The following is a 164477-nucleotide window of genomic DNA, read 5'->3' on the forward strand; positions in this document are numbered from 1 at the left end:
GACACCCGGACGGACGGTTGGTCGCCGCCCGTCGAAAGCGTCGTAGCGGACGGCGAATGCTACCGCGTCGCCAATGAGATCGAAGCTCCCGCGACCGGCATCAAGGGGTTTCGCGACCCCGGCTTCTTCCATGATCCGGCGACGGGTCGCGATCACCTGTTGTTCGTCGGATCGGCGGGATGGACCGATGCCCTGATCGACGGCGTGATCGGTATCGCCAGCCGGGACAGCGCCGATACCCCGTGGCATCCAGGCACACCGCTGGTCGACGCGATCGGCGTGAACAGCGAACTGGAACGCCCGCACATCATCCTGCGGAACGGGCTGTATTACCTGTTCTGGTCGACCCAGGCCAGGCGCTTCGCCCCCGGCCTGCCTGCGCCCACGGGGCTGTACGCGCTGGTCGCCAACGGCATGGACGGGCCGTGGCGACCGGTGAACGGCAGCGGCCTGGTCGCCGGCAATCCAGCCGCCGAACCCATGCAAGCCTATTGCTGGTGGGTCACCGGGGAGGGGCAGGTGGCCGCGTTCGTCGACTATGCCGGCCTGAACGGAGCGGACGCCAGCGCCGATGTGTCGCTCCGCCGCGCCCGCTTCGGCGGGACCGCCGCCCCGTTCTTCCAGCTCGACTTCGCCGGCGACCGGGTGACGATCCGCGCTGCTACAGGTTGAGCAGCGCCGGATCGCCACCCTTGGCCATGATGTTGATCGACGTCGATCGTTCGGCGGCATAGCGCAGCAGCGCGTCGGGACCGCCCGCCTTGGGGCCGGTACCCGACAGCCCTTCGCCGCCGAACGGCTGCACGCCGACGACCGCGCCGATGATCGACCGGTTGACATACACGTTCCCCGCCGGGACCAGCGCCGCAACTTCCTCGGCAAAGCGGTCGATCCGGCTGTGGATGCCAAGCGTCAGGCCATAGCCGCGCGCCGCCAGCTTGCCCGCGACGTCCGCCAGATCGGCGGGGTCGTAGCGATAGATGTGCAGCACCGGGCCGAACACCTCACGTTCGAGGAAGTCGGGGCTGGGCACTTCGGCGATGACCGGCGCGAAGTACGTGCCGCGCGAATCGTGGCCGCGGGTGTCGGCGCGGAACAGGATCTTCGCTTCCCGCTCCAGCCGCTCGACATGCGCGTTCAGCGCATCGCGTGCGTCACGGTCGATGACCGGGCCGACATCGGTCGCCGGATCGGCCGGGTCGCCGATGACCAGACACCCCGCCGCCCCGACCAGCGTCTCGATCGTCGCATCGGCCGTGTCCTTCGGCAGGTACAGCAGCCGCAGCGCCGAACAACGCTGCCCCGCCGATCCGAAAGCGGACAGCAGCACGTCGTCGACCACCTGTTCGCGCAGCGCGCTAGTATCGACGAACAGGCCGTTCAGCCCGCCGGTCTCGGCGATGAACGGCAGGATCGGGCCGTTGCGGTTGGCAAGGCTGCGGTTGATTGCCCAGGCGGTGTCGGTGCCGCCGGTGAAGGCGACGCCGGCAATCGCCGGATGGGCGACCAGCGCCGCGCCGACCTCAGCGCCATCGCCGGGCAACAGCGCCAGCAGGTCAGGATCAAGCCCGGCGGCATGGAACAGGCGGACCGCCTCGGCGGCGACCAGCGGGGTCTGTTCGGCGGGCTTGGCTAGGACCGCGTTGCCGGCGGCCAGTGCGGCAGCGACCTGTCCGGTGAAGATCGCCAGCGGGAAGTTCCACGGGCTGATGCAGACGAAGACGCCGCGCCCGTGGAGTTCGATCTGGTTCACCTCCCCCACCGGCCCTGGCAGTACGGTCGGCCCGGCGAAGCGGGTTTCGGCGAGGAGCGCGTAATAGCGACAGAAGTCGACCGCCTCGCGCACCTCCGCCACGGCATCGTTCAGCGTCTTGCCGGCCTCCGCAGACAGTATCGCGATGAAGCGGTCCATCCGGGCATCGAGCGCGTCGGCCATGGCGCGCAGGATTTTCCCTCGCGAAACACCGCCGGCTGCGTTCCAGCGCGGCTGGGCGACGCGAGCCAGTGCGGCGGCGCGGTCGATATCGGCAGGGGTCGCGGTGGTGACCGACCCGATGGTACGGCCATGGTCGACCGGACTGGCCACCGGCACCGCGCCCGCGCCGGGCAACGTCTGGCCACCGACGATCGGGCCGGCGTGGAGGGTGGTGAAGGCGCCGCGCGCCGCATCTGCCGTCGCGCGGACGGACGCGATCGAATAGTCGCGGCCCAGCGGGTTGGCGCGACCGGGATAGATATCGGCGGGTGACGGCAGGCGCGGATGCTGGCGCGGGGTCGCGGCGACCGCCGCCACCGGGTCCGCCACCAGCGTCGTGGCCGGTACTTCCTCGTCGAGCAGCGCGTTGACGAAGCTGCTGTTCGCGCCGTTTTCGAGCAGGCGCCGTACCAGATAGGGCAACAGCTCCTCATGCCCGCCGACCGGAGCATAGGCACGCAGGATCAGCGCGTTACCGCCGATTGTTGCCGCCGCCTGTCGGTACAGCCCCTCCCCCATGCCGTGCAGCCGCTGGTGTTCGATCGCCACCCCGGCGCGGTCGGCCATGTGCCGCACCGCAATCAGGCTGTGGGCATTATGCGTCGCGAATTGCGGGTAGAGCGCCGGGGCGGCGGCAATCAGCTTGTGCGCGCAGACGAGGTAGCTGAGATCGGTCGCCGCCTTCGACGTGAACACCGGATAGCCCGGATGCCCGGCGATCTGCGCCCGCTTCACCTCGCTGTCCCAATAGGCACCCTTGACCAGTCGGACCATGATCCGCCGCCCGGTATCGCGCGACAGCCGCTCCAGGCGATCGATCACGCCGCGCGCTCGCTTGCCATAGGCCTGCACCACGACGCCCAATCCGGTCCAGTCGCCCAGCTCGCCCTCGCGCGCCAGCCGATCGACCAGCTTCAACGACAAGGCCAGCCGATCGGCCTCTTCCGCATCGATCGCGAGGTTCAGGTTATGCCGCGCACCGATCAGCGCCAAGCGCTTCATGCGCGGATACAAGTCGGCGAACACATCGTCTTCGCGCACCGCTTCGTAGCGTGGGCACAGCGCCGACAGCTTCACCGATACGCCGTGCCCCTCCTCGGGAGTACTCCCCGGCGCGCGGGCGTTGCCGACCGCCTCGATCGCGGCGGCATAGATGCGTTCGTAGCGCTCGGCGTCTTCGGGCGTGCGCGCGCCCTCCCCCAGCATGTCGAACGAGCAGAGATAGCCCTCCTTCGCCGCCCGCTTCAGCGCAGCCTCGATGGTCGATCCCAGCACGAACTGGTCTCCCATGATGCCGACCGCAGCGGCCAACGCGCGGCGGATGACCGGTTCGCCCAGCCGCCCGGCCAGCCGCCGGATCGTCTCGCCGATGCCCGCCGGCCCTTCCTCGCCGACCAGCTTGCCGGTCAGGGTCAGGCCGATGGTCGAGGCATTGACGAACAGGCTGGACGACTGGCCCAGATGCGCCGCCCAGTCGGCGGTGCCGACCTTTTCGGCGATCAGCCGGTCGCGGGTCGCCGCATCGGGGGTGCGCAGCAGCGCTTCGGCAAGGCACATCAGCGCCAGCCCCTCCTGCGTACCCAGCGAGAATTGTTGAAGGAACCCTTCGACCACGCCAGGCTTCGCGGCGGCAGCGCGCGTACGCTCTACCAGCTTCGCGGCGTTGGCGACGATCTCGGCCCGGTCGGCCTGGGTCAGCGGCACCTGCGCCAACAGTTGCGGCAACAGCACCGATTCGTCGATGAACTTGTCGGCGTCCAGGGCGTCCCAATCGATCGCGGGCATTCGTCTCTCCATGTCGGTTCGTCGGTATATCGCGGAGAGCGACGAAGGTGCTTCGTATGTTGGGCGCATCTACCGAAGAAGGTAGCGACGATTGACCCGAAGACCGAAGGACGCCATTCCGACAATGGCTGGAGTAACCTCTGGGCAGGCCATGTTCGGGCCAAGGTGCGCGAGGGGAAGACGATGGACCAGACCGATCGCAAGTTGCTGCGCGTGCTGCAGGGCGATGGCCGCATCACCAACCAGGCACTGGCCACACAATGCGGCATTTCACCCGCCGCCTGTTTCGAACGCGTCCGGCGGCTGCGCGACAGCGGCGTGATCCGGGGCTATGCCGCGCTGCTCGATCCCGGAAAGCTCGACCGGTCGCTGCTGGTGTTCATCGAAGTGCTGCTGGATCGCACCACCGACGATGTCTTCACCGCCTTTGCCAACCATGTCCGCGACCTGCCGGAGGTGCTGGAATGCCATATGGTTGCGGGCGGTTTCGACTATCTGCTGAAGGTCCGCATGGCCGATATGGACGCCTATCGCGCCTTTCTCGGCCGCACGCTGACCACGGTGCCCGGCGTGCGCGAGACGCGTACCTATGCGGTGCTGGAGGAGGTGAAGGCGACGACCGCGCTGCCGCTATAGCCCTGGTCCGTCGCGTTCGATCACCAGATACACCATGGTCTGGGTCAACAGCATATAGGCGATTTCACCAAAGGTGACCGGCCCGGCCATGGTGCCGGTATGCTGCCCCTCCAGCCCGGCATAGAGATAGTTCAGGATGCAGTTGCAGCTGAACGCGACTTCGCCGCGCGGGGTGCCGAGATGGTCGGCAAACTCCTGCGGATAATCGCCGATCGGCCGGGCGAAGCGATATTCGATCCCTTCATGCACGGGGGCGAAGAAACTGACCTTTCCCGAAACATCGTCGATCGCGGCGGTCGCGACGTTGATCATCGCGCCATTGTAATCGGCGACCAGCGGCAGGCGGGTGTCGATACCGTTGGCGGCGATGTGATCGACCAGCCGGGCCGGGATGCCATCGACCAGCACGCGTTCGACGGTGAAGCCGGTATCCTCGGCAAAGGTCAGTACCGGCCCGTCCATGTCGGGCACGAACAGGTTTACGATGTCGACCCGTGCAAAGGCTTCGTCGGGCAGCGCGACGTGCAGCACGACCGCGGCGTCGTCGGCACTGCGCCCGGTGCGGCCGTCGAACACCTTGGGCCGGTAGGTCGCGGCAGCATCGCCCGCGACGCCGGTGACCCAACCGACCACCGGGCGACGGAACATGTCGGGCCATTCCAGCCCGTGCAGGGCGAAATCACTGTGGACACCGCTCTGCCCCGGCATCAGCAGGATGGTATAACCATTGTCCGGGCCGAGTGTCGCCATGCCGGGTAATGCCGCGCGATCGAGCATCCCGACCCAGGCGACCGACGCGATGTCGGGCATCCGCTGGACGAATATCCGGTCGCGGGCATAGGCGCCGCCGGCTTCGGCGGTCATGAAATAGGGGCTGGTACCGCCGATCCAGTCGCCGCGCGGCAGGGCGGCGAGCATCGCTTCCTCGGCGGCGAGGATCAGCGTGTCGCCGGCAGCCAGCATCGCGGATACCTCCGCCACGCTGTATAGCGATTGGCCCTCATGGTGCGGATTGGGGCCCATCATCGTGCTGCTCCCTTGAAGATGGTTTCGAAATCGTCACGGGCGAAGCGGAAATTGTCGCGAAAGAAGCTGCGCAACTCTTCGATCAATGCCGGACGATCGGCATCGGACCGGTCATAGGCATGGGTAAGGCGGATCATCAGAATCCGCAGCGCAAGGCATTTGTACGTCGGACGGACCGCCCCCGACAACAGGCCATGCCAGCGCACATCGTCGGAGGGCGGAATTTCGATAGTGACTGCCATGCCGTTCGGTCCTTTCCCGCCCGAGCTATGCAGCGCGCACCTTAAAATCGCGTTGCTATCCGCAGGCCTTCTCGGCCGGTGGCATGGCAGGATCGCTTCGTCGCCATGGGGCGTTACGGCGATTGCGTGGAGGTGTGGACATGATAGCCTCCTGCCCGACATGCGCTGAACGGGAGACGACATGATGGTTGCCGCCGCTGCCACCCCCTATTCGGTCCTTGCCCTGTCCGACGGTATGCCGCCCCCTGCGCTGCGCGAGGTCGTCGACCGGCTGTGCGCGACACTGTTGCCACTCGGCGCTGCGACCGATGGCGAACGCAACCTGCTGGGCGCGAAGATCGACCGGTTCGTGGGAGAAACCGACCGGCAGGTGATCCTGCTGGCGCATGGCGCCGGATGCCGTGCGGCGGCGTGGTGGGCGCGGCTGTCGCCATCGCATTATGTGCAGCGGGTGGTGGGCGCGATCCTGGTCGATCCGGTGGTCGACGATGCCGGGTCCCGCTTCGCCTCGCCCGCGACGCTCCTGCCGTTCCGGTCGATGACGCTCGACAGCACCGGCCGGATCGAAGCGCTGGCCCGCGAATGGGGCAGCGAGGTGATGCCCGGCGACGGCGCGGTACGCGGCGGCGCGCTCCTGCGGCTGATCGACCGGATGAGCGGCGCGGTGGTCGCGCATGACGTACGGACGGCGGAGAAACTGGCGACGTTGCGGTAGGGGATTTTTCGCACGCTGCCCCACTCCCCACTCCGTTTGCTTCGAGCGAAGGTTCGAGCCTGTCGAGAACCGAAGTCGAGAAGGGGGTGCCGCAAACGACCGGTTCTCGACGAGGGCCTTGAAGCTGCTCGAACCGAACGGCGGTGCAGGACTAGGGCCGCCCTACCCCCGTCGACGCGGCATCAGCGCGTTGCGCATCGCGAAACTGGAATTGATCCGCGTCACGCCGGGCAGGCGCGACAGGATGTCGGTATGCAGCGCTTCGTACGCTGCGGCCGATTCCACCGCGACGCGTAGCCAGTAATCGGACTGACCGGTCATCAGCCAGCATTCCTGGATCTCGGCGTGGCGGCGCACCGCGGCTTCGAAGCGGGAGAGATACTCCTCGGTCTGCCGCTCGAGCGTCACCTGCACGATCACGGTCGCGCCATGGTCGGCCGGATCGGCGCGGGTGACGACGGTGTAGCCGCGGATGACCCCGGCATCCTCCAGCAACCGCACCCGGCGCAGGCACGCGGACGGCGACAGACCGACCTCCGCCGCCAGCGCATTGTTCGGGCGGCGGGCGTCGAGCCGCAACAGGTTGAGCAGTTTGCGATCGATGGCGTCAAGATTCATCTTCGTTGCGTTCATGCCGCATTTCGTTGCGTAATCGCATTAATATGGCAGGACGTTCGACACAATCGCAAAACCTGCGACAGATTCGGCGCTACGCTGGTAGCTGGAGAGACGGAACCGATGGCATTGCTGACGATCGACCTGAACGCACTGGTCGCCAATTACCGGACAATCGCGGCGACAGTCGCCCCGGCGCGGGCGGCCGGCGTGGTGAAGGCCGATGGCTATGGCCTGGGCGCGGCCGTGGTCGCCGATGCGCTGTACCGGGTGGGCTGCCGCGAATTCTTCGTCGCATTGACCGGGGAAGCAAACGCCTTGCGTCCTGCGCTGCCCGCCGATGCGCGGCTGTTCGTGCTGAACGGGATCGCGCCGGGCGAGGAAGCGGCGCTGGTCGCCGCCGATGCGGTGCCCGTACTCAACTGTCCGGCGGACATCGCACGATGGAGCGCGGCGGCCCGGATCAGCGGCCGACGCCTGCCCGCCGCGGTGCAGATCGACAGCGGCATGTCGCGACTGGGCCTGAGCGCGGACGAGGTGGCGGGAATCGCCGCTGATCCGGGCCAGCTGGCGGACATCGACGTCGTGCTGGTGATGAGCCATCTGGCGTGCGGCGACATGGCGGATTCGGGTGCGAACGCGGCGCAGCGGGCGCGGTTCGAGCAACTTGCCGCGATGCTGCCGCCCGCGCCGCGATCGCTGGCCAATTCGGGGGGCGCGTTTCTGGGCGGCGGGTATCACGGCGATCTCGTGCGGCCGGGCATCGCGCTGTACGGCGGTGCGCCGCAGGAGGACCAGCCCAACCCGATGCAGCCGGTCGTCACGCTCGATGCGCGGATCGTGCAATGGCGCGACGTGCCGGCGGGGACCGGCGTCGGCTATGGGCTGACCTCGGTCGCAGCGCATGACCGGCGCATCGCGACGCTGTCCTATGGCTATGCCGATGGCTGGCCGCGAATGCTCAGCAATCGGGGCGCGGCCTATGTCGCCGGCGTGCGCGCGCCGATCGCCGGACGGGTATCGATGGACAGCATCTGCATCGACGTGACCGACGTACCGCTCGACCTGCTGATCGGGGCGGGCCATGCCGAACTGATCGGCCCGCACCAGACCATCGACCAGGTCGCGGCGGATGCCGGGACCATCGCCTATGAAATCCTGACCAGCCTGCGCCATCGCCATGCCCGGCGGATCGTGGCCTTGCACGAACAAGAGGACGCAACATGCGGATCGTGATCCTGGGCGCGGGGGTGATCGGCGTCACCTCCGCATGGTATCTGGCACAGGCCGGGCATGAGGTGGTCGTGATCGACCGGCAGGCGGGGCCTGCGCTGGAGACCAGCTTCGCCAATGCGGGCGAGATTTCACCGGGCTATGCCTCTCCCTGGGCGGCGCCGGGCATCCCGGCAAAGGCGATGAAGTGGCTGTTCATGCAGCACGCGCCGCTGATCCTGCGGCCACAGTTCGACATGGCGATGCTGCGCTGGCTGGTCGCGATGCTCGGCAACTGCAACGCGCGCGATTATGCGGTGAACAAGGGGCGGATGGTGCGCCTTGCCGAATATAGCCGCGACCAGCTGATCGAGCTGCGTCGCAGCACCGGCATCACCTATGACGAACGCATGCAGGGCACGTTGCAACTGTTCCGCGAGGAAAAGCAGCTGGCCGGCATCGACAAGGACATCGCGGTGCTGAAGGCCGATGGCGTCGCGTACGAAGTGCTGGACCGTGCCGGCTGCATCGCCGCCGAACCGGGGCTGGCGGGCAGCAACATGCCGCTGGCCGGCGGGCTGCGCCTGCCCGGCGATGAAACGGGCGACTGTTTTAAATTCACCAACCGGCTGGCCGAGATGGCGGCAGCGGCAGGGGTCGAATTCAACATGGGCACGACGATCCGCCGCCTGGTGCGACAGGGCGACCGGATCGCGGGCGTGGAAACCGACACCGGCATGGTGACCGGTGACTCCTATCTGGTGGCCATGGGCAGTTTTTCGCCCAGGCTGGTCGGGCCGCTGGGCCTCAAGCTGCCGGTCTATCCGGTCAAGGGCTATTCGATCACCGTGCCGATCGTCGATGAAGCCCGCGCGCCGGTGTCGACCCTGCTCGACGAAAGCTACAAGGTCGCGATCACCCGATTGGGCGATCGCATCCGCGTCGGTGGCATGGCGGAAATCTCGGGCTTCAACAACGCCCTGCCCGAGGCACGGCGCGCGACGCTGGAATATTCGCTGGGCAGCCTGTTCCCCGGTGCGGGCGACACGTCGCGGGCCAGCTATTGGAGCGGCCTGCGTCCGATGACGCCCGACAGCACACCGGTCGTCGGCGCGACGAAATTCGGCAACCTGTTCCTGAACACCGGTCATGGCACACTGGGCTGGACGATGGCGTGCGGATCGGCGGCGGTGATTGCCGACCTGATGTCCGGACGGCGTGCGGCGATCGAAACGGCGGATCTGTCGATCGCGCGCTATTGAACTGCTGACCCCAGCAACGCCGTCAGCGCTGGCACCGTCAGCGGTTCGGCGCACAGGAACCCCTGGTACAGCTGGCACCCCTCGGTTGCCAGTGCGTCGCGTTGTTCGACCGTCTCCACGCCCTCCGCGATGATCGTCAGGTCGAGCGAGCGGGCCATGTCGATCACGCCACGCACCACCACCCGGTCGCGGTGCGATCCGACGATGTCCTGCGTCAGCCGCCGGTCGAGCTTCAGGTAATCCAGCGGCAGTGCCTTTAGATAGGCCAGGCTGGAATAGCCGGTCCCGAAATCGTCGATCGCCACGCGGCAACCGGCGGCGCGCAGCGTGGCCAGCAGGCCCGCCGCTTCGCCCAGTTCGACGATCAGCCCGCTTTCGGTAATCTCGACGGTCAGCCGGTCACGCGGAAAACCGCTGTCGGCGGCGGCGGCGAGCAGCGTTTCGGCAAAGTCGGGCTGCGCCACATCCTCCGCCGTCACGTTGATCGACAGACGCAGCCGCGACAGCGGCGCGCCCCAGCCCGCCGCGATGCGCATCGCCAGATGCTGGACATGCGCTGATAGCGTACCTGCCAGCCGGGCGTGCCCGGCGGCCGTGAACAACAACTCGGCACCCAGTTCGCCGCGATCGGGATGATCCCAGCGCGCCAGTGCCTCGACCCCGACGATCCGCCCGGCCAGCAGGTCGACCTGCGGCTGGAACCGTATGGTGATCTCATCCCGATCGATCGCGCGGCGGACTTCGCCGGCCAGACGTTCGGCGCTGTCCGCTGCCATCGGCCCCTGCGCCTCGTCCGATCGTGCGCCGGGCAGTTCGGTCTGTATGCGGCGGATGAAGTCGCCGCCCCCTTCGCCCGCCCTAGCCACGCCGCACGCCTGTCGCAATCCGAGCGACACCATCGCGCTACCCGCGACGAACGGCCGCGCCAGCGCCTGCTTCAGCGCCTCTTCCAGTCCCCCGTCATTGCCGTGCGGCAGCAGCACCGCGAACTCGGTCCCGCCCAGCCGCGCCAGCGCCGCGCGCGCGACGCCGGCGTCACGCACCGCCTGTTCGATCCTCCGTTCGACCGCGCGGAGCAGGGCGTCGCCGACCACCCGCCCCTGCTGTCGATTGATCGGGTCGATCCCGCCGACCGCCAGCACGCGGATGCCGGGCCGCTCGCCCCCCTCGATCCGGCGGTCGAGCCAGCGTTCCGCCCCGGCATGGTCGCGCACCGACCCGAGCGCCTCACGCACCACCGCGCCGATATCGCCGACCCGTGCCAGCGGCTCGATCAACGCATGGAGCCGTCCGCTATGCGGATCGCGCGCGACATGCTGCACCACCCGCCCCAGCCCCGGCAGGTCATGGGCAAAGGCGGTGGCCGGCAAATGTTCGGTCAACCGCCGGATCGCCGCGAGCGCAATCCGGCGACCGTCGGGACCCAGCGCCCGGAGCAGGCCGCGCGGATCGCTGGTTTCAGCAAAGCCCGTCGCTTCGGCCAGCGCCGGCGTCAGCTGCAGCGAACCGCGATCGGCATCGTGCCGCCACCCCAGCGGCGCCCCGGCACCGGCGGTCGGATCATGCCAGCCGCCGCCCATCCGCACGACATGGCGCTCGGCCGATCGCACCGCCTGCAACAACACCTCGCCCGCGATCGGGCTGACCAGGAAATGGGTCGCGCCGGCATCGTGCAGCGCGGAGAGCCGGTCCACATCACCGCGCGACACCAGCACCAGCAACGCATCACCATGGCCGGCGATGCGCGACAGTTCGGCGGTGGCAGCGATTCCTTCGTCGATCGCGCCGCGCGCATCGACGATCGCGATCGCGGTACCGCTGGCCGCGACGCGTTGCCGCAGGCCATCGGCACGGCGGGCGGCGACGACCCGCCACCCGGCGCGCGACAAGATCGCGGCAAGTTCGTCACGCTGTCGAAACGACAGCACGAACAGCGCGCGCTGCTGCGCCGCATCGTGGCCGGTCCATGCGGTCAATTCCCACCCATGGGCGCGGACTGTATGGCGACATTGGGGCGGCGGCAATGGACACCTTGTATGGTTCGCACCGGCACCTTAGCTTGGCCGACAATGTCCTGCGCCCCTTCCCTGATCGACGCGCATGGCCGCACCATCCGCTATCTCCGCATCTCCGTGACCGACCGGTGCGACCTGCGCTGTCGCTATTGCATGGCGGAGGCGATGACCTTCCTGCCACGCGCCAAGGTGCTGAGCCTGGAGGAGATCGCGCTGATCGCCGAACGCTTCGTGGCGCGGGGCATCGACAAGATCCGGTTGTCGGGTGGCGAACCGCTGGTCCGGCGCGGCGTTACCGAACTGTGCCAGCGACTGGGCCGGATGGTCGGGAACGGCCTGTCCGAACTGACGATGACGACCAACGCCACCCGGCTGCGCGAACATGCGCCCGCACTGGCCGATGCCGGTATCCGGCGGATCAATGTCAGTCTCGACAGCCTCGATCCGCAAATATTCCGCTATGTCACGCGCCAAGGCGATGTGGCGCAGGTGCTGGACGGCATCGCCGCGGCGCGCGACGCGGGGCTGGCGATCAAGATCAACATGGTGGTGCTGAAGGGCCTGAACGAGGATCATGTCGGCGACATGCTCGACTGGTGCGGGCGCGAGGGGTATGACCTGTCGCTGATCGAAACCATGCCGCTGGGCGCAATCGACGAGGACCGCACCGACCGGTTCGTACCGCTGACCCGCGTGTTCGATACCCTGTCCGGCCGGTTCACCCTCACCCGCGACAACCACCAGACCGGCGGGCCGGCGCGCTATTGGCGAGTGGGGGAGCATGGCAACCGGCTCGGCCTCATTTCCCCGCTCACCGCCAATTTCTGCGCCGGGTGCAACCGGGTACGGCTGACGACCGAGGGCAAGCTGTACCTGTGCCTTGGCCATGACGATCATGTCGATCTGAAGGACGCGCTGCGCGAGGGCGGGATCGCGGCCGTCGATGCCGCGCTGGACGCCGCCCTGCCGCGCAAGCCCGCGGCGCATGACTTCCGCATCGAAACCGGGGCGGCGCCTGCCGTCGCCCGCCATATGAGCGTAACCGGCGGATGACGACGCGATTGGCCCTGCTGGCCTCCCCCACCGCCCCCGCGCGCGCAGCGGAGGAGACGCTGCGCGCCCGCTACGACTGGGTAGGCGTCGAGGATGCCGACCTGATCGTCGCGCTGGGGGGCGACGGGTTCCTGTTGCAGGTGCTGCACATGCTGCTGGAACGGCGCAACACGGTGCCCGTATTTGGCATGAACCTCGGCACGGTCGGGTTCCTGATGAACGAATGGCGCATGGACGAACTGGACCGGCGGCTAGGCCGGGCCAAGCCGTTCCGCGTGTCGCCCCTCACCATGACCGCCACGACGATGGACGGCGAACAGCGCGTGTTGCCCGCGATCAACGAAGTGTCGCTGCTGCGCGAGACCCGCCAGACCGCCAAGCTGGAGGTATCGGTCAACGATCGCGTCGTGATGCCCGAGCTGGTGTGCGACGGCATCCTGGCCGCGACGCCGGCCGGATCGACCGCCTACAACCTGTCGGCCAACGGCCCGATCCTGCCGATGGGATCGGGGATGCTGGCGCTGACCCCGATCAGCCCGTTCCGCCCGCGTCGCTGGCGCGGCGCCATCCTGCCGGACAAGGCGCGCATTACGCTTCGCGTGCTGGAGCCGGACAAGCGCCCGGTATCGGCCGTCGCCGACCAACGCGAAGTGCGCGACGTCGCTCGGGTCGATGTCGCGGTCGACCGGGTGCGCGACCTGACGCTGCTGTTCGACCCGGAACATGCGCTCGACGACCGGATCACGATGGAGCAGTTCGCGGGCTGATACCGAAAAAGTGAAATTAGGTGTTGCAAGGCCCGAATCCGCTGTTAAAGACGCGGCCTCGCAGTTGTTCCCTGATAGCTCAGCGGTAGAGCTCTCGACTGTTAATCGAGCGGCCGTAGGTTCGAATCCTACTCAGGGAGCCAGCGACACCCCGGCACGACCGGGCGGACAAGGCGGGGCTTATGCTCCGCCTTTGGTCGTTTTGGACTATGGCGCTGGTGCATCCTGGTAATCCAGTGTTCAGCAACGGCTAATCTCGCGTACGGCACGTTCCATCGGCCCACGTCCACGGACCCGAACCCCCGGCGGATCGTTCTTGTCGCAATGGAACATCGCCATGGGTCGGTAGCCATGGCGGCATTGGAGAAACTGATGTTGCTGCACCCTACCCCGCGTGCCCGCCTGCGGGCGATCGGCACCACCCTTGTCGGCGCGCTGGCGCTGGCCGCCTGCGCCACGCCGACGCCGTATCAGCCGGCTTCCGGCTCGGGCTTCTATCGCAACGGTTATAGCGACCAGCAGATCGAACCGAACCGGTATCAGGTCAGCTTTTCGGGTAACAGCCTGACGTCGCGCGAAACGGTCGAACGCTATCTGCTGTATCGCGCCGCCCAACTGACGCTGGAGCGCGGGTACGACTATTTCATCATGGCCGATCGCGACACCAACCTGCGCAGCCGCACCTATTCGACGCCGGGCGTCGGCGGCGGCTTCGGTGCGTGGGGCGGCGGATTCGGCTGGGGGGGCTGGGGTCCGGCATGGCGCTATCGCAGCCCGGCCTTCGGCTGGCGTACCTGGGACCCGTTCTGGGGCGATCCGTTCTTCGACCGCTCGGTCGATATCCGCACCGTCGACAAGTACGAGGCGATGGCGGAGATCGTGCTGGGCCGTGGTCCAAAGCCCAACAACAACGTCCGCGCCTTCGACGCCCGCGCCGTGCTGCAGAGCCTGGGGCCAAGCGTGATGGAGCCGGAACCGCGCCGATAAGGCACGCCGAGGTCTGAATGCGGAAAGGCCGCAGTTCCCGATGGGGAGCGGCGGCCTTTTCATTGTGCCGGTTCTACGCAGGGAGTGTCGCGGTTCGCCGTATCACGTCGCCCCGGCGCAGGCTGGGGCCCCCTCCACGGGCACGGGCTATCGTCGACAGTCCGTCCCTGCGGCTTGAGATCCCAGCCTGCGCTGGGATGACGGTAGTTGCGGCGCGACGCCTCTTCCGCTGATGCACGTATTCCCGCGCAGGCGGGGATCCAGAGCCACAACCGCCATCGCTCGTAACCCTAGATCCCCGCCTGCGCGGGGATACGTCTCTCGAAGTCGAGGCAGCCTTACGCCACCAGCGCCCCGTGGCAGTGCTTGTACTTGCGCCCCGACCCGCACGGGCACGGTGCATTGCGGCTGACACGGCCTTCCCAGCTTGCCGGATCGTCACCCAGTTCCTCGTCCGGCTGCGGGGCGGCCATCTGCAACATCGGCACGCGGGTCGTGATCAGGCCCGGCGCACCCTCCCCGCCCCAGCTATCGTCCTCGCCGGTCAGCGGGTCGATATGCATGGTCAGGAAATCGGGCAGTTCCGGCAATTCCGGCGGCGCCTGGAAATTGAAGTTCGCGTGCGCCATCGTCCGGGTCACATCCTCGCGGATGCTGCCCAGCATACGTTCGAACAGCGCGAACGCCTCCTGCTTATATTCGTTGATCGGCGTCTTCTGGGCGTACGCACGCAGGTGGATGACGGCGCGCAGCGCGTCGAGCATCGCCAGATGCTCCTTCCAGTGATGGTCGAGCGTCTGGAGCAGGATCGACTTCTCGATCTGGGTCCAGCTGTCGGCATCCAGTTCGGCCGACTTGGCATCGACCAGCGCGTCGGCCTCGGTGCGGATGCGCTCTTCCAGCGTTTCCGCGTCCAGACCGTCCTCGTTCGCGACCCATTCGGCGACCGGCGCATCGACGCCCAGCAGTTCCTGCGTCTGCTCCCGCAGACCTTCGACATTCCACTGTTCAGGATAGCTGTCGGGCGGGACCGCGCTGCCGACGACGGTGTTGACGACCGCGTGGCGCATGTCGATCACGACATCGCCGACCGCCTCGGCATCCATGATGTCGGCGCGCTGTTCATAGATGACCTTGCGCTGGTCGTTCATCACATCGTCATATTCGACGACCTGCTTGCGCACGTCATAGTTGCGCGCTTCGACCTTCTTCTGCGCGGTTTCGATCGCGCGGGACAGCCACTTGCTGCCGATCGCCTCGCCGTCCTCGATATTGTTGCGCATCATCTTGGCGAACAGCGTGTCCGGCCCGAAGATGCGCAGCAGGTCGTCGTCGAGGCAGAGGTAGAAGCGCGACAGGCCCGGATCACCCTGACGCCCCGACCGGCCGCGCAGCTGGTTGTCGATGCGGCGGCTTTCGTGCCGTTCGGTGCCCAGCACGAACAGGCCGCCGGCATCCAGCACCTTCTGCTTTTCCTCGACGATCTCCGCCCGGATGCGCGCGGCGGCGGCGTCATATTCGCTCGTCCCCTCCACCAGGTCGGGATGTTCGTCGAGCATCCGGAATTCGAGATTGCCGCCCAGCTGAATGTCGGTGCCGCGCCCTGCCATGTTGGTGGCGATGGTCACCGCGCCCAGCCGCCCGGCCTGCGCCACGATATGCGCTTCGGATTCATGGTAGCGGGCGTTCAGGACCTTGTGATCGACGCCTTCCTGCGCGAGGAATTCGGACAGCAGTTCCGACTTTTCGATCGAGACGGTGCCGACCAGCACCGGCTGCCCCTGCGCCGCATGTTCGCGGATCTTCTTGGCGATGGCGCGGAACTTGTCATCCAGCGTCTTGTAGAATTCGTCCTCTTCATCGACGCGGCGCACCGGCACGTTGGTCGGGATCGACACCACGTTCATCTTGTAGATGTCGAAGAATTCGGGCGCTTCGGTCGCGGCGGTGCCGGTCATGCCCGACAGCTTCGGGTACATGCGGAAATAATTCTGGAAGGTGATCGAGGCGAGCGTCTGGTTCTCCGGCTCGATATTCACGCCTTCCTTCGCCTCGGTCGCCTGGTGCAGGCCGTCCGACCAGCGGCGGCCGTCCATCATGCGGCCGGTGAATTCGTCGATGATGACGACCTTGCCGTCCTTCACGATGTAGTCCGTGTCGCGCTTGAACATGACGTTCGCGCGCAGCGCCTGGTTCACATGGTGCACGACCTGCGTGTTTTCGAAATCGTAGAGGTTCGCGCCGACCAGCAGCCCGGCATCCTCCAGCATCCGTTCGACCTTCTCCGTGCCGTCCTCGGTCAGCACGATCGACTTCTGCTTCTCGTCCTTCTCGTAATCGTCGGCGCTCAGGCGCTTCACGATCTCGTCGACCGAGCGGTACAGGTCCGACTTGTCGTCGGTCGGACCCGAGATGATGAGTGGAGTGCGCGCTTCGTCGATCAGGATCGAGTCGACCTCGTCGACGATGGCGAAGTTGAACGGCCGCTGCGTCATCGACGCGCGATCGAACTTCATGTTGTCGCGCAGATAATCGAAGCCGAATTCGTTGTTGGTGCCGTAGGTGATGTCGGCGCCATAGGCCTCGCGGCGCTGATGATCGGCAAGGTTGGGCACGATGACGCCGGTCGTCAGGCCGAGGAAGCCATAGACCTGCCCCATCTGCGCCGCGTCGCGCCGCGCCAGATAGTCGTTGACGGTGACGACATGGACGCCGTCTCCCGGCAGCGCGTTCAGATAGCAGGCGAGCGTTGCGACGAGCGTCTTGCCCTCACCCGTGCGCATCTCGGCGATCTCGCCCCGGTGCAGCACGATGCCGCCGACCATCTGCACGTCGAAATGGCGCATTCCGAGCACGCGGCGCGCGGCTTCGCGGACAGTGGCAAAGGCTTCGGGGAGCAGCGAATCGAGCTTGGCGCCATTGGCCAGCTGTTCGCGGAACTTGGGCGTCTGCGCGGCCAGTTCCTCGTCGGACATGGCGGTCAGCGCGGGTTCGAATCCGTTGATCTTGTCGACGATCGACCCGAGCGACTTGACGTAACGGTCGTTGGACGACCCGAACAACGATTTGGCGAGGCCACCGAACATGGGCGAATTTCCTTGAAACTACGGGAAGCGCGCCGCGATGCGTTCGCCGGCTGCGCTGGAATAAGAGGTCGGAAGAGCGCGGGTGCGCGCTATTCGTGGGTGCGCAGCGTGCGCGCGCGGACCGCGATCAGGGGCGCGGGCGTCAGGAACAGCGGCCGCGGATCGCGCGCATAGGGCTGCGCCGGCCGCGCGGTCGCGACCGATCCGGCCTCGACCGTCGCGACGGCGATCTGTGCGGCGACGACCTGCGCCTGCGCCACCTGCCGCGCATTCGCGACTCCCACGCCGGGGAGCAGGCCGGTCAGGCCCGTCAGCAGCGCGGAGAGGAACAGCAGCAAACGCAAGCGATACGTCCAGACGGTATGGTTTCACGACAGGATGCCCGGTCGCATTGGCGCGAGACATAGGGAATGGGTGGCCCGACGTCCACCCGGTCCGCGCTATTGGGCGGGTTGGAAGGCGGTAGAGGTCGTCTTGACGATATGGACCGGCTTTCCGTCTGGCGGCGGCAGGTATCGACCGCCCACGGGGCAATCCGTCGTTCCTTGCGAGGAGCTGACAAGGCGGCATTGCGTGACAATACCCGCGGCGTCGATCGCCAGCCGTTCCTCACTGGTCCAGTTCGGTGGCATGTCCGATGTCGGCACATTCGGGAGCGGCGAGGCTCCCTCGATCGTCTGCGAAAGAGCGAAGGTAAGCACCCCCGGCCCATATCCCCTCACGATGTCGCCCGCCGGATATGCATCGCCATAGCGTGCGCAGACGTCGAACTGGACGCCCTTCTCACCCGCAAACCGGGTTTCGCAATTCGAAACCTGTCCGTTGGCACCGACCGTGATCCGGCTAACGCTGGCATAGGGTATCAGTAGTTGTGGCGCATCGGCGGGATTTTGCCAGCGAACCCGTCGCGGCGACGTGCCGGCAACCGCCTTCCCGTTCGCATCGCGTGCCGGCTCGAACCGTGCCCGCGGCATCATCGCAGCACATGTCGCGCTGTCCAATATAGCGCTACCGCTGGATTTGACCGTGGTGCAGGCGGTCGCACGTCCCGTATCGTCGACCGCGAACGCAACTTCGACCGTACCGAACAAACCCTTTTGCAGCGCCGCCACCGGATAATCGTCGTTCGTCACCCAACTGGCCGGGTCGATCGGCACCGGTGCGGTCTGCCCCCACGCCCCGCCCCCACAACAAAGCGTTGCAACCGCCGCGCCCATGCGTAGGAACCGTCCCATACCCATCCCCTGCCCCGTATCCGGTGCAGGCTAGACCGGACACAGCGCCCATGTCGACTGCCGTATCCCCGCTCGCCACGCCGTTTCCCGCACTCCCGCCGATCGGCGGCGTGACGCTGCGGGTCGCGCGGGCGCGGTACAAGAATTGGGATCGCTGCGACCTGACCTTCGTGACCCTTTCCGATGGGACGGCGGTCGCCGGCGTGCTGACCAACAGCAAATGCCCGTCGCCCGAAGTCGAATGGTGCCGCCGCGCGCTGGTGCTGGGTCGCGCACGGGCATTGGTGGTCAATGCCGGCAACTCCAACGCCTTTACCGGCGACCGGGGGCGCGCCGCCGTCGAGGCGATCGCCGCGCGCACCGCGCAGGCGATGGCGTGCCAGCCGTCCGACGTCTTCGTCGCCTCGACCGGCGTGATCGGCGTGCCGCTGCCGATCGACAAGGCCGAGGCGGGGCTGGACGCCGCGTTCGTCGCCGAACCCTGTGGCTGGGAAGCGGTGGCCGAGACGATCGGCACGACCGACACCTTCACCAAGGGCGCGTTCACGACCGCGAAGGTCGGCGACCGGACCGTCAAGCTGTCGGGCGTCATCAAGGGGTCGGGCATGATCGCGCCCGACATGGCGACGATGCTGGGCTTCATCTTCACCGATGCGGCGGTCGATCCGGCGTTCCTGCAGAGCGCGCTGGAGGCGGCTAACCGGCGGACCTTCTCCTGCATCACGGTCGATGGCGATACCTCGACCAGCGACACGGTGCTGGCCTTTGCCACCGGAGCGGCGGGGAATGACCCGATCGCCTCGTTCGATGACGACGGCGCGGATGCGTTCGCGGCGGCGCTCCACGACCTGTGCCGTCAGCTCGCGCATCTGGTGGTGCGCGACGGCGAGGGCGCGACGAAGTTCATCGCGGTCACCGTCGAAGGCGCGGAGAGCGACGGCAGCGCGCACCGCATCGCGATGAGCATTGCCAATTCTCCGCTGGTGAAGACCGCGATCGCCGGCGAGGACGCGAATTGGGGCCGGGTGGTGATGGCGGTCGGCAAGGCGGGCGAGCCGGCCGAGCGCGACAGGCTGTCGATCCGCTTCGGCACGACGCAAGTGGCAGAAGGTGGGCTGGCAGTAACCGGCTATGACGAAGCGCCGGTTGCAGCGCATCTGAAGGGCCAGGAGGTCGAGATCGGCGTCGACCTGCATCTTGGCGAGGGTCGCGCGACGGTGTGGACCTGCGACCTGACGCATGGGTATATCTCGATCAACGCGGATTATCGGAGCTGATCGCGACGGATCGATAAAGCACGCCGTTTATAACGCTCCGTTCGCACCGTAACACAGCTTATCGCTATTGGCGGTGACAAGGACAGGAGAGGGCCAGCCGTCTTTGCGGGAGCCTGACCACTCTGCCGTGAACAGGCGTCACTCCGGCAAAAGCTGCGATCTCCCGGCGTAGCGCGCTATAGGAACCAACGAAGACCCCAGCCTCCGCCGGGGTGACGTTTCCATGTGACGGATCAAACTCTGGCGCTGGCCGAGACGCCGTTTCGCACATACCTGACACGCTTTACCGTACCCCCGCGCAGGCGGGGGTCCAGAGCCAGGCAAACCACGGCTTGCGCATTTGGCCCTGGATCCCCGCCTCCGCGGGGATACGGCCAAGTTGAATTCTGCAAAAAGGCAGCCTGCCGAGCATACGGCCTTGCGTCGCCGGTCCGGACAATCTTCGCGGATTGACCCGATACTCATGCCGACCCGGTCGCCGGCACAGACAAGCGCCCCGTACCGGCGGAGCGCTCCAACGTCAGCCCAGTTCGCCCTCAAGCCACGCCTTCAGCTGGCTCTTGGGCCGCGCACCCAGCAGGTCGGCGACCGGCTGGCCGTTCTTGAACAGCTTCAGGAGCGGGATCGACTGCACGCCCATCGAACCGGCGGTGTCGGGGTTGGCCATGATGTCGACCTTGGCGATCGTCACCTTGTCGCCCAGTTCGTCGGCGATTTCCTCCAGCGCGGGGGCGATCATCTTGCACGGGCCACACCAGTCCGCCCAGAAATCGACCAGCACCGGCTTGTCGGATTGCAGGACGTCGGCGGAAAAGCTGGCGTCGGTAACGGTCTTGGTCGGCATGATAATCTCCTTGGATCGGCAGTATCTATGATCTGCGGCGCAGCACCTCAAGCTTCGCGGGACAAGCTTTGTTCCCCGCCCCCCAAGCCCGGCTTGTGCGCGTCGAGCAGCGCATCGGGCAGCACGAACATCCGGGGTCCGGCGGTATAGAGCAACGCCGCCTCCACACGATGATCGGGAAAGATCACGCGAAGCGCCGCGGCATAGGCGGCCATCTGGCGCAGGTGATACACCGGGATGTCGGCCACATCGTCGGGCACCCGGCGCCCGGTCTTGAAATCGACGACGCGGACGGTGCGATCGCCGATGCACAGCCGGTCGACCGTGCCCGCCACGACCTGTGTCCCGACCACCGCCGCAATCGGTGCCTCGGCCAAGGCGTCGGGACCGAACAGGTCGGCAAAGTCCGGGTCGTCGAGGACCGCCATCACATCGCGCGTCACCCGGCGGCGCAGGCCGGCATCCTCTACCCCCGCCGCGCCGGCCAGCCAGCGTTCGGCGGCATCGGCCCGGTCGGCGCGCGGCAATTCGGGGAGGCGTTCGAACAGCTGGTGGAGCAGCCGCCCCCGCTCCGCCGCGGCGCGCATCATCGCGGTCGGCGGCGGGTCGGATACCTCGTCCTCGCCCACGGCGGACGGAGCGAGCGGACGCGGCGGACGCGCCTCGGCCGGGGCCGGTGCGCGCAGCCAGACCGGTACAGGCGCTGCGACGACCGGCGCGGTACCGGCCCGCGCCTTCGCCGCGATCGGCGGTTGCGGGGTCAAGCCGGTGAAGACCCGTTCGTCCTCCCCTTCCGCCACGCCCAGCGCATCGAACGCCGCCGCGGCGGCGCTGTACCAGCTGAACGGCGGCGGCACGCCCTTGTATTTGGCGGACGGGGCGCCGGCGATGACCAGCCGCTCCTCGGCACGGGTCGCAGCGACATAGAATAGCCGCCAATGTTCCTCCAGCTCGCGCTGGTCGATCGCGGAAAACGCATCGTCGACCGGCGTCCCCCGCTCACCGCCGCGCGGGCGGAACAGCGGAAAGGCCGCGCCGTCATGCCCCTCGGGCGCCCATTGCACGATATCGCGGCGGCTGTTGGTCGGATCGATTGCGGCATCGGCCAGCAGCACCAGCGGCGCCTGCAACCCCTTCGATCCGTGCGCGGTCATAACCCGCACCGCTCCGCCAGCACCGCCCGCGTCGCGCTTGATCTCCACCTCGCCCCGGTCGAACCATTCGACGAAGCGTTGCAGCGAGGATGTGGCGACGCTTTCGAACGACAGCGCGGCGTTGAGCAACTCGTCGATCGGGTCGCGCGCCTCTTCGCCCAGCCGCGCAATCAGCTTGCGTCGCCCGTCCAGTTCGCCGGACAACAGTTCCTCGAGGAAGCGATAGGGCGTCGCGAAATCGGCGCGGCGCAGGATGCGCGACAGCGGCTCGACCGCATCGCTACCCGTCTGACGCAGATGCCGCCAGAGGCTGCCGCCCTTGCGCAACGCGCCGGCCAGCAGCTGGTCCTGCGTCCAACCGATCAGCGGCGAAACGAGCAGGCTGGCGAGGCTGAGGTCGTCGTCGGGCTGCAACGCGAAACGGACCGCGGCAAGCAGGTCCTTCACCGCCAGCGGAGCATCGAGCCGCAGCCGGTCGACGCCTGCCACCGGCACCCCCTCGGCATAGAGCCTTGCGACGATCAGCGAGGCGAGATCGCCCCGTCGCTTGACCAGCACCATGATGTCGCCGGGCTGGAGCATCCGGCCCTTCGATTCGAGCGGCAGCGTGCCGATCCAGCCAGCAATTTCGCGCGCGATCTTCGCGGCGATCACCCGCGTGACGTCATCGATCCAGCCTTCCTCGGCATCATCGGGCGCCTCCGCCACGGTGGGCGCCCACAAGGTCACGGTGCCGGGGCCGGGCAATTCGCTGTCATGGGTATCGGGCGCGTCGATGCCCATGGCCGGTTCGGGCAAGGCGGCGATGGCGGCATCGACGAATTCCAGCACCGGTCGCGTCGTGCGGAAGCTGTGGGTCAGCGACAGCGTGTCGAGTTCGCGCGCATCGCCATGATATTCGCTAGGCAGCGCAGCGCGGCGGCTGAAATCGAGATGCGCCGCGCGGAAATAGATCGGGTCGGTCCCCTGAAACCCGAAGATCGCCTGTTTGTAATCGCCGACGACGAACAACGTCCGCATTCCTGCCGCGCGCACCGCGTCGCCGCTGAAGAACTCCTCCACCAGCGAGCGGACGATCGCCCATTGCTGCGGATTGGTGTCCTGCGCCTCGTCGATCAGGACATGTTCGGTACTCTGGTCCAGCTTAAAGCGCACCCAGTCGCCGATACCCGGCTGTGCCAGCAGGTTCAGCGTCTCGCGGATCAGGTCGTCGAAATCGACCGCCCCCGCCCGCCGCTTGGCGCGGACATAGGCATCGGCATAGGCGCGCCCAGCCTCCAGCGCGTCGGCCAGCGCATCGGCATAGCCCATGCGCCCGGCCAGTTCGATCAGCTCGCCCGCACGGGTCCCGACCGCATCGGCCAGTTCGTCATAATCGGGTTCGGCGGCGATCAGCTTGGCCGACGCCTTGCGCAGCGTATCCTCGGCGGTGAAGAACAGCTTGCGGACATCGCGGACAGTCGCGGCGCGCTCGGCCGGCGCACGCGCCAGCCACGCCAGGATCGCGGCATGGGTCTTCTTCCCCGTCGCGGTTCCCCACGACAGGTTCGCCGCGGCCAGCCGTTCCAGCGCGTCGCAGTCGAACTCGTCGTCGCTGCACGCCGCTGCCAGCATCTCGTCGATCGGCCCGGACGGCAGGTCGAGCGCGCGGCGCAGGAACGGCTGAAGTCCGCTCGGCAGCTCAGCCATCGCCTGCGGGCGCTTGGCGCATTCGCGCAGGAAATGCTCGGCCGCGCCCTCGCCCATGCGCAGCGACATGGCGGCGATGGCATCGCCGATCCGGGTCGAACCGGTCCGCTGTTCCTCGACCAGCAGTTCCGCCAGCGCCTCGCGCGCCATGCCTGCCTCTTCCCGCGCCTCCAGCGGGCGAAAGCCGGGGACCAGCCCCGCCTCGACCGGGAAACCGGCGAGCAGGCTTTGGCAAAAGCCATGGATCGTCTGGATGCGGACGCCGCCGCCCGGCGCATCGAGGACGCGGGCGAACAGGGTACGCGCGCGCGCGAGCAGTGCGGGATCGTTCACATCCTCGCCCAACGCGAACAGGTCGGCCTTCAGGTCGGCAGTCGGCAGCCGGACCCAGCGCGCCAGCCGGCTGGCGACGCGTTCGGCCATTTCCGCCGCGCCCGCCTTGGTAAAGGTCAGGCACAGGATCGCCGCCGGATCGACGCCGCGCAGCAACAGGCGAAACACGCGGGCCGACAGGACATGGGTCTTGCCGGTCCCGGCCGAAGCGGACAGCCAGACATGGCGGTGCGGATCGCTCGCCGCCGCCTGGTCGTTCTTCAGCGGTTGGAGTTTGCTAACCTCACTCACGGCCATACCATTCGTCGCGGCGCATCAGCTGGTCGTACTCGGCATAGGGGGCATATTCGGGCACCAGCTTTGCGACGAACGCCTCGTCGCCGGTCAAGAAGCGGGCGACCGCCTCCTCGAAATGGCGCTTGGCAAGTACCACGAACTCGGCAGTGGCGATCCGTCCGCCGGTGCCGTTGGCGTTGACCGGGGTGGTCATCTTGCCGAAACTGTCCTTGTCCTTAATCAGCGACCAATATTCGAACGCGCCGGCGATCCCGCGCACCCCGGAAAAGCAGCCGCGTTCGGCCATCAGCCCCAGCAGGCCCAGTTGCAGGCTGTAGCCGGCGGCCACCGCCTTGCCGCTGGGCGCCTTGCCGGTCTTGTAGTCAATGATCGCCAGCGTGACGTCGGCGGCGCGGTCGATCCGGTCGGCCTTGCCCGACAGCTCGACCCCGGCGATCTCCAGCACACCGTCGCATTCGACCGCCGCCACGTCGCGCCCCTCGGCCAGCTTTTCGTGGGTCAGCGCCGCCACCCAGTCGATCGCTTCGCGCAGGCGCGGCACCCACAGCGCGCGCAGCAGCGGATGGGTGCGCGGATCGTCGGACAGCGCCTGTAACCGCCGCCGCAGCTTGGCCGGGTCCAGCCCGTCCTCGCGCGCCCAGCGTTCCAGCACGCCATGCACCGCCGTGCCGCGCCACGCGGCGGTCGCATCGGCATCGACGGCATCCATCGGCGACAGGCGCAGCATCCTACGCGCATAGAAGGCGTAGGGGTCGGCCTTCATCCGGTCGACCTCCGTCACCGAGATACGACGCGGGCGCAGCGCCACCGGCGGGCGCGGGGCCGGACGCGACGCGGCGGCATAGGCGGCGGGCCGGTCGATCGCCCGCGCCCAGTCGCGCAAATGCCCGGCGCGTTCCAGATTGTCGTCCAGCGCCTGCAACCGCAGCCAGAGGCGCGACGCGATGGTCGGCGCGGTGGCATCGCGCGCGGCACGGGTCAGCACGACATCGGGTGCGCCCATCGCCCCGGCGAAATCATGCGCTGCCAAGCCGATCCGCCGCTCCAGCCCCGGCAGGCCCAGATCGGCACGGATACGTGGCGCCAGCCACGGATCGGGCGAGGGCAAGGCGGGCCACACCCCTTCGTTCAGCCCGCCCAGGATCATCAGGTCCGCAGTCTGCAACCGCGCTTCCAGCAGACCGAGGATCGCGAGGCGCGGATGCGCGCCCTGTGGCGGGCGCACCGCCACTTCGTCCAGCAGCGTCCTGAGCAACGCCGGCAGCACACGCGGATCGACCAGCGGCGGCCCGATCGCCGCCTGTTCCTCCAGCGCGGCGATGAGTTCGGCGGCGGCGCGCCCTTCGGGCCGGCTCCATGCCGCATCGCCCGCCAGCATCGTCGCCGTCTCGCGCAGCACCGTCAGCAGCCGGACCAGCGGCTGCGGCCCGGCGGCGAAGATGTCGGCAAGCGGGGTCAGCAGCGGACAGGCGATTTCCCAGAAGCTCGCCGCCTTCGCGCGGATCGCGGCGTCGCGCGGTTCGCCTTCGCCCAAATGCCGGTCGATCCCGGCCAGCCCCGGCGCAGGGCGTGGCCCCCGCAGCGCGCGGTCGAGCCGGCGCACGCCGTCGAGCCACAGCACCCGCTGTTCCGCCTCGCCGCTCTGCACCAGCGGATATTTCAGCAGCGACAGCAGCGCGACCGGCGCAAACGCCTGCGCCGCCGCCTCGACCAGCGCCAGCAGCAATGTGCCGGGCGCCAGCAGCGACAGCGGCTGCCCAGCGGAATCGTCGACGCTGACGCCCCAGCGCGCCATGTGCGCCGCCACCCGCCGCGCGAGCATCCGGTCGGGCGTCACTAGCGCGGCGGTGCGGCCAGGCGTCTCCAGCGCCTTGCGAAGGGCAACTGCAATGGCCTGCGCCTCTTCCGCAGGGGTCGCCAGCTCGACCATCCGCACGCCTGACAGGCGGCGGTCGGCGGCAGGCACGTCGATCCAGTGATGCGTCCGCTCGGCCGGGCTGAGCGCGGTGGCGATGGCGCGGCTGCGCGTCGGCGTCGCGTCATGCTCGCTCGCCGCCTGCCACCGCACGAACTCGTGACGATTGACGCCCATCCGGTCGAGCAGCAGCTTCAGGTGATATTGCGGGTGGGTTTCGATCGATCGCTTGCGCCGGCCGGTGACCGGATCGGGCGCATGGGGGCCGAGCGACGCCCATTCCTCGTCCTCCATCGCCAGATCAAGACCGGGCAAAACCACCATCCCGCGCGGCAGGCCGGCGATGCAGCGCTGGATGCGGGCGATCGCCGGTGCGTTGGTCGCGATACCCGCCGCGCAGACGAACCCCTTGGGCGGATCGACCGCCCAACGCGCGCACAGCCGCCCGAGCAATCGCGTCCGCCGCTCGGCAAGGTCGATCCGCCCCAGCGCCGCCAGTTCACCCGGCCAACGATCCAGCACGATGCGGAACAGCTCCAGCGACCGCTCCCAATGCGCCGACAGCGTTTCGTCGAGGTCGAGGGTGCGCAGGCGTGCCGGATCGACCTCTTCGACCAGCAGCTGGTCCAGCGTCGCGGCTAGGTCGCCGGCCAGCCGCACCGCCTCCGCCGCATCGACCGGACGCCCGGCGCGCTGGCGCTCCTCGGTCACCAGCCGGGCGAGGATCATCCGCCGGGCGAGCGGGTCGATCGCGGGCGGGATCGGTTGCTGATCGGCCGGGTCGGCAAAGCTGCCTATCCCTTCGTCCAGTTCGGGATCGCCGATCGCAACGAGGCGCGGCAACAACAGCCCGCCGCCGCTAGCGCGCACGAATGCCTCCTGCACCGTCCGTTTGGCGCGGTTGGTCGGCACCAGCACCATGCCCTGCGCCAACGCCAGCCGGTCGCCGCTGAACCGGCGGATCAGCCCGACCGCCAGCGCATCGGCGAACGCCCGGTGGATCGGGATAGTATAGAGGCTGAGGCGCTTTGCCTCAGCCATCGGCAAGGACTGCCTCGGTCATGCCGACCGAGGCCGGAGTGCCGACGTCGAACCACAATCCCTGATGCGCGACGCCGTAAGCCCGCCCTGCCTCGATCGCGCGGTTCCAGAACAGGTTGGTCGAAAACGCCCCTTCCGGCCAGTCGGCAATGACGCGCGGTGACAGGATCTGCACCCCGGTAAAGACATAGGGGGCAAGGCGACCGGGCTTGCGGCGACCGGTGATGCGACCCATCGCATCGATATGGAAATCGCCCTGCCCGCGATGGCCATGCGCCAGCGCCTGCGGCACCAGCAGCAACAGCGCGTCAATCTTCGCATCGTCCCACAGGCTGCTGAGCAGCTTGATCGAGTCAACCGGCCCATCGACCCACAGATTGTCCGAATTGACGCAGACGAACGGCTTGTTCCCGATCAGCTCGCGCGCCTGCACCAGCCCGCCACCGGTTTCCAGCAGCTTCGCGCGTTCGTCGGATACGGCGATGTCGATGCCCTTCACCCGGTGCTTCAGATGCGCTTCCATCGCATCGGCCAGGTAATGGACGTTCACCACTGCCCGCTTGACCCCTGCCCCGCGCAGCCGGTCGAAAACGTGATCGATCAACGGCTTGCCCGCGACCTCGACCAACGGCTTCGGCCGCATCGCGGTCAGCGGGCGCATCCGCTTGCCCAGCCCCGCCGCCATCACCATCGCGGTTTCGGGCACCGTCGCCTGGGGGTGCGGGCGGATCGAACGGAGCGTGGTCATGCGAGTTCCTGCGGATCGCCGCGCTGCGCGGGCGGGATGTTGAGATCGAACCAGCGCGCGACCCCGGCCAGCGCCGGATGGGTCAGGTCACGCTCCAGATAGCGCCATACGCGCGGGCACAGCGCACCATAGCGCGGCTTGCCGTCGCGTCGCCACAGCCGGGTGAAGATGCCGATGATCTTCGCGTTCCGCTGCGCCCCGAACAGGTGATAGGCCGCGTCGAACCCGTCGCCGACGCCGGTCGACTCCCGGTAACGGGCGAGCATCGACGCCTCGACCACCGCCGGCACGTCGCGCCGCGCGTCCTGCAACAACGACACGAGGTCATAGGCGGGGTGCCCGGCCAGCGCGTCCTGGAAATCGAGCAAGCCGAGCCGTGCATCGTCGAGCAGCATCAGGTTCTCGGCATGATAGTCGCGCAACACGGTGACGACCGGCATGTCGGGCAGCGCATCGAAGGCCGCATTCCACGCCGCGACATAGCCCTCGGTATCGACGGTCAGCCCCAGCGCGTCGCAATACCATTCGATCAGCAGGTTCGCCTCGCGCAGGATGAACGCGCGGTCGTATGGCGGGACCGGGGCCGGTTCGTGACGTTGCAGCCGCAGCAGCTGGTCGACGGCGGCGGCGTACAGCCGGCCCTCGCTCTCGGGCGCGGCGTCGACCGTCTCGCGCATCCGCATGTCGCCGAAATCCTCCAGCAGCATGAAGCCGGCGGCGGCATCGTCGGCGAGGATCGCGGGCGCGGCAAAGCCCCGTTCGCCAAGCCATGCCGCCATATGCGCGAACTTGCGCGTATCCTCGGGCGGTGGCGCGTCCATCAGCACGGCGCTCCGTCCCGCCTCGATCACGCGGTAGTAACGGCGGAACGACGCATCGACCGCCAGCGGCAGGATCTGCGCATCGCCCCAACCGGCGTCGACAAGGAAAGGGACAGCCGCATCGCGCGGGTTCAGGTCAGCGGCCATCGCCCTTCCCAAGCGCCCGGCACGCGCGCTGTCAAGCGCCGCCCGCCCGCATCGTCGAACGCCAGCGTCAGCCACAGCGCATCCTGCCAATGCTCGTCACCCAGCCGTTCTGGCCATTCGACCAGCAGCAGCGCATCGTCCGCCTCTTCCAGCCCCAGTTCGAGCGCCTCATCGGGGTCCTCGATACGGTACAGATCGACGTGCAGCACGCTCAGGCGCACCTCGGGCGGATCATAGGGTTGGACGATGGCAAAACTGGGCGACGGCGCCTCCCCCGCCAGCCCCAGCGCCGCCAGCACGCCTCGCGCGATACTCGTCTTGCCCGCGCCCAGCGGCCCCGACAGCGCGATGACATCGCCCGGCCGCACCACCGCCGCCAGTTTCGCGCCCAGCGCGTGCGCCGCCGCTTCGTCCGGCAGGAACATCACGGCTCGCGCGGCAGGTCGATGGTGACGAGCGTGCCGACGCCCTTTTCCGACACCAGCTCGATCGTCCCGCCATGGGCCTCGACCGCCTGCCGGGCGAGCGGCAGGTCGAGGCTCAAGGCCCGCTCACCGACGCGTGTCGCCCCGGCCTGCGCAAAGCGATCGAACGCCCGCGCGACCGCGTCCTTCGACATGCCGGGGCCATCGTCCGACACCACGATCCGCGCCCGCTGCGTATCGCCATCGACGTGCAGCAGCACCCGCCCGCCCTGTCGCAATCCGCCGATCGCATGGTCCAGCAAATGGCCGACCGCCTGTCGCAACCGCCGCGCATCGCCCAGCATCACGCCCGCCGACGGCGCGATCTCCACCGCCAGTTCGACTCCGCGCGCCGTCGCCGCCGCGCGCGCCGCATCGGCCGCTTCGCCGGCGATCATCTTCAACGGCACCGTCGCCCGCGCGACCGGGGTGGTTTCGTTGGCAGTCAGGTCGAGCGTGTCGTCGATCAGTCCGCCCAGCCGCTCGACCGATTCCAGAATCGCGTCGGTATAGCGCGCGCCGTCCTGCGTCAGCTTCCCCGCATAGCCCGCCTGCAGCATCTCGGCGAAGCCCTTGATCGAGGTCAGCGGCGTGCGCAGTTCGTAGCTCATCGACGCGACGAACGCGGTCTTCACCCGGTCCGCCGCCTCCAGCGCCTCGTTGCGGTCGCGCAGCGCCTGTTCCATTCGGCGGCTGTCGGAAATGTCGAGCATGGTCAGCAACGCATTGCCATCGGGCAGCGGCACCGCGCCGAATTCATAATGCCGCCCATCGGCCATCGCGAAGCGGCCCGACCGCTGCATCCGCTGCTGTGTCGCGAAGCGGACCAGTTCGGGGATCAGCGCAGCCTTGCCCGGACTGGCCAGACTCTCGGCAACGCGTTCGGCCAGCGCATCGACGCGCGGATGCGAATCGAGGAACGCGTCGTCCAGTCCCCACACCTGCCGGAATTTCGCGTTCCAGATCTGGAGCCGGCCATCGGCGGCAAACACGCCAAGCGCCTCAAACAGATTGTCGAACGTTGCTGTCCGCACCCTCAGCAGCGTGTCGCGGGCGCTGGCCAGCTGCACCTGTTCGGTGCGATCCTCGAAGATCAGCAGCAGCCCGCCTTCGGGCAGCGGCTGCGCCACGACGCGCAGATGCGTGCCGCCGGGCAGATGCCATTGTTCCTCGATCGCGCCTTCGGCCGCGCGGAACCAGTCGCGCCGCTCCGCCTTCCACCCCGGAAAGTCGCGCACTTCGGGCAGCCGTTTTGCCTCGCGCATCCGGTCCAGCACCCGGTCGAACTCGGGCCGGTCGGCCAGCCATTCGGGCTTCATCGCAAAGGTGCGGCCGAACGGCTGGTTGTAGAAGACCAGCGTGCGGTCGGGCGCGAACTGCGCCACGCCCGCCGACAGCCGGTCGAGCATCGCGCGCTGCGCCTCGCGGCTGCGCTTCAGCCGGCCGCGCGCCTCCTCGATCTCATGCACGTCGATCGCGAAGCCGCCGGTGCCGCCATCGCGCAGCGGCATGTCGTGGACGCGCAGCATCCGTCGCTCACCATTGATCGTCGCGGGCATCGCCGCCGCCTGCGGCTGTCCGGTGTCGCGCGCGATCGCGGCGCTGGCCAGCGGCCCGCCCATGCCGACGCCCTCGACCAGTTCGACCTGCCGCGCGATCACCTCCGCCGCATCGCCGGCATCGACCGCACGGACATAGGCGGTGTTGACCATCGCCAAACGCAGACTGTCGTCGCGATACCACATCGGCATCGGCGCCGCCTCGATCAGGCTGGACAGCGCGTCGAACGCGGCGCGATATTCCTCCGCCTCCGCGCCCAGCGTCGCGATCTCGTTATGGAATTCGGTCGCATCGAAGAACCAGACCAGCACGCCGCCCGGCGTGTTGAGGGCCGCCGGCGCGCGCTCTCCAATGGCGAAAAGCGACCGCGCCGATCCGGTCGCCCGCACGACGGTGCGGAACGGCTTGCCCCCGCGGAGCGCGGCGGTGATCGCTTCGACCAGCCGATCGGCGCTGCCCGGCTCCAGCCCACTCTCGGCATTGCCAAGGTCGGCAAGCGACACCGGCATATCCCCGCGCCCCAGTCGATCAGCCAGCGGCTGGTCGAGCAGCAGCCGGCCATCGGCGCGCACCACCATCGCCAGCGCGGGCGACGCCGACAGCGTGGCATTGAGCGACTCGAACAGCGCACCCTCCGCCGCTGCCCGCCGCCTGGCGGACAGTCCGGTATGCAGCATCCACGCGCTTGCGCCGATCAGCAACGCCAGCACGACACCGGTCAGGACAGCCGTCATCAGGGTGAGGGTAATCAAGCGAGCGCCTCGCGGGCAGACGATGGAACGGCGGAAATGGGCACGTCTCCTGCCTAGTCGTTAGCGCCCGCATAAAAAAGGGGCAGTGCCATCCGGCACCGCCCCTTTATCGCATACCGGCGGCGGATCGCCGCCGCCGATCGCGACGGTCGTTACATCTTTACCCGCGCACCGGCGAAGAAATAGCGGCCGATCGTCTGCTGGATATAGGTTACATCGGCGATGTCCGGCTTCTGGCCGAACAGGTTGTTGACGCCGCCATAGAACTGGAACCGATCGGTCGCATCGACGCTGAGGTACAGGTCGTGCTGCCACATCGCCTTGATGTACTTGTACTCCGGCGCGACGACGTCCGGGTTGCTCTCGTTCGTCAGGTTCGCATAGCGCAGCGTCTTGTCGAGGAAGTTGACGCCGTAATTGACCGTGACGTTCTCCAGCGACCAGGTCAGATCGGCGTTGGCGCTGTACTTGGGCGCGCGATAGGCCGATTCCTGTCGACGGTTGGTGACCGGTGCGCCCGGCGTGCCGATGAACTCCAGCTTGTCGAGATAGTTGCCGACGACGCGCAGGTTGAAGCGACCGACATCGCCCGCATCGAACGCGTAGTTGATGTTCACGTCGAGGCCGGCAGTGCTGAAGCGCGCAACGTTCTGCGGCGCGACGACGAAGCTGGTGATGTTGCCGACGCCTGCGGTGTTGCTGGCGACGTTGGTCCGGGTGATCGAGCGGCAGAAGACGTTGTCCAGCGTCGCCTGATCGACGCACAGCCGGGCGACCTCGTTCGCCGCGACGGTGTTGATCGCGCCTTTCAGGTTGATGTCATACCAGTCGGCACGCAGCGACAGGCCCGGAATGAAGCGCGGCTGCACCACCGCCCCGGCGGTCCAGGTCGTTGCCTCTTCCTCGCGCAGGTCGCGATTGCCGCCCGAGAAGCCCGAGATATTGGTGGTCCGCGCGTCGACATAGTTCGCCGGATCGGCAACGCCCAGACCGCTCAGCAACGTACGGCAATTGGCCGCGCGGGTGGCGGTGCCGTTCTGCAATTCGCCCTTGTCGCACGGGTCGGTGATGAAGGCGAAGGTCTGCGACTGACCGGCGAACAGCTCGCCGATATTCGGCGCGCGCACCGCCTTCGAATAGGTGCCGTTGAAGGTAATGTCCTTCACCGGTGCATAGGTGCCATTGACCTTCCACGTCGTCGTGCGGCCGATCGTCGAATAATCGGACACGCGGATCGCGGCACCGGCGCTCAGGCGATAGGCGAAGGGCAGGTCCTTCAGGATCGGCGCATCGAGTTCGGCGAAGCCTTCCTTCACGTCGAAGCTGCCCTGTTCACGACCCAGCGAGTTGGTGAAGGTCAGGCCCTGCGCCGCGATGGGATCGGGCACGAACCGGCTCTCTTCCTTGCGATACTCGCCGCCCAGCACGAAATTGATCGCGCCACCGGGCAGTTCGAAGAACTGGCCAAAGTCACCCGCGACCGATCCCGACACGACATGCTGGCGCAGGCGCGACCGGTCGGTAGTGGTGGCGCGGACGAAATCCAGTGCCGCCTGGCTGGGGGCGCCATCACCGAACAGGTTCAGCGGTACGCATTCGCCGGGACGGAACGTCGTCGGGTTGATGACGGTGCGGCTGGCGTTGGGCTGATCAGGGACCCAGTTGGGGTCGAGGTTCACGCGGCAGGTGATCTGCCCGTTGGCCGGATTGCGCACCGCGTCGAGCGCCGCGAAGAAGCGGTCGTTATAGGTATTGTTGACGTAACGGTTGGCGATGTCCGACTGCCCGAAGACATAGGACAGTTCGTAGCTGGCATGATCGTTGATCTTGCCCCGCGCGCCGACGACCGCGCGGTAGGTTTCGCGGGTAATCGTCTCACCGCGCTGCCCGATGTCGAAATTGTCGCGGGTCACCAGCACGCCGCCATTGCCGAGGTTCGGCAGGCCGGCGGGCAGGTACGGATTGTCGTCCGGCACGAACAGATAATAGTCGAACGACGGCTGGCCGATGGTGAACGACTTGTTGCGGGCGTACTTGCCTTCGGCGAACAGCGTCAGCGCGGGCGACACGTCGTAATGCGTGATCAGGTTCACGACATGGCGGTCGATACGCGGCAGCAGGTCGTTCTGGTAATCGGCGACGCTGGTGCCGCTGCCGCCCTGCGAGAAGCCGGGACGCAGCACGGTGCCGAGCTGGAACGGGACCAGCTGGCCGGAGGCGTTAACGAAATAATCGGGCTGGCCGTCGAAATCGACGTCGATGCCACCCTGCCGCGCGGTGTCGTTGTAGCGAACGTCGGTCGTCGGGATGTTGTCGGGGATGCCGTTGCTGGCGCCGCCGGTATAGCCCGGCTTGAATTCCGGATCGTTCGGGTTGCGCTGGAAGGACACGAAGCCGGTCCCGCGCAGCCGCGCACGGTCCCGCGATTCCAGGCGGCTTTCCGACCCATATTCATAGGCGAGCGCCACGTTGCCGCGCCCTTCGGAGAAGTTCTTGCCGGCAGTTACCGCCAGCAGCCGCTTGCCCGCATCGCCATATTCGGAAATGCCGGCCTGGGCGCGGGCGGTGATCCCTTCGAAATTGCGCTTCAGGATGAAGTTGACCACGCCGGTCACCGCATCGGCACCGTACACCGCCGATGCGCCGCCGGTCAGCACGTCGACGCGCTCGACCAGGTCGCTGGGGATGGTGCTAACGTCGACCGCCTGCGATCCGGGAAGCGACGCAACCTGGCGACGCCCGTCGATCAACACCAGCGTGCGATCCTCGCCCAGATTGCGCAGGTTCAGCAGGTTCAGGCCCGACAGCCCGATGCCGACGCCGCTGCCCGCCGTATCGGCCGACGTCGTCGATCCCTGCAGCGCGGGAATCTGGGCGATGATATCGGTCAGGTTGGTGCTGCCCGCCTGCTGGATCGCGGCGGCGCTGACCGAGACGACCGGGCTGGGCGATTCGAAATCGGGGCGGCGGATGCGGGTGCCGGTGACGACGATCTCTTCGCCGTTGCTCGCCTGTTCGGGCGTCTGGGCGGCGGGGTCCGCGGGGATCGGCACATTGTCCGTATTACCGGGTGCGGCGGTCTGCGCGACGGCGGTTGCCGACGCCATCAGCGCGGCGATGACAACGGCACTGCGCGCGACACCGGCACGCAAACGCGACGTTGACTGGTTCATGGAACGGACCCCTTATTTTTACAATTTACGCGTATTCTTACGATACGTGCTTAGACCCGATTGCAACGTGTCGAATGGTTTCCTGGGTCCGCCCGGCTGCTTTTCCGCACCGGACGTTGCAAATCGGCAACAAAAAGGGGGCGGGCACCCGGTGGATGCCCGCCCCCTTTTCCTGTGTCGATCCTCGATGCGATCAGTAGCGATAATGGTCCGGCTTGAACGGCCCTTCGACCGGCACGCCGATATACGACGCCTGCTTCTCGGTCAGCTTGCTGAGCTTCACGCCCAGCTTTTCGAGGTGCAGCGCCGCGACCTTTTCGTCGAGGTGCTTGGGCAGGACATAGACTTCGTTCTTGTAGTTCTCGCCCTTGGTCCACAGTTCGATCTGCGCCAGCACCTGGTTGGTGAAGGACGACGACATCACGAACGACGGGTGGCCGGTGGCGCAGCCGAGGTTCACGAGGCGGCCCTTCGCCAGCACGATGATCTGCTTGCCATCGGGGAACTTCACCAGGTCGGTGCCCGGCTTCACTTCGTCCCATTCATAGTTCGACAGCGCCGAAATCTGGATTTCGCTGTCGAAGTGACCGATGTTGCAGACGATGCTCATCGGCTTCATCTTCGCCATATGCTCGGCGGTGATGACGTCGGCATTGCCGGTCGCGGTGCAGAAGATGTCGGCGCGTTCGACGGCTTCGTCCATCGTGACGACCTCGAAGCCTTCCATCGCCGCCTGCAGCGCGCAGATCGGGTCGATTTCGGTGACCATGACGCGTGCGCCGCCGTTGCGGAGCGACTGGGCGCTGCCCTTGCCCACGTCACCAAAGCCCGCGACGCAGGCGACCTTGCCGGCCAGCATCACGTCGGTCGCGCGACGGATCGCGTCGACCAGCGATTCCTTGCAGCCATACAGGTTGTCGAACTTCGACTTGGTGACCGAGTCGTTGACGTTGATCGCCGGGAAGGGCAGCTCGCCCTTCTTCGCGATCTCGTACAGGCGGTGGACGCCGGTGGTGGTTTCTTCCGAAACACCCTTCAGGTTCTTGACGGTCTCGGTCAGATAGCCCGGACGCTTGGCGATGAACGCCTTCAGCGCACGCTGGAACTCGACTTCCTCTTCATTCTCCGGCTCGCCGAGCGTCGCGCCGGCTTCGAGCTTCGCGCCCCACAGCGCGAACATGGTGGCGTCGCCGCCGTCGTCGAGGATGATGTTGGCGGTTTCATCGCCCCAGTTGAAGATGTCGCCGACATAATCCCAGTAATCGGCCAGGCTTTCGCCCTTGATCGCGAACACCGGCACGCCGGCAGCGGCGATCGCGGCGGCAGCGTGATCCTGCGTCGAGAAGATGTTGCACGTCGCCCAGCGGACATCGGCGCCGAGCGCGGTCAGCGTCTCGATCAGCACCGCGGTCTGAATCGTCATGTGCAGCGAGCCGGTGACGCGTGCGCCCTTCAGCGGCTGCGACGCGCCGAATTCGCTGCGCAGCGCCATCAGGCCCGGCATTTCGGTTTCGGCGATCTCGATTTCCTTGCGACCGAAATCGGCGAGGCCGATGTCCTTAATGACGTAATCGGTCTGCTTGTCGGCAATGGCGGTGGCCATGAAATGCTCCTGCATGGGGCCATGGGTCGCACCCATGGCGGATGGCCCGCCTCTACCCAGCCGCCTGTCGAAACGCAAATCCTATATAAAGATTCCTTTATATCGTGATCGCGGAGGGCGGCGGTGCGGGCGCATCGACGGCGCGATCATAGACCACGGGCAGCGACACCCAATCGTGCAGCGTGCGCGGCTGATCGACCTCGGCGATGCCGGTTTCAGGCCACTCGTCGTTCGCCGGCATCCAAGCCGTCCCGAACAACCGGTCCCACAGCGTGGTGAACGCGCCGAAATTATGGTCGAAATGCTTCGTTTCGATCGAATGGTGGATGCGATGGAACCGGTTGTCGACCACGAAGCGCGACAACGGGCCAAGATGCCATCGGCTGTCGGCATGGATGAACGATGCCTGCAGGTGCAGCAGGATCAGTATCGCGGGCACCGCGGGTGCGGCCTCGCTCGCGATCAGGCTGGTCGGCAGCGCGATCAGCAGGATCTGGACGAACGGCTCGATCGGATGGTGAAACGCGTTGACCGCCGACATCTCGCGGATCGAATGATGCACCGCATGATAACGCCACAGCCAGCGATGCTGCGCGCGGTGGCACCAGTAGAAAAAGAAGTCATAGATCATCGCGCCGGCGATCGGTGCCACGATCCAGGTGACGGGCGTCTGCCACCCCGCCCCGGTCGGCAGCGTGACGAGCGGCGGGATGCCGAAGGCGGACCACAGCGCCCGGAAACCGGCATAGGCGACCCCGCTGATCGCCAGCCAGATCGCCCAGAACAGCAGGCCGGGCAGCCGCCCGCGCAGGGAATAGCGCTCGCGCGGCGCCAGCAATTCGATGGCGGTCATCGTTGCGAACCCAAACGTCCACACGACGAGCGTGGGCTTCACGCATTCCCACAGGCTGGACAGGATCGACATGACCGCGACCCTATACGGACGTCCCTAACAAAGCTTTGCGACGGTCAGGCCGTCCCCGCGCCCAGCGCCAGCAGCCGGGGATCGATCCCCGCCGCCGCGAATCCGCCGCGCCATCGCCCGGTCGTCGGCACGTCGAACAACAGTGCCCCATCCCCCGCGACATTCATCCAGCCGTGGCGCGACAGCTCGGTTTCGAGCTGCCCCGCCTCCCACCCGGCATAGCCCAGCGCGATCAGATAGCGTGCCGGCCCGGTCCCCGCCGCGATGGCGCGCAGCACGTCGATCGACCCCGACAACGCCCATTTGCCCGCGACGTCGATCGTATCCTGTCCGCCCCAACTGTCGTCGTGCAGCACGAACCCGCGCCGCGTTTCCACCGGACCGCCCAGATGGATCGGCGCATCGGGTGCCTCGCCCGGTTCGATGTCGAGCTGCTTGAGCAGCGCGTGCAGCCCCAGCCCGTCGATCGTATCGCCGATGCCGACCCCCATCGCCCCGTCTTCGTCATGGGTACACATCGCGATCACCGCATGGTCGAACCGTCGGTCGCCGATCCCCGGCATGGCAAGCAATATCTGTCCGGCAAGGAATCGCGTCTGTTCCATCATGGAAACGACGCTAACCCCGCCCGCGGCCGAGCGCCATGGTTGAAAAGGTCCGTGCGCGCTCCCAACCTGCAAGGCGGCGCGCGTGACGCGTCAGGTCCGAAGCGGAGAAGTTCATGACGATCAAGGTCGGCGATCGCCTGCCCACTGCCAAGCTCGCCAAGGTTACGCCCGACGGGCCGGACCAGGTTTCGACCGAGGAATTCTTCGCCGGACGGCGCGTCGCACTGTTCGCGGTGCCCGGCGCGTTCACCCCCACCTGTTCGGCGCGCCACCTGCCCGGCTATGTCGAGCAGGCACAGGCATTCCATGACAAGGGCGTGGACGAGATCGCATGCACGTCGGTCAACGACGCCTTCGTCCTGTCGGCCTGGGCGCAGTCCGGCGATGCGGGCGACAAGGTGACGATGCTGGCCGATGGCAATGCCGATTTCGCCAAGGCGGTGGGGCTGACCATGGACGGTTCCGCCTATGGCATGGGCACCCGTTCGCAACGCTATGCGATGCTGGTCAACGACGGCGTGGTCGAGGCGCTGCATGTCGAGGCGCCGGGCGAATTCAAGGTCAGCTCGGCCGAAAATCTGCTCGCGTCGCTCTGACCATCGGCCATCCGGTCGCCGCCCTGGACGTCGCCAGGCCCCTTGTCGGGGCGGCGTCCCGGTCGCAGCGATCGGACTTCGGGACCGGCATCGCCGCCGCACCGCCCGCCGGTTTCGCGCCGGCCGTAACGGAACCGGCGGCGGCCGTTCGAGTTAGTCGGTAGTTACGCAGCCATATCGATCAGGAAAGGGAACGTCATGACCAACACGACGATCACCAACGATACCGCAAAGGACATTGCGAACGACGTCGCCGAAACGTCGGGCACGCTCGCCGAAAAGGCATCGGCGACCTACGCCTCTGCCAAGGAAAGCGTGAGCGACGCCGCCGCGAAGTCCCGCGACGCGGTGGCAGATGCCGCCGCCAAGTCGCGTGATGCGGTCAGCAGCGCCGCCAAGTCGACGGCCGAAACCGTAAAGGCACATCCCGGCGCGACCGCCGCGATCGTGGCCGGCGCTGCCGCCGCCATCGCCGGTGCCGCATTCGGCGCATCGAAGCTGATCGAAAAGAAGCGCGAGGCCGATGCCACGCCGAAGGTCCCGCCCTCGGCCACCTGAGTCCGCGTGCCCCGGCGCATGGTCCATGCGCCGGGGGCTTGCGTTGCACGCCAAGCCGCCTTAGCCACGGTCGATGACGCAGGCTTCCCAGATCGTCGCCGAACTCGATCGGCTCTACACCGCCTCGGTCGCGCGCCTTCGCGCCGCCCTGGACCTCTATCTCACCGATGGCACGCCCCCACCCTCCTCCGCGCGGGTCGACGGGTCGTTCGCCTATCCCGAAATCCGCCTGACCTATCGCGGCAGCAGCGAGCGGCCGACGCCGTCGCGCGCCTATGGCCGGCTGACGACACCGGGCGAATATCGCATCAGCGTGACCAAGCCGGCGATGTTCGCCGCCTATCTGACCGAACAGCTCGACCTGCTGATCGAGAATCACGACGTCACGGTCGAGGCGGTGGCCGGGCGGCAGGAAATCCCGTTTCCCTATGTCCTCGACGCGGGCCATGCGCTCAGCCTCGATGCCGTATCGGCGACCGAACTCGCCCGCCATTTCCCCGCGACCGAACTGGCGCATATCGGGGACGAGATCGCCGACGGCCTGTGGGTCAGTCATGACGCGCATCGCCCGCTGGCGCTGTTCGACGGCTTGCGCACCGATTTCTCGCTCGCCCGGCTGCGGCATTATACCGGCACCCCGCCCGAACATATCCAGCAATATGTGCTGTTCACCAACTATCATCGCTATGTCGACGAATTCGTCCGCTGGGCTGGCGAACAGCTGAAGCCCGCCGCCGACGGCACGCCCAGCCGCTATACCGCGCTGTCGGGCGCCGGCGGCGTGCTGGCGACCGCCGGCGACGATGCCGAACGCATGGTCAGCGACAGCGCGTGGCGGCGGCACCAGATGCCGGCCTATCACCTCGTCGCGCCCGATGGCACCGGCATCACGCTGGTCAATATCGGCGTCGGCCCGTCGAACGCGAAGACGATCTGCGATCACCTCGCCGTCATGCGGCCCGAAGCGTGGCTGATGATCGGGCATTGCGGCGGCCTGCGTCCCAGCCAGCGGATCGGCGACTATGTGCTGGCCCACGCCTATCTGCGCGACGATCACGTCCTCGACGACGTGCTGCCGCCTGAAATCCCGGTGCCGGCCATCGCCGAAGTGCAGGTCGCCATGGCCCGCGCGGCGGAGATCGTGTCGGGCCAGTCGGGCGACGAACTGAAGAAGCGACTGCGCACCGGGACCATCGTCACCACCGACGACCGCAACTGGGAATTGCGTTTCAGCCGCTCGGCACTGCGTTTTTCGCTATCGCGCGCGGTCGGCATCGACATGGAGTCGGCGACCATTGCCGCCCAGGGATACCGTTTTCGCGTCCCCTACGGCACGCTGCTCTGCGTCTCGGACAAGCCGCTGCACGGCGAACTGAAGCTGCCCGGCCAGGCCAACCGCTTCTACGAACGCGCGATCAACGAACATATGCGCATCGGCATCGAAGCGTGCGAGCAGCTGCGATTGGAAGGCGCCCGCCTGCACAGCCGCAAACTGCGCGCGTTCAACGAACCGCCGTTCCGGTAAGCGCCACCTAGCCGAACCGGGGAAAGGCGAACGCCCCGTAGAAGCGTGCGGGCACGTCGCCCAGCCGGTCGGTCCGCGCGCGCACGCCTTCCTTGCCCCAGCTGAACAGGCGCAGGTCCATGCGCCAGTCGCGGACGGCGCTGTCATCCCAATATACGCCGGCGCGCGGCATCGCCCGTGGCACGATCCGTTCGACGATATCGCCCAGCGGCACCACGCGCCCTTCGCCGTCGCGCACACGCGGGCGGTAATGCGGATCGACCACCACCCAGTGCCGGTTTTCGAACGTGCTGGTCGTGCCGCCGACGATCAGGCTGGAATCGATCTGCAGCACGATCCAGTGCCGCCCCCAATAATGCATCGCCTGCACGAACTCGCGCAGGCCCGCCTTGCCCAGCCCCAGCCCCATGCTGTCATGCACCGGCCGGGTGCCGACCGCTGCGAACCAGCGTTTCAGCACCCACGGATAGGTGATCGACCGCGCGACATCGTCCGCCTGCGCGCTGCTGCCCGGCACGAACCACTGGCGGGTCGCGATCGACAGGCTGGCCATCATCAGCCAGTCGAGCGACGAGATATGGCCACCCTTCGGATTGCGCGCGCGCTGCACGTTGATCCCGCCCAGCGCGGCGGCGGTGCCGGGGTCGGGATCGATTTCCAGGTCGCCGATCCGGTAATCGCCATGCGTCCAGATCGACGTAGCATAGGCGACATACAGGTCCGGCCGATCCTCCAGCAGGCAGTAGAGGAACGATGCCGGCCCGCAATAGCTGGTATTCGCCTGCATCGGCTGGCGCACGCCGCCCATCCGGTCGACCAGTTGCGCGACCAGCGCCCCCCGCGTGACCGGCCAGCCGGCAGGGCTCAGTTGCAGTTTGCGTGCAGCGTCGGGTGCGGCACCCTTGGGCGGAACACCCGCCAGCCGAAACGCCTCGATCTGCCGCCGCGCCGCCTGTAGCCGCGCCGGATTGGCGATGGTCATCGCGTCTCCTGCCGCTCAATGGCCTGCCGGGTCCGCTGCTGCGCGTCCCGCATACCGTTGGAAATATCGATCAGCGCGTAGCCGATCAGGCCCCCGCCGATCGCCGCGATCACCGCCCAGACCAGCCCGCCCCGGCGCACCCCGGCGGCGGCAAAGCCGACGGGCGGCGGGCCGAAGCGGTTCTCCGCCCGCTTCCCCGGCAGCAGCAGCACGATCGCAACGATCACGCCACAGCCGATCGCCACCCAAGGCAGCACTGCATCCGCCCCGGACACCGTCAGCACGAAGACAATGGCGAGCATGGCTGCACCCGCCGCGACGCCCCACCAACCGGCAATGTCCAGGTCATGCAGCCGCCGCGCCCATTCGGCGAACAGTTTGGCGATCGTCAACCAGAGGATGGCGCCGCCGGCGACATAGGCGACCATATCGCCGTCGACCACCACGGTCCCGATCGCGAACAGCAAAGCGGCCGCAACGACCGTCACGACGAGGGCGCGGATCGGTGCGATCCGGCCCGATGCCGCAAAGGCGCCGCCGATCCCCTGCTCCGTTCGTTCCGCTTCCGTCATCGATCGCTCCGGCTGCGCAGCGGATACGCGCATCTCGGCCGGTAGTTCCCGCAACGACGGGTCGCTACACCTTGTACCGGTCGGTCGGGATATGCGCCTCGCTTGCCGCCGCGCTCTTGTGGAACAGCGCCTTGTCCTCCGGCCGGAATGCCCAGCGCCACAGGATCGCGAAATAGGTAGCCAGGATGATCGGAATGCCGAACAGCATTTCCGCCCATTCGAACCGCTTAGGCAGTTGCATGATCGCCGACCCGACGATCGTCGCGGTCAGCACCGCCCACAGGAACGCCGGCCGGAAATCGCGCACGCTGTGGCCGAGCAGCTTCGACAACAGCCCCGACTTGATGACCGACCCCAGCCCGACCGAGATCGACAGCGCCATCGCCGGCCCGACCGCCGCGTAATTCTGCGGCAGGCCCAGCGCGCGCATCGCGAACACCAGCGCAAAGCTCAACACGACCTGGAACGACAGCAACCCGATCGAGATCATCAGGTTGCGATGCCGCGCGATATAGACCAGCGCCGCTTCCGACACCGCCCCCTTCGCCGCCAGCACTTCGGCGATCAGCAGGAACGACAGCGCCCCTGCCCCGCTGACGAACTCGCGTCCGACCACGCCCATCACCCCCGATGCCGGAATGCTCCCGGCAAGCGCCAGCGCCGCCTGTGCCGTGACGATCCAGAAACCGACCTGCCGCACCTGTCGCGCGACGGCGCCCTTGTCGTTCGCAGCCAGGCTCTGGGTGATGACCGGGCCCAGCACGGGGTCGAAACTGGTCTTCAGCTTCTGCGGCAGCGATGCCACCTGCTGCGCCATGTAATAGATGCCTACGATCGCCGGCCCGAACAACAGCCCCAGGATGAAGCGGTCGACGTTGCGCGTGCCCCATTCGATCGCATCGGCCCCGGCCAGCGGCATGTTGCGCTTCACCAGCGCCAGCATCGGGCGGAGGTGCGGCGACCAGCCATAGGGCAGGCCATAGCTGCGGATGAACGGCACGATCGACGCGACCAGTGCCGCCGCCATCGCCAGCACATAGGACATGATCAGGCCGTCGCGCGTCGAATAATAGCTTAAGCCCCACGCCGCGATCGAGATCGTCCACGGCTCCACCACCGCACGCGCCGTCACCGCCGCCTTGACGTTCAACCGGTACGCGAGCGCGGCGAGGCTGACATCCGACCACGCGATCGCGAACACGATCAGCGGCAGCAGCCGTTCGAACCCGATCACTTGGCTGTTCGGGTACATCACCTGCGGGAATACGAACAGCACGGCGCTGGCCGCGACCGACAGGATGAACGCGACGGCCAGCGCGTCCCACACGACATGCGCGTGCGGCCGGTCGGTTTCGGACAAGGCCTGCGCCAGCCCGCGCTTCAGCCCCAGCGTCGCGATCAGCGCCGCCAGCTCGACCACCAGCACCGCCAGCGCGAACCGCCCGACGATTTCCGGACCATAGATGCGCCCGGCGATGAACAGGAACGGCAACCGCGCGACGAGGCGCAGGACAAAGCCGAACACGTTCGTCCGCCCGCCCTTGGCCAGGGCGGCGATGTCGTCGTTCGGCGGGGTCGGCGCGTCGGTCATGCGACGCGCGAAGGATCGATCATCGCGGCCTCATACGCGAGGGCGCGCCCGCTCCATAGCCCCCGTTTACGCTTTGGCCGCAGGGTGCGGCTTGCGGGCAACGGTCGGCACGAAACGGAACGATCACGCGACTGGGCGCTTGGTTCGGCAACAGTCCCGGAGTTGAACCATGAAGGCATTTCCCCTGATCTTCGGCACACTTGTGCTGACGGCCTGCGGTGGGCAGCCCGCCGCGACCAGCCATCAGACCGATGGCGCGCCGAACCGGCATAGCGACCAGATGCACCTTGCGCCGAACGATTCCGAGGCGACCCGCGCCTACAAGGAATCTATGACCGCGATGATGGCTAATGCACCGGCTTTCACCGGCGACGCCGATGCCGACTTCATGCAGCAGATGCGGGTCCACCACGTAGCAGCAGTGGCAATGGCGCAAGCCGAACTGGCGCATGGCAAGGACGCGGAGGCGCGCAAGCTGGCGCAGACGGTGATCGACGCCCAACAGCAGGAGATCGCGCAAATCGACCGCTGGCTACGGGGTAAGGGACGTTAAAGCACTCCCTCCGAACAAATTTCAAGGCTTCAAATACCAAACGCTCTTACCGCTTTCCTTTCGCAGGCCCAACTTGCCTCGCTCGCGAAGCTTTTGAGCAGCCCAGCGCATGTCGTATTGCCAAGAAAAGAAGCCAGGGCCTTCCCTGAGCTGGGGTTCGCGAGAATGCCAAATTTCTCGAGCGACTTCCTCGATAGCGCCTGAGCCGCCTAACGCACTGAGAGCTTCCAGAACCCAGACTTGGAGCGTTTCACGATAGCCCATGCGCCTCTCCCTCATCGCGAAGTCGATCCCACTCAAACACTTAGTGCGCCGCGCCCCAGCTTGGTCCCGTCCCGATCTCCACGCCCAGCGGCACCGACAGCTGCGCCACCGGTTCCGCCGCCGTTTCCATGACCCGCCGGATCACTGGCGTCGCCGCCTCGACCAACCCCTCGGGCAGTTCGAACACCAGTTCGTCGTGGACCTGTAGCAGCATCCGCACCTCGCTCAGGCCCGCCTCGGCCAGCGCCGGTCCCATCCGGGCCATCGCCCGCTTGATGATGTCGGCGCTGGTCCCCTGGATCGGGGCGTTGATCGCGGCGCGTTCGGCGCCCTGCCGCTCATGCTGCACCTTCGACTGGATGCGCGGGAAATGCGTCTTCCGCCCGAACAGCGTCGTGGTGAAGCCGGTCGTCCGCACGCTCTGCGTCGTCTCTGCGATATAGCGATTGATGCCGGGGAAGCGGTCGAAATAGCGATCGATCATCGCCTGCGCCTCGTCCGCGCTGACGTCCAGCCGCCCAGCCAGACCCCAGCGGCTGATGCCATAGAGGATCGCGAAGTTGATCGTCTTGGCCCGTCCGCGCGTGTCGCGGTTCACCTCGCCGAACAGCTCCTGCGCGGTAATGCTGTGAATGTCGTCGCCCCGCGCGAACGCCTCGCGCAGCTGCGGCACGTCGGCGATATGCGCCGCCAGCCGCAGTTCGATCTGCGAATAATCGGCCGCGAGGATCACGTTGCCCGGCTCGGCCACGAACGCATCGCGGATCTGCCGCCCGACTTCGGTGCGGATCGGGATGTTCTGGAGGTTCGGATCGGTCGAAGACAGCCGCCCCGTCTGCGCCCCGGTCAGGCTGTAGCTGGTATGCACCCGCCCGGTCGCGGGATTGATCTGCGCCTGTAACGCATCGGTATAGGTGCTTTTCAGCTTCGACAGCTGGCGCCAGTCCAATACCTTCGCCGCGATCGCGGCGCCGGGCGAATCCTTGTCGGCGGCAATCCGCTCCAGTTCGTTGACGTCGGTCGAATAGACGCCCGACTTGCCCTTGCGCCCGCCCTTGATCCCCATCGTCACGAACAGCACGTCGCCCAATTGCTTGGGCGAACCGATGGTGAACCTGGTGCCCGCCAGTTCGTGGATTTCGGTTTCCAGCGCGGCGATGCGGGCGGAGAAATCCTCCGACAACTTGGCCAGCACGCCCGCATCCACCTTGATCCCGGCCTGCTCCATGTCGGCGATCACGCGTACCAGCGGACGGTCGACCATCTCGTACACCCTGGTCGCCTGTTCATAGGGCAGGCGCGGCTTGAACCGCCGCCACAGCCGCAGCGTCACATCGGCATCCTCGGCGGCATAGCGGGTGGCGGTCTTCAGGTCGATCTCGCCAAAGCCGACCTGCTTCTTCCCCGTCCCCACCACGTCCTTGTACGCGATGCAGCTATGCTGGAGGTGCGTCGCCGCCAGTTCGTCCATGCCATGCCCGTGCAGCCCGGCGTCGAGCGCGAAGCTCATCACGATCGTGTCGTCATAGGGCGCAACCGCCAGCCCGGCCCGCGCCAGCACGATCATGTCGTATTTCAGATTGTGGCCGATCTTCAGGACGCTTTCGTCCTCGAACAGCGGCTTCAGCGTCGCCAGCACCGCCTCGCGCGGCAACTGTTCCGGCTTTTCGGCGAACATGTCGGTGCCGCCATGACCGATCGGCACATAGCACGCCCGGTTCGGCGCCACGCCCAAGCTGACGCCCACCAGTTCGGCGCGCGTCGCGTCCAGCCCGGTCGTCTCGGTATCGATCGCAACCCAACCCTGCGCCCGCGCTTCCGTCACCCAACGGTCGAGCGATTCTTGCGTCACCACCGTCTCATAAGCGTCGTGATCGCACGCCGGTTCATCGTCCTGCGCGACCGGCGCGGCGGGGGTCTCGACCCGCACATCGGCGACGCTACCCAGCTTGTTCAGCAGCGTGCGGAACCCGTGATGCTCCAGGAACGCCCGCAGCGGCGCCTCCGGAATCCCCTGCAATGCCAGCGCGTCGAGCGGTTCGGGCAGGCCGCCATCGCATTTCAGCGTCACCAGCACCTTCGACAACCGCGCATTGTCGGCATGGTCGATCAGATTGTCGCGCAGCTTGCCCTTCTTCATGGTCGAAGCGGCGGCCAGCACCGCCTCCAGATTGCCATGCTCGTTGATGAGCTTGGCCGCCGTCTTCGGCCCGACACCCGGCACGCCGGGGACGTTATCGACGCTGTCGCCCATCAACGCGAGAACATCGCCCAGCTTGTCCGGCGTCACGCCGAACTTCTCGACGACATGCTCCGGCCCCAGCGTCCGGTTGTTCATCGTGTCGAGCATGTCGACCGACGGATCGGTCATCAGCTGCATCAGGTCCTTGTCGGCGCTGACGATCGTCACCGCCCAACCCTGCGCCAGCGCCGCCTGGGTATAGCAGGCGATGATGTCGTCGGCCTCCAGCCCCTCCTCTTCGATGCACGGCAGGCTGAACGCCCGCGTCGCGTCGCGGATCATCGGGAACTGCGGCACCAGGTCTTCGGGCGGCGGCGGCCGATGCGCCTTATACTGGTCATACAGGTCGTTGCGGAACGTCTTCGACGACTTGTCGAGGATGACCGCCATATGCGTCGGCCCGTCCGCCTTGTGCAGCGCATCCGCCAGCTTCCACAGCATCGACGTATAGCCATAGACCGCGCCCACCGGCTCGCCATGGACGTTGGTCAGCGGCGGCAGCCGGTGATAGGCGCGAAAGATATAGCCGGAGCCGTCGACGAGATAGAGATGAGGCATGGGCGGGGGATAGCAGCGCCAAGCCACGCGCGCGAGGGGGGACCGGCTTGACTTCGCACGGTGGCGCGGGCCAGATTTGTCGCACGGGCTGGCGCGGACGCCCGTTCAGGCGGCCCACCGCCCAAGTTCCGCTCCGTCGGCCGCTCGTCACGGCCCCTAGGAGCGCACCCCATGGAAACCACCCCGCCCCGTCCCCCCGCCCTGTCGCTTCTTGCGCTGTTCGGCAAATTCCTTGGCTTCGGCTGCCTCGCCTTTGGCGGGCCGGTCGCGCAGATCGCGATGCTGCGGCAGTCGCTGGTCGAGGAGGAACGCTGGATCGACAAGGCGCGGTTCAACCGGCTGCTGGCGGTGCTGCAAATCCTGCCGGGGCCGGAGGCGCACGAACTCTGCGTCCATTTCGGCGTGCTGGCGCGCGGGCGGATCGGCGGACTGCTCGCCGGGCTGGGGTTCATGCTGCCCGGCTTCTCCCTGATGCTGCTGGTCGGCTGGCTGTATGTCACGGTGGTACAGGGCAGCGTCGCCATGGGCGGCCTGCTGCTGGGCATCCAGATCGCGATCCTTGCCGTGATCCTGCGCGCGGTCGTGCGGATCGGGCAGCATGTCGTCGAGGACCGGCTGCTGGCCGTTGTCGCGTTGGTGGCAGCAGGAGCGACGTTGGTGAATGTCCCGTTCTGGATACCGTTGCTGGTCGGCGGCGGCGTCTATGCGGCAAAGGATCGACCGGTCGCAGCCATCGCGATCGGCCTGACCGGCATCGCCACCGCCGTCGCCGCACTGACGATGTCCCCATCCGCCCCGGTCGCCTCCGCAGCAGCGCCGCTGACCGTCTTCGCGCTGTTCGTTGCGGGATTAAAGGGCGGGCTGCTGACCTTCGGCGGGGCCTATACCGCGATTCCCTATGTCCGCGCCGACACGGTCGGGCGCGGCTGGATCGGCGATGCCGCGTTCCTCGACGGGGTCGCCTTCGCCAACGTCATCCCAGCGCCGCTGGTCATCTTCGCCACCTTCGTCGGCTATGTCGCCGCCGGCGTCGTCGGCGCGCTCGCCATCACGCTCGGCATGTTCCTGCCCGCCTTCGCCTTTTCGCTCCTCTTCTTCGAACGGCTGGAGCGGATCGTCGACGCGCCGTCGCTCCGCCACGCGCTGACCGGCGTGGCGGCGGCAGTCGTCGGCATCATCGGCGCGACCTTCGTACAGTTGGGCGCGGCGACCGGCGGGCGGGTTGAGGCGCCGCCGATTGCCATCGTCCTGTTCGTCGTGGCGTCGTTGATGGCATGGCGGTTGCGGGGCGGCTGGGTGACGCCGGTAATCGTCGGTGTCGGCGCAGCGATCGGGTGGGCCGGGTTCTGACGATCGTGCGCATCAATATGGAGCGAAGGGTCATGCGATGGCTCGTTTGTGTTGCGCTGGCGCTCTTGACCGGCTGCGGCCCCAGCGGCCCCGTGCCGCCCGATGCCTATGCCCGACTGCTCGACCGGACGCACGCCCGCTTCCCCATCTTCAAATCGCCCTACACGCTGCGCGTGCATGACGGGCGACGATTGCCGGATCGCGACTGCCTGCGGTTCGATCCGCCCCGGCGCTGGTCCGGTGTCATCGTTCACGACGAGATGACTGGCAGTCGTTTCTTTCCCGGACGATCACGTGGGACGCGGTGGAACCCACGGCTGCCGGCCTACCTCGTCGCCGACCTGCCGATGGTGACCGGGTGCCAAAGCCCGTTGTGCCGACCATTCGACCCCGATGGTTCATCACCGCACTCGCTCGCCTTTGCGGTCGAGTTCGTGGGTTCGCGCACCACGATCGGCGGTCGATATGGGCACATGGGCATGTTCGGCCACGAAATCCTGGTCGACCGTATGATCCGTCAACGCTCCGTTCCCAATCCGTAGCGCACGCGAAACGGCCCCGGAATCGCTTCCGGGGCCGCTCTCGTTTTAGTGGCCCGACGTGGCAAAGCCACGTCGTCGGTCCTCACCTGCGCGAGGCCGGCCGGGCGAGCCTTGTTCGGCTCGGCGCAGCTTACGCTGCAGCCTTCGCCCGGCTCGCCTTCTTCCGCTCGTGCGGATCGAGGTGGCGCTTGCGCAGACGGATGTTCTTCGGCGTCACCTCGACCATCTCGTCATCGTCGATATAGGCGATCGCCTGTTCCAGCGTCATCTTCTTCGGCGGGGTCAGGCGGATCGCGTCGTCCTTGCCGCCCGATGCGCGGAAGTTGGTCAGCTGCTTCGCCTTCATCGGATTGACCTCGAGGTCGTCCGTCTTGGCGTTCTCGCCGATGATCATGCCTTCATACAGCGCTTCGCCGTGGCCGACGAACAGGATGCCGCGCTCCTCGAGCGGACCGAGCGCATAGCCCTGCGCTTCGCCGGCGCCGTTCGAGATCAGCACGCCGTTCTTGCGGCCTTCGATCTGGCCCTTGTGCGGACCGTACTTCTCGAACAGCCGATTCATGATCCCGGTGCCGCGCGTGTCCGACAGGAACTCGCCGTGATAGCCGATCAGGCCGCGCGACGGTGCCGAGAAAGTGATGCGCGTCTTGCCGCCACCCGACGGGCGCATATCGGTCATTTCCGCCTTGCGCTGGTTCATCTTGTCGACGACCGTGCCCGAGAACTCTTCGTCCACGTCGATCACGACGGTTTCGTACGGCTCGGTCTTGCCGCCATTCTCGTCCTCGCCGAACAGCACGCGCGGACGCGAAATGCCCAGTTCGAAGCCTTCGCGGCGCATCGTTTCGATCAGCACGCCCAGCTGCAATTCGCCGCGGCCGGCGACTTCGTAGCTGTCGCGATCCGACGCTTCGGTCACCTTCACGGCGACGTTCGATTCGGCTTCGCGGAACAGGCGGTCGCGGATCATGCGCGACGTCACCTTGCTGCCTTCGCGACCCGCCATCGGCGAATCGTTCACCGCGAAGCGCATCGACAGCGTCGGCGGATCGATCGGCTGTGCGTGCAGCGGCTCGGTAACCTGCGGGTCGCAGATGGTGTTGGCGACGGTCGCGACGGTCAGGCCGGCCAGCGAGATGATGTCGCCCGCCTTCGCTTCCTCGACCGGCACGCGCTCGAGGCCACGGAACGACATGATCTTCGACGCGCGGCCGGTTTCTATCACGTTGCCGTCATTATCCAGCGCGTGGATCGGCTGGTTCAGCTTCACCGTGCCCGAATTGACGCGGCCGGTCAGGATGCGGCCGAGGACGTTGTCGCGGTCGAGCAGCGTCACCAGGAAGGTGAACGGCGCATCGACGTCGAGGCTGGGCGGCGGAACGTGCGAAACGATCGTTTCGAACATCGGCTGCAGCGTGCCTTCGCGCGCGTCCATGTCGGTCGAGGCATAGCCGTTGCGGCCCGACGCATAGAGCACCGGGAAATCGAGCTGTTCGTCATTGGCGTCGAGCGACACGAACAGGTCGAACACTTCGTCCAGCACTTCCTGGATACGCGCGTCGCTGCGGTCGACCTTGTTGACCACGACGATCGGCTTCAGGCCGAGCGCCAGCGCCTTGCCGGTCACGAACTTCGTCTGCGGCATCGCGCCTTCCGACGAATCGACCAGGAGCACGACGCCGTCGACCATCGACAGGATGCGCTCGACTTCACCGCCGAAATCGGCGTGGCCCGGCGTGTCGACGATGTTGATCCGCACCGGTTCGCCACCTGCCGGCGGCACCCATTCGACCGAGGTCGGCTTGGCGAGAATCGTGATCCCGCGTTCCTTTTCGAGGTCGTTCGAGTCCATCGCGCGTTCCTCGACGCGCTGGTTGTCGCGGAACGTGCCGGACTGACGGAACAACTGATCGACGAGCGTGGTTTTGCCGTGATCGACGTGGGCGATGATCGCCACGTTGCGGAGGCTCATGGTGTTTCCTGGATACTGCGGGAGTGCAATTGGCCGCGCGCTTAGCGTATTTCATGCGAAACCGGAAGTCCCCCCTTTGCTGCATTGCGGCAGGCGCGCGGGCCCACGAAAGAAGAAACTTTGTTCACGCGGAGGCGCGGAGGAATTGCGTCAGGCACCCCCTTGCCCGCGAAGCGGGCTCGCCCTTCGGGTACAGCCAGCGCAGACGTCTCCCGGTCGCAAGCGCCCTCAGCGAAGGTAATCTCTCCGCGCCTCCGCGTGAACCAAATTCCTCCTTCTAACTGTATTATTCCAACAGCACACTTGAACCTCCCCCCGTTCCCCGCCATCAATGGGACAAGACCGTTGGAGGATGTATGGCAACGCAGACGACCGAAGAGCCAGCACTGGTGCTGACCCCGCCCGATCCGGTGCCGACCGTCGCCCCGGCCAAGGCCGCCGGGCTGGTCCCGGTCGACGATACCAAGCGCACCGAACTGCAGCGCCGCGTCGACGACTTCATCGAACAACTGGTCGCGCAGGACGCGAACTCGCCCGAATTCGGCAAGCGGGTCGACGCGATCAGCAACCTGGGCGCACGCGAAATCCGCGAGGCGGCCGGCCAGTCCAACCGCTTCCTCGATCGCCCGGTCAAGGCGATGGACCAGGAATCGGGCGTCGGCGCCGACCTGGCGCAGCTGCGCCGCACGATCGAGGATCTCGATCCGGGCAAGCAGGGCAATCTGCTCGAACCCAAGAAGCTGTTCGGCATGATCCCGTTCGGCAACAAGGTCCGCGACTATTTCGACGGCTATAAATCTGCGCAGAGCCACATCGCCTCGATCCTGAAGCGCCTGCAATCGGGCAAGGACGAGCTGTTGATGGACAATGCCGCCATCGACACCGAACGCGCCAATTTGTGGACGGCGATGGGTCGCCTCGAACAGATGATCTATCTGTCGCAGGAGATGGACGGCAAGCTGGAGGACAAGGCCAACGAGCTGGACCATAGCGATCCGGCCAAGGCCAAGGCGATCCGCGAAACCGCGCTCTTCTACGTCCGCCAGCGGTCGCAGGACCTGCTGACGCAGATGGCGGTGACGGTGCAGGGCTATCTGGCGCTCGATCTGGTCAAGAAGAACAATGTCGAGCTGGTAAAGGGCGTCGACCGCGCCAGCACCACGACGGTCGGCGCGCTGCGCACGGCGGTGACGGTCGCGCAGGCGCTGACCAACCAGAAGCTTGTGCTGGAACAGATCACCGCGCTCTACACCACCACCGCCAACATCATCGATTCCACCGGCAAGCTGCTGCGCAGCCAGACCGCGACGATCCACGAACAGGCCGCCGCCTCGACCATCCCGGTCGAGGTGCTCCAGCGCGCGTTCCAGAATGTTTATGACACGATGGACGCGATCGACACCTTCAAGCTGAAGGCGCTGGATTCGATGAAGACCACCATCGGCACCCTGTCCAACGAGGTGGAGAAGTCGAAGGGCTATATCGCCCGTGCCGAGGGCGCGTCGCAAAACGCGGCGGGCGGCGAGACGTTCAAGCTGGAGGCGATGTAACGCGATGTCGCGCAGCGACGAGGTTCTCGAACGCGCCAGCCTGACGCTCGAACGCGCCCGCGAACGCCACGGCGTCGTCGCGCCGCGCGCCCGGCGCCGGCGCGAGGCGGAGGTGCTGCGTCGCCTCGGCCGCATCGCCGCCGCCGATGGCGCGATCCTGCTGGCTGCGCTGGTGTTCGGCTGGTTCGTGCCGCTGGGCTTGGGCGGCGCGATGCTGGTCATGGCGCTGCTGATCGCCGCCACTGCGCTGTTCGCGCTGATGCCGGTCACCCGCGAGGTCGCGGTCGAAGCGCTGGTACAGGCCCCGATCAAGTCGCTCCCGGCACAGACCGAACGCTGGCTCGCCACGCAGCGCCCCGCCCTCCCCGCGCCCGCCATCACGCTGGCCGATGCGATCGGGATCAAGCTCGACACCCTGTCGGCGCAGCTCGCGACCCTGCCCGACGACGAACCCGCCGCCGCCGAGGTTCGCAAGCTGATCGGCGAACAACTCCCCGAACTGGTCCGCGGCTATCAGCGCGTTCCCGAACCCCTCCGCCGCGTCGAACGCAATGGCCGCACGCCCGACCAGCAACTGGTCGACGGGTTGCGGATCATCGACACCGAAATCGCCGCGATGACCCAGCAACTCGCGCAGGGCGACCTCGACAGCCTCGCGACGCGCGAACGGTTCCTGCAGATCAAGTATCAGGGCGAGGAATAGGACGTTTGGCCGGCCTGGACCACACATAGCCGGTCATGGCGCCACTGACCATTCCCAGCCCTCCCATCAGGAAACAGCCAAGGGCGTCCAGCCCCAGCAAGAGGAGGCCGGCGCTTGGAATGACAAATCCGGCAATGCCGCCCGCCGCGCAATACGCAAAGGTCGACTCTCGACCACTCCGACGCAAGAACAGCGCCAGCGGCAGGCCGATCAGGATGCTTGCGAGAAGTACGATCGGCGTCGTCACAAGCAGCGGCAGGATCGCCAGATAGAGCGACGCTCCTATACTGCCCGGACCGTTGATCCCCCCATCCGGCAATGACCGCAGCGTGAGAAGGATCGCGAAGAACAGCGGCATCGCCGCCGCAGTAAAGCTGCCGGCCAATACCGCCTTGCAGAACCGTATGAACATGAAGCCTTGCATCATGTTATGGGACGGGGCGCAATGCCTGCCCGGATCCATGATGGCAAAGAGCTAGGGCCTTGCCGTCATTCCCGCGAAGGTGGGAATCCATGGACGCTGACGACGGCGCTGAATCTGAACCGGCTCCGTCAATGGCCTTCCGCCTTCCCGCGGATACCCCACCCGGCACAGGAACCCCTTTCCTACCGCATACGGAAGTGCCTACCCTCCGCGCGGCTCTTTCTCACCGTCGATGCACCGCGCCCCGCCAGATGCGAATGCTACGCAACAACACGCGCCGTGCAAACACGCCATTAGTGTGAACTTTGTGAACTTTGGTCGAAATCCGCACTATTCGCGGTCGCGCTCCACATCCCAATAATGCCGCTGGACCATGACCGACGCCACCGGCCGCCCCCGTCCGTCCAGCGAGGGCCGGAAGCGGAAGGCGCGCTCCACCTGCCGGCAGGTCGCGGCATCGATCGCGCGATTGCCGCTCGAACGCATGATCTGGCACTCGCTCGCCCGCCCATTGGTCTCGACGATATAGCGCACCTCGACCGACCCTTCGAAGCCATTCTCCTCCAACTCCGGCGGCAACCGCGCGCCTTGCAAGGACCCACCGATCTGCTCGGGCGGCGTATCGCCCCCGCCACTGCCGTCGCCATCCCCCTCACCGCCACTGCCCAAGCCATCGCCGATCCCGCCGGCACCCGTCCCCGGCCCGACCGTGTCGGTGGCACCCGACGACACATCGTTCCCCGGTCCGGCAACCGGCGCGGTGACGACCGGCGGCGGCACCGGCAGCGGCACGACCGGCGGCGTCGCGACGATTTCGGTCGCCTTGGACCGGATATTGGGCGGCGCGGCGCGTCCCTCGGGCCGCCCCTGCCGCACGACCTGCGGCACCGGCGGCGGCGGTGGCGGGTCGGGCGGCGGCGGCACTAGGTCGAACGTCGCCAGCGCACGCTGCGCCGTCCGCGCCACATCCACCCCCAGCCCGACGATCAGCGCCCAGCCGAGCAGCACATGCAGCCCGACGGTCACCACCATCGCGCCGATACGGCTTCGGTCGGGAAGGGTCGTCGTCATCGCCATGGTGCTGCCACAACGCCGATGAATGGCGGGTGATCCGTGCCTTGCCCATCAACCGCGTATCCCCGCGACGGCGGGGATCCAGGGTACAGGAACGCGACGGTCGTGCTTGTGGCGCTGGATCCCCGCCTTCGCGGGATACGTCAAGCTACCGCTTCCCGAGCGCCACGATCGCCCGCTCGCGCAGCCGCTCGACCGCCGCGCCGTGGATACCGGGCGCCGCCGCCATCACCCCGAAGAACTGCGGGCGCGGCTGGTTGAACCGCAGCTTCCGCCCGATCGCATCGGTCACCGTCGCCCCCGCCTCGCGCGCGATCAGGATGCTGGCCGCCACGTCCCATTCATTGCCCCAGCGCAGCGTGGCGAGGAAATCCGCCTCCCCGCTCGCCACCATCGCCATGCGCAACGCGATCGAATTGGGCTTGGCGACCATCAGCAGGTCGCGGTCCGCCTTGGGCAGGGCATCGACCGGGGTCCGGCTGCCGGCAAAGTCGACGCGCGGGCTGACCGTCAGCCGCGTGCCGTTCATCCGCGCGCCCTGCCCCGCCGCCGCCGTCCAGCGTTGCCGCCGGACCGGCGCGTCCAGTACGCCCAGCACCGGCTGCCCATCCTCGATCAGGGCGACCGACACCGCCCAGCCATCGCGCCCGCGGATATAGTCGCGAGTGCCGTCGATCGGGTCGACGATCCACAACCGCCGCCGCGACAGCCGGACCGCATCGTCCGCCGTCTCCTCCGACAACCATCCGGCGTCGGGCAGCAACGCGGAAAGCCGATCGCGCAGCATCCGGTCGACGCTCAGGTCGATCTCGCACACCGGATTGCCCGGTGCCTTTTCCCATGTCTGGAAATCCCCGCGCCAGCTGGCCAACGCCAGCGCGGCCGCTTCCCCGGCGATCGCCGTCACCTTATCAAGCAGCGCCGCCTCAGCCACCCGCCACCGTCATGCCATCGACCCGGATCGTCGGCACATTGACGCCCTGCCGATGTTCCAGATCGCCCGCCGCGCGCATCGACAACAGCATCGGGCGCAGGTTGCCGGCGATGGTGATGCCCGACACCGGCCGCGTGATTTCGCCCCGCTCGATCAGGAAGCCCGACGCCCCCCGGCTATAGTCGCCGGTGACGCCGTTCACGCCCTGCCCGATCAATTCGGTCAGCAGCACGCCGCGTTCGATATCCTCGATCAGCGCGGCGACACTGCCCGCGCCACCCGCCAGATGGACGTTGCCGGTCGTCACCCCCGGCGGCCCGCTCAACCCACGCGAGGCATGGCCGGTCGGCTCCAGCCCCAGCTGCCGCGCCGATGCGCTGTCCAGCAGCCAGGTCTGCAACACGCCGCGCTCGACCAGCGCCATCGGCGACACCGCCAGCCCCTCGCCATCGAACGGCCGCGCGCGAAGGCCGTGCGGGCGGTGCGGGTCGTCGATGATCGACAGCCCCTCGGGCAGGATGGCATGGCCCAGATGTTCGCGCAGGAAGCTCGTCCCGCGCGCGATCGACGGCCCGGAGATCGCGCCCAGCACATGGCCGATCAGGCTGCCGCCGATGCGCGGGTCGAACACCACCGGCATCGCGCCGCCATCGATCTTCACCGGGTTCAGCCGCGCGACCGCCCGCTCGCCCGCGCGGCGCCCGACCGTCTCCGGCGCTTCCAGCATCGTGCGGTGCCGCGCCGAATGATGGGCGTGGTCGCGCTGCATCGCCGCGCCCTCGCCCGCCAGTACGCTCGCCGAAATGCCGTGGCTGGTGACCGCATAGCCCTGCGCAAAGCCATGGCTGGTCGCCAGCGCGACGATGGCGCGGCTGTAGCCGGCCGATCCGCCTTCCGAATTGCTCACCCCCGCGACCGACCGCGCGGCATCCTCGACCGCCAATGCCGCCTCGCGCAGCACCTGCGGCGACACCTCGCCACCATCGTCGAGGTCGAGCAGCGGTGGCGCCCCATGCAACAGGCGTTCGGCCGGGGCGAGGCCCGCCCAGCGATCCTCCGGCGCCGCGCGCGCCATCGCGACCACCCGCTCGGCCAGCGCGGCAAGGCCGGCTTCGGACAGGTCGGAGGTGGAGACGCTGGCCGACCGCGACCCGACGAACACGCGCAGGCCCAGCTCGGCGCCTTCGGACCGGCCGACATCCTCCAGCTGCCCCAGCCGGACCGACACCGACAATGCGGTATCGGCGACCAGGATCGCATCGGCGGCATCGGCGCCGTGGCCAAGGGCGCGGGCAATGGCGGATTGGGCGCGGTCGGTGGCGGTGCGGGGATCGATCATGGGGGCCACATGGGAAGCCTTGGGCGACACGGCAACGCTCATGCCGCCTGCCCCACGGTCAACAGGCCGAGGAACAGCAGCAGCCCGGCATCGCGGTTCGACCGGAACCGGCGCAGCGTGTTGGCGCCCTCGTCCGGCTGCAGCGTTGCGACTTGCCACATCAGATGCAGCGCGGCGGGAAGCAGCGCGAGCAGCGCCAGCGGTGTCGGGAATACCCGCCACACCGCCCCCGCCCAGCACGCGACCGCCACGATATAGAGCAACGTCACGCCCGGTCGAACCCGCGCACCCATCGCCCGCGCCGACGACCGCACGCCGACCATCGCGTCATCCTCGATGTCCTGGCACGCATAGATGGTGTCGTAGCCGATCACCCACGCGATCGACCCGGCGTACAGCAGCGCCAGCGGGGTCCAGTCCGCCACCGCCATCTGCGCCCACGCGACCGGCGCGGCCCACGAAAACACCATGCCCAGCCACGCCTGCGGCCACCAGGTGATCCGCTTCATGAACGGATAGGCGGCGACCAGCACCAGGCTGGCCAGTGCGACTATCGCGGCGGTGAAGTTCAGCTGGAGCAGAACGACGAAGCCGATCAGGCTGAGGAACACCAGCCAGACCCATGCCGCCCGGACCGACACCGCCCCGCTCGCCAGCGGGCGGTTCGCGGTCCGCGCCACCTGTCGGTCGAGATCGCGGTCGACGATGTCGTTATAGACGCAGCCCGCGCCGCGCATCGCGATGCTGCCAGCCAGGAACCACAACAGCATGTCCCATCGCGCGACTCCGCGCCCCGACAAGGCCATCGCCCACGCGCCGGGCCAGTAGAGCAGCCACCACCCGATCGGCCGGTCGAACCGCGCCAGCAACGCGAACGGCCGCGCAGCGGCGGGCAGGATGGCGATCAGCCCGCGATGTTCGGTATCGGCGACATGGGGGGCGGGTGCAGGGGACGACATGTCGCCCCTGCTGCCACGGACCGGCCGCCTTGCACAGGGCGTTCCTCGGCCCTGCGCAGGCTTGGCGCGATCAGCGCTTCGCTGCGGCGGCCTGGGCCTTTGCCTGCTTGGAATAATGATGGTGCATCGCAATGCAGCCGGCGACCGCGCCCATCTTGCCATGGCCCTTGCCGACCATATGCCCGGCGACACCGCCGGCAACCGCGCCGCGAATACATCCCTTGGCCAGTGCAGGCTGTGCCGCAATCATGGCAATCGGCAGGGTGAACAGAGCAACGAACCGCATGTCCAGTCTCCTCGATCCGAAATGGATACCGCAAAAACGGCGGGGTCCCCGCGCCGGTTGCGTTAAACTTTCGTCATGTCGCCGGGGGCGTTACGGTAGGCGCCATGGACCTAGACCAGCTGCTCCGCCATTATTTCGGCACGGCCGATCCCGACACGCTCTCCGCCGCCGCACAGGACGCGGCACGCGAGCGGATGTCGATCGACTTCGGTGTGGAGCGCGACCCCTCGCGTCGCTTCGCGCTGTGGACGCTGATGGACGCATTCGGCTTCGCCCCGCCACCGGCCGAGGCGTTCGAGAAGGAACCCGCCCTGCGCGCGGCAGCCGACCGCTATCTCGACGCCGCCTATCGCGTCGAGCGCGACGGGACGCCCGATTGATGCCGTGGGTGCTGCTCACCATTGCCGGGCTGCTGGAGATCGTTTGGGCCTATTACATGAAGCTGTCCGACGGCTTCTTGAAACCTTGGCCGACGCTCGCAACCTTCGTCGCGATGTTCGCCAGCTTCGGCCTGTTGTCGCTTGCAATGAAGCAGTTGCCGCTCGGTACCAGCTATATGGTGTGGACCGGCATCGGCGCGCTGGGGGCGTTCATTGTCGGCATCGTGATCCTGGGAGAGGCGGTAACGCCCCTCCGGCTGGTCGCGGCGGCGATGCTGCTGGGCGGGCTGGTGCTGATGAAGCTGGCGTCGTGATCGCTAGACTTATGGAAATGTGGGCGCATCCCCGCGCAGGCGGGGATCCAGAGCCACGAGCGTTGCGTTCCATTACCCTGGATCCCCGCCTGCGCGGGGATACGCGTCCGGGTCGGGGTGAAGCTTCCATCGTATTTGAACCCGGCCGTATTCGGTTCTAACCCGCCCCCATGCCCGCTACGCCCGCCTGGCCGCCCGATTCGTCCCCCCGCCTGTTCGTCGAACAGCCGCTGTCGGAAGGGGCGCGCATCCGCCTCGACGGCGCGCAGGCCCATTATCTGCTGTCGGTGATGCGGGTGAAGGACGGTGACGTCGTGCGTCTGTTCGATGATGCGACCGGTGAATGGCTGGCGCGCGCGACAGAGGTGCGCAAGCGCGACCTGACGCTCGCCGTTGACCAGCCGTTGCGCCCGCGCGAGATCGTGCCCGACCTGTGGCTGTGCATTGCGCCGACCAAGAAGGGCCGGATCGACTGGGTGATCGAAAAGGCGTGCGAGTTGGGCGTCGACCGCATCGTTCCCGTCCTGACCCGGCGGACGGTGGTCGACCGGCTCAACCTCGACCGGTTGCGCGCCCATGCGATCGAAGCCGCCGAGCAATGCGGCCGCACCGCCCTGCCGTCCCTTGCCGAACCGGTGAAGCTGCCCGCACTGTTGCGCGACTGGCCCTCAGAACGGGCGCTGTTCTTCGCCGACGAAACCGGCGGCGTGCCTGCATTCGACGCAATGCGCGCGCGACCAGGGCCAGCGGCGATCCTGATCGGGCCGGAGGGCGGTTTCGATCAGGAGGAACGCGACCAGGTCCGTGCGCACCCGCAGGCGGTCGGCATGGCGCTCGGCCCCCGCATCCTGCGCGCCGAAACCGCGGCGGCAGCGGCGACCGCGCTGTGGATGGCGGCGGCGGGCGACTGGTAGTCGGGCTATCGCGCGAACAATCATAGCCCCCTAGCGCGGCTCGCCTACGCGGCGTATGGGCGCGGTCATGAGCACGAAGACCGTTTCGGACAGCAAAGCAGCGGTCATCGAGGACCGTTCGCAACTGATCGCCTATTTCGCCGGGGGCGAGAAGCCGGCGGAGCGCTGGCGCATCGGCACCGAACACGAGAAGTTCGTCTATCGCACCAGCGACCATGCCGCCCCGTCCTATGACGAACCCGGCGGCATCCGCGACCTGCTCGCCGGCCTCGAACGCTTCGGCTGGCGTCCGGTTGAGGAGGGCGGCAAGGTCATCGCGCTAACCGGCAAGGACGGTTCGGTCAGCCTGGAGCCCGCCGGGCAGTTCGAACTGTCGGGCGCGCCGCTCGAAAACCTGCATCAGACCTGCGCCGAAACCGGCCGCCATCTGGATCAAGTGAAGGCGGTCGGCGACGAACTCGGCCTTGGTTTCCTTGGCCTCGGCATGTGGCCCGACAAGCGCCGCGACGAACTGCCGATCATGCCCAAGGGCCGCTATGGCATCATGCTGAACCATATGCCGCGCGTCGGCAGCATGGGCCTCGACATGATGCTGCGCACCTGCACGATTCAGGTGAACCTCGATTATTCGAGCGAAGCGGACATGGTGCAGAAATTCCGCGTCGGCCTTGCGCTGCAGCCGCTCGCGACCGCGCTGTTCGCCAATTCGCCGTTCACCGACGGCCTGCCCAACGGCCAGCTCTCTTATCGATCGCACATCTGGTCCGACACCGATCCGGCACGCACCGGCATGTTGCCCTTCGTGTTCGAGAACGGCTTCGGTTACGAACGCTATGCCGACTATGCGCTCGATGTGCCGATGTACTTCGTCTATCGCGACGGCCGCTACATCGATGCCGCCGGCCTGTCGTTCCGCGACTTCCTGAAGGGCGAATTGTCGGTCCTGCCGGGCGAGAAGCCGACGATGGAGGACTGGGCCGACCATCTCTCCACCGCCTTCCCCGAAGTGCGCCTCAAGACCTTCCTCGAAATGCGCGGTGCCGATGGCGGGCCGTGGGGCCGCATCTGCGCCCTCCCCGCCCTGTGGGTCGGGCTGCTCTACGATCAGAGCGCATTGGATGCCGCATGGGATCTGGTGAAGGGCTGGTCGATCGAGGACCGCCAGCAGCTGCGCGACACGGTGCCCGCCCTCGGCCTCGACGCACCGCTGCCCGGTGGCGGCACCTTGCGCGATATCGCGGGCGACGTCCTCGACATTGCCGGCCGGGGCCTCAGCGCCCGCCGTCGCCTCAGCCTGTCGGGGGAAGACGAAAGCGGCTTCCTCGAACCGCTGCGCGAGGTCGTCCGATCGGGCAAGGTCCCGGCGCAGGTGCTGCTCGACAAGTTCGCCGGCGAATGGGGCGGCGACCTGTCGAAGGTGTACGACGAGTATAGTTTCTAAACCGATCCTCCCCGGCTCGGGGAGGGGGACCAGCGAAGCTGGTGGAGGGGGGTGCCCGCAAACGCTGTCGTTGCGTTGCGCGGCGATCCCCCTCCCCCGTCCTACGGACGGTCCCCCTCCCCGTGCCGGGGAGGAGAGAATAGCTTGGTCACCCACCCCCGCCGCACCATCCAGTCGCTATACGCCCGATACGCCGGGTCCTGCCCCAGATGCCATTCCTCGGTTTTGGCCCGCCAGTAATAGACCCCGCTGACGCACGCCAAAATCGCAGTACTGCGCGCCGCCGACGTCCAGCTGTCGGCCGTCGTCAGCACCGGAATGGTCGAAATCCACCAGAACAGGTTCTTCGACAGATAGGCCGGATGCCGGCTGAACGCATATGGTCCATGCGTCAGGATGCCCCGGTGCGTCAGGTTCGAAAAGCGCAGGCCAAACGCCATCGTCGCCCAGGCATAGATCGCGGTCAGCGCCACCAGCACCGCGCCGACGATCCACAACAGCACCGGATGATCCGCGAACCAATAGGTCCAGTCGGCCGTCCCCGGATGATAATCGAGCGGCCCGCCATTCGCCATCAGGATGAACGGCGGATAGCAGATCAGCGCCGCCGACCATCCCGCCGCATAGGGCGTGGCGCTGCGGATATGGCTGTCGAGCGGCCGCATCGCGAGGATATAGCCCGCCGTCGCGAACGCCACGTCGATCACGAACATGAAGGTGATGAGCCAGTTGGCCAGCGGCACCGGCCCGGTCAGCACGGCGGAGCGCTGCGTGCGGATGAATTCGCCGAACCCCGGCGGCACGATCGCCAGCATGAAGGCGAGGAAGAACGCCTTCACCGCCCAGCCGCGCAGATGGTTCCAGATGGCGTCCCGGTCGATGGGTTCGTCGAGGTGCATCGCCCACGCTCCCAGCGCCCAGCACCCATCCTTCGGCTCGACCAGCCGCCGGTCGATCCACAGCATGTAGGGGATCGACAGCACGAACAACGGTACCGATGCCCACCCGAACACCCACATCGAGAAAGCGAACCCGCCCTCCCAATAAAACCGCCCGGTGGTATAGATTGCCGCGATCAGGCCCCATGTGATCCACAACCCGGCCAGCTTGGTCAGGCTGATCTCGACCGTCTCGCGCCACGGCCGCACCTTGCTCCAGTCGATTCCCGTCGATGGGTTGCGATGCACTTTGTCGACCAGCAGCGACCACAGCACCATCGGCAGCGCACAGGCGGCGACGTTGACCAGCGCCGCATACGGCCCGTCCATCCCGTAATGCCACGCCACCGCAACCCACGCGAGCAACCCCGCCAGTCCGGCAAGTCCCACGCCCGACGATACCGCAGATGGCGGTCGCCGGTCGGGTTCGGCTTGCAAGGACAGGGAGTTGGGCTGATACATGGGCAATCCGCTACACCCGCGATGGTAAGCATCCGGTGAAGCATATCCTTTTCAAAAGGAAGTATCTGCCCTTGCGTATCGTTCTTGCCGCGTTGCTGCTGACCACCACCGCCCTTCCCGCCGCCGCACAGCAGATCAACCCGCCGGGCAACACCCTGCCCCAACCGACGCCGATCGTGGACACCGTGCCCGCCGCGCGCGACGTGGATTATCCCGGCACGATCAAGCTGGACGTCGATGCGACCGACACGACGCAGGGCATTTTCCGCGTAAAGGAAACGATCCCGGTCGCCCGCAGCGGCCACATGGTGCTGCTGATGCCGAAATGGCTGCCGGGCAAGCATGGCCCACGCGGTGAAATCGAGAAGCTTGCCGGCCTCGTCGTCCGCGCAAACGGTCGCGAACTGCCGTGGACCCGCGACGTGCTGGACATGTTCGCCTTCCACATCGACGTGCCGGCCGGGGCGAAGAACCTCGACGTCCAGTTCCAGTTCCTGACCGCGACGCAGGGCGATCAGGGTCGCATCGTCGTCACCCCGGAAATGCTGAACCTGCAGTTCGAATCGGTCAGCCTGTATCCGGCGGGCTATTATACGCGCCGTATTCCGATCGAGGCCACGGTGAAGTACCCGACCGGCTGGACCGCCGCATCGGCCCTGCCGTCAAAGGCGCAGGGCGGGGTCTATCGCTATGAACGCACCAGTTATGAAACGCTGGTCGATTCGCCGGTCTTCGCGGGCAAATATTTCAAGCGCTTTCCGCTGACCGATCGCGTCGGCCTGAACGTCGTCGCCGACAAGCCGTCCGAGCTGGCCGCCACGCCCGAACAGATCGCAGCGCACACCCGGCTAGTCGAACAGGCGGTGAAGCTGTTCGGCGCCCAGCATTACGACAAGTATGAATTCCTGCTGTCGATCACCGACAAGATGGGATCGATCGGCCTCGAACATCACCGCTCGTCGGAGAACGGCGTCGATCCGGGCTATTTCACCGACTGGAATGCCGGGCCGGGCGAACGCAACCTGTTGCCGCACGAATTCACCCATAGCTGGGACGGCAAGTATCGCCGCGGCGCGGACCTGTTCACGCCCGATTTCCGTACCCCCATGCGCAACTCGATGCTGTGGGTGTATGAGGGGCAGACCCAGTTCTGGGGCTATGTGCTGCAGGCGCGGTCGGGCCTCGTGTCGAAGCAGGATACGCTCGACGCCTATGCCGACATCGCCGCCGCGCTGGACGCCCGCGAGGGTCGCCAGTGGCGCCCGCTGATCGATACCACCAACGATCCGGTCATCACCGCCCGTCGTCCCAAGGGCTGGGTCAGCTGGCAGCGGTCGGAGGATTATTACAACGAAGGGCTGCTGGTGTGGATGGAGGTCGACTCGATCCTGCGCAAGCAGTCGGGCGGCACGAAGTCGATGGACGATTTCGCCCGCGCGTTCTTCGGCGTGCGCGACGGCGACTGGGGCGTGCTGCCCTATACACTGGCCGATGTGGTCAGGACGCTGAACGGCATCCAGCCCTATGACTGGGCCGGCTTCCTCGACAAGCGCCTCAATGCCCGCACCGACCGCGCGCCGATCGACGGCTTTGCCGCCAATGGCTATCGCATCGTCTATACCGACACGCCGACGCCGTACCTGAAGGGCCGCGAAAAGACCGGCGGGGGCGTATCAGTCCCCTATTCGCTCGGCCTGACCGCGAACAAGGACGGCAAGGTTGGCAGCGTCATGTGGGGCAGCCCGGCGTTCAAGGCAGGCTTCGAAACCGGGACGACCATCGTCGCGGTCAACGGCACGGCCTACACCCCCGACCGGCTGCGCGATGCAGTCGGCGCGGCCAAGGGGTCGAAGGACCCGATCCGCCTGACCGTCCGCATGGACGATGCCGTGCGTGAAATCGCGATCCCCTATAACGAAGGACATCGCTATCCCCGCCTCGAAAAGGTCGGCGACGGCGAAAACGGTATCGACCGGCTGCTCGCCGCCAAATGAAGCCTGCCCCATCCGGTCCCACATCGGGACCGGATGGGCGCGTCCGTAACGATTCCAAGGAAAAGCGGCTTCTCCATTTGTGAATAACCGGTAAAGGGCGCGTCTACCGCGCTGCAGCGTGAGATGAGGGAGTAGTATCAATGCGCATCGACATGGTGCCGGTCGGCGACGATCCGCCCAACAGCCTGAACGTCATCATTGAAGTGCCCACCGGCGGCGAACCGGTGAAGTATGAATTCGACAAGGCGTCGGGCGCGCTGTTCGTCGATCGCATCCTGCACACGCCGATGCGCTATCCGGCGAATTACGGCTTCGTGCCGCACACCCTGTCGCCCGACGGCGATCCGCTCGACGCGCTGGTCGTGTCGCGCTCGCCCTTCATCCCCGGCTGCGTCGTCCGCGCGCGCCCGATCGCGGTGCTGAATCTCGAGGACGAAGCCGGCGGCGACGAAAAGCTAGTGTGCGTGCCGGTCGACTCGACCTTCCCCTACTACAGCAATGTCGGCGAAAAGGCCGATCTGCCGGAGATCGTGTTCGAACAGATCGAACATTTCTTCACCCACTATAAGGACCTCGAAAAGAAGAAGTGGGTCCGCATCGGGACGTGGGGCGGCGCCGAGGAAGCGAAGCAGATCACCATCGAGGCGATCGAGCGCTACAACGAGGCGAAGGCGAAGGGCGAGGAACCGCACGACGCCGACGTGGCGGGTCGCTGATCTTGTCAGGCGGGCGGGAGTTTCTCCCGCCCGTTTCATTTTGGGGTAGAGCGATCGCGCTGCGTAGGCCCCTCCCTCGTCACTCCCGCGAAGGCGGGAGTCCATCGACGCTGCCGTCGAAGGTCCTGCACCACCGCACGCGCATATTGGTTCCCGCCTTCGCGGGAATGACGGGAAATGAGCAGGCCATCACCCCTTCGCCCGCTTGCGCCTGACGGGCGCCCGCCGCCCGGCCTCGACCGCCAGTGCCGCCCATTCCCGCATCGCGTCCGCATCGTCGAGCACGTCGTCGGGTGCGCGGCGATAGTTCATCGTCGCGGTCGTTCCGTCCTTGCGCTCATAGGTGAAACGCGCGCACCCGGCCGCATCCCATAGCGCATCGGCCGCCACGTCGGATTTGAACCAAAGCGCATCGTCCAGCACGATCGCAAAGACGGTGCCGTCGAGATACAGCGTCGCCCCGCCCATCATCCGGCGAAAACTGACCTGACCCAGCGGCGCCATCGCCTCCTCGACCCAGTCGATCAGGGCGGTATCGACGCTCATGCCCCCGCCTCGCTCTGCACCGCCGGCACCCGGCGCCGCACCGCGACGATGCACCCCGCCACGATCAGCAGCGCACCGACCACCGTATAGGGCGACACCGTCTCACCGAACACGATCCACCCGGTAATCGCCGCCCAAACGAACGCGCTGTATTCGACCGGGGCCAGCACCTGCGCCTCGGCCCGCGCATAGGCCCAGGCCAGCGCCATTACCGACGCGATATTGAGCAGCGCCGCGCCGATCAATGTGCCCAGTTGCGACGGTGCCGGCATGGCGCCCAGCCATGGAGCGGCGGGCAGCAGCATTGCGCCGATGACGAGGCTGGAGAACAACGCGACCTCCAGCGGGTCGGCGGCCTGCGCCTGCTGCCGTAGGAAGATCAGGCTGGCGGCATAGAGGATCGACGCGGCGACACAGGCGAGGCTGCCCAGCACCGCCTGTGTCGATGCATCCGCCTGAACCTCGCCAGCGGCAATCACCAACACGCCGATCGACGCGACCAGCGACCCGATGATCGCCGCACGGCGGATCGTCTCGCCCAGGAACAAAGCGGCCAGATACAAGGCGATCAGCGGCGCGAGAAAGGTCAGCGCGACCCCCTGCGCCATCGGCACCCGTGCAAGGCCCCAGAAGAACAGCACGACCGACGCGCCCGCAGACACGCCGCGTCCCACATGCAGCTTCAACACGCCCCATGCCGGCCAGCGCCGCCCGCGCGCCACGAACACGACCGCACACAGCACCGCTCCCGCCACCGACCGCCACAGCACGGCATTGTACGCGCCGCTGTCGATCGACAACTGCTTCATCAGTGCGTCCATGACCGTATAGACCATGATCCCGGCCCCGGCGACGAGGAAGGCGCGCAGCGAAGACGGGGCGGCGGACATGCGGACCTTTCGGGTTGCGGAGGCTGGCGTTGCTGTCGCGTAGCTGGCCCGACGATGCAACCTTATCCTCCCCGGCATGGGGAGGGGACCGCGCCCGCAAGGGCGACGTGGAAGGGGATCGCGGCGCAACGCAACCGTTCCGTATGAGGATGCCCCTTCCACCAGCTGCGCTGGTCCCCCTCCCCGTGCCGGGAAGGATTTGCAAGGACCTCTACCTCCGATACATCCACCCCCATGCCCCTGCATCTCGGCCAGCGCCTTGCCCCCGCCCGCTTCGTCGCCTTCGCCGCCGTGGCGGTCGCCGCCGGATGCTGGTCGGTGCCGATGCTCGGCTGGCGGATCGGCATCCCGCTGGCGTTCGACATCGGTGCGGTCGTGTTCCTCCTGTCGTGCGTGTCGCTGCTGGGGGCTTCGGCCGACCGGATGCGACAGGCGGCGATCCGCAACGATGCCAACCGCACGCTGCTGCTGATCCTGTCAGCCGCAATCGCCATCGTGCTGCTGACCGCGATCGCAATCGAACTGGGCCAGCGCGGCACGCCCAGCGCGCGGATCGTCGTGCTGGTGGTCGCGACGCTGCTGCTCGCCTGGACGTTCGCCAACACCATCTATGCGCTGCATTATGCGCATCTGTTCTACACCGCCGACGATGCCGGGAAGGACAGTGGCGGGATCGATATGCCGGGTACCGACGAACCGGATTACTGGGATTTCGTCTATTTCGCCTTCACGCTGGGCATGACATTCCAGACTTCGGACGTGTCGATCACGTCGCGAACGATGCGGCGGACGGTGACCGGGCACTGCCTGATCGCGTTCGTCTTCAACCTTGGCGTGGTCGCGTTCAGCGTGAACGTGCTGGGGGGATCGTAACAAACCCCTGCCACCCCGTTTACTTCGAGCTTGTCAAGAAGCCCTTGCTCAGGACGAAGCGTTCTCGACGGACGCTTCTCAACAGGCTCGAAGCTGCTCGAACAGAACGGGATGGATAGGGCGGAACGGCTACTCCGCCGCCTGCGGCACTACCGCGCTCGCCGCGTCGATCTCCGCCGCCTTGGCCTCGACCAGCTTGACGATATGGTCGATCATGTCGGCGTCCTGCACATGATGGTCGGTAACGCCCGACAGATAGACCATGTGCTTGCCGTTGCCGCCGCCGGTGATGCCGATGTCGGTTTCGCGCGCCTCGCCCGGACCGTTGACGACGCAGCCCAGCACCGACAGCGACATCGGCGTGCGGATATGCTGCAACCGCTCTTCCAGCGCCTGCACGGTGCGGATCACGTCGAAGCCCTGCCGCGCGCAGGACGGGCACGATACCACGCGCACGCCGCGATTGCGGATGCCCAGCGCCTTCAGGATTTCGAACCCGACACGCACTTCCTCTTCCGGCTCGGCCGAGAGCGAGACGCGGATCGTGTCGCCGATCCCGAACCACAACAGCGATCCGATACCGATCGACGACTTCACCGTGCCGCCGACGAAGCCGCCCGCCTCGGTAATGCCCAGGTGCAGCGGGCAGTCGACCATCTCCGCCAGCTGCTGATACGCCGCGACCGCCAGGAACAGGTCGGATGCCTTCACCGCGACCTTGAACTCGTGGAAGTCGTGGTCCTGCAACAGCTTGATATGGTCCATCGCCGATTCGACCAGCGCGTCGGGGCAGGGTTCGCCATATTTTTCGAGGAGGTGCTTTTCGAGGGAGCCGCCATTCACCCCGATGCGGATGGCGCAGCCATTGGCCTTGGCCGCGCGGACGACCTCGGCGACGCGCTCGTTCGATCCGATATTGCCCGGATTGATCCGCAGGCACGCGGCGCCCGCATCGGCGGCTTCCAATGCGCGCTTATAGTGGAAATGAATGTCGGCGACGATCGGCACGCGCGCCGCGCGGGTGATCTGGCGGAGCGCGGCGGTGCTTTCGACATCGGGGCACGACACGCGGATGATGTCGGCGCCCGCCTCTTCGCAGCGGCGGATCTGGTTGATCGTCGCGACCGCATCCGACGTGTCGGTGTTGGTCATCGTCTGCACCGTGACCGGCGCGTCGCCGCCGACCGGCACGTTGCCGACCATGATCTTGCGGCTCTGGCGGCGGTGGATATCGCGCCACGGGCGGATCGACATGAACAGTCTCGCTAACAATTGGGTTACTTAAGACGCGATATAGCCCCGCATTGCGTCACGCGAAAGTCGAACAGGAAATCGCTGGTGTCAGAGGGGGTTGGAGCAGCGTCGATGCGGCATTACGGGCTGGACTGGCTGCGTATCGCCGCGTTCGGCGTCCTGATCCTGTATCATATCGCGATGGCGTTCAGCCCGTGGCACTGGGTCGTGACCACCGGCCATGCCTACCCCGCGCTGATCGCGCCGATGGCGGCGGTGACTCCGTGGCGGCTGGGACTGTTGTTCGCGGTATCGGGCTATGCCAGCGCGACGCTGGTGACGCGCGCCGCCGGTGCGACCGCCTTTGCCGCCGAACGATCGCGCCGGTTGCTCGTCCCGCTCCTGTTCGGGATGCTGGCGATCGTCCCGCTGGAGATGTGGGTGCGAGTGCTGGAGGGGGGCTATCCCCATGGTTATTGGCGCTTCTGGCTGATCGATGGCTGGCGGGTCGGCACCTTCTATGGCGTCGAGTTTCCCAGCTGGGAGCATCTGTGGTTCCTGGTCTATCTCTGGACCTACTCGATGCTGCTGGCCGCGTTCGTTGCGGCCGATGGCGCGGCGCGGTTGATGGACCGTATCGGGGCGTGGCTGTCGCGCGGGAGCCGGCTGCTATGGGCACCGATCGCGCTTATGACCGCGGTCCGCCTCGCCGCGCTGTTCGTGGTGCCGGAGGGTCAGGGACTGCTGCACGACGTCGCCGGCCATTCGCAATATCTGCCGTTGTTCGCGCTCGGCTTCCTGATCGCGCGGCGACCGGTCTTGTGGCGATCGCTCCACCGCCATGCGAGCGGTGCGATGCTGCTGGCGCTGATCGCCGGCGGGATCGTCGTTTCGGTCGAACTGCGCTATCCCGGCGACGTGGTGCCGCCGCACCTTGCCATGGCCGCCAACCGGGCGGCACGCTCGGTCATGGCATGGGCGATGGTTGTCGCGCTGTTCCACCTCGCCGACCGCCATCTCAACTGCGACCATCGCTGGCGCGGGACGCTGGGGCGCGCGGTGTTCCCCGCCTATATCGTCCATCACCCGGTGATCGTGCTGGTGACGTGGTTCACCCTCCCCTGGGCGCTCGACCCGTGGCGCGAAGCGGCGCTGCTGCTCGTCGCGACGCTGATCGCCTGCGTCGCCGCCTATCTGCTCGCCCGCGCGGTACCGGCACTCGGCATCCTGCTGGGCGTACCCGCCCCGGCGCCAAAGGGTGGCAGCCGCCCGGCGATCTGCTAGGCCGGCCGCCCGCCCAAGCAGGACAACGACATGCCGACCGATTCCCCCCGCCCCTGGACGCTGCTGGTACATGGCGGCGCCGGTATCCTGACCCGCGAGACGGTCAGCGCCGAAACCGATGCCGCCGCCCGTGCCGGCCTCGACGCCGCACTGGCGGCCGGCGAAGCGGTCCTGACCGCCGGCGGCGCCGCGATCGATGCGGTGGAGGCGGCGGTGCGCGTGCTGGAGGACGACCCGACCTTCAATTCGGGGCGCGGCGCGGTGTTCACCTTCGACGGTACGATCGAACTCGACGCGGCGATCATGGACGGCCGCGACCGTTCGGCCGGCGCCGTGGCCGGGGTCACCTGCAGCCGCCATCCGGTCACCCTTGCGCGTGCCGTGAAAGACCATAGCCCCCACGTCCTGCTGGCGGGCAAGGGCGCCGACATCTTTGCTGCCGAACAAGGTGTCGAGGCCGCCGATGCCGACTGGTTCATGACGCATGAACGCCGCGCGCAGCTCGACGCGATGAAGGCGAACCCCGATGGCTGGTTCGACGTCGATATGAAGTACGGCACGGTCGGCGCGGTCGCGGTGGATGCGGCGGGCCATGTCGCCGCCGCGACCTCGACCGGCGGCGTGACGGGCAAGCGCTGGGGCCGGATCGGTGATTCGCCACTGATCGGCGCGGGCACCTATGCCGACGACCGTGCCTGCGCCATGTCGGCGACCGGATCGGGCGAGTTCTTCATCAGGATGGGCGTGGGGCACGAGATCGCCGCCCGCATCCGCTTCGCCGGCGAATCGATCCGCACCGCCGCCGACACGGTGCTGGCGGAAACGCAGGCGATGGGCGGCACCGGCGGCGTCATCGTCGTCGGCCCCGATGGCGACGCGGCCTGGAGCCTGACGACGCCCGGCATGTTCCGCGGCCGCGTGGTTAAGGGCGGTGCGCGGCAGGTCGCGATCTATGGCGACGAAGGATGAGCGGCCTCACCGGCCTGCACCATGTCGCGATCATCGCGTCGGACTATGACCGGTCGAAGGCCTTTTATGTCGACGTGCTGGGCTTCACGATATTGCGCGAGGTGTGGCGGGCCGAACGGCGGTCGTGGAAATGCGACCTGACGCTGCCGGGTGCGCAGATCGAACTGTTCACCTTTCCCGGCGCACCGGCGCGCCCCTCGCGTCCCGAGGCGATGGGCCTGCGCCATCTGGCCTTCACCGTCGACGACATCGATGCGGAGGTAACCCGGCTAACCAGGCATGGCATCGCCTGCGAGCCTGTCCGGGTCGACGAGCATACCGGACAGCGCTTCACCTTCTTCGCCGACCCCGACGACCTGCCGCTGGAACTGTACGAAACACGTCGCGCATAATGCTGGACGCTTGCGACCGCGGGCAAAGCGCGTCATCCCGACGGGCATGATTCGTCGCCTGCTCCTTGCGCTCGCCTGCCTGTTCGCCACCTCCCCGGCCTATGCCTATTGGGAATTCGGCCATCAAAGCGTGGCGACGGTCGCGCGGCTGAACGTCCGCCCCGAAACGCGCCGCGCGATCGACCGCATCCTGAAACATCAGGCGCTGCTCGAAACCCCGACCTGCCCGGCGCGGACCATCGAGGAAGCGAGCGTATGGGCCGATTGCGTGAAGCCGCTCGGTGAACGCTTCAGCTATGCCTATTCGTGGCATTATCAGAATATCGACGTGTGCAAGCCGTTCGACCTGAAATCGGCGTGCAAGGACGGCAATTGCGTGTCGGCACAGGTCGAACGCGACGTGAAGCTGCTGAAGGACCCGAAGGTCCCGATGCGCGAAAAGGTGATGGCGCTCGCCTTCCTCGTCCACTTCGTCGGCGACCTGCACATGCCGCTCCATGCCGGCGATCGCGGCGATCTGGGCGGGAACCGGGTGAAGGCGGATTATGGCGCCTACGGTCCCGAACGCTTCAACCTGCATTCGATCTGGGACGGGCCGCTGGCCGAGCGCGCGATCACGACCCCGCCATCGATCCTGCGCACCTACACCGCCGCCGAACGCGCGCCCGTACAGGCAGGCAGCGTCGAGGACTGGAGCCGCGACAGTTGGGAAGTCAGCCGCGACTATGCCTATGCCCCGGCCTTTGGCGGCGACGCCTGCGCGCCGAAGAGCAACGCACGCGTCCATCTCGATGATGCCACCATCGCGCGGCTGGTGCCGATCGCGCAGGATCAGGTGAAGAAGGGCGGCCTGCGCCTCGCGCGGCTGCTCGACGAAGCGCTCGGCTGATCCTACTCCGCACGGCCATTGCGCCGTGCGCCTACCCGTGTCAGCTTGCCAGGCGAGACGACCGCGACGACGCGGCGCGCGACTTGGGGGATAGGATGCGACTTTACGCGACGATCGCGGCGACGATGCTGCTGGCGGGCTGCGGCTTCGGCCCGGCAACCGGCGGTCCGGAACTGCTGGTGACCGGCCCCAGCGAAGCGGTGGCCGGCTTCGTCCGGCAGCAAGGGGCTCAGATTCCCAGCCGCGCGACGACCTTTCCCGAAACCATCGGCAACGGCAAATCGCGCGCGCGGGTGATGCTGCCGGCCGGTACGGGTGCGGCCACGCTGCAGACGGTGGCCAGGCAGGCCAGCGGGGCGGGACTGACCGCCGCGATCGTCGCCGATCACTGACCGATGGTCCGGCCCGGCAACCGCGACGAACCGGGGCCGGGGTTAACCATTTATTCGCGCATCGAATGCGATGCCGGCACGATGATCTGGTTGTGTCGCACGTTGTGGATGGCGCTGCTGTTGGCGGTGGGGACGGTGTGCGCGCCGTCAGCCCATGCGCAGGCGGGCACCATGGGCAATGTCGGCAGTTCGATCGCAGTCTGCGTCAGCCGGGTGCGGGCGGGCGACACGGTACGCGGCATGTTCGCGCATCCCGAACGGTTCGACTGCGCCTCGCCCCAATCGACGCTGGGTTCGGGCGATTTCTGGATAATGTCCGCCGCGTTGCCGCCGCCTGCCGATGCCAATGCCGCGATCCGCGTGCGACAGGTCAGCCTGTGGCAGCGGCAGATGACGCTCTATGCCCGGTCCGCCGATGGTCGGATCGTTGGACAGTTCGCCGATGAATTCGGCATCGGCCAGCGGCTCCGGCTGGGCGCGGTGATGGAACATCGCTTCGTGCCCGCCGGCGCGCCGTTCACCCGCCTGCTGTGGCGGATCGACGGCGCGTCCAACCTGCGCGGGATCGTCCTCGGACCGCGGCTGGCGACCGATGCGCAGAGCATTCGCTCCGACGTGCTGCTAGCCGCACTCTACTCCGCCTTTGCCGGGCTGGCGCTTGGCCTGCTGGTGTATAATTTCGCGCTGTGGCGGGTGCTGCAACATGATTTCCAGCTCGCCTATTGCGGGTTGCTCGCCTGCCTGTTGCTGTACGCGTTCAGTTCGTCGGGGGCGATGGCATGGGCGTTGCCCGATATGTCGAACAACCGGCGCATCCTGCTCAGCTACATCATGTTGTGCGCTGGGATGGCCGCCGCGCTCACCTTCTGCGCCTGTTTCTTCGAAGCGCATGTGCTGGATGGCTGGCCGTTGCGCGCGATCCGCGTCGCCACCGCGGCCTTCTGCGGACTGGCGGTCGTCCTCATGGCGATGGGGTCGCAATATATCGCGATCCTCGACCGGACGTTTTCGGTGACGATGCTGCTGTCGCCGCTGGTGGTACTGACCGTCCTGATACGGGCGTGGCGGCGGCAGAGCGTGTATCTGTCGCTGTTCGCGCTCAGCTGGGCCGCGCCGCTGACGATGCTGGTCGCGCGGTCGCTCTACAATCTCGGTTTCCTGCCGTGGAGCTTCTGGGTCGACAATTCGACCATCCTGGCCATGAGCCTCGAAACGCTGCTGGCCAGCGTCGCCATCGCCTATCGGATGCGAATGCTGAGCCGCGAGCGCGACGAGGCGGTCCGGCAGGAAGCGATCAGCCGCGAACTGGCCGATACCGATCCGCTGACCGGGCTGCTCAACCGGCGTGCGTTCCTGGCGCGCGCCGTGCCGTCCGACGGTCCGCGGACGCTGATGCTGTTCGACATCGACCATTTCAAACAGGTCAACGACACGATCGGCCATGACGGCGGCGACGAGGTGCTGCGCCTGTTCGCCCGTACCCTGCGCTACCACGCGCTGCCCGGTGTATTGGTGGCCCGCATGGGCGGCGAGGAATTCGCGCTGCTGGGCGAGGACGCGATGCTCCCGGACGTCGATGTGATGCTGGCCAGCGTGCGCGCGGTGCGCCTGCCGTTCGACCTGCGCATCTCCAGCAGCATCGGCATCTGCCACGGCCCGCTGGTGGACGAGAACGACTGGAAACGGCTCTACCGCATGGCCGACAAGGCGCTGTTCCAGGCCAAGGCCGCCGGCCGCGACCGCGCCGGTCGCGCCCCGCCGCTGGCCATCGCGGCCTGACCGGAACCGCCGGCAATTACTTGTAACGCAACCCGGCTTGCACGATCCGCAACCCTTGCTTACACCTTTGTCAATGAGCAGCGCCGCCCCCGTCCTCGACCGCTATGCCCACCCTGTCGCGTGGGAGACGCCGCTGCCGCCGATGTCGATGGTGACGCTGTTCGAGGAATCGGCCGCACGGCGCGGCGATGCCCCGCTGATCGATTTCCTCGGCCGCCATTACAGCTATGCCGAGACGAAGGGCGGCGCTGACCGGGTCGCCTGCGGCCTCGCCGCGATGGGCTATGGACCGGGGGACCGCATCGGGCTGTTCCTGCCCAACGTGCCGCATTACGTCGCAGCCTATTACGGCATCCTGAAACTGGGTGCGACGGTGGTGAACTTCTCGCCGCTCTACACCGCGCAGGAACTGGCGGCACAGGTCGAGGATTCGGGTACGAAGCTGCTCTTCACCCTTTCCGCCTCCGCATTGCTGCCGACCGCGCTCAAGGTACTGGAGACCAGTTCGCTCGAACGGCTGGTCGTCGGATCGGTCGCGGGTGCCCTGCCCCCGGCCAAGTCGCTCTTCTACCGCTGGTTCCGGGCAAAGGAGGTGACGCCGCGTCCCACCGATCCCCGCGTCACCGCCTTTTCCGCGCTGATCGCCAATGACGGCGGCTGCGGCACGCCGGCGATCGACCCGGAACGCGACCTTGCGCTGATCCAATATACCGGCGGCACCACCGGCAGTCCGAAGGGCGCGATGCTCAGCCATGCCAATCTGTCGGCCAATGCGCGGCAGGTCGCGTGGCTCGATCCCGATGGCCCGACACCGGGCGAACGAATCATCGGCGCGCTGCCGATGTTCCATGTCTTCGCCAACACCTGCGTCCTCAACCGCACGGTCGTCAGCGGCGGCGAGATCGTGATGCTGCCCCGCTTCGACGCCGGGCAGGTGCTGGCCGCGATCACCCGCACCCGTGCCACCGCGATGCCGGGCGTGCCGACCATGTACCGCGCGCTGCTCGACCATCCGCGCCTGCCCGAAACCGACTTTTCCTCGCTACGCTTCTGCATTTCGGGCGGCGCGCCGATGCCGCCCGAGCTGAAGGAACGCTTCGAAACCGCGACCAAGGCGACGCTGGTCGAGGGCTATGGCCTGTCCGAAAGCTCCGGCGTGGTGTCGTGCAACCCCTATGCCGGGCCACAACAGGCCGGCAGCATCGGCCAGCCGATCGCCGGAACCCGCGTGCGGTTGGTCGACAAGGAGGACCCGACCCGACCGGCACCGGCAGGGGAACCCGGCGAGATCGTCGTGGCGGGGCCGCAGATCATGTGCGGCTATTGGCACCGCCCCGACACCGACGACACGACCTTCTGCACCGACGCCGATGGTACGAAATGGCTGCGCACCGGCGATGTCGGGACGATCGACGCCGATGGCTTCATCCGCATCGTCGACCGGTTGAAGGACATGATCGCCGTCGGCGGGTTCAAGGTGTTCCCGAGCGAGATCGAACGCATCCTCTACCACCACCCCGCCATCCGCGAGGCGCTGGTGGTCGGCCTGCCCAATGACTATCGCGGCGAAAGCCCCCACGCCTATGTGACGCTCGCCGAGGATGCCGAGGTGACCGGCGAGGCGCTGAAGGCCTGGCTCAACCCGCAGCTCGGCAAGCACGAGCGCGTCGATGAAGTCGTCGTCCGGCTGACCCTGCCGAAAACGATGATCGGGAAGCTCAGCCGCAAGGACCTGATCGCCGAGGTGCTGGCGGAACGGGCCTGATCGCCCACCCTTCCGACCGCGCGCCAAATCCGGTAAGGGCGCGGGCATGACCACCCCGAAAACCTTCCATGTAAAATCGTTCGGCTGCCAGATGAACGTCTATGACGGCGAACGCATGGCCGAACTGATGACGGCTGAGGGCATGACCGCGACCGACGACGCGAATGCCGCCGATCTGGTCGTCCTCAACACCTGCCACATCCGCGAAAAGGCGACCGAGAAGGTCTATTCCGACATCGGGCGCCTGCGCAAACACGGCGCCGACCCGATGATCGCCATCGCCGGCTGCGTCGCGCAGGCCGAAGGGGAAGAGATCGTCCGCCGCGCCAAGGTCGATGTCGTCGTCGGTCCGCAGGCCTATCACAACCTGCCGAAACTGGTCGCCGATGCGGCGGCGGGCAAGCCAGCGCTCGACACCGACATGCTGCCTGAATCCAAATTCGGCCACCTGCCCGCCCGCCGCCGCAGCGCCCCGACCGCGTTTCTGACCGTGCAGGAAGGGTGCGACAAGTTCTGCACCTATTGCGTCGTCCCCTACACCCGCGGCGCGGAAATCAGCAGGTCGTTCGCGCGCATCGTCGACGAGGCAAAGGCGCTGGTCGATGGCGGCGCGCGCGAAATCACGCTGCTGGGGCAGAACGTCAATGCCTGGACCGACAGCGATGGTCGCGGCCTCGACGCGCTGATCCGCGAACTCGACCGCCTGCCCGCGCTGGAGCGCATCCGCTACACCACCAGCCATCCCAACGACATGACGCAGGGCCTGATCGATGCGCATGGCGATGTCGAAAAGCTGATGCCGTTCCTGCACCTGCCGGTACAGGCGGGCAGCGACCGCGTATTGAAGGCGATGAACCGCAGCCACACCGCCGACAGCTATCTGCGCCTGCTCGACCGGGTGCGCGCCGTCCGCCCCGACATCGCGCTGTCGGGCGACTTCATCGTCGGCTTCCCCGGAGAAACCGAAGCGGAGTTTCAGGAGACGCTGCGCCTGGTCGATGCGGTCGGCTATGCGCAGGCCTACAGCTTCAAATACTCGCCCCGCCCCGGTACCCCCGCCGCCGACATGGCCGGCGAAGTACCGATGGAGGTGATGGACGACCGGCTGCAACGGCTGCAGGCATTGTTGCTGCGCGATCAGAAGGCGTTCAACGACGCGACCATCGGTCGCACCTGCCACGTCCTGGTCGAACGTGCCGGCCGCCATGCCGGACAGATGCTGGGCAAGTCGCCCTGGCTCCAATCGGTCCATTTCGACACCGACGCCCGCATCGGCGACATGGTGGAGGTAGAGATTGCCGCCGCCGGCCCGGTATCGCTGTCGGGGATCGAACGGATGCGGGCGGCGGCGTGAGCGGCTCGCACGCGCTGGCAACGCGCGACGGCATAACCGACGACATCGCCTATCTGCGCAGTGCCTATCCCAGGGGCGACTGGGTGAAGCATGTCAATTTCGGGGAACTGTGCAACTTCTGGCTGCACGTCCACCAGTCGTTGCGGGCCGAGGGCGCGGCGGTCGAACGGATCATCGCCGACTTCCGCGAAGATCGCCTCGACACGACCGCCTTTCCGCATCGCTTCGTCCCCGCGCTCAACCAGTTCCTCGGGCATCTCGACGGGCACCACCGGATCGAGGATGCGGTGTATTTCCCGAAGTTCCGTGCGCTCGATCCCCGGATGCAGCGCGGCTTCGACCTCCTGGAATCGGATCACCACGCGATCCATGCCGCACTGGAAGCCACGGTCGGCAGCGCGCGCGGTCTGCTGGCCAGCCTGAACCAGCCGAGCCGCGATGCGCGAGCCGCCGACGACCATGCCGCCCATGCCGCGACGCTGACCGCGTTGTTGCTGCGCCATCTGGCGGATGAGGAGGATCTGGTGATCCCCGCGATGCTCGAACATGGCGAACGTCGCGTCGGGTGAACGGTTGAACAAATAAATCAGCAATTTGATATATTGTATCAGCAACCAAATCGCCGGGACCGCATTGCACGCCGCGGAATGCTCTCAGCCACGGAAAAAAACTGACATGACCACCCCAGCCAAGGGCTATGCCGCACAGGCGGCCGATGCGAAGCTCGCCCCCTTCTCGTTCGAACGTCGCGATCCACAGGCGACCGACGTCGCGATCGACATCCGTTATTGCGGCGTGTGCCACAGCGACCTGCACACCGCACGCGGCGAATGGCCGGGCACGCTCTACCCCTGCGTTCCGGGGCACGAGATCGTCGGCACCGTGACCGCGGTGGGCAGCGATGTGACCAGGTTCCAGGTCGGTGATACCGTCGGCGTCGGCTGCATGGTCGACAGCTGCGGCCAGTGCCCGTCCTGCCATGAGGGCGAGGAGCAATATTGCACCGGCGGCGGATTCGTCGGCACGTACAACGGCCCCGATCCGGTACTGGGGGGCCATACCTTCGGCGGCTATTCGGACCATATCGTCGTCGACCAGGATTTCGTGCTGAAGGTCCGCCATGACGAAGGCGACCTCGCCGCCGTCGCCCCGCTGCTGTGCGCCGGGATCACCACCTATTCGCCGCTCAAGCATTGGGGCGTCGGGCCGGGGCAGAAGGTCGGCATCGTCGGCCTGGGCGGTCTCGGCCATATGGGCGTGAAGATCGCGGCGGCGATGGGTGCCGAGGTCTATGTCTTTTCGACCTCGCCCAACAAGCGCGACGACGCGATCCGGCTGGGCGCGAAGGACCTGATCGTGTCGAAGGACGCAGAGGCGATGGGCCAGCACGCCGGCAGCTTCGACTTCATCCTGAACACCGTCGCCGCATCCCACGATCTCGACCAGTTCCTGGGGCTGCTCAAGCGCGACGGCACGATGACGCTGGTCGGCGTACCCGAAACGCCGCACCCCTCGCCTTCGGTCGGCACCCTCGTCTTCGGCCGCCGTTCGCTGGCCGGCTCGCTGATCGGCGGCATCGCCGAGACGCAGGAAATGCTCGATTTCTGCCACAAGCACGGCCTGACCGCCGATATCGAGATGATCGACATGCGCGACATCGAAACCGGCTATGACCGGATGCAGAAGAGCGATGTGAAGTACCGCTTCGTCATCGACATGGCGACGCTCGGCTGATGCCGCTTACGGGGATGTCGGGAAACCGGCATCCCCGCTATATTTATCGCTGTCCCCCTGCCGCCGGCTCTGCCACACTCGCCCGCGATGCAGTCGCGCCGCCCCTGGCTCCCCTTTCCGCCTTCATGCGTTGAAGGCGTGATGCGCGACCTTCATCCCATCACCACCCGCTTCCCCCGCCGGGCGCACCCTGCGTTCCGGCCGTTTCGCGAAAGGATCGCATGAGCCGCAAGCCCGTCCCCGCCCAAGCCGGTCAGCGCGCCCGCGCCGAAGTCAGCTTCGACAAGCCGCAACTCCTCTCCCGCCTGTTCGGCGAGTTCGACGCCAATTTGCTGGCGCTGGAGGAACGGCTGGGCGTCTATATCACCGCGCGTGGCGATCGGGTGGGGATCGAAGGGTCGGCGGAAGCCGTGGCGCACGCGCGCGAGGTGCTGAACGAACTCCATCGCCGCATCCTGCGCGGCGAAGAGGTCGATCCCGGCCTGATCGACGCGGTGATCGCCATGTCGACCCAGCCGGCGCTCGACGGTATCTTCCGTGCGGAAAGCGGCCACGGCGCACCGTCGATCATGATCCGCACGCGCAAGAAGACGATCGTGCCGCGCACCGTCGCGCAGGCCAGCTACATGCACCAGCTGCTGTCGAACGACATCATCTTCGCGCTCGGGCCGGCGGGTACCGGCAAGACCTATATCGCGGTCGCGCAGGCGGTCGCGCAACTGATTACCGGCAGCGTCCAGCGCCTGATCCTGTCGCGCCCGGCGGTGGAGGCGGGCGAGAAGCTCGGCTTCCTGCCCGGCGACATGAAGGAGAAGGTCGATCCCTATCTCCGCCCGCTCTACGACGCGCTGAACGACTGCCTGCCCGCCGAACAGGTCGAACGCCGTATTCTGTCCGGTGAGATCGAGATCGCGCCGATCGCCTTCATGCGCGGCCGGACGCTGGCCGACGCCTTCGTCATCCTCGACGAAGCACAGAACACCACGCCCGCGCAGATGAAGATGTTCCTCACCCGCTTCGGCCAGAACAGCCGGATGGTGGTGTGCGGGGACCCGAACCAAACCGACCTTCCCGGCGGCGTCCAGGCGTCGGGCCTGGCGGACGCGACCCGCCGGCTGGAAGGGATCGAAAGCATCGCCTTCGCCCGCTTCGGTGCCGGCGACGTGGTGCGCCACCCGATCGTCGGCCGGATCGTCGAGGCGTATGAGGGCAAGGATGCTTGAAGCCAAGTATATCCAGTATTAGCTTGCGGGATATACTGCTTAGGGGGTCGCCATGGCGTCGCTGTATATCAAGGACGAGAGAACCAGCGCACTGGTCGACCAGCTTGCCCGCCTGCGTGGCACGAGCAAGACGGAGGCGGTGCGCAGTGCAGTCGAGGCCGAACTCGCTCGTAGCCGGCACGCTGCAACGCCGCGTGAACGGCTGGACGATTTCTATCGCCGCTACCCACTGCCGGAATCGAGCGGACGTCCTGCCGATAGGGCGTTCTATGACGAATTGTCCGGCGACCTGTGACCGCGTTCATCGACGCATCGGTACTGGTGGCGATCCTCGCGCGAGAATCCGACTATCTGGAACAGAACGAACGGGTCCTATCGCAAGGCCGCCTGCTCTGGTCCCCGGTTTCGCGTTGGGAAGCGATCGGCGGAATCGCACGGGCGACGACCTATGGCGACGCCCTGTCTACCGAGATCGTCGATGCCTTTGCCGGCGAGAGCGGCTTCGAAATGGTGCCGATCGGCGAAGCCGAAGCGCGTATCGCAACTGAAGCACATCACCGCTACGGCAAGGGCCGCCATGCGGCAAAACTCAACATGGGCGATTGCTTCGCCTATGCCTGCGCCCGTACCAACAACGCCACATTGCTCTACAAGGGCGACGACTTCGCAAGGACCGACCTTAGATGATCGACATTGCCGTACAGGCAGAGGCCGACTGGCCGCAGGACATCGACTGGGAGGCACTCGCCACCCGCGCCGCCACCGCCGCGATCGGCCGCACGCCGCAGGGCATCTGGCTGACCGACCCTGCGCTGATCGAGGTCACGATCCGGCTGACGTCCGATGAAGAGGTCCACACGCTCAACCGGCAATATCGACACAAGGACAAGCCGACCAACGTCCTGTCCTTTCCGATGATCCAGAGCGACCTGCTCGATACCGTCACGCAGAACAGCGACGATGGCGAGGTTCTGCTGGGCGATATCGTCCTCGCGCACGGCGTCTGTGCCGCCGAAGCGGAGGAGCGCGGCATTTCGGTCGCCGATCATGCCACCCACCTGATTGTCCATGGCTGCCTGCATTTGCTAGGCCATGACCATCAAAATGATGCCGAGGCGGAAGCCATGGAGGCGATCGAGCGTTCGACGCTCGCCGAACTCGGTCTGCACGATCCCTATCCTGTTACAGAGGACTGACACGACCATCATGGCCGACGTTTCGACCAGCACCGCGCCCGGCGACAGTAGCAGCTCCGAAGGGGGCATATGGCGCGGCTTGCGCTCGCTGATCTTCGGCACCGACGCGAGCGAGACGCTGCGCGAACGGATCGAAGAAGTGATCGCGGCGCATGAGGACGAAAACGACGCGGCGGTCGCGGGCGACCTGTCGCCGATCGAGCGCAAGATGTTGCGCAACATCCTGCATTTCGGCGAACGCGATGCCGGCGACATGGGCGTGCCCCGCGCCGACATCGTCGCGCTGGAGGAAAACACCCCGTTCGCCGATGTGGTGAAGCTGTTCGCCGAAGCGGGCCACAGCCGCCTGCCGGTGTACCGCGAAAAGCTCGATACCATCGTCGGCATGGTCCATGTGAAGGACGTGTTCGCGATCCTGGCCAAGGGCGAGGAGCATCCCCCCACCGCGATCAGCCTGCTGCGCCAGCCGCTCTATGTCCCGCAATCGATGGGCACGCTCGACCTGCTCGCACAGATGCAGGCGAGCCGTACCCATCTGGCCATCGTGCTGGACGAATATTCGGGCACCGACGGCCTCATCACCATCGAGGATCTGGTCGAGGAGATCGTCGGCGAGATCGAGGACGAGCATGACGAGGCGCCGACCGACCTGTTCGTGCCGCTGGACGGCGGCGCATGGGAAGCGGACGCGCGGGCCGAGTTGGAGGACGCCGCCGAACTGATCGATCCCCGGCTGGGTGAGGTCGAGGAGGATGTCGAGACGCTGGGCGGCCTCGCCTTCGTGCTGGCGGGCGAAGTCCCGAAACAGGGTACCTGCCTCGACCATCCGTCAGGCTGGCGGATCGAGATCGTCGCCGCCGACACCCGTCGCGTCCTGCGCCTGCGCCTTCACCCGCCGTTGCCGGTCGTCGAGGAATAGCCGGACAGGACCCGCGCCAGCGCGAAACACCGGCGAGAATGCCGGGGTGCCGATGGTACTCCATATCCTCGCGCAGGCCGGGAATCCGCCGACTGGCAGGGCGCGGGAACATGGCGGGGGTCCCGCCAAGGCTGGCCAGCCCCCGCCGCCCCTGATCGCTGCAATCGATCACACAGGCCGGGAATCCGCATTTCCCCGTGCCATCATCTGGACGTATTATTGCGCCATAGGGTGAATAGACGCAAAGCACTGGTTACGGATGAAACCAGTGCTGCAAGGCGGGGTCATCCCGACGAATACGAATCGGATGTAGTCGCGGGACGTGGCGCCGGCATTGGCCGCGCCCGTCCCTGACGGCATCCGACAGGCCGCCGGTGCTACTCCCTTGGCATCGGCGGCCTTCTCCTCACATCCGGTCGATCCGCGCGGCGAAGCATCCCCGAACCGCGAAATGTGCGTGGAGATAGGCGGCCTGCGGCGACGCCAGCAGTTCGGTGATGACCGGCCCGGCGGCTTCGCCCGCGATCAGTTCGGCGGCAACCATTGCCCCCGCATCGTCGAACGCCCGGAGCGACAACATCCGTCGCATCAGCATCGGCGGGACCTGATCGACCAGCCGCGCCGGTTCCTCGGCCCCTTCGCGGACGAAGACGGCGTGCGATGCGCGATACGGCGTCGCCGCCGGCTGGTGGACATAATTTACTAGCAATAGCGTCTCGCCGATGGCGGCATCGCGCAGCGCGATGCGATCGGGATAGCCGAACGCCGCGTCGGCAACGACCCGCTGTGCCAGATGGCGCGACAATGCGGCATCGTCCATACCGTACAGGTGGCGAAACGGTGCGGGGTCCAGCCCGGATATCACAAAGCCCATGATCGTCCTCCTGCCCAACCCCTGCCACGGCGGCGGGTACGCCGCGCGCGACAATCGGACGCCGCCCCCTTCCCCCGGTCCCGCTGCCGCCCTATTCAGCGTCCATGCGCAAACATGCCGTCCGTTTCGGAATCGTCCTGCTGGTCCTGGTCGCGGGGCTGGTCTTCTATCTCACCCGGCCGGACCGGGCACAGCTGAGCGAGAATGCCGTCGCCGGCCGCACGCCGCAGTTGTCGCAGGTCCGCAAGCAGACGATCCCGACGGTCCGCATCGCCGAACCGACCGGCTGGAAGGATGGCCAGACCCCGACCGCCCCGGCCGGGCTACAGGTGCAGGCGTTCGCCAAGGGCCTCGACCATCCGCGCTGGCTCTATCGCCTCGCCAATGGCGACGTACTGGTCGCCGAAACCAACAGCCCCCCGCGCGAAGGCGGCGGCATAACCGGCTGGTTCATGCGCCTGTTCATGGATCAGGCGGGCGCCGGAAGCGCGTCGGCCAACCGCATCACCCTGCTGCGCGATGCGAACGGCGACGGGGTGGCGGAAGGGCGGTCGACGCTGCTCAGCGGGCTGAACTCGCCGTTCGGCATGGCCGTGGTCGGCGACTGGCTGTACGTCGCCAACACCGACGCATTGGTCCGCTATCCCTTCCGCATTGGGCAGACCCGCATCACGGCGGGGGCGGAAAAGATCGTCGACCTGCCCGGCGGCGGCAATCACTGGGCGCGCAACGTCATCGCCGATCCCGATGGCAAGTCGCTGTACGTCAGCGTCGGATCGGCCTCCAACATCGCCGAAAACGGGCTGGAGATCGAAAAGAACCGCGCCGCCATCTGGCAGGTCGACCCTGAAAAGAAGACGTTCCGCATCTATGCCGCGGGCGTGCGCAATGCCAACGGCATGGCGTTCGAACCGCGGACCAAGGATTTGTGGGCGGTCGTCAACGAACGCGACATGCTCGGCTCCGACATGCCGCCCGATTACATGACCAAGGTCGAATTCGGCGGCAACTATGGCTGGCCGTGGCATTATTGGGGCGGGTATATCGATGACCGCGTCCAGCCGCAGCGCCCGGACCTGCGCCAATATGTCGCCCGCCCCGACTATGCGCTGGGCGCGCATGTCGCCCCGCTCGGCCTCGCCTTCACCAGCGACATGCGGCTGGGCCAGCGGTTCGGCAACGGCGCGGTCGTCGGGCTGCACGGATCGTGGAACCGGGTGCCGCCATCGGGCTACAAGGTGATCTATGTCCCCTTCGCCGCCGATGGCAGCTTCCCGGCAAAGGATGCGAAGCCGGTCGACCTGCTCACCGGGTTCCTGTCGGCCGATGGCAAGCAGGCGTTCGGCCGCCCGGTGGGCGTCATCGCCGACCGCACCGGCGCGATGCTGGTCGCGGACGATGTCGGCAACGTGATCTGGCGGGTCAGCCTGCCGCTGTCGGCGCGCTGACCCGCCGTCCGTCCCAATGACGTCACCCCAGCGAAGGCTGGGGTCTCTCGCGGCTCCTGCGGCGAGCCATAAACGGTAGACCCCAGCCTGCGCTGGGGTGACGCTTGGGGCTTTGAGGATAGTCTATTTCAGCAGTGCCGGCCCGTCGCGCCCTAGCTTCTCCTTGATCTTGTTGGCGAACATCGCGAGCATCGGCGGCAGGTCCAGCACCGCATGGACATGGGCGTCATGCATCTCGCAGCGCGCGTTGACCGTCTGCCCCATGCCGCTGACCGTGAAATGCAGCGTGTCGCCGTCCCAGCGTTTGTCGTGCATCACGCCGCCGGGGATCATGTTCGCCAGCTTGTCAATGCCGCCATCGATCCGTTGCCGCACGCCCGCGCGGCCCAGCTGGTGGGGAATATCGACTTCGACGGGTTGGTTCATGGAGACTCCTCTTCGCGCTCCATCTAGTGCGCGACGCTCCTGGAAAACAGGTTCATCACGAGGACGCCTGCAATGATAAGTCCCATGCCCAGCACCGCCGCCCCGTCCAGCCGCTGCCCCTGCCAGCCCCAGGCAATCCCCGCGACCAGCACGATCCCGACCCCGGACCAGATCGCATAGGCAATCCCGGTCGGCATGGTCCTGAGCGCCAGCGACAGGCAGTAGAAGGCGACCGCATAGCCCGCGACCGTCACCAGCGAGGGGCCCAACCGCGTAAACCCCTGCGTCGCGCGCATCATCGAGGTGGCGATCACTTCGGCGACGATCGCGATGGCGAGCCAGGCATAGGCGGTCATGCGGGTGGAGATAGCATGGAAGCGCGGCAGTCGCGCGTGGTTCTCGACAAGCTCGAACTGAACGTGGGTTGAGGTACGACCTTACCCACACCCACCCCGTTTGGTTCGAGCAGCTTCGAGCCTGTCGAGAAGCGTCCGTCGAGAACGCTCCGTTCGGGGCGCCCCGTTCTCGACAAGCTCGAACCAAACGGGATTGATTGGAAACGCCTCGCACGCCCCCCTTGCACCCTCCCCGTCCAGCTAGGATATGCACCCCGTGCCCGCTCTCCTCGCCCTGCTCGCCGGCCTGATCTCGGCCCTTGGTTTCGCGCCGCTCGAATGGTGGCCGGTGACGCTCGCCGCGCTGGCATTGTGGCTATGGGTCGTCCACCGCGCGCCGACGCTGAAAGCGGCGCTGTGGCGGTCGTGGCTGTTCGGCGTCGCGCATTTCACGGTCGGCAACAACTGGATTCAGCACGCCTTCGATTTCCAGGACCGGATGCCGCCCGCGCTCGGCTATGTCGCGGTGGTCGGGCTGGCGCTGTATCTGGCGATCTATCCGATGCTGGCGGGCGGGATCGCGTGGAAGCTCGGCCGGCGGAGCGACCGCCCCGACCTCGCCTATGTCGCGGTCGCCGCCGCCGCATGGATCGCCACCGAATATGCGCGCGCCGTGGTCTTCACGGGGTATGCGTGGAACCCGATCGGTGTGATCTGGGTCCCGACACCGCTACGCGCGATCGCGACTGTCACCGGCACCTACGCGCTATCGGGCCTTACCGTCCTCGCAAGTGCGGCGCTGCTCCTCCCCCGCCCGAAAGTCCGCGCCGGCGTGATCGTCGCCCTCGCGCTGCTGATGCTGGTCCCCGATCGGGCGCCGAAGCCCGCGCCGGTCGCATCGACCGCCCCCCGCGTCCGCGTCGTCCAGCCGAACTTCCCGCAAGAGGCGGTGCGCAGCCCCGGTTACGACGAACGCCTGCTCGACAGGCAGATCGAACTGTCCGGCACCCCCGGCCGCGCCGCGCGCCTGATCGTCTGGCCCGAAGGCACCGTCAATTTCTATCTCGAGGGCGGCTATCCCTTCGACTGGTATCGCCAGTCGCCGTCGCTGATGCGTGCAAAGATCGCCAGCGTGCTGGGTCCGCGCGACATCGCACTGGTCGGCGGCACCGCGCTGAATTTCGCCCGCGATGGCCAGCTGGTTGGCGCGGGCAATTCGGTCTTTGCCCTCACCCCCGACACCCGCATCGTCGGCCGCTATGACAAGGCGCATCTGGTGCCGGGCGGCGAATACCTCCCGATGCGGTCGATCCTTCAGCCGCTGGGCCTCTCGCGCCTCGTGATGGGCGATATCGATTTCGCCCCCGGCCCCGGCCCCGCCACCCTCACCCTGCCCGGTTTCGGACAGGTCGGGATGCAGATCTGCTACGAGATCATCTTTTCCGGCCAGGTCGTCGACCGCCCGCATCGTCCCGCCTTCCTGTTCAACCCGTCGAACGACGCGTGGTTCGGCAGCTGGGGTCCGCCGCAGCATCTGGCGCAGGCCCGGCTGCGCGCGACCGAGGAAGGGCTGCCGATCCTGCGCGCCACCCCGACCGGCATCTCGGCGGTGATCGATGCATCGGGGGGCTTGGTCGCGACGATTCCTGCGAACCGCGCCGACGCGATCGAGGTGCCGCTACCCGCCGCCCATTCCGCGACCCTGTTTGCGCGCGTCGGCAACTGGATGGCGTTGCTGGCGATAGTTTTGCTGTGCGGCCTCGCGATTGCCATCCGCCGCCGCGCACGCTAGGGCAGCGACATAAGGAAAGCTTTATATGCGGCATGGCAACGGCCGCGCGCTTTCCCTCTAGCCTAGAGGAAGTCCATGCGTTCCAATTATCTCTTCACCTCGGAATCGGTTTCCGAAGGCCATCCCGACAAGGTCGCGGATCAGATTTCCGATTCGATCGTCGACCTGTTCCTGTCGAAGGACCCCGAAGCGCGCATCGCGTGCGAAACGCTGACCACGACCCAGCTCGTCGTCCTCGCCGGTGAAATCCGCTGCAAGGGCGTGTTCGAAAACGGTCAGTGGGCCGAGGGCGCCCAGGCCGAGATCGAACGCACCGTGCGCGATACCGTGAAGAAGATCGGCTATGAACAGTCGGGCTTCCACTGGGAAACCTTCCGCTTCGAAAACAACCTGCACGCGCAGTCGGCGCATATCGCGCAGGGCGTCGACGCGTCGGGCAACAAGGACGAAGGCGCCGGCGACCAGGGCATCATGTTCGGCTTCGCCTGCGACGAAACGCCGGACCTGATGCCGGCGACGCTGGACTACAGCCACAAGATCCTCGCGAAGATGGCCGCCGACCGCCACGCCGGCACCGCGCCGTTCCTCGAACCCGATGCCAAGAGCCAGGTCACGCTGCGCTTCGAAAACGGCAAGCCGGTCGCCGCGACCGCGATCGTCGTCTCGACCCAGCACGCCGCCGGCTACGACAATGGCGACAAGGAAGCCGAGCTGCACAACTATGTGAAGTCGGTCGTCGCCGACGTGCTGCCGGCCGAACTGCTGTCGGATGCCACCGAATATCACATCAACCCGACCGGCAGCTTCGAAATCGGCGGCCCGGACGGTGACGCCGGCCTGACCGGTCGGAAGATCATCGTCGACACCTATGGCGGTGCTGCCCCGCACGGCGGCGGCGCGTTCAGCGGCAAGGACCCGACGAAGGTCGATCGTTCGGCGGCGTACATCACCCGCTATCTGGCGAAGAACATCGTTGCGGCGGGCCTTGCCAAGCGCTGCACGATCCAGCTCGCCTATGCGATCGGCGTGTCGAAGCCGCTGTCGCTCTATGTCGACACGCACGGCACCGGCACCGTCGCCGACGACGCGATCGAAACCGCGATCGCGGGCATTGCGAAGCTCGGCGGCCTGACCCCGCGCGGCATCCGTACGCACCTGGCGTTGAACAAGCCGATCTACCAGCCGACCGCCGCCTATGGCCATTTCGGCCGCAAGCCCGAAGGCGACCTGTTCCCGTGGGAAAAGACCGATCTGGTCGACGATCTGAAGGCCGCACTGGCCGCCTGATCCCGCTGGACAGGGTTCGCAAAAGAAGGGAGGTTCGCTGGCGACGGCGGGCCTCCTTTTTCATGGCCACCGCGCAAAGGGGGGATATGATGCGAACCGTGACGGCACTGCTGGCGATGGCCCTCGCCGCGCCCGCCATGGCGCAGACCGCACCGGCCGAATCCATCTCTGCAGAGGATCGCGCGGCGCTGGACCGCACCGCCGAGCGCGGCCGGTTGCTTGCCGCCTATGACCGGGTGGCATGGCTCGGCACCGATGATGTGCAGAAGCGCCTGCCCGACTGGCGGCAGAAGCTGGGCGGCTGGATCGTCGAGGGGCCGGCCGCCGCGCCGACGCTGATCTTCCATGACCGGTCGCAACCACCGCGCGCGCTCTACACCGGGCGGCTGATCGGCGGAAAGCTCACCGATGCGACGCTCATCACCGGGGATGCGGCGATACTCTCCCCGGCGCAGCTCAACCTGATCGCGGCACGCGACAGCGCTGCCAGAGCGATCGGTGCCGCCAGGCTACTTCCTTGCGGTCCGGCCTTCAACACCGTCGTCGTTCCTCCCGCAGCACCAGGTCGCGTGACCTCGGTCTATTTCCTGTCGGCGCAGACCAAGGCGGACGACCTGCCGATCGGCGGTCATTATCGGGTTGACGTCGCCGCAGACGGGCGCGCCGGTGCGCCTTACGCTTTCTCGAAGGGCTGCATGACCCTGCCCCCGCCGCCCAAGGGGCAACGCGGCGTGGGCGCCGTCGTATCGACCCTCACCGCCCCGCTCCCCAACGAAGCGCACAGCTTCGTCGTGGAGGCGTATCAGCGGCGGCTCTATGTGATCGTCCCGCAAGGCGGCAACCGCATGTTCGCGCTGACGCCGGGTGTGCCTACCCGTCTGGTACCGACCGACACCGCCAAACCGGGGAAGGCACCGAAGCCCGCGACGTAGGTCGAAACCGCTCTCCCCCTTCCACAATCGCCTCGACATCCCCCGCGAATTGGGAAAGGTTCGCGTTCAACGGACGGCATCACCAACGGCCGCCAATGGGGGGATGGACATGCGGAACTGGATGGCTGCGCTGGCAGCCGGGCTGATGGTCGCGACGCCGGTCGCCGCGCAACCGGTCGGCGTGCCGGTCAGCACGAAGGCCGGCAAGCCCTATCGCTTCAAACATAGCGGTATCACTGTGCCGGCCGAGCTGGACGGGATGCGCCGGGTCGATGTCCGGCAGCTGGGCAACGACGAACTCGACGTGTTCGCCGTCTATCAGAACGGACCCGATGCGATCACGGTCTATGTCTATCGCGCCCTCGCGGGCAGCGTGCCGGTATGGTTCGACCGCGCCCGCGCCTCGGTCGAACAGCGCCGCGAGATGTTCGGCTCGGTGGCCCCGGCCGTCCCCGCCGCCTTCACGCCCCCCGGCCAGTCGAGCGCCAGCGGGCTGATGGCCGGCTGGACGCTGAAGAAGGCGCCCTATCGCGGGACGGCGCTCGCCATCCTGCCGGTCGGCGACTGGCTGGTGAAGGTCCGCTACAGCTCCAGCAAGCTGGACGGTGCGGCGGTGGCGGCGCGGGTCCCGGCGGTGCTGGGCGCGCTCGAATGGCCGAAAGCCATCCCGTCCGCCGCCGCCGCCGCGCCGGTCACCGATTGCGCCGCGCCGCTTGCCTTCTCCCCGGCCGCCGCCCCGGTGACCGATGCCAAGATACTGCAATCGGCCGCACTCACCGGCGGGCTGGTCGCGGCTGCGGAAGGGGAGAAGAAGGCCGCCTCGACCGCACCCGCACCGACATGGTGCCGCGACCCGGCCCCGGCACAGATGGGCGCGGCCTATCGCCGCGACGGCGCGACCGATGGCTATCTGCTGGCGATCAGCGACAGCGGACGCGGCTTCGCGGTCGAACCCGACGTCATCGCCCGCGAACTGGGCGAAGCGGAGGGCAGGAAGGTGCAGCAATGGTCGGTCGCGCTCTACGAACCCGGATCGATCGCCATCTACGCGCCGATGACCGCCCTGCCCGCGCCCGATACGCTGATCGCCGCGCTGAACCGCCCGATCCTCGCCCGCACGACGACCTGGGGCAAGAAGCGTAACGTCACGATCAATCCCGACGTCTTCAAATGATACGGGTCCGGCGGCGGGTGCTGTCCTACATGCCGCCGCCCTGCCATGGTCGGTCATGCGCTTCGACAGTGCGAACCCTTCACCGGGCAAGATGCCAATCGGTGCCGTGCGCAAAACGGTGGCGAGTGTGAACTTTGTGAACTTTGGACGGTGAAATTGTGCGCAAGTATCTGTAATTGCAGTATTTAATACGAATTAGATCGACATCTACTCCGCCGCCGGCATCACCCGTGCCACGATCGCCTCCGCTGCCCAGCCGATGACCGCCCCGACCGCAACGTCGATCGGGAAGTGGGTGCCCCGCGGCACCTGGATCGCGGCGATCCCCCCGGCCGCGGCCTGCGCCGGCACCGCCGCCGCCGGATATTCGCGCGCCACCGCTCGCGCGACCGCGACGGCACCTGCGGTGTGGCCGGAGGGAAACGAGTTTTGCGGCCCTTCGTCGCGGTCGCCGGGAGTCGGGCGATGATCGTCGCGGTCGCTGAACTGGTTGGGCCGCGCCCGGTCGATGCGATGCTTGATCGCCGCCTTCGCCAGCGTCGCCAGCCCGTGGGCCGCCAGCATCCGGACGCCGGTCCGCGTCAATCGTCGGTCCTGCGCGATCAGCCCGGCGGCGATCGTCGTCAGGTTGATCGCAACCAACGGCGGCTGGTCCGCCACCTCGCTCAGCGCCCCGGCCACCTTCACCACCGGATGCCGGTGCAGCTCCGCCGCCACGCCGGATCCGACGTCGATGTCGGCATCGACCAGCTGCTTCGCACCGCGTTTCGCCTCGCGCTTCGCCTGCTTCTTCTTGCCCATCGCGCTCCAACCCGCGGGGCACGCGGAAGCTCCTTGTCGACACGCCGCCTCGGCGGGTAGGAGCGCGGCGATGAACGATCCCACTACCATCCGCCGCCTTTATGGCCGTCGTCAGGGTCACAAGCTGCGCCTGGGCCAGGCCGCCCTGGTCGAGGAACTGCTGCCCAAGGTTTCGGTCCCCGAGGGCGGCGCGCTCACCTCGGAGCTGCTGTTCGGCGACGACCGCCCGGTCGAGGTGGAAATCGGCTTTGGCGCGGGCGAACACCTGGCGGGACAGGCCGGCGCCCGGCCGCACCACGGCTTTGTCGGCTGCGAACCGTTCCTGAACGGCGTCGTCGGTGCGCTGAACCACATTCGCGACGACGCGCTTGCCAATATCCGGCTGCACATGGGTGACGCGCTGGAGGTGATCGAACGCTTTCCCGACGGCGCGCTGGAGCGGGTGTATCTGCTCCACCCTGATCCATGGCCCAAGGCGCGCCATGCCAAGCGGCGGATGATGAACCACGGCCCGATGGACCTGATCGCACAGAAGCTGCGGCCGGGCGGCGAGTTTCGCCTCGGCACCGACGACCCGACCTATTGCCGCTGGGCGATGATGATCATGGACCAGCGCCGCGACTTCGTGTGGCAGGCCCAGACCGCCGCGGACTTCCTGACCCGCCCCGCCGACTGGCCCGAAACCCGGTACGAGCGCAAGGCCCGGCGGCAGGGGCACGAGGTCTGGTATTTCCGCTACGTGCGGGTTTGACGCGCCTCAGGTCAGCGACGACTTGCGCGGCGGATTATCCTCTCGGTCGTCGTGCGACTGTTCGCGGTCCAGCGTGTCGCTCGGCCGGCGGGCGTCGCCGCTGCGCTGGTGATCGACCGACAGGTTGGCGTCTCCATCAGTCGGGATCTTGGGATCGGGCATCGTCACTCTCCTCGCCCATTCCAATGCTTGCGTGCGGGGTGGTGTTCCTCCGCCTTTAGACCGCGACCGGGCTGGCGACCCGGCCGCCCTCGCCAAAGATGCGCAGGTACCGCGCGACATCGGCGGGGTCGCCGGTCGCCTTGGCCGGATTGTCGGACAGCTTGACCGCCGGGCGGCCATCGGCGCTGATGACCTTGCACACGAGCGAGATCGGCTCCAGCCCCTCCCCACCCAGCGGATCGCAGCCGCGAAAATCGTTGGTCAGGTTGGTGCCCCAGCCAAAGCTCATCCGCACCCGCCCATGGAAATGGCGATAGGTCGCAAGGATGCTGTCGACATCCATCCCGTCGGAAAAGATCAGCAGCTTGGACCGGGGGTCGACGCCCTGTTCCTGCCACCATCGCAATATCTGCTCGCCCCCCTCGATCGGCGGCATACTGTCGGGGCGGAAACCGGTCCAGTCGGCCAGCCAGTGCGGGGCATTGCGCAGGAAGGCGGTGGTACCGAACGCGTCGGGCAAGGCGATCAGCAGGTTGCCGCCATAATGCCGCCGCCACTCTTCCAATACGCGGTACGGCGCGGCGGCGATCCCGGCATCGTCATCGGCCAGCGCGGCCTCCACCATCGGCAGTTCGTGGGCGTTGGTCCCGATCGCCTCCACGCCCGCCTGCATCGCGAGCAGCACGTTTGAGGTGCCGACGAACCGCTCGCCCAATCCTTCCTGCAACGCCTCGACGCACCAGCGCTGCCAGAGGAAGCCATGTCGCCGCCGCGTACCGAAGTCGGACAGCACCAGATCGGGCAGATCGCGCAACCGCTCCACCTTGTCCCACAGCCGCGCCTTCGCCCGCGCATAGGTCACGTCCAGTGCGAAGCGGCCATGGTCGCGCAACGCCGCCCGCGCGCGCAGTTCGTTCAGGATGGTGAGCGCCGGAATTTCCCATAGCGACGTCTCTGCCCAGGGGCCTTCGAAGTGCAGCTCATATTGCCCGTCACGGACCGACAATTCATATTCCGGCAGGCGGAAATGGCTGAGCCAGTCGATGAACCCCGGCGCGAACATCCGCTCGACCCCGTAGAAGCTGTTGCCCGCCAGCCAGATCAGTTCCTGCTTCGAAAAGGCGACGGTGCGCGCATGGTCCAGCTGCGCGCGCAATTCGCCTTCATCGATGACTTCGGCCAGCCGGACCGACTTGCTGCGATTGATGACGGCGAAGGTCGCGCGGACGTCCGGATGGACCTCGCGGATCATCTGCACCATCAGCAGCTTGTAGAAATCGGTATCGAGCAGGCTGCGCACGACCGGGTCCAGCCGCCAGCCATGGTTCCACACCCTCGTCGCAATGTCGGTCATCACCATCGATCAGCCTTTCGGGCGCTGGATATAGAGTTCGGCCGGACGGAACGCGCGTCCCGCCTCGTAATCGCCGGTGCCGTGCAGGATGCCGCGTTCCAGCATCCGTCGGCGAAAGGCGGGCTTGTTAAGTGTGCGGCCCAGCACCGCTTCATGCACCGCCTGCAACTCGCGCAGGGTGAAACGGTCGGGCAACAGGGCGAAGGCGGCATCGTCGATCGTCGCGCGGAGCCGCTGCAGCGTCAGCCGCACGATATGGTCATGATCGAACGCCAGCCGCAGCGGCTGTCCGTCCTGCGCCACGCCGCCCGCCGGATCGATGGTCGCCAGGCACTGCCTCGCGCGCAGCGTGAGCGCCGCCGTCCGTGCCGGGTCGAGCAGTACGCGATAGGCGATGGCGATGATCCGCATCCGGGGATCGCGATCGACTGCGCCAAAGCAATGGACCTGTTCGGGCACCACGCCCACCAACCCGGCCTTGTCGCGCAACACCCGCTCCGCCGCCGCCTCCAACGGTTCGTCGATCCCGACAAACCCGCCGGGCAATGCCCAGTGGCCCGCGAACGGCGGCTGGTCCCGTCGGGCAAGCAGCACCGCCAACTTCCCCTCGCACAGCGCGAACGCAACGCAGTCGACCGCAACCGATGGCCGGTCATAACCGTCCGGATCATAGCGTCGCAGGAAAGCCGCTTCTTCCATGCCCTTTACATATATCCATATCAAACATATGCAAGTGATCGCGAAGGAGACGAGCCATGCGAAACCTGATCGTTGTCGTGGATACCCAGGCGGATTTCATGCTGCCGGACGGTGCGCTGCCGGTGGCTGGCGCCGATGCCGTCGTCGCACCGCTGGCGGAATGGCTGGCCGGTCGCACGGCGGCCGATACGGCGGCGATCGTGTTCACCTTCGATACCCACTTTGCCGAAACCTATGCGGACAGCGCCGAAGCCCGGCTGTTCCCGATCCACTGTATCAAGGGGACGCCGGGATGGCGGAATCTGCTCGATCCGGTGTCGGTGCCGTCGACCATTGCCTGTCGGACGATGGAAAAGGGCGTGTTCGACATGTGGGCCGAAGAGGGACTGTACCTCGACGATCCGCGCGCGACGTTGCCGCCGGTGCCGCGCGACGCGTTCTTCGCCGATCTGCGTCGTCAGGGGATCAACCGGGCGATCGTGGTCGGGGTTGCGGCAGACTATTGCGTGCGCTGGGCAATCGACGGACTGATCGACCGGGGATTTTCCGTCGTCGTCCCGACCCATCTCACGCGCGGAATAGATCGCCCGATCGAACAGGTACTTCGGGAGGATTTTGCCGGACGCCCCGTTTCGAATTGATGCATTTGGCGTAATGCCATTCCGGCAAGTTGTTGATAGTGCCTCTTGTGTCCGGGTATGATAAGGGCCATGCCTAGTCCATCAGGCCGCCAACAAGGTATTGTTAATGCCGCACATTCTCGTCGCTGACGATCATCCGATGTGTGCGACCGCATTGGGCATGGCGGCACGGGCGGTCGATCCGACGCTGACCAAGGATTGCGTCACGACCCTGGCAGAAGCCGAAATACTGGTCCGACAGACCGACTATGACCTGATCCTGCTCGACCTGATGCTGCCCGACGTACAGGGTTTTGCCGGCCTGGCGATGCTGCGCGCGATCCGCCCCGGCGCAACCATCGCGATCGTATCGGGACGCGAGGAACCCGCCGTCGTCGCGCAGTCCCACGCGCTGGGTGCCAAGGGCTTCATCCCCAAATCCTCAACGATCGACCAGATGATCGCGGCGATCCGGACGCTGCTGGACGGGCAGGACTGGTTGCCGGACGGCATCGCCGATGCAGGTCAGGAAGACCGCCGCGTCGACCTGGCCGAGCGGATGGGCACACTGTCGATCGCGCAGCTGCGCGTGCTGCGCGCGATCGTGAACGGGCATCAGAACAAACAGATCGCCTATGACCTGCAACTCGCCGAACCGACGGTGAAGTCGCACCTGTCGGCGATCTTCCGCAAACTCGGCGTCAGCAACCGGACCCAGGCGGTGCTGGCGCTACAGGCGTTCGACGCGGAGAACTGATCCCGATCAGGCCGCGCTGCGCATGGCGGAGCTGGCCGCGTCGATCACCTCCTGCGCGCAACGGTCCAGCCGGTCGACCACCTGCGGATCGATCGTGGCGTCGTCGGCAATCCCCTCTATCTCCGCCAGGGCCGCGATCAACCTTGCCGCCCCCATGCTGGCCGCCGCGCCGTGAAAGGCATGGGCCTCCCGCCGCGCCAGGTTGTTGCGGCCATGCGCCAGGAGCGTCCGCAACCGCCCCGGCACGCGCCGCGCATCCTCGATCAGCAACGCGAGCAGCGTGTCGCGCTGTTCGGCGCCCAGCGCATCGGTCAGCGCGCGGATGCGCAGCGGGTCGATCACCCCGGCAACCGGCGGGATTTCGGCCGGCCGCTGCGGCGCAAGCGCGCTGTGGTTGAGCAGGGCGCTCAGCTGCGCCATGTCGACCGGCTTGGTCAGTACACCGTTCATCCCCGCCTGGGTGATGTCGGCGCGGCGATCGTCGGACAGGTCGGCGGTGATGGCATGGATCGGAACCGTCGCCCCCGCCCCGCTCCACGCCCGGATGGCGCGCGTCGCGGCAATACCGTCCATCACCGGCATCTGCACGTCCATCAGCACGAGGTCGACGGGATTGCCGGCCGGCGCGGTGACATATTCGACCGCCCGCGCGCCATTCTCGGCCGTCACCACCGCGTGCCCCAGCCGCCGGACGATCTCCGCCAGCAGGTAGCGGTTGACGTCGTTGTCCTCGACCACCAGCACGGTCATCGGCGGTCGGCCGCTCGCCTCCGGCGGGATGCCGGATATGGCGGGGGCCGCCTCGCCGTCCCCTGTAGCCATGGTGGCGACCGGCAGCGGGATATCGAACCAGAAGCGCGATCCGGCACCGGGCCGGCTGGCGACCTGGATCGTGCCCCGCATCGATTCGACCAGCATCCGGCTGATGCTGAGGCCAAGGCCGGTGCCGCCATAACTGCGCGTGGTCGACGCATCGGCCTGGACGAAGGGTTCGAAGATCGCGTGCAGCCGGTCGCTGCGGATGCCGACGCCGGTGTCGGTCACCTCGAACCGCCACAGGTCGTCCCCTTCGCGCGAGGCGCGGATGCGGACCGATCCGGTACGGGTGAACTTCACCGCATTCCCGACCAGATTGGTCAGCACGCGCTGCAACCGCGCCGGATCGCCGATCACATGGCCGGCCGGTGCGTCCAGCTCGATCGACAAGGCATGGTTGCGTGCCTCCGCCGCGAACAGCCCGGCCACGGTCTGCAGCAACGTCCGCGGTTCGAAGGCGATCGCCTCCGGATTGCCATGCCCTCCCTCCAGCTTCGAAAAGGTCAGCACGTCGTCGACGATATCCGACAGCGTGCGTCCGGCGGTTTCGAGCGAATCGAGATGTCGCATCCGTTCCGCCCGGTCCGGCGTATCGCGCAGCAACTGTACCGCCGCGAGGATGGAGGTCAGCGGGGTGCGAATCTCATGGCTGATCGTCGCGGTAAAAGTCGCCTTTGCCGCCAGCGCGCGCTCCGCCTCTTCGCGTGCGGCGCGCAGGTCGGTCATCGCCGCGACATGTTCGGTGACGTCCTGAAACACGCCGAACAGGCCGACGATCCCCGCCCCCGGCGCGCTTTCCGCCTGGCCGCGCGACCGGACCCAGCGGACCTGACCGTCGGGCCGCACCAGACGGGCATCGAATTCGAACGATCCGCCATTGGCGATCGCCGTGCCGATCCAGTCGCGAACCCTGGCGCGGTCGTCGGGATGATAATGGCAGATCGCCGCGGCGATGCCCGGCTCGCGATCCCCCTCCACGCCGTGGATCCGAAAGACTTCGGGCGACCAGAATAAACGCCAGTCGGCCAGGTTCAGCCGCCAATGGCCGATACCGGCCGCGCTTTCGGCCATCGCCAGCAGCCGCTGCTTCTCCTCCAGTTCATCGAACGAGGTCATTACCTCGCGCTCGGCCGCGCGCCGGTCCGCTATGTCGCGGATCGAACCGATCACTTCGGCGCTGGCCGGGTCGTCGCCGACCAGCCGGAACGCGCCTTCCAGCCAAAGATAATGGCCGTCGCGGTGCCGCATCCGATAGCGGACGACCGCGCTCCCGCCGGTCGGGGTCAGCGTCGCCAGGCACCGCCGTACCCGATCGCGGTCGTCGGGATGGATCAGCTGGAACGGGCTTTCCCCCAGCAGCTGTTCGGGCGGATAGCCCAGCAGCTGCTGCGATCCCGAAGACGCATAGCGCCGCAGGCCGTCCGGCCCCAGCCGGATGATGAGGTCGGTCGAATGATCCGCCAGCAGCCGCAGATGCCGTTCGTTATCCCGGATTTCCTTCAGTGCCAGCCATTGTTCATAGACCAGCGCGGCAACGGGAAAGGCGGTCAGGGCAAAGGCGCCGATGAACAATTGGAGGTAGAGGATCCGGTCCGGTCCGGACACCATGAGATCGGAAATCGGCCCCACTTCGCGCAAGGTGCAGACGGTCGCGACGATGCTGACCGTAACCGTCGAGGCCGCCGCCCCGGCGAACCGATAGAGCAAGGCGGAAAAGACGCCGCACGGCAGCAGCAGGAACAACACGGGATAGCTGCTCATGGTGAACAGCACCCCGGCCAGGACGGCGGTCAGCGCGATCACCACGATCACCGGCGGCGACAGGACGCCGAACTCTTCCGACAGCGCGCGCCGCGTCGCCTTGAGCGCGGGCAGCAGGACGATCAGGCCCATCGCATTGGCGGCGAACCACTGGACCGCGGCCAGGGCGGTGACCGAACCGAACGTCAGCAACCGGAACTGGATGAACAATACGGTAATCAACGCCGCCCCGGCCAGCGCGATCAGCACGATCGTCGCATAGCCGCGCAGGAGGCGCGGATCGGGACGGGACAGCCGGATCAGCGTGGCGATGACGGTGATGCCGATCAGGTCGATCAGGCCATAGCCGGCCACCGACGCCATATCCGGATAATGCCCCCGGTTCGCCGTCACGAGCGCAACGCCCGTGACGGCCAGCAGCAGCGGCCATTGCGACCGGGGCCGGCGGATCAGCATGGCGATGGCGATCGGGTTGGACAGCCACATCAGCTCAAGGCCGCCGAAGCGCCTGTCCACCCACAGCATGGTGGCGGCAAGGGCATAGATCACCAAGCCATAGGCGATCGTCAGTCCGGCCGGCCGCAGCATCGCCAGCCGTCGATCGGACATGATGGTCGATGCCTGCCGCCGCGACGCCATGGCATCGGATGTCCCTGATTCGCCGGTCATATGCAATGCTACCTAGGATGCAGGCGACAGGCGATGCGCCATCAGGCGGCGGGCGGTTCGCCGTCGGGCGCGATGGCATGACCGCTGCCCGCCCAGCGCCCCGCAACCAACCGCCCGACCAGCGCCGGCAGGCCGGGCGGCAGGAACAGCCAGTCGCGGATCGCCGGGCCGCGATTGGCACCGATGATCCGCTTGTACCCGCTGTCGCCCGCCCCCCAGTCGACCCGCGTCATGCCGTCTTCCAGCGCGCGGACGAGGTTCCGGTAATATAGCAGCCGTCCGGGCGAATGTTTGGCGAAACGGGCGTCATAGCTGTTCGCGATCGCATACTTCAGCGTGCCGGCATTCAGGTCGAACGAAAACGCCGCCGGCTGCCCGTCCATCCGCAACACGGCCGCCCACAGCATGTCGGCGATGATCGGGTCCTGGGCCGCCTTGCGCCAGAAACTGCCATGGCCTCCGGCCGTGAACTTCGCATCGCTGCCATCGGTCCGGTCCGCGATCCAGCTTGCGTCCTCGACAGTCGCCAGCGCATCGAACGCATCGGACGTCCAGTCGCGCCCGGAGAGAAAGGACCAGTCCGGCGTGCCATGTGCCGCCAGATGCTTTTCGTTGAACCGGTTCTTGCGCAGCGTCGAGTTGCGCGGCCACACGCCCTCCGCCTGCGACGCCGCCATGTCGAGCAGATAGCTGTCGGCGATGAAGCGCGGCAGGACACGCCAGCCCGTCGTCGCGGCGACGGCCTGCAATCCCTCAAGCAGCGGGTCACCGTCGTAGATCGGACCGAGCCGGAAGCCGCGCGCTTCCCGCCGGATGCCGCCCAGCAACGCGGCGAAGTCGGCAGCCTGCGCCCCCTGCGCCACCGGGCCGCTGCGAAACGGCCAATAGCATCCCGGCACCTGCCGCAGCCCCAGCAGCGACGGTCCCAGCCCGATCAGCGGCAGCGCGACGACCGGGCGGCCGTCGCGTTCGACGACCATCGTACGGGCGGTGCCGCCATAGCTGTCGATCGCCGCCGCAAACCATTGCCGGCGCAGGAAACGATGCGTCGGTGCTGCCACTTCGGCAACCGCATCGACGGCTTCCGCGATACCGTCGACGATACGAACGGAGGGTGCGTGAGCGGTGGATGCGACGGAGGCTGGCGAAGACAACATGATCGCGCCTTGCCACGAACCTGTTACGATCCGGTAGCCGTGACAGTGCGCAATTTGGACGATCGTAGCGCCGCCGCCGCCTTGCCCCCGTCCGGTGGGCGAGGCATATCCACCGGGTGGAATTCGAACCTGTCCTGTCGACCGTCGCCAAGACGATCCAGACCGCCATCGCGCCGGTCTTCCTGCTGGCCGGTATCGGGGCGATCCTGAACGTCATGGTCGGCCGCCTTGCCCGGATCGTCGACCGGGCACGCGACCTGGAAAAGCTGCATCCCAGTTCGACCGGTCCCGAACATGCCCGGCATGTGTTCGAACTGCGCCTGCTCGACCGGCGTATCCGCATCATCAACAATGCGGTGTTCCTGGTCGTGTTGTCGGCGGTCGCCAACTGCAGCGTCGTCGCGATGCTGTTCATCGCCGAACTGCTCGATTTGGGGTTGGGAAAGGCAGTGGCGATCAGCTTCGTCCTGTCGATGCTGCTGCTGATCGGCGGGCTGGTGTGGTTCCTGTTCGAGGTACGCCTGTCGGTCCATGCGATCCGGGTGCGGGCCGAATTGCTGGAGCGCGAGCGGGCATGACCCCGCGCCGCGAACGCACGGCGTTGCAGGCGGCGGTCGCATTGGTCTGTATCGTGCCGTTCGGCGCGTCGCTGGCCGGCATCCTGTACGGTGCGGCGTGGCTGCAACTGGCGCCTTCGACCGACATGGACAGCCATTTCCGCTATCTGTCCGGGCTGTTCCTGGGGATGGCCCTGGGTTTCGCCAGTTGCATCCCCGGTATCGACCGCAAGAGCGGACGCTTCCGCCTGCTGGGCATGATGGTCGTCATCGGCGGCTTCGCGCGACTGTCGTCGCTGGCGACGATCGGCACCCCCTCGACCGGGCAGCTGACCGGGCTGTGCATCGAACTGATCGTCGTGCCGCTGCTGCTGGCGTGGCAGACGCGGGTCGCCGGGCGCTGTCGGATGGCGCCGGCCTGACCCTTATCGGGCGACCGGTTCCAGCGCCGCGACCGGGACCCAGCCTTCGGAACGCACCTGTCGGTCGGAGGGGTAGATGACGCGGACATTCGCGCCCGAGCGCGCGGCGATGCCCACCACGTCGCCGCGCACGACATAGGCCTTGCCCGTCGCCCCGCCCGGCTGTGCGCTGAGCGGCACCTTCGCCGCCTTCACCCGTGCCAGGTCGCTCCACCCGCCCGCACCGGTGCGCGACAGTTCCAGCCCTTTGGGGTTATCGAGGAACGGCCCCGCCACCTGCGCACAGCCCGACAAGTTGCCGCTGCCCGGCAGGGTCAGCCGCACACCGTCGCCGGTCGGGTCGATGCGACCGGACGGCGGACGCGTCGCGCCATAGGGGGTGGCAAGCGCGCGGATCGTCGCGCCCTTCGCATCGCTGCGCCCGGTCACGACAAAGTCGCAGCGGCGGTTACCCTCGTCCTCCATCAGGAACCGTCCGACGATGCGACCATCGGGCGCCACCGCCAGCGACAGCCCTTCATACAGGCCCGACCGCAGGCCCGGTGCGGCGGGTGGCCGCGCCTCGGCACAACCGGCGATCAGCAACAGCGCAACGGCAGCGACAGATAGAGTCTTCAAACCTTGCCTCCCAATGCCTTGTATTCGCGGGCGAACTGCTTGTCGTAGGTGCCATAGTCGTCGCCATTATAGGCGCGCGCCATGCCGACGAAATCCTTGCGGCGCAGTGCCGACACCATGCCCGGCGTCTTGATGCAATAGCCGACGAACGCGTCCAGCTGCCCGCGCTCGCCCGCCTTCATCGCCTCGACGAAGGCGAAGACGTCCTTGTACCCGCACTTCCAGTAATTGGCGCCCAGCACCTGGCACATGCCCCATGACGTCGATTGCAGCGCGGCATCGGCGTCGAGCGCCATTGCCTCGCGCAGCGTCCGCCATGCGGTCGCATGGTCCTTGTTGTTCTTCTGCCACTGCCACCCGGCCTTCTTCTTATAGGGGTAGGACAGCAGCGGATGCGTCTCGTCATATTTCTTCTTGGTCAGCTTGCGGAACCAGTGCCCCTCGAACGCGATCTTGGGCAGGCCGTCAGCGCCGAAGCCCGATCGTCCGCCCGACTCGACCGTCGCCAGCGCCCGGACCAGCAGCGGGTCGATGTCGCGCCCCAGCCGCGCCGCCGCGTCGATATAGTCGCGATCGGTCAGCTTGCGGGCCGCCCCGCCACTGCCCCCCGCAGGCGCGGGGTTGGCCGGTGCCGCGCCCTTGCCGGCGGTGCGACCGGCGGGCGACGGCGCACTGACCCGGCGTTCGCGGCTACGATCGGCGAACAGCGAACTCCATGCCCCCGCCATCGCGCGTTGCAGGTCGGCCAGCTGCCCCTGCGCCCAGTCCGTCCAGGAACGATCCGCATCGGCTGGCGGCGTGACGCGACGCGCGCGCATCCGTTCCCCCGCGCGCGCCAGCATCATCTGCAGCGTGCGCCCTTCGGGATCGACCCGCCCGTCGGGATGGGGATAGCGCAGGATCTCGCGCTGAAACCGGTTGATCCGGTTGACCAGCGCCGGATCGGACCGACCGTTTTCCGGCAGGGCGGCACGGTCGTCGATGACGTTGAACAAATGCTGGACCGTGCGCACATCGCCAGGGCGATTCGCCGCGCGGCGTCCTGTTCCCACCGGTGCGGTCAGCAAGCCGCGAGCAGCCATATCGTTTCTCCGTTTTACGGCGAACATGGATTGCCGGCATGATCGCCCCGACCGGCCCCGTGGTGCAACCCCCACCGGACCGAAAAAATAGTGTACCTGCCGATTTAGCCCCTTGCTTTTCGGGAAGGCGGCAGAGGTCCGCGCGTCGCAAGCTGGCTGCGCCGAACTGCCGATCCGTTCCCCGCCCATCGCAAAATTTAGCTGCTTGCGCGGTGGGAGATTTCCTACAATTAGTAGTGCCGATGGCGGCGCGACCGCTACACATGGTATAACCCCGACCGGAACCGGTGACGCCCCCGTCGCGTCGCCGGGGTTCGTTCGGACCGGTGACAAACCGATTTTCATATGCAGGGGCATCCCATCCCCGCCGAACACAGGAACCGGGACGATGACCTTTCAGGACAGTCAGGACGCCCAGATGAACGAACTGCAATTCGCCGATCCGGCCCCCGCCGCCCCGACCCCCGAACGGACCAGCCGCACGGTCGATGCGCTGCTGCACGCGGTCGAGGTAGATCATTCGCGCGACGCGCTGCTGACCGATTTCGGCAAGGATACGCTGAAGGACCGCTACCTTCTTCCCGGCGAATCGTACCAGGACCTGTTCGTGCGCGTGGCGTCGGCCTATGCCGATGACGCCGAACACGCCCAGCGGCTGTACGACTATATCTCAAAGCTGTGGTTCATGCCGGCCACGCCGGTCCTGTCGAACGGCGGCACCGGACGCGGGCTGCCGATCAGCTGCTATCTCAACTCGGTTCCCGACAGCCTCGAAGGGATCGTCGAGACGTGGAACGAGAATGTGTGGCTGGCGTCGCGCGGCGGCGGCATCGGCACCTATTGGGGCAGCGTGCGCGGCATCGGCGAGCCGGTCGGCCTGAACGGCAAGACCAGCGGCATCATCCCGTTCGTCCGCGTCATGGATTCGCTGACGCTGGCGATTTCGCAGGGGTCGCTGCGGCGCGGATCGGCCGCCTGCTATCTCGACATCAGCCATCCGGAGATCGAGGAGTTCCTCGAAATCCGCAAGCCCAGCGGCGACTTCAACCGCAAGGCGCTGAACCTGCACCACGGCGTGCTGATCCCCGACGCGTTCATGGAAGCGGTGCGCGACGGCGCCGAATGGGAGCTGAAGAGTCCGAAGGACGGATCGGTCCGCACCACCGTCGACGCGCGCTCCCTGTTCCAGAAGCTGGTCGAGACTCGCCTCGCGACCGGTGAGCCGTACATCGTGTTCAGCGATCACGTGAACAACACGATGCCCAAGCATCACCGCGACCTGGGCCTCAAGGTATCGACGTCGAACCTGTGCAGCGAGATCACACTGCCGACCGGCACCGACCACCTCGGCAACGACCGCACCGCCGTGTGCTGCCTGTCGTCGCTGAACCTCGAAACCTGGGACGAATGGAACGGCGACAAGCGCTTCATCGAGGACGTGATGCGCTTCCTCGACAATGTGCTGACCGACTATATCGAGCGTGCGCCGGACGAGATGGCCCGCGCCCGCTATTCGGCCAGCCGCGAGCGGTCGGTCGGCCTGGGCGTGATGGGCTTCCACTCGTTCCTGCAGGCGCGCGGCCTGCCGTTCGAAGGGGCGATGGCGAAGGCGTGGAACCTGAAGATCTTCCGCCACGTCAACGCGCAGGTGAACGAGGCGTCGATGCACCTCGCCAACGAGCGTGGCCCCTGCCCCGACGCCGCCGATATGGGCGTGATGGAGCGGTTCAGCTGCAAGATGGCGATCGCGCCGACCGCGTCGATCAGCATCATCTGCGGCGGCACCAGCGCGTGCATCGAACCGATCCCGGCGAACATCTATACCCACAAGACGCTGAGCGGTTCGTGGTCGGTCAAGAACCCGTATCTCGAAAAGCTGCTGATCGCGAAGTCTAAGAACAGCGATGCGGTGTGGAATTCGATCCTCGAGCGTGGCGGGTCGGTCCAGCATCTCGATTTCCTCAGCCAAGAGGAAAAGGACACCTACAAGACCAGCTTCGAGATCGACCAGCGCTGGCTGCTCGAACTGGCGGGCGACCGCGCGCCGTTCATCGACCAGGCACAGTCGCTGAACCTGTTCATTCCGGCCGATGTCGAGAAGTGGGACCTGCTGATGCTCCACTATCGCGCGTGGGAGCTGGGCATCAAATCGCTTTATTACCTGCGGTCGAAGTCTGTGCAGCGCGCCGGGTTCGCCGGTGGCGTCGAGGCGGACAATACGTCCGAGTTGGCCAAGTTCGATCTGGGCGAGAGCACGGATTATGATGAATGTCTGGCCTGTCAGTAAGCGGGTCGCCCTGCCTTGCTCAAGCAAGGCAGGGACAGACCACGGCGGGCAGCGGGGGCGCATAGCGTCCCCGTCTGACGGCGTGGTCGTGCAAACTGCACCCACGAAAAAGGGGGCACGCAGCCCCCTTCCCCGTCGCAGATCGTGCGATCGATCAAATGGCGCCGCCATCCTCTTCGGTTTCGAACGTCACCGCGACATCGGCGTTGGCAGAGAGACGAACGGTGTCGCCCTCGACCTCGGCGACGAGGCCGCCGTCGATATAATGGTGATGACCGGCATGGCTGCTTTCGGCACCTTCGATCTCCGCGCCGCTGTCCTTCTTGGTCAGCTTGATGCGGTCGCCTTCGACGCGATCGACGGTGCCGACATGGACGCCGTCGGCGCCGACGACTTCGGCATGTTCCTTGATGTTGCTGAGATCGGCCATGGTGTTTCTCCTGTGGGGGCGGCGGTCAAACGCACGTCCGCGCAGTTGGTCGCATGACCGCGAACGTCGTCATCATGTTGTCGGTCGCGCTGGTGTCGGGCGGCGTCGGGCTGTGGCTGCTGCTGCGGCTCAGGTCGCGTGCCACGCCGCAGAGCCGCTATGCTCATGCTATGGTGGGGGTCATGGCAATGGCGCTCGGCATCATCCTGACGATCTTCGGCATCGCGCAATGGTCGTGGAGCAGCGCGCCATGAACCGACCCAACCGTGCCTCCGCGAAGGCGGGGGTCCAGCGCCACAAGCGACGACGTTCGCGACCCTAGGCTCCCGCCTGCGCGGGAGCACCACAGAAATCCAAGACAAACCAACGTTTCCCCGGAGTAACCCCATGTCGCTCACCGAAGCCCGCAAGCAGTACAAGCCGTTCGAATACCCCTGGGCGTTCGATTTCTGGAAGCGCCAGCAGCAGATCCACTGGATGCCCGAAGAGGTGCCGCTGGGTGAAGATTGCCGCGACTGGGCGCAGAAGCTGACGCCACACGAACGCAACCTGCTGACGCAGATCTTTCGCTTCTTCACCCAGGCGGACGTCGAGGTGCAGGATTGCTATCACGAAAAATACGGCCGCATCTTCAAGCCGACCGAGATCAAGATGATGCTCGCCGCCTTCTCCAACATGGAGACGGTGCATATCGCGGCGTACAGCCACCTGCTCGACACGATCGGGATGCCCGAGAGCGAGTATGGCGCCTTCCTCGAATATAGCGAGATGAAGGACAAGCACGACTATCTGCAGAATTTCGGCGTCGATACCGATGAGGACATTGCCAAGACGCTGGCGATGTTCGGCGGCTTTACCGAAGGATTGCAGCTGTTCGCGTCGTTCGCGATGCTGATGAACTTCCCGCGCTTCAACAAGATGAAGGGCATGGGGCAGATCGTGTCGTGGTCGGTCCGCGACGAGAGCCTGCACTGCGAAGGCATCATCAAGCTGTTCCACGCCTTCTGCAAGGAACGCGACTGCATGACCCGCGCCGTGCGCGACGACATCGCCGACATGTGCCAGACGACGGTGCGGCTGGAGGACAACTTCATCGATCTCGCCTTCGAAATGGGGCCGGTCCACGGCATGACCGCGAAGGAGATCAAGAAGTATATCCGCTACATCGCCGACTGGCGGCTGGGACAGTTGGGCATGAAGCCGATCTATCTGATCGACGAACATCCCCTGCCGTGGCTGGCGCCGCTGCTGAACGGTGTCGAACACGCCAATTTCTTCGAACAGCGCGCGACGGAGTATTCGAAGGCAGCGACGCGCGGTAACTGGAACGAGGTCTGGGACGGCTTCGACAAGCGGCAGAAGGCCAAGGTTACGGCACCGGCGAACGAGGAAGCCACGGGCATGGGCGATATGTTCGGGGGCGCGGCGGCGGAGTAAGCCGCGCCGGGCAAGGGGCAGCATGGCTGCCCCGAACCTCAAGGTGCGGCCGGGCGGCAGCGCCGAAAGCGCCGTCCGACGGCAGGGACTTAGCCCATGCCGGCCGTCCAAAGTTCACTAAGTTCACCCTCGCACGCAATTCGCGCGTGCTGCTTTCGAACCGTTCAAAGAGCGCGGAGTGTGGCGACCCGGCAGCAGGATGGCGAAGTCTGGTCGTGTAGGACAGTGCGAAGTTATAGCCCCTATCGCGCCATCGGCGTGCATCGGACAATCTATAGCTAACGATAGGTCTCGCTTCGCTTCTACACTTCGAACCAAGAATACCATGTTATGTTATTTCATATTGCAATCGATATTGTTTTGATCGTCTCTTGTTCCCTGTTAAAACCATTCTTGCACCTGATATGTTCTTTCCTCATTAAGGAGAGAAGATATGCCAATGTATGTCGTCAATAATAATGCGCAGTGGAATGGTGACCACGAAGTTCATGAAACCACCTGCCGGTATATGCCTTCGAGCTACAAAGATCTTGGCTACCATTCCTCGTGTTCATCAGCGATAACGGAAGCGAAGCGCACTTATTCGCAGTCCAACGGTTGCGCTACCTGCTCCCCAAGCTGCCATACCTCGTAAGATTTTACCGTCCCCGCCGCACCGGCACCCTGAAGTCGGCGGGTTTGCCAGCTACCCAGCGCACAAATCTGGCCACCGCCGGTACGGCGCGCAGCACGTCCAGGTCGGCGAGCGGGCCGGCGAGTTCGGCGTTGGTGGCGCTGGCGTGGATGGTGCGGTGGCAGATGGGATGGACCGGAACGGTTTCGCGCCCGCCTTCGCTCTTGGGCACACGGTGGTGCCATTCGACCTGGCTGCCGATAGGCCGGTCGCATAGTGCGCAAGCGAGCGGCGCTTCGGCGCGGGCGGCAAGTGCCTCAGCCGCCGCCAGTCCTGCCTTGCGCTTCACTCGTCCTGCCATGGGCGAAAAGATCGGAAGCAGCGCGGCAATTGACAAGAGTCTTGAACGCTCCGGCACAAGGTTAACCGCAGATGAAGGAACCGCCGTCGCCAGACGGGGGTTATAGCGCGGCAAGTTCAGGCAAAGGGAGAACCCCCATGCACCGCAAACTATTGCTGATCGCCGCCACCGTTACTGCGACCGTCGCAACGCCGGCGCTGGCCAAGGACCGCCGCACGGTCCCGGTCTATTCGGACTATAATCCCTATTATCTGGATTATAAGACCGACATCTCGGAGGCGAAGCGCGAGCTGCGCAAGGACCTGGCCCGCGCCGACGATGCCGCCAGCCGCGAGGATGCGTGGGCGGAATATCGTCGCGAAGTGGCCGATGCGCGCCACGATTTCCGCAAGGAAATGGCCGAGCGCGGCATGATCGTCCGCAACGGGCGGGTGACGGTCGAAGAATAACCGCGGCACAGCGGTCCTACGGGAAAAGGCCGTCGGGTTCGCGCCCGGCGGCCTTTTCAGTAGATGGCGTCGAATCTCCAGCCGGTCAGGCGCAGCATCGCCATGCCGGTGGCCCGCACGGCCCCATGCTCGGGACTCCAGCGAACGGTCAGGCGATAACGGTGTCCGATGGACCGTTCCACCAGCCACTGCGCGCCGTCCAACCCGCCGCCGCCGCATTCGGCCGGCGTGATGGCAAGCGGGTTCGCTGCGATCAATCGTCGCCGCAGATCGCTCGCTTCGGCGGACGTCAGCGGTCGGTCGACACGATCGGCGATGGCGCCCGGTTCATACCCACCCTGCCCGGTCAGCCGTACCGCCAGCAGGCGCGGCGCGCGACCGGCCAATCCCTCAACACGGACGATAACCGGCGCGTCGAAACTGGGAAGCCAAGTGAAACGCAGTGAGTCCGCACTGCCGCGAACTGCCATCGCGTACAGCGATGGTTCCGCAGCCGCGCGCAGATGCTTGCCATACCAGTCGCGCTCGAACGCAGTCACGACCGGGATCGCCTTTCCCCTGCCGAAACAATGTATCTGCGGATCGACATATCGGGGCGGGAAATAGAGCGGCTGCGCGACAAGCAACATGGTGGAAAACAACATCGGCTGTCCCGATCCATCAGACCTGCGAAAGCGGGAACGCTGCCAAACAAAAGGCCCCGGACGCAAGCGCCCGGAGCCTTTCGCGATACGCAATTACCGGGGCGGGTCCCGATACGCCGGACCCGCCCGAAACTGGCACGATGCTTAGAAGTGGGTCGTCAGACCCAGCATCGGGCGGAAGCTGTGCGCCGAACCGAAGGTCGACACTTCACCGCGCAGGCGGACGCCCGAGTTGCCGGTGATGCCGCCCAGACCGATGTCCTTCGGGCCGACTTCGAAACCGGCGCCGTAGGTCATTTCGTGATAGTCGCGGCTGTCATTTCCGAACCGGTCGAAATTGACCCAGCGATAGCCGACCTTGCCGTAGATCAGGCCCGAGTCACCCGCGCGGACGCCGAAGCGGCCGGCTGCGCCGTAATCCCAATCGATGTCGCCCGACACGCCCTTCGATACGCTGCCTTCGGCGCCGACGAACACGGGGCCCAGCGGCACGTTGAAGCCGACGATGCCTTCGACCAGAGCGCCGTTCAGCTTGTCGTTACGCGGAACCAGCGGGATACCAGCCTTGGTGCGTTCGGAATCGAACTGCTCCCAGCCGCCCATCACGGCGACATAGGGCTCGAAGCCGAAGCCGCGCGTGCCATCGGGCGCGCTCACGGCGGGGGCGGGTTCGGTCGTCGGGGCGTCCTGCACCACGGTGGCGTCCTGCGCAAAGGCGGGCGCGGCCGTGAAGGCAACGGCGGCGGCGGCGACGGTCAAAAGCTTACGCATACAAAACCTCATCAGCGTTTACGGTCCCGGCGTCGAACGCGCGCCGGTTTGTCCGTGGCCCCTCTGAACCCAAAAACGCGGGAGTTGTTGCATCGCATTGCAGCATGAACGTCATCAAATCGGATACTGTTGCTTCCGGGCAACGGTATCTGTCACCTACATGAACGAACCGTGGCGTTGCCGCCCGGACCATGGTGACAATGTGGCAACGACCGCGCCACGACGGGGCAGCAGGCGCGCAACGATCGTTGCCGCGAAGGGTTGGAAGGGAACGATCACCGACCCGAATCGGAGGGCGAGCAGCACATGCGACCACGGATCATCATCGTCGGCGCCGGCTTTGGCGGCATCGCCGCAGCGCAGGCGCTGCGCCGGACCGAGGCCGAGATCACGCTGATCGACCGGACCAACCACCATCTGTTCCAGCCATTGCTGTATCAGGTTGCAGGCGCCGCGTTGTCGCCCGCCGACATCGCCACGGCCAATCGTGCGCTGCTGCGCCGCAATAAGAATATCCGGATATTGATGGCCGAGGTGGACGGCATCGATACCGAACGGCGCGACGTGTGCCTGACCGACGGCCGGCGTCTGCCGTTCGATCACCTGATCCTGGCGACCGGCGCGGCGTACAGCTTCTTCGGCAACGATGCGTGGCGCAACCATGCCTATGTGCTGAAATCGATCGACGATGCGCTGGCGATCCGGGCGGCGTTACTGGGCGCGTTCGAGCGGGCCGAACAGTGCGACGATCCGGCGGAGCGGCAGCGGCTGCTGACCTTTGCCGTGGTCGGCGGCGGACCGACCGGGGTCGAGCTGGCCGGCACCATCGCCGAACTCGCCCGCACGACGCTGGCACGCGACTTCACCGCGGTCGACCCGCGCCGGGCGAGGGTGGTGTTGTGCGAGATGGGCGACCGCATCCTGAATGCATTCGATCCACCCCTGTCACAGGCCGCGCGCACGATGCTGGAATCGCTGGGCGTCGAGGTTCGGACCGGGGAAAAGGTCCGCGAAATCGATGCGCGCGGGCTGACGGTCGGGGACCAGCGGATCGATGCCGCCGCAGTGCTATGGGCGGCAGGAACCGAGGCGCGGCCGGTCGCCACCTGGCTGTCGGCCGACGCGGCGCGGAACGGCGCGGTGCGGGTCGCGCCCGATTGCTCGGTGCCCGGCCATCCGGACATCTTCGCGATCGGCGACGTGGCGAGTTTCGACGACGGCGACGGTCCCTTGCCCGGCCTGGCCCCGGTCGCCAAACAGCAGGGACGCTTCGTCGGCCGGTTGCTGGCGGCGCGGATCGCGGGAAAGCCCGCGCCCGACCGGTTCCGCTATCGCGACTATGGCACGATGGCGGTCATCGGCCGGTCGCGCGCGGTGGCGGAGATCGGCGGGTTCAAGCTGAAGGGCCTTGTCGCGTGGCTCGCCTGGTCGCTGGTCCACCTGATGCTGCTGGTCGATTTCCGCAGCCGGGTGTCGGTGTACGTCCATTGGGCCTGGTCGTGGTTCACCTATGGCCGCGGCGCCCGGTTGCTGACCGGCTATGCGCCCGGACCGGGGGAGAAGCCGCGCGCGGCGGTGTTGCCGGACATCGAGGCGGAAGTTGCGGCGGAGTAGGTTTCATCGCCCCTGCTCCAGTCACGCCGGATCACGTCCGGGGTGACGCCGATGATACGGTAGGAATCAACCTCGTATGACCCGTACCCCGGCGCAGGCGGGGGTCCAGGGCCATGCGCGTTGCGTTCGATTACCCTGGATCGCCGCCTGCGCGGGGATACGCCCCTTCCGAAAGCAGAACGGCCCGCCCGCATACCTGCGGACGGGCCGTTCCGTTCACGTCATCGCAGGTCAGCCGATCCGGTTGCCCGCCATCGGGAAGCTGCCGAACGCACCTGCCCCGACCGTGCCGGAGATGGTATCGCCCTCGACCGTGGCTTCGCAGTCGAGCGTCATCGGCATCGGCACGACGATCGCGACCTTCCACGACAGCTTGTCGCCATCGACCTTGCCGTCGGTGATCTCGGTCGATCCCATCGCCCCGGAATAGGTCCCGGTGAAGGTCGTGCCGTCGCTCTTGACGTTCAGCGTCGCCTGCTGGTCGCCCATCGGCGACTTGGTGATCGTGTTCCAGCTGCCATCGACATTCGCCATGTTCGCTCTCCTTACTTCGCCGCGACCGGGGCGGACGGCGGCGCTGCCGACACCACCTCCACCGGCAGGCCCAGCCCGTCAAGCTGCGGGCGGACGACCTTCGCATCGCCGACCACCACATAGACGAAGCGATTGGGGTCGATCGCCGCGCGTGCCGCAGCGTCAAGCTGGGCCGTGGTCAGCGCACGATATTTTTGCGGCAGGGTCGCCTGATAATCGTCCGGACGGCCGAGGAAGTCGTTGTTCCGCATCGCCGCCAGCACCGCGCCGGACGTTTCATAGGTCCCGGCCAGCTGCCGCGTCTCGCCATCGATGGTCCGACGGAATTCGACCGGCGTCACGCCGTTCTTGCCCAGGAAGCCGTCGATCTGTTCGCGCAGCGACGCGATCGCCGGGCCGGTCTTGTCGGCCTGCACCGGTGCGTTGATGACATAGGGTACCGCGTTCTGCATCAGCTGGAACCCGCCACGCGCGCCGTACGACCAGTGCTTGGCCTCGCGCAGGTCCATGTTGATGCGGCTGAGGAAGCCCGAACCCAGCACGGTGTTGGCGGTGGTCGCCGCCAGCGTGTCCGACTTCGCCTGGACCGGCGTCGTCTGTCCGGCGACGATCAGCGACTGCGGCGAATTGGGCCGGTCGACCAGCACGATCCTGGGGGTGACCGCCGCACGCTGTGCCGGGAAGCTCTTGGTACCCGCAGCCCCGGTCGCCTGCCAGTTGCCGAGCGAGGCGTTGAGGGCCGCCTGCACCTCCGCCAGCGGGCGGTCGGACACGACGAACACCTTCGCCTTGTCCGGGCGCAGCCACGCGCCGCGCCATGCCACCAGGTCGTCGCGCTTCATCGCCATCACGGCCGCGGGATCGCCCACGCCCGCCGCCAGCTTCGCGTACGGGCTGTCCTTGCCATAGAGCAGCGGCGGCAGCGTCATGTCGGCGAGGCCCTGCGGATTGGTCCGCTGCTGTCCGATCTGCGCCAGCACCTGTCCGCGCACCCGCTCCAGTTCGTTCGCGTCGAACGCCGGGTTGCGCAGCACGTCGGCGAAAAGTTCGGTCGCGCTGGTCAGATTGGCGCTGGGCGCTTCGAACCCGATCGTCGTCTGGTCGGGCGAATTGCCGCCCGACATCGTCATGCCCAGCTTTTCCTTGGCCTCCGCCATCGCGATCGAACTGCGGCTGGTCGTGCCTTCGTCGATCAACGCGAGCGTCATGCCGGCCGTGCCGAGCTTGCCCGCTACATCGGCGGCGGTGCCGGCATCGAACACCATCGACACCTGTGTCACCGGCACGGCGGTCCGCTGAGCATAGACCAGTTCCATGCCGTTCGACAGGCGGCTGTGCGTGATCTTCGGGAATTGCAGCGCGGCACCGCTGTCGGCGACGCCCGGCATCGCGCCGCGCGTACCCTTGAACGGCACTTCGGCGGCAGGGGCGGCCGGCGCGGGCGCAACCGCCTTCGCCTCCTCATAGCCTTCGCGTGCGCCATTCTCGACGATCAGCGTATAGGCCGGGCGCGACATCCACTTCTGTGCGGCGGCGCGGGCGCGGTCCGGCGTCATCGTCGCCAGCGCGTTCAGCTCCTTCTTATAAAAGCCCGGATCGTTCGAATATAGCTGCCCCGACGCCAGCGTCACCGCCTTGCCACCGAAGCCGCCCACCGATTCAAGGCCGCCGATGGTGCTGGACACCTGCGTCGTGGCGACGCGGGCGACTTCGTCGGCGGTCGGGCCGGTGCGCAGATAGTCGGCGATCATCTGGTCCAGCTTGGCCTCGACGACCTTTTCATCGACGCCCGGACGGACGATCGCGCGAACGATCAGCATCCCCGCCTGCGACAGCGACTGGACGCCGGCCGACACCTGCACCGCCAGCTTGTCCTTCTTGACCAGTTCATTGTCGAGCCGCGAAGAGGCGAGGCCGCCGAACGCGCTCATCGCGACGTCGAGCGCCGGCGAATCGGGATCGTTCAGGCCCGGCACCGGCCAGACCTTCATGATCATCGTCGCGGCGACATTGTCCTTCATCACCTCGCGCACCGGGGCGGCCAGGGTCGGCACGTCGATCTTGGGCAGGACCGATTCGGGGCCGCGCGCGATCTTGCCGAAATATTTCTCGACCAGCGGACGCGCTTCCTTTGCATCGATATCGCCGGCCAGCACCAGCACCGCGTTGTTCGGGCCGTAATGGCCGCGGAACCAGTTCTTCACGTCCTCCAGGCTCGCGGCGTCGAGGTCGGCCATCGAACCGATCACCGAATGGCGATACGGGTGCCCCTGCGGAAAGATGCCCTCGGTCATCTTGTAGCGGACGAGGCCGTAAGGCTGGTTGTCGCCCTGCCGCTTTTCGTTCTGGACCACGCCGCGCTGTTCATCCAGCACGCCCTGCGTCACCGCGCCGAGCAGATAGCCCATGCGATCGGATTCGAGGAACAGCGCGCGGTCCAGCGCCGGCTTCGGCACGGTTTCGAAATAATTGGTCCGGTCGTAGCTGGTCGTGCCGTTCAGGTCGGTCGCCCCGATCGAACGCAGCGGATCGAAGAAATCACCCGGCGCATTTTCCGACCCGTTAAACATCAGATGCTCGAACAGATGCGCAAACCCGGTCTTCCCGGTCGGTTCATGCTTCGACCCCACGTCGTACCACACCGACACCGCGACGATCGGCGCCTTGCGGTCGGTATGGGTGATGACGGTCAAGCCGTTCGCCAGCGTGAATTTTTCGTACGGAATGTTCACCGGCGCGACGAGCGCGGACAGCGGTGCGGCCTTTACCGGCGGCGCGGCACGGGCCGGTGCCTGTGCGGCGGTTCCCGCCAGCGCGGTTGAGGCAAGCAATATGGCAGCGACAGTACGAAACATGGAACCCCACCCATTATCGATAAACGGAATGCAGGTGTATGGCGTGCGCCAACCCTGCGCAAGCGGCTTCCATTGCCCGAACGGCACCCAAGCCTTGCGATACTGTAACATATGATGTCCTCGGACCGATCGGGCCGATTGGCGGTTTTCCTGCTGCCGTTCCTGCTTATGTTGCATCGCGCCATGACGATAGATTTCCAAACGCTCCGCGCGCTCCTTCCCGCTACCGACCGGTTCGACCGCCTGCTGGCGATCGGTTGGGAGGATGTCGGCGGCATTGTGCTGGCGATGAGCGCCGTCGTGTTCATGACGGCGCTGGGCGCCCTGCGGTCGCGCTAAGCAGCCGCTGCCGCAATATTGCCGCGTAGCAACATTTCCTGAGACGGCTTTTCTCTAGGAACAAGGGTTTTGCGTATGATCCGATCGACGGTGGTCCTGATGGCCGGGGCAATGCTTGCCGCCTGCGGAAATTCCGCCACGTCCGAACCCGATGCGGTCACGAACAACACGGTCGACCTGCGCCATCTGGTGGAGACCGAGGTCGCCGGGACCGGCATCGAACGCTATCCGCTGGAGGGGGTCGAGATACCGACGCCATCGGATGCCCAGTCGCGGTACGAGGTACTGCGCCAGCGGCGGACCGCCAGCGGCACGATCATCGCGATCCTGCGGCAGCAGCGCGGCGATCGCTTCGTCTATGCCCGCACCGAACTGGATTGCGACCGCAACCTGTTCCACGTCGTGGGCGTGGCCGACACGCGGGCGCATGTCGAGACGAACGTGGCGCATGACGGGCCGCTACGGTCGACCAACGGGCTGCCGCTGCGCCAGGAACTGTCGCGCTTCATCTGCGCGCGGGCGTCCGCCTGAGGCTATTCGCCCGTCGGCGGCACGGCGGGCGTCGCGACCTCTGCCTCGAACGCCGGATCGACATCGGCGACGGGCAGCGTGCCGCGGCGCCGCTGGAAACTGGTCAGCAGGAAGAACAGCAGGTTCGACCCCTGGGTCAGCGCGCCGCCGGCCAGCAGCAGCCCGGCCATCGCGGCGCGCGGACCATCGACGATATGGCTCATCTCCAACGCGGCCGACAGGAACAACAGGTCGCGATTGGGCACGATGGGCAGGCGGCTGATGACCATCTGCACGGTCAGGAACGTGACCCACACGCTCCAAGGCTCGGCCGGCAGCACCACCGCCCATTGCGTCGCTTGCAACAGCACGACGATCAGGATGCGCCCGACATGGATGCCCAGCACGGCGGCGGCGATCCGCCAGCTGACCGACAATATCTGCTTGCGTAGCCGGAGCAGCAGCGGCGTCAGGAATGCGGCGACCAGCAGTCCGGCGAGCAGCATCCCGCCCGCCGAATGCAGCCAGTCGGCAATCCATTTCGCCCGGCCCGTCCCCATGAAGACGACCAGCAGGATCGACGTGATCGCCGCCGACGACAATGCGGAGAGGATCGCATTGTCCTTGATCGCCAGCAGCAGCGTTCTGGACGCGATGCCAAGCCGCTGGCGCGCCCAGACGAACAGATAGACTTCGCCCGAATAGCCGACGAACGCCGAATTGAAGACGCGCTTGCGCACGAAGACCGGCAGACTACCGGGCAGCGGCCGGCCGAGCAGCAGGCGGAAGATCCACACCTCCGACACCGGCAGCGCCATGAACATCACGACGAACAGGATGTAGAACCACGGTGTGCGCGGCAACGCGGCGGCAACGTTGGTCCAGCCGATCGCCCGGACCTTCAGCACCAGCCACAGCAGCACGCCGACGAAGAACAGCGCGCGGAATATCTTCCCCAGACGGGCGGCGGCGGGCGTCTGCGACCAGGCGTGCAGGCGCTGCGCACGTTCGGACAGGGTCAAGCGAACACTCCGGCAGCGCGGGAATCGGTGACGAACGCGTCGAACGCGGCGCGGGTATCGGGATCGAGGCGGAAGCGCGAATGTGCCCATACCCCGCCCGGCAGGAACCGGCGCAGCGCATATTCGATCGCGGCGAGCGGCGTGTTGCGCACCCGCCGTTCGAAATGGGTCCGCTCCCACGTATTGGCCCCGTGAAAGGCGCGGACGAACAGGCCCGGCGCGTCCAGCACGCCGATCCGCTCCAGCGGCCAATGGTGCAGGAAATCGGTATCCTCGCCGCGCCGCTTTTCGGGATAGCGTGCGGACGCATCGGCGCGGTGGACGATGCTGCCCGGCACGCCCGGCTCCAGCGTGCCGACATAGGGGTGGTCGAACCAGTCGGGTGCGTCGAGGTGCATCAGCGTGCCGCGCAGGACGCAGGCGTCCCTGCCCCCGTCCAGCACCGCGACCTGTCGCGCCAGCCGGTCGGGATGATACCAGTCGTCGTCGTCCCACTGCGCGACGACGGTGCCGCGCGCCAGGTCGAGCGTGCGGTTGCGCAAACGCCCCAGCGTCGTCTCCGGCGTCTTGGCGACCCGGTCGTAGATCAGCCGGTCGGCGGGAATGTCGGCGAACAGCGGGGTATAGTCCTGATCGCCATCGTCGACCACGACCAGTTCGCGGTTCGCCCAGCGTTGCCGCAGGAAACAGTCGACCGCGCGCCGCGCCAGCGCGGCACGGTTCGCGGTCACCATCACGCAGCTTACCCGCGCGCCGTCATCGGACCAGTTCATCGCCAGCGCCTTAGCCGCAGTCGGGCACCTCGACAATCGGGTGGCGCAAGGACGCGCGCGCTGGTAGCCGGATGGGCGATGCGGATCGTCTTCGTCCTGACCTATCCCACCCATCATGGGGTCGCCGATGTGCGCGAATGGCTTCGGTGGGACAATCGCGACCGGCGGATGCCCGGCATCCTGACCGAGATGGGCGTCGAGACGGAGCTGTGGGGGCTGGCGCGCGAACCGCTGGACACGATGTCCGACCTGAGCGGTATCGCCCCCTACCCCATCCGGCTGTTCGCGCCGTCCAACCCCGCCGCGCGGACCCGCGCGCAGAAGAGCGACGCGATGGTCGCCGCCGCGCGGATCGATCCGGCGACCCTGTTCGTGCTGATCGGCAGCAATGGCGGCGCCGGGTTCGACCTGTTCGACCGGGTGCTGCGGCCGGACCAGCGGCGCTTCGCGGTCGTCATCGGCGGCGACTGGTGGAGCCGGATCGTGCCGCACGCCGGCTTCGTCTTCCCTGAATCGGCGGTGCAGGAGGCGAAGCTGACCCGGCCGGGCTGGCGCTTCTGGCGGCGGGCCATTCCGGAGGCGCGGATGCAGCGGCTGCCCAAGACGATCGACACCGACCGCTTCGCACCCCGGCCGGCGGACAAGCGGTTCGACATCATCGCGACCAGCCGGCTGACCCCGTACAAGAAGTTCGACGAGATCGCGGCGCTGGGCGAAACCCACCGGGTCGCGGTGATCGGCGATGGTCCGCAGGGCGACGCGCTGCGCCGCTGCTTTCCCCAGGTCGCGTGGCTGGGCCATGTGCCCAATGCGCAGGTGCCGGCGATGCTGGCGCAGGCGCGGCTGTTCTTCCACGCCGGGCGCCGCGACTATTTCCCGCGCGCGATCCCCGAAGCGATGGCGTGCGGGCTGCCGGTCGCCGCGTTCGACGACCGGATCGGGCCGGACGTGATCCCGCCGGCGTGCGGGCTGCTGGTCAGGGACAATGATTATCGCGACAAGGTGGCTGCGCTACTGGCCGATACGGCGGCGGTCGCGGCGATGGGCGCGGCGGCGCGCGCCCATGCCGTCGCGACGCATGGGAGCCGGTCGTCGGAGGCGGCCTGTCGCCGTCTGATGGAGCTGGCCGCATGACCCGCTGGACGTTCGTCATCGCCTATTACAACGAAGCGGACTTCCTGCCCGCGACGCTGGCGGCATTGGCGGCGCAGACCGTGCCGTTCCGGCTGGTGCTGGTCGACAATGGATCGACCGACGGGTCGGACGCGATCGCCCGCGCCTTTGCCGCGCCGGGGATCGAGGTGGTGAACCTGTCGGAGGCGCGACCGGGGAAGATCCACGCGCTGGAAGCGGCGATGGGCGAACTGACCACCGAGTTCGCGGCGTTCGGCGATGCCGACACCTGGTATCCGCCGCACTATCTGGCCGAGGCGGAGCGGGCGTTCGATGCCGATCCCCGCACCGTCGCGGTGATGGCGCTGGGCGTCGATGCATCCGGGCAGAAGTTGCGCCGCGCACTCTACGCCGGATTTGTCACGAAATTGCTGTCGAAACAGACGCATACCGGCGGATATGGACAGGCGTTCCGAACTTCGGCGCTGGTCGAGGCAGGGGGGTTTTCGGAAGCTCTATGGCCTTATGTCCTGCTCGATCATGAGATCATGCAGCGGGTCGCGAAGCTCGGCCGGGTGGTCTATCCCTATGAATTCTGGGCGAAACCGTCGCCGCGCCGGTCGGACCGGCGGCGGGTGCGCTGGACGCTGGGCGAACGCATTTTGTACCATGCGACGCCGTTCGCGGCGAAGGACTGGTTCTTCTATCGGTTCCTGGGACCGCGATTGAAGGCGCGGGGAATTACCCATTTGAATTTGCGGGATAAACCGTGGGAGGCGAAGCTTTAGGCCGCGCCAAAGTTCACAAAGTTCACACTCGTGCGCATTTTGTGCGTCGTACGGTTCGCGCCGTACCTGACGCACGATGTTCCAGCGATGTGAAAGAGCCGGGCGGAGCATGGCATGGCCGGACGGTTGTAGGAAAGTGCCGCGGTTGACGGCCGCGCGCGGAATCCGGGGGGGGTGATCCACCAAGCCAGACGCGTCGCCCCAGCGAAGGCTGGGGCCTCAAGCGGCTCCAGCCGCCGTGCTATCACTAGAAGATCCCAGCCTGCGCTGGGATGACGTTTGGGTCAGGCGGCCTTGCCCCGTTCGCAGGCGGCAATTGCGGCCGGCACGAGTTCATCGAGGTGCGGGTCGTCCGAAGGGGCGGACCATTGCCGCAGTGCCTCAACCAGCGAAGGGTCGGCGACGATCTCCGGCGCCTCGAAGACGTTCACCAGAACCCTGTCGGCGGACAAGGCTTCGCGGACGTGCGGTAGCGCCAGTGCCGGGGCGATTTGGGCGAGTCCGCGCAACGCCTCTGCCCGGACGCGCCGCGAACAATCCGTCGTTGCAGCCGTCAGCAACGCATCGCGGATCGTCGGGGTATCGAGGTCGGCATAGCCAAGGATGAACGCCGCCCAATCCCGGTTCACTGCCTCCGCATCCGTCAGATAGTCGATGACCCGCCGCAGATTGTGGTCGGCAAACGCGCTTCCGGACAACGGCACCGCTTCGTTCACAACGTCGATCAGGAAACCGGACGTCGGTTCGTAGGGCACGCCTTGCGTCATCGCGCCACCCGGAACACACCCTCGCCCACCACGTCCAGCCGCGCCCCGACCGCGTTCGCGGCACTCGCCAACTCGCCCGCGGCGCGCGGATCGTCGGCTGCGATCTCCACCACCGTCGCCCCGTCGCGCAGCGCCTTGACCAGCCGAATGGCGGGCCAGGGGCAGCGCATCCCGCGGGCGTCGATGCGGGTCACTTTGCGTGGTCGAACGGGTTCTTCGGTGCGCGCAGGTTCAGGCGGACCGGGACCGCGCCGAAGCCGAATTCCTTGCGGATGCCATTGATAAGATAGCGTTTGTAGCTTTCGGGTAGGTCGTCGACTCGGGTCCCGAACAGCACGAAGCTGGGCGGGCGGGTGTTGTTCTGCGTGATGTAGCGCATCTTGATGCGCTTGCCGCCGGGGGCGGGCGGCGGGTTCGCCTCCAGCGCGCGGTCGAACCAGCGGTTGAGCTGGCCGGTCGAGACGCGGCGGCCCCATGCCTCGCGCGTTTCGAACGCCGCCTGCATCAGCACGTCCAGCCCCTTGCCGGTCGCGGCCGATACGGTCAGCAGCGGCACGCCGCGCGCCTGCGCCAGCCCTTCGTCCAGCGCGCCCTTCACACCGTTGAACAGCGACGATGCGTGTTCGGCGATGTCCCATTTGTTGAGCGCTATCACCAGCGCGCGGCCCTCTTGCAGCACGCGATCGGCGATCTTGATGTCCTGCAGTTCGAGGCCACGGGTGCCGTCCAGCAGCAGCACGACGACCTCGGCAAAGTCGATCGCGTGCAGCGCGTCGGCGACGGAAAGCTTTTCGAGCTTTTCCTGCACCCGCGCCTTCTTGCGCATCCCCGCCGTGTCGATCAGCCGGACGGGCCGGACGCGGCCATCTGGCGCGGTCCAGTTCCAGTCGACCGCGATCGAATCGCGGGTGATGCCGGCCTCCGGACCGGTGATGAGACGGTCTTCGCCGAGGAATCGGTTGATGAGCGTCGATTTGCCCGCATTCGGGCGGCCGACGATGGCGAGTTTCAGGACGGCGGTGTCGGGGTCGAATTCGCCTTCCTCCTCCGGCTCCGGTTCGTCCTCGCGTTCGATGAACGGGCGCAGCGCGTCGAAAAGGTCGGCGACGCCCTCGCCATGTTCGGCCGAGAGCTGCACCGGATCGCCGAACCCCAGCGCCAGCGATTCCAGCACGCCGTTTTCGCCCGCGCGCCCCTCCGCCTTGTTCGCGACCAGCACGACGGTGCCGTCGGCGGAACGCAGCCAGCGGGCGATTTCCTCGTCCAGCGGGGTGATGCCGGCACGGGCATCGACCATGAACAGCGCGACATCGGCCATCTCGACCGCCGCCTGCGTTTGCATCCGCATCCGGCCAGGCAGTGTCGCGGCGTCCTCATCCTCGAACCCGGCGGTATCGACGATCGTGAAGTCGAGACCGAGCAGGGTCGCCTGCCCCTCGCGCCGGTCGCGGGTCACGCCCGGCTGGTCATCGACCAGCGCCAGCCGCTTGCCGACCAGCCGGTTGAAGAGCGTCGACTTGCCGACATTGGGACGGCCGATAATGGCGACGACGGGAAGGGGCATGGGGATTCCTGGGGTGACGGGTTGCCGCCGAGTGTAGGGGAATGGGGTCGGGGGGTCGAGGGTGTTACCCCCACTCGTCGTTCCCGCGTAGGCGGGAACCCATAAACGCCGACGCAGCGCTTCCATCGGGAGCGCTGCGTCTATGGATCCCCGCCTGCGCGGGGATGACGAAGGTAATTGCTACTTCCAGGCAGTGAGCTGTCCGGCGTCATCCAGCAGGTACAGCATCCCGTTGGCGACGACCGGCGACAGGTTGTAACCCGCCTTCGACCGGGTATCCTGCGTCGTGGTGATGCTGCCGTCCGCCGTCGAGGCGGATACCAGCTGCCCTTCCGAATTGGCGAGGATGAGGCGGTTGCCTGCCAGGATCGGGCCGACCCAGCTAATCGGGTTCTTGCGCTTCTTGACGTTGCGGAAGCCGGGCAGCTGCTGGACCCAGCGCAGCTTGCCGCTGCCGCGCGAGATACATAGCAGGCGGGCGTCGTCGGTCACGACGAAGATCCATTCGCCCGCGACCCATGGCGTCGAGATGCCGGCGAGATTCTGTTCCCACAACCGCTGGCCCGACACGAGTTCGAGCGCGACCATGCGCCCGCCCTGCCCGACCGCATAGACGCGGCCATTGTCGATCACCGGTTCGGCGTCGATGTCCGCCAGCGCCGACACCGAGGTCGAGGCCGAGGTACGCGACAGGCTGTCGCCCCACACCGAACGGCCGTTTTCGTAGCGATAGGCGTTCAGCTCACCCGACGAGAAGCCGGCGACGACCGTCCCCTGCGCCGAAGCGGGCGCGGCCACGCCGAACACGCCCTGCGCCTCGATGCTGCCCGACTGGGTCCACACGACCTTGCCGTCGCTCTGGTCGAGCGCGAACAGCTGATTGTCCTGGCTGACGACATAGACCTGCCCGTTGGCGAGCGAGGGGGCACCGCGCAAGGGGCCGCCGGGCTTGGCGCGCCATACTTCCTTGCCATCCGCCGTGTCGAACGCGACGACATCGCCCAGGCCATCGGTGGCGAAGGCGCGATTGCCCTCGACCGACACGCCGCCGCCGAAGCGGGCGCGGGTGTTGCCATCGCCCTTGACGGTCTGCGCGGTCCACACGGTCGCGCCGTTGGTGGCATCCATCGCGGTGACCATACCGTTGACGTCGATCACGTACAGGCGGCCGCCGACCACGACCGGCGCGGCGGCGAGGCGGGTGCGGGTATTGCCACCCTCGATCCGCGCGCTCCATGCCTGCGTCAGCGTGTCGCCCAGCGCGACGTGGCTCATCGATTTCGACGCATTGCCGCCCGGCTGCGACCAGTCGGCATTGGTTTCGGCGATCGGCAGCACGACCTGAAGGTTCGCGAGCGCCGGATCGACCTCCGCGAGGTTTTCGGAGGCAAGGATCGGCACGCGTTGTCCGACGACGGGGGTGCGTGGCCCGCCCTTGCCCTTCAGGGCGCTGCAACCGCCCAGCAGCGCCAACGCCGCGACCGCTGCCGAGAGTTTCAGATGCGTCTTCATGGGAAGGGGTTCCGGTATCGAAAGGAAGTTATTGCGCGGCGGTAGCGGGGGTCGGCGCGGCGGGCGCGGCATCGACGCCGAGCGATCCGGCCATCTGCACCGCCCGAGCGCGCACGCTTTCGGGCACGCCGTCGGTCTGCGCGATCAGGGCAAAGGTCTGTCCGGCCTGTTGCGGCTTGTTCTGGCGCAGATAAGCGATGGCGACCATCTCGCCCGCGCTGCCCAGCCACGGGCTGCCCTTGTCCGCCAGGCCGCGGAGCCGGTCGATGACCTGCTGCGGCGGGAGCGAATCATATTCGACCGCCGTCTGGCGGACGAGCGCCAGGTCGCGGAACGGCTGGGCCAGGGTTTCGTCGGCGGCGACCTTGCCGAAGGCGGCGGCCGCGCCCTTGGTATCGTTCTTCGACAGCAGCATGTCGGCCTGGGTCAGCAGCGCGGTGGCGCGTACCGCGTCCTTGTCCGACGTGGTAAGCTTGCCGACCAGCTCGCTTGCCTGCGCGGCGCGGCCCGACTGCAGGTCGTCGAGCGCGGTGGCGAGCTGTTCGCCCTGTTCGCCGGCCAGCGTGTTCTGATGGTGGTTCCACCACGTCCACCCGCCGAACGCGGCGAGCGCCACGAGGATCGCGACGATGATCCACAGGCCATAGCGCTTGCCGATGTTCGACATCTGCTCACGGCGCAGCTCTTCATCGACTTCGCGGATGAAGGCTTCGTTGTTCTGCGGGGTCAACGCCAAGGGAACAGCTCCAGGGGATAGATCAAGCGCGCTCCTTTAGCCGACGCCCGTGCGAAACGAAAGCGAATGGTCGCGGGGGTCGGTATCGGCGCGGGACCATGGCGTGCGGAGGCTGTGCAGGGGATGAATGACGCCCCCACAATCGTCATCCCCGCGCAGGCGGGGATCCATATACGCTGACGTTCCGGCAGGATTCGCTGGCGTTGCGGCTATGGATTCCCGCCTCCGCGGGAATGACGAGGAGGGTAATGCCGCTCTACTCCTTCGGCGCGTAGAGTTGCGCCGGGCCGGGGAAGGTCCGCGCGCGCACCTCTTCGGCATAGGTCGCGACCGACGTGGCGATCTGCCCGGCCATGTCGCCATAGGTCTTCACGAAACGCGGCGTGCGTTCGAACAGTCCGAGCATATCCTCGGCCACCAGCACCTGTCCGTCGCACTGCGCCGATGCGCCGATGCCGATCGTCGGACAGGCGATGCGGCGGGTGATCTCCACCGCGATCGGTTCGACCACGCCCTCGATCACCACCGCGAACGCGCCGGCATCGGCCACCGCCACCGCGTCGGCGACGATCTTTTCCGCCTCCGCCGCGCTGCGCCCGCGCGCGCCGTATCCGCCGAGCTGGTTCACCGCCTGCGGCGTCAGGCCGACATGGCCCATGACCGGAATCCCGCGCTGCGACAGAAAGGCGACGGTTTCGGCCATCGCCGTGCCGCCCTCCAGCTTCACCGCCGCCGCGCCGGTCGCCTTCAGCAGCATCGCCGCGCTCTCGAACGCCTGCTGCGGGCTGGCTTCATAGCTGCCGAACGGAAGGTCGATGACGACGAGCGAATGATAGGAGCCGCGCACCACCGCCGCGCCATGCGCCGCCATCATGTCGAGCGTGACCGGCACGGTCGAGGGCAGGCCATAGATCACCTGCCCCAGGCTGTCGCCTACCAGCAGCATGTCGCACTGTGCGTCCATTAGCTGCGCCATGCGCACGGTATAGGCGGTGAGCATCACCAGCGGGGTCTTGCCCTTGGCAGCGCGGATCGCGGGGATGGTCAGGCGCTTCATCGGCGCCGGGGTGGGCGTCGCGCGGCTGGGGGCGGTGTCGATGGTAAAGGTTGTGGACATCGCGCCGCTCTAGCCGAGCGAGGTCAGCGAAGCCACCCGCGCACGATGCCGTGGCGCGCCACCGCCAGCTGCCACAACGCGACGGCAAAGATCACCAGCGGGAACGGGACGGTCGCCGCCGCGCCCTTGCGCGCGATCAGGTCGGTCGCGGTGAAGACCCAGCCGAACTGGATCGCAACCGCCAGCAGCGACGCGGCGAACAGCCCCGCTGCCCAGCGCCGCCCGAGCAGCAGCGCGACACTGCCCAGCAACCCGCCCCAGGTGGCGATGCCGTAGATCCAGTCGAACCAGCGTGGCAGCGATGCGTAGAAGCGACGATCCTGCTCGTTCATCGCCGCCAGCGCGGCATGTCCCATCGTCACTTGGCTATAGAACGCGAAGACGCCGATGGCGCCCCACAGCAGGAACAGGATGGCGACGATGCGGAACCATGGCGGCGGGGTTCGGACGAACGTCGGTGCCATGCTGCTCCCCACCCCTGATTCGATACGGCATCGTAATGATGCTCTGTTCCGTGTGGTTAACGCACTTATTCCTTGATGGCGAATCGCGCGGCATAGGCGTCAGGCTTGAACCCGGTTTCGATCCAGCCATCGCCGACCAGCACCGGGCGGCGGATCATCGACGGCTGCGCGAGCATCAGGTCGATCGCCTTCACCGTATCCAGCTCGGCCTTGTCGGCGTCGGGCAGCTTGCGGAACGTCGTTCCGCTGCGGTTGAGGAGCGTTTCCCAGCCGAGCGTATCGACCCAGCCGGCCAGCGTTTCGCGGTCGATCCCGGCCTTCTTGTAGTCGTGGAAGGTGTAGGCGATGCCGTGCGCGTCGAGCCAAGTGCGCGCCTTCTTCATCGTGTCGCAGTTGGGGATGCCGTACAGGGTCGGGGTCATCGTCGTCTCTCGCGTGCTGAGTTCGGCAAGTCCGATAGCGGTTTGCCGGCGGAAAGACAGGGCGGCCGCTATCGGCGCGGGAACCTTGCCGATCGCGATCCCGTGCCGCAAACCGAGATATGGCCATCACCATTCGCTACGCGTCCACTCGCACCGAAATCTGGCGCTACTATTGGCGGATGTGGCGCCAGCAACTGTGGAAGGCGCATGTCGTCGTTTTCGGGATCGTGGCGGTCTTCACCTATTGCGCGCTGCCTGCCCATCGCCTGTCATGGATCGCAGCGATCGTCGCAGGCGGCGCGGTCATCGCGTTTTTCATGGTATATCCATTGCTGCGCTACAAACCCGAGATGCGCGAACTGACGATCAGTGACGAAGGAATACGCACATCGATCGGCCTGCGGCGGGGTGACATAGCATGGAACGACGTTGCCGCGCTTGACGTGCAGAACGATGCACTCGTCATCCGACGCTCGAACCTCAACGGACTGATCGTCCCGGTGCGGGCCTTTGCGACCCCCGATGAACAGGCGGCATTCGAAGCATTCGTTCGGTGCCATACCGGCCTGAACCGCAACTGATTACCACGGCGGACGCCCCCCCTTTTCACGCCGCCGCGCGATAGGCGTGCGGCCGGCGTGCTTCTTTTGACAGCTGGAAGCGGTCGACATGATCGGCCAGCGCCGCGGCCTGGTCGGCGAGGCCGCGGGCGGCGGCGGTGGCCTGTTCAACCATGGCCGCGTTCTGCTGCGTTACCGAATCCATCTCGCTGACCGCGATATTGACCTGTTGCAGGCCGGAGGATTGTTCGTCCGCCCCCTTGGCGATCGTGGCGACCAGATCGGCCAGTTCGGCGATGCGGCCGACGATGCGTTCCAGCGCGCCGCCGGTTTCGCCGACCAGGTTCACGCCGATCTCGACCTGGCTGCCGCTGGCGAGGATTCGGCTCTTCACGTCGCTGGCCGCGTTGGCCGAACGCTGGGCCAGCGCGCGGACTTCGGAGGCGACGACGGCGAACCCCTTGCCCGCATCCCCCGCCCGCGCCGCTTCGACGCCGGCGTTGAGCGCGAGCAGGTTCGTCTGGAAGGCGATGCCGTCGATTACCGAGATGATTTCGGAAATCTCGTCCGACGCGCGCTTGATCGCGCCCATCGCGTCGACCGCCTCGCGGACGATCCGCACGCCTTCCTCCGCATCGCCGCGGGTTGCCGTCATCGTCGTGTTCGCCTGTGCCGCACCGGACGCGGTGCGGCGGACGGTCGCGGTGATCTGATCGAGGGCCGCCGCCGTTTCCTCGAGGCTGGCGGCCTGTTGTTCGGTGCGGCGCGACAGGTCGTCCGACGCGCTGCTGATGTCCGACGCGCCGCTGCGGATACCGCCGGTCGAGTGGACCACCGCACGCATCGCGTCGTTGAGCGCGCCCATCGCCGAATCGAAATCGCTGCCGAGCGTGCGGAACGATCCCGTAAGCGTGTCGCCCAGCCGGGTGTCGAGATGTCCGCGCGCCAGCGCGGCAAGGCCGGTGCCCACGGTATTGACCACCCGTTGCTGCTCCGCCTCGCGATCGGCCGCGACGATCGCGGCGTCGCGAAAGGTTTCCAGCGCGGCGGCCATGTCGCCGATTTCGTCGTGCCGCTCGCGTCCCGGAATGGCCGCGGCGGTATCCCCCGCCGCCAGCGCGCGCATCCGCCCCGCCACCGCCTCTACCGGCAGCGAGATCGAGCGGCCGATGCGGTGCGCGCAGAAGGCGACCAGCAACAGCACCGCCAGCGCCAACGCGCTGAGATACAGCGCCGCATCGAAGATCGCGCCGTTCATCCGGTCGATATAGACGCCCGATCCGATCACCCAGCCCCAAGGCGCAAAGCCGGTGACGTAGGATAGCTTGGGCAGTGGTTCCTTCTGGCCCGGCTTCGACCAGTAATAGGTCAGGAACCCGGCCCCTTTGGTCTTCACGATCTGCGCCATTTCGACGAAATGGGCCTTGCCGTTGGTATCGCGGTTGTTGGTCAGGTCGGTCCCGACCAGTTCGGGCTTGATCGGGTGCATCAGCATCGTGGGATGCGTGTCGTTGATCCAGAAATATTCGGTGCCGTCATAGCGCATCGCCTTCACCGCGTTCAGCGCGGCGCGTTGGGCATCGGCACGGGTCATGCGGCCCGCGACCTCTTCGTCATGGAAATGCGCGACGACCGATCGGGCGGCCTCCACCGCCTGGCGGGTGCTGCGTTCGACATCGCGGTGCATGACCGACGACAGGTGGAACAGGCTGATGCACAACAGCGCGACCAGTCCCAGCGCGGCGACCACCCCGATCAGATTGATCCGACCCCGAACCTTCAACCGCATCTGCACCATCCCCACCATTTCCCGTCGGGTCTGTCGCAAAATACTGAACATCGCGTTTAAGAATCGCGCAATTTGCGCATCGCGCCCGTAGCCGAAGAGGCCCGTCGTACGTCATCATCCAGCCCATTGACGCCCCGCCCGATCCGCGATAGCCAATGCGAATGAGTATCAATAGCGAGGCTCTATGTACGATCTGATCGACCGGCCGGTAACGGCCCTGTCCCCCGGCGACCGTTTCCTGATCGATGCGATCCGATTGTGGGTGGCCGCGCGCAGTGCCTGCCAATGTCCCGCCGCGCTGCTGGCCGCGCGCTTCGCCCAGTCGGGCGCGCTCGACGCGCTGGGCGATTTCGACGGGTGGATGACGCAGCTGTCGACCCATGCCCGCGTGCCGATCCAGATCAATTGTAAATGCGGGCTTGTGACCGACGATGAATCGGTTCTCTTGACCTTGGCGCGCGATCTCGTAACGGGGCGCGATGCAAAGGCGCGGACCACGCTTTCGCTGCTGGTCGCCGAAGAGGCGATCGCCCCCACTTTTTGCGCGCTGGCCCGGACGGCGGCAATGCTCGGCCAGGTCGGGCTGCCACCGGGGACCAACGTCAGAACGTAAGGATTACCGATGACCGACCGCACCGCCGTGACCCACGGCCTCGAACCCACCAACGCGCTGAGCGTCGAGCGCGTGCGTTCGGTGCGCCACTGGAACGAGCATCTTTTCAGCTTCACCATCACCCGCCCGCCCAGCTTCCGCTTCCGCTCGGGCGAGTTCGTGATGATCGGCCTGCCCGGCGACAACGGCAAGCCGCTGTTGCGCGCCTATTCGATCGCCAGCCCGGCCTATGCCGAGGAGCTGGAGTTCCTGTCGATCAAAGTGCAGGACGGCCCGCTGACGTCGAAGCTGCAGCAGATCGTACCGGGCGATGAAATCTTCCTCGGCAAGAAGCCGACCGGCACGTTGGTCACCGACGCGCTGAAGCCCGGCAGCCGCCTGTTCATGCTGTCGACCGGCACCGGCCTCGCGCCGTTCCTGTCGCTGATCCGCGACCCGGACGTGTACGAGATGTATTCGTCGATCGTCGTCGTCCATTCGGTGCGCCGCGTATCCGACCTGGCGTTCCGCACCACGCTGGAATCGCATCTGTCGGGCGATCCGCTGGTCGAGGATCAGGCGGCGCAGCAGTTCACCTATGTCCCGACGGTGACGCGCGAGGAATTCCACACCACCGGCCGCATCGACGCGCTGGTCGACAATGGCACGCTGTTCTCTGCGCGCATCGGCGGCGCGCAGGCGTTCGACCCGGCGACCGACCGCATCATGTTGTGCGGATCGACCGAGATGATCCGCGACTTTTCGGAATATCTGGAAGGTCTGGGGTTCGAGGAAGGGTCGAATGCGAAGCCGGGCGATTATGTGATCGAACGGGCGTTCGTGGGGTAAGGCCGGGCGCCTTACCCTCACCAACATCCAAATCCGTTCGGTTCGAGTAGCGATCGAGCTTGTCGAGAGCGCGTATCGAGAACAAGGTTCCGCTGGGCGGGCGTTCTCGACCGACGCTTCTCGACAGGCTCGAAGCTGCTCGAACCAAGCGGGTAGACGTGCAAAGGGGGGGCGGCACCACCGCCCCCTTTTTTGCGTCAGTAGCTGACCCGCACCGTGCCCAGCACCGTGCGCGGGGCGTTGTAATAGCCCTGGTCGAAGTTCAGCGCGGTCAGCGCCTTCGCATTGTTGACGTTGCGGACATTGGCGCTGAGCGACACGCGTGGGCTAAGCTCGTATCGCGCCATCAGGTCGACCGTGGCGAACCCGTCCTGGGTGACCCGGACCTGCCGACCGGTGGTCGACGACACGATGCCCAGCGGTTCGAGGTAGATGCGGCTCTGCATCTGGCCCGACACGCCGAGCTTCAACGCGGGCAGCGCGACCGGCGCCCAGACGATGTTCAGCCGGCCGGTGTTGCGCGGCACGAAGGTGCGGACCGCTTCGTCCCGTTCGCCGCGGATGCGCATCGCGGTGAAGCCGCCGGTCGCCTGCAGCCCCGGTGCCAGCTGTCCACTGACCTCCAGCTCGATCCCGCGTGAGGTGGCGTCGACGCCGCGGTACAGCGTCTGGCCGATGGCCGTGTCGAATCCGGCCGACTCCGCCGTGTTCTTCTGCCGCGCCTGGAACAGCGCGACGCTGGCGTTCAGCCGGCCGCCGAGCCATTCGCCCTTCAGCCCAGCCTCCAGATTGTCCCCCTCGATCGGGTCGAGGACGCGGCGGTCGGCGCCGATCTGGTCCTGCGGGTTGAAGATCGTCGCAAAGCTCGCATAGGCGCTGATGTTGCCGGTCAGGTCATAGGTCGCCCCGACGAACGGCAGGAAGCGCGCCCGGTCGTAATTGGTCGGCGCACCGTAGGACACGCCCTCACTGAACGCACGGGTGGCGTTGGCACCGATCATCACCTTCAGCTGGTCGGCAGGGTTCAGGCGGAGCAGGCCGTACACCGTCTCTCGCCGGCTGTGCGTGTCGAGGCTGCGGCTGAAGGCGGGGAAGGTCGGTTCGGCGAAATTGCCGTCGAACACCGTCGCCAGCGGGAGCGACACGCCGACCTGCGAGAAGTCGTAGGCCGAGTCCTGCGTATAGCGCTGCGCCGAACGGTTCGCGCCGAACATCACGTCATGGGTGCGGCCGAACAGCGATACGGTGCCGGTGATCGTGGCATCGATCATCAGGTTGCGCGCGAACGACTGGAACGCGCCGGGATAGCTGGCCATGCCGATGCCGGTCGCCCGGTCGGGATTGCCATAGACGTAGAACAGCCGGTCATCCTCGTCGATCGCGCGACGCTGCACGGTGAGCTTCGCGGTCCAGTTGCCGAAACGATGGGTGATGTCGCCGAAGATCTGGCGGTCGGTCACATCGAAGCTGGACCATTCCGGCGCCGGGTTGCTCGAGCGGGGCAGGTCGATACGGGTTCCATCGGTGTAATAGAGCGGGATCGCGCCCCACATCGCGCCACGGCTGCGATGGTTCTGATAGCCATAGCCGGCGCTGACCACCGTGTCGGGACCCAGATCCGCCTCGACGATGCCATAGCCGGTCCAGCGGCGCACGCCGTAGCGGTCGAGATAGCTGTCGCCGTCAAGATACGATCCGACCGCGCGGGCGCGGATGCCGCCACCCTTGGTCAGCGGCGCGCTGACATCGCCGTCGAGGCGCAGGGTATCGAACGAGCCATATTGCACGCTGGCCGACGCGGCCAGGTCGCGGGTCGGGCGCTTGCGGATGAAGTTGATGACCGCGGAAGGATTGCCGGTCGAGGAGAGCAGGCCGGGCGCGCCGCGCACCACCTCGATCCGGTCGTACATCGCGGTATCGACCGACCCGTTCTGGATCCCGAACGGGAACGGCAGGCCAACGCCGTCGATCTGGAACGTCTGGATGTCGAACCCGCGCGCCGAATAATAATAGCGGTCGGTTTCCTGCGCCTGCACGTTCACGCCCGGTACGGTCGCCAGCAGCACGTTGATATCGTTGAGCTGGAAATCCTCGATCTGGGCACGGGTCACGACGCTGACCGACTGCGGCGTCTCCCGCAGCGACAGCGGCAGGCGAGTCGCGGTGCTTTGCGCCTTTACCGCATAATCGTCGCTCCCCTCGGTCCGCAGACCGGTAACGACGATCTCCTCGCCACGCTGTTGCGGATCATCCGCAACAGCCGGATTAGGGGTGAGCGCGGTTGCGGCAAGAAGCAGCGCGATAGAAGACATGCGAAGCGGTCCCTTTAACGTTTCGCGTCCGCTACGCTCCCGTTATCGCTTTTGCAAGTGACTATCAGTAACTTTGCTAATGCGGATGTTTCTCATGTTGGATGAACCGTCCCAGCACCACTACACCCTGTCGTTCCAGGCCGATCCGATCGTAGAATGCCAAGGCAGCGTCGTTATCCTCGCGCACCATCAGCTGCACCTTCGGCACCGACCGGATGCGCAGCCAATGTTCCGCCGCGTCGAACAACGCGGCGCCGATCCCCTGCTCCCGCAGGTCGGGACGGACCGCAAGATAATAGAGCCAGCCGCGATGGCCGTCATGTCCGACCATGACGCTGCCGACCGTCCCCTCCCCCTGCCGTGCGACAAGGATCGTCGAGGTTGCGCCGTTCAGCGCACGGGCGAAGTCGGCGTCGGGGTCGTTCCATGGCCGGGTAAGGCCGCAGGCGTGCCAGAGCGCGACGACCGCCGCCGCATCGTCCGCGCCCGCATCGGCGATCACCGGGCGATGCACGTACTGCCGGCCCAGAGCGCGCTGACAGTGTCCTTGGCATCGTACAGCCCGGACAGGCCGCCGCTGGTGAACTCGCGACCGAGGCCGGTTTCCTCGACCGGCGCGACGATTACGTCGTCCACGGCGGCGCGCTTCGATCCGATGCCGACGCCGCCCATGGTCGTCAGCCCCCGCCCCCGCACGGACCAGCCGACGAAGCGCCCTTCCTGAAAATATACCGCGATGCGCGGATAGGTGGCGATGTCGAGCGGGCCTTCGCCACATTCGGCATTGCGCGACCGTTGGGGCAGGGTCTGGGTCGCGGCCTCGACGACGCGCAACACGACGTCCGCCGGTGTACCGAACGGCACCGCGCGGCTGCTGGCACCGGCCACGGTCTGCAGCCCGTCGGGCGCGAGGTTCAGCGCGATGGCATTGCGCGCCGCCGCCTCCGCCCCGGCCGGCGCATCGCATCGGACCAGGCGCGTGAGACCGTCGACGCCGGTCAGCTCAAGGGTGCCGCCGCTGCCCAGGGCCAGGCGATAGCGACGCTGTTCGGTGATGCCGCCGCGGTCGCCGATCACATCGACATCGACCGCACCTGCTTCGGCAGCGGTGATCGCGCGCGTCGGCAGGTCCTTGTCGCCGATCCGCACCGCATTGGCGGCAAGGACCAGTCGGCTGGACCCGGCCGGATTGGCGGCGCAGGCGGTGCCATCGCTGTCCCAGCTACCGACGAAGCGGGTCGGGATCGTCACCAGTGCTTCGGGGGTCGGCGTGGGGGATGGCAGGACCGGTTCGTCCTGCGTCACATTGGCCGGTGCGGGCGCCTCATCCGCCTGACCGCATCCGGCCACCATCACCAGCATGGCCGTAGTCCAACGCCGCATTCCGTTTCTCCCGCTGCTGCTCGCCCGCACGACTGCCGCAATTGCACGCGCACGAAAAGGGGCAACGCGGCGGTCAGTGCGGGACGGTCGCCGCGTCGCTATCGGGCGCGTCGTCTGTCACCGCCGGTGGCGGCAGCGTCGCGAAATAGGCCTTGGCGGGCAGTTCCACTACCGTAACCCGCCCGGCGTTGGCGTGTTCGACCGACTGGATGAAGGAGCGCGGCTTCTTCATCAGCTTCTTGTCCTCGACGACAGTCAACCCGGAACGGCGCGCGGCCTCCGCGACGAAATGCACGCAGTTGCGACGGTTGAGATTATAATGCGAATCGCCCTTTTCCCCCCATTCGTCGATCAGCGACCGGATCGAGGCATATTGCGCATCGCTCAGCACGACCGAGAAATGGGCGTTGCTCTTGGCGATATAGGACGGTTTGGGCCGGTCGATCCGCCCGCCGACCGACCCCATCAACAGCGCGGGCGTGATCGCCTTTGCCGTGAAGCCATAGCTTTCGTTCACCGCCGGGCCGCCGGCATCGGGCGTGCCGGAAAAGGTGAAGAAGGCATGGGGGAAGTTCTGCCCGAACTCCTGCGACCAGAAGGTGATCGTCACCGCCGCCTGCGCCGGCACGATGCTGCCGATCGTCAGCAGCACGAGCGCGAGCGAGCGCAGTATCGGGCGGAGCAGGCGATCGATCGTCATGCGGTTTCCTACCAAAAGCGGCGCGCCGGGACTACCCGACGCGCCGCCCGAACCGTACCATCCGGTCCGCGATCAATCGCGATGATGTTGGCCGGCGAGCTTTGCTTCATGATCGGCATCATAGCCCGACGACGGCGCCGGACCGTCGCTGCCCGGCTGGACGGCGCTGGGCGGATCGGAAGCATCCATCGATTCGTCGAGGCCACGGTCGAGCCGTGCGTCGCTGTCCGACGCCTCGTCGCGAGCGCTATCGGCACCGGCATCACCGCGCGCGGGGTTCGCCTCGCTCTCTTTTCCATCCGGCGCGACCGAAAGCGATGCGATGGCCTTGTCGTCGATACCGTTGGTTTCGTTGGTCATGGTCCCTCACTCCTTCGCCATCCCAACGACCCGACCGCGCCCGGCGTTCCGCCCATGCGAAAAGGCCCGGCAGTCGCCTGCCGGGCCTTCGTCACTATACTGGATGTCCGTTGGATCAGTCGCGGTTGCCCATGAAGGACAGCAGGAACTGGAACATGTTCACGAAGTCGAGATAGAGCGACAGCGCTCCGAGGATCACGGCCTTGCCCGCGAAATCGGTGCCGGCGACCTGGAAATACATCGCCTTGATCCTCTGCGTATCATAGGCGGTCAGACCGGCGAACAGCAGCACGCCGACCGCACTGATGATCAGGCTGAACATGCCCGACTGGAAGAAGAGGTTCAGCAGCGACGCGACGATCAGGCCGACCAGGCCCATGATCAGGAAGGTGCCGAACCCGGTCAGGTCGCGCTTGGTCGTATAGCCGTACAGGCTGAGCGCCAGGAACGCGGTCGCGGTCGAGAAGAAGGTCAGCGCGATCGACGGCCCGGTGTAGCGCAGGAAGATCGTCGACATCGACAGACCCATCACCGCCGCGAATGCCCAGAACAGCCCCTGCGCAGCGCCGGTCGACAGGCGGTTGATACCGAAGCTCATCACCATCACGAAGATCAGCGGCGAGAACATGATGAGGTACTTCAGCGCGCCCGGCTGGTAGAATACCTGCGCGGCGGGCGAAGCGTCGCCACCCCATGAGAACAACAGCGCGACGATGCCGGTCAACAGCACGCCCGAAGCCATGTAGTTGTATACCGAAAGCATGTAGGACCGCAGCCCCGCATCGCGCGCCATGTCGGTGGTGCGGTTGCGGGTAATCGGTGCGGCCGTCGTCCGGGGATCGGACCAGTTCGCCATTGTAAACTCCTCTTCCCGGCACACATGCCGGATGGTGGAAATATCGTCCGGCCGACGGGCGATTTCAAGGCAAACGCGGGTAGCAACACTTTGTTACGTCACGGGGAGGAATCACGCTTGCACCGCCTGTTCGTCGCACTCCGCCCACCGGCAGCGATGCGCCGGATATTGCTGGACATCATGCACGGCATCGATGGTGCGCGGTGGCAGGACGAGGACCAGTTGCACATCACGCTGCGCTATATCGGCGAGGTCGAGCGCCCTGTTGCCGAGGACATCGCCGTCGCGTTGCAGGCAATCCGCGCCCCGGCGTTCGACCTGTCCCTGTCGGGGGTCGGACGATTCGATACCGGCGCGCGGGGCCGTGCGCTATGGGCCGGCGTCGCACCGCAGGATACGGTAGCGGCGTTGCATCGCAAGGTCGACCACGCGCTGGTCCGTGTCGGCCTGCCCCCCGAAGGGCGTGCGTTCCTGCCCCATATCACGGTCGCCCGGCTGAACCGCGGGTCGGGACCGGTCGAAGGCTTTCTGGCGGCGCAGGCCGCGCTGCGTTCCCCGCCGATGCGGTTCGATCACGTGACCCTGTACGAAAGTCATCTGGGCAGCGACGGCGCCTGGTATGAACCGATTGTCCGCTGTCCGTTGCGCTGAACACGTCCCGAACCTGAACGGGAGCCTGTCGTTTCGTTCATGAAACCGTCAGCGCGAGGATGCGTTAAGGGGCCACAGCAGGAATACGGACGAAAGGAAGAACCCCATGCGCACTATCATCATGGCACTCGCCGCGGCATCGCTGCTGGCCCCGGTCGGCCCGACCTTTTCGAAGCACGGCATTTCGGTCGGCAAGACCGAAGCTGAGGCACAGCGCCGCTACAAGTATCGCGAATGGCGCGGTCGCGACGGCCGTCGTTACTGCCGCAAGGAAAACGGTACGACCGGCCTGGTCGTAGGCGGTGTCGCCGGCGCGCTGGTCGGCCGGACGATCGATACGCGCGGCGACCGCACGCTCGGCACGCTGCTGGGTGCCGGCGCGGGCGCGCTGGCCGGTCGCGAGATCGAGCGCAGCGGCAGCCGTGGCCGTTGCCGTTGAACCTTAACCGGTCTGGCGAATTCTGAGGAGCGGGTCCGGCGACGGGCCCGCCCCTTCTTCATTCGCAAAGGTTTCGCCATGATCCGCAGTGCATCCGCCCGCTACGAAGGCCTCGGCAAGGACGGCAAGGGCCATGTATCAACCCAGTCAGGCGTGCTGTCCGACCAGCAATATGGCTTCAACACTCGGTTCGAAGACGGCAAGGGCACGAACCCGGAAGAACTGATCGCTGCTGCCCATGCCAGCTGCTTCACGATGGCGCTGAGCTTTGCGCTGGCCGGCGCGGGCTTTGCCGACGGCACGCTGGAGACGACCGCCAAGGTGACCCTCGACAAGGACGGCGACGGGTTCAAGGTCACGAAGTCGGCGCTGACGCTGACCGCCCACGTCCCCGGCATCGACCAGGCGAAGTTCGAGGAGATTGCAGCCGGTGCGAAGGCTGGGTGCCCGATCTCGAAGCTGCTAAATGCCGAGATCACGCTGGAGCATAGCCTGACGGCGTAAGCTTGTCCGGTGCATGTCCCCGCCTGCGCGGGGATATGATGTTTTCGCGAAGCCTTCACCCTTTTCCCGCTACACCGGCCGGCGATGCTGCGTGTCCTGACCCTCGCCACCCTGTTCCCCGATGCCGTGCGGCCGAATTTCGGGGTGTTCGTCGAGCGCCAGACGTTGGGGCTGGCTGCGCTGGAACAGGTGGAGGTGCGGGTGATCGCGCCGGTCGGCCTGCCGCCCTTCCCGCTGTCGCTGCATCCGGGCTACCGCGCCTTGGCCGCCCTGCCGGAGCAGGAGATGTGGAAGGGACTGTGTGTCGACCGGCCACGTTTCCTGAATGTGCCCGCGACGCAGGGGCGGTTCCATGTCGCGGGACTGGCACGGCGTCTCGTGCCGCACCTGACCCGGTTGCGCGAAAGCTTTGCCTTCGACGTCATCGACGCCGAATTCTTCTTCCCCGACGGACCTGCCGCCGTCGGGCTGGGCAGGCGGTTCGGCGTGCCGGTGTCGATCAAGGCGCGCGGGGCCGACATCCACCATTGGGGCCATGCACCTGCCACCGCCGCGCAGGTCCGCGCCGCCGGACAGGGCGCCGACGGGCTGCTGGCCGTATCGCAGTCGATGGCCGACGATATCGCCGCCGCCGGAATCGACCGGCCGGTCCGCGTCCATCGCACCGGCATCGACCGCAGCCGCTTCGGCAGTATCGACCGTGCCGACGCGCGCCAGCGGCTGGGCATTACCGGCCCGCTGGTGGTGTCGCTGGGCGCGCTGATCCCGCGCAAGGGGCATCGGATCGTGCTGGACGCGGTGGCCGCATTGCCCGGTGTCGGGCTGTGGATCGTCGGCGGCGGGCCGGATCACGCGGCGCTGGCGGCGCGGATCGCGGAACTGGGCATCGGCGACCGGGTGATGCTGTGCGGGGCGATGCCGCATGGCGACCTGCCCGACGTGTTGGCCGCCGCGGACGTCATGGCGCTGGCATCGTCTTCGGAAGGACTTGCCAATGCCTGGGTCGAGGCGTTGGCCAGCGGGACGCCGATCGTCATTCCTGATGCCGGCGCCGCGCGAGAGGTCGTGATCGTGCCGGCCGCCGGACGGATCGTCGCGCGGGAATCGAGCGCCTTCGCGCAGGGGATCGCGGCGGTCCTGTCGCAGCCGGTCGACCGGCAAGCGACGCAGGCGGTGGTCGAGGCGTTCAGTTGGGAGCGTAATGCGCTGGAGTTGCGCGCGCATCTGGCGGGATTGGTGGCGGGGCGGTGACCGCCTGACCACAGATGTCGCCGATTGTTCCCGTCGGATCGCGCGTCATCCCAGCGCAGGCTGGGATCTCCTGATGATAGCACGCAACAAGAGCCGCTCGAGGCCCTAGCCTTCGCTGGGGCGACGGTTCAATTTCGACGGATCGGCCCCGAAGCACGCTTCTTCATCGACCTATCCCAGCCGGTGCCGGGAAGACGAAGACGTTTATCGCGTCAGAGCGGATAGAACGCCGCCGCGATTTGCCGCCCCTCGTCGCGCAGCACGCCCCAGGCGCGGGCGGCGGCGCGGCTGTCCATCGCCTCGATCCCCAGCCCCAGCGCGTCGAGCTGACGGACCAGCGCGCGCGGCGGCTGGCGCAGCGTCGCGCCGGTGCCGAGCAGCAGGAACTCCGGCTGCATCGCCAGCACCGCTGCCAGCGCATCGGCATCGAGCGCCTCGAACGCCGGCGGCTCCCACAGATCCGCGCGCTGCGGGGTCATCAGCAGCGCGGGATAGATGCCGTCATCGACGCGAAACCCGGCGCTGGTCAGGCCGGAGACGACCGGGCCGTCGCCCTTGCGGACCCGGTCGAGCTTCACCGCGGCGCCTTGCCCGGCGCGATGTCCTTGACCGTCCCCTCACCCACCGGCGCACCGGGCTTCAGCTCCAGCGTGATGAGCAGCGACGACGACACATAGATCGACGAATAGGTACCGACGACCACGCCCAGGATCATAGCGGCGGTGAAGCCGCGCAGCACATGGCCGCCGAACACGAGCAGCGCCGTCAGCGCCAGCAGGATGGTCAGCGAGGTCATCACCGTGCGCGGCAGCGTTTCGTTGACCGACAGGTCGATCAGCTCGCGCATCTCCATCTTGCGGAACTTGCGCATGTTTTCGCGGATACGATCGTCGATCACCATCTTGTCGTTGATCGAATAGCCGATGATGGTCAGGACCGCCGCGACGATGGTCAGGTCGAACGCGAACTGTTCGCGGAACAGCGCGAAGAAGCCCAGCGTCATCAGCACGTCGTGGACGATCGCGACCGCCGTCGACACGCCGAACTGCCACTCGTAGCGGAACCACGAAAAGATCGCGATGCCGACGATCGCCAGCATGACCGCGAGGATGCCGTTGGTCACCAGTTCGTTGGAAACCTTGCCCGACACGGTCGAATAGTTGCTGAAGGTCGCGCCGGGGAATTCGGCGGCAAGCGTCGCCTTCACCCGTTCGACCAGCCGGTCGGTCGCGCCCGAATCCCCCTCGGGTACCGGCAGGCGGATCGACACGATCGTCGGATCGCCGAACTGCTGGATCGCGGGTTCACCCACGCCCAGCCGTTCGATGCTCGCACGCACCTTGTCGATCGCCGGCGGAGCGGCGAACTTCTCTTCGATCGCGACGCCGCCCATGAAGTCGACGCCGAAGTTCAGGCCCCGCACGAACACCAGCCCGACCGCGAGGATGCTGAGGATCAGCGTCACGGTGAACGCGATTTTCCGCAGCGCGACGAAGCGGATGTTGGTGTTGTCGGGAACCAGCTTGATGAGACGCATGACGCCGGGGCCTTAAATGGTGATGTCGGTCGGACGATGGCGGCGCATCCATCCGGCAACCAGCATCCGCGTGAAGGTGACGGCGGTGAACACCGAGCTGGCGATGCCGAGCAGCAGCACGACCGCGAACCCGCGGATCGGGCCGGAGCCGAGGATCAGCATGATGAACCCCGCAATGGCGTGGGTCACGTTCGCCTCGAAAATGGTCCGGCTCGCTTCCTTGTAGCCCAGCTCGAGCGATTGCAGCACGCTGCGCCCCCGCCTGCGTTCTTCGCGGATACGTTCGTTGATAAGCACGTTCGCGTCGACCGCGGTACCGATGGTCAGGACGAAGCCGGCAATACCGGGCAGCGTCAGCGTCGCCTTCAGGAACGCCATCACCGCCAGGATCATCAGGATGTTCAGCACGACCGCGATGGTCGAATAGATGCCGAACCGGCCATAGGTCATGACCATGAAGGCGATGACGGCGACCGTCGCGATGATCGCGGCGGTCACGCCCGCCTTGATCGAATCGGCGCCCAGTTCGGGGCTGACCGTGCTTTCCTGCACGACGGTCAGGTCGACCGGCAGCTTGCCCGAGCGCAGCGCGATCGAGAGCTGGTTGGCCGAATCGACGGTGAAGCCGCCGCTGATCGTCGCGCTGCCGCCGAGGATCGGTTCGTTGATGTTCGGCGCGGAAATGACCGAATTGTCGACGATGATCGCAAACGGCTTGCCGGTGTTTTCCTGTGTCACCTTTGCGAAGCGGCGACCGCCTTCCGCATTGAAGTTGATCGTGACGTTGGGCTGGCCGTTCTGGTCATAGGTCTGGCGCGCATCGGCGAGCTGATCGCCCGAGATGATCGTGGTGCGCTTGACCGCGATGCCGCCGCCCTGCGCCGGATAGGGCAGGATCTGGCTGCCGGCCGGGGCCTGTCCGCGTGCGACGGCAGCCGGATCGGCGGTCAGGTCGACCAGCTTGAATTCCAGCCGCGCGGTCTTGCCGAGCAGGTCCTTCAGCGCCTTCGGATCGGACAGGCCCGGCACCTGCACGACGATGCGGTTGCTGCCCTGCTGGATGATCGTCGGCTCGCGCGTGCCCAGTTCGTCGATGCGGCGGCGCACGACCTCGGTCGCGTCCTTCATCGCATTCTCGACCGCCAGCTTCAGGCCGGCCTGCGTCGGCGTCAGGACGAAGCGCGTGGTGTCGCGCACCTCGATGTCCCATTCGCGCTGGCCGGTCATCCCCGCCCCGCCGCCGGTCAGCCCGAGCAGCTTTTCACGCGCGGCATCGACCTGTGCCGCGTCGCGGACCATGAAGCTGATCTGCCCGCCGCGGGTCGAAATATCGCCGACCGCGACGCGCGGGTTGCGGCGCATTTCGGTCGCGATCATCTCACGCATCGCTTCGACCCGCGTCGCCGCGACGTCCTGCGTCTGCGCTTCGAGCAGGATGTAGCTGCCGCCGGCCAGATCGAGGCCGAGGTTGATCGTCTGCGACGCGTACCAGTTCGGCAGCTTTGCCCGCACCGATTCCGGCAACAGGCTCGGCACCGCGAACAGCGACAACAGGATCACGGATGCCCAGATGGCGATCCGTTTCCAGCGGGGAAAGTCGAGCATCAGTCGTTCGCGGGCTTGGCGCCGGCGGGCGGCGTGACTTCGGCGATCGTCGCCTTCACCACGCGGACGCGGGTGTTGGCGGCGATTTCCACCTCGACGAACGCGTCCTCGACCTTGGTCACCCGGCCGATGACGCCGCCGGCGGTGACGACCTGGTCGCCGCGCTTCACAGCGGCGATGGAGGCCTGCAGCGTCTTCATCCGCTTCGACTGCGGACGGATCAGCAGGAAGTAGAAGGCGACGAAGATCAGCAGCAGCGGCGCGATGCCGACGAGCGTGCCGATGAAACCACCCGAAGCCGCAGGGGCGGCAGCGGTCTGGGCGAAAGCGGAAGGTACGAGCATTGCTGGCCTGAATGTCCGAAAAAGCGGACGCCGCGGACACGGCATCCTGATTAACTGCGGGCAGCTATCACCTGCACGGGTCCCACGCAACATTTGCCCTTGTCGACGCTTCGGGCTTGCATGGCGGCGAAAGCGGGCCTAAAGGCGCGTCCTCTCTGATCGGGGCGTAGCGCAGCCTGGTAGCGCATCACACTGGGGGTGTGGGGGTCGCAGGTTCGAATCCTGTCGCCCCGACCAGAGAAATCGACGATCTACCGTCGTTCGAAGTTGGCCAGGATGTCTTCCTCCAGCCGCTTCCGAGGCAGGCTGCCTGATTCGCTCGAAGGCCGGGCGGGCGCAAGCCGCCCTGGCTTACGGAATGTCATTCATGCAACGCGCCGGCATCTGCCCCGGCTACGACCGGGTGCGCAGCGTGCCGCTGCAGTCCCGCGGATCGCCCAGCGCACCCGTATTGCCGGCGGCACGCGACAAAGAAGAGGTTTCGTAAGTCGCGTCGCTTCCGCGGAACTGGACTCCGAACAGCCCGTCGTGGCTGCGAAATTCCAGGCGCAGGTTCGACGGATGATAGGCGGAGATGACCTATTGGCGGCAGAGGCTCGCAGCCGCATCCACGCTGGAGCGATCGCTTTCATCGCCGCCGAAATAGATTTCAGTCCGATCTTCCCGCCAACGCGCGTCACGGCTTTGTGTAGTTCGCCACGGTCGACATCGCTCCAAACGCCGCCCACACCATCGAACAGGTCCGTCCCTGTGCGGCGCTGACCCGGACGAGTGCGCGGCTGAGGCGGACAAGATGGAGGTTCCTGCGGCGATGGTCGAGCCGCTCGATCAGGATGTCGAACGGGTGATCGCCGCGTTGAAGACGCGGGGCTGCCACGACGATACGATCATCCTGTTGCCGTCCGACGATGGGCCGATGGACAATGTGACTGAACAGTTCGTGCCTCGCTCGAAGGCCCCGATCCCAAGGCCCCGCCGGCCGACGCATCGCTCGGCATCGACAAACACCTGGCCAATATCGGGGCGATGACGAAATATGCCGGCTATGGTCCGGGTTGGGCGCAGGTCGACCCGGTGCCGTCCTGGCTAATGACGGTCGGCAGTTTCCGGTGCGCGACTGGTCATCGCGCCAATTCCCGACCTCGCATATCGGCTTTTGCGTTGCCTATCGCCCCTGACGACCTGCCCAAGCGGCTGTCGGCAGCGGTCGCCGACCCCACGCGGCAGATCGGTCAGGCATAGGCATAGGCTCCGCCGGCGGCGAGTGCGGCGCGGTACGCCGGGCGGGCATGGATGCGGTCGAGCCAGGCGATGATGTGCGGGCGCGAGCCGTCGAGGCCGGCACGGTTGCGCGCCGCCTCCAGCGGAAAGCTCATCATGATGTCGGCGGCAGTCATCGTGTCGCCCGCGAACCAGTCGTGCCCGGCCAGATGCGATTCGACGTAATCCAGATGGACGTCGATCATCGGCTGCACCTTCTTCTGCGCAGCCTTGCCCAGGAGCGGCACGCGGCCCAGCACCAGCTTCACCAGCAGCGGCGGCATCAGCGAGCCTTCGGCATAGTGCAGGAAATGGCGGTAGTGCAGCGCATTGCGGCGATGCGCCGGGGTCCCCAGCCGGCCATCGGCCTTTTCGACCAGATATTCGACGATCGCCCCGGTTTCGGCGACGACCAGCGATCCGCCGGCGCTGCCCGCGTCGCTGTCCTCAATGACTGGCGACTTGCCCAGCGGGTGGATGCGGCGCAACTCGGGCGGGGCCAGCATCGTGGCCTTGTTCCGCTCATAGCGTTTCACCGCATAGGGCAGTCCCAGTTCCTCCAGCAGCCACAACACACGCTGCGACCGGGAATTTTCAAGGTGATGGACGACGATCATGGGACCCCCACATGCGGAGCGTTCGAATGGCAAAGTTCACAAAGTTCACACTCGCCAAACGATCCATCGCGACCGACGCAAAGGCGACCGGTCGTGACGAAAGCGGGCGGCAACCCACCGGTCGCCGCCCCGATCGTTACATCTCGTCGTCGCCGTCCTCGGCATCGGGACCGGTCATCATTTCCTCGGCGACCTTTTCGGTCCGCTGCCGGATCGCAGCCTCCAGCTTGTCGCGCAGTTCGGGATGTTCGGTCAGGAAATTCTTGGCGTTTTCCCGCCCCTGCCCGATCCGCACGCTGTCATAGCTGAACCATGCGCCCGACTTCTCGACCAGCCCGGCCTTGACGCCCAGGTCGAGGATCTCGCCGATCTTCGAAATACCCTGCCCGTACATGATATCGAATTCGACCTGCTTGAACGGCGGCGCGACCTTGTTCTTCACCACCTTTACGCGGGTGGTGTTGCCGATGATCTCGTCCCGGTCCTTGATCTGGCCGGTGCGGCGGATGTCGAGCCGGACCGACGCGTAGAATTTCAATGCGTTGCCGCCGGTCGTGGTTTCCGGGTTACCGTACATCACGCCGATCTTCATGCGCAGCTGGTTGATGAAGATCACCATGCAGCGCGAGCGGCTGATCGAACCGGTCAGCTTGCGCAAGCTCTGCGACATCAGACGTGCCTGCAGGCCGACATGGCTGTCGCCCATCTCGCCCTCGATTTCGGCACGCGGAACCAGCGCGGCGACCGAATCGACCACCAGCACGTCGATCGCGTTCGACCGCACCAACGTATCGGTAATCTCTAGCGCCTGTTCGCCGGTATCGGGCTGCGACACGATCAGTTCGTCAATGTTGACGCCCAGCTTCTTCGCATAGACCGGATCGAGCGCGTGTTCGGCGTCGACAAAGGCCACGGTACCGCCGCCCTTCTGCGCTTCCGCCAGCACATGCAGCGCGAGCGTCGTCTTGCCCGAGCTTTCCGGCCCGTACACTTCGATCACGCGCCCGCGCGGCAGGCCACCGACGCCAAGGGCGATGTCGAGACCCAGCGAGCCGGTCGAGATCGCCTCGACCTGCATCGCTTCCTTCTGGCCCAGCTTCATCGCCGAACCCTTGCCGAATGCCCGGTCGATCTGCGCCAGCGCGGCGTCGAGCGCCTTTTGCCGTTCGCCCGCCGCCTTGTCGTTCGCTGCCGCCATCTTGCTATCGACCGCCTTCAGATTTGCCGCCATGTCCAGCCTTTCGCGTAGAGCAACCGCGCCGAGGGTTCAACGCGCCTTGTTGGATTTGCATGTATTCGTTTTGTTCCCGTTCCGCAAGGGCCCTGGAACGTCGGTTCACAGCGGCTTGCCGTTCTTGTCCAGCAGTTCCATGCGATAGGAACAGCCGTAGAGCGTCTTGCCCGGCAGGGTGGTGACATTGCTGATCGACCGGGCGATGGTAACATGGGAGCCGAACGGATCGTCGGCGGTCGCGGGCACCGTTTTGTCGACGACCACCTTCTGCCCGAGGAACTTGCGGAAACCACCTGCCGGCATGGCAATGCCGAGGTCCCGGTACATCGCATCGGCATCCAGCGCGTTCGCAATCCCCTCCCCCTTCGCCACCACGGCCGGATCGGCCACGTCGAGGATCGCGACGATCCCCGAGGATGAAAAGGCGATGCGCCGGGTCGACCAGCTGCCGATCCTGATCGGCGAGGGCAGTTCATATTCATCAAGCATCGGATTGCCGCTGTCGACCTTGCGCCAGCCGCGCTTGCGGGCAATCTGTTCCTCGCCCGTGATCGCGAAGGCGAAACCGTTATAGGACGGCACGTCCAGCCTGCATTGCAGCGCATCGACCTCGCTGATCGTCGTCGGGTCGAAATCGTCCTCGGCCGGGGCGGCGAGCGCGATCAGGGCGGCAGATAGCTGGGCGATCATTCCGGTATCGTAACGTACAGCCTGAGATCAGGGCAATGGCGTCGGGTGGTCAACTGCTGGTGCCGGTCGCCTCCGCAACGCGACGCTTCTGCGCTGCCGTCATCGCCTCGGTTTCGGTCAGGTCGACGATGTGGGTAGTGGCCCGGCCAGCGCGCTGCGCAATCCGCGAACCGGTCACGAAGTCGAAGGCCGACCGGATCGTGAAACGGTCAATGCGATAGATGCCGGGATGCCCCGCCGGAACCTCCAGCGGAATATATCGGCGTTCGCGGACCTGTTGCAGCACGGCGCGTTCCCACTGCCCCAGTCCGGACGTGGTCAATATTTCGGCATCCGAAGTTCGCCCGTCTGGCCGGATCCAGTATCCCACATCGGCCAGTCGGATATCGCCGGTCGCGGCCCCGTTCGACATCATGCCGGCGGGGGCCTGAACGTCCTCCACCGGTCGTGACGACAATAGCGTCGGACGGGCGACCGCCGACTGGCGGAGCCGTGCGGCCAGCGCATCGATCGCACCGCCATCCCCCTTGCGCAGGGCGATGCGCGCCAGGAATATCGCGTGCAGGTCGTTCATCGTGCGATTCGCCGGGCCGGCAATGGCAATGGCGTCATCCATCAGCCGCATCGCGCGCTTCTGGTTGCCCAATCCCATTTCCAGCCACGCCAGGCGGAACGTGGCCCCCGCCGCGAGGTCTGTCTTTCCGCTGTCGAGCGCGAGGCGCTGTACCTTGGTGAGGGTACCGGTTGCCGAGGAAATGTTGCCGTTTTCGAGCAGATCGCGGGCCAGAGTCATTTCCTCCTGCAAGGTCGCCGGATTGGATGGACCCAGATATTTGCGCAGGACCTGAACATTGCCGCGCGACGCATACATCCACTCGCGCGGATATCCGTCATGCTCGGCCACGGTGGCAAGCGTCGCATATAGGCTGGAGACCGGTCCGGGCAGGTCCGCGGCATGGCGGCGGTTACGCGCGATCGACCGGAGCAACACATGCCGGGCCTTCGCATAGCGCCCGGCCGAAAATTGCTCGACCGACGCCTGGAGCGAGGCTTCGACATCCTCCGCCGGCGGGCATTTGCGCGCCAGGCAGGCGGCCAGCGCGTCCGTTGCGCGGTGGCCGACGACCACGATCTCTTCGGGCGGGGCGGCGGGTGGCGGGGCGGTCACCTGTGCGACCGCAAGCAGGATCGTGGGCAGCATGGATCATGCTCGCCCGAACGACCTGCCCTGTCAATCAATCCCGTGCCGGATCGGCCGAGAGGTCAGCCGAGATCGTTCAACGCCTTTTCGACGGCATCCATAGTGAACGGTTTCGACAGGACCGGGCGGTCGCGGTGCGCGGGTTCGATGGTATCGCCCGATCCGCCGGTCGCCAGCACGAACGGGATGCCCGCCGCCGCCAGCTTGTCCGCGACCGGCCAGCTTTTTTCCCCGCCGCGCAGATGGACGTCGAGGATCGCGCCGTCGACGCCGCCCTTGTCGATCGCCGCAACGGCGGACGCCACGCTGTCGGCGGTGCCGGCGACGGTGCGGCCGAGCATGTCGAGAAAATCCTCGAGCATCATGGCGATCAGGGGTTCGTCCTCAACCAGGAGGATACGCGCAGGTGACGTCATAACGGCCGGTCCTTAGCGGTCAAAGCAGGAACACCGCAACCCAATTCGCAGGCTGTTCAGGACTTTGCCAGCGCATCGCGCGCGGCGGTCGCCAATTGTTGCACCGAAAACGGCTTTGGCAGGAACGATACTTGATCCAGATCAATCGAACGGCGCAATTGTTCCTCGGCATAGCCCGACATGAACAGGATCGGCAGCGTCGGATAGACTTTGCGGACATGGCCGACCATCGTCGGGCCGTCCATCGTCGGCATGACCACGTCGGAAATCAGCAGATCGATATGCGGCCGGCCGGCCAGCAGCTCCAGCGCGGCCTCGCCATGTTCGGCGGTCATCACCGTATAGCCCTGTCGCGTCAGCGCACGTTCGGCGATGGCGCGGACCATATCCTCGTCCTCCACCAGAAGAATCGTACCCGATCCCCATGCCGGCTCGGCCGGTTCGCTCTTCAGCTTCGGATTGGTGCCAAGGCGCGGCGCTTCGGCGGCGGCGGCATGGACCGGCAGATGAATGACGAAGGTCGAGCCCTGCCCGGCGCGCGATTCGGCAAAGATATAGCCGCCCGACTGCTTGATGATGCCATAGACGGTCGACAGGCCGAGTCCGGTGCCCTTGCCCACTTCCTTGGTCGTGAAGAAGGGTTCGAAGATCTTGGGCAGCACGTCGGCGGGAATGCCGGTGCCGGTGTCGGATACCTTCAGCGTCACATAGTCGCCGACCGGCAGCACGTCGTCGTCCATCGCGCGCACCTCCTGCGCGCTGGTCGCCAGCGTCTCGATGGTCAGCACGTTGCGGTTGCCGCCCTGCGCCAGCATCGCGTCGCGGGCATTGACCGCGAGGTTGACGACGACCTGTTCGAGCTGCCCTGGATCGGCGCGGACCGAACCCAGCCCCCGGCCGTGGTTGACGACCAGTTGCACCGTTTCGCCGAGCAGGCGCTTCAGCAGGTTCGACACCTCCGAAATGACGTCGGGCAGCTGCAGCACCTGCGGGCGCAGCGTCTGCTGCCGCGAGAAGGCGAGCAGTTGGCGCGTCAGGCTGGCGGCACGGTTCGAATTGGCGCGGATTTGCTGGATGTCGTCATAGTCGCTGTCGCCGGGGGAATGGCGCATCAGCATCAGGTCGCAATGGCCGATGATCGCGGTCAGGATGTTGTTGAAATCATGCGCGACGCCGCCCGCGAGCTGGCCGACCGCCTGCATCTTGGTCGCCTGCGCCACCTGCCGCTTCAGCTTGCCCTCCTCCCCCGTATCGCGCAGCGACAGGACGACGGCAGCCTCGCCCAGGCCCCGCGCGCCGGCGATCGACAGCGCGATCGGTTCGTCGGCACGGTCGTTCAGCCGCACCGCCATGTCGGCGCTGTGCTGCGCCCCGCCGGCAAAGCGACGGACCGCATCGGCCAACGCCGCCTTGTCCTCGCGCACCACCAGGTCGCCGGGATAGAGCGGCGGGGCGACGGGATTGACGCCGGTCGCGCGGACGAAGGCATCGTTCATGTGAAGGAAGCGCCCGTCGCGATCGACCAGCGCCATGCCGACCGGCAGCAGCGAGACGAGCGCGCGGACCTGCGCCGCCGATCCAGGTGCTGCGATCGGCATCAGGCCGACCGGCGCCTCTTCCTCATCCAGCATCGCGACCAGCATTGGCCCGGCGGGATCGTCGACGAACGGCACCTGCACGATGCGCAAGGGGTCGCCGCCCAGCCCTTCGCGTTCGAAGCGGACCCGGCCGCGATTGTCGGTGACGAGGAAGCGGGCGAAGTCGCGCCCCTCGATCGCGGCGTCCTCGTTACCCACGGCACGCGCACGGAAGACGCGGTTGGCGGCGCGGATACGGCCATCGGCGCTGAGCAGCGCGACCATGACGCCCGCCGTGCCCAGCCGCTCGCCCGCGTCGCCCGCGATCATGGCGCGCATCGTCACCGCCTCGGCGATCGCCTGTCCCCCTTCGAAGCGCCAGACGAGCATCGATTCGCCGGCACGGGCCAGTGTCGCCACGACGGGGGCGTCACCCTGTCGCACGGTCACCTTCGCCTCGCCATCGCGCCATGCGGCCCGCGCGGCTCCCGACAGCGCGCTGGCATCGACGCCCTCGCCCAATACGCCCGGCGGGGTGGGATAGCCGCCAAACAGCGCGGCATAGCGGTCGTTGGCACATACCAGCCGCCCCGCGCGATCGGTCACCGCCACCGCGTGCGGACTGACCGAGGCAAGGGTCTGCGCCAGCGACCAGTCGACCACCGGCTCCGCCACCTCGGCACCGCCGGTCCAGTGGCGAAGGCCGAGCGCCACGCCCGCCAGCACGATCGCCGCCGCGACGAATCCGATCGCGACGGGAAGGCTGCCGATCGTCCACAGGATCAGCGCCGCCGCGATACCCCCCGCCACCAGCGCGATGGCAAGCGGCAGGATCGATGTGGAGGCGGATGGGGATTTCGACAGCATGACAAGGCTGTTGGGGTGGTTCGGGGGGCGGCGTCAAGCGGGGTGTCGGCCGATCGGGCGCGGGGGTGCGATCGGACGGGGTCTGGCGGGGTGTGGTGCCTGTGGCAAGGCGTACCCCCGCGGAGGCGGGGGTCCAGGGCCCGGATAGCCAACGTCAGTCTACCTGGCTCTGGACCCCCGCCTGCGCGGGGGTACGGCTTTGGTTTGGGGCGGTTCCCCTACCTCATACCGTACCCCAGCGGAGGCCGGCCCCCAACTGGGCCCCGGCCTTCGCCGGGGCACGATATGGAAGGAGAAGCCGAAACGCCCTTACCAGATACGGACGCGCTTGTCGGCTGGCAGGAACAGATACTCGCCCATCGCCGGCTTGTAGCCCTGATACCACGGATCGAGGTTGCGGACGACCCACGCGCGCTGTTCGGACGGGCTGTGCGGGTCGGTCAGCAGCCGCTGGCGCAGGTTCGCCTCGCGGTAGCTGCGCCGCCACACCTGCGCCCAGCCGAGGTAGAAGCGCTGTTCGGGGCCGAAGCCGTCGATCACCTTCTGATCGTTCGGATAGGCATGGGTGTACGCGTCCCACGCGGCGGTCAGGCCGGCCAGGTCGGCGATGTTCTCGCCCAGCGTCAGTTCGCCCTTCACGTGCAGGCCGGGCAGCGGCTCGTACGCGTCATATTGCTTGACCAGCGCGGCGGTGCGTTCCTCGAAGCGCTTCACGTCCTCGGACGTCCACCAATCGGTGAGGCTGCCGTTGACATCGTACTTGCGGCCCTGATCGTCGAAATGGTGGCTGATCTCGTGTCCGATCACCGCGCCGATCGCGCCGTAATTGACCGCCGGATCGGCATTCGGGTCGAAGAAGGGCGGCTGCAGGATCGCGGCGGGGAACACGATCTCGTTCATCACCGGGTTCGCATAGGCGTTCACGGTCATGGGGGTCATGAACCATTCCCACTTCTGGATCGGCTTGCCCAGATGCTGCACGTTGTAGCGCTGCTGCCACTGGTTCGCGCGGACCATGTTGCCGTACGCATCGCCCGGCGTGATCGTCAGGTCGCTCATGTCGCGCCACTGGTCCGGGTAGCCGATCTTGGGCGTGAATGCGGCGAGCTTGGCGCGTGCCTTCGCCTTGGTTTCCGGTGCCATCCAGTCGAGATTGTCGATCCGGCGGCCCATCGCCTGCGTTACGTTACGGACCAGTTCGTCCGCCGCCGCCTTGGTCGCGGGCGGGAAATATTTGGCGACATAGGCCTTGCTGACGTCGTCGGCGACCGCATCGGCGGTGAAGTCGACCGCGCGCTTCCAGCGTTCCTCCTGCTGCGGCGTGCCCGACAGGACCGTGCCAAAGAAGGCGAAGCTCTCCTGGTCGAATTTCTGCGGCAGGACGCTGGCGAAGCTGTCGAGCGAGCGGACCAGCATCTGGTCCTTCAGCACGCCGAGCGGCGCGGCGCCGATGACCTTCGCCATGCCGGTGAACGCAGTCGGCTGGGCGACGATCACGTCGGTGGTGTTGGCGCCCAGACCCCGGAAATAGGTGGCGAAGTCGAAGCCCGGCGCACGGCGCTGCAGCTCGGCGACGGTCATCTTGTTATAGGTCTTGTTCGCATCGCGGCTTTCGATCCGCGTCCAGTGCGCCTTCGCGATCTGGGTTTCGAACGCGACGATCGCGGCGGCGCGCGCGGCGGCATTGGGTTCGCCCGCCAGCGTCAGCATCTTGGCGAGGTGCGCCTCATAGGCCTTGCGCTGTTCGACCAGCTTGGCGTCGGTCGACAGATAATAGTCGCGGTCGGGCATCCCCAGACCGCCCTGCGCGGTTTGTAGCGCATAGACGGTCGGCTGCTTGTCGTCCGGACCGACATAGGCACCGAACGGCGCACCGACGCCCGCCTGCGACGCCTTGGCCGCGAGCGCGGCATAGCCGGCCTTCGACGACAGGCCCTTGATCTCGTTCAGCCAGGGCTGGATCGGGGCAAGGCCCTTCGCCTCGATCGCCGCCTGGTCGAGATAGGTCGCATAGGCGGTGCCGATCTTCGAATTGGGATCGCCCTTCGCCGCGTCGAGCAGTTCGCGGGTGCGCGTCTTCGACAGGTCGTCCAGCGCGGTGAACATGCCGTAGTTCGACTTGTCGGCCGGGATCGGGGTGATGCGTTCCCAGTTGCCGTTGGCATATTTGTAGAAATTGTCGCCCGGCTTCACGCTGCGGTCCATGCCGGCCACGTCGAAGCCGAAATCGCCGATCTCGGGCTTGGGTGCCGCTGCTTCGGGCGCAGGCGCCGGCGTGGTCGCGGCGGTTTCGACCGGGCCGGTCGGCGCGGTGGTGCAAGCCGACAGGGCCGACGCCGCAAGCAGGGTGGTGAGGACGAAACTACGCCGCATCGAATAAGCCTCTTCGTATCGGGTGATACCGCAATGCTGCACCCCGGCTTATCGATCGTCAATATCTGGTTTGCCGTACCCCCACCCTACCGTTCGGTTCGAGCAGCTTCGAGCGAAGTCGAGAAGCGTCCGTCGAGAACGGCGTGCTTTGGGCAACCCCTTCTCGACTTCGGTTCTCGACAGGCTCGAACCTGCGCTCGAAGCAAACGAGGTGGTGGATGGAATAGGGGTTCAGTTGGCGGGTGGGATCAGGCACGCCCCCCATGCCCGCGCCGCTTCCACTTTGCGGCGATCCACCACCGCCAGCCGAGCGCCGCGATGGCATAGCCAAGCACCGCGCCGGCCACCGAACACACGACCATGCCGAGCGCGGTCGCGGGTCCCACCTCCGCCACCAGCCATTCGAGCCAGCCCGGCGGGGCGGCGACAGCGTTGCCGATCGGATCGCCCGGCACCACGCGGTCGAGGTGCAACAGCCACGCCCCGACCTTGTAGTAGAGGATGAACAGCAGCGGCGTGGTGATCGGGTTCGTGAAAAAGGTCGTCAGCGCCGCCGCCGGGACGTTCGCGCGCAGCGGCAGCGCGAGGACGGCGGAGGCCGGAATCTGGCCCAGCGGAATCAGGATGCCGGTGAACATGCCCAGCGCGACCCCGCGCGGAACCGAGCGGCGGGTGAAGCGCCACAGTTCGGGGGCCAGGACCCGGTGCGCGACGGGCCGCAGGAACCGGTTCGCCTCCATCGATTCGCGCGTCGGCAGGTTGGCGCGAATCCAGCGCAGCGCGCGCGCGCCCAGCCGCCGGTCATCGTCGCCTCGCAGGTCAGCCACGGTCGCGGAGCAACCTTCCCTGTTCACGCTTCCAGTCCCGTTCCTTGATATGCTCGCGCTTGTCGTGGGTCTTGCGCCCCTTGGCCAATGCCAGTTCGACCTTCGCCCGCCCCTTGCCGTTGAAATAGACGGAGAGCGCGATCAGCGTCATGCCGTCGCGCGCCACCGCGCCGTGCATTTTGTTTATCTCACGTTCGTGAAGCAGCAGTTTACGCGGGCGGCGCGGTTCGTGATTGAACCGGTTGCCATGGCTGAATTCGGGCACGTTCGAATTGATGAGCCACACCTGCCCATCGCGGACATCGGCATAGCTTTCGGTGATCGATCCTTCGCCGAAGCGCAGCGACTTCACCTCGGTTCCGGTGAGCGCGATGCCGGCTTCATACACCGTGTCGATCTCGTAATCGAACCGCGCGCGGCGGTTTTCGGCGACGGTCTTCTTCTTGTCGAACAGCTGGGGACGCGGACGGCTCATGCGCGGGACATAGGGTGTCGGGGGGCGAAGGGGAAGCGTCCGTCGCGCTCCTCCCCGCTCGCGGGGATGGGGACCGCCGCGAAGCGGGGGTGGAGTGGGTTGGCCGCATACGGAACGGTTGCGTGTGCGGCGACGCCCCTCCACCAGCCTGCGGCTGGTCCCCCTCCCCGCGCAGCGGGGAGGATCTTTATGCGTCGAGCGCCTCGCGCACCTTCCGCGCCAGTTCGTCCACGCCGAACGGCTTGGGCAACAACCGCGTGCCGGGGTCCAGCACGCCGTTATGCACCACGGCGTTGCGGGTATAGCCGGTCGTGTACAGCACGCGCAGGCCGGGCCGCATTGCCAATGCCCGATCGGCGAGTTCGCGACCGGTCATGCCGGGCATCACGACGTCGGTGAACAGCAAGGTGACGCGCACCCCCTGTTCGAGCAGCGCCAGCGCCTCCACCCCGTTCGACGCGTGGAGGACGCCGTAGCCCAGGTCGCGCAGCACCTCGACCGAGAAGCTGCGGACGCGCGGTTCGTCCTCGACCACCAGCACCATTTCGTCCGGCCTGCCCCGGCGGACCGGTTCTTCGGTCGCGCGCGGCGTCGGGGTCGGCGTCTCGCCATAGAAGCGCGGTAGGTAGAGGCGGACCGTCGTACCGACGCCCGGTTCGGAATAGATGCGGACATGGCCGCGCGATTGCCGGACGAAGCCGAACACCTGGCTGAGGCCGAGGCCGGTGCCGCGCCCCACCGGCTTGGTCGTGAAGAACGGTTCGAACGCCTTGGCCAGCACGTCGGGGGCCATGCCGGTGCCGGTGTCGGTGACCGCGATCATCACATATTGGCCCGCCGCCATGTCGGCCTCGCGCGCATAATCGTCGCCGACATGCGCGTTCGCCGTCTCGATGGTCAGCTTGCCGCCATCGGCCATCGCGTCGCGCGCGTTGACCGCAAGGTTGACGATGGCATTTTCCAGCTGCCCCCGGTCGGCTTCCGCCCGCCACAGCCCGGCGCTCAGCACCGTTTCGACCGCGATCGGTTCGCCCAACGTTCGGGTGAGCAGCTCGGTCAGGTCGGCGATCAGGCGATTGCCCTCGACCGGTTCGGGCGACAGCGGCGACTGGCGCGAAAAGGCGAGCAGCCGCTGGGTGAGCGCGGCAGCACGGGTCGCGCCGTCCTTCGCCGCCTCGACATAGCGTCCCACATCGCCACGACCGGCGGCGATGCGGCGTTCGATCATGTCGAGGCCGCCGATGACGACCGCCAGCATGTTGTTGAAATCATGCGCGATGCCGCCGGTCAGCTGGCCCACCGCCTCCATCTTCTGCAACTGGCGCACCTGCGTCTCGGCGGCGGCGCGGGCGCTGGCGGCGTTGTGGAGTTCGGTTGCGACGCGTTCGAGCTGTGCGTCCTGCCGCCCGACCTTCGCCTCCAGCCGGAGGAGCGCGTCGGCGCGCTGGACGGTGACCCAGCTGATCTCCGCCACTTCCTGCAGCAGCGCGATCTCACCGGGCAGCCAGTGCCGCGGGACGCCATGGCCGACGATCAGCAACCCTTCCAGCCGGCCGTCATGGCGTAGCGGCACGCACAGCCCGGATATGGCGGAATAGGACGATGCCTCGCTCTCGACAAAGGCCGGATCGGTCGCGAATTCGTCGGACACGATCGTCCGCCCGGCGCGCAGCAGCGCGGTATTGTCCCGCCCGAAGCGGTCGAGCGAATGTTCGCCAAGCAGCGGCGGCAGGACGCCATCGTTCCACCCGCCCATGTACCGCACGCGATTGGCCGCGATCCGGGCAAAGCCGACCCGTGACACGCGCAGCCATTCGCCCAGCGCACGGGCGGTAAAGCGCATGATCGCATCGGGATCGGTCGCGGCGCGTTGCCGGGCGCTCAATTGCAGGACGAATTCACGTTCGGCCTTGGCCGCAAGGGCGGCCAGCTCGGCCTGCTTGCGATCGTCGATGTCGTAGCTGACGCCGGGGAACCGCACCGGACGGCCGCTATCGTCAAACGTACAACGGCCCTGCGCCGAAACCCAACGCGCTCCCCCGTCACGACCGATGACACGATATTCGGCGACCAGCGTGCCATCGCCCGCCGGGTCCATCGCGCGTTCGATCGCGCGCTGCGTCTCGGTCAGGTCGTCGGGATGAATCCCTTCGAAGAAGGTGGCGATCGATGCGCCCTGCTCCGCCAGCGTCGGATCGACGCCATAGAGCAGCGCGAAACGGGTGTCGGCGCGGACGATATTCGCCTGTACGTCCCAGTCCCACGCCCCGATATTGCGCCCCGCCGACAGCGCCAGCTGCAGCCGTTCGTCGGCAGCGGCACGTTCCCGCTCCGCGACGACGCGCGCCGTCGTCTCTCCGGTCACACACAACAGGCCGGCGATGCGGCCGGCATCGTCAAAGGCGGGGGAATAGGTGAAGCTCCACCAGCTATCCTCCGGCTCCCCGGTGCGGGCGAGGTCCAGCTTCATGTCGGTCGCGACGACATGGCCGCCGGCCATGGTCTTGTCGACCAGCGGGATCAGTTCATTCCAGATGTTCGACCAGACGACGTCGAACCGCTCACCCAGCGATCCGGCAATCCGAACGCCCAGCAGCGGGCGATAGGCGTCGTTGTAGAAACAGCGCAGCTCCGGCCCCCATGCCAGGAACATCGGCGTGGGACAGGACAGGATCATCGCCAGCAGCGACCGCAGCGATACCGGCCAGCCGTCGATCGGGCCAAGCGGGTGGGTCGACCAGTCTCGCGCGGCGATCTCCGCGCCGGTCACCGTCTGCACTGAAAGGGGTCCGTTTGGCATATGCCCCGCGTGTTACGCCGCTGCCCCCGTCACGGCAATGGATCTCCCCCTCAGCGTACCAGCCCGGCATAGGCGAGCGCGGCATCGACCGCCGCCCGCGATGCTTCGGACGCGGGTGTCATCGGCAGGCGCAGGTCGGTCGGGAACCCCGGACGCACCCGGCCCAGCGCATATTTGACCGGGCCGGGCGACGCATCGCTGAACAGCGCGGCGTGGAGCGGAAACAGCCGGTCCTGGATGGTCAATGCACGGGCATAGTCGCCGGCGGTGCAGGCGTCCTGGAACTCGGCGCACAGGGCGGGCGCGACGTTGGCGGTGACCGAAATCGCGCCGACCCCGCCCATCGCGTTGAAGGCGAGCGCCATGTCGTCATTGCCCGACAGCTGGGCAAAGCCGGTGCCGCAGCGCAGCCGGTGTTCGGCGACGCGCGCCATCTGTCCGGTCGCGTCCTTGATCCCGACCACGACGTCCGGGAACGCCTTCACGATGCGCTCGACCGTTTCGACATTGATGTCGGTGATCGTGCGGCCGGGGACGTTGTAGAGCATGATCGGCAGCCCGCCTTCGCGCGCCAGCACCTCGAAATGGCGGAACACCCCCTCTTGGTTGGGGCGGTTGTAATAGGGCGGGACCAGCAACGCGGCGGCAGCGCCCGCCGCCTTCGCGGCATGGATGTGGTGCAGCGCGACGGCGGTGTCGTTCGACCCGCAGCCCGCGATCACCGGCACCCGGCCCCGCGCCTGGTCGACGCAGACGCGCACGACATGGTCATGCTCCTCGATCGTCATCGTCGCCGCTTCGCCGGTGGTGCCACAGGGGACGAGTGCGCTCGACCCGCTTTCGATCTGCCAGTCGACCAGGGCACGGAACGATGCTTCGTCGAACCGGCCGTCGGCAAACGGGGTGACGAGCGCGGGAATCGAACCGGAAAACATGGAAAACGCGCTCCGCAGACTGAGATTTGGGCCGAAAAGGTGGCGACAGATAGGGCGGGCTTCCATATCATGTCCAGTATGCTGACCACCGTGTTCAAGAGCGCGTTCCTGCTCACCGGCGTCACGAGCGCCGCCATGGCCGCCGGGATGTTCACTCCCGCCGCGCAAACCCCTGTCCCTGCCCCTGCCCAGCCGATGGTGCAGCCGGTCCCCCTGCCCGCCCGACCGATGGTCCAGCCGGTGGCGCAGACCCCGGCCTACGACCCGATCCAGCCGGTACTGGCCGACTGGAAACGGCTGCAGCAATCGGACAATTACCCCTTCACCGACTATGCCCGGTTCCTGCTGGCGCATCCCGGTTTTCCCGGCGAAACCAGCCGGCGCGCGGCGGCGGAGACGGTGCTGGCCGATGGTGCGCAGGACCCGGCGACGACCTTGCGATTCTTCGACCGGTTCCCGCCGCTGACCGCCGCCGGGCGACTGCACATGGCGGAGGCGCTGGCGGCAAGCGGGCGGATGGCCGAGGCGCAGGAAGCGGCGCGCGCCGCGTGGCGCCGGGGTGCGCTGCGCCCCAATGACGAGGCGAAGCTGCTCGGGCGGTTCGCCTCTGCGCTCACCCCGCAGGATCACGATGCGCGGATGGACCGGCTGCTGTGGCAGGGGGCAACGACTGCGGCCGGTCGCCAGATCAGCTATGTCTCGACCGCAATGCGCCCGACCTTCGACGCGCGGATGGCGTTCCGCACCAATGCGGCGGATGCCAGCGTGCGCGGCGAACAGGCCGGCGTCGACCGCGCCGATCCAGGCTATATCGGCGACCGTGCCAGCTGGCTGCGCGGATCGGGCCAGTCGGGGGCGGCACGCTCCTACCTCGCCCAGCCGCGCCGATTGTCGCGGACGCCGGGCGATGTCGAGGAGTGGCTCGAAGTGCTGCTGACCAATGCGAAGGCTGCGCAGGCCGACAGCCAGTTCGACCTGGCCTATCGCATCGCATCGCAGATCGACGATGCCTTTCCCGCCGGCACGGTCATTGCGGACGCCGCCTATGGCGAGCGTGACGACTATACCAGCCTCGCCTGGCTGGCGGGCACGGTGGCGCTGCAGAAGCTGAACCGGCGCAGCGATGCGACGGGCATGTTCGCGCGCTATGCCAGCGGATCGCGCACCCCGACCGTGCGGACCAAGGGCTATTACTGGGCCGGTCGCGCGGCGGAGATGGCGGGCGACCGACCCACCGCCGATCGCTGGTACGCGCAGGCCGCCGACTTGGGCGACCTGTATTACGGACAGCTCGCCAGCGAACGCATCGGCCGTCCCTTACGCGCGCCGAGCAACACCGCCGATCCGGCCGCGATCCCGCCCGCCGTCCGCGCGGCGTACATGAACAGCGACGTGGTAAAGGCGACGCGCTATCTGGGCCGCACCGGTCAAGTTGCCGACCAAGGGTTGTTCATCCGCAAGATCGCGGAGGATGCGCGCAGCGACACCGACCATGCACTGGCGGTCGAGCTGGCGCAGGCGATCAACCGCCCCGACCTGTCGGTGATGGTCGGGCGCAGCGCGCTGGTGAACGGGCATAGCGACTATACGCTGGCGGGCTATCCATCGGTCCCGGTCAGCGGGGCGCAGCGCGACCAGTTCACGCTGATCCACGCCATCGCACGGCAGGAGAGCCAGTTCGACCGCACCGCCGTCAGCCGTACCGGCGCGCGCGGGCTGATGCAGCTGATGCCTGGCACCGCGCGCGAAACCGCGACCAAGCTGGGGTTGTCCTACAGCCCGAGCGCGCTGAACGACCCGTCGTACAACATGGCGCTGGGGTCGAGCTTCATTCAGCGAATGCTCGATTATTATGGCGGCAGCTATCCATTGGCGGTGGCGGCGTACAATGCCGGGCCGGGTAACGTAAACAAATGGCTGCGCGCCAATGGCGACCCGCGTACGCCGGGTGTCGATGTCGTCGATTGGGTCGAGAAGATCCCGTACAGCGAGACCCGCGGCTATGTGCAGCGGGTGCTGGAAAATGCGGTCGTCTATGACCTGATCCACACCGACAAGGCCCGCTCGCGCGGACCGAACAATCTCAGCTGGTATCTGGGGAAGAACCGACCGGGATGAGCGAACCGCGTCCGAATTACATTACGCCTGCGGGCTATGCCGTGTTGAAGGCCGAATATGACCAGTTGCTGGGCGAGGAGCGTCCGAAGCTGGTCGACGTCATCGCCTGGGCCGCCGGCAACGGCGACCGGTCGGAAAATGGCGACTATATCTATGGCCGCAAGCGCCTGCGCGAGATCGACCGGCGGCTGGGGTTCCTTGCCAGGCGGATGAAGGCAGCGCGGGTCGTCGACCCCGCCACCCAGACCGAACGCGGCCGCGCATGGTTCGGCGCGACCGTCACCATCGCCGACGAGGACGACAACCACCGCGTGCTGGAACTGGTCGGCGATGACGAGGCGGATGCCGGGCACGGGCGAATCGGCTGGAACTCGCCGATGGCGCGGGCGCTGCGCGGAAGCGCGGTCGGCGATGTGCGGACGGTCGCGCTGCCGGCAGGGGCAAAGGAATATGAGGTGATGGCGATCACCTATCCATGATGGCCTCCCGTGGGTGACGAGGGCATTATTCCGGCTCTCGTTGCTCTGCGCTTGGCAAAGACCTTGCGAAAGCACCACCCACCCGCCCCCGGCGATAGCGTACCCCCGCGCAGGCGGGGGTCCAGGGTCCCAGACGCAAGTCGTTGTTTTGCTTGGCTCTGGCCCCCCGCCTGCGCGGGGGTACATCCGGTCCTCCGGACAGCTCCGGATTGCATCAAAGCCCTGACGTACCCCGGCGGAGGCCGGGGTCCAGTTGGCAAGGCTTTTCCATATTTTACCTGCGTCCCCCGACTGGGCCCCGGCCTTCGCCGGGGTACGTTGGGGATAACCATCCACCCAGCGCCAAGCCGATCGGATCGTGCCGCGCTGCCGCGGAGCGCAGCCACGTCACCGCCGTGCAACGGATCGTTTCGATCCTTGCGCTTGGGCAACGGCCGTGCCGCTGCGACATAAGCGGCAGTTCCTTTCGGAGAAGCCCGTCATGCCCCTGCCCGCCTCCCTTGCCCCGCGCCTGCTCGCCGCGATGCGGATCGTCTTCGGCCTCGTGTTCCTGAGCCATGGCGTGTCGAAGCTGTTCGGCCTGCCGCCCTTTCCGATGCCGATGAACGGAATGCTGTATGCCTCGGCAGTGCTGGAACTGGTCGGCGGGGCGCTGCTGATCGTCGGGCTGTTCGTCCGGCCGGTGGCATTCATCCTGTCGGGCATGATGGCCGTCGCCTATTTCATGGTCCATGCGCCGCAAGGCCCCTTCCCGATCGCCAATGGCGGCGAGGCGGCGGTGCTGTACTGTTTCGCCTTCCTGTACCTGGCGGCCGCCGGTGGCGGTACGTGGAGCATCGACGCCGCGCGGTACCGCGACTGACGGTTTCGGTCGCCAGCGGAGATCGCGTGCGATAGACCCGCGCCATGGCCACCCATAACGCTCCCACCGGCAACGTCGCGTTGCTGATCGATGCCGACAATGCCGGCGCCGCCTATCTCGACTCCGTGCTGACCGTGCTGGCCGAATTCGGCACCGTCAATGTGCGCCGCGCCTATGGCAATTGGGAGAAGCCGGGCCTGAAAAGCTGGAAGGCGCTGTTGATGCGCCACGGCATCGAACCGTTCCAGCAGTTCGACATCACCAAGGGCAAGAACGCGACCGACATGCGCATGACCATCGATGCGATGGACCTGTTGTTGCGCGGTCGGATCACCGGGTTCGGGATCATGTCGTCGGACAGCGACTTCATGCCGCTGGCCCAGCGCATCCGGCAGGAAGGGGTGCCGGTCTATGGCTTCGGCACCGACCGCACGCCCGAAGGGTTCCGCGAGAGCTGCACGCGGTTCATCGACGTCGCGTCGCTGGATGTCGAGGATGTGGCGAACATGCCGCTGCCCCCGGCGATCGGCGGGGCCCCTGCCGCCGCAACGACGCCGGCGCCCAAGCCCGACCCCGCCCCGGCGCGCAAGAGCCAGAAGGTCGATGCCGCCCTCGTGAAACTGCTTTCGGACGCCTATGACGCATCGAAGGTCGACAAGCGCGGCTTTGCCAGCCTGTCCGAAGTCGGCCAGCGTGCGGCGAACCGGTCGAGCTTCGATACACGGAATTACGGGTTCAAGCGGCTGTCGGACCTGATCGAGAAGGTGAAGGCGTTCGAGGTGGAGCGGCGCGACACCGGGGTATTCGTCAAGCGGGTTTGAAGGATGGAAGGCCTGCCTACACCGCCTCGGGCAACGGCATCGCGAACGCGACATGCGTCCCCGGAGCGGCATCCTCGAACCGCAGCGTACCCCCCAGCTGCCGCGCCAGGCTGGTGACCATCCGCATCCCCAGGCTGGTGGGGCGCGCCGCCGCCGGATCGAACTCCGCCGGCAAGCCCTGCCCGTGATCGACGACCTCCAGCCATAGCTGACCATCCTCGCAGCGGGTTTCGATTCGCACCGGCCCGCCGCCCTCGCCATAGGCATATTTGATCGCATTCGTGACCAGTTCGGTCAGCAGCAGCCCCAGCGGGATCGCGGTATCGCCGCTGACCACCAGCGGCGCGATGTCGCAGTCGATCGCGTGGTCGGGCGCCTGTTCCTTCAACTGCTCGACGATGCCGCACAGCAACCGGTCGAGCGCGACGACACCGACGCGGTCGCCCTGCCACAGCTGGTCATGCGCCTGTCCGATCGCGACGATTCGCGCCTGCGCATCGCCCAGCATCCGCTGCACGCGGGGATCGTCGTCCTCGCGCATCTGCAGGTTGAGCATCGCCGACACCATCGCCAGGCTGTTCTTGACCCGGTGCGATGCCTCGCGGGTCAGCAGTTCCTGATGCTCGATCGCGGCGCGCAGGTTGTTTTCCGCCTCCAGCCGCTCGATCGCAACGCCGATCAGGTTCGCGAAGCCCTGCATGAACGCCAGGTCGTCTTCCTCGAACCGGCCGTCCGAGCGGCTGTCGACCTCCAGCACGCCGAAGCGGTTGCCGTTCGCCTCGACCAGCACGTTGATCGCGCGCTTGACGCCATGGTCCGCCATAAAGCCGGGCGTGCGAAAGCGCTTCTCGTCGCGCAGGTGGTTGGAGATCACCGCCTCGCCGGTCTGGAACGCGAAGCCCGCGGGCGAGGCCATGTCGTCGCCCATCTCCGCGCCGCCGACCACGCCCTCGTTCCAGCCGATGCCGGCACGAACGATCAGCCCGCCGCGCGCCGCATCATGGTGCAGGAATTTGGCAAGTCGGGTCCGCATTCCACGCGCGGCCAGTTCGACCGACGCGCGGACGATTTCGTCAATGTCCCGGCTGCGCAGCGCGATACCGCCGAATTCGGCCAATATGCGCTGCTGGTCGAGGCGATAGCGGATCGCATCGGCGGGATCGTCCGACCCCGCCCCGTTTTCCTCGACCACCGGCATCCGGTCAGCGCGTCAGCTTCTTGTACGCCAGACGCGTCGGCCGATCCGCCGCGTCGCCCATCCGGCGGCGCTTGTCTTCCTCATACGCTTCGAAATTGCCTTCGAACCATTCGACATGGCTGTCGCCTTCGAACGCCAGGATATGGGTGCAGAGCCGATCGAGGAAGAAGCGATCGTGGCTGATGACCACGGCGCAGCCGGCGAACGTCTCCAGTGCTTCCTCAAGCGCACGCAGCGTCTCGACGTCGAGGTCGTTGGTCGGCTCATCGAGCAGCAGAACGTTGCCGCCCTCCTTCAGCATCTTGGCCATGTGAACGCGGTTGCGCTCACCGCCTGACAGCTGGCCGACCTTCTTCTGCTGGTCGGGCCCGCGAAAGTTGAACGCGCCGACGTAGGCGCGCGTGCCCAACTCCTGCTTGCCGAAGCGGAACACCTCCAGCTCGTCGGAAATTTCCTGCCACACGTTCTTGTTCGGATCGAGGTGGTCGCGGCTCTGGTCGACGTAGCCGAGCTTGACCGTCGAGCCGACCTCGATCGTGCCGCCGTCGGGCTGCTCCTGCCCAGTGATGAGCTTGAACAACGTCGACTTGCCCGCGCCGTTGGGGCCGATCACGCCGACGATGCCGCCAGGCGGCAGCGTGAAGTCGAGCCCGTCGAACAGCAGCTTATCGCCGTACGATTTGGTCAGCCCCTTGGCCTCGATCACCTTCCCGCCCAGACGCTCGGGCAGCTGGATCAGAATCTGCGCCTTGCCCGCGACGCGGTTCTCCTGCTTCTCCATCAACTCGTCAAACGCCCGGATGCGCGCCTTGGACTTGGTCTGGCGGGCCTTGGGGGTCTGGCGCATCCAGGCGAGCTCGTCGGCGATCGCGCGCTGGCGTCCCGCCTCCTCGCGCTCCTCCTGCTCCAGCCGCTTGGCCTTCTTCTCCAAGTACCCTGAGTAATTCGACTCGTAGGTGTAGTAACGCCCGCGATCGAGCTCGAGCACCCAGTTGACGACGTTGTCGAGGAAGTAACGATCGTGGGTGACGAGGATGACGTTGCCGGTATATTCCTTCAGAAAATTCTCCAGCCACGACACGCTCTCGGCGTCGAGGTGGTTGGTCGGCTCGTCGAGCAGCAGAATGTCGGGCTTTTCGAGCAGCAGCCGGCACAAAGCCACGCGGCGCTTCTCACCACCCGACAAATTGGTGACAGGTGCGTCGGACGGCGGGCAGCGCAGCGCCTCCATCGCCTGTTCGAGCTG

General features: G+C 66.8%; 156 protein-coding genes and 2 tRNA genes (1 of these 158 only partly in view). 71 read left to right on the forward strand and 87 right to left on the reverse strand.

Annotated features, from left to right (window positions below; all coding sequences use genetic code 11):
- A protein-coding gene (locus QZ755_RS10025) for a glycoside hydrolase family 68 protein (protein ID WP_294322414.1) crosses the window boundary here: on the forward strand, nt 1-672 show its 3' portion. 477 nt of this gene lie to the left of the window's left edge; 672 of the gene's 1149 nt are visible here — the last part of the coding sequence; its start codon lies beyond the left edge, outside the window; it ends in the stop codon at nt 670-672.
- Here QZ755_RS10025 and putA read toward each other — a convergent pair.
- Nucleotides 662-3760: a bifunctional proline dehydrogenase/L-glutamate gamma-semialdehyde dehydrogenase PutA gene (gene putA, locus QZ755_RS10030; protein WP_294322416.1), complete on the reverse strand. Its 3099-nt coding sequence runs from the start codon at nt 3758-3760 to the stop codon at nt 662-664. The two genes, QZ755_RS10025 and putA, sit on opposite strands and share 11 nt — an antisense overlap.
- Before the next feature lie 183 nt (nt 3761-3943).
- Here putA and QZ755_RS10035 point away from each other — a divergent pair, with 183 nt between their 5' ends.
- On the forward strand, nt 3944-4396 hold the full coding sequence (locus QZ755_RS10035) for an Lrp/AsnC ligand binding domain-containing protein (protein ID WP_294322418.1): 453 nt from the start codon (nt 3944-3946) through the stop codon (nt 4394-4396).
- Here QZ755_RS10035 and QZ755_RS10040 read toward each other — a convergent pair.
- Together QZ755_RS10040 and QZ755_RS10045 are read right to left on the reverse strand one after the other, a co-directional pair.
- Nucleotides 4391-5422 carry a hypothetical protein gene (locus tag QZ755_RS10040; RefSeq protein WP_294322419.1) on the reverse strand — a complete coding sequence of 344 codons (1032 nt, stop codon included), beginning with the start codon at nt 5420-5422 and terminating at the stop codon, nt 4391-4393. The genes QZ755_RS10035 and QZ755_RS10040 overlap by 6 nt on opposite strands.
- Nucleotides 5419-5664, reverse strand: a complete 246-nt coding sequence (locus tag QZ755_RS10045) for a hypothetical protein (RefSeq protein WP_294322421.1) — start codon at nt 5662-5664, stop codon at nt 5419-5421. The genes QZ755_RS10040 and QZ755_RS10045 overlap by 4 nt, the downstream gene beginning before the upstream one ends.
- A gap of 181 nt (nt 5665-5845) precedes the next feature.
- Here QZ755_RS10045 and QZ755_RS10050 point away from each other — a divergent pair, with 181 nt between their 5' ends.
- A complete protein-coding gene (locus tag QZ755_RS10050; RefSeq protein ID WP_294322422.1) occupies nt 5846-6379 on the forward strand; it encodes an alpha/beta hydrolase in 534 nt (177 codons plus the stop codon).
- Between the two features lie 162 nt (nt 6380-6541).
- Here QZ755_RS10050 and QZ755_RS10055 read toward each other — a convergent pair whose 3' ends face one another.
- A complete protein-coding gene (locus QZ755_RS10055; RefSeq protein ID WP_294322424.1) occupies nt 6542-7012 on the reverse strand; it encodes an Lrp/AsnC family transcriptional regulator in 471 nt (156 codons plus the stop codon).
- 105 nt (nt 7013-7117) lie between these two features.
- On the opposite strand from QZ755_RS10055, the gene alr reads away from it, so the two are divergent.
- Both alr and QZ755_RS10065 read left to right on the forward strand, forming a co-directional pair.
- A complete protein-coding gene (gene alr / locus QZ755_RS10060) occupies nt 7118-8230 on the forward strand; it encodes an alanine racemase (RefSeq protein WP_294322426.1) in 1113 nt (370 codons plus the stop codon).
- Nucleotides 8218-9468 carry a D-amino acid dehydrogenase gene (locus QZ755_RS10065; RefSeq protein ID WP_294322428.1) on the forward strand — a complete coding sequence of 417 codons (1251 nt, stop codon included), beginning with the start codon at nt 8218-8220 and terminating at the stop codon, nt 9466-9468. The genes alr and QZ755_RS10065 overlap by 13 nt, the downstream gene beginning before the upstream one ends.
- Here the strand turns inward: QZ755_RS10065 and QZ755_RS10070 are convergent.
- Nucleotides 9462-11444 (reverse strand): EAL domain-containing protein, encoded by a 1983-nt coding sequence (locus tag QZ755_RS10070; protein ID WP_294322430.1) that lies wholly within the window; start codon nt 11442-11444, stop codon nt 9462-9464. The genes QZ755_RS10065 and QZ755_RS10070 overlap by 7 nt on opposite strands.
- A 93-nt stretch (nt 11445-11537) precedes the next feature.
- On the opposite strand from QZ755_RS10070, the gene moaA reads away from it, so the two are divergent.
- The 4 genes from moaA (at nt 11538) to QZ755_RS10090 (ending at nt 14290) form a co-directional block, all read left to right on the forward strand.
- Nucleotides 11538-12536 carry a GTP 3',8-cyclase MoaA gene (gene moaA / locus QZ755_RS10075; RefSeq protein WP_294322432.1) on the forward strand — a complete coding sequence of 333 codons (999 nt, stop codon included), beginning with the start codon at nt 11538-11540 and terminating at the stop codon, nt 12534-12536.
- Nucleotides 12533-13303: an NAD kinase gene (locus QZ755_RS10080; protein ID WP_294322435.1), complete on the forward strand. Its 771-nt coding sequence runs from the start codon at nt 12533-12535 to the stop codon at nt 13301-13303. Before moaA ends, QZ755_RS10080 begins: the two co-directional genes overlap by 4 nt.
- A gap of 68 nt (nt 13304-13371) precedes the next feature.
- Nucleotides 13372-13446: transfer RNA gene (locus QZ755_RS10085), tRNA-Asn, on the forward strand.
- A gap of 181 nt (nt 13447-13627) precedes the next feature.
- On the forward strand, nt 13628-14290 hold the full coding sequence (locus tag QZ755_RS10090) for a hypothetical protein (RefSeq protein WP_294322437.1): 663 nt from the start codon (nt 13628-13630) through the stop codon (nt 14288-14290).
- Between the two features lie 338 nt (nt 14291-14628).
- Here the strand turns inward: QZ755_RS10090 and secA are convergent, their stop codons facing one another.
- From secA to QZ755_RS10105, 3 genes are all read right to left on the reverse strand, one after another.
- A complete protein-coding gene (gene secA, locus QZ755_RS10095) occupies nt 14629-17376 on the reverse strand; it encodes a preprotein translocase subunit SecA (RefSeq protein ID WP_294322439.1) in 2748 nt (915 codons plus the stop codon).
- 89 nt (nt 17377-17465) lie between these two features.
- Nucleotides 17466-17720 carry a hypothetical protein gene (locus QZ755_RS10100; RefSeq protein WP_294322442.1) on the reverse strand — a complete coding sequence of 85 codons (255 nt, stop codon included), beginning with the start codon at nt 17718-17720 and terminating at the stop codon, nt 17466-17468.
- Between the two features lie 96 nt (nt 17721-17816).
- On the reverse strand, nt 17817-18509 hold the full coding sequence (locus QZ755_RS10105; protein WP_294322445.1) for an energy transducer TonB: 693 nt from the start codon (nt 18507-18509) through the stop codon (nt 17817-17819).
- 152 nt (nt 18510-18661) lie between these two features.
- Here QZ755_RS10105 and argJ point away from each other — a divergent pair, with 152 nt between their 5' ends.
- Nucleotides 18662-19888: a bifunctional glutamate N-acetyltransferase/amino-acid acetyltransferase ArgJ gene (gene argJ / locus QZ755_RS10110; protein WP_294322447.1), complete on the forward strand. Its 1227-nt coding sequence runs from the start codon at nt 18662-18664 to the stop codon at nt 19886-19888.
- Nucleotides 19889-20408: 520 nt separating this feature from the next.
- Here the strand turns inward: argJ and trxA are convergent.
- The 11 genes from trxA to QZ755_RS10165 all read right to left on the reverse strand — a co-directional run bounded on the left by trxA (nt 20409) and on the right by QZ755_RS10165 (nt 37959).
- A complete protein-coding gene (gene trxA, locus QZ755_RS10115; RefSeq protein ID WP_055760313.1) occupies nt 20409-20732 on the reverse strand; it encodes a thioredoxin in 324 nt (107 codons plus the stop codon).
- A 47-nt stretch (nt 20733-20779) separates the two neighbouring features.
- A complete protein-coding gene (gene addA, locus QZ755_RS10120; RefSeq protein ID WP_294322449.1) occupies nt 20780-24205 on the reverse strand; it encodes a double-strand break repair helicase AddA in 3426 nt (1141 codons plus the stop codon).
- Entirely contained in the window at nt 24192-27161 is a 2970-nt protein-coding gene (gene addB / locus QZ755_RS10125) for a double-strand break repair protein AddB (protein WP_294322451.1), read from the reverse strand. Before addB ends, addA begins: the two co-directional genes overlap by 14 nt.
- Entirely contained in the window at nt 27154-27909 is a 756-nt protein-coding gene (locus QZ755_RS10130) for a nucleotidyltransferase family protein (RefSeq protein ID WP_294322452.1), read from the reverse strand. Before QZ755_RS10130 ends, addB begins: the two co-directional genes overlap by 8 nt.
- Nucleotides 27906-28877 carry a phosphotransferase gene (locus tag QZ755_RS10135; protein ID WP_294322454.1) on the reverse strand — a complete coding sequence of 324 codons (972 nt, stop codon included), beginning with the start codon at nt 28875-28877 and terminating at the stop codon, nt 27906-27908. Before QZ755_RS10135 ends, QZ755_RS10130 begins: the two co-directional genes overlap by 4 nt.
- On the reverse strand, nt 28862-29302 hold the full coding sequence (gene tsaE / locus QZ755_RS10140) for a tRNA (adenosine(37)-N6)-threonylcarbamoyltransferase complex ATPase subunit type 1 TsaE (protein ID WP_294322683.1): 441 nt from the start codon (nt 29300-29302) through the stop codon (nt 28862-28864). The genes QZ755_RS10135 and tsaE overlap by 16 nt, the downstream gene beginning before the upstream one ends.
- Nucleotides 29302-31635 (reverse strand): PAS domain-containing sensor histidine kinase, encoded by a 2334-nt coding sequence (locus tag QZ755_RS10145; protein WP_294322456.1) that lies wholly within the window; start codon nt 31633-31635, stop codon nt 29302-29304. The genes tsaE and QZ755_RS10145 overlap by 1 nt, the downstream gene beginning before the upstream one ends.
- 170 nt (nt 31636-31805) lie before the next feature.
- On the reverse strand, nt 31806-34826 hold the full coding sequence (locus QZ755_RS10150) for a TonB-dependent receptor (RefSeq protein WP_294322457.1): 3021 nt from the start codon (nt 34824-34826) through the stop codon (nt 31806-31808).
- Nucleotides 34827-35019: 193 nt separating this feature from the next.
- Nucleotides 35020-36429: an adenosylhomocysteinase gene (gene ahcY, locus QZ755_RS10155; RefSeq protein WP_294322459.1), complete on the reverse strand. Its 1410-nt coding sequence runs from the start codon at nt 36427-36429 to the stop codon at nt 35020-35022.
- Between the two features lie 97 nt (nt 36430-36526).
- Nucleotides 36527-37354: a sterol desaturase family protein gene (locus tag QZ755_RS10160; RefSeq protein WP_294322460.1), complete on the reverse strand. Its 828-nt coding sequence runs from the start codon at nt 37352-37354 to the stop codon at nt 36527-36529.
- 44 nt (nt 37355-37398) lie between these two features.
- Nucleotides 37399-37959 (reverse strand): YqgE/AlgH family protein, encoded by a 561-nt coding sequence (locus tag QZ755_RS10165; protein WP_294322685.1) that lies wholly within the window; start codon nt 37957-37959, stop codon nt 37399-37401.
- A gap of 116 nt (nt 37960-38075) precedes the next feature.
- Between QZ755_RS10165 and QZ755_RS10170 the strand changes: the two genes are divergently transcribed.
- The 3 genes from QZ755_RS10170 (at nt 38076) to QZ755_RS10180 (ending at nt 40641) form a co-directional block, all read left to right on the forward strand.
- The gene (locus QZ755_RS10170; protein WP_294322462.1) at nt 38076-38558 is read left to right on the forward strand and encodes a peroxiredoxin; all 483 of its coding nucleotides are present in this window, start codon (nt 38076-38078) and stop codon (nt 38556-38558) included.
- A gap of 198 nt (nt 38559-38756) precedes the next feature.
- Complete coding sequence (locus QZ755_RS10175) at nt 38757-39116, forward strand: hypothetical protein (RefSeq protein WP_294322464.1); 360 nt, start codon at nt 38757-38759, stop codon at nt 39114-39116.
- Between the two features lie 73 nt (nt 39117-39189).
- Nucleotides 39190-40641 (forward strand): AMP nucleosidase, encoded by a 1452-nt coding sequence (locus QZ755_RS10180; protein ID WP_294322465.1) that lies wholly within the window; start codon nt 39190-39192, stop codon nt 40639-40641.
- A 7-nt stretch (nt 40642-40648) separates the two neighbouring features.
- Here QZ755_RS10180 and QZ755_RS10185 read toward each other — a convergent pair whose 3' ends face one another.
- The 3 genes from QZ755_RS10185 to QZ755_RS10195 all read right to left on the reverse strand — a co-directional run bounded on the left by QZ755_RS10185 (nt 40649) and on the right by QZ755_RS10195 (nt 43786).
- Entirely contained in the window at nt 40649-41623 is a 975-nt protein-coding gene (locus QZ755_RS10185; RefSeq protein ID WP_294322467.1) for a hypothetical protein, read from the reverse strand.
- Complete coding sequence (locus QZ755_RS10190) at nt 41620-42195, reverse strand: DUF805 domain-containing protein (RefSeq protein ID WP_294322468.1); 576 nt, start codon at nt 42193-42195, stop codon at nt 41620-41622. Before QZ755_RS10190 ends, QZ755_RS10185 begins: the two co-directional genes overlap by 4 nt.
- A gap of 64 nt (nt 42196-42259) precedes the next feature.
- A complete protein-coding gene (locus QZ755_RS10195) occupies nt 42260-43786 on the reverse strand; it encodes an oligosaccharide flippase family protein (protein WP_294322470.1) in 1527 nt (508 codons plus the stop codon).
- 169 nt (nt 43787-43955) lie between these two features.
- On the opposite strand from QZ755_RS10195, the gene QZ755_RS10200 reads away from it, so the two are divergent.
- Nucleotides 43956-44339: a DUF305 domain-containing protein gene (locus QZ755_RS10200; RefSeq protein WP_294322472.1), complete on the forward strand. Its 384-nt coding sequence runs from the start codon at nt 43956-43958 to the stop codon at nt 44337-44339.
- 21 nt (nt 44340-44360) lie between these two features.
- Here the strand turns inward: QZ755_RS10200 and QZ755_RS10205 are convergent, their stop codons facing one another.
- Complete coding sequence (locus QZ755_RS10205) at nt 44361-44603, reverse strand: hypothetical protein (protein ID WP_294322474.1); 243 nt, start codon at nt 44601-44603, stop codon at nt 44361-44363.
- A 40-nt stretch (nt 44604-44643) separates the two neighbouring features.
- Entirely contained in the window at nt 44644-47403 is a 2760-nt protein-coding gene (gene polA, locus QZ755_RS10210) for a DNA polymerase I (protein WP_294322476.1), read from the reverse strand.
- 171 nt (nt 47404-47574) lie between these two features.
- Here polA and chrA point away from each other — a divergent pair, with 171 nt between their 5' ends.
- Complete coding sequence (gene chrA / locus QZ755_RS10215) at nt 47575-48753, forward strand: chromate efflux transporter (RefSeq protein ID WP_294322478.1); 1179 nt, start codon at nt 47575-47577, stop codon at nt 48751-48753.
- A 5-nt stretch (nt 48754-48758) separates the two neighbouring features.
- Nucleotides 48759-49295, forward strand: coding sequence for a hypothetical protein (locus QZ755_RS10220; protein ID WP_294322480.1), 537 nt, complete (start codon nt 48759-48761; stop codon nt 49293-49295).
- A gap of 130 nt (nt 49296-49425) precedes the next feature.
- Here the strand turns inward: QZ755_RS10220 and typA are convergent, their stop codons facing one another.
- Nucleotides 49426-51267 carry a translational GTPase TypA gene (gene typA / locus QZ755_RS10225; RefSeq protein ID WP_294322482.1) on the reverse strand — a complete coding sequence of 614 codons (1842 nt, stop codon included), beginning with the start codon at nt 51265-51267 and terminating at the stop codon, nt 49426-49428.
- A gap of 356 nt (nt 51268-51623) precedes the next feature.
- Between typA and QZ755_RS10230 the strand changes: the two genes are divergently transcribed.
- On the forward strand, nt 51624-52817 hold the full coding sequence (locus QZ755_RS10230; RefSeq protein ID WP_294322484.1) for a toxic anion resistance protein: 1194 nt from the start codon (nt 51624-51626) through the stop codon (nt 52815-52817).
- A 4-nt stretch (nt 52818-52821) separates the two neighbouring features.
- Nucleotides 52822-53520, forward strand: a complete 699-nt coding sequence (locus QZ755_RS10235; protein WP_294322486.1) for a hypothetical protein — start codon at nt 52822-52824, stop codon at nt 53518-53520.
- Here the strand turns inward: QZ755_RS10235 and QZ755_RS10240 are convergent.
- The 6 genes from QZ755_RS10240 to QZ755_RS10265 form a co-directional block, all read right to left on the reverse strand.
- Complete coding sequence (locus QZ755_RS10240) at nt 53498-53944, reverse strand: hypothetical protein (protein ID WP_294322488.1); 447 nt, start codon at nt 53942-53944, stop codon at nt 53498-53500. The two genes, QZ755_RS10235 and QZ755_RS10240, sit on opposite strands and share 23 nt — an antisense overlap.
- Before the next feature lie 330 nt (nt 53945-54274).
- A complete protein-coding gene (locus QZ755_RS10245; RefSeq protein WP_294322490.1) occupies nt 54275-55021 on the reverse strand; it encodes a TonB family protein in 747 nt (248 codons plus the stop codon).
- A gap of 145 nt (nt 55022-55166) precedes the next feature.
- Entirely contained in the window at nt 55167-55952 is a 786-nt protein-coding gene (locus tag QZ755_RS10250) for a 3'(2'),5'-bisphosphate nucleotidase CysQ (RefSeq protein WP_294322492.1), read from the reverse strand.
- A complete protein-coding gene (locus tag QZ755_RS10255) occupies nt 55945-57291 on the reverse strand; it encodes a metallopeptidase TldD-related protein (protein WP_294322494.1) in 1347 nt (448 codons plus the stop codon). Before QZ755_RS10255 ends, QZ755_RS10250 begins: the two co-directional genes overlap by 8 nt.
- 38 nt (nt 57292-57329) lie before the next feature.
- Nucleotides 57330-58250 (reverse strand): 4-hydroxybenzoate octaprenyltransferase, encoded by a 921-nt coding sequence (gene ubiA, locus QZ755_RS10260; RefSeq protein WP_294322495.1) that lies wholly within the window; start codon nt 58248-58250, stop codon nt 57330-57332.
- 70 nt (nt 58251-58320) lie between these two features.
- Entirely contained in the window at nt 58321-58536 is a 216-nt protein-coding gene (locus QZ755_RS10265) for a hypothetical protein (protein ID WP_294322497.1), read from the reverse strand.
- 104 nt (nt 58537-58640) lie between these two features.
- Here QZ755_RS10265 and QZ755_RS10270 point away from each other — a divergent pair, with 104 nt between their 5' ends.
- The 4 genes from QZ755_RS10270 (at nt 58641) to QZ755_RS10285 (ending at nt 61585) form a co-directional block, all read left to right on the forward strand.
- Entirely contained in the window at nt 58641-58916 is a 276-nt protein-coding gene (locus QZ755_RS10270; RefSeq protein ID WP_294322498.1) for a hypothetical protein, read from the forward strand.
- Complete coding sequence (locus QZ755_RS10275) at nt 58916-59230, forward strand: multidrug efflux SMR transporter (RefSeq protein ID WP_294322500.1); 315 nt, start codon at nt 58916-58918, stop codon at nt 59228-59230. Before QZ755_RS10270 ends, QZ755_RS10275 begins: the two co-directional genes overlap by 1 nt.
- A gap of 170 nt (nt 59231-59400) precedes the next feature.
- Entirely contained in the window at nt 59401-60144 is a 744-nt protein-coding gene (locus QZ755_RS10280) for a 16S rRNA (uracil(1498)-N(3))-methyltransferase (RefSeq protein WP_294322501.1), read from the forward strand.
- A gap of 67 nt (nt 60145-60211) precedes the next feature.
- Nucleotides 60212-61585 (forward strand): glutamate--cysteine ligase, encoded by a 1374-nt coding sequence (locus QZ755_RS10285; RefSeq protein ID WP_294322503.1) that lies wholly within the window; start codon nt 60212-60214, stop codon nt 61583-61585.
- Nucleotides 61586-61686: 101 nt separating this feature from the next.
- Here QZ755_RS10285 and QZ755_RS10290 read toward each other — a convergent pair whose 3' ends face one another.
- Nucleotides 61687-62985 carry a DUF1295 domain-containing protein gene (locus tag QZ755_RS10290; protein WP_294322504.1) on the reverse strand — a complete coding sequence of 433 codons (1299 nt, stop codon included), beginning with the start codon at nt 62983-62985 and terminating at the stop codon, nt 61687-61689.
- A 65-nt stretch (nt 62986-63050) separates the two neighbouring features.
- Between QZ755_RS10290 and QZ755_RS10295 the strand changes: the two genes are divergently transcribed.
- Together QZ755_RS10295 and ppa are read left to right on the forward strand one after the other, a co-directional pair.
- Nucleotides 63051-64979 (forward strand): peptidase M61, encoded by a 1929-nt coding sequence (locus tag QZ755_RS10295; protein WP_294322686.1) that lies wholly within the window; start codon nt 63051-63053, stop codon nt 64977-64979.
- 140 nt (nt 64980-65119) lie between these two features.
- Nucleotides 65120-65695 (forward strand): inorganic diphosphatase, encoded by a 576-nt coding sequence (ppa, locus tag QZ755_RS10300; RefSeq protein WP_294322506.1) that lies wholly within the window; start codon nt 65120-65122, stop codon nt 65693-65695.
- Between the two features lie 189 nt (nt 65696-65884).
- Here the strand turns inward: ppa and QZ755_RS10305 are convergent, their stop codons facing one another.
- Entirely contained in the window at nt 65885-66241 is a 357-nt protein-coding gene (locus QZ755_RS10305; RefSeq protein ID WP_294322507.1) for a TfoX/Sxy family protein, read from the reverse strand.
- On the reverse strand, nt 66238-67131 hold the full coding sequence (locus QZ755_RS10310) for a DMT family transporter (RefSeq protein WP_294322508.1): 894 nt from the start codon (nt 67129-67131) through the stop codon (nt 66238-66240). The genes QZ755_RS10305 and QZ755_RS10310 overlap by 4 nt, the downstream gene beginning before the upstream one ends.
- 234 nt (nt 67132-67365) lie before the next feature.
- Between QZ755_RS10310 and QZ755_RS10315 the strand changes: the two genes are divergently transcribed.
- Nucleotides 67366-68004 (forward strand): DUF1345 domain-containing protein, encoded by a 639-nt coding sequence (locus tag QZ755_RS10315; protein ID WP_294322510.1) that lies wholly within the window; start codon nt 67366-67368, stop codon nt 68002-68004.
- A 129-nt stretch (nt 68005-68133) separates the two neighbouring features.
- On the opposite strand, the gene ispG is transcribed toward QZ755_RS10315, so the two are convergent.
- Nucleotides 68134-69258: a flavodoxin-dependent (E)-4-hydroxy-3-methylbut-2-enyl-diphosphate synthase gene (gene ispG, locus QZ755_RS10320; protein WP_294322512.1), complete on the reverse strand. Its 1125-nt coding sequence runs from the start codon at nt 69256-69258 to the stop codon at nt 68134-68136.
- Between the two features lie 84 nt (nt 69259-69342).
- On the opposite strand from ispG, the gene QZ755_RS10325 reads away from it, so the two are divergent.
- From QZ755_RS10325 to QZ755_RS10395, 15 genes are all read left to right on the forward strand, one after another.
- Nucleotides 69343-70521, forward strand: a complete 1179-nt coding sequence (locus QZ755_RS10325; protein WP_294322514.1) for an acyltransferase — start codon at nt 69343-69345, stop codon at nt 70519-70521.
- Nucleotides 70522-70551: 30 nt separating this feature from the next.
- Nucleotides 70552-71490, forward strand: a complete 939-nt coding sequence (locus tag QZ755_RS10330) for an isoaspartyl peptidase/L-asparaginase (RefSeq protein ID WP_294322515.1) — start codon at nt 70552-70554, stop codon at nt 71488-71490.
- On the forward strand, nt 71487-71882 hold the full coding sequence (locus tag QZ755_RS10335) for a VOC family protein (protein WP_294322516.1): 396 nt from the start codon (nt 71487-71489) through the stop codon (nt 71880-71882). The genes QZ755_RS10330 and QZ755_RS10335 overlap by 4 nt, the downstream gene beginning before the upstream one ends.
- A 46-nt stretch (nt 71883-71928) precedes the next feature.
- Nucleotides 71929-72771, forward strand: a complete 843-nt coding sequence (locus QZ755_RS10340) for a S1/P1 nuclease (RefSeq protein WP_294322518.1) — start codon at nt 71929-71931, stop codon at nt 72769-72771.
- A 95-nt stretch (nt 72772-72866) separates the two neighbouring features.
- Nucleotides 72867-73163: a hypothetical protein gene (locus QZ755_RS10345; RefSeq protein WP_294322519.1), complete on the forward strand. Its 297-nt coding sequence runs from the start codon at nt 72867-72869 to the stop codon at nt 73161-73163.
- 3 nt (nt 73164-73166) lie between these two features.
- Nucleotides 73167-74942, forward strand: coding sequence for a diguanylate cyclase (locus tag QZ755_RS10350; protein WP_294322521.1), 1776 nt, complete (start codon nt 73167-73169; stop codon nt 74940-74942).
- Nucleotides 74943-75015: 73 nt separating this feature from the next.
- A complete protein-coding gene (locus tag QZ755_RS10355; RefSeq protein ID WP_294322523.1) occupies nt 75016-76707 on the forward strand; it encodes a long-chain fatty acid--CoA ligase in 1692 nt (563 codons plus the stop codon).
- A 46-nt stretch (nt 76708-76753) separates the two neighbouring features.
- Nucleotides 76754-78061 carry a tRNA (N6-isopentenyl adenosine(37)-C2)-methylthiotransferase MiaB gene (gene miaB, locus QZ755_RS10360; protein ID WP_294322525.1) on the forward strand — a complete coding sequence of 436 codons (1308 nt, stop codon included), beginning with the start codon at nt 76754-76756 and terminating at the stop codon, nt 78059-78061.
- On the forward strand, nt 78058-78630 hold the full coding sequence (locus QZ755_RS10365) for a hemerythrin domain-containing protein (protein ID WP_294322527.1): 573 nt from the start codon (nt 78058-78060) through the stop codon (nt 78628-78630). Before miaB ends, QZ755_RS10365 begins: the two co-directional genes overlap by 4 nt.
- A gap of 106 nt (nt 78631-78736) precedes the next feature.
- On the forward strand, nt 78737-79795 hold the full coding sequence (locus QZ755_RS10370; protein WP_294322530.1) for an NAD(P)-dependent alcohol dehydrogenase: 1059 nt from the start codon (nt 78737-78739) through the stop codon (nt 79793-79795).
- Nucleotides 79796-80016: 221 nt separating this feature from the next.
- On the forward strand, nt 80017-81018 hold the full coding sequence (locus tag QZ755_RS10375) for a PhoH family protein (RefSeq protein ID WP_294322531.1): 1002 nt from the start codon (nt 80017-80019) through the stop codon (nt 81016-81018).
- A gap of 52 nt (nt 81019-81070) precedes the next feature.
- A complete protein-coding gene (locus tag QZ755_RS10380) occupies nt 81071-81313 on the forward strand; it encodes a type II toxin-antitoxin system VapB family antitoxin (protein ID WP_294322533.1) in 243 nt (80 codons plus the stop codon).
- Nucleotides 81310-81705, forward strand: a complete 396-nt coding sequence (locus QZ755_RS10385) for a type II toxin-antitoxin system VapC family toxin (RefSeq protein WP_294322534.1) — start codon at nt 81310-81312, stop codon at nt 81703-81705. Before QZ755_RS10380 ends, QZ755_RS10385 begins: the two co-directional genes overlap by 4 nt.
- Nucleotides 81702-82214 carry an rRNA maturation RNase YbeY gene (gene ybeY / locus QZ755_RS10390; RefSeq protein ID WP_294322537.1) on the forward strand — a complete coding sequence of 171 codons (513 nt, stop codon included), beginning with the start codon at nt 81702-81704 and terminating at the stop codon, nt 82212-82214. The genes QZ755_RS10385 and ybeY overlap by 4 nt, the downstream gene beginning before the upstream one ends.
- A gap of 10 nt (nt 82215-82224) precedes the next feature.
- Entirely contained in the window at nt 82225-83133 is a 909-nt protein-coding gene (locus QZ755_RS10395) for a hemolysin family protein (protein ID WP_294322538.1), read from the forward strand.
- A 406-nt stretch (nt 83134-83539) separates the two neighbouring features.
- Here the strand turns inward: QZ755_RS10395 and QZ755_RS10400 are convergent, their stop codons facing one another.
- A complete protein-coding gene (locus QZ755_RS10400; protein ID WP_294322540.1) occupies nt 83540-84007 on the reverse strand; it encodes a DUF1203 domain-containing protein in 468 nt (155 codons plus the stop codon).
- A gap of 104 nt (nt 84008-84111) precedes the next feature.
- Here QZ755_RS10400 and QZ755_RS10405 point away from each other — a divergent pair, with 104 nt between their 5' ends.
- Complete coding sequence (locus QZ755_RS10405) at nt 84112-85455, forward strand: sorbosone dehydrogenase family protein (protein ID WP_294322541.1); 1344 nt, start codon at nt 84112-84114, stop codon at nt 85453-85455.
- A gap of 123 nt (nt 85456-85578) precedes the next feature.
- Here QZ755_RS10405 and QZ755_RS10410 read toward each other — a convergent pair whose 3' ends face one another.
- Nucleotides 85579-85881, reverse strand: a complete 303-nt coding sequence (locus QZ755_RS10410; protein ID WP_294322543.1) for a polyhydroxyalkanoic acid system family protein — start codon at nt 85879-85881, stop codon at nt 85579-85581.
- A 23-nt stretch (nt 85882-85904) separates the two neighbouring features.
- Nucleotides 85905-86237, reverse strand: coding sequence for an SMR family transporter (locus QZ755_RS10415; RefSeq protein ID WP_294322544.1), 333 nt, complete (start codon nt 86235-86237; stop codon nt 85905-85907).
- Between the two features lie 247 nt (nt 86238-86484).
- On the opposite strand from QZ755_RS10415, the gene lnt reads away from it, so the two are divergent.
- The 4 genes from lnt (at nt 86485) to QZ755_RS10435 (ending at nt 91401) form a co-directional block, all read left to right on the forward strand.
- Nucleotides 86485-88008, forward strand: a complete 1524-nt coding sequence (gene lnt, locus QZ755_RS10420) for an apolipoprotein N-acyltransferase (protein WP_294322547.1) — start codon at nt 86485-86487, stop codon at nt 88006-88008.
- Nucleotides 88009-88083: 75 nt separating this feature from the next.
- On the forward strand, nt 88084-89295 hold the full coding sequence (metK, locus tag QZ755_RS10425; protein ID WP_294322548.1) for a methionine adenosyltransferase: 1212 nt from the start codon (nt 88084-88086) through the stop codon (nt 89293-89295).
- An 89-nt stretch (nt 89296-89384) separates the two neighbouring features.
- On the forward strand, nt 89385-90227 hold the full coding sequence (locus QZ755_RS10430) for a hypothetical protein (protein WP_294322550.1): 843 nt from the start codon (nt 89385-89387) through the stop codon (nt 90225-90227).
- Nucleotides 90228-90336: 109 nt separating this feature from the next.
- Complete coding sequence (locus QZ755_RS10435) at nt 90337-91401, forward strand: hypothetical protein (protein WP_294322552.1); 1065 nt, start codon at nt 90337-90339, stop codon at nt 91399-91401.
- A 207-nt stretch (nt 91402-91608) separates the two neighbouring features.
- Here QZ755_RS10435 and QZ755_RS10440 read toward each other — a convergent pair whose 3' ends face one another.
- Nucleotides 91609-92202, reverse strand: coding sequence for a phosphatase PAP2 family protein (locus QZ755_RS10440; protein WP_294322554.1), 594 nt, complete (start codon nt 92200-92202; stop codon nt 91609-91611).
- Nucleotides 92203-92272: 70 nt separating this feature from the next.
- Between QZ755_RS10440 and trmB the strand changes: the two genes are divergently transcribed.
- Complete coding sequence (gene trmB / locus QZ755_RS10445; protein ID WP_294322556.1) at nt 92273-92953, forward strand: tRNA (guanosine(46)-N7)-methyltransferase TrmB; 681 nt, start codon at nt 92273-92275, stop codon at nt 92951-92953.
- Nucleotides 92954-92959: 6 nt separating this feature from the next.
- On the opposite strand, the gene QZ755_RS10450 is transcribed toward trmB, so the two are convergent.
- Genes QZ755_RS10450 through QZ755_RS10460 form a run of 3 tightly spaced genes read right to left on the reverse strand, consistent with a single transcriptional unit; the run spans nt 92960 to nt 95168 of the window.
- The gene (locus tag QZ755_RS10450; RefSeq protein ID WP_294322558.1) at nt 92960-93115 is read right to left on the reverse strand and encodes a hypothetical protein; all 156 of its coding nucleotides are present in this window, start codon (nt 93113-93115) and stop codon (nt 92960-92962) included.
- Between the two features lie 55 nt (nt 93116-93170).
- Nucleotides 93171-94475 (reverse strand): nicotinate phosphoribosyltransferase, encoded by a 1305-nt coding sequence (gene pncB, locus QZ755_RS10455; protein ID WP_294322559.1) that lies wholly within the window; start codon nt 94473-94475, stop codon nt 93171-93173.
- 3 nt (nt 94476-94478) lie between these two features.
- On the reverse strand, nt 94479-95168 hold the full coding sequence (locus QZ755_RS10460; RefSeq protein ID WP_294322561.1) for an NUDIX domain-containing protein: 690 nt from the start codon (nt 95166-95168) through the stop codon (nt 94479-94481).
- Nucleotides 95169-95224: 56 nt separating this feature from the next.
- Here QZ755_RS10460 and QZ755_RS10465 point away from each other — a divergent pair, with 56 nt between their 5' ends.
- Nucleotides 95225-95809, forward strand: a complete 585-nt coding sequence (locus QZ755_RS10465) for an isochorismatase family protein (RefSeq protein WP_294322562.1) — start codon at nt 95225-95227, stop codon at nt 95807-95809.
- Nucleotides 95810-95915: 106 nt separating this feature from the next.
- Nucleotides 95916-96545, forward strand: a complete 630-nt coding sequence (locus QZ755_RS10470) for a response regulator transcription factor (RefSeq protein WP_294322564.1) — start codon at nt 95916-95918, stop codon at nt 96543-96545.
- Between the two features lie 6 nt (nt 96546-96551).
- Here QZ755_RS10470 and QZ755_RS10475 read toward each other — a convergent pair whose 3' ends face one another.
- Nucleotides 96552-99761 (reverse strand): ATP-binding protein, encoded by a 3210-nt coding sequence (locus QZ755_RS10475; RefSeq protein ID WP_294322566.1) that lies wholly within the window; start codon nt 99759-99761, stop codon nt 96552-96554.
- Nucleotides 99762-99832: 71 nt separating this feature from the next.
- Nucleotides 99833-100948: a GNAT family N-acetyltransferase gene (locus QZ755_RS10480; protein WP_294322567.1), complete on the reverse strand. Its 1116-nt coding sequence runs from the start codon at nt 100946-100948 to the stop codon at nt 99833-99835.
- Nucleotides 100949-101064: 116 nt separating this feature from the next.
- Here QZ755_RS10480 and QZ755_RS10485 point away from each other — a divergent pair, with 116 nt between their 5' ends.
- Together QZ755_RS10485 and QZ755_RS10490 are read left to right on the forward strand one after the other, a co-directional pair.
- The gene (locus tag QZ755_RS10485) at nt 101065-101526 is read left to right on the forward strand and encodes a DUF2721 domain-containing protein (RefSeq protein ID WP_055760134.1); all 462 of its coding nucleotides are present in this window, start codon (nt 101065-101067) and stop codon (nt 101524-101526) included.
- Nucleotides 101523-101927: a DUF4345 domain-containing protein gene (locus QZ755_RS10490; protein WP_294322571.1), complete on the forward strand. Its 405-nt coding sequence runs from the start codon at nt 101523-101525 to the stop codon at nt 101925-101927. Before QZ755_RS10485 ends, QZ755_RS10490 begins: the two co-directional genes overlap by 4 nt.
- A gap of 3 nt (nt 101928-101930) precedes the next feature.
- Here QZ755_RS10490 and QZ755_RS10495 read toward each other — a convergent pair whose 3' ends face one another.
- Nucleotides 101931-102545, reverse strand: a complete 615-nt coding sequence (locus QZ755_RS10495; RefSeq protein WP_294322573.1) for a hypothetical protein — start codon at nt 102543-102545, stop codon at nt 101931-101933.
- Nucleotides 102542-103627: an N-acetylmuramidase domain-containing protein gene (locus QZ755_RS10500; protein WP_294322575.1), complete on the reverse strand. Its 1086-nt coding sequence runs from the start codon at nt 103625-103627 to the stop codon at nt 102542-102544. The genes QZ755_RS10495 and QZ755_RS10500 overlap by 4 nt, the downstream gene beginning before the upstream one ends.
- 388 nt (nt 103628-104015) lie before the next feature.
- Here QZ755_RS10500 and QZ755_RS10505 point away from each other — a divergent pair, with 388 nt between their 5' ends.
- Complete coding sequence (locus tag QZ755_RS10505; RefSeq protein WP_294322576.1) at nt 104016-105914, forward strand: ribonucleoside-diphosphate reductase subunit alpha; 1899 nt, start codon at nt 104016-104018, stop codon at nt 105912-105914.
- A 154-nt stretch (nt 105915-106068) separates the two neighbouring features.
- Here the strand turns inward: QZ755_RS10505 and QZ755_RS10510 are convergent, their stop codons facing one another.
- On the reverse strand, nt 106069-106344 hold the full coding sequence (locus QZ755_RS10510; protein ID WP_294322578.1) for a DUF2171 domain-containing protein: 276 nt from the start codon (nt 106342-106344) through the stop codon (nt 106069-106071).
- A 53-nt stretch (nt 106345-106397) separates the two neighbouring features.
- Between QZ755_RS10510 and QZ755_RS10515 the strand changes: the two genes are divergently transcribed.
- Both QZ755_RS10515 and QZ755_RS10520 read left to right on the forward strand, forming a co-directional pair.
- Nucleotides 106398-106598 carry a hypothetical protein gene (locus tag QZ755_RS10515; protein ID WP_294322580.1) on the forward strand — a complete coding sequence of 67 codons (201 nt, stop codon included), beginning with the start codon at nt 106398-106400 and terminating at the stop codon, nt 106596-106598.
- 133 nt (nt 106599-106731) lie between these two features.
- A complete protein-coding gene (locus QZ755_RS10520; RefSeq protein ID WP_294322583.1) occupies nt 106732-107781 on the forward strand; it encodes a ribonucleotide-diphosphate reductase subunit beta in 1050 nt (349 codons plus the stop codon).
- 638 nt (nt 107782-108419) lie between these two features.
- Here the strand turns inward: QZ755_RS10520 and QZ755_RS10525 are convergent.
- Nucleotides 108420-108755, reverse strand: a complete 336-nt coding sequence (locus tag QZ755_RS10525; RefSeq protein ID WP_294322585.1) for an HNH endonuclease — start codon at nt 108753-108755, stop codon at nt 108420-108422.
- A gap of 137 nt (nt 108756-108892) precedes the next feature.
- On the opposite strand from QZ755_RS10525, the gene QZ755_RS10530 reads away from it, so the two are divergent.
- Complete coding sequence (locus tag QZ755_RS10530) at nt 108893-109204, forward strand: hypothetical protein (RefSeq protein ID WP_294322587.1); 312 nt, start codon at nt 108893-108895, stop codon at nt 109202-109204.
- Between the two features lie 56 nt (nt 109205-109260).
- Here QZ755_RS10530 and QZ755_RS10535 read toward each other — a convergent pair whose 3' ends face one another.
- On the reverse strand, nt 109261-109848 hold the full coding sequence (locus QZ755_RS10535; protein ID WP_294322589.1) for a hypothetical protein: 588 nt from the start codon (nt 109846-109848) through the stop codon (nt 109261-109263).
- A gap of 144 nt (nt 109849-109992) precedes the next feature.
- Nucleotides 109993-110619 carry an opacity protein gene (locus QZ755_RS10540; RefSeq protein WP_294322590.1) on the reverse strand — a complete coding sequence of 209 codons (627 nt, stop codon included), beginning with the start codon at nt 110617-110619 and terminating at the stop codon, nt 109993-109995.
- Between the two features lie 306 nt (nt 110620-110925).
- Here QZ755_RS10540 and QZ755_RS10545 point away from each other — a divergent pair, with 306 nt between their 5' ends.
- Nucleotides 110926-112233, forward strand: coding sequence for an NAD(P)/FAD-dependent oxidoreductase (locus tag QZ755_RS10545; RefSeq protein ID WP_294322592.1), 1308 nt, complete (start codon nt 110926-110928; stop codon nt 112231-112233).
- 231 nt (nt 112234-112464) lie between these two features.
- Here the strand turns inward: QZ755_RS10545 and QZ755_RS10550 are convergent, their stop codons facing one another.
- Nucleotides 112465-112767: a hypothetical protein gene (locus tag QZ755_RS10550; protein ID WP_294322594.1), complete on the reverse strand. Its 303-nt coding sequence runs from the start codon at nt 112765-112767 to the stop codon at nt 112465-112467.
- A gap of 11 nt (nt 112768-112778) precedes the next feature.
- Nucleotides 112779-115622, reverse strand: coding sequence for a pitrilysin family protein (locus QZ755_RS10555; protein ID WP_294322596.1), 2844 nt, complete (start codon nt 115620-115622; stop codon nt 112779-112781).
- A gap of 183 nt (nt 115623-115805) precedes the next feature.
- Between QZ755_RS10555 and QZ755_RS10560 the strand changes: the two genes are divergently transcribed.
- Both QZ755_RS10560 and QZ755_RS10565 read left to right on the forward strand, forming a co-directional pair.
- Nucleotides 115806-115961, forward strand: a complete 156-nt coding sequence (locus tag QZ755_RS10560) for a hypothetical protein (protein WP_294322597.1) — start codon at nt 115806-115808, stop codon at nt 115959-115961.
- 75 nt (nt 115962-116036) lie between these two features.
- Complete coding sequence (locus QZ755_RS10565; protein ID WP_294322599.1) at nt 116037-116492, forward strand: hypothetical protein; 456 nt, start codon at nt 116037-116039, stop codon at nt 116490-116492.
- A gap of 2 nt (nt 116493-116494) precedes the next feature.
- On the opposite strand, the gene QZ755_RS10570 is transcribed toward QZ755_RS10565, so the two are convergent.
- Nucleotides 116495-117493, reverse strand: coding sequence for a hypothetical protein (locus QZ755_RS10570; protein ID WP_294322601.1), 999 nt, complete (start codon nt 117491-117493; stop codon nt 116495-116497).
- Nucleotides 117490-118266, reverse strand: a complete 777-nt coding sequence (locus tag QZ755_RS10575; RefSeq protein ID WP_294322602.1) for a glycosyltransferase family 2 protein — start codon at nt 118264-118266, stop codon at nt 117490-117492. Before QZ755_RS10575 ends, QZ755_RS10570 begins: the two co-directional genes overlap by 4 nt.
- Before the next feature lie 78 nt (nt 118267-118344).
- On the opposite strand from QZ755_RS10575, the gene QZ755_RS10580 reads away from it, so the two are divergent.
- Both QZ755_RS10580 and QZ755_RS10585 read left to right on the forward strand, forming a co-directional pair.
- Complete coding sequence (locus QZ755_RS10580; RefSeq protein ID WP_294322604.1) at nt 118345-119400, forward strand: glycosyltransferase; 1056 nt, start codon at nt 118345-118347, stop codon at nt 119398-119400.
- Nucleotides 119397-120167, forward strand: a complete 771-nt coding sequence (locus QZ755_RS10585; RefSeq protein ID WP_294322606.1) for a glycosyltransferase — start codon at nt 119397-119399, stop codon at nt 120165-120167. The genes QZ755_RS10580 and QZ755_RS10585 overlap by 4 nt, the downstream gene beginning before the upstream one ends.
- A 284-nt stretch (nt 120168-120451) precedes the next feature.
- Here the strand turns inward: QZ755_RS10585 and QZ755_RS10590 are convergent, their stop codons facing one another.
- The 8 genes from QZ755_RS10590 to QZ755_RS10625 all read right to left on the reverse strand — a co-directional run bounded on the left by QZ755_RS10590 (nt 120452) and on the right by QZ755_RS10625 (nt 126749).
- Entirely contained in the window at nt 120452-120922 is a 471-nt protein-coding gene (locus QZ755_RS10590) for a HEAT repeat domain-containing protein (protein WP_294322607.1), read from the reverse strand.
- Between the two features lie 8 nt (nt 120923-120930).
- Nucleotides 120931-121104 carry a sulfurtransferase TusA family protein gene (locus QZ755_RS10595; protein WP_294322609.1) on the reverse strand — a complete coding sequence of 58 codons (174 nt, stop codon included), beginning with the start codon at nt 121102-121104 and terminating at the stop codon, nt 120931-120933.
- 20 nt (nt 121105-121124) lie between these two features.
- Nucleotides 121125-122498, reverse strand: coding sequence for a ribosome biogenesis GTPase Der (gene der, locus QZ755_RS10600; protein WP_294322611.1), 1374 nt, complete (start codon nt 122496-122498; stop codon nt 121125-121127).
- Between the two features lie 180 nt (nt 122499-122678).
- Nucleotides 122679-124010: a PQQ-like beta-propeller repeat protein gene (locus QZ755_RS10605; RefSeq protein ID WP_294322612.1), complete on the reverse strand. Its 1332-nt coding sequence runs from the start codon at nt 124008-124010 to the stop codon at nt 122679-122681.
- Between the two features lie 28 nt (nt 124011-124038).
- Nucleotides 124039-124746, reverse strand: coding sequence for a tetratricopeptide repeat protein (locus QZ755_RS10610; RefSeq protein WP_294322614.1), 708 nt, complete (start codon nt 124744-124746; stop codon nt 124039-124041).
- A 256-nt stretch (nt 124747-125002) separates the two neighbouring features.
- The gene (gene panB, locus QZ755_RS10615) at nt 125003-125863 is read right to left on the reverse strand and encodes a 3-methyl-2-oxobutanoate hydroxymethyltransferase (RefSeq protein ID WP_294322616.1); all 861 of its coding nucleotides are present in this window, start codon (nt 125861-125863) and stop codon (nt 125003-125005) included.
- Nucleotides 125864-125886: 23 nt separating this feature from the next.
- A complete protein-coding gene (locus QZ755_RS10620; protein ID WP_294322618.1) occupies nt 125887-126327 on the reverse strand; it encodes a hypothetical protein in 441 nt (146 codons plus the stop codon).
- Nucleotides 126328-126392: 65 nt separating this feature from the next.
- Nucleotides 126393-126749 (reverse strand): ArsC family reductase, encoded by a 357-nt coding sequence (locus QZ755_RS10625; RefSeq protein ID WP_294322620.1) that lies wholly within the window; start codon nt 126747-126749, stop codon nt 126393-126395.
- A gap of 119 nt (nt 126750-126868) precedes the next feature.
- Here QZ755_RS10625 and QZ755_RS10630 point away from each other — a divergent pair, with 119 nt between their 5' ends.
- Nucleotides 126869-127330, forward strand: a complete 462-nt coding sequence (locus QZ755_RS10630; protein WP_294322622.1) for a YcxB family protein — start codon at nt 126869-126871, stop codon at nt 127328-127330.
- Nucleotides 127331-127355: 25 nt separating this feature from the next.
- On the opposite strand, the gene QZ755_RS10635 is transcribed toward QZ755_RS10630, so the two are convergent.
- Entirely contained in the window at nt 127356-129149 is a 1794-nt protein-coding gene (locus tag QZ755_RS10635; RefSeq protein WP_294322624.1) for a methyl-accepting chemotaxis protein, read from the reverse strand.
- A 133-nt stretch (nt 129150-129282) separates the two neighbouring features.
- On the opposite strand from QZ755_RS10635, the gene QZ755_RS10640 reads away from it, so the two are divergent.
- Together QZ755_RS10640 and QZ755_RS10645 are read left to right on the forward strand one after the other, a co-directional pair.
- Nucleotides 129283-129711, forward strand: coding sequence for a hypothetical protein (locus QZ755_RS10640; protein ID WP_294322626.1), 429 nt, complete (start codon nt 129283-129285; stop codon nt 129709-129711).
- Nucleotides 129712-129720: 9 nt separating this feature from the next.
- Nucleotides 129721-130539, forward strand: a complete 819-nt coding sequence (locus tag QZ755_RS10645; RefSeq protein WP_294322627.1) for a ferredoxin--NADP reductase — start codon at nt 129721-129723, stop codon at nt 130537-130539.
- A gap of 197 nt (nt 130540-130736) precedes the next feature.
- Here the strand turns inward: QZ755_RS10645 and QZ755_RS10650 are convergent, their stop codons facing one another.
- From QZ755_RS10650 to QZ755_RS10675, 6 genes are all read right to left on the reverse strand, one after another.
- Nucleotides 130737-132851, reverse strand: coding sequence for a TonB-dependent siderophore receptor (locus tag QZ755_RS10650; protein ID WP_294322629.1), 2115 nt, complete (start codon nt 132849-132851; stop codon nt 130737-130739).
- 76 nt (nt 132852-132927) lie between these two features.
- Nucleotides 132928-133353 (reverse strand): GNAT family acetyltransferase, encoded by a 426-nt coding sequence (locus tag QZ755_RS10655; protein WP_294322631.1) that lies wholly within the window; start codon nt 133351-133353, stop codon nt 132928-132930.
- Nucleotides 133350-134234: a hypothetical protein gene (locus QZ755_RS10660; RefSeq protein WP_294322633.1), complete on the reverse strand. Its 885-nt coding sequence runs from the start codon at nt 134232-134234 to the stop codon at nt 133350-133352. Before QZ755_RS10660 ends, QZ755_RS10655 begins: the two co-directional genes overlap by 4 nt.
- A 73-nt stretch (nt 134235-134307) precedes the next feature.
- Complete coding sequence (locus tag QZ755_RS10665; protein ID WP_294322635.1) at nt 134308-134934, reverse strand: hypothetical protein; 627 nt, start codon at nt 134932-134934, stop codon at nt 134308-134310.
- 72 nt (nt 134935-135006) lie between these two features.
- Complete coding sequence (locus QZ755_RS10670; protein WP_294322637.1) at nt 135007-135294, reverse strand: hypothetical protein; 288 nt, start codon at nt 135292-135294, stop codon at nt 135007-135009.
- A 115-nt stretch (nt 135295-135409) separates the two neighbouring features.
- Nucleotides 135410-136150: a Bax inhibitor-1/YccA family protein gene (locus QZ755_RS10675; RefSeq protein ID WP_294322638.1), complete on the reverse strand. Its 741-nt coding sequence runs from the start codon at nt 136148-136150 to the stop codon at nt 135410-135412.
- Between the two features lie 117 nt (nt 136151-136267).
- Here QZ755_RS10675 and thpR point away from each other — a divergent pair, with 117 nt between their 5' ends.
- From thpR to QZ755_RS10695, 4 genes are all read left to right on the forward strand, one after another.
- Nucleotides 136268-136801: an RNA 2',3'-cyclic phosphodiesterase gene (gene thpR / locus QZ755_RS10680; RefSeq protein WP_294322639.1), complete on the forward strand. Its 534-nt coding sequence runs from the start codon at nt 136268-136270 to the stop codon at nt 136799-136801.
- Nucleotides 136802-136907: 106 nt separating this feature from the next.
- The gene (locus QZ755_RS10685; protein ID WP_294322642.1) at nt 136908-137240 is read left to right on the forward strand and encodes a glycine zipper 2TM domain-containing protein; all 333 of its coding nucleotides are present in this window, start codon (nt 136908-136910) and stop codon (nt 137238-137240) included.
- Between the two features lie 78 nt (nt 137241-137318).
- Nucleotides 137319-137744 (forward strand): OsmC family protein, encoded by a 426-nt coding sequence (locus tag QZ755_RS10690; protein WP_294322643.1) that lies wholly within the window; start codon nt 137319-137321, stop codon nt 137742-137744.
- Nucleotides 137745-137828: 84 nt separating this feature from the next.
- A complete protein-coding gene (locus QZ755_RS10695) occupies nt 137829-138995 on the forward strand; it encodes a glycosyltransferase (RefSeq protein WP_294322644.1) in 1167 nt (388 codons plus the stop codon).
- A 212-nt stretch (nt 138996-139207) separates the two neighbouring features.
- Here QZ755_RS10695 and QZ755_RS10700 read toward each other — a convergent pair whose 3' ends face one another.
- Genes QZ755_RS10700 through yajC form a run of 4 tightly spaced genes read right to left on the reverse strand, consistent with a single transcriptional unit; the run spans nt 139208 to nt 142481 of the window.
- Nucleotides 139208-139573, reverse strand: coding sequence for an MTH938/NDUFAF3 family protein (locus QZ755_RS10700; RefSeq protein ID WP_294322646.1), 366 nt, complete (start codon nt 139571-139573; stop codon nt 139208-139210).
- Nucleotides 139570-140532 carry a protein translocase subunit SecF gene (gene secF, locus QZ755_RS10705; RefSeq protein WP_294322647.1) on the reverse strand — a complete coding sequence of 321 codons (963 nt, stop codon included), beginning with the start codon at nt 140530-140532 and terminating at the stop codon, nt 139570-139572. Before secF ends, QZ755_RS10700 begins: the two co-directional genes overlap by 4 nt.
- A gap of 12 nt (nt 140533-140544) precedes the next feature.
- Nucleotides 140545-142137 carry a protein translocase subunit SecD gene (gene secD / locus QZ755_RS10710; RefSeq protein WP_294322649.1) on the reverse strand — a complete coding sequence of 531 codons (1593 nt, stop codon included), beginning with the start codon at nt 142135-142137 and terminating at the stop codon, nt 140545-140547.
- Entirely contained in the window at nt 142137-142481 is a 345-nt protein-coding gene (gene yajC / locus QZ755_RS10715) for a preprotein translocase subunit YajC (protein WP_294322652.1), read from the reverse strand. Before yajC ends, secD begins: the two co-directional genes overlap by 1 nt.
- 160 nt (nt 142482-142641) lie before the next feature.
- Between yajC and QZ755_RS10720 the strand changes: the two genes are divergently transcribed.
- Nucleotides 142642-142718: transfer RNA gene (locus QZ755_RS10720), tRNA-Pro, on the forward strand.
- 439 nt (nt 142719-143157) lie between these two features.
- Here QZ755_RS10720 and QZ755_RS10725 read toward each other — a convergent pair.
- The 12 genes from QZ755_RS10725 to dapA form a co-directional block, all read right to left on the reverse strand.
- Nucleotides 143158-143358, reverse strand: a complete 201-nt coding sequence (locus QZ755_RS10725) for a hypothetical protein (RefSeq protein WP_294322654.1) — start codon at nt 143356-143358, stop codon at nt 143158-143160.
- A gap of 355 nt (nt 143359-143713) precedes the next feature.
- Entirely contained in the window at nt 143714-144358 is a 645-nt protein-coding gene (locus QZ755_RS10730; protein WP_294322656.1) for a glutathione S-transferase, read from the reverse strand.
- A gap of 136 nt (nt 144359-144494) precedes the next feature.
- Nucleotides 144495-145589: a recombinase RecA gene (gene recA, locus QZ755_RS10735; protein ID WP_294322657.1), complete on the reverse strand. Its 1095-nt coding sequence runs from the start codon at nt 145587-145589 to the stop codon at nt 144495-144497.
- Between the two features lie 105 nt (nt 145590-145694).
- Nucleotides 145695-146282, reverse strand: coding sequence for a hypothetical protein (locus tag QZ755_RS10740; protein ID WP_294322658.1), 588 nt, complete (start codon nt 146280-146282; stop codon nt 145695-145697).
- A gap of 49 nt (nt 146283-146331) precedes the next feature.
- Nucleotides 146332-147483 carry a hypothetical protein gene (locus QZ755_RS10745; protein ID WP_294322660.1) on the reverse strand — a complete coding sequence of 384 codons (1152 nt, stop codon included), beginning with the start codon at nt 147481-147483 and terminating at the stop codon, nt 146332-146334.
- Between the two features lie 62 nt (nt 147484-147545).
- Nucleotides 147546-147899, reverse strand: coding sequence for a response regulator (locus tag QZ755_RS10750; protein ID WP_294322662.1), 354 nt, complete (start codon nt 147897-147899; stop codon nt 147546-147548).
- Between the two features lie 56 nt (nt 147900-147955).
- On the reverse strand, nt 147956-150343 hold the full coding sequence (locus QZ755_RS10755; protein WP_294322664.1) for an ATP-binding protein: 2388 nt from the start codon (nt 150341-150343) through the stop codon (nt 147956-147958).
- A 309-nt stretch (nt 150344-150652) separates the two neighbouring features.
- Entirely contained in the window at nt 150653-152716 is a 2064-nt protein-coding gene (locus tag QZ755_RS10760) for a M13 family metallopeptidase (RefSeq protein ID WP_294322667.1), read from the reverse strand.
- A 248-nt stretch (nt 152717-152964) separates the two neighbouring features.
- Nucleotides 152965-153456 (reverse strand): DUF2062 domain-containing protein, encoded by a 492-nt coding sequence (locus tag QZ755_RS10765; RefSeq protein ID WP_294322688.1) that lies wholly within the window; start codon nt 153454-153456, stop codon nt 152965-152967.
- Between the two features lie 79 nt (nt 153457-153535).
- Nucleotides 153536-154018, reverse strand: coding sequence for an SsrA-binding protein SmpB (smpB, locus tag QZ755_RS10770; protein ID WP_294322668.1), 483 nt, complete (start codon nt 154016-154018; stop codon nt 153536-153538).
- 187 nt (nt 154019-154205) lie between these two features.
- Nucleotides 154206-156797, reverse strand: a complete 2592-nt coding sequence (locus QZ755_RS10775) for an ATP-binding protein (protein WP_294322670.1) — start codon at nt 156795-156797, stop codon at nt 154206-154208.
- 71 nt (nt 156798-156868) lie between these two features.
- Entirely contained in the window at nt 156869-157753 is an 885-nt protein-coding gene (dapA, locus tag QZ755_RS10780) for a 4-hydroxy-tetrahydrodipicolinate synthase (RefSeq protein WP_294322671.1), read from the reverse strand.
- A gap of 69 nt (nt 157754-157822) precedes the next feature.
- On the opposite strand from dapA, the gene QZ755_RS10785 reads away from it, so the two are divergent.
- The 4 genes from QZ755_RS10785 (at nt 157823) to QZ755_RS10800 (ending at nt 162033) form a co-directional block, all read left to right on the forward strand.
- Nucleotides 157823-159871, forward strand: coding sequence for a transglycosylase SLT domain-containing protein (locus tag QZ755_RS10785; RefSeq protein ID WP_294322673.1), 2049 nt, complete (start codon nt 157823-157825; stop codon nt 159869-159871).
- Entirely contained in the window at nt 159868-160350 is a 483-nt protein-coding gene (gene greB / locus QZ755_RS10790) for a transcription elongation factor GreB (RefSeq protein WP_294322675.1), read from the forward strand. The genes QZ755_RS10785 and greB overlap by 4 nt, the downstream gene beginning before the upstream one ends.
- 481 nt (nt 160351-160831) lie before the next feature.
- A complete protein-coding gene (locus QZ755_RS10795) occupies nt 160832-161212 on the forward strand; it encodes a DoxX family protein (RefSeq protein ID WP_294322676.1) in 381 nt (126 codons plus the stop codon).
- 44 nt (nt 161213-161256) lie between these two features.
- On the forward strand, nt 161257-162033 hold the full coding sequence (locus QZ755_RS10800) for an NYN domain-containing protein (RefSeq protein ID WP_294322679.1): 777 nt from the start codon (nt 161257-161259) through the stop codon (nt 162031-162033).
- A 16-nt stretch (nt 162034-162049) separates the two neighbouring features.
- Here QZ755_RS10800 and QZ755_RS10805 read toward each other — a convergent pair whose 3' ends face one another.
- The gene (locus QZ755_RS10805) at nt 162050-163225 is read right to left on the reverse strand and encodes a histidine kinase dimerization/phosphoacceptor domain -containing protein (RefSeq protein ID WP_294322680.1); all 1176 of its coding nucleotides are present in this window, start codon (nt 163223-163225) and stop codon (nt 162050-162052) included.
- 10 nt (nt 163226-163235) lie between these two features.
- A partial coding sequence (ettA, locus tag QZ755_RS10810) for an energy-dependent translational throttle protein EttA (protein WP_294322681.1) occupies nt 163236-164477 on the reverse strand: 1242 nt, incomplete at its 5' end.

Source organism: uncultured Sphingomonas sp., assembly GCF_913776855.1.
Taxonomy (GTDB): Bacteria; Pseudomonadota; Alphaproteobacteria; order Sphingomonadales; family Sphingomonadaceae; genus Sphingomonas.

Coding starts and splice junctions, on each gene's coding strand:
- QZ755_RS10035 (WP_294322418.1), top strand. CDS start 3,944: ATGGACCAGACCGATCGCAAGTTGCTGCGCGTGCTGCAGGGCGATGGC.
- QZ755_RS10205 (WP_294322474.1), bottom strand. CDS start 44,603: ATGGGCTATCGTGAAACGCTCCAAGTCTGGGTTCTGGAAGCTCTCAGT.
- QZ755_RS10530 (WP_294322587.1), top strand. CDS start 108,893: ATGCACCGCAAACTATTGCTGATCGCCGCCACCGTTACTGCGACCGTC.
- QZ755_RS10270 (WP_294322498.1), top strand. CDS start 58,641: ATGGACCTAGACCAGCTGCTCCGCCATTATTTCGGCACGGCCGATCCC.
- QZ755_RS10500 (WP_294322575.1), bottom strand. CDS start 103,627: ATGGCTGCTCGCGGCTTGCTGACCGCACCGGTGGGAACAGGACGCCGC.
- QZ755_RS10800 (WP_294322679.1), top strand. CDS start 161,257: ATGGCCACCCATAACGCTCCCACCGGCAACGTCGCGTTGCTGATCGAT.
- QZ755_RS10695 (WP_294322644.1), top strand. CDS start 137,829: ATGCTGCGTGTCCTGACCCTCGCCACCCTGTTCCCCGATGCCGTGCGG.
- QZ755_RS10755 (WP_294322664.1), bottom strand. CDS start 150,343: ATGCTGTCGAAATCCCCATCCGCCTCCACATCGATCCTGCCGCTTGCC.
- QZ755_RS10200 (WP_294322472.1), top strand. CDS start 43,956: ATGAAGGCATTTCCCCTGATCTTCGGCACACTTGTGCTGACGGCCTGC.
- QZ755_RS10625 (WP_294322620.1), bottom strand. CDS start 126,749: ATGACCCCGACCCTGTACGGCATCCCCAACTGCGACACGATGAAGAAG.
- QZ755_RS10650 (WP_294322629.1), bottom strand. CDS start 132,851: ATGTCTTCTATCGCGCTGCTTCTTGCCGCAACCGCGCTCACCCCTAAT.
- ubiA (WP_294322495.1), bottom strand. CDS start 58,250: ATGTCGTCCCCTGCACCCGCCCCCCATGTCGCCGATACCGAACATCGC.
- ppa (WP_294322506.1), top strand. CDS start 65,120: ATGCGCATCGACATGGTGCCGGTCGGCGACGATCCGCCCAACAGCCTG.
- QZ755_RS10665 (WP_294322635.1), bottom strand. CDS start 134,934: ATGACGATCGATCGCCTGCTCCGCCCGATACTGCGCTCGCTCGCGCTC.
- QZ755_RS10195 (WP_294322470.1), bottom strand. CDS start 43,786: ATGACCGACGCGCCGACCCCGCCGAACGACGACATCGCCGCCCTGGCC.
- QZ755_RS10555 (WP_294322596.1), bottom strand. CDS start 115,622: ATGTTTCGTACTGTCGCTGCCATATTGCTTGCCTCAACCGCGCTGGCG.
- QZ755_RS10370 (WP_294322530.1), top strand. CDS start 78,737: ATGACCACCCCAGCCAAGGGCTATGCCGCACAGGCGGCCGATGCGAAG.
- argJ (WP_294322447.1), top strand. CDS start 18,662: ATGTCGACTGCCGTATCCCCGCTCGCCACGCCGTTTCCCGCACTCCCG.
- alr (WP_294322426.1), top strand. CDS start 7,118: ATGGCATTGCTGACGATCGACCTGAACGCACTGGTCGCCAATTACCGG.
- QZ755_RS10730 (WP_294322656.1), bottom strand. CDS start 144,358: ATGATCGTCGTCCATCACCTTGAAAATTCCCGGTCGCAGCGTGTGTTG.
- chrA (WP_294322478.1), top strand. CDS start 47,575: ATGGAAACCACCCCGCCCCGTCCCCCCGCCCTGTCGCTTCTTGCGCTG.
- polA (WP_294322476.1), bottom strand. CDS start 47,403: ATGCCTCATCTCTATCTCGTCGACGGCTCCGGCTATATCTTTCGCGCC.
- QZ755_RS10480 (WP_294322567.1), bottom strand. CDS start 100,948: ATGTTGTCTTCGCCAGCCTCCGTCGCATCCACCGCTCACGCACCCTCC.
- yajC (WP_294322652.1), bottom strand. CDS start 142,481: ATGCTCGTACCTTCCGCTTTCGCCCAGACCGCTGCCGCCCCTGCGGCT.
- QZ755_RS10670 (WP_294322637.1), bottom strand. CDS start 135,294: ATGACCAACGAAACCAACGGTATCGACGACAAGGCCATCGCATCGCTT.
- QZ755_RS10460 (WP_294322561.1), bottom strand. CDS start 95,168: ATGGAAGAAGCGGCTTTCCTGCGACGCTATGATCCGGACGGTTATGAC.
- QZ755_RS10145 (WP_294322456.1), bottom strand. CDS start 31,635: ATGACGGCTGTCCTGACCGGTGTCGTGCTGGCGTTGCTGATCGGCGCA.
- QZ755_RS10595 (WP_294322609.1), bottom strand. CDS start 121,104: ATGCGCTGCCCCTGGCCCGCCATTCGGCTGGTCAAGGCGCTGCGCGAC.
- QZ755_RS10080 (WP_294322435.1), top strand. CDS start 12,533: ATGACGACGCGATTGGCCCTGCTGGCCTCCCCCACCGCCCCCGCGCGC.
- secA (WP_294322439.1), bottom strand. CDS start 17,376: ATGTTCGGTGGCCTCGCCAAATCGTTGTTCGGGTCGTCCAACGACCGT.
- QZ755_RS10545 (WP_294322592.1), top strand. CDS start 110,926: ATGCGACCACGGATCATCATCGTCGGCGCCGGCTTTGGCGGCATCGCC.
- secD (WP_294322649.1), bottom strand. CDS start 142,137: ATGCTCGACTTTCCCCGCTGGAAACGGATCGCCATCTGGGCATCCGTG.
- QZ755_RS10135 (WP_294322454.1), bottom strand. CDS start 28,877: ATGGCCGCTGACCTGAACCCGCGCGATGCGGCTGTCCCTTTCCTTGTC.
- QZ755_RS10690 (WP_294322643.1), top strand. CDS start 137,319: ATGATCCGCAGTGCATCCGCCCGCTACGAAGGCCTCGGCAAGGACGGC.
- QZ755_RS10045 (WP_294322421.1), bottom strand. CDS start 5,664: ATGGCAGTCACTATCGAAATTCCGCCCTCCGACGATGTGCGCTGGCAT.
- QZ755_RS10515 (WP_294322580.1), top strand. CDS start 106,398: ATGACCGCGAACGTCGTCATCATGTTGTCGGTCGCGCTGGTGTCGGGC.
- QZ755_RS10490 (WP_294322571.1), top strand. CDS start 101,523: ATGACCCCGCGCCGCGAACGCACGGCGTTGCAGGCGGCGGTCGCATTG.
- QZ755_RS10150 (WP_294322457.1), bottom strand. CDS start 34,826: ATGAACCAGTCAACGTCGCGTTTGCGTGCCGGTGTCGCGCGCAGTGCC.
- typA (WP_294322482.1), bottom strand. CDS start 51,267: ATGAGCCTCCGCAACGTGGCGATCATCGCCCACGTCGATCACGGCAAA.
- QZ755_RS10040 (WP_294322419.1), bottom strand. CDS start 5,422: ATGATGGGCCCCAATCCGCACCATGAGGGCCAATCGCTATACAGCGTG.
- trxA (WP_055760313.1), bottom strand. CDS start 20,732: ATGCCGACCAAGACCGTTACCGACGCCAGCTTTTCCGCCGACGTCCTG.
- QZ755_RS10430 (WP_294322550.1), top strand. CDS start 89,385: ATGCGAACCGTGACGGCACTGCTGGCGATGGCCCTCGCCGCGCCCGCC.
- QZ755_RS10510 (WP_294322578.1), bottom strand. CDS start 106,344: ATGGCCGATCTCAGCAACATCAAGGAACATGCCGAAGTCGTCGGCGCC.
- QZ755_RS10575 (WP_294322602.1), bottom strand. CDS start 118,266: ATGAACTGGTCCGATGACGGCGCGCGGGTAAGCTGCGTGATGGTGACC.
- QZ755_RS10565 (WP_294322599.1), top strand. CDS start 116,037: ATGATCCGATCGACGGTGGTCCTGATGGCCGGGGCAATGCTTGCCGCC.
- QZ755_RS10235 (WP_294322486.1), top strand. CDS start 52,822: ATGTCGCGCAGCGACGAGGTTCTCGAACGCGCCAGCCTGACGCTCGAA.
- pncB (WP_294322559.1), bottom strand. CDS start 94,475: ATGGTGATGACCGACATTGCGACGAGGGTGTGGAACCATGGCTGGCGG.
- miaB (WP_294322525.1), top strand. CDS start 76,754: ATGACCACCCCGAAAACCTTCCATGTAAAATCGTTCGGCTGCCAGATG.
- QZ755_RS10465 (WP_294322562.1), top strand. CDS start 95,225: ATGCGAAACCTGATCGTTGTCGTGGATACCCAGGCGGATTTCATGCTG.
- QZ755_RS10180 (WP_294322465.1), top strand. CDS start 39,190: ATGACGCAGGCTTCCCAGATCGTCGCCGAACTCGATCGGCTCTACACC.
- QZ755_RS10745 (WP_294322660.1), bottom strand. CDS start 147,483: ATGCTGCCCACGATCCTGCTTGCGGTCGCACAGGTGACCGCCCCGCCA.
- QZ755_RS10630 (WP_294322622.1), top strand. CDS start 126,869: ATGGCCATCACCATTCGCTACGCGTCCACTCGCACCGAAATCTGGCGC.
- QZ755_RS10285 (WP_294322503.1), top strand. CDS start 60,212: ATGAGCACGAAGACCGTTTCGGACAGCAAAGCAGCGGTCATCGAGGAC.
- QZ755_RS10685 (WP_294322642.1), top strand. CDS start 136,908: ATGCGCACTATCATCATGGCACTCGCCGCGGCATCGCTGCTGGCCCCG.
- QZ755_RS10340 (WP_294322518.1), top strand. CDS start 71,929: ATGATTCGTCGCCTGCTCCTTGCGCTCGCCTGCCTGTTCGCCACCTCC.
- QZ755_RS10240 (WP_294322488.1), bottom strand. CDS start 53,944: ATGCAAGGCTTCATGTTCATACGGTTCTGCAAGGCGGTATTGGCCGGC.
- QZ755_RS10375 (WP_294322531.1), top strand. CDS start 80,017: ATGAGCCGCAAGCCCGTCCCCGCCCAAGCCGGTCAGCGCGCCCGCGCC.
- QZ755_RS10785 (WP_294322673.1), top strand. CDS start 157,823: ATGTCCAGTATGCTGACCACCGTGTTCAAGAGCGCGTTCCTGCTCACC.
- QZ755_RS10540 (WP_294322590.1), bottom strand. CDS start 110,619: ATGCGTAAGCTTTTGACCGTCGCCGCCGCCGCCGTTGCCTTCACGGCC.
- QZ755_RS10475 (WP_294322566.1), bottom strand. CDS start 99,761: ATGGCGTCGCGGCGGCAGGCATCGACCATCATGTCCGATCGACGGCTG.
- QZ755_RS10290 (WP_294322504.1), bottom strand. CDS start 62,985: ATGTATCAGCCCAACTCCCTGTCCTTGCAAGCCGAACCCGACCGGCGA.
- QZ755_RS10660 (WP_294322633.1), bottom strand. CDS start 134,234: ATGCGGCGTTGGACTACGGCCATGCTGGTGATGGTGGCCGGATGCGGT.
- tsaE (WP_294322683.1), bottom strand. CDS start 29,302: ATGTTCCTGCCGGACGAAGCGGCGGCGCACGCGCTGGGCGCGAAACTG.
- QZ755_RS10380 (WP_294322533.1), top strand. CDS start 81,071: ATGGCGTCGCTGTATATCAAGGACGAGAGAACCAGCGCACTGGTCGAC.
- QZ755_RS10675 (WP_294322638.1), bottom strand. CDS start 136,150: ATGGCGAACTGGTCCGATCCCCGGACGACGGCCGCACCGATTACCCGC.
- QZ755_RS10550 (WP_294322594.1), bottom strand. CDS start 112,767: ATGGCGAATGTCGATGGCAGCTGGAACACGATCACCAAGTCGCCGATG.
- QZ755_RS10265 (WP_294322497.1), bottom strand. CDS start 58,536: ATGCGGTTCGTTGCTCTGTTCACCCTGCCGATTGCCATGATTGCGGCA.
- QZ755_RS10280 (WP_294322501.1), top strand. CDS start 59,401: ATGCCCGCTACGCCCGCCTGGCCGCCCGATTCGTCCCCCCGCCTGTTC.
- QZ755_RS10305 (WP_294322507.1), bottom strand. CDS start 66,241: ATGAGCGTCGATACCGCCCTGATCGACTGGGTCGAGGAGGCGATGGCG.
- QZ755_RS10635 (WP_294322624.1), bottom strand. CDS start 129,149: ATGTTCAGTATTTTGCGACAGACCCGACGGGAAATGGTGGGGATGGTG.
- addA (WP_294322449.1), bottom strand. CDS start 24,205: ATGGCCGTGAGTGAGGTTAGCAAACTCCAACCGCTGAAGAACGACCAG.
- QZ755_RS10645 (WP_294322627.1), top strand. CDS start 129,721: ATGACCGACCGCACCGCCGTGACCCACGGCCTCGAACCCACCAACGCG.
- QZ755_RS10620 (WP_294322618.1), bottom strand. CDS start 126,327: ATGGCACCGACGTTCGTCCGAACCCCGCCGCCATGGTTCCGCATCGTC.
- lnt (WP_294322547.1), top strand. CDS start 86,485: ATGCACCCCGTGCCCGCTCTCCTCGCCCTGCTCGCCGGCCTGATCTCG.
- addB (WP_294322451.1), bottom strand. CDS start 27,161: ATGGCTGAGGCAAAGCGCCTCAGCCTCTATACTATCCCGATCCACCGG.
- QZ755_RS10315 (WP_294322510.1), top strand. CDS start 67,366: ATGCCCCTGCATCTCGGCCAGCGCCTTGCCCCCGCCCGCTTCGTCGCC.
- QZ755_RS10345 (WP_294322519.1), top strand. CDS start 72,867: ATGCGACTTTACGCGACGATCGCGGCGACGATGCTGCTGGCGGGCTGC.
- QZ755_RS10405 (WP_294322541.1), top strand. CDS start 84,112: ATGCGCAAACATGCCGTCCGTTTCGGAATCGTCCTGCTGGTCCTGGTC.
- QZ755_RS10760 (WP_294322667.1), bottom strand. CDS start 152,716: ATGCGGCGTAGTTTCGTCCTCACCACCCTGCTTGCGGCGTCGGCCCTG.
- QZ755_RS10255 (WP_294322494.1), bottom strand. CDS start 57,291: ATGATCGATCCCCGCACCGCCACCGACCGCGCCCAATCCGCCATTGCC.
- QZ755_RS10580 (WP_294322604.1), top strand. CDS start 118,345: ATGCGGATCGTCTTCGTCCTGACCTATCCCACCCATCATGGGGTCGCC.
- QZ755_RS10160 (WP_294322460.1), bottom strand. CDS start 37,354: ATGTCGATCCTGTCCAGCCTGTGGGAATGCGTGAAGCCCACGCTCGTC.
- QZ755_RS10175 (WP_294322464.1), top strand. CDS start 38,757: ATGACCAACACGACGATCACCAACGATACCGCAAAGGACATTGCGAAC.
- recA (WP_294322657.1), bottom strand. CDS start 145,589: ATGGCGGCAAATCTGAAGGCGGTCGATAGCAAGATGGCGGCAGCGAAC.
- QZ755_RS10605 (WP_294322612.1), bottom strand. CDS start 124,010: ATGAAGACGCATCTGAAACTCTCGGCAGCGGTCGCGGCGTTGGCGCTG.
- QZ755_RS10310 (WP_294322508.1), bottom strand. CDS start 67,131: ATGTCCGCCGCCCCGTCTTCGCTGCGCGCCTTCCTCGTCGCCGGGGCC.
- QZ755_RS10130 (WP_294322452.1), bottom strand. CDS start 27,909: ATGACCACGCTCCGTTCGATCCGCCCGCACCCCCAGGCGACGGTGCCC.
- QZ755_RS10410 (WP_294322543.1), bottom strand. CDS start 85,881: ATGAACCAACCCGTCGAAGTCGATATTCCCCACCAGCTGGGCCGCGCG.
- QZ755_RS10750 (WP_294322662.1), bottom strand. CDS start 147,899: ATGACGTCACCTGCGCGTATCCTCCTGGTTGAGGACGAACCCCTGATC.
- QZ755_RS10525 (WP_294322585.1), bottom strand. CDS start 108,755: ATGGCAGGACGAGTGAAGCGCAAGGCAGGACTGGCGGCGGCTGAGGCA.
- putA (WP_294322416.1), bottom strand. CDS start 3,760: ATGCCCGCGATCGATTGGGACGCCCTGGACGCCGACAAGTTCATCGAC.
- QZ755_RS10795 (WP_294322676.1), top strand. CDS start 160,832: ATGCCCCTGCCCGCCTCCCTTGCCCCGCGCCTGCTCGCCGCGATGCGG.
- QZ755_RS10395 (WP_294322538.1), top strand. CDS start 82,225: ATGGCCGACGTTTCGACCAGCACCGCGCCCGGCGACAGTAGCAGCTCC.
- QZ755_RS10090 (WP_294322437.1), top strand. CDS start 13,628: ATGGAACATCGCCATGGGTCGGTAGCCATGGCGGCATTGGAGAAACTG.
- QZ755_RS10450 (WP_294322558.1), bottom strand. CDS start 93,115: ATGCCCGATCCCAAGATCCCGACTGATGGAGACGCCAACCTGTCGGTC.
- QZ755_RS10275 (WP_294322500.1), top strand. CDS start 58,916: ATGCCGTGGGTGCTGCTCACCATTGCCGGGCTGCTGGAGATCGTTTGG.
- metK (WP_294322548.1), top strand. CDS start 88,084: ATGCGTTCCAATTATCTCTTCACCTCGGAATCGGTTTCCGAAGGCCAT.
- QZ755_RS10415 (WP_294322544.1), bottom strand. CDS start 86,237: ATGACCGCCTATGCCTGGCTCGCCATCGCGATCGTCGCCGAAGTGATC.
- QZ755_RS10470 (WP_294322564.1), top strand. CDS start 95,916: ATGCCGCACATTCTCGTCGCTGACGATCATCCGATGTGTGCGACCGCA.
- QZ755_RS10350 (WP_294322521.1), top strand. CDS start 73,167: ATGGTCCGGCCCGGCAACCGCGACGAACCGGGGCCGGGGTTAACCATT.
- dapA (WP_294322671.1), bottom strand. CDS start 157,753: ATGTTTTCCGGTTCGATTCCCGCGCTCGTCACCCCGTTTGCCGACGGC.
- QZ755_RS10435 (WP_294322552.1), top strand. CDS start 90,337: ATGCGGAACTGGATGGCTGCGCTGGCAGCCGGGCTGATGGTCGCGACG.
- QZ755_RS10335 (WP_294322516.1), top strand. CDS start 71,487: ATGAGCGGCCTCACCGGCCTGCACCATGTCGCGATCATCGCGTCGGAC.
- panB (WP_294322616.1), bottom strand. CDS start 125,863: ATGTCCACAACCTTTACCATCGACACCGCCCCCAGCCGCGCGACGCCC.
- QZ755_RS10190 (WP_294322468.1), bottom strand. CDS start 42,195: ATGACGGAAGCGGAACGAACGGAGCAGGGGATCGGCGGCGCCTTTGCG.
- ahcY (WP_294322459.1), bottom strand. CDS start 36,429: ATGGCCACCGCCATTGCCGACAAGCAGACCGATTACGTCATTAAGGAC.
- QZ755_RS10355 (WP_294322523.1), top strand. CDS start 75,016: ATGAGCAGCGCCGCCCCCGTCCTCGACCGCTATGCCCACCCTGTCGCG.
- QZ755_RS10505 (WP_294322576.1), top strand. CDS start 104,016: ATGACCTTTCAGGACAGTCAGGACGCCCAGATGAACGAACTGCAATTC.
- QZ755_RS10400 (WP_294322540.1), bottom strand. CDS start 84,007: ATGGGCTTTGTGATATCCGGGCTGGACCCCGCACCGTTTCGCCACCTG.
- QZ755_RS10230 (WP_294322484.1), top strand. CDS start 51,624: ATGGCAACGCAGACGACCGAAGAGCCAGCACTGGTGCTGACCCCGCCC.
- QZ755_RS10440 (WP_294322554.1), bottom strand. CDS start 92,202: ATGGGCAAGAAGAAGCAGGCGAAGCGCGAGGCGAAACGCGGTGCGAAG.
- smpB (WP_294322668.1), bottom strand. CDS start 154,018: ATGAGCCGTCCGCGTCCCCAGCTGTTCGACAAGAAGAAGACCGTCGCC.
- QZ755_RS10535 (WP_294322589.1), bottom strand. CDS start 109,848: ATGTTGTTTTCCACCATGTTGCTTGTCGCGCAGCCGCTCTATTTCCCG.
- QZ755_RS10520 (WP_294322583.1), top strand. CDS start 106,732: ATGTCGCTCACCGAAGCCCGCAAGCAGTACAAGCCGTTCGAATACCCC.
- greB (WP_294322675.1), top strand. CDS start 159,868: ATGAGCGAACCGCGTCCGAATTACATTACGCCTGCGGGCTATGCCGTG.
- QZ755_RS10740 (WP_294322658.1), bottom strand. CDS start 146,282: ATGATCGCCCAGCTATCTGCCGCCCTGATCGCGCTCGCCGCCCCGGCC.
- QZ755_RS10050 (WP_294322422.1), top strand. CDS start 5,846: ATGATGGTTGCCGCCGCTGCCACCCCCTATTCGGTCCTTGCCCTGTCC.
- ybeY (WP_294322537.1), top strand. CDS start 81,702: ATGATCGACATTGCCGTACAGGCAGAGGCCGACTGGCCGCAGGACATC.
- QZ755_RS10165 (WP_294322685.1), bottom strand. CDS start 37,959: ATGGAACAGACGCGATTCCTTGCCGGACAGATATTGCTTGCCATGCCG.
- ispG (WP_294322512.1), bottom strand. CDS start 69,258: ATGTCGATCCGCCCGTGGCGCGATATCCACCGCCGCCAGAGCCGCAAG.
- QZ755_RS10640 (WP_294322626.1), top strand. CDS start 129,283: ATGTACGATCTGATCGACCGGCCGGTAACGGCCCTGTCCCCCGGCGAC.
- moaA (WP_294322432.1), top strand. CDS start 11,538: ATGTCCTGCGCCCCTTCCCTGATCGACGCGCATGGCCGCACCATCCGC.
- QZ755_RS10245 (WP_294322490.1), bottom strand. CDS start 55,021: ATGGCGATGACGACGACCCTTCCCGACCGAAGCCGTATCGGCGCGATG.
- der (WP_294322611.1), bottom strand. CDS start 122,498: ATGCCCCTTCCCGTCGTCGCCATTATCGGCCGTCCCAATGTCGGCAAG.
- QZ755_RS10055 (WP_294322424.1), bottom strand. CDS start 7,012: ATGAACGCAACGAAGATGAATCTTGACGCCATCGATCGCAAACTGCTC.
- QZ755_RS10170 (WP_294322462.1), top strand. CDS start 38,076: ATGACGATCAAGGTCGGCGATCGCCTGCCCACTGCCAAGCTCGCCAAG.
- trmB (WP_294322556.1), top strand. CDS start 92,273: ATGAACGATCCCACTACCATCCGCCGCCTTTATGGCCGTCGTCAGGGT.
- QZ755_RS10560 (WP_294322597.1), top strand. CDS start 115,806: ATGACGATAGATTTCCAAACGCTCCGCGCGCTCCTTCCCGCTACCGAC.
- QZ755_RS10330 (WP_294322515.1), top strand. CDS start 70,552: ATGCCGACCGATTCCCCCCGCCCCTGGACGCTGCTGGTACATGGCGGC.
- QZ755_RS10065 (WP_294322428.1), top strand. CDS start 8,218: ATGCGGATCGTGATCCTGGGCGCGGGGGTGATCGGCGTCACCTCCGCA.
- QZ755_RS10185 (WP_294322467.1), bottom strand. CDS start 41,623: ATGACCATCGCCAATCCGGCGCGGCTACAGGCGGCGCGGCGGCAGATC.
- secF (WP_294322647.1), bottom strand. CDS start 140,532: ATGCGTCTCATCAAGCTGGTTCCCGACAACACCAACATCCGCTTCGTC.
- QZ755_RS10765 (WP_294322688.1), bottom strand. CDS start 153,456: ATGGAGGCGAACCGGTTCCTGCGGCCCGTCGCGCACCGGGTCCTGGCC.
- QZ755_RS10585 (WP_294322606.1), top strand. CDS start 119,397: ATGACCCGCTGGACGTTCGTCATCGCCTATTACAACGAAGCGGACTTC.